At 65.4% G+C, this 230,686-nt stretch carries 207 protein-coding genes, 7 tRNA genes, 8 pseudogenes and 1 riboswitch (1 of these 223 cut by a window edge); of the genes and pseudogenes, 127 read left to right on the forward strand and 95 right to left on the reverse strand.

Translation table 11 applies throughout. The features are described from left to right. From murF to dnaE, 16 genes and pseudogenes are all read left to right on the forward strand, one after another. Positions 1-574 carry the end of a UDP-N-acetylmuramoyl-tripeptide--D-alanyl-D-alanine ligase gene (gene murF, locus VUN84_06580; GenBank protein XAS65315.1) on the forward strand. Its footprint begins 974 nt before the window's first position, so 574 of the gene's 1,548 nt are visible here — the last part of the coding sequence; its start codon lies off the left edge, out of view; the stop codon is at positions 572-574. After that, positions 571-1,680 carry a phospho-N-acetylmuramoyl-pentapeptide-transferase gene (mraY, locus tag VUN84_06585; protein XAS65316.1) on the forward strand — a complete coding sequence of 370 codons (1,110 nt, stop codon included), beginning with the start codon at positions 571-573 and terminating at the stop codon, positions 1,678-1,680. Before murF ends, mraY begins: the two co-directional genes overlap by 4 nt. Beyond that, positions 1,662-3,263, forward strand: a complete 1,602-nt coding sequence (murD, locus tag VUN84_06590; GenBank protein XAS65317.1) for a UDP-N-acetylmuramoyl-L-alanine--D-glutamate ligase — start codon at positions 1,662-1,664, stop codon at positions 3,261-3,263. Before mraY ends, murD begins: the two co-directional genes overlap by 19 nt. A gap of 2 nt (positions 3,264-3,265) precedes the next feature. After that, positions 3,266-4,546 (forward strand): annotated as a pseudogene (gene ftsW / locus VUN84_06595) (putative lipid II flippase FtsW). 297 nt (positions 4,547-4,843) lie between these two features. Further along, the gene (gene murG / locus VUN84_06600) at positions 4,844-6,001 is read left to right on the forward strand and encodes an undecaprenyldiphospho-muramoylpentapeptide beta-N-acetylglucosaminyltransferase (GenBank protein XAS65318.1); all 1,158 of its coding nucleotides are present in this window, start codon (positions 4,844-4,846) and stop codon (positions 5,999-6,001) included. 5 nt (positions 6,002-6,006) lie between these two features. Beyond that, positions 6,007-7,497, forward strand: a complete 1,491-nt coding sequence (murC, locus tag VUN84_06605) for a UDP-N-acetylmuramate--L-alanine ligase (protein ID XAS65319.1) — start codon at positions 6,007-6,009, stop codon at positions 7,495-7,497. Continuing rightward, positions 7,490-8,356: a cell division protein FtsQ/DivIB gene (locus tag VUN84_06610; protein ID XAS65320.1), complete on the forward strand. Its 867-nt coding sequence runs from the start codon at positions 7,490-7,492 to the stop codon at positions 8,354-8,356. The genes murC and VUN84_06610 overlap by 8 nt, the downstream gene beginning before the upstream one ends. A gap of 246 nt (positions 8,357-8,602) precedes the next feature. After that, positions 8,603-9,829, forward strand: coding sequence for a cell division protein FtsZ (gene ftsZ, locus VUN84_06615; GenBank protein ID XAS65321.1), 1,227 nt, complete (start codon positions 8,603-8,605; stop codon positions 9,827-9,829). A gap of 94 nt (positions 9,830-9,923) precedes the next feature. Further along, positions 9,924-10,655 (forward strand): polyphenol oxidase family protein, encoded by a 732-nt coding sequence (locus tag VUN84_06620; protein ID XAS65322.1) that lies wholly within the window; start codon positions 9,924-9,926, stop codon positions 10,653-10,655. A gap of 5 nt (positions 10,656-10,660) precedes the next feature. Beyond that, on the forward strand, positions 10,661-11,392 hold the full coding sequence (locus VUN84_06625; GenBank protein XAS65323.1) for a YggS family pyridoxal phosphate-dependent enzyme: 732 nt from the start codon (positions 10,661-10,663) through the stop codon (positions 11,390-11,392). Between the two features lie 87 nt (positions 11,393-11,479). Continuing rightward, a complete protein-coding gene (gene sepF / locus VUN84_06630) occupies positions 11,480-12,010 on the forward strand; it encodes a cell division protein SepF (GenBank protein XAS65324.1) in 531 nt (176 codons plus the stop codon). A gap of 138 nt (positions 12,011-12,148) precedes the next feature. Next, positions 12,149-12,457, forward strand: a complete 309-nt coding sequence (locus tag VUN84_06635; protein ID XAS65325.1) for a YggT family protein — start codon at positions 12,149-12,151, stop codon at positions 12,455-12,457. Between the two features lie 147 nt (positions 12,458-12,604). After that, complete coding sequence (locus VUN84_06640) at positions 12,605-13,300, forward strand: DivIVA domain-containing protein (protein ID XAS65326.1); 696 nt, start codon at positions 12,605-12,607, stop codon at positions 13,298-13,300. 166 nt (positions 13,301-13,466) lie between these two features. Then, positions 13,467-14,039, forward strand: a complete 573-nt coding sequence (lspA, locus tag VUN84_06645; GenBank protein ID XAS65783.1) for a signal peptidase II — start codon at positions 13,467-13,469, stop codon at positions 14,037-14,039. Between the two features lie 106 nt (positions 14,040-14,145). Beyond that, the gene (locus VUN84_06650) at positions 14,146-15,072 is read left to right on the forward strand and encodes an RluA family pseudouridine synthase (protein XAS65784.1); all 927 of its coding nucleotides are present in this window, start codon (positions 14,146-14,148) and stop codon (positions 15,070-15,072) included. A gap of 89 nt (positions 15,073-15,161) precedes the next feature. Beyond that, positions 15,162-18,719 (forward strand): DNA polymerase III subunit alpha, encoded by a 3,558-nt coding sequence (gene dnaE, locus VUN84_06655; GenBank protein ID XAS65327.1) that lies wholly within the window; start codon positions 15,162-15,164, stop codon positions 18,717-18,719. Positions 18,720-18,818: 99 nt separating this feature from the next. On the opposite strand, the gene VUN84_06660 is transcribed toward dnaE, so the two are convergent. Continuing rightward, on the reverse strand, positions 18,819-19,277 hold the full coding sequence (locus tag VUN84_06660; protein XAS65328.1) for a flavin reductase family protein: 459 nt from the start codon (positions 19,275-19,277) through the stop codon (positions 18,819-18,821). Between the two features lie 208 nt (positions 19,278-19,485). On the opposite strand from VUN84_06660, the gene VUN84_06665 reads away from it, so the two are divergent. The 3 genes from VUN84_06665 (at position 19,486) to nrdR (ending at position 22,153) form a co-directional block, all read left to right on the forward strand. Further along, complete coding sequence (locus VUN84_06665; GenBank protein XAS65329.1) at positions 19,486-20,127, forward strand: hypothetical protein; 642 nt, start codon at positions 19,486-19,488, stop codon at positions 20,125-20,127. Continuing rightward, complete coding sequence (gene hisD / locus VUN84_06670; GenBank protein ID XAS65330.1) at positions 20,124-21,524, forward strand: histidinol dehydrogenase; 1,401 nt, start codon at positions 20,124-20,126, stop codon at positions 21,522-21,524. The genes VUN84_06665 and hisD overlap by 4 nt, the downstream gene beginning before the upstream one ends. A 137-nt stretch (positions 21,525-21,661) precedes the next feature. Further along, entirely contained in the window at positions 21,662-22,153 is a 492-nt protein-coding gene (nrdR, locus tag VUN84_06675) for a transcriptional regulator NrdR (protein ID XAS65331.1), read from the forward strand. A gap of 143 nt (positions 22,154-22,296) precedes the next feature. On the opposite strand, the gene VUN84_06680 is transcribed toward nrdR, so the two are convergent. Together VUN84_06680 and map are read right to left on the reverse strand one after the other, a co-directional pair. Then, positions 22,297-23,100 (reverse strand): ROK family protein, encoded by an 804-nt coding sequence (locus VUN84_06680; protein ID XAS65332.1) that lies wholly within the window; start codon positions 23,098-23,100, stop codon positions 22,297-22,299. A gap of 88 nt (positions 23,101-23,188) precedes the next feature. Further along, a complete protein-coding gene (gene map, locus VUN84_06685; protein ID XAS65333.1) occupies positions 23,189-24,067 on the reverse strand; it encodes a type I methionyl aminopeptidase in 879 nt (292 codons plus the stop codon). A gap of 101 nt (positions 24,068-24,168) precedes the next feature. Here map and VUN84_06690 point away from each other — a divergent pair, with 101 nt between their 5' ends. Beyond that, positions 24,169-24,336, forward strand: coding sequence for an SPOR domain-containing protein (locus VUN84_06690; protein XAS65334.1), 168 nt, complete (start codon positions 24,169-24,171; stop codon positions 24,334-24,336). 10 nt (positions 24,337-24,346) lie between these two features. Further along, positions 24,347-24,895, forward strand: coding sequence for an AAA family ATPase (locus VUN84_06695; GenBank protein ID XAS65335.1), 549 nt, complete (start codon positions 24,347-24,349; stop codon positions 24,893-24,895). A gap of 79 nt (positions 24,896-24,974) precedes the next feature. Here VUN84_06695 and VUN84_06700 read toward each other — a convergent pair whose 3' ends face one another. Further along, positions 24,975-25,370 carry an SHOCT domain-containing protein gene (locus tag VUN84_06700; GenBank protein XAS65336.1) on the reverse strand — a complete coding sequence of 132 codons (396 nt, stop codon included), beginning with the start codon at positions 25,368-25,370 and terminating at the stop codon, positions 24,975-24,977. A 217-nt stretch (positions 25,371-25,587) separates the two neighbouring features. Beyond that, a complete protein-coding gene (gene panB, locus VUN84_06705; GenBank protein XAS65337.1) occupies positions 25,588-26,514 on the reverse strand; it encodes a 3-methyl-2-oxobutanoate hydroxymethyltransferase in 927 nt (308 codons plus the stop codon). Positions 26,515-26,775: 261 nt separating this feature from the next. Here panB and glnA (VUN84_06710) point away from each other — a divergent pair, with 261 nt between their 5' ends. From glnA (VUN84_06710) to VUN84_06740, 7 genes are all read left to right on the forward strand, one after another. Continuing rightward, entirely contained in the window at positions 26,776-28,116 is a 1,341-nt protein-coding gene (gene glnA, locus VUN84_06710; protein XAS65338.1) for a type I glutamate--ammonia ligase, read from the forward strand. 9 nt (positions 28,117-28,125) lie between these two features. Further along, a complete protein-coding gene (locus tag VUN84_06715) occupies positions 28,126-31,137 on the forward strand; it encodes a bifunctional [glutamine synthetase] adenylyltransferase/[glutamine synthetase]-adenylyl-L-tyrosine phosphorylase (GenBank protein XAS65339.1) in 3,012 nt (1,003 codons plus the stop codon). A 233-nt stretch (positions 31,138-31,370) separates the two neighbouring features. Further along, the gene (locus tag VUN84_06720; GenBank protein XAS65785.1) at positions 31,371-32,813 is read left to right on the forward strand and encodes an amino acid ABC transporter substrate-binding protein/permease; all 1,443 of its coding nucleotides are present in this window, start codon (positions 31,371-31,373) and stop codon (positions 32,811-32,813) included. Then, positions 32,810-33,559 carry an amino acid ABC transporter ATP-binding protein gene (locus tag VUN84_06725; protein XAS65340.1) on the forward strand — a complete coding sequence of 250 codons (750 nt, stop codon included), beginning with the start codon at positions 32,810-32,812 and terminating at the stop codon, positions 33,557-33,559. Before VUN84_06720 ends, VUN84_06725 begins: the two co-directional genes overlap by 4 nt. 58 nt (positions 33,560-33,617) lie before the next feature. Further along, positions 33,618-34,034, forward strand: a complete 417-nt coding sequence (locus VUN84_06730) for a VOC family protein (protein ID XAS65341.1) — start codon at positions 33,618-33,620, stop codon at positions 34,032-34,034. A gap of 54 nt (positions 34,035-34,088) precedes the next feature. Beyond that, positions 34,089-34,616: a GNAT family N-acetyltransferase gene (locus VUN84_06735; GenBank protein XAS65342.1), complete on the forward strand. Its 528-nt coding sequence runs from the start codon at positions 34,089-34,091 to the stop codon at positions 34,614-34,616. Between the two features lie 121 nt (positions 34,617-34,737). Further along, positions 34,738-34,938, forward strand: coding sequence for an AsnC family protein (locus VUN84_06740; protein XAS65343.1), 201 nt, complete (start codon positions 34,738-34,740; stop codon positions 34,936-34,938). 109 nt (positions 34,939-35,047) lie between these two features. Here VUN84_06740 and glnA (VUN84_06745) read toward each other — a convergent pair whose 3' ends face one another. Next, positions 35,048-36,472 carry a type I glutamate--ammonia ligase gene (gene glnA / locus VUN84_06745; protein XAS65344.1) on the reverse strand — a complete coding sequence of 475 codons (1,425 nt, stop codon included), beginning with the start codon at positions 36,470-36,472 and terminating at the stop codon, positions 35,048-35,050. A 295-nt stretch (positions 36,473-36,767) separates the two neighbouring features. Between glnA (VUN84_06745) and VUN84_06750 the strand changes: the two genes are divergently transcribed. Then, positions 36,768-37,205 (forward strand): RDD family protein, encoded by a 438-nt coding sequence (locus tag VUN84_06750; protein ID XAS65345.1) that lies wholly within the window; start codon positions 36,768-36,770, stop codon positions 37,203-37,205. A gap of 283 nt (positions 37,206-37,488) precedes the next feature. Here the strand turns inward: VUN84_06750 and VUN84_06755 are convergent, their stop codons facing one another. The 4 genes from VUN84_06755 to lipB form a co-directional block, all read right to left on the reverse strand. Continuing rightward, positions 37,489-37,851: a DUF3817 domain-containing protein gene (locus VUN84_06755; GenBank protein XAS65346.1), complete on the reverse strand. Its 363-nt coding sequence runs from the start codon at positions 37,849-37,851 to the stop codon at positions 37,489-37,491. 145 nt (positions 37,852-37,996) lie between these two features. After that, positions 37,997-38,758, reverse strand: coding sequence for a DUF4191 domain-containing protein (locus VUN84_06760; GenBank protein XAS65347.1), 762 nt, complete (start codon positions 38,756-38,758; stop codon positions 37,997-37,999). An 88-nt stretch (positions 38,759-38,846) separates the two neighbouring features. After that, on the reverse strand, positions 38,847-39,854 hold the full coding sequence (gene lipA, locus VUN84_06765; protein ID XAS65348.1) for a lipoyl synthase: 1,008 nt from the start codon (positions 39,852-39,854) through the stop codon (positions 38,847-38,849). Then, the gene (gene lipB / locus VUN84_06770) at positions 39,851-40,519 is read right to left on the reverse strand and encodes a lipoyl(octanoyl) transferase LipB (protein XAS65349.1); all 669 of its coding nucleotides are present in this window, start codon (positions 40,517-40,519) and stop codon (positions 39,851-39,853) included. The genes lipA and lipB overlap by 4 nt, the downstream gene beginning before the upstream one ends. A 105-nt stretch (positions 40,520-40,624) precedes the next feature. Here lipB and VUN84_06775 point away from each other — a divergent pair, with 105 nt between their 5' ends. Then, the gene (locus tag VUN84_06775) at positions 40,625-42,418 is read left to right on the forward strand and encodes a serine/threonine-protein kinase (GenBank protein ID XAS65350.1); all 1,794 of its coding nucleotides are present in this window, start codon (positions 40,625-40,627) and stop codon (positions 42,416-42,418) included. Positions 42,419-42,434: 16 nt separating this feature from the next. Here VUN84_06775 and VUN84_06780 read toward each other — a convergent pair whose 3' ends face one another. Next, positions 42,435-43,337: a TIGR01777 family oxidoreductase gene (locus tag VUN84_06780; GenBank protein ID XAS65351.1), complete on the reverse strand. Its 903-nt coding sequence runs from the start codon at positions 43,335-43,337 to the stop codon at positions 42,435-42,437. A gap of 73 nt (positions 43,338-43,410) precedes the next feature. On the opposite strand from VUN84_06780, the gene VUN84_06785 reads away from it, so the two are divergent. Beyond that, on the forward strand, positions 43,411-46,890 hold the full coding sequence (locus VUN84_06785) for a S41 family peptidase (GenBank protein ID XAS65352.1): 3,480 nt from the start codon (positions 43,411-43,413) through the stop codon (positions 46,888-46,890). Positions 46,891-46,973: 83 nt separating this feature from the next. Here the strand turns inward: VUN84_06785 and VUN84_06790 are convergent, their stop codons facing one another. From VUN84_06790 to VUN84_06810, 5 genes are all read right to left on the reverse strand, one after another. After that, entirely contained in the window at positions 46,974-47,402 is a 429-nt protein-coding gene (locus VUN84_06790; GenBank protein ID XAS65353.1) for an OsmC family protein, read from the reverse strand. A gap of 191 nt (positions 47,403-47,593) precedes the next feature. After that, on the reverse strand, positions 47,594-47,944 hold the full coding sequence (locus VUN84_06795) for a hypothetical protein (protein XAS65354.1): 351 nt from the start codon (positions 47,942-47,944) through the stop codon (positions 47,594-47,596). A 161-nt stretch (positions 47,945-48,105) separates the two neighbouring features. Next, entirely contained in the window at positions 48,106-49,890 is a 1,785-nt protein-coding gene (gene sucB / locus VUN84_06800) for a 2-oxoglutarate dehydrogenase, E2 component, dihydrolipoamide succinyltransferase (GenBank protein XAS65355.1), read from the reverse strand. Between the two features lie 126 nt (positions 49,891-50,016). Further along, positions 50,017-51,402 (reverse strand): dihydrolipoyl dehydrogenase, encoded by a 1,386-nt coding sequence (lpdA, locus tag VUN84_06805; protein XAS65356.1) that lies wholly within the window; start codon positions 51,400-51,402, stop codon positions 50,017-50,019. A gap of 257 nt (positions 51,403-51,659) precedes the next feature. Next, entirely contained in the window at positions 51,660-53,186 is a 1,527-nt protein-coding gene (locus tag VUN84_06810) for a leucyl aminopeptidase (protein ID XAS65357.1), read from the reverse strand. A gap of 292 nt (positions 53,187-53,478) precedes the next feature. On the opposite strand from VUN84_06810, the gene VUN84_06815 reads away from it, so the two are divergent. From VUN84_06815 to VUN84_06830, 4 genes are all read left to right on the forward strand, one after another. Further along, positions 53,479-54,417 carry a PAC2 family protein gene (locus tag VUN84_06815; GenBank protein XAS65358.1) on the forward strand — a complete coding sequence of 313 codons (939 nt, stop codon included), beginning with the start codon at positions 53,479-53,481 and terminating at the stop codon, positions 54,415-54,417. Positions 54,418-54,452: 35 nt separating this feature from the next. Next, the gene (locus VUN84_06820) at positions 54,453-55,784 is read left to right on the forward strand and encodes an MFS transporter (GenBank protein XAS65359.1); all 1,332 of its coding nucleotides are present in this window, start codon (positions 54,453-54,455) and stop codon (positions 55,782-55,784) included. Between the two features lie 144 nt (positions 55,785-55,928). Continuing rightward, positions 55,929-57,320, forward strand: a complete 1,392-nt coding sequence (locus tag VUN84_06825; GenBank protein ID XAS65360.1) for a DUF4192 family protein — start codon at positions 55,929-55,931, stop codon at positions 57,318-57,320. 755 nt (positions 57,321-58,075) lie between these two features. Beyond that, positions 58,076-59,404 (forward strand): RNA polymerase sigma factor, encoded by a 1,329-nt coding sequence (locus VUN84_06830; protein ID XAS65361.1) that lies wholly within the window; start codon positions 58,076-58,078, stop codon positions 59,402-59,404. A gap of 213 nt (positions 59,405-59,617) precedes the next feature. On the opposite strand, the gene VUN84_06835 is transcribed toward VUN84_06830, so the two are convergent. After that, a complete protein-coding gene (locus tag VUN84_06835) occupies positions 59,618-59,839 on the reverse strand; it encodes a hypothetical protein (protein ID XAS65362.1) in 222 nt (73 codons plus the stop codon). Between the two features lie 237 nt (positions 59,840-60,076). Here VUN84_06835 and VUN84_06840 point away from each other — a divergent pair, with 237 nt between their 5' ends. Then, the gene (locus VUN84_06840) at positions 60,077-62,185 is read left to right on the forward strand and encodes a DNA topoisomerase IV subunit B (GenBank protein ID XAS65363.1); all 2,109 of its coding nucleotides are present in this window, start codon (positions 60,077-60,079) and stop codon (positions 62,183-62,185) included. A 43-nt stretch (positions 62,186-62,228) separates the two neighbouring features. Here VUN84_06840 and VUN84_06845 read toward each other — a convergent pair whose 3' ends face one another. Together VUN84_06845 and VUN84_06850 are read right to left on the reverse strand one after the other, a co-directional pair. Further along, positions 62,229-63,218 (reverse strand): M56 family metallopeptidase, encoded by a 990-nt coding sequence (locus tag VUN84_06845; GenBank protein XAS65364.1) that lies wholly within the window; start codon positions 63,216-63,218, stop codon positions 62,229-62,231. 6 nt (positions 63,219-63,224) lie between these two features. Continuing rightward, complete coding sequence (locus tag VUN84_06850; GenBank protein XAS65365.1) at positions 63,225-63,611, reverse strand: BlaI/MecI/CopY family transcriptional regulator; 387 nt, start codon at positions 63,609-63,611, stop codon at positions 63,225-63,227. Between the two features lie 186 nt (positions 63,612-63,797). Here VUN84_06850 and VUN84_06855 point away from each other — a divergent pair, with 186 nt between their 5' ends. The 5 genes from VUN84_06855 (at position 63,798) to VUN84_06875 (ending at position 71,703) form a co-directional block, all read left to right on the forward strand. Further along, complete coding sequence (locus VUN84_06855; protein XAS65366.1) at positions 63,798-64,175, forward strand: META domain-containing protein; 378 nt, start codon at positions 63,798-63,800, stop codon at positions 64,173-64,175. A 187-nt stretch (positions 64,176-64,362) separates the two neighbouring features. Then, on the forward strand, positions 64,363-65,964 hold the full coding sequence (locus tag VUN84_06860; protein ID XAS65367.1) for a cytochrome ubiquinol oxidase subunit I: 1,602 nt from the start codon (positions 64,363-64,365) through the stop codon (positions 65,962-65,964). Between the two features lie 33 nt (positions 65,965-65,997). Further along, positions 65,998-67,047: a cytochrome d ubiquinol oxidase subunit II gene (gene cydB, locus VUN84_06865; protein ID XAS65368.1), complete on the forward strand. Its 1,050-nt coding sequence runs from the start codon at positions 65,998-66,000 to the stop codon at positions 67,045-67,047. Between the two features lie 6 nt (positions 67,048-67,053). Then, positions 67,054-70,701: a thiol reductant ABC exporter subunit CydD gene (cydD, locus tag VUN84_06870; GenBank protein ID XAS65369.1), complete on the forward strand. Its 3,648-nt coding sequence runs from the start codon at positions 67,054-67,056 to the stop codon at positions 70,699-70,701. 9 nt (positions 70,702-70,710) lie between these two features. Continuing rightward, positions 70,711-71,703 (forward strand): GNAT family N-acetyltransferase, encoded by a 993-nt coding sequence (locus VUN84_06875; protein XAS65370.1) that lies wholly within the window; start codon positions 70,711-70,713, stop codon positions 71,701-71,703. Between the two features lie 15 nt (positions 71,704-71,718). On the opposite strand, the gene VUN84_06880 is transcribed toward VUN84_06875, so the two are convergent. Both VUN84_06880 and VUN84_06885 read right to left on the reverse strand, forming a co-directional pair. Continuing rightward, positions 71,719-72,237: a DinB family protein gene (locus tag VUN84_06880; GenBank protein XAS65371.1), complete on the reverse strand. Its 519-nt coding sequence runs from the start codon at positions 72,235-72,237 to the stop codon at positions 71,719-71,721. Between the two features lie 500 nt (positions 72,238-72,737). After that, positions 72,738-75,260 (reverse strand): DNA topoisomerase IV subunit A, encoded by a 2,523-nt coding sequence (locus VUN84_06885; protein XAS65372.1) that lies wholly within the window; start codon positions 75,258-75,260, stop codon positions 72,738-72,740. Positions 75,261-75,326: 66 nt separating this feature from the next. Between VUN84_06885 and VUN84_06890 the strand changes: the two genes are divergently transcribed. The 3 genes from VUN84_06890 to VUN84_06900 all read left to right on the forward strand — a co-directional run bounded on the left by VUN84_06890 (position 75,327) and on the right by VUN84_06900 (position 80,075). Beyond that, positions 75,327-78,017, forward strand: coding sequence for a GNAT family N-acetyltransferase (locus VUN84_06890; protein XAS65373.1), 2,691 nt, complete (start codon positions 75,327-75,329; stop codon positions 78,015-78,017). Positions 78,018-78,103: 86 nt separating this feature from the next. Continuing rightward, complete coding sequence (locus tag VUN84_06895; GenBank protein XAS65374.1) at positions 78,104-78,847, forward strand: DUF5998 family protein; 744 nt, start codon at positions 78,104-78,106, stop codon at positions 78,845-78,847. Positions 78,848-78,863: 16 nt separating this feature from the next. Continuing rightward, complete coding sequence (locus VUN84_06900) at positions 78,864-80,075, forward strand: alkaline phosphatase family protein (protein ID XAS65375.1); 1,212 nt, start codon at positions 78,864-78,866, stop codon at positions 80,073-80,075. Between the two features lie 49 nt (positions 80,076-80,124). Here the strand turns inward: VUN84_06900 and sepH are convergent, their stop codons facing one another. Then, entirely contained in the window at positions 80,125-81,543 is a 1,419-nt protein-coding gene (gene sepH, locus VUN84_06905; GenBank protein XAS65376.1) for a septation protein SepH, read from the reverse strand. Between the two features lie 351 nt (positions 81,544-81,894). Between sepH and VUN84_06910 the strand changes: the two genes are divergently transcribed. Beyond that, complete coding sequence (locus tag VUN84_06910) at positions 81,895-82,194, forward strand: DUF4193 domain-containing protein (protein XAS65377.1); 300 nt, start codon at positions 81,895-81,897, stop codon at positions 82,192-82,194. On the opposite strand, the gene VUN84_06915 is transcribed toward VUN84_06910, so the two are convergent. Next, the gene (locus tag VUN84_06915) at positions 82,191-82,676 is read right to left on the reverse strand and encodes a DUF3093 domain-containing protein (protein ID XAS65378.1); all 486 of its coding nucleotides are present in this window, start codon (positions 82,674-82,676) and stop codon (positions 82,191-82,193) included. The genes VUN84_06910 and VUN84_06915 overlap by 4 nt on opposite strands. Before the next feature lie 120 nt (positions 82,677-82,796). On the opposite strand from VUN84_06915, the gene dut reads away from it, so the two are divergent. From dut to VUN84_06935, 4 genes are all read left to right on the forward strand, one after another. After that, the gene (dut, locus tag VUN84_06920) at positions 82,797-83,288 is read left to right on the forward strand and encodes a dUTP diphosphatase (protein XAS65379.1); all 492 of its coding nucleotides are present in this window, start codon (positions 82,797-82,799) and stop codon (positions 83,286-83,288) included. 182 nt (positions 83,289-83,470) lie between these two features. After that, positions 83,471-84,202 (forward strand): DUF3710 domain-containing protein, encoded by a 732-nt coding sequence (locus tag VUN84_06925; protein XAS65380.1) that lies wholly within the window; start codon positions 83,471-83,473, stop codon positions 84,200-84,202. Beyond that, positions 84,195-84,605, forward strand: a complete 411-nt coding sequence (locus VUN84_06930; GenBank protein ID XAS65381.1) for a hypothetical protein — start codon at positions 84,195-84,197, stop codon at positions 84,603-84,605. Before VUN84_06925 ends, VUN84_06930 begins: the two co-directional genes overlap by 8 nt. Next, on the forward strand, positions 84,602-85,324 hold the full coding sequence (locus VUN84_06935; GenBank protein ID XAS65382.1) for a DUF3159 domain-containing protein: 723 nt from the start codon (positions 84,602-84,604) through the stop codon (positions 85,322-85,324). Before VUN84_06930 ends, VUN84_06935 begins: the two co-directional genes overlap by 4 nt. A 1-nt stretch (position 85,325) precedes the next feature. Here VUN84_06935 and VUN84_06940 read toward each other — a convergent pair whose 3' ends face one another. Next, the gene (locus tag VUN84_06940) at positions 85,326-86,051 is read right to left on the reverse strand and encodes a TrkA family potassium uptake protein (protein XAS65383.1); all 726 of its coding nucleotides are present in this window, start codon (positions 86,049-86,051) and stop codon (positions 85,326-85,328) included. Further along, positions 86,052-86,723 carry a TrkA family potassium uptake protein gene (locus VUN84_06945; protein ID XAS65384.1) on the reverse strand — a complete coding sequence of 224 codons (672 nt, stop codon included), beginning with the start codon at positions 86,721-86,723 and terminating at the stop codon, positions 86,052-86,054. Positions 86,724-86,890: 167 nt separating this feature from the next. Here VUN84_06945 and VUN84_06950 point away from each other — a divergent pair, with 167 nt between their 5' ends. The 7 genes from VUN84_06950 (at position 86,891) to VUN84_06980 (ending at position 97,378) form a co-directional block, all read left to right on the forward strand. Then, positions 86,891-88,867, forward strand: a complete 1,977-nt coding sequence (locus tag VUN84_06950; protein XAS65385.1) for an APC family permease — start codon at positions 86,891-86,893, stop codon at positions 88,865-88,867. Further along, positions 88,864-90,207, forward strand: coding sequence for a TRAM domain-containing protein (locus tag VUN84_06955; GenBank protein ID XAS65386.1), 1,344 nt, complete (start codon positions 88,864-88,866; stop codon positions 90,205-90,207). The genes VUN84_06950 and VUN84_06955 overlap by 4 nt, the downstream gene beginning before the upstream one ends. Before the next feature lie 171 nt (positions 90,208-90,378). Continuing rightward, entirely contained in the window at positions 90,379-93,192 is a 2,814-nt protein-coding gene (locus tag VUN84_06960; GenBank protein ID XAS65387.1) for an aconitate hydratase, read from the forward strand. A gap of 181 nt (positions 93,193-93,373) precedes the next feature. Then, the gene (gene dxs, locus VUN84_06965) at positions 93,374-95,347 is read left to right on the forward strand and encodes a 1-deoxy-D-xylulose-5-phosphate synthase (GenBank protein XAS65388.1); all 1,974 of its coding nucleotides are present in this window, start codon (positions 93,374-93,376) and stop codon (positions 95,345-95,347) included. Then, complete coding sequence (locus VUN84_06970; GenBank protein XAS65389.1) at positions 95,344-95,820, forward strand: hypothetical protein; 477 nt, start codon at positions 95,344-95,346, stop codon at positions 95,818-95,820. Before dxs ends, VUN84_06970 begins: the two co-directional genes overlap by 4 nt. Continuing rightward, the gene (locus tag VUN84_06975) at positions 95,817-96,374 is read left to right on the forward strand and encodes a hypothetical protein (GenBank protein ID XAS65390.1); all 558 of its coding nucleotides are present in this window, start codon (positions 95,817-95,819) and stop codon (positions 96,372-96,374) included. Before VUN84_06970 ends, VUN84_06975 begins: the two co-directional genes overlap by 4 nt. Before the next feature lie 26 nt (positions 96,375-96,400). After that, entirely contained in the window at positions 96,401-97,378 is a 978-nt protein-coding gene (locus tag VUN84_06980; protein XAS65391.1) for an aldo/keto reductase, read from the forward strand. Positions 97,379-97,487: 109 nt separating this feature from the next. On the opposite strand, the gene VUN84_06985 is transcribed toward VUN84_06980, so the two are convergent. The 4 genes from VUN84_06985 to VUN84_07000 all read right to left on the reverse strand — a co-directional run bounded on the left by VUN84_06985 (position 97,488) and on the right by VUN84_07000 (position 102,795). Beyond that, complete coding sequence (locus tag VUN84_06985) at positions 97,488-99,653, reverse strand: 3-hydroxyacyl-CoA dehydrogenase NAD-binding domain-containing protein (GenBank protein XAS65392.1); 2,166 nt, start codon at positions 99,651-99,653, stop codon at positions 97,488-97,490. Further along, the gene (locus tag VUN84_06990; GenBank protein XAS65786.1) at positions 99,650-100,912 is read right to left on the reverse strand and encodes an acetyl-CoA C-acyltransferase; all 1,263 of its coding nucleotides are present in this window, start codon (positions 100,910-100,912) and stop codon (positions 99,650-99,652) included. The genes VUN84_06985 and VUN84_06990 overlap by 4 nt, the downstream gene beginning before the upstream one ends. Before the next feature lie 188 nt (positions 100,913-101,100). Next, on the reverse strand, positions 101,101-102,453 hold the full coding sequence (locus VUN84_06995; protein XAS65393.1) for an HRDC domain-containing protein: 1,353 nt from the start codon (positions 102,451-102,453) through the stop codon (positions 101,101-101,103). Between the two features lie 126 nt (positions 102,454-102,579). Beyond that, on the reverse strand, positions 102,580-102,795 hold the full coding sequence (locus VUN84_07000) for a hypothetical protein (protein ID XAS65394.1): 216 nt from the start codon (positions 102,793-102,795) through the stop codon (positions 102,580-102,582). Positions 102,796-103,115: 320 nt separating this feature from the next. Here VUN84_07000 and VUN84_07005 point away from each other — a divergent pair, with 320 nt between their 5' ends. After that, positions 103,116-103,892: a type 1 glutamine amidotransferase domain-containing protein gene (locus VUN84_07005; GenBank protein XAS65395.1), complete on the forward strand. Its 777-nt coding sequence runs from the start codon at positions 103,116-103,118 to the stop codon at positions 103,890-103,892. Between the two features lie 180 nt (positions 103,893-104,072). Here the strand turns inward: VUN84_07005 and VUN84_07010 are convergent, their stop codons facing one another. After that, a complete protein-coding gene (locus VUN84_07010; GenBank protein ID XAS65396.1) occupies positions 104,073-106,247 on the reverse strand; it encodes a PKD domain-containing protein in 2,175 nt (724 codons plus the stop codon). Between the two features lie 9 nt (positions 106,248-106,256). On the opposite strand from VUN84_07010, the gene VUN84_07015 reads away from it, so the two are divergent. Further along, positions 106,257-106,598, forward strand: a complete 342-nt coding sequence (locus tag VUN84_07015) for a hypothetical protein (GenBank protein ID XAS65397.1) — start codon at positions 106,257-106,259, stop codon at positions 106,596-106,598. A gap of 498 nt (positions 106,599-107,096) precedes the next feature. Here the strand turns inward: VUN84_07015 and VUN84_07020 are convergent, their stop codons facing one another. From VUN84_07020 to VUN84_07045, 6 genes are all read right to left on the reverse strand, one after another. After that, the gene (locus VUN84_07020) at positions 107,097-107,768 is read right to left on the reverse strand and encodes a DUF3000 domain-containing protein (protein XAS65787.1); all 672 of its coding nucleotides are present in this window, start codon (positions 107,766-107,768) and stop codon (positions 107,097-107,099) included. 93 nt (positions 107,769-107,861) lie between these two features. Then, positions 107,862-108,947: a low specificity L-threonine aldolase gene (locus VUN84_07025; GenBank protein XAS65398.1), complete on the reverse strand. Its 1,086-nt coding sequence runs from the start codon at positions 108,945-108,947 to the stop codon at positions 107,862-107,864. 8 nt (positions 108,948-108,955) lie between these two features. After that, positions 108,956-109,738, reverse strand: coding sequence for an SDR family NAD(P)-dependent oxidoreductase (locus VUN84_07030; GenBank protein ID XAS65399.1), 783 nt, complete (start codon positions 109,736-109,738; stop codon positions 108,956-108,958). Then, positions 109,735-111,132, reverse strand: a complete 1,398-nt coding sequence (locus tag VUN84_07035) for a DUF6421 family protein (protein ID XAS65400.1) — start codon at positions 111,130-111,132, stop codon at positions 109,735-109,737. The genes VUN84_07030 and VUN84_07035 overlap by 4 nt, the downstream gene beginning before the upstream one ends. A gap of 180 nt (positions 111,133-111,312) precedes the next feature. Continuing rightward, complete coding sequence (msrB, locus tag VUN84_07040; protein XAS65401.1) at positions 111,313-111,813, reverse strand: peptide-methionine (R)-S-oxide reductase MsrB; 501 nt, start codon at positions 111,811-111,813, stop codon at positions 111,313-111,315. A gap of 14 nt (positions 111,814-111,827) precedes the next feature. Next, entirely contained in the window at positions 111,828-112,316 is a 489-nt protein-coding gene (locus VUN84_07045; GenBank protein ID XAS65402.1) for a hypothetical protein, read from the reverse strand. Between the two features lie 124 nt (positions 112,317-112,440). Between VUN84_07045 and VUN84_07050 the strand changes: the two genes are divergently transcribed. After that, on the forward strand, positions 112,441-113,826 hold the full coding sequence (locus VUN84_07050) for an alpha/beta fold hydrolase (protein XAS65403.1): 1,386 nt from the start codon (positions 112,441-112,443) through the stop codon (positions 113,824-113,826). Positions 113,827-113,936: 110 nt separating this feature from the next. Here the strand turns inward: VUN84_07050 and ybaK are convergent, their stop codons facing one another. The 3 genes from ybaK to VUN84_07065 are packed head-to-tail and all read right to left on the reverse strand — an operon-like array spanning position 113,937 to position 115,893. Beyond that, on the reverse strand, positions 113,937-114,434 hold the full coding sequence (gene ybaK / locus VUN84_07055) for a Cys-tRNA(Pro) deacylase (GenBank protein ID XAS65404.1): 498 nt from the start codon (positions 114,432-114,434) through the stop codon (positions 113,937-113,939). Between the two features lie 24 nt (positions 114,435-114,458). Continuing rightward, positions 114,459-114,917 carry a SufE family protein gene (locus VUN84_07060; GenBank protein ID XAS65405.1) on the reverse strand — a complete coding sequence of 153 codons (459 nt, stop codon included), beginning with the start codon at positions 114,915-114,917 and terminating at the stop codon, positions 114,459-114,461. 58 nt (positions 114,918-114,975) lie between these two features. Further along, on the reverse strand, positions 114,976-115,893 hold the full coding sequence (locus tag VUN84_07065) for a sulfurtransferase (protein ID XAS65406.1): 918 nt from the start codon (positions 115,891-115,893) through the stop codon (positions 114,976-114,978). Between the two features lie 231 nt (positions 115,894-116,124). Between VUN84_07065 and zapE the strand changes: the two genes are divergently transcribed. Continuing rightward, positions 116,125-117,162 (forward strand): cell division protein ZapE, encoded by a 1,038-nt coding sequence (zapE, locus tag VUN84_07070; protein XAS65407.1) that lies wholly within the window; start codon positions 116,125-116,127, stop codon positions 117,160-117,162. Positions 117,163-117,271: 109 nt separating this feature from the next. Here the strand turns inward: zapE and VUN84_07075 are convergent, their stop codons facing one another. The 6 genes from VUN84_07075 to VUN84_07100 all read right to left on the reverse strand — a co-directional run bounded on the left by VUN84_07075 (position 117,272) and on the right by VUN84_07100 (position 118,265). Then, positions 117,272-117,541 (reverse strand): antitoxin, encoded by a 270-nt coding sequence (locus VUN84_07075; protein ID XAS65408.1) that lies wholly within the window; start codon positions 117,539-117,541, stop codon positions 117,272-117,274. A gap of 175 nt (positions 117,542-117,716) precedes the next feature. Further along, positions 117,717-117,791: transfer RNA gene (locus VUN84_07080), tRNA-Val, on the reverse strand. 42 nt (positions 117,792-117,833) lie between these two features. Beyond that, positions 117,834-117,906: transfer RNA gene (locus VUN84_07085), tRNA-Gly, on the reverse strand. 59 nt (positions 117,907-117,965) lie between these two features. Further along, a tRNA-Val gene (locus VUN84_07090) sits at positions 117,966-118,037 on the reverse strand. Between the two features lie 39 nt (positions 118,038-118,076). Further along, a tRNA-Cys gene (locus tag VUN84_07095) sits at positions 118,077-118,147 on the reverse strand. 45 nt (positions 118,148-118,192) lie between these two features. Then, positions 118,193-118,265 (reverse strand) — tRNA-Gly (locus VUN84_07100). 319 nt (positions 118,266-118,584) lie between these two features. On the opposite strand from VUN84_07100, the gene VUN84_07105 reads away from it, so the two are divergent. Together VUN84_07105 and VUN84_07110 are read left to right on the forward strand one after the other, a co-directional pair. Then, a tRNA-Val gene (locus VUN84_07105) sits at positions 118,585-118,656 on the forward strand. 106 nt (positions 118,657-118,762) lie between these two features. Next, on the forward strand, positions 118,763-119,611 hold the full coding sequence (locus VUN84_07110; GenBank protein ID XAS65409.1) for a cytochrome: 849 nt from the start codon (positions 118,763-118,765) through the stop codon (positions 119,609-119,611). A 175-nt stretch (positions 119,612-119,786) separates the two neighbouring features. Here VUN84_07110 and VUN84_07115 read toward each other — a convergent pair whose 3' ends face one another. After that, positions 119,787-121,643, reverse strand: a complete 1,857-nt coding sequence (locus tag VUN84_07115; GenBank protein ID XAS65410.1) for a DUF222 domain-containing protein — start codon at positions 121,641-121,643, stop codon at positions 119,787-119,789. Between the two features lie 272 nt (positions 121,644-121,915). Here VUN84_07115 and def point away from each other — a divergent pair, with 272 nt between their 5' ends. From def to hisF, 12 genes are all read left to right on the forward strand, one after another. Beyond that, entirely contained in the window at positions 121,916-122,512 is a 597-nt protein-coding gene (def, locus tag VUN84_07120; protein ID XAS65411.1) for a peptide deformylase, read from the forward strand. Next, a complete protein-coding gene (gene fmt / locus VUN84_07125) occupies positions 122,509-123,429 on the forward strand; it encodes a methionyl-tRNA formyltransferase (protein ID XAS65412.1) in 921 nt (306 codons plus the stop codon). Before def ends, fmt begins: the two co-directional genes overlap by 4 nt. Then, positions 123,426-125,030 carry a transcription antitermination factor NusB gene (locus tag VUN84_07130; protein ID XAS65413.1) on the forward strand — a complete coding sequence of 535 codons (1,605 nt, stop codon included), beginning with the start codon at positions 123,426-123,428 and terminating at the stop codon, positions 125,028-125,030. The genes fmt and VUN84_07130 overlap by 4 nt, the downstream gene beginning before the upstream one ends. A 73-nt stretch (positions 125,031-125,103) precedes the next feature. Continuing rightward, positions 125,104-125,763: a ribulose-phosphate 3-epimerase gene (rpe, locus tag VUN84_07135; GenBank protein XAS65414.1), complete on the forward strand. Its 660-nt coding sequence runs from the start codon at positions 125,104-125,106 to the stop codon at positions 125,761-125,763. Between the two features lie 87 nt (positions 125,764-125,850). Next, positions 125,851-126,001: riboswitch (FMN riboswitch) on the forward strand. A 154-nt stretch (positions 126,002-126,155) separates the two neighbouring features. Beyond that, the gene (ribD, locus tag VUN84_07140; GenBank protein ID XAS65415.1) at positions 126,156-127,322 is read left to right on the forward strand and encodes a bifunctional diaminohydroxyphosphoribosylaminopyrimidine deaminase/5-amino-6-(5-phosphoribosylamino)uracil reductase RibD; all 1,167 of its coding nucleotides are present in this window, start codon (positions 126,156-126,158) and stop codon (positions 127,320-127,322) included. After that, positions 127,322-127,966 (forward strand): riboflavin synthase, encoded by a 645-nt coding sequence (locus VUN84_07145; protein ID XAS65416.1) that lies wholly within the window; start codon positions 127,322-127,324, stop codon positions 127,964-127,966. The genes ribD and VUN84_07145 overlap by 1 nt, the downstream gene beginning before the upstream one ends. 59 nt (positions 127,967-128,025) lie before the next feature. Continuing rightward, positions 128,026-128,700: a 3,4-dihydroxy-2-butanone-4-phosphate synthase gene (gene ribB, locus VUN84_07150; protein ID XAS65788.1), complete on the forward strand. Its 675-nt coding sequence runs from the start codon at positions 128,026-128,028 to the stop codon at positions 128,698-128,700. Between the two features lie 13 nt (positions 128,701-128,713). Further along, positions 128,714-129,412: a GTP cyclohydrolase II gene (gene ribA / locus VUN84_07155; protein XAS65417.1), complete on the forward strand. Its 699-nt coding sequence runs from the start codon at positions 128,714-128,716 to the stop codon at positions 129,410-129,412. Positions 129,413-129,504: 92 nt separating this feature from the next. Then, positions 129,505-129,990, forward strand: coding sequence for a 6,7-dimethyl-8-ribityllumazine synthase (gene ribH / locus VUN84_07160; GenBank protein ID XAS65418.1), 486 nt, complete (start codon positions 129,505-129,507; stop codon positions 129,988-129,990). 162 nt (positions 129,991-130,152) lie between these two features. Next, the gene (locus tag VUN84_07165) at positions 130,153-130,416 is read left to right on the forward strand and encodes a phosphoribosyl-ATP diphosphatase (GenBank protein XAS65419.1); all 264 of its coding nucleotides are present in this window, start codon (positions 130,153-130,155) and stop codon (positions 130,414-130,416) included. A gap of 132 nt (positions 130,417-130,548) precedes the next feature. Next, on the forward strand, positions 130,549-131,391 hold the full coding sequence (gene hisG / locus VUN84_07170; protein XAS65420.1) for an ATP phosphoribosyltransferase: 843 nt from the start codon (positions 130,549-130,551) through the stop codon (positions 131,389-131,391). A 41-nt stretch (positions 131,392-131,432) separates the two neighbouring features. Beyond that, on the forward strand, positions 131,433-132,209 hold the full coding sequence (gene hisF / locus VUN84_07175) for an imidazole glycerol phosphate synthase subunit HisF (GenBank protein ID XAS65421.1): 777 nt from the start codon (positions 131,433-131,435) through the stop codon (positions 132,207-132,209). Positions 132,210-132,317: 108 nt separating this feature from the next. Here the strand turns inward: hisF and VUN84_07180 are convergent, their stop codons facing one another. Further along, positions 132,318-132,962, reverse strand: a complete 645-nt coding sequence (locus tag VUN84_07180; GenBank protein ID XAS65789.1) for a TIGR03085 family metal-binding protein — start codon at positions 132,960-132,962, stop codon at positions 132,318-132,320. A gap of 156 nt (positions 132,963-133,118) precedes the next feature. Between VUN84_07180 and hisI the strand changes: the two genes are divergently transcribed. From hisI to pyk, 11 genes are all read left to right on the forward strand, one after another. After that, complete coding sequence (hisI, locus tag VUN84_07185; protein XAS65422.1) at positions 133,119-133,568, forward strand: phosphoribosyl-AMP cyclohydrolase; 450 nt, start codon at positions 133,119-133,121, stop codon at positions 133,566-133,568. Between the two features lie 139 nt (positions 133,569-133,707). Further along, on the forward strand, positions 133,708-135,273 hold the full coding sequence (locus tag VUN84_07190) for an anthranilate synthase component I (protein ID XAS65423.1): 1,566 nt from the start codon (positions 133,708-133,710) through the stop codon (positions 135,271-135,273). Continuing rightward, a complete protein-coding gene (locus VUN84_07195) occupies positions 135,270-135,905 on the forward strand; it encodes a Trp biosynthesis-associated membrane protein (GenBank protein XAS65424.1) in 636 nt (211 codons plus the stop codon). Before VUN84_07190 ends, VUN84_07195 begins: the two co-directional genes overlap by 4 nt. A 113-nt stretch (positions 135,906-136,018) precedes the next feature. Further along, entirely contained in the window at positions 136,019-136,309 is a 291-nt protein-coding gene (locus VUN84_07200) for an HGxxPAAW family protein (GenBank protein XAS65425.1), read from the forward strand. A gap of 2 nt (positions 136,310-136,311) precedes the next feature. Beyond that, complete coding sequence (trpC, locus tag VUN84_07205; protein ID XAS65426.1) at positions 136,312-137,130, forward strand: indole-3-glycerol phosphate synthase TrpC; 819 nt, start codon at positions 136,312-136,314, stop codon at positions 137,128-137,130. Positions 137,131-137,221: 91 nt separating this feature from the next. Continuing rightward, on the forward strand, positions 137,222-138,538 hold the full coding sequence (gene trpB, locus VUN84_07210; protein XAS65427.1) for a tryptophan synthase subunit beta: 1,317 nt from the start codon (positions 137,222-137,224) through the stop codon (positions 138,536-138,538). Continuing rightward, a complete protein-coding gene (gene trpA / locus VUN84_07215; GenBank protein ID XAS65428.1) occupies positions 138,535-139,356 on the forward strand; it encodes a tryptophan synthase subunit alpha in 822 nt (273 codons plus the stop codon). The genes trpB and trpA overlap by 4 nt, the downstream gene beginning before the upstream one ends. A 4-nt stretch (positions 139,357-139,360) precedes the next feature. After that, positions 139,361-140,503: a prolipoprotein diacylglyceryl transferase gene (gene lgt / locus VUN84_07220; protein ID XAS65429.1), complete on the forward strand. Its 1,143-nt coding sequence runs from the start codon at positions 139,361-139,363 to the stop codon at positions 140,501-140,503. Positions 140,504-140,768: 265 nt separating this feature from the next. Then, complete coding sequence (gene gltB, locus VUN84_07225) at positions 140,769-145,379, forward strand: glutamate synthase large subunit (protein XAS65430.1); 4,611 nt, start codon at positions 140,769-140,771, stop codon at positions 145,377-145,379. Next, entirely contained in the window at positions 145,372-146,829 is a 1,458-nt protein-coding gene (locus tag VUN84_07230) for a glutamate synthase subunit beta (protein ID XAS65431.1), read from the forward strand. The genes gltB and VUN84_07230 overlap by 8 nt, the downstream gene beginning before the upstream one ends. 80 nt (positions 146,830-146,909) lie before the next feature. Beyond that, positions 146,910-148,409: a pyruvate kinase gene (gene pyk / locus VUN84_07235; protein XAS65432.1), complete on the forward strand. Its 1,500-nt coding sequence runs from the start codon at positions 146,910-146,912 to the stop codon at positions 148,407-148,409. 122 nt (positions 148,410-148,531) lie between these two features. Here pyk and VUN84_07240 read toward each other — a convergent pair whose 3' ends face one another. After that, positions 148,532-149,137 (reverse strand): response regulator, encoded by a 606-nt coding sequence (locus tag VUN84_07240; protein ID XAS65433.1) that lies wholly within the window; start codon positions 149,135-149,137, stop codon positions 148,532-148,534. A gap of 204 nt (positions 149,138-149,341) precedes the next feature. On the opposite strand from VUN84_07240, the gene VUN84_07245 reads away from it, so the two are divergent. Both VUN84_07245 and VUN84_07250 read left to right on the forward strand, forming a co-directional pair. Then, positions 149,342-149,422: transfer RNA gene (locus tag VUN84_07245), tRNA-Leu, on the forward strand. Positions 149,423-149,509: 87 nt separating this feature from the next. Next, entirely contained in the window at positions 149,510-150,640 is a 1,131-nt protein-coding gene (locus VUN84_07250; GenBank protein XAS65434.1) for a site-specific integrase, read from the forward strand. 344 nt (positions 150,641-150,984) lie between these two features. Here the strand turns inward: VUN84_07250 and VUN84_07255 are convergent, their stop codons facing one another. Further along, complete coding sequence (locus VUN84_07255) at positions 150,985-151,224, reverse strand: helix-turn-helix domain-containing protein (GenBank protein ID XAS65435.1); 240 nt, start codon at positions 151,222-151,224, stop codon at positions 150,985-150,987. Positions 151,225-151,374: 150 nt separating this feature from the next. Here VUN84_07255 and VUN84_07260 point away from each other — a divergent pair, with 150 nt between their 5' ends. Beyond that, complete coding sequence (locus VUN84_07260) at positions 151,375-151,716, forward strand: hypothetical protein (GenBank protein XAS65436.1); 342 nt, start codon at positions 151,375-151,377, stop codon at positions 151,714-151,716. A 44-nt stretch (positions 151,717-151,760) separates the two neighbouring features. Beyond that, positions 151,761-152,261, forward strand: coding sequence for a hypothetical protein (locus VUN84_07265; protein XAS65437.1), 501 nt, complete (start codon positions 151,761-151,763; stop codon positions 152,259-152,261). Here the strand turns inward: VUN84_07265 and VUN84_07270 are convergent. Further along, on the reverse strand, positions 152,215-152,538 hold the full coding sequence (locus tag VUN84_07270; GenBank protein ID XAS65438.1) for a helix-turn-helix transcriptional regulator: 324 nt from the start codon (positions 152,536-152,538) through the stop codon (positions 152,215-152,217). The two genes, VUN84_07265 and VUN84_07270, sit on opposite strands and share 47 nt — an antisense overlap. Positions 152,539-152,729: 191 nt before the next feature. Between VUN84_07270 and VUN84_07275 the strand changes: the two genes are divergently transcribed. The 4 genes from VUN84_07275 to VUN84_07290 all read left to right on the forward strand — a co-directional run bounded on the left by VUN84_07275 (position 152,730) and on the right by VUN84_07290 (position 157,926). Next, positions 152,730-153,635 (forward strand): hypothetical protein, encoded by a 906-nt coding sequence (locus tag VUN84_07275; GenBank protein ID XAS65439.1) that lies wholly within the window; start codon positions 152,730-152,732, stop codon positions 153,633-153,635. Between the two features lie 267 nt (positions 153,636-153,902). Further along, positions 153,903-154,412 (forward strand): hypothetical protein, encoded by a 510-nt coding sequence (locus tag VUN84_07280; protein XAS65440.1) that lies wholly within the window; start codon positions 153,903-153,905, stop codon positions 154,410-154,412. Then, the gene (locus VUN84_07285; protein XAS65441.1) at positions 154,412-155,527 is read left to right on the forward strand and encodes an NlpC/P60 family protein; all 1,116 of its coding nucleotides are present in this window, start codon (positions 154,412-154,414) and stop codon (positions 155,525-155,527) included. Before VUN84_07280 ends, VUN84_07285 begins: the two co-directional genes overlap by 1 nt. 467 nt (positions 155,528-155,994) lie before the next feature. Continuing rightward, positions 155,995-157,926 carry an SGNH/GDSL hydrolase family protein gene (locus VUN84_07290; GenBank protein ID XAS65442.1) on the forward strand — a complete coding sequence of 644 codons (1,932 nt, stop codon included), beginning with the start codon at positions 155,995-155,997 and terminating at the stop codon, positions 157,924-157,926. Between the two features lie 346 nt (positions 157,927-158,272). Here the strand turns inward: VUN84_07290 and VUN84_07295 are convergent. The 3 genes and pseudogenes from VUN84_07295 to VUN84_07305 form a co-directional block, all read right to left on the reverse strand. Further along, positions 158,273-158,610 (reverse strand): annotated as a pseudogene (locus VUN84_07295) (transposase). A gap of 603 nt (positions 158,611-159,213) precedes the next feature. Beyond that, positions 159,214-159,687: a hypothetical protein gene (locus tag VUN84_07300; protein ID XAS65443.1), complete on the reverse strand. Its 474-nt coding sequence runs from the start codon at positions 159,685-159,687 to the stop codon at positions 159,214-159,216. 319 nt (positions 159,688-160,006) lie between these two features. Then, positions 160,007-160,445 (reverse strand): annotated as a pseudogene (locus tag VUN84_07305) (integrase core domain-containing protein). Between the two features lie 238 nt (positions 160,446-160,683). Between VUN84_07305 and VUN84_07310 the strand changes: the two are divergent. Together VUN84_07310 and VUN84_07315 are read left to right on the forward strand one after the other, a co-directional pair. After that, positions 160,684-161,400: an SHOCT domain-containing protein gene (locus tag VUN84_07310; GenBank protein XAS65444.1), complete on the forward strand. Its 717-nt coding sequence runs from the start codon at positions 160,684-160,686 to the stop codon at positions 161,398-161,400. A gap of 214 nt (positions 161,401-161,614) precedes the next feature. Further along, positions 161,615-162,907, forward strand: a complete 1,293-nt coding sequence (locus tag VUN84_07315; GenBank protein ID XAS65445.1) for an ISL3 family transposase — start codon at positions 161,615-161,617, stop codon at positions 162,905-162,907. 69 nt (positions 162,908-162,976) lie between these two features. Here VUN84_07315 and VUN84_07320 read toward each other — a convergent pair whose 3' ends face one another. The 4 genes and pseudogenes from VUN84_07320 to VUN84_07335 all read right to left on the reverse strand — a co-directional run bounded on the left by VUN84_07320 (position 162,977) and on the right by VUN84_07335 (position 166,929). After that, a complete protein-coding gene (locus tag VUN84_07320) occupies positions 162,977-163,909 on the reverse strand; it encodes an HNH endonuclease signature motif containing protein (GenBank protein ID XAS65446.1) in 933 nt (310 codons plus the stop codon). Positions 163,910-165,403: 1,494 nt separating this feature from the next. Then, positions 165,404-165,568 carry a hypothetical protein gene (locus tag VUN84_07325; protein XAS65918.1) on the reverse strand — a complete coding sequence of 55 codons (165 nt, stop codon included), beginning with the start codon at positions 165,566-165,568 and terminating at the stop codon, positions 165,404-165,406. A 128-nt stretch (positions 165,569-165,696) separates the two neighbouring features. After that, positions 165,697-165,837: pseudogene (locus VUN84_07330) on the reverse strand (DoxX family membrane protein). 171 nt (positions 165,838-166,008) lie between these two features. Then, the gene (locus VUN84_07335; GenBank protein ID XAS65447.1) at positions 166,009-166,929 is read right to left on the reverse strand and encodes a DNA/RNA non-specific endonuclease; all 921 of its coding nucleotides are present in this window, start codon (positions 166,927-166,929) and stop codon (positions 166,009-166,011) included. A gap of 768 nt (positions 166,930-167,697) precedes the next feature. On the opposite strand from VUN84_07335, the gene VUN84_07340 reads away from it, so the two are divergent. Beyond that, positions 167,698-169,113, forward strand: a complete 1,416-nt coding sequence (locus VUN84_07340; protein ID XAS65448.1) for an MFS transporter — start codon at positions 167,698-167,700, stop codon at positions 169,111-169,113. Positions 169,114-169,594: 481 nt separating this feature from the next. Here the strand turns inward: VUN84_07340 and VUN84_07345 are convergent. From VUN84_07345 to VUN84_07355, 3 genes and pseudogenes are all read right to left on the reverse strand, one after another. Further along, positions 169,595-170,991: pseudogene (locus tag VUN84_07345) on the reverse strand (IS3 family transposase). 244 nt (positions 170,992-171,235) lie between these two features. Beyond that, positions 171,236-171,628 (reverse strand): alpha/beta fold hydrolase, encoded by a 393-nt coding sequence (locus tag VUN84_07350; GenBank protein XAS65449.1) that lies wholly within the window; start codon positions 171,626-171,628, stop codon positions 171,236-171,238. A gap of 49 nt (positions 171,629-171,677) precedes the next feature. After that, entirely contained in the window at positions 171,678-172,037 is a 360-nt protein-coding gene (locus VUN84_07355; GenBank protein ID XAS65450.1) for a hypothetical protein, read from the reverse strand. A gap of 450 nt (positions 172,038-172,487) precedes the next feature. Between VUN84_07355 and VUN84_07360 the strand changes: the two genes are divergently transcribed. Next, positions 172,488-174,569: an EAL domain-containing protein gene (locus tag VUN84_07360; GenBank protein ID XAS65451.1), complete on the forward strand. Its 2,082-nt coding sequence runs from the start codon at positions 172,488-172,490 to the stop codon at positions 174,567-174,569. A gap of 394 nt (positions 174,570-174,963) precedes the next feature. Here VUN84_07360 and VUN84_07365 read toward each other — a convergent pair whose 3' ends face one another. The 4 genes from VUN84_07365 to VUN84_07380 form a co-directional block, all read right to left on the reverse strand. Further along, the gene (locus VUN84_07365) at positions 174,964-175,563 is read right to left on the reverse strand and encodes a hypothetical protein (protein ID XAS65452.1); all 600 of its coding nucleotides are present in this window, start codon (positions 175,561-175,563) and stop codon (positions 174,964-174,966) included. A gap of 506 nt (positions 175,564-176,069) precedes the next feature. Further along, entirely contained in the window at positions 176,070-176,867 is a 798-nt protein-coding gene (locus VUN84_07370; protein XAS65453.1) for a PRC and DUF2382 domain-containing protein, read from the reverse strand. A gap of 170 nt (positions 176,868-177,037) precedes the next feature. After that, positions 177,038-177,508 (reverse strand): MarR family transcriptional regulator, encoded by a 471-nt coding sequence (locus tag VUN84_07375; GenBank protein ID XAS65454.1) that lies wholly within the window; start codon positions 177,506-177,508, stop codon positions 177,038-177,040. A 98-nt stretch (positions 177,509-177,606) separates the two neighbouring features. Next, positions 177,607-178,368, reverse strand: a complete 762-nt coding sequence (locus VUN84_07380; protein XAS65455.1) for a hypothetical protein — start codon at positions 178,366-178,368, stop codon at positions 177,607-177,609. Between the two features lie 303 nt (positions 178,369-178,671). Between VUN84_07380 and VUN84_07385 the strand changes: the two genes are divergently transcribed. The 15 genes from VUN84_07385 to VUN84_07455 all read left to right on the forward strand — a co-directional run bounded on the left by VUN84_07385 (position 178,672) and on the right by VUN84_07455 (position 185,214). Then, complete coding sequence (locus tag VUN84_07385) at positions 178,672-178,875, forward strand: hypothetical protein (GenBank protein XAS65456.1); 204 nt, start codon at positions 178,672-178,674, stop codon at positions 178,873-178,875. A gap of 7 nt (positions 178,876-178,882) precedes the next feature. Further along, on the forward strand, positions 178,883-179,125 hold the full coding sequence (locus tag VUN84_07390) for a hypothetical protein (GenBank protein ID XAS65457.1): 243 nt from the start codon (positions 178,883-178,885) through the stop codon (positions 179,123-179,125). A 192-nt stretch (positions 179,126-179,317) separates the two neighbouring features. Beyond that, entirely contained in the window at positions 179,318-179,764 is a 447-nt protein-coding gene (locus VUN84_07395; GenBank protein ID XAS65790.1) for an Asp23/Gls24 family envelope stress response protein, read from the forward strand. Next, a complete protein-coding gene (locus VUN84_07400; GenBank protein XAS65458.1) occupies positions 179,761-179,952 on the forward strand; it encodes a DUF2273 domain-containing protein in 192 nt (63 codons plus the stop codon). Before VUN84_07395 ends, VUN84_07400 begins: the two co-directional genes overlap by 4 nt. Continuing rightward, entirely contained in the window at positions 179,949-180,356 is a 408-nt protein-coding gene (locus VUN84_07405) for a hypothetical protein (protein XAS65459.1), read from the forward strand. The genes VUN84_07400 and VUN84_07405 overlap by 4 nt, the downstream gene beginning before the upstream one ends. Then, positions 180,353-180,934 (forward strand): DUF6286 domain-containing protein, encoded by a 582-nt coding sequence (locus tag VUN84_07410; protein ID XAS65460.1) that lies wholly within the window; start codon positions 180,353-180,355, stop codon positions 180,932-180,934. Before VUN84_07405 ends, VUN84_07410 begins: the two co-directional genes overlap by 4 nt. After that, the gene (locus VUN84_07415; GenBank protein XAS65461.1) at positions 180,931-181,539 is read left to right on the forward strand and encodes a hypothetical protein; all 609 of its coding nucleotides are present in this window, start codon (positions 180,931-180,933) and stop codon (positions 181,537-181,539) included. The genes VUN84_07410 and VUN84_07415 overlap by 4 nt, the downstream gene beginning before the upstream one ends. A gap of 77 nt (positions 181,540-181,616) precedes the next feature. Further along, a complete protein-coding gene (locus VUN84_07420; GenBank protein XAS65462.1) occupies positions 181,617-181,844 on the forward strand; it encodes a CsbD family protein in 228 nt (75 codons plus the stop codon). Between the two features lie 126 nt (positions 181,845-181,970). Next, positions 181,971-182,540, forward strand: a complete 570-nt coding sequence (locus VUN84_07425) for an RNA polymerase sigma factor (GenBank protein ID XAS65463.1) — start codon at positions 181,971-181,973, stop codon at positions 182,538-182,540. Beyond that, the gene (locus VUN84_07430; protein XAS65464.1) at positions 182,537-183,151 is read left to right on the forward strand and encodes an Asp23/Gls24 family envelope stress response protein; all 615 of its coding nucleotides are present in this window, start codon (positions 182,537-182,539) and stop codon (positions 183,149-183,151) included. The genes VUN84_07425 and VUN84_07430 overlap by 4 nt, the downstream gene beginning before the upstream one ends. After that, a complete protein-coding gene (locus VUN84_07435; protein XAS65465.1) occupies positions 183,126-183,485 on the forward strand; it encodes a hypothetical protein in 360 nt (119 codons plus the stop codon). Before VUN84_07430 ends, VUN84_07435 begins: the two co-directional genes overlap by 26 nt. A gap of 119 nt (positions 183,486-183,604) precedes the next feature. After that, the gene (locus VUN84_07440; GenBank protein ID XAS65466.1) at positions 183,605-184,234 is read left to right on the forward strand and encodes a hypothetical protein; all 630 of its coding nucleotides are present in this window, start codon (positions 183,605-183,607) and stop codon (positions 184,232-184,234) included. A gap of 7 nt (positions 184,235-184,241) precedes the next feature. Next, entirely contained in the window at positions 184,242-184,532 is a 291-nt protein-coding gene (locus VUN84_07445) for a hypothetical protein (GenBank protein XAS65467.1), read from the forward strand. A 212-nt stretch (positions 184,533-184,744) separates the two neighbouring features. Then, the gene (locus VUN84_07450; protein ID XAS65468.1) at positions 184,745-184,924 is read left to right on the forward strand and encodes a DUF1508 domain-containing protein; all 180 of its coding nucleotides are present in this window, start codon (positions 184,745-184,747) and stop codon (positions 184,922-184,924) included. Between the two features lie 113 nt (positions 184,925-185,037). Then, positions 185,038-185,214 (forward strand): CsbD family protein, encoded by a 177-nt coding sequence (locus tag VUN84_07455; GenBank protein ID XAS65469.1) that lies wholly within the window; start codon positions 185,038-185,040, stop codon positions 185,212-185,214. Positions 185,215-185,774: 560 nt separating this feature from the next. On the opposite strand, the gene VUN84_07460 is transcribed toward VUN84_07455, so the two are convergent. The 9 genes and pseudogenes from VUN84_07460 to VUN84_07500 form a co-directional block, all read right to left on the reverse strand. After that, the gene (locus VUN84_07460) at positions 185,775-187,622 is read right to left on the reverse strand and encodes a glycoside hydrolase family 15 protein (GenBank protein ID XAS65470.1); all 1,848 of its coding nucleotides are present in this window, start codon (positions 187,620-187,622) and stop codon (positions 185,775-185,777) included. 705 nt (positions 187,623-188,327) lie between these two features. Then, positions 188,328-188,468 (reverse strand): hypothetical protein, encoded by a 141-nt coding sequence (locus VUN84_07465; protein XAS65471.1) that lies wholly within the window; start codon positions 188,466-188,468, stop codon positions 188,328-188,330. A gap of 572 nt (positions 188,469-189,040) precedes the next feature. Further along, positions 189,041-189,217, reverse strand: coding sequence for a CsbD family protein (locus VUN84_07470; protein ID XAS65472.1), 177 nt, complete (start codon positions 189,215-189,217; stop codon positions 189,041-189,043). A 327-nt stretch (positions 189,218-189,544) separates the two neighbouring features. Further along, positions 189,545-190,338: pseudogene (gene tatC / locus VUN84_07475) on the reverse strand (twin-arginine translocase subunit TatC). Between the two features lie 48 nt (positions 190,339-190,386). Then, positions 190,387-190,659, reverse strand: a complete 273-nt coding sequence (gene tatA / locus VUN84_07480) for a Sec-independent protein translocase subunit TatA (protein XAS65791.1) — start codon at positions 190,657-190,659, stop codon at positions 190,387-190,389. A gap of 593 nt (positions 190,660-191,252) precedes the next feature. Next, a complete protein-coding gene (locus VUN84_07485) occupies positions 191,253-192,194 on the reverse strand; it encodes a ferritin-like domain-containing protein (GenBank protein ID XAS65473.1) in 942 nt (313 codons plus the stop codon). 1,192 nt (positions 192,195-193,386) lie between these two features. Further along, positions 193,387-193,566 (reverse strand): hypothetical protein, encoded by a 180-nt coding sequence (locus tag VUN84_07490; GenBank protein XAS65474.1) that lies wholly within the window; start codon positions 193,564-193,566, stop codon positions 193,387-193,389. A 110-nt stretch (positions 193,567-193,676) separates the two neighbouring features. Further along, a complete protein-coding gene (locus tag VUN84_07495; protein XAS65475.1) occupies positions 193,677-193,922 on the reverse strand; it encodes a hypothetical protein in 246 nt (81 codons plus the stop codon). A gap of 48 nt (positions 193,923-193,970) precedes the next feature. Further along, positions 193,971-194,897 (reverse strand): NAD(P)/FAD-dependent oxidoreductase, encoded by a 927-nt coding sequence (locus VUN84_07500; protein ID XAS65476.1) that lies wholly within the window; start codon positions 194,895-194,897, stop codon positions 193,971-193,973. A 76-nt stretch (positions 194,898-194,973) separates the two neighbouring features. Between VUN84_07500 and VUN84_07505 the strand changes: the two genes are divergently transcribed. Beyond that, a complete protein-coding gene (locus tag VUN84_07505) occupies positions 194,974-195,570 on the forward strand; it encodes an XRE family transcriptional regulator (protein XAS65477.1) in 597 nt (198 codons plus the stop codon). A 119-nt stretch (positions 195,571-195,689) separates the two neighbouring features. Here VUN84_07505 and VUN84_07510 read toward each other — a convergent pair whose 3' ends face one another. The 6 genes from VUN84_07510 to VUN84_07535 all read right to left on the reverse strand — a co-directional run bounded on the left by VUN84_07510 (position 195,690) and on the right by VUN84_07535 (position 202,190). Beyond that, on the reverse strand, positions 195,690-196,505 hold the full coding sequence (locus VUN84_07510) for an ABC transporter permease (GenBank protein XAS65478.1): 816 nt from the start codon (positions 196,503-196,505) through the stop codon (positions 195,690-195,692). Further along, a complete protein-coding gene (locus VUN84_07515; protein ID XAS65479.1) occupies positions 196,502-197,479 on the reverse strand; it encodes an ABC transporter ATP-binding protein in 978 nt (325 codons plus the stop codon). Before VUN84_07515 ends, VUN84_07510 begins: the two co-directional genes overlap by 4 nt. Before the next feature lie 145 nt (positions 197,480-197,624). Next, a complete protein-coding gene (locus tag VUN84_07520; GenBank protein XAS65480.1) occupies positions 197,625-197,942 on the reverse strand; it encodes a hypothetical protein in 318 nt (105 codons plus the stop codon). After that, the gene (locus VUN84_07525; protein XAS65481.1) at positions 197,939-198,622 is read right to left on the reverse strand and encodes a DUF2306 domain-containing protein; all 684 of its coding nucleotides are present in this window, start codon (positions 198,620-198,622) and stop codon (positions 197,939-197,941) included. Before VUN84_07525 ends, VUN84_07520 begins: the two co-directional genes overlap by 4 nt. Further along, positions 198,619-199,305 (reverse strand): hypothetical protein, encoded by a 687-nt coding sequence (locus tag VUN84_07530; protein XAS65482.1) that lies wholly within the window; start codon positions 199,303-199,305, stop codon positions 198,619-198,621. Before VUN84_07530 ends, VUN84_07525 begins: the two co-directional genes overlap by 4 nt. A gap of 122 nt (positions 199,306-199,427) precedes the next feature. Next, on the reverse strand, positions 199,428-202,190 hold the full coding sequence (locus VUN84_07535; GenBank protein ID XAS65483.1) for a LuxR C-terminal-related transcriptional regulator: 2,763 nt from the start codon (positions 202,188-202,190) through the stop codon (positions 199,428-199,430). Positions 202,191-202,532: 342 nt separating this feature from the next. Here VUN84_07535 and VUN84_07540 point away from each other — a divergent pair, with 342 nt between their 5' ends. The 10 genes and pseudogenes from VUN84_07540 to VUN84_07585 all read left to right on the forward strand — a co-directional run bounded on the left by VUN84_07540 (position 202,533) and on the right by VUN84_07585 (position 210,040). After that, positions 202,533-203,165: a class I SAM-dependent methyltransferase gene (locus VUN84_07540; GenBank protein ID XAS65484.1), complete on the forward strand. Its 633-nt coding sequence runs from the start codon at positions 202,533-202,535 to the stop codon at positions 203,163-203,165. Positions 203,166-203,202: 37 nt separating this feature from the next. Further along, positions 203,203-203,438: pseudogene (locus VUN84_07545) on the forward strand (hypothetical protein). Between the two features lie 412 nt (positions 203,439-203,850). Continuing rightward, on the forward strand, positions 203,851-204,126 hold the full coding sequence (locus VUN84_07550) for a hypothetical protein (GenBank protein XAS65485.1): 276 nt from the start codon (positions 203,851-203,853) through the stop codon (positions 204,124-204,126). 319 nt (positions 204,127-204,445) lie between these two features. Next, positions 204,446-204,931: a hypothetical protein gene (locus VUN84_07555; GenBank protein ID XAS65486.1), complete on the forward strand. Its 486-nt coding sequence runs from the start codon at positions 204,446-204,448 to the stop codon at positions 204,929-204,931. A 29-nt stretch (positions 204,932-204,960) separates the two neighbouring features. Further along, on the forward strand, positions 204,961-205,410 hold the full coding sequence (locus VUN84_07560; GenBank protein ID XAS65487.1) for a hypothetical protein: 450 nt from the start codon (positions 204,961-204,963) through the stop codon (positions 205,408-205,410). A 39-nt stretch (positions 205,411-205,449) separates the two neighbouring features. Continuing rightward, the gene (locus VUN84_07565; GenBank protein XAS65488.1) at positions 205,450-205,989 is read left to right on the forward strand and encodes a hypothetical protein; all 540 of its coding nucleotides are present in this window, start codon (positions 205,450-205,452) and stop codon (positions 205,987-205,989) included. A 290-nt stretch (positions 205,990-206,279) separates the two neighbouring features. Then, on the forward strand, positions 206,280-207,116 hold the full coding sequence (locus tag VUN84_07570; GenBank protein XAS65489.1) for an alpha/beta hydrolase: 837 nt from the start codon (positions 206,280-206,282) through the stop codon (positions 207,114-207,116). Positions 207,117-207,578: 462 nt separating this feature from the next. Then, positions 207,579-208,265: a hypothetical protein gene (locus tag VUN84_07575; GenBank protein ID XAS65490.1), complete on the forward strand. Its 687-nt coding sequence runs from the start codon at positions 207,579-207,581 to the stop codon at positions 208,263-208,265. A gap of 234 nt (positions 208,266-208,499) precedes the next feature. Further along, the gene (locus VUN84_07580) at positions 208,500-209,591 is read left to right on the forward strand and encodes a molybdopterin-dependent oxidoreductase (GenBank protein ID XAS65491.1); all 1,092 of its coding nucleotides are present in this window, start codon (positions 208,500-208,502) and stop codon (positions 209,589-209,591) included. Then, positions 209,588-210,040 carry a hypothetical protein gene (locus VUN84_07585; protein XAS65492.1) on the forward strand — a complete coding sequence of 151 codons (453 nt, stop codon included), beginning with the start codon at positions 209,588-209,590 and terminating at the stop codon, positions 210,038-210,040. The genes VUN84_07580 and VUN84_07585 overlap by 4 nt, the downstream gene beginning before the upstream one ends. Positions 210,041-210,061: 21 nt before the next feature. On the opposite strand, the gene VUN84_07590 is transcribed toward VUN84_07585, so the two are convergent. The 8 genes from VUN84_07590 to VUN84_07625 all read right to left on the reverse strand — a co-directional run bounded on the left by VUN84_07590 (position 210,062) and on the right by VUN84_07625 (position 217,269). Continuing rightward, entirely contained in the window at positions 210,062-211,120 is a 1,059-nt protein-coding gene (locus tag VUN84_07590; GenBank protein XAS65493.1) for an NAD-dependent epimerase/dehydratase family protein, read from the reverse strand. Then, the gene (locus tag VUN84_07595) at positions 211,117-211,998 is read right to left on the reverse strand and encodes an MTAP family purine nucleoside phosphorylase (protein XAS65494.1); all 882 of its coding nucleotides are present in this window, start codon (positions 211,996-211,998) and stop codon (positions 211,117-211,119) included. Before VUN84_07595 ends, VUN84_07590 begins: the two co-directional genes overlap by 4 nt. 49 nt (positions 211,999-212,047) lie before the next feature. Further along, positions 212,048-213,526 carry a glycosyltransferase 87 family protein gene (locus VUN84_07600; GenBank protein XAS65495.1) on the reverse strand — a complete coding sequence of 493 codons (1,479 nt, stop codon included), beginning with the start codon at positions 213,524-213,526 and terminating at the stop codon, positions 212,048-212,050. Further along, positions 213,523-214,212 (reverse strand): class I SAM-dependent methyltransferase, encoded by a 690-nt coding sequence (locus VUN84_07605; GenBank protein XAS65496.1) that lies wholly within the window; start codon positions 214,210-214,212, stop codon positions 213,523-213,525. The genes VUN84_07600 and VUN84_07605 overlap by 4 nt, the downstream gene beginning before the upstream one ends. Before the next feature lie 11 nt (positions 214,213-214,223). Further along, positions 214,224-214,904 (reverse strand): DUF2064 domain-containing protein, encoded by a 681-nt coding sequence (locus VUN84_07610; protein XAS65497.1) that lies wholly within the window; start codon positions 214,902-214,904, stop codon positions 214,224-214,226. Between the two features lie 5 nt (positions 214,905-214,909). Further along, on the reverse strand, positions 214,910-215,617 hold the full coding sequence (locus VUN84_07615) for a glycosyltransferase family 2 protein (GenBank protein XAS65498.1): 708 nt from the start codon (positions 215,615-215,617) through the stop codon (positions 214,910-214,912). Between the two features lie 151 nt (positions 215,618-215,768). After that, entirely contained in the window at positions 215,769-216,461 is a 693-nt protein-coding gene (locus tag VUN84_07620) for a hypothetical protein (protein ID XAS65499.1), read from the reverse strand. A 418-nt stretch (positions 216,462-216,879) separates the two neighbouring features. Further along, positions 216,880-217,269 (reverse strand): VOC family protein, encoded by a 390-nt coding sequence (locus tag VUN84_07625; GenBank protein XAS65500.1) that lies wholly within the window; start codon positions 217,267-217,269, stop codon positions 216,880-216,882. 1,344 nt (positions 217,270-218,613) lie between these two features. Between VUN84_07625 and VUN84_07630 the strand changes: the two genes are divergently transcribed. Beyond that, positions 218,614-218,835: a helix-turn-helix domain-containing protein gene (locus VUN84_07630; protein XAS65501.1), complete on the forward strand. Its 222-nt coding sequence runs from the start codon at positions 218,614-218,616 to the stop codon at positions 218,833-218,835. 198 nt (positions 218,836-219,033) lie between these two features. On the opposite strand, the gene VUN84_07635 is transcribed toward VUN84_07630, so the two are convergent. From VUN84_07635 to VUN84_07660, 6 genes are all read right to left on the reverse strand, one after another. After that, positions 219,034-219,324, reverse strand: a complete 291-nt coding sequence (locus VUN84_07635) for a cupredoxin domain-containing protein (protein ID XAS65502.1) — start codon at positions 219,322-219,324, stop codon at positions 219,034-219,036. Between the two features lie 201 nt (positions 219,325-219,525). Next, positions 219,526-220,173 (reverse strand): hypothetical protein, encoded by a 648-nt coding sequence (locus VUN84_07640; protein XAS65503.1) that lies wholly within the window; start codon positions 220,171-220,173, stop codon positions 219,526-219,528. 56 nt (positions 220,174-220,229) lie between these two features. After that, a complete protein-coding gene (locus tag VUN84_07645) occupies positions 220,230-220,925 on the reverse strand; it encodes a sortase (protein XAS65504.1) in 696 nt (231 codons plus the stop codon). Between the two features lie 24 nt (positions 220,926-220,949). Further along, the gene (locus VUN84_07650) at positions 220,950-221,720 is read right to left on the reverse strand and encodes a hypothetical protein (GenBank protein ID XAS65505.1); all 771 of its coding nucleotides are present in this window, start codon (positions 221,718-221,720) and stop codon (positions 220,950-220,952) included. A gap of 227 nt (positions 221,721-221,947) precedes the next feature. Next, the gene (locus VUN84_07655; protein ID XAS65506.1) at positions 221,948-222,337 is read right to left on the reverse strand and encodes a hypothetical protein; all 390 of its coding nucleotides are present in this window, start codon (positions 222,335-222,337) and stop codon (positions 221,948-221,950) included. Positions 222,338-222,390: 53 nt separating this feature from the next. Next, positions 222,391-222,780, reverse strand: coding sequence for a cupredoxin domain-containing protein (locus tag VUN84_07660; GenBank protein ID XAS65507.1), 390 nt, complete (start codon positions 222,778-222,780; stop codon positions 222,391-222,393). Between the two features lie 416 nt (positions 222,781-223,196). Between VUN84_07660 and VUN84_07665 the strand changes: the two genes are divergently transcribed. Beyond that, a complete protein-coding gene (locus tag VUN84_07665) occupies positions 223,197-223,574 on the forward strand; it encodes a hypothetical protein (GenBank protein ID XAS65508.1) in 378 nt (125 codons plus the stop codon). Between the two features lie 564 nt (positions 223,575-224,138). Here VUN84_07665 and VUN84_07670 read toward each other — a convergent pair. Further along, a complete protein-coding gene (locus VUN84_07670; GenBank protein XAS65509.1) occupies positions 224,139-225,725 on the reverse strand; it encodes a hypothetical protein in 1,587 nt (528 codons plus the stop codon). Positions 225,726-225,891: 166 nt separating this feature from the next. Beyond that, positions 225,892-227,183 (reverse strand): annotated as a pseudogene (locus tag VUN84_07675) (IS256 family transposase). Between the two features lie 206 nt (positions 227,184-227,389). On the opposite strand from VUN84_07675, the gene VUN84_07680 reads away from it, so the two are divergent. Beyond that, positions 227,390-228,694 carry a hypothetical protein gene (locus VUN84_07680; GenBank protein ID XAS65510.1) on the forward strand — a complete coding sequence of 435 codons (1,305 nt, stop codon included), beginning with the start codon at positions 227,390-227,392 and terminating at the stop codon, positions 228,692-228,694. Between the two features lie 9 nt (positions 228,695-228,703). Next, positions 228,704-230,380, forward strand: a complete 1,677-nt coding sequence (locus tag VUN84_07685; protein XAS65511.1) for a M12 family metallopeptidase — start codon at positions 228,704-228,706, stop codon at positions 230,378-230,380. Positions 230,381-230,686 lie beyond the last annotated feature (306 nt).

Genomic DNA, 230,686 nt, shown 5'->3' on the forward strand with positions numbered 1-230,686 from the left:
GGACCGGATCGCCGCCTCCCTCACCGCCCAGACGGCCGCCAGTCGCTGGCGCATGGAGCGCACCGAGCGGGCCGACGGCGTCACGATCATCAACGACGCGTACAACGCCAACCCGGAGTCCATGCGCGCCGCTCTCCGCACCCTTGCGGACCTCGGCCGGGGCCGCCGGACGTGGGCTGTGCTCGGAGCGATGCTGGAGCTCGGCCCGGATTCCATCCGGGAGCACATGATCGTCGGCACGCAGGTGGTCCGGCTGAATATTTCCCGGCTCGTCGTCGTCGGACGCGAGGCCCGGTCGCTCTACGTCTCCGCCGTCAACGAAGGGTCCTGGGGCAACGAGTGCGTCTTCGCGGAAACCGCGGAGGAAGCGTACGAGTTGTTGCAGGACGAGCTGCTGCCCGGTGACCTGGTGCTGTTCAAGTCTTCCAACAGCATTGGACTGCGTCATTTGGGTGATCGGATAGCATTGCCCCCACAAACCCCCGGAACTACTGCCGGACCCGACACCGGCGCGGCCGGACCTGGTGCCGGCCCCACTGCCGGAACCGCCACTGAAGGGAGTGCGCTGCTGTGATTGCACTGCTGATGGGCGCCGGACTGGCCCTGTTGTTCGCCTTCCTGGGCACCCCGCTCTTTATTCGCTACCTGGTCCGGAAGAGCTACGGGCAATTCATCCGGGATGACGGCCCCACCTCGCACCACACCAAGCGCGGCACCCCCACCATGGGCGGCACCGTCGTGGTTCTCGCGGTCCTGGCCAGCTACGGCATCACCCACTTCGTCATGTGGCTGATCAACCCTGACTCGCCAGGCCCCTCAGCGTCGGCCCTCCTGTTGCTGTTCCTGATGGTCGGCATGGGCCTGGTGGGATTCCTGGACGATTTCATCAAGATCTCCAAGCAGCGAAGCCTGGGCCTGAATGCCAAAGCCAAGCTCCTCCTGCAGGCTGCCGTGGGCATCATCTTCGCGGTGCTTGCCCTGCAGTTCCCGGACGAAAACGACCTCACCCCCGCGTCCTACCAGATCTCCCTGGTCCGCGACATCCCCTGGCTGAACCTGGCCTTCGCCGGCACTGTGGTCGGCGCCATCCTCTTCGTCTTGTGGTCAAACCTGATCATCACGGCCGCCACGAACGGCGTGAACCTCACTGACGGCCTCGACGGACTCGCTGCCGGTGCGTCCGTTATGGTCTTCGGCGCGTACACGCTGATGGGAATCTGGCAGAGCAACCAGGCCTGCGGCTCACCCAGGCAGGCCGGCGCCGGCTGCTACAGCGTCCGGGACCCGCTGGACCTTGCCCTGCTTGCCGCCATCCTCAGCGCGGCCTTGGTCGGCTTCCTGTGGTGGAACACCTCACCGGCCAAGATCTTCATGGGGGACACCGGGTCGTTGGCCATTGGCGGCGCCGTCGCCGGTTTCGCCATCCTGTCCCGGACCGAGCTCTTGCTGGCCTTCATCGGTGGCCTCTTCGTCCTGATCACCCTCTCGGTGATTATCCAGGTGGGCTACTTCAAAATCACCAAGGGCAAACGGTTCTTCAAAATGGCCCCGCTCCAGCACCACTTCGAACTCAAGGGCTGGGCCGAGGTCACCGTCGTCGTCCGGTTCTGGATCCTCTGCGGACTCTTCGTCGCCGCCGGGCTGGGCGTCTTCTACGCCGAATGGGTGGTACTCCTGTGAGCGGTCCGATTCCTGAACCCCTGACCACCTCAGCCCGGGTCGAGAACCTGACCAGCTGGGACTCCGGCTGGGCCGGACTCCGGGTGGTCGTCACCGGCATCGGGATCTCCGGTTTCGCTGCCGCGGACACGCTGATCGAACTTGGTGCCCGGGTGGTGGTGGTGGATGCCGCCACCGGTGCCAAGGCGCACGCCCAGGCGGACACCCTGCGGATCGTCGGCGCTGTCGATGTCCTGCTGGGTGAGGACGCTGTGGATACCGTGCCCAAAATCGACGGTGCGCTGCCGGACCTGGTCGTTACGTCACCGGGCTGGCGGCCTGACCAGGCCCTGCTCGCTGCCGCCGCCCGGGCGCACATCCCGGTCTGGGGCGACGTCGAACTTGCTTGGCGGCTGCGGAAACGCCAGGGACGCAAAACCGCCGACTGGCTCACCATCACCGGCACCAATGGCAAGACCACCACCGTTGGTCTGACCGAGTCGATGCTGCAGGCGGCAGGACTGAAAGCCATCGCCGTAGGCAATGTGGGCACGCCAATCCTGGACGCCCTGCGCGATCCGGTGGACTACGACGTCTTCGCCGTTGAACTCTCCAGCTTCCAGCTGCACTGGAGCCACTCGGTTTCGCCGGTGGCAAGCGTCTGCCTGAATGTCGCCGAGGACCACGTCGACTGGCACGGCTCCTACGCCTCCTACCTGGCGGACAAGGCCAAGGTTTACGAACACACCCAAAAGGCCTGCATCTACAACGCCGAGCAGATCGAAACCGAACGCATGGTGGAGGACGCCGACGTCGTCGACGGCTGCCGTGCCGTGGCGTTCACCACGCTCACACCGGCGGTAAGTATGCTCGGCGTCGTCGAAGGACTGCTGGTGGACCGCGCTTTCATCGCCGAGCGCAAGGACAGCGCCGCCGAACTTGCCTCCGTTTCCGACCTCGGCGCCGTCGCTCCGCGCCACATGGTGGCCAACGCCCTCGCCGCCGCAGCCCTGGTGCGCGCGTACGGCGTCGAGCCGGCCGCCGTCCGCAAGGGACTGCTGGACTACCTGCCGGGGGACCACCGGATCCAGCCGGTCGCCCGCCACAACGGCGTTCTGTGGGTCAATGACTCGAAGGCCACCAATCCGCATGCCGCGGCTGCAGCGCTGTCCGCGTTTACCAACGTTGTCTGGATCGCCGGAGGGCTGTCCAAAGGTGTCAATTACGGGCCGCTGATCCAGGAAAATGCCGGCCGGCTTAAGGCTGTGGTCCTGATCGGCGCGGACTCCGGGGATCTCCGCTCCGCTCTGCAGCGACACGCGCCGGATGTCCCCGTGATCGGAGCGGGGAAGGGCGAAACTGAAGTGGTGCAGACTGCCGGAACGGCCGACGCCGTAGCAGCGCCCCCGCCGATTCCCGGTGCGACTGTGATGGCCCAGGCCGTTGCGTTGGCAGCGCAGTTGGCTGCCTCCGGTGACACTGTGCTTTTGGCCCCGGCGGCTGCATCCATGGATCAGTTCTCTTCCTACGCTCACCGTGGCGACGCCTTCATCGAAGCTGTCCGCGAGCTCGTGGAAGGGCAGGCTCAGACCACCGAGGAGTAACAATGGTCAGCACGCCCACACGTACCCCCGCGGCCGCATCGGCCGCCCAACAGCGACCCGTGGCCAAGGCGCCGCTCGGGCGGCCGCGCACCAGCCTGCAATCGGCCGGTCGCAGCATCCGGGGCTGGTACCGAGGTTTTTGGTCCGCCCTGGAAGGTTCCGGAAAGTCGCGCAACGGCTCCACCTACTACCTGATCCTGGGATCCACCTTGGCGCTCACGGCGATCGGCATCCTCATGGTGCTCTCCGCCTCCAGTGTTGAGGCGATCGCGGCAGGGGAGTCGCCTTACTCGGCTGCCCTGAAGCAGGGATTGTTCGCCGGAATCGGTCTCTTTGCCATGTTCCTGCTCTCACGGGTGAACGTGGTCTGGCTCAAGCGCGGGGCCTGGATCGCCATCGTCGTGGCGTTCGTGCTGCTCGGGCTGGTACTGCTTGTGGGCCGCAGCGCCCTCGGCAACCAGAACTGGATCGACGTCGGCCCCTTCACATTCCAGCCCTCCGAGGCAGCCAAACTTGCGCTGGCCTTGTGGATGGCGACTGTTCTGGAGCGTAAAGCAAACTTGCTGTCGCAGGCGAAGCACGCGCTGGTGCCGGTCGTCCTCCCTGGCGCCGCCGGAGTGATCGGGCTTATTCTCATGGGCAATGACCTCGGCACCGCCATGATCGTCATGATGATCACCGCGGCCGCCCTGTTCTTCGCCGGCGTTCGGCTCTACCTCTTCGGACTCGCCGGCGTCGTCCTCGCCGCCGGTACCGTGGTGCTGGCCATCACCAGCCCCAACCGCATCTGCCGAATCCTGTCCTGGACCGGACAGACCTGCGCTGACGGCTCCGACGTAAACTACCAGTCCACCAACGGCCTGTACGGACTAGCCTCCGGCGGCTGGTTCGGCGTGGGCCTGGGCCAGAGCAGGCAGAAGTACAGCTGGATTCCCGAAGCCCACAACGACTTCATCTTCGCCATCATCGGCGAAGAACTCGGGCTCGTCGGAACCCTCGTGGTGCTCGTCCTTTTCGCCATCCTCGGCACCGCAATCTACCGCGTCGTGGTGGCCCAGAAAGACATGTTCCACCGTGTCCTGGCCGGTACCATCATGGTCTGGCTCCTCGGTCAGGCGACCGTCAATATGGCGGTGGTCACCGGTTTGGCCCCCGTGGTGGGAATTCCGCTGCCGTTTATTTCCTACGGCGGCTCGGCGCTGCTCATGTCCTTGTGCGCGATCGGCGTGGTCCTGTCCCTCGCCCGGGCCCAAATGGATCCCGGGCTCCAGCCGGACCGCCTGTTCAGGTTCGGGCCAGCCGGGCTGGCAACATCTTTGCGGAAGCGGACCGCGGCCCGGAGTGCAGCCCACGGCGTCGCCCGGACCACGGAACGTAGCGCGCCCCCAAGAACGGCCGGAGGCACTGCCCGGGATGCGGCCCCGAAAGCGGCCCCGAACGCCAGCCGGGGCGCCGCCCGGGATGCGGCCCCGAAGGCGGCCCCGGCGACCACCACACCCGGCAACCGCTCGGCCTCACCGGGGGCCGGCACCCGAAGGCCAGCCCCCGCCAACCCCGCACGAAAGCGTAAATAGGTTTCCATGAATACCGAGTCGTCACTGTCCGTCGTCCTTGCCGGCGGCGGAACTGCCGGGCACATCAGCCCCCTCCTGGCCATCGCCGGCGCCCTCCGGGAAGTCCGCCCCGACGTCCGGCTCCTGGCCGTGGGCTCCCCGGGCGGGATGGAAGCCCGCCTGGTCCCGGCCGCCGGGCTGGACCTCGCCACGGTCAACCGGGTGCCCTTCCCGCGCCGGCCCTCCCCGGACATGCTGCGGTTGCCCGGCCGGCTCGCCGGCGCCGTGAAACAGGCCGGCGCCATCCTCGATAAGGCAGAGGCTGACGTACTGGTCGGAGTTGGGGGCTACGTCTGCACCCCCATGTACGTCGCGGCCTGGCGCCGCAAGATTCCCATTGTCATCCACGAGGCGAACACCCGCCCGGGGCTGGCAAACCGTGTGGGCGCCCGGCTCGGCGGCCACGTTGCGGTGGCGTTCGCAGCAACAAAACTGGGCGCCGCCCGCCACGTCGGCATGCCGATGCGCAAAGAAATCTCCGGCCTTGACCGGACAGCGGCCCGGACAGCGGCCCGGGAAGCCCTTGGCCTCGACCCGGACCGCCCGGCCCTGATCGTCACCGGCGGCTCGTCGGGAGCTCAGAGCATCAACCGCACTATTGCGGCGTCTGTGCACGTCCTCGCCGAGGCGGGCATCCAGACCCTGCATATCACCGGCCGCGGCAAGGCAGTGCACGACGCCGGCGGCAAGCTCCTGACGGCCCCCGGTTACGTCCAGCGCGACTACGTCGACGGCATGGAAGCCGTGTACGCCGCAGCCGATGTCCTGCTGGCACGCTCGGGCGCAGCCACAGTCTGCGAGGTCGCCGCCGTCGGCCTGCCCGCGGTCTTCGTGCCGCTGCCGATCGGCAATGGCGAGCAGGCGCTCAATGCCGCGGGCCTCGTCGAGGCAGGCGGCGCCCTGCTGGTGCCGGACAGTACACTGTCCCCCGACTGGATCAGCGGCCATCTCATCCCCTTGCTGCAGGACCCCGACCGGCTCGCACGCATGGCGGCCAGCGCCGAAAAACTCGGCATCCGGGACGCCGACCGGCGGATGGCAGATCTTGTCCTGGACGCCGCTGCTGCCGCAGGCGCAGGCTCGCCGGCGGCAAAGTCCTCCAAGCACCACAGCAGGAAGCGGTAACGGAAATGACCCAGCCCGACCACCACACCGAATCCCTGACCACCCGCACCGGTGAGTCACTGGGCCGCGTCCACTTCATCGGCATCGGGGGAGTCGGAATGTCCGCCGTGGCCCGCGTCCTGGTGGCCCGTGGCCTGCCGGTCAGCGGCTCGGATGCCAAGGATTTACCGGTCATGGCCGACCTCGCCGCAGCGGGGGCCAGGATCTGCGTCGGCTACGACGCCGTGAACCTCGGTGACGCACAAAGTGTCGTCGCCGGCTCGGCCATCCGTGCGGATAATCCCGAGGTGGCCGCCGCCCACAGCGCCGGACTCCCGGTGCTGCACCGCTCCGAGGCGCTGGCAGCCGCCATGGCTGCGGACACCGCCGTCACCGTCGCGGGCACCCACGGCAAGTCCACCACGACGTCAATGATTACCGTCCTCCTGCAGGGCGCCGGCCTGGACCCGTCCTTCGCCATCGGCGCAAACGTCCCGGCGCTGGGGGTCAACGCCGCGAGCGGCACCACCCCGATCTTCGTCGCCGAAGCCGACGAGTCCGACGGCTCCTTCCTGAACTACCGTCCGCAGATCGCCGTCGTGACCAACGTTGAACCGGATCACCTTGACTACTACGGGACGGCCGAGGCCGTCTACGCCTCTTTCGACCGCTTCACGGCCCTGCTCCCGGCCGACGGGGTGCTGGTGGCCTGCGCGGACGACGCCGGAGCCAGCGCACTCGCCCGGCGGACTCTGGAGCGGGGCAACACCCGGGTGGTGCTCTACGGCACCGGCGCTGACGCCGATCTCGTCCTGCACGACGGCGGCCCGGGGGGCGTCTTCATCCGCACGCCCGAGGGACGCTTCCCGCTCGAGCTGCACGTCCCCGGACGCCATAACGCCCTCAACGCGGCGGCGGCCTTCGCCGTCGCCCTGGAACTCGGCGTGGATCCCGGCGTTGCCGCCGGTGCGCTGGCCCACTTCACGGGCGCGTCCCGGCGCTTTGAATATAAGGGCGAAGGCAGCGGTGTCCGGGTCTACGACGACTACGCCCACCACCCCACCGAAGTGCGGGCCGCCCTGGCCGCAGCGCGGTCGGTGGCCGGGGGCCATAAGCTGCATGTCCTCTTCCAGCCGCACCTGTTTTCCCGGACCCGGGAATTCGCAGCAGAATTCGCCGACGCCCTCAACGCCGCCGACTCCGCCCTCGTCCTGGATATCTATCCGGCCCGTGAGGATCCGATTCCGGGCGTAACCAGCCAACTGATCGCCGCGCACCTTGGTGCCGGCGGACGCCTCGTGGGCCCGGGGATTGAGGCTGTGCAGTCCGTCGTGTCCGCCGCAGCCCCGGGTGACATAGTGCTCACGGTCGGCGCAGGTGATGTCACGGCCTACGGGCCGCTGATTGTCGCAGCCCTGAACGCCGCCGCCCCGAACGGCGCAGCCCTGAATGGCGCAGCCCTGAATGGCGCAGACCTGAATGGCGCAGCCCTGAACGGCGGCGCTCCCGATGCCTAGCACCCGCAGGCCCGGCTATCTGCCGGCAGGGCGCAAGGCGCCGTCGACGGGCAGTAGTACGGCATCAGCCGACGTCATTACGGCGTCCAAGGACAGCGCGGGGACCGGCAACGCCGCGGGAAAGCCGTCATCGCAGGGCAACGTGCTGTCCTTTCCCGAACCCAGGGCCAAACGGCGCAGGCGCCTCGTGTTGGGAACCCTCGCCGCACTTGCGGTCCTCATCGCGGGACTTCTTGTGGCGGCCGTTTATTCGCCTGTCCTGGCGCTGACCACGGTCTCCGTGGAAGGCACCAAAATGCTGACGCCCGACCAGATAAAAACGGCGCTCGCGCCGCTGCAGGGCAAGCCTTTGCCGCAGATCAGCGACGACGACGTGACTGCTCTTCTGCAGCCCCTCGTTCAGGTCAAGGAAGTCACCACCGAAGCCCGCCCGCCCTCGACGCTGCAGGTCAAGGTGACCGAGCGGGTGCCGGTGGCGCTGGTCAAGCAGGGCCAGACGTACCAGATGGTCGACGTCGACGGTGTGAGGCTCAGCGACGCCGCCGACCCGGCGTCGACCCGCCTTCCGGTCATTGACGGCGGGAACGGCACCCTGCCCAAGGAGTTGTTCCGTGCTGTCACGGAGGTCCTGGGCGCGTTGCCCGCGGAAGTTCTCTCCCGGCTCGCCAGCGCCTCCGCTTCGTCTGTCGATGCCGTGGAACTCAAGCTCGTGGACGGCCAGAGGATAGTGTGGGGCAATGCGGGGGAGAAAGAGCTCAAGGCCAGGGTGCTGCAGGCCCTGCTGAAGGCCCCCGCGGATCCAAAGAATCCGGTCCGGATTTACGACATCAGCGTGCCCCGGCATCCGGTCACGCGATAGTAAGCCCTCACTTGATGAAGGGTCCGGGGCGCCGCAGAGTGGCGCCCGGGCCCTCCGCGAGGAGCGATTTTCGCGGTATTACGGCGACACGCGGGGCCGGTTATTGAATGTCGGCTGCATAGGAAATAGCGTCGACGCATGAGTTACTTGACATAACTATAACCCTCAAGTCGAAGGTTAAGGTTCAAAGCTTCAAGTACGACTCCATCAGTTTTCGCAATAGAACACGAACAAGGGACACGTAACGTGGCAGCTCCGCAGAACTACTTGGCCGTCATCAAGGTCGTCGGCATCGGCGGCGGTGGCGTGAACGCAGTCAACCGCATGATCGAAGTCGGTCTTCGCGGCGTCGAATTCATCGCAGTCAACACCGATGCGCAGGCATTGTTGATGAGTGATGCCGACGTCAAGCTCGACATTGGGCGTGAGCTGACGCGCGGCCTGGGGGCCGGCGCGAACCCGGACGTCGGCCGTCAGGCAGCCGAGGACCACGCAGAGGAAATCGAAGAGGTCATCCGCGGCGCTGACATGGTCTTTGTCACAGCCGGTGAAGGCGGTGGCACCGGCACTGGCGGCGCCCCGGTCGTCGCCCGGATCGCCCGGTCGCTCGGCGCGCTGACCATCGGCGTCGTCACCCGCCCCTTCACCTTCGAGGGCCGCCGCCGCGCGGGCTCCGCTGAAGCCGGAATCGACGCCCTCCGCGACGAGGTCGACACGCTCATCGTCATTCCGAACGACCGTCTGCTCTCCATCAGCGACCGCAACGTGTCTGTTCTTGACGCGTTCCGGTCCGCGGACCAGGTCCTGTTGTCCGGTGTCCAAGGCATCACCGACCTCATCACCACCCCCGGCCTGATCAACCTCGACTTCGCCGACGTCAAGTCGGTCATGCAGGGCGCAGGCTCGGCATTGATGGGCATCGGTTCTGCCCGCGGTGAGGACCGCGCGGTCAAGGCCGCCGAACTGGCCATTGCCTCCCCGCTGCTTGAAGCATCCATTGACGGCGCGCACGGCGTCCTGCTGTCCATTCAGGGCGGCTCGGACCTCGGCCTCTTCGAGATCAACGAGGCCGCCCGGCTGGTCCAGGAAGTCGCCCACCCGGAAGCCAATATCATCTTCGGTGCAGTCATCGACGACGCTCTCGGTGACGAGGCCCGCGTGACGGTCATCGCGGCCGGCTTCGATGACGTCAAGGCCACCTCACCCTCCATGGACCAGTCGCTGCCGCAGTCGGCACCGCAGCGACCCGCGGTGCCGGCAGCAGCTCCGGCCCCGGCCAAGGCTCCGTCCTCGGCCCAGGTGCAGCCCCTGCACGCCACAGTCGGTGCTTCCGGTTACGGCGGCTGGGGCCAGCAGCGGCCGTCCGCTGTCCCGGCCGACGCCGGCTTCGACGTCGACCTTCCCTCGGTTGTGGAGCCGGACCTGTCCGGCCGCCGCTCCGATGACCTGGATGTCCCCGACTTCCTGAAGTAGGGTCCGAAAGCACCATGGCACTGCCTGATGGCAGTGCCATGGTGCTTTTCTCATAAGATCGAAGTTCTGGAATCAACAGTGGGCGGTGTTCTGAGTGTTTTCGTGGCAGGCGGAGGTAAGGCCCGGAATCCGGGTGGCCTTCACGGACGCGGCGGCCGGCAACCTGGCGCTCCATGTCGGTGACGATCCAGCGGAGGTGAGGGCCCGGCGCCGCGATATTGAACTGGCGCTGGATTTCGGCGACCGGCGGTTCCACTACATGAACCAGGTCCACGGCAACTCCGTGGCAGTCATCGGGACTGCCGTGCCGGCTGAAGCCCGGGCTGCCGACGTGCCGACGGCGGATGCCTTGGTGTCCCTTGGGGAGCCCCTCGCCGTGATGGTGGCCGACTGCGTGCCCCTTGTCCTGATAGGGGACAGGCCGCGCGGGGAGGGCCCGGTCCTGGCCGTCGTGCACGCAGGGCGCCCGGGCGTCGCGTCCGCCGTCGTCCCTGCGGCCGTTGCCCGCATGCAGGAGCTCGGCGCATCCGCGATCGCTGCCTGGATCGGCCCGTCCGTTTGCGGGCAGTGTTACGAAGTTCCCGCCGACATGCGCGACGACGTCGCTGCCGTCGTACCCGCGGCCCGGTGCACCACCGCCAGGGGAACTCCGGGCCTGGACCTGCCGGCGGCTGTCCGCAGCCAACTGCAGGCCGCCGGCGTCGTGGTCGAGTACTCCGGCCACTGCACCGTGGAGGACCCCGGCCTCTTCTCCTATCGCCGGGACCCGTGTACTGGCAGATTCGCCGGGCTCGTCTGGGCTGACGCCGGGGCGGCACAGCAGTGAACGCCGTGGACGACACCCAGCCTGATGCCCGGCTGGAACAGCTGCGGGAGCGGCTCGCGGCGGTCATGCAGCGGATTGGGGACGCCGTCGAGGCAGCAGGCCGCCAGGCGCAGCCCCCCCAGCTGATTGTGGTTACGAAGTTTCATCCGGCGGAGGACATCCGCCGGCTCGCGGCGCTTGGGATCACGGATGCCGGCGAAAACCGGGACCAGGAAGCCGCCGCGAAAGCCGACGCGCTGCGCAGTCTGCGGCTCCGCTGGCACTTCATAGGACAACTGCAGTCCAACAAAGCCAAGTCTGTGGCCGGCTACGCCCACGCCGTGCACTCCGTCGACCGGCCTCAGCTGGCTGCTGCCCTGGCCAAGGCCATGGCCGCCGAGCAGGACCGGACCGGGCGGGCGCCACTGGAGTGCTTCATTCAGGTGAACTTGGACAAGGATGCGACCGGACGGCGCGGAGGTGCCCTGGCCGCGGACGTTCCGGCCTTGGCCGAGCAGGTGGCTGCAGCGGACGGTCTCCGGCTCGCCGGTGTGATGGCAGTGGCCCCCCTCGGCGCGGATCCGGCGCAGGCCTTTGAAAAGCTCGCGGAGTTGTCCGCCCGGCTCACCGATGCCCACCCCCAGGCTGCCGCCATCTCGGCAGGAATGAGCCAGGATCTGGAGCAGGCTGTCCGGTTTGGGGCGACACACCTTCGCGTCGGCTCCGATATTCTCGGTCCGCGTCCGGCGTTGCGGTAGGTTCGACGTATTGGAAGGTAATAGCGGGAATTCCAAGGCTGCTTAGTCACTGATCGGCCCGCTGACGGACACGATTAGGAGTCGACCATGGCCGGCGCTCTGCGCAAGACAATGATCTATCTTGGGCTCGCTGATGGCGATGAACACTACGCGTCCGAGCACCCAACATCGCACAAGGATGAGGACGAATCCATGGAGCATGACCGCGAGGAACGCCGTGCACCGGCACCGGTCCGCGAGGCCACCAGGGAAGAGCCCTACGCCGCTGAAGAGGAATATCGCGCACCTGTGACACCCATCAAGCGAGCGGCGTCGAGCCGCGAAGAGCACACCGGGCTCCGGCAGATCACCACGATCCACCCGCGGTCCTACAACGACGCCAAGCTCATCGGTGAAAGCTTCCGTGAGGGCATCCCCGTCATCATGAACGTCACCGATATGGGCGAATCGGACGCGAAGCGGCTCGTGGACTTCTCCGCCGGGTTGGTCTTTGGACTCCGCGGCAGCATCGAGCGCGTCACGAACAAAGTCTTCTTGCTCTCGCCGTCGTACGTCGAGGTCATCGGAGATGACAAGAAAGTCAGCGAGACGCAGGCGAGCTTCTTCAACCAGAGCTAGCCACGAATGATCACCACGGATGCCAGGCAGGGACACCCTGCCTGGCATCCTTGCTGAGATTTCCGTGTTGAAATAGAGGCGTAACTATCAAGAGGACACTGCGGTTTCCGGAATAGTCATGGAGATATGGGTTAGCTCATGGGAATTGTATTCGGACTTGTCTATATAGCACTGCTGGTGTTCCTGGTTGCCCTCATCATCCGGCTTGTCTTCGACTGGGTGCAGATGTTCGCGCGAAGCTGGCGGCCCCGCGGGGTGGCCCTCGTAGCGGCACACGCCGTGTATACGGTCACGGACAAGCCACTCAAACTGCTCAGGCGGCTCATTCCGCCGCTGCGGCTGGGCGGGGTGTCCCTGGACCTCGGCTTCCTGCTGCTGTTCATCGCCGTCAGCATTGCCATGTCGGTGGCCAAATACCTGGTGTACTCTCAGCCGCTGGCTGCGTAGCTACGGCGGACCGGGATTCGCGCCCCAAACGATTTATCCTCCGGTTTGACACTGCGGTGTTGAATTAGAGGAACCAGTCCATATTTAGGTACCGTAGTTTTGACGGCCGGAAGGCCTCCTGACGAACTAGACCAACGAGGTGACCAGATGGCTTTGACGCCAGAAGACGTTGTCAACAAGCGCTTTCAGCCGACCAAGTTCCGCGAAGGCTACGACCAGGACGAAGTTGATGACTTCCTGGACGAAATCGTCGTCGAACTGCGGCGCCTGAACCAGGAGAACGACGAGCTGCGCAAGAAGCTCGCCGAATCCGGCGCCGGCACGCCTGCCAGTTCCACCGCCGCGGCTCCAGTCGTGGAGAAGGTTCCCGCACCCGTCAAGGCCGGCAAGGAAGACCGCCCGAAGGCGGACGCCAACGTCAAGACCACCGAGGCTGCCGCGGCCAGCGAAGCCGCTGAAGCTGCCACCAAGAAGGACGCCGGGCAGGCAGTTGCCCCGGCACCGGCCGCCTCCAGCCCTGCGGCCGAGTCCGCCGCGGGCCTGCTGGCCATGGCCCAGCAAATGCACGACAAGCACGTCGCCGACGGTGAGCAGAAACGCGACAAAATCATCGCCGACGCGCAGATCGAGTCAAGCAGCCTGGTCAATGATGCCCAGGAGAAGTCACGCAAGATCCTTGGCGCCCTTGAGCAGCAGCGCTCCGTCCTGGAACGCAAGGTGGAGCAGCTGCGCGGCTTCGAACGGGACTACCGTTCACGCCTGAAGGCTTACATCGAAGGCCAGCTGCGTGACCTGGACGCCCGCGGCTCCGTGGCCGCCCCTGAGGTGGAAGCCACCAGCTAGGCTTTTACCAAGTATTCTGAAGGCCGGTGGCTGAGGATTCCTCGGCTGCCGGCTTTGGCATTAACCGCCGGAACCGTCCGCGGCCGTTGCCAAAGCTCCCGGTTCCCAGTCTCCGCACTGGCTCGTGAACGAAAGCCTTATGACTGACGCACCATCACCTGACGCCATGCCGCCTGCAGAGTCATCACCCGCAGGGTCCGGCCGCACAGCTTCCAACGGGACACGCCCGCGGCGGGCACTGCTGCTTTCCGTTTTCTTCGGCCTGGCGTTGTTCGCCTACCTCTTTGACCAGCTGACCAAACTCTGGGTCACCAGCACCATGATTGAGGGCGAAAGGATTCCCGTCCTCCCCCCGCTGCTGCACTGGTATTACATCCGCAACTCCGGTGCCGCCTTCTCCATCGGCGAAAACGTCACCTGGGTCTTCACCATCATCATGGCTGCCGTCTCGGTCGCCATCCTGTTGCAGCTGCGGAAGCTCGGATCCCTCTGGTGGGCGCTGGCCCTCGGTTTGCTGCTCGGCGGCGCCCTGGGCAATCTCACGGACCGGCTTTTCCGCGACCCCTCGTTCGCGATGGGCCACGTCGTGGACTTCATCCAGCTCCCCAATTTTGCAATATTCAACATTGCGGACTCCGCCGTCGTGAGCTCAGTGGTGATTATCTGCCTGCTGACGCTGCGCGGAACCGCCCTGGACGGCTCACACTTGACCAAGGACACAGTGAAACATGACTCCTGAGCACGGGGCCCCCGGACGCGGCAGGCCCGACGATATCCTTCCCGAAGACCCCGACGAGGCCAGCGACGGAATCAGTGACGAGACCGGGCCGGAAACCACCGCGACGGTGTCCTACCGCTTCGTGGTTCCGGACGAACTCGCGGGCACCCGGGTGGACGCCGGCCTGGCCGCACTGATGGAGATCTCCCGCTCGCAGGCCGCCGCGCTCATCGCCGAAGGCAACGTCACCAGCAAGACCAAGGCCGTCGGAAAATCGCTCAAGCTTACCCCCGGCGCCGTTTTGGACGTCGTCGTCCCGGGACGCCGGGACCCCCTGGAAATCGTGGAGGAAGTCGTGGAAGGCCTGAACATCCTGCTGGACGATGACGAGTTCGTCGTCATCGACAAACCCGTCGGTGTTGCCGCCCATCCCTCGCCGGGCTGGGTGGGGCCCACCGTCGTCGGTGGCCTCGCAGGCCTGGGCTACCGGATCTCCACGTCAGGCTCGGCGGAGCGCGCCGGCATTGTCCACCGGCTTGACGTCGGCACCTCCGGGGTAATGGTGGTCGCCAAAACGGAACGTGCCTACACCGCACTCAAGCGCGCCTTCAAGGAGCGCACCGTGGACAAGGTCTACCACGCCGTCGTCCAGGGCCTCCCGGATCCGCTGGCCGGCACCATTGACGCGCCCATCGGCCGCCACCCCGGCCATGACTGGCGCTTTGCCGTGATCGAGGACGGGAGGGACTCCATCACCCACTACGAGGTTCTTGAGGCGTTCGGCAAAGCCTCACTCGTGGAAGTCCACCTCGAAACCGGCCGCACCCACCAGATCCGCGTGCATTTCTCGGCGTTGCGCCACCCCTGCGCCGGTGACCTCACCTACGGCGCGGACCCGCGGCTTGCCGCCACCCTGGGATTGACCCGGCAGTGGCTGCACGCCCGTCAGCTGTCCTTTGAACACCCCGGGACGGGGGAGCAGGTCACGGTGACCAGCGACTATCCGCAGGACCTGCGCTACGCGCTGGAAGTCCTGGAGTCCGGGCAGGCCTGACCGCTCCGAAGTTCACGGGCCGGCCCACCCGTCCGCTGTCCGCCGGAGTGCCGCATGAAAATGCCGGTGCCCGGCACTAGAATGGATCGGTGACTTCCAGCAACGACTCGTTTGTCCATCTCCACAACCACACCGAGTACTCGATGCTGGACGGCGCCGCCCGGCTCGGTGAGCTCTTCGACGAAACCGAGCGGCTGGGCATGCCGGCCCTCGCCACGACCGACCACGGCTACCTGTTCGGCGCCTTCGACTTCTGGAAGCGGGCCACGGACCAGGGCATCAAACCGATCATCGGCGTCGAAGCGTACGTGACCCCCGGGACCGCCCGGGCGGATAAAACCCGTGTCCGCTGGGGCGAGGAGAACCAGCGCAAGGACGACATCTCCGGCGGTGGCGCGTACACCCACATGACGCTGCTGAGCTACAACAACGTGGGCATGCGCAACCTCTTCCGCGCCTCCTCCATCGCCTCCCTGGACTCAGTCTTTGGCAAGTGGCCCCGGCTGGACCGCGAGTTGCTGAACACGTACTCGGAAGGCCTGATCGCCACCACAGGCTGCCCGTCCGGCGAGGTGCAGACGAGGCTCCGGCTCGGACAGTACCGGGAAGCCGTCGAGGCGGCCGCCGAGTTCCGTGACATCTTCGGTGCGGAAAACTACTTTTGTGAACTCATGGACCATGGCCTGGACATCGAGCGGCGCGTCACGGGGGACCTCCTGCGCCTGGCCAAGGAACTGAACCTTCCGCTCGTGGCCACCAACGACCTCCACTACACGCACGAGCACGACGCGAAGGCGCATGAGGCCCTGCTGGCCATCCAGTCCGGTTCGACCCTGCTGGAGCCGACGTATGACAATGGCGGCTCGCGCTTCGCTTTTTCCGGCAGCGGGTACTACCTCAAATCACCGCAGGAAATGCGCGAGCTGTTCCGTGACCACCCGGAAGCCTGCGACAACACCCTCCTCATCGCCGAGCGCTGCGAAGTCTCCTTCAATACCGGCGCCAACTACATGCCCCGGTTCCCCTGCCCCGAAGGAGAGGACGAAACGTCCTGGCTGGTCAAGGAAGTGGATAAGGGACTGCAGTACCGCTACCCCCAGGGCATTCCGGACAAGGTGCGCACCCAGGCCGACTACGAACTCGGCGTCATCACCTCCATGGGGTTCCCGGGCTACTTCCTGGTGGTGGCCGACTTCATCAACTGGGCCAAGAACAACGGCATCAGGGTTGGCCCCGGACGCGGTTCCGGCGCAGGTTCCATGGTGGCCTACGCCATGCGCATCACCGACCTTGACCCGCTGCACCACGGCCTGATCTTTGAGCGCTTCCTGAACCCGGACCGTGTCTCCATGCCCGACTTCGACGTCGACTTCGATGACCGGCGCCGCTCCGAAGTGATCGACTATGTGACGCGCAAATATGGTGACGAACGCGTCGCGATGATTGTCACCTACGGCACCATCAAGACCAAGCAGGCGCTCAAGGACTCCTCGCGGGTGCTCGGCTACCCGTTCAGCATGGGCGAACAGCTGACCAAGGCGCTGCCACCGGCCGTGATGGCCAAGGACATCCCGCTCGCGGACATCCAGAACAAGGACTCCAAGCGCTACAGCGAAGCCGGTGACTTCCGGCAGCTGATTGCCACGGACCCGGAAGCCGCCAAGGTCTTTGAAACGGCTCTCGGCATCGAGGGCTTGAAACGCCAGTGGGGAGTCCACGCCGCCGGCGTCATCATGTCCTCGGACCCGATCATCGACGTCATCCCGGTCATGCGCCGTTTCCAGGACGGCCAGGTCATCACGCAGTTCGATTACCCGACGTCCGAGGGCCTGGGCCTGATCAAAATGGACTTCCTGGGCCTGCGGAACCTGACGATCATTTCCGACGCCCTGGAAAATATCACGATGAACCGCGGGATCGACCTCGACCTTGAGTCCCTCGCCCTGGACGACGTCGCCTCCTACGAGCTGCTCGCCCGCGGTGACACCCTGGGGGTGTTCCAGCTCGACGGCGGGCCGATGCGTTCCCTGCTTAAGCTCATGAAGCCTGACAACTTCGAAGACATCTCCGCCGTGCTGGCCCTCTACCGGCCGGGCCCCATGGGCGCCAACGCGCACACCGACTACGCCCTGCGCAAGAACAAGATCCAGGACGTCATCCCGATCCACCCGGAACTGGAAGAACCGCTCGCCGAAATCCTCGGCGGCACCTACGGCCTGATTGTGTACCAGGAGCAGGTGATGGCGGTGGCGCAGAAACTCGCCGGCTACACCCTGGGCCAGGCCGACATCCTGCGCCGCGCCATGGGCAAGAAGAAGAAATCAGAGCTTGACAAGCAGTTCGCCGGCTTCTCCCAGGGCATGCAGGACAACGGCTACTCCATGGCCGCCGTCAAGACGCTCTGGGACATCCTGCTGCCCTTCTCCGACTACGCCTTCAACAAGGCCCACTCCGCCGCGTACGGCGTGATCTCCTACTGGACCGCGTACCTCAAAGCCCACTACGCCCCGGAGTACATGGCAGCCCTGCTGACCAGTGTCGGCGACGACAAGGACAAGTCGGCGATCTACCTCAATGAATGCCGGCGCATGGGCATCACGGTGCTGCCGCCGGACGTCAATGAGTCCGCGCTGAACTTCACGCCTGTGGGCAACGACATCCGCTTCGGCATGGGTGCCATCCGCAACGTCGGTGTCAACGTCGTCGATGCCATGGTCACGGCACGCGAAAAGGAAGGCGCCTACACGTCCTTCAAGGACTACCTCATGAAGGTACCCGCGGTGGTCTGCAACAAGCGCACCATTGAATCGCTGATCAAGGCCGGAGCTTTCGACTCGCTGAACCACCACCGGCGTGCCTTGGCCATGATCCATGAAGAGGCGATCGACTCCGTTATCACGCTCAAGCGCAACGAGGCGATCGGACAGTTCGATCTCTTCGCCGGTTTTGACGAGGCCGAATCCGAGGCGTCCCTCAGCATCGAGATTCCGGACCTCCCCGAGTGGGAGAAGAAGGACAAGCTGTCCTTCGAACGGGACATGCTCGGCCTGTACGTCTCGGACCACCCGCTGCAGGGACTCGAGGGGGTCCTCAGCCAGCATGCCGACCAATCCATTACCTCGCTCATCGCCGAGGACGGCCCGCACGACGGCGCCATCGTCACGATCGCCGGGATGATCACCTCTCTGAGCCGGCGGATCGCGAAGGCCAGCGGCAACGCGTATGCCCGCGCCGAAATTGAGGATCTGGGTGGTTCCGTGGAGGTGATGTTCTTCGGCCAGGTCTACGGCCCCATCGCTTCGGTGCTCGCGGAGGACCTGATCGTCGTCGTCAAGGGCCGGCTCCAGCGCCGCGACGATGGCGCCGTCGCGCTGAACTGCATGGAACTCTCCGTCCCGGACCTCAGCGAGGGCCTCCACGGTCCGCTGGTCATTACCATGGCAACGCATAAGGCCACCGAAGCCGTCGTGACCGAACTCGGTGATGTCCTCAGGACGCACCGCGGAAAATCCGAGGTACGGCTCCACCTGCAGGGCGATGTCCGGGTGGAAGTGATGGGCCTTCCCGTGCACCTGCGGGTCAACCCGAGCCCGTCGCTGTTTGGAGACCTGAAGGTCCTCCTCGGTCCGACCTGCCTGGACAGCTAGCCGCCCGCCCTGCTTCGCCCGCCGTTTCGACGGTTCCCTGCCCGCTCGATGCCCGTAAGCGTCTGGCCGGCACGGAACCGTCGAAATGGCCGGAGCAGCTTAGATCTCGTAGTCGAGCGGTGCCGGCTGGCCGTAGGCGCCGGAGTGGTAGAGCAAGGGAGCGCCGACGGAACCTACTTCACCCTCCACGACTTCCACCACCACGACCGCGTTGTTTTCAAAGGAAAGCCGCATCTGGACCTTGCCGATCAGCCAGCCGGCGACGTCCTTCAGGATCGGCACTCCGTGGGGTCCGGGCTCCCAGTGATTGCCCTCGAAGCGGTCGCTGCCCCGGGCGAAACGGTCTGCCAGCGCCTGGTTCTCCAAGCCCAGCATGTGCACCCCGATGTAGGTGGCGTTGGCCACGGCGGGCCAGGATCTGGAAGTGCGGGCCATGTTGAACGTGAACCGGGGCGGCTTGGCTGAGAGAGAAGCCACGGAGGTCGCGGTGAAGCCGAAGGGGACCCCGTTGAGATCGGCGGTGATAATGGCCACGCCCGCGGCATGCCGGCGGAACATCTCCCTGAAAGTTCCTTCAAAGGCTTGGTCCTCTGTGGCCACTGCGTTCCCACTCCCTGCTGCACGTGTGTGTTGAACCTACCCTGTCAGCGTATTGCTCCGGCGAGGGGCTGCGGAACTTTGTTTACCCGGCGCCGTCATGAGGAACGTCACACAAGAACGCGCGCTCATGTGTCCGGCCGGCGGAAAGCTTGTTAAGGTTTGTTCCATGACACGCCCCGCAGTCAACGGCCAGCTTCCCCTGGACCCAGCGCAGGCCCCGGACGGGATCCCTGCACCCTTCCCGGTTCCCGGGACCCTGACGGGCGCTGCTTCGGGTCCGGCGCCGCGGGAGCCCGCCGGCCGCCCCGTGACCTGGCGCAAGGCGGCGGTCATGGCCGCTGCCGGTATCCCGGTGGGACTGCTGTGGTGGATTCTCGCACCGTCGGGACTGAATCTGCTCTCCGGTAATCCGGAACTGCGCAGCGGCGCCAACACCGAAGGGTGGCTGCCGCGGGACCTTGTACTGGCGGGGCTGTTCCTCCTGGCCGGCTGCATATCCGGGGCGGCCGCGTCCGGAACGAGGCACAACGGGCCCGACGGGCGCGCCGTCCTTCGGGCCGTGGCAGCAGCAGCCCTCGGCGCAGTGGCCGCCTGGGGGACAGGCGTGGTGTGCGGCCTGTGGTGGGGATTGCCCGGTGACACCTCAGCCAACGCCAGCATCGCCTTTTCCCTGCGGTCCCTGGCCGTCCTCGCCATCTGGCCCGCCGCCACCGCCCTGGCCATTTTCCTGAGCACCATCTTCACCACGCCGGCATATCAGGCCCCGGGCGCAGAACCTGCCGGGGCGGCACGTAAAATGGATAAGTGACCCTTTCAGCTGACAGCTCCGTGCCCGCCGCCACTGCGCCCCCGGCCGCCGACCTCAACTTCCGCACCGTCGACCTCCGCGGCCAGCGGCTGAGCCTCGCCGGTCTCCGCGCCGCGGTACCCCGGGCGAAGGCCGGCACCCTGGCTGATGCCGAGGCGAAGGTTTTGACCATCATCGAGGCCGTCCGTGCGCGCGGCTTCGAGGCGCTCAGTGAGCTGGCCCTGACGTTTGACGGCGTGGAACAGGCGCATCCCCGGGTGCCGGCGGAGGCGTTGACGGCTGCCCTGGCAGGCCTGGATCCCGCCGTGCGGGCTGCCTTGGAGGAATCGATCAAACGGGCCCGTCGCTTTGCCGACGCCCAGCGCCCGGCCGACGCCGATGTCGAACTCGGCGAAGGGGCGGTGGTGAGCCAGAAATGGGTGCCCGTGGCGCGGGTGGGCCTCTACGTTCCCGGCGGCCTGGCCGTGTATCCCTCCTCCGTCATCATGAACGTTGTCCCGGCCCTCGCAGCCGGAGTCCAGTCCATCGCGCTGGCGTCTCCTCCGCAAAAGGGCTTCGGCGGTCTCCCGCACCCCACCATCCTCGCCGCAGCGTGCCTGCTCGGCATCGAGGAGGTCTACGCGATTGGCGGCGCCCAGGCCATCGCGGCCTTTGCCTACGGCATTCCCGCGACGGACGGGCTGGCAGGGCTGGATCCCGTGGATGTTGTCACCGGCCCCGGCAACGTCTTTGTCGCCACGGCAAAGCGCCTCGTCAAAGGCGTGGTGGGTATCGATTCCGAGGCCGGCACCACGGAGATCGCGATTCTGGCGGATGCTACGGCACGGCCGGTCCTGGTCGCGGCGGACCTCATCAGCCAGGCTGAGCACGACCCCAAGGCCGCGTCGGTGCTGATTACGGACTCGGAGGACCTCGTCGCGGCCGTCCGGGCTGAACTGGGCCGCCAGGCGGCGGCAACGAAGCACGGCCTGCGGGTCCGTGAGGCCCTTTCCGGTCCGCAGTCCGGCGTCGTCCTCGTGGACAATCTTGACCAGTGCGTCGCAGCGTGCAACGCCTACGCCGCCGAGCACCTGGAGATCATGACGGCGGACGCGGCGGCGGTCGCGGCCCGGATCCGCAGCGCCGGGGCGATCTTTGTAGGGGACTACAGCCCCGTCAGCCTCGGGGATTATTGCGCCGGGTCCAACCACGTGCTGCCCACCAGTGGCACCGCGGCATTTTCCTCAGGACTGAACGTGACCACCTTCCTGCGCGCCATTCAGGTCATTAACTACTCCCGGGCCGCCTTGGCGGAGGTCAGCGGGCACATCGTCAGCCTGTCAGGGGCCGAGGATCTGCCTGCGCACGGCGAAGCGGTCACCGTTCGGTTCGCCCAGGCAGCACACCACTACATGTAGTAATTACAGGCTTGTTATTCCGCTACATCTAGTCATAAAATGAGGGCAAAGCCGGTCGCGCCTGAGTACTGTGCAGGCTCACACCCGATGCCGGGGTCTGGCTGGTCTCATTGGTTCGCAACAGGGGAGGAGGCGTCATGTATTGTCCGTTTTGCCGAAACCCTGACTCGCGCGTAGTGGACAGCCGGATCGCAGACGACGGCTCGGCCATCCGCCGCCGCCGCCAGTGCCCGGAATGCGGCCGACGCTTCACCACCGTTGAGACCACCAGCCTCACCGTTATCAAGAGGTCCGGAGTCGGCGAGCCCTTCAGCCGCAGCAAGGTTATCAACGGTGTCCGCAAGGCCTGCCAGGGCCGTCCCGTGACCGAAGACGATCTGGCCATGCTCGCCCAGGAAGTGGAAGAGGCCATCCGGGCCGCGGGCGCCGCAGAGATCGAGGCGCACGAAGTCGGTCTGGCAATCCTCAGCCCGCTGCAGCGCCTCGATCAGGTCGCGTACCTGCGATTCGCCAGCGTCTACCAGGCTTTCGACTCCCTCGAGGACTTCGAAGCCGCCATCTCGCTGCTCCGCCACGAGGCCGAGACGAAGGGCCGCGAGGGCCAGAGCCAGCAGAAAAGCCCGCTCTAGCAGCGGTTCAGGAGCGCCGGCGTACAGACTCCGGTGGTGGCAGCGGAGGGGAAGCCGCGGCCACCACCGGCACCAGGAACATGCGCCATCACTGAGGGTCGTTCCCAGCGTTCGAACGACCTTTCGTGATGGCGCATTTTTCGTTACTTGGCCAGCCTGTGTTTCAGCGCGATCTCCAGGGCAGCTCCCACGATTCCGGCGTCGTTCTTCAGTTCGGCCGGAACAATCGGCGTGCGCAGCTGCAGCCGCGGCAGGTACTCGTCGGCCCGCTTGGAGATGCCGCCCCCGACGATGAACAGCTCGGGGGAGAAAAGGAATTCCACGTGGGAGAAGTAGCGCTGCAGCAGCACGCTGTACTGCTCCCAGCTCAGCCCGTCCCTCTCGCGGGCTACGGCGGAGGCCTTGCTCTCGGCATCGAACCCGTCAATTTCCAGGTGTCCGAGTTCGGCGTTGGGCACAAGCTTGCCATCGAAGATGAAGGCGGAGCCGATCCCGGTGCCCAGCGTGATAACCAGCACCGTCCCGGCCACGGACGCTCCGGCGCCGAAGCGTGCCTCGGCGAGACCCGCGGCATCGGCGTCGTTGATGACCTCCACGGGCCGGCCCAGGCGGGCCGTCAGCATGGCATCGATGTCCATTTCCAGCCACGACTTGTCCACATTGGCAGCGGAGTGAACCACGCCGTGCTGGATGATGCCGGGGAAGGTGACTCCAACGGGCGAATCGGGGGCCGGGGCATCGGGCCGGGCGGAAAGTTCGGCCACAACCTGCGCCACGACCTCGGCGACGGATTCCGGCGTCGACGGCTGCGGGGTGGGGATGCGCAGGCGGTCACCGACCAGCTTGCCCTTCTTTAGGTCGACGATCCCGCCCTTGATGCCGGTGCCACCAATATCGATGCCGATCAGCGGGGCGTTCTTCTTCGACTTCTCGTCCTTCTTGGCCAATGTGGTTCCGTTCGTGGCAGGGGCGGAGCTAGGAGGGTGCGGGCCAGGGCCGGCGGGCGAAGACCGGGATCTTCAGGTGAAGCAGGAATCAGGGGAGCGTCAGCACCTCGGCACCGGACTCCGTGACCAGCAGGGTGTGTTCGAACTGTGCCGTGCGCTTACGGTCCCGGGTGACGACTGTCCAGTCATCGGCCCACATGTCCCAGTCCACGGTCCCCAGCGTCAGCATGGGTTCAATGGTGAAAACCATCCCCGTTTCCATGACTGTGTTGTAAGCCGGGGCGGCGTCATAGTGCGGGATGATCAGGCCGGTGTGGAAGGCCTCTCCCACGCCATGGCCGGTAAAATCACGGACGACGCCGTAGCCGAAGCGCTTTGCATAGGACTCGATGGTGCGCCCGATGACGTTGATTTCCCGCCCGGGAGCCACGGCGCGGATGGCGCGGTTCAGGGATTCCTGCGTGCGCTGGACGAGGAGCCGGGATTCCTCGTCCACGCTGCCGGCAAGGAAGGTGTGGTTGGTGTCGCCGTGGACGCCCCCGATGAAGGCCGTGATGTCAATGTTGAGGATATCCCCGTCCTGAACAACAGTGCTGTCCGGGATGCCGTGGCAGATGACCTCGTTCAGCGACGAGCACAAGGACTTGGGGAAGCCGCGGTAGCCCAGGGTGGAGGGATAGGCGTCGTGGTCGAGCAGGAATTCGTGCCCCACCCGGTCCAGTTGGTCCGTGGTGACGCCGGGCTGGATGTGCTTGCCCACCTCCACAATCGCCTGGGCGGCAATCCGCGAGGCGACACGGATCTTCTCGATGGTCTCCGGTGATTTGACCTCGGAGCCGGTAAATTTGGCCGGCGCGGGCTTCCCCACATATTCGGGGCGCGGGATCGACGCCGGGACGGGCAGTTGCGGACTGACAGCTCCCGGGACCAGGGTGCCGGTGGGTGCAGTCGAGGCGAGAGAAGGCATACATTGATCATATAAGGACCCGGCCGGAGGCACAGAAACAACCGCCACTTAACCGGCGTCAAATAGCGGGTGGCCGCCAGAAGAAGAGCTAAGGAGCAGGGATGCCGGAGTACTGGTACAACGTCAATACTCACGAGGTCGAAGAGGACGCCATGTCCGATTGGAGCCAGCTGATCGGCCCGTACAAGACGCGGGAGGAAGCCGAACACGCCCTCGAGAAGGTCAAGGCCCGCAACGAATCCTGGGACAAAGGCGACGAGGAGGACTAGTAGGGCCCCAATGACCGGGGTGATCCTGATCAACGGGCTGCCCGGTTCCGGAAAGTCGACGTTGGCGCGGGAGCTCGCGGCCACGCTGGACCTGCCGCTCTTTTCCAAGGACGCCTGCAAGGAAAGCCTGTGGACTGGCTCCCGTGCACCGGACCCCGCCGAGTCCAGCGCCCTTGGGCGGCGCGCCGTGGCACTCATGTGGGCCGCCATCGCCGCCACTCCGGGCCCGGCCGTGGTTGAGTCTTTCTGGTACGCGCCGCGTGATCTTCACCTGCTGCGTGCGGACCTCCGGAGCTCCGGCAAGAGCGTCGACGTGGAAGTGTGGTGTTCGCTGGCTCCGGCCACCGCGAGGCAGCGCTGCCGGACCCGGGAACGGCACCGAGTGCACCACGCGGCGGAGAACGACGGCGTGGTCTGGGCTGAGTGGGCACGGCAGGCAGCGCCGCTCGGCCTGGCGCCGGTACTGGACGTGGACACGGAAGAAAAGGTTGACGTCTTCCGGCTGTGCCGGGCGCTGGAACAGTTTACGTCCGGCCCACCGGCTGTCACCGGCCGGTGACAGCCGGTGGGCCGATGCCAACTGTCACCAGCTGTCACCGGCCGGCGACGGTGTCCGCCGGGGGAGCCGGCCGTGAAGTTCAGGCCATGGCCTTCGCTTTGAGGGACTCAAATTCGGTCTGGTTGATGGCTCCGGAGTCGAGCAGGGCCTTGGCCTCGGCGATCTGACCGGCCGGGCCGGACGTCTTCCCGGCGACACGTTGGATGTACTCCTGCTGGGCGGCCTGTTGTTCGGTCACCGCGGACAGTTGCCGCTCGGCCATGCTGCGACCCCGGGCGATCAGGTAGATGATGGCGCCGAGCCACGGCAGGAAGACCAGCAAGATCGCCCAGCCCGCCTTACCCCAGCCGCTCAGTGTGCTGTCGCTGAACATGTCGAACAGGCAACGGAACCACACCATCAGCGCCGAGATCCAGATAAAGAACCAGAAGCTCCACAGCAGGACGCTTCCAAAGTCCGTCGTAATCGAGTCCATCGATACTCCTCCACTAGTCTGCGTCCGGGCCTGGCCGACTCTTCAAGCACTAAGGGAAGGTCAGGACCGGAGACAGCTCTGCTGAGGCCGATGCAGGCCTGTAGTGGCCAGCCTGCCCGTGCAGGCGCCAGGGCACATCGCCCGCAAAGGATGAGGTGGCGACGCGGACCTTGCGGCCGGCTGCCCGCCCGGAAGAATCCGCCCCGGGAGAATCCGCTTAGAACGAGTGCTCCGGTCCGGGGAACTGGCCGGACCGCACCTCCTCGGCGTAGGCCTTTGCCGCGTCGCTGAGGGCGGTGCGCAGGTCCGCGTACTGCTTCACGAACTTGGCCATCTTTCCGCCGCGCAGACCCGCCATGTCCTGCCACACGAGCACCTGGCCTGTGGTGGCGTTGCCAGCACCGATGCCCACTGTGGGGACGTCGACGGCGGCGTTCACGGCCGCCGCCGTCTCCGCCGGCACCATTTCCATCAGGACGCAGAACGCACCGGCATCAGCGAGGGCGACGGCGTCCTCGATCAAACGCCGGGCGTCGTCCCCGCGGCCCTGGACCCGGTATCCGCCGAGAGCGTGCTCACTTTGCGGAGTGAAGCCAATATGTGCCATCACCGGAATCCCGGCCTGGACCATGGCCCGGACGGTCTCGGCGTAGAACTTGCCGCCCTCGATCTTGACGGCGTGGGCGAGTCCTTCCTTCAGGAACCGGACACCGGTGGCAACGGCCTGCTGGGCGGAGACTTCGTAGCTGCCAAAGGGCAGGTCCGCCACCACCAGCGCGCGCTTGGCTGAGCGGGCGACGGCGCGGCACAGCGGGAGGAGTTCGTCCACGGTGACAGGCAGGCTGGTCTCGTTGCCGAAGACGTTGTTGGAGGCCGAGTCGCCCACCAGGAGGACCTCGATTCCCGCCTGGTCGAAAATCTCCGCCGTGTACTGGTCGTAGGCGGTCAGCATGGCAAAGCGCTCGCCGTTGAGCTTGGCCTGGCGCAGGTGGTGCGTGCGGATCCTGGCCACCGGCTTCCGGGTGCCGGGTTCCCGGCCTGCGCTGGGGGACAGCTGGGCTGCGGGGGCAGCCGCCGGGCCGGTGCCGTAGGGGGCAGGAACTTCTGCGGGCATGCTGGAGTCAGAGTTGCTACGTGTGGCCATGGCACGAGCGTAGTGCGATACCGCGGGTCCTAGCTACCGGGCGCCGGCCCGTGGTCGGGTGAATCACATCACATCCCGCCGGCCCGGCAGGAACGGATTCCGGGCTGCCGGGAATTTCAGGCCCCCGGTGTTAACGCTGTGTTACGCGCCGCGGCCGCGACAGCAATCGGCGGCAATGATCAGTAAAGTGAACCGTGAGCAGCTGTGGACCTCGGCGTGATGGTCCCGGGGCACGGACGAAAGAATTGGAAAGAGGCCGGTATGGATCGCCAGCAAGAGTTTGTCCTTCGGACGATCGAAGAGCGCGACGTGCGGTTCGTGCGGTTGTGGTTCACCGACGTCGTTGGCTCGCTGAAGTCCGTGGCGCTGGCCCCGGCCGAAGTGGAGGGCGCGTTCGAGGAGGGGCTGGGCTTTGACGGTTCCTCCATTGAGGGCTTGGCCCGGGTGTTCGAATCCGACATGCTGGCGCAGCCGGACCCCGCCACCTTCCAGATCCTGCCCTGGCGCGGCGAGACGGAAGCGACGTCGCGGATGTTCTGCGACATCCTCACGCCCGACGGCGAACCCTCCGCCGCCGATCCCCGCAACGTGCTCAAACGCAACCTGGCCAAGGCCGCGGACATGGGCTTCACCTGCTACACGCATCCCGAAATTGAGTTTTACCTGCTGAAGTCCCAGCAGCCCGGTCCGGACGGGTCCCCCGTCCCGGTGGACGAAGGCGGCTACTTCGACCACGTGCCCGGCGGCGTGGCGCAGGACTTCCGCCGCACGGCCGTCACCATGCTGGAGTCGGTGGGCATTTCGGTTGAGTTCAGCCACCACGAGGCCGGCCCCGGCCAGAACGAGATCGACCTGCGCTACGCTGACGCCCTGCAGACCGCTGACAACATCATGACCTTCCGCACTGTGATTAAAGAGGTGGCGCTGCAGCAGGGAACCTACGCCACCTTCATGCCCAAACCGTTCACGGCCCACCCGGGTTCCGGCATGCACACGCACTTCTCGCTCTTCGAGGGTGATACAAATGCCTTTTACGAGGCCGGCGCGGAATTCCAGCTCTCCGAAACCGCGCGGCAGTTTATTGCCGGCATCCTCAAGCACGCTCCCGAGTTCACCGCTGTCACCAACCAGTTTGTGAACTCCTACAAGCGCCTCTGGGGCGGGGGGGAGGCCCCGAGTTACCTCAGCTGGGGCCACAACAACCGTTCGGCGCTGGTCCGGGTGCCGCTGTACAAGCCGGGCAAGGGCCAGTCCGCACGGATCGAGTACCGTGGCATCGATTCTGCGGCCAACCCCTACCTCGCGTACGCTGTGCTGCTCGGGGCCGGGCTCAAGGGCATCGAGGAGGGCTACCAGCTTCCCGCCGCGGCCGAGGACGACATCTGGTCGCTCAGTTCCGCCGAGCGCCGGGCGATGGGCCATGACCCGCTTCCGGCCAGCCTGCACGATGCCATCCGTTCGATGGAGGAGTCCGAGCTTATGCCCCAGATCCTTGGTGAGCAGGTCTTCGAGCACTTCCTGCGCAACAAGCGGGCCGAGTGGCAGGACTACCGTCTCCAGGTCACGCCCTACGAGCTGCAGCGCAACCTCGGCATCCTTTAGGCGGTCCGGGTGAGTCTGGCACGACGCCTCATTGCGGCTGGTTTCAGCGATCTGGACAAGGGGGAACGGTTCCTCGCCGCCCCGGAACTGGACGGCCTGGACCAGGACGTTTTGTTCGCAGGACTGCAGCTTGCCGCCAACCCCGACACGGCGCTGCAGTCCCTCGTGCGGCTGATCGAAAAGCACCACGACCTGCGGACCCTGGCGGTTGCGGACTTGGACCGCAGCGAGCCCATGTACCGGGTGCTGGGCGCCTCCGAGGCGCTCGGCGAGTTCCTGATCCGGCACCCCGAGCACCTGGACGCCTTCGAGGTGACCGCCAGCCCCGAACCACGTGCCGCGGACACCGCCGAGCTGCGCGGGCGGCTCTTGCAGTCGGTGCGCGCCGACCCGAAATCCGCCCGGCCGGTGGCTGCGCTCACCGGGCAGGAAGGGTATGAGGCGCTCCGCACCGAGTACCGCCGCGGCCTTGTGGAACTGGCCGTCAAGGACCTCTGCGCGGCCGACCCGCTGGACTTCCTGCCCGCTGCCGGGGCCGAGCTCGCGGACCTTGCCGGTGCCGCCATCGAGGCTGCCCTGGCCGTTTCCCGCGCCGAGGCGGCACAGCAGTTCAGCGCCGCTGAGGTGGCCGACGTCGGACTTGCCGTCATCGGCATGGGCAAGTGCGGAGCCCGGGAACTGAACTACATTTCCGACGTCGACGTCATCTACGTGATCGACCCCGGGGAACTCGACGATTCGCGCGCCAGCACCATCGGCACGGCCCTGGCCTCCGGCATTTCCCGGGCCATCATGTCCACCGGGCGGGAACCAGGGCTGTGGGAGGTCGACGCGAACCTGCGCCCGGAAGGCAAGTCCGGCCCGCTGGTCAGAACTCTGGCCTCGCATGAGAGCTACTACGCCCGGTGGGCTGAGAGCTGGGAGTTCCAGGCGCTGCTCAAGGCCCGGACCATCGCCGGGGACACCGTGCTCGGCGCCCGCTACGAGTCCGCCCTCGCGCCGCTGATCTGGTCTTCGGCCGGCCGGGAGGGATTCGTTGAATCCGTCCGCTCCATGCGCCGCCGCGTCACCGAGCACATCCCCGCCGAGGAGGAGCAGCGCCAAATCAAACTCGGGCGGGGAGGCCTGCGCGACGTCGAGTTCACCGTCCAGCTGCTGCAGCTGGTCCACGGCAAAGCCGACGAGTCCCTGCGGTGCCGGGACACCACCTCCGCGATCGCCGCCCTGTCCGCCGGCGGGTACATCGGCCGTTCGGACGCCGCCGAATTCGACCGCGACTACCGCTACCTCCGGCTGCTCGAACACCGGATCCAGCTGTTCCAGCTGCGCCGCACCCACCTCATGCCAGTTAATGAAGCCGCGCTGCGGGCCCTCGCCAAAGCCGCGCTGGGGCCCTTCTCCAGTGAACGGCCCAAACCCGATGCCCTCATGGGGGCCTGGCGGAAAACCAAGCGCTCGGTCCGGGAGCTGCACGAACGCATCTTTTACCGGCCGCTGCTGAACACGGCGGCGGCACTCAGCAGCGAGGAAGCCCGGCTCAGTCCGGAAGCCGCGCAGGGGCGCCTCGCCGCCCTCGGTTACCTCGACCCGGCAGGTGCCATGCGGCACATCGAAGCGCTGACCGGCGGGGTCAGCCGGCGCGCCGCCCTTCAGCGCCAGCTTCTGCCGGTTCTGCTCGGATGGCTCGCGGAGGGTGTGGACCCCGACGCCGGCCTGCTGGCCTTCCGCCGGGTCAGTGAAGCTCTCGGCACCACCCACTGGTACCTCGGCATGCTCCGGGATTCGACGGCGGCCGCCGAGCGGCTCTGCCACGTGCTGTCCAATTCCCGGTTGATCGCGGACCTCCTGGAGGTTTCGCCCGAATCCGTGGCCTGGCTCGGCTCGGATAAAGAACTCGTGCCGGTGACGTTCGAGGCGCAGTGGCTTGAGATTGCCGCCAAAATGTCCCGGCACGCGGATCCGGAAAGCGCCATGCGCCTGATCCGGCTGATCCGCCGGCGCGAAATCCTGCGGATCGCGATCGCGGACAGTGCAGGGCTGCTGGACCAGGACCAGGTGGGCGCAGCGCTGGCAGACACGGACCGGGCGGCGGTCCTGGGCGCGCTGCGCGTCGCGGAAACCGTCGTGGCGGCAGGGGAGCCACTCAAGACGCACGTGCTGGTGGTCGCGATGGGACGGCAGGGCGGCCGGGAGATTGGCTACGGCTCGGACGCGGACGTCATGTACGTGCACCGCGGGCTGCCGGGGATCCCGGATGATGAGGCCCAGCAGCAGGCGCTGCAGATTGTGGGACGGCTCTCGAACCTGCTGACCCAGCCGCTCAAGCCTGCCATCCTCGCCGAACGCGTCCTGCTGGTCGACGCCGACCTTCGCCCCGAGGGTAAGAGCGGGCCGATGGTGCGGTCACTGGAATCCTATGCGGAGTACTACCGGCGGTGGTCGCTGGTCTGGGAAGCCCAGGCGCTGCTGCGGGCTCGCCCGATGGCGGGTGATGACGAACTGGCCGCTGACTTCGTGGCGCTGATTGATCCCATCCGCTACCCCGAATCCCTCGCCGAGCAGGACGTTCGCGAGGTCCGGCGCGTGAAGGCACGGGTGGAAGCCGAACGGTTGCCCCGCGGAGCTGACCCCGCCCGGCACCTGAAGCTGGGCCGCGGCGGCCTTAGCGACGTCGAATGGCTGACCCAGCTGCTGCAGCTGCAGCACGCCGGAGAGCATCCCGGGCTGCGGACCACGTCCACGGTCGACGCGCTGGAGGCAGCGGCCGGCGCCGGGCTCCTGGAAGCGGGGGACGTGGTCATCCTCCTCCGGGCCTGGCGCCTGGCGAGCCGGATCCGCTCGGCCAACGTGATCTGGACCGGACGGGCGTCGGACGTGCTGGCGTCCTCCCGCCGGGACCTCGAGGCGGTGGCCCGCTGGTGCGGCTACGGACACGGCAACGCCGCCGCGCTGGAAGAGGACTACCTCCGGCTCAGCCGCCGGGCGCGGGGCGTTTTCGAACGTGTTTTTTATGGCCAGTAGCCGGCCACGCGGCGCCGCGGTGCGGCTCCCGGCGGGACTGCCGGGAGCCCGCCGGCGGAGGGCGCTGGCAAAGGGCGCTGGCAAATGCGGGTAGCCTCTAGGGGTACTTTGCCGGTCCTGTGACCGGTGCCGCACTTCACTAGGGGTTGTAAATCTTGCCCAGATTCCAGCAGGCCGGGACCGCCAGGCCGCGGACAGCCGCAATCGTCGGAGCGTTGCTGGCTTTAGCCGCAATGCTCTTCGGAGCCGCCGGCGCGGCCGCGTCCCCGGCTGAGCCGCCCGCCGCCACAGCCGCCGGTGCAGCGCACCAGGCGGCCGCGCCGTCGAGCCTTTCCGGCAAAACGTTCGTCATCGGCACGGACACCACGTTCGCTCCCTTCGAGTTCCGTGACGCGGGCGGTGAACTGACCGGCATCGACATGGACATCATCCGGGAGATCGCGAAGGGCCAGGGCTTCGCCGTTGAGATCAAGTCGCTGGGCTTCAACGCGGCCCTGCAGGCGCTGTCCTCCAACCAGGTGGACGGCGTCATCGCGGGCATGTCCATCACCGAGCCCCGCAAGCAGATCTATGACTTCTCGGAACCCTACTTTGAGTCGGGCGTCCAGATGGCCGTCGCCAAGTCCAACACGGACATCAAAGGCTATGCGGACCTCCAGGGAAAGACCGTCACCGCCAAGACCGGCAGCGAGGGCGAAACATTCGCTAAATCGATCGCCGGCACGTACGGCTTCACGGTCAAGTCCCTGGACCAGTCCGCCACCATGTACGAGCTCGTGAAGTCCGGGAACGCCGTCGCCGTCTTTGACGACTACCCGGTCCTGGCCTACGGGATCAGCCAGAACAACGGCCTCAAAGCCGTCTCCGAAAAGGAAAAGGGCGGCTCGTACGGATTCGCCGTCAACAAGGGCCGGAATCCGGAACTGCTGCAGGCGTTCAACACCGGACTGGCCGAGCTGAAGGCCAGCGGGACGTACCAGACGATTCTGGACAAGTACCTCAAGGACCCCGGGCAGGCGGCCCAGTCCAGCTTCTGGGACCTGCTGACCGGCAGCTTCCCGGCCTTGATGAAGGGCCTCGGCAACACCGTCCTGGTCACTGCGATCTCCTTCGTTCTGGCCATGCTGATCGGCCTGTTCATGGGCTTCCTGAAGATATCCACCAGCGTTGTGCTGCGTGGCATCGCCACCACCTTCGTCAGCATCTTCCGCGGCACGCCGCTGCTGGTCTGGGCCTTCTTCTTCTACTTCGGCATCCCGCAGCTGACCGGCCAGCCGATCGACATCTGGGTGGCCGGAGTGCTGACGCTCAGCCTCAACGCCGGCGCCTACATCACCGAAATCGTCCGGGGCTCAATCCAGTCCGTGGACCCGGGACAGCTCGAAGCCAGCCGCAGCCTCGGCCTGGGCTACGCCAAGTCCATGCAAAAAGTCGTGGTCCCGCAAGCTTTCAAGATCATGACCCCCTCCCTGATCAACCAGCTGATCATCATGCTTAAAGACAGCTCGCTGCTGCTCGCCATCGGCTTCGCCGAACTGCTCTACCAGGGCCAGCAAATCTACGCCGGCAACTTCCGGATCACCGAAACCCTGCTGATCGTCGCAGTCCTGTACTTTGTGGTGATCATGCTCCTGACCAAGCTGGCAAACGTTGCGGATAAGAGGTTCAACAAATGACCACGGCAGTCACTGCACCCAGCAAAATCTCCGTCCGGGAGCTGAAGAAGTCCTTTGGCTCCAATGAAGTTCTCAAGGGCATCAACGCCGAGGTGGCCGAGGGTGAGGTGGTTTGTGTGATCGGACCCTCGGGGTCCGGAAAGTCCACGTTCCTGCGCTGCCTGAACAAGCTCGATGACATCACCGCCGGCCACGTCACCGTGGACGGCTTCGACGTCACCGACCCCAAGGTCGACATCAATGAGGTCCGCCGGCACATCGGCATGGTCTTCCAGCACTTCAACCTGTTCCCGCACATGTCTGTGCTCGAGAACATCATGCTGGCGCCGGTTGAGTCGAAGAAGCTGGGTAAGGACGAAGCGAAGGCCAGCGCCCTCAAGCTGCTGGACCGCGTCGGGCTCGCGGAGAAGGCCGACGCCCGCCCCGCGTCCCTCTCCGGCGGCCAGAAGCAGCGCGTCGCGATCGCCCGGGCACTGGCGATGAACCCGGACATCATGCTCTTTGATGAGGCCACCTCTGCGCTGGACCCGGAAATGGTGGGCGAAGTGCTGCAGGTGATCAAGGATCTCGCCGGCGAGGGCATGACGATGGTACTGGTTACCCATGAAATGGGCTTCGCCCGCGAAGTGGCCGACCGGGTGCTGTTCATGGCAGACGGGGTCATCTGCGAGCAGGGCGCTCCGGAGGAGCTGTTCGGCAATCCGCAGCAGCAGCGGACCCGGGACTTCCTCTCCAAAGTGCTGTAGTGTCACCCGCGCTCCGCCGGGGGCTGACACTCCGGCGGAGCGGTGCTACTTTGTCCGCATGGCCAGAGAACTTTTTGTCAACCTTCCGGTCCGGGACCTCGACACGACAGTGCAGTTTTTCACCGCATTGGGTTTCTCGTTCAATCCCGACTTCACCGATGAGAATGCCACCTGCATGATCGTCAACGACGGGGCGTACGTGATGCTGCTGGTCGAGGCGTACTTCAAGACCTTCACGTCGAAGACTGTGGCGGATGCCTCCGGGGCTGCCGAGGTCATCATGTCCTTCTCCCTGGACAGCCGCGAGGCCGTCGACGAGCTCATCCGGACGGCGCTGACTGCCGGCGGGTCGCCGTCCCAGGAAGCGCAGGACTTCGGCTTCATGTACACCCACAGCTTTCAGGACCCCGACGGCCACCTGTGGGAGGTCTTCTGGATGGATCCGGCCGGGCCGCCCAAGGAGGCGGCGCTCTGACCTGAGCTCTTTGGCCGGGGGTCCTGGGGCCGCCCGGGTGGGTAGGCTTTTGTCATGCGTGAACATGTGTGGCTGCTGCCGCTGAAAGACCTCGACGAGGACGCCCGCGCTATTAAGCTGGGCGAAATCGCCGGGCTCGAACTCATCAAGGACCAGCGGCGGTTCGTCGGCGACCCGCTGCGGATGGTTCTGACGGGGCTGGAAGAAGACTCCCGGCACCCCTTTGCCATCGACACCAACGGATCCGCCGTCGGTGTCCTGACCCTGCAGACCGGTGCCGCGAGCCTGGCCGGCTGGGCCGACGACGACTCGGCATGGTTGCTGCGCGGTTTCCTGATCGACCGCAGGTCACAGGGCCGGGGACTTGGCACCCAGGCAGCGCTGGCCGGTGCCCTCGCGGCCGCGAAACTGACGGCGGCCATGGGCGGCGGGCAGACCGGCGTCGTGCTCTCTGTCAACGAAGAGAACCCTGCTGCCCAGGCGGCCTACCGCAAGGCAGGGTTTGAGGACCGCGGCCGGTATCTGGGTGGCGACGCCGGCCCGCAACGGACGTTCTACCGGGGGTTTGGCGCGGGCCGTTAAGCAGTTGACCCGGACGGCCACCTCGACGGGCGAAAACGGACCGGCAGGACATCACCCGAGCCTGTCAACTATTACTGACGGTCCTCCCATCGTCAACTAAAGTTGACGATGGGAGGTCGGGATGAAAACACTTATTGGCTCGATGGACGGTAAAGGACCTGCGGAGGCGCTGTACGCGGTGGCCGGGCTGCGCAAGGAGGTGGCCCGCGCAGAGACGGAGGCGGTGCTGCGGGCACGCCAGGCGGGTCTGTCATGGGAGGCCATCGCCATCTGTCTTGGCGTGAGCAAGCAGGCTGTTCACCGGAAGTACGGGAAGCGCTGATGCGCGGAAAGTGGCGGCAGCCCGACAGTCGCTGGGTTAAAGACCGGAGGCCCCCACCAAGAGGTGGGGGCCGCCGTCGAGCAATCCTGCGGCGGAGAGCCGCTACAGCCTAGACGCCGTAGTAGAGCTCGAACTCGTACGGGTTCGGGCGCAGCGAGAGCGGACGGATCTCGTTCTCGTACTTGTACTCGATCCAGGTGTCGATCAGGTCCTGGGTGAAGACCCCGCCGGCCTGAAGGAACTCGTTGTCCTCGGCCAGGGCGTCGAGGGCCTCTTCGAGGGTGCCGGGAGCCTTGGGAATGTCCTTGGCTTCCTCGGCGGGCAGCTCGTAGAGGTCCTTGTCGATCGGAGCCGGCGGTTCGATGCGGTTGCGGATACCGTCAATGCCGGCCATCAGCTGGGCAGCGAAGGCCAGGTACGGGTTGGAGGACGGGTCCGGCGCGCGGAACTCGATGCGCTTGGCCTTCGGGTTGGAGCCTGTGATCGGGATCCGGATACCGGCAGAGCGGTTGCCCTGCGAGTAAACCATGTTGACCGGAGCTTCGAAGCCCTTGACCAGGCGGCGGTAGGAGTTCACGGTCGGGTTGGTGAAGGCAAGCACGGCCGAGGAGTGCTTCAACAGGCCGCCGATGTACCAGCGGGCCATGTCGGACAGGCCGGCGTAGCCCTTTTCGTCATAGAACAGCGGATCTCCACCGTTCCACAGCGACTGGTGGCAGTGCATGCCCGAGCCGTTGTCGCCGAAGACGGGCTTCGGCATGAACGTGACGGACTTGCCCCAGGCATCGGCGGTGTTCTTGATGACGTACTTGAACTTCTGCAGGTCATCAGCGGCGTGCGTCAGCGTGGTGAACTTGTAGTTGATCTCAGCCTGGCCGGCGGAACCAACCTCGTGGTGGCTGCGCTCGACCTCCAGGCCGGCTTCGTCCAAAGCGATGCACATGGCGTCACGGAGGTCGACCTGCTTGTCGGTGGGTGCGACCGGGAAGTAGCCGCCCTTGACCGGAGTCTTGTAGCCGAGGTTTCCGCCCTCTTCTTCGCGGCCGGTGTTCCAGTGTGCTTCCTCGGAATCGATCTTATAGAAGCTGCCCTGCGGGGAGGACTGGTACTGGACGTTATCGAAAACGAAGAACTCGGCCTCAGGGGCGAAGAACGCGGTGTCGGCGATGCCGGTGGAGGCCAGATAGGCCTCGGCTTTTTCGGCTACGCCGCGGGGATCACGGTGGTACGGATCGCCGGTGCGCGGGTTCACGATCGAGAAGTTCAACGCAAGGGTCTTCTCGATGCGGAAGGTGTCGAGGAACGCCGTCGTGACGTCCGGGATCAGCTGCATGTCCGACTCGGCGATGCCCTGGAAACCGCGGATCGAAGAGCCATCGAAGAGCTGGCCGTTGACGAAGAAGTCCGCGTCAACGCTCTTGGCGGGCACGTTGAAGTGCTGCTGTACGCCAGGGAGGTCGGTGAAGCGAATATCGACGAATTTTACGTCTTCGTCCTTGATGAACTTGAGGACTTCGTCCGCAGTCTTGAACATCTATGCTCCTTATGCAAGTGAAAGATCTGGCCGTCAGGCCGAGTGGTCCAGCGCAATCCGACAGCGGGGAAGACGCAAAAGTTTGCCCCGCTCCTATGCCGCTAGCAACTGTTACCACCCTAAGGACACAGGATTTCCCTGTCGTGTCCGCTTTGTTTCCGGCAGGTTACAGAATGCCCTGACACGTAAACGGTAGTCGCTGTCCACAACGTGGCCTATCCGTGCCCAAAGTGTGGGCCCCATTTGTCCACACTATGAACAGCGCGGCGGGATGCGATACGGCTAGTCTTAGAGGGTGGTTGATCGTAAAGACATAGGGTCCTGGCTCAGTGGGCCGGATACATCCGGCATTTCAAAGTACCCGGGCGAGCGTTTAGGCCTGCCTGAGTCCGGCCCGGGATCCATAGCCCGCGCCGGACGGCGCATCGCCGCCATCTGCATCGACTGGGGCATTGCCTTGCTGATCAGTAATTACGCCTTCGGCGGTGACCCCTGGGCAACACTGGCCATTTTCGCTATCGAGCAGGCACTCCTGGTCGGCTCCCTGGGGTACAGCATTGGGCACCGCATCCTGGGAATCCACGTGGTACGGCCCGGCGGCGGCCCTGCCGGCCCGCTGGCGGCTTTGGTCCGCAGCCTGCTGCTCTGCCTGGTGATCCCTGCTGTCATCTTTGACCCGGATCACCGCGGACTCCATGACAAGGCGATGAATACTCTGCTGGTCCGAAGGTAGCGCGCGCCGGTCGCAGACACGCGGCCGGCCCGGCGCTGGGCGCGCTGCCTGCCGCAGTCCCGCTTCATCGGGCCGACGCCTCCCGCCACGAACGGCCGCTAAGCGGCCGGCGGTGTGCCGGTTCGCCACGAACGGCCGCTAACAGGGTCGGCGGAGTGCCGGTTCGCCACGAACGGCCGCTAACAGGGTCGGCGGAGCGGCCGATCGTGTCAGACCGAGTGGCCCGGGCCGGTGTTTTGCCCCCGTTGCATCCCGTGAAGGACGGCAGGGCCAAACCGAGAGGCTATACGCCGGCCCCCTGGCGGGCCTGAGTCGATGCCACCGGCATTCCCCGGGCGGTGAGATAACCGCGGCGGCCGGCCCACTGCTCGAATCCGAGCGTGGCGAACGGGACCACCGCGGACAGTCCGGCGAACAAGGCCACCCGGAACGGCCAACGCTGCAGATGCCACAGGCCCAGTGCTGCGATGCCGTAGCCGATGAAGAATGCGCCGTGAATCGGTCCGGCGATTTCGACGCCGAGCTCCGTGGTCCGGGCGATCCACTTCAGGAACATGCCGACAAGGAGCGCAGCCCAGCTGCAGGCCTCGGCGATGGCCAGGAGCCGGAAGATGCGGATCAGGGCCGGGGTTGAGGGACGTTTCATGATTGCTCCGGTTTCTCCCGGCCGAAGGCGGGGCGAAGGGACAAGAGGGAAGGACTGCCGCAAAGAGGCCGGGGGCAAGAGAAACGCCCCGGCTGCCGGCCTGGAAGGCGGTTACCGGGGCGTCCCTGGTGCTCTGGCGTGGGGCCTAGCGTCCGCGGGCTGCCTTGCGGTCCGGACGGGCCTTGTAAGGATCGATGCCCTTGGGGATGGGAAGACGGCTGCCGAGCGAGGAGATCCGCTTCGATACCGTGCTGACCTCAAGCTTGGTCAGTTCGTTCTTCATTTTGGTCATCTTCTTGGAGACCTGGCTGATGGGAACCTGGCCTTCGCCGCGTCCGCTTTCAATGACGTGGATGGTGACGTTGGGCAGGATCCGGGCCAGGCGCTTGCGTTCGGCGTCGAGCAGCGGCTTGACGCGGCTGCTGGGCCCCTCGCTCACGAGGACGACGCCGGGACGGCCGATGGCGCGGAAAACGGCGTCCTGGGTGCGGGGGTTCACCGCGACAGGCTGCTCTTCCACGATCCAGCCGCGCTTGAGCGTGCCCAGGGCAGCCCCGGAAGCGCCGGGCTGGTTTTCGATCCGCGCGAAGGCAGCCCGCTCAGCGCGGCGGGACAGGATGAACGTGGCCGCCAGGATACCCAAGGGGATGCCGATGATCAGGCCGGTGATCCAGTTGTCCAGCAGGAATCCGACGCCGAAGCTGACAGCCACGACGCCGAGGAAAGCCAGCAGCATGAGCCACGGAACCATCGGGTCATGCTGGCGGGTCATCTGGAAGACCTCGCGGATCTGCTTCAGGCGGCTCGGCTTCTTAACCTTGGCTGCCTTGGGCTTACGCGAAAAGAGGCCGCGCTTCGGCTCATCGGCAGAAGGAGCGGACGTGCTGGAATGAGGGGAATTCGCCATAGTGCCTTAATTCTACGTGATGCACGGCTCAGGGCCGGACCCCGGATTCCTCCAGTGCCGGCCCTGTGCCGCAATCGCTAGGACTTAATCAGGAATGCGCCGCGAGCAGTGAGCTTGCTTCCTGGCGGGTGCTGCCGGAGGACTCGATGTGGGCGAGCTGGGCCGGGATTTCCCAGCCCTTCTTGCGCATCGCGGTGGCCCAGAGCCGGCCGGCGCGGTAAGAGGAACGGACCAGCGGACCGCTCATCACGCCGAGGAAACCGATCTCGTCCGCTTCCTGCTGCAGGTCAACGAACTCCTGCGGCTTGACCCAGCGGTCCACCGGAAGGTGCCGCTCGGAGGGGCGCAGGTACTGGGTGATGGTGATCAGGTCGCAGCCGGCGTCGTGCAGGTCGCGCAGGGCCTCGGAGATTTCCTCGCGGGTCTCACCCATGCCCAGGATCAGGTTGGACTTGGTGACCATGCCGAGCTTGCGGCCCTGCGTAAGGACATCCAGGGACCGCTCGTAGCGGAACGCCGGACGGATGCGCTTGAAAATCCGGGGAACGGTCTCGACGTTGTGGGCAAACACCTCGGGCTTGGAGTCACAGATCGCTTCGATGTGCTCGGGCTTGCCGGAGAAGTCCGGAATCAGCAGCTCGACGCCGGTGCCCGGGTTGAGCTCGTGGATTTTGCGGACCGTTTCGGCGTAGAGCCAGACACCCTCGTCGGCGAGGTCATCGCGGGCCACCCCGGTGACGGTGGCGTAACGGAGCTGCATCGCCTGGACGGAACGTGCCACCTTGGTGGGTTCGAAAACATCCACAGGGGAAGGCTTGCCGGTGTCGATCTGGCAGAAATCGCAGCGGCGGGTGCACTCGGAACCGCCGATCAGAAAGGTGGCTTCCTTGTCTTCCCAGCACTCGAAGATGTTGGGGCAGCCGGCCTCTTCACACACCGTGTGGAGGCCCTCCTTCTTGACGAGTTTCTTGAGCTGGATAAACTCGGGGCCCATCTGGACCTTGGCCTTGATCCAATCCGGTTTGCGTTCCACCGGGGTGGCCGCGTTGCGCTGCTCGATACGCAGCATTTTCCGGCCTTCTGGTGCCAGGGTCACAGTAGAGCTCCTTCGTGGGTTGCAACTAGCGCTTCTTCATTGTTGCGCAGTTCCTCGATGATCCGCGAAACGAGGTCGGCGGGGGTGATGTCCCGGCCGATCTCCTGCGAGACCGTGGTGACGCCGGCATCGGAAATGCCGCAGGCGATGATCTGCCCGTACGGCGCCAGATCGTTGTTGCAGTTGATGGCGAACCCGTGCATGGTGACGCCCTCGTGGACGCGGATGCCGATGGCGGCGATTTTGCGTGCAGGGCCCTTCTCGTCCTGGTCGATCCAGACGCCGGCCCGGCCTGTGATCCGGACAGCGTCGATTCCGTAGTCTGCCAGGACAGCGATGATCACTGCTTCCAGCCGCTCTACGTAATCGCGGATGCCGGCTTTGTTCCTGAGCTTGATGATGGGGTAGCCAATCAGTTGGCCCGGGCCGTGCCAGGTGAGTTTGCCGCCGCGGTCGACGGGAACCACCGGTGTTCCGTCAAAGGGCCGCTCGTGGTCCTCGGTGCGTTTACCCGCGGTGTAAACGGCGGCGTGTTCGAGCAGCAGGACTGTGCTGGGAGCGGTACCCGCGACGACCTTCTCATGAAGTTTGCGCTGGAGGTCCCAGCCGCGCGTGTAGTCGACAAATTCCGGGGCCAGACCCAGCTGGGAGAACTCAAGAGTCATGGCATCCAGCTTAGACCCGGCGTGTCATGGCAGCTGATTTTGTGGTGAAGCTCTCACCTGTGGATAACTTCTGCAGGAAACGGCGGGATCCGCTATTCCTTGGTGATGGAAGACTTTCCTCGCTCCAGCGCTCCCGTGGTTCCCGGGTACGACGTCGGCCGCTGTCTGGGGCGCGGCGGTACCGCCGCGGTGTGGCTGGCCACCGAGCGCTCCACCGGCCGCGAGTACGCGTTGAAGTGTTTCACTGCCAGTGACGGCCCGGACGGGGGCAGCGCTGAGGATTCTGCGCGGCGGGAGGTGCGCGTTCTCTCCCTCTTGGACCACGCGCATTTAGTGCGGGCTTACGGCGTGGTGCCGGTTGCCGGTGGAACCGGTGGGAACCTGGCGCTGACCATGGACTACGCGGCGGGCGGGTCGCTGGGCCAGCTCGTCGCCAGCAGGGGAACCCTGGGGCCGGGGGAGACGGTGACTGTCCTTACGCCGATCGCCCAGGCCCTCGCGTACCTGCATGCTCAAGGCTTCACGCATGGCGACGTTTCACCTGGCAACGTCCTGTTTACCGCCCAGGGAAAACCGCTGCTGGCCGACGTGGGCGTGGCACGCATGGTGGCTGAGACCGGGGCGGGAGCGGGCGCGGGAACGGAGGGTTTCAGCGACCCGGCGCCGGTGGACGCCGTCCGTGCGGGGCTGCTGCCGGAGCGCGACCTGTACTCGCTCGCTGCCGTGGGCTGGTTTTGCCTCACTGGCCATCCTCCCGAGCCCGGAACGCAGCGGCCGCCTCTGCCGTTGCTGGTTCCCGGCGTTCCGTCGGCTCTCGCCGCGGCACTGGAGTCCGGGCTTCAGGAGGACCGCAGACTACGGCCCTCTGCCGCCGAGTTGGCGGCCGCCTTTTATCACAGTGCCCCGGCGGCGCCCCTGGACCTCTCGGTCTCGGTCCACCCCACGGTCATTCCGCAGTTGCCGACACGGCGGGCGCTGCCGGGCACCGGACAGGGGCGTCGGATCGGACTGTTGCGGGCCCTGCCGCGGCGGCTCCGCGGTCCCCGGTTCAGCGCGCGGCGTCAGGGCGGTGAACCGCAGCGCACAGAACCCGCAGACCCGCTGTCCGGCGCAGCGCCATCTGCCCGCGGGAGAGCGACCGGACGGCGGTCCTCACATCGGCCGCTCCGGCGCCCCCTCCCGGTCTTCGCGGCCCACTCAGCACGGCCGGCCGGTGCCCTGCGGGCGGCAGCCGCCACTGTTGCGCTTCTGGGGGCCCTCGTGGCGGCGTGGGCTGTCTACGGTACCTGGACGCCGGGGTCGGTTCCAGGTTTGCCAGTCACAGACGCCGTTCCCGCCAGGGACGCCGGAGCCGGGAAGGGATCGGCGCCGGACGCCGGCGCGCCGGCCACCGCTGCGGCCGGGCTGTCTCCCGAAGTTCTGGCGCAGCTGGCGTCGCCGGACCCCGGCGTAGCAGTCCGCGGATTGGCCCGGCTCCGTTCCCGGGCATTGAACTCGGGGGACTTCGACCTGCTGGCGGACGTCAACGTTCCAGCATCGGCCGCGGCCGCAGCGGACAGACGCATCATCGCTGCGTTGAAAAAATCCGGTCGGGTGCTTTCCGGTTTCGATACCGTCCTGACCCGGGTAGCCGCGGAGCCGGCTGCTACCACAGAGGCCCGCGGCAAGCAGGCCGTGGTGGCAGTCACCGCGAGGACGCCCCCGTACCAGGAACTCGACGCCGCCGGAACTGTGCTTGCCGCGACCCCTTCCACCCCGGAACAGCGGCTGCGGCTGGTGCTGGCCTCGGTGGAAGGCCGCTGGCGGATCCAGGACATTCTTCCCGCCGACCCCGCCGACCCCGCCGGCACCGTCGAACCCGCCGTCGGCGCAACGAGTAACTCTGCGCCGGCCGGCTGACGGCCGCAGGCGATCCCTAAGCGTCCGGTCCGCTGCCTGCGACCCAGGCGGCTGCCTGGGCCAGCGACGGGTGCTGCCATTGGAAGCCGGCCTCACTCAGGACGGCCGGTTCCATCCGCTGGCTGGCGAGCAGCAGCTCCTCGGCAAGTTTGCCCATGACCAGGCGAAGCACCGGGGCGGGAACGCGGAGCACCGCGGGGCGGTGCAGGGCGGCGGCCAGTTGCGCGATCAAGGAGTTCATGTCCGCGCTCTCCGGCGCGCAAAGGTTCACCGGCCCGGAGAGCTGGCTGTCCAGCAGGAACGCGTAGGCGCCCGCAACATCCGGCAGGGTGACCCACGGCCAGTACTGCCGGCCATTGCCCATGGGACCGCCCACGCCCAGGCGCAGCAGCGGCAGAAGCTTGCCCAGGGCGCCCCCGGATCGGCTGAGGACAACGCCCGTGCGGGGAGTGACCACCCGGACTCCGGCGGGAGCCTCGTGCGCGGCCGCCTCCCAGTCGACGCAGATTCCGGCAAGCACACCGCTGCCGGCGGGGGAGTTCTCCCGGAGCACCGCCGGTCCGGCGCTGCCGTAAAAACCTGAGGCGGACTGGCTCAGGAAGACTGCCGGGGGAGTATCGAGGCGCCCCATCGCCGCCGTCAGCGTCCGGGTCGCCCCCAACCGGGAGCTGCGGAGTTCTGTGATGCGCGAGGCAGTCCACGGCCGGTCTCCGATGCCGGCGCCGGAGAGGTTCACGACGGCGTCGGCTCCCTTGAGTGCGGTGTCATCAATGCTGCCCTCCCCGGGGTTCCATTGGAACTCGTCCGGTGCGGCTGGCGGACGCCTGACCAGCGTGCCGACGTCGTGCCCGGCACTGCGCAAAGTGCTTGAAATGGCCGTTCCGATCAGCCCTGAGGCCCCGGCAATGATGATTCGCATGGTCCATCTCACCATGCCCGGCGCAGCGGGTACACCTCCCGGCGGGACGGCCGGCCGTGACTATGATCAGACGATGACTTCTTCCAGCTACTTCCGTTTCCCGCATCTGCACGGCGACCTGGTCACTTTCGTGGCCGAAGACGACGTCTGGATTGCGCCCCTCGGCGGCGGCCGTGCCTGGCGGATTTCCTCGCTGCAGCTGCCCGCCCGCAACCCCCGCTTCACGCCGGACGGCAAGCGGCTGGTGTGGACGGTCATCCAGGGAACATCGCCGGAAGTTGTCACGGCCGAGGTCGACGGCGGCGGTTACCGCCAGTTGAGCTTCTTCGGCCATGCGAGCACCAGGGTCAAGGGGTTCACCCCCGACGGCGCCGTGCTGGTCACCAGCGCTTTCCGCCAGGCCGACAGTCGCCTCACGCACGCTTACAGCCTGCCGGTCACCGGCGGCTGGGCCACCGAACTTCCGCTGGGCCCGGTGGAATCCGTCGCCTTCGGGCCGGCCGTCGGCGACGAACGGCCCGTGGTCCTCGCCAGCGTCCTTTCGCGGGAACCGGCCTGGTGGAAGCGCTACCGGGGTGGCACCGCCGGCAAACTGTGGATCGACGCGGACGGAAACGGCGAATTCGAGCGACTCGCGGCCGGGCTGGACGGGAACCTGACTGACCCCATGTGGGTCGATGGCCGGATCGCCTTCCTCTCCGACCACGAGGGCTACGGCAACCTCTACTCGGTGCTTCCCGACGGATCCGATCTGCGCCGCCACACAGATCACGAGGACTTCTATGTCCGGCACGCGGCCACCGACGGCCAGCGGGTGGTGTTCGAATCTGCCGGTGAGCTATGGCTGCTGGCAGACCTCGGTGCAGAGCCGGTCAAACTCGGCATCACCCTGGGATCGGCCTCCCAGGCCCGCCGCGCCGCGCCGCTGAAACCGTCCCGCCACCTGGGCGATGTAGTCCCGGACCACGCCGGCGGCTCCAGCGCCGTCGAGGCGCACGGCACCCTGCACTGGCTGCAGCACAAAGACGGCCCCTCACGGGTAATCGAAGCAACCCCCGGCGTCCGGGCCCGACTGCCGCGCCCCTTCGGCGCCGGCCGGATCGCCTACGTGGCTGACCACGGCGGCGTCGAGGCCCTGTACCTGAAGGCTATCGCCGCGCCCCTGGGCTCCGCGCCCCGGGGCGCCGGATCGCTGGAACCCGGAAACACCGACGCAGGAACACCCCTGCCCAGCCCGGTATCGGCTGCTGCCCTCGCCGGACCGGCCACCGCGGATGACGCTGCCGGCACCGCCGGACCCGCGGAGGGGAACGTGCCCGCACAGCAGGGACCCGCCGGCCACCTAACCAGGATCGATTTCGCCAAACCGACCCGGGCCAGCGCCCTCGAGGCCAGCCCGGATGGCAACTGGCTCGCCGTCGGCACCGCCTTCGGCGACATCTACCTGGCCGACACCCGGACCGGAACGTTGTCCCTCGTCAGCAGCATTGGCGAGGGCAGCATCGAAAGCTTCAGCTGGTCCCCGGACTCGGCCTGGCTGGGCTGGTCCGAGCCGGTCACCTCGTTCGGGTCCCGCAGCCGGCTGCGCATCACCGCAGTAGATGTCGCAGCGGACGGCGCCGCAACGGAGGAAAACCGCACCATCATCGATGTCACCGACGGCCGGTTCCGCGACGAATCGCCCTCCTTCACCCCCGACGGCAAATACCTCGCCTTCCTCTCCAACCGCAGCTTCGACCCCGTCTACGACGGGCATTCCTTTGACCTGTCCTTCCCGAGCCCGATCAAGCCCTACCTGGTGGCCCTCGCCGCGGACACCCCCTCGCCCTTCGGACCGGGCGTTGACCTGCAGGACGACGGGACCGCTGCCGACGGCACATCCCCCGGGAGCACGTCCCTCGACGTCGCAGTGAAGGACCAGGTGCCGGCAGTTCGGGTGGATGCCGATTCCCTGGCGCACCGGGTCATCACCGTGCCGGTGCCGCAGGGAAACTACTCCGATCTCACCGCCACTGCCGGTGCCCTGCTCTGGCTCGACAGCGAACTCTTTGGCGTGACCGGCGACGGCCGTGCCAGCCTTGAAGACAAAAACGCCGCGCCCAGCCTCGTCCGCTTCGACCTCGCCCGCCGGAAAAGCACCACCCTCGTGGAAGCGCTGGACAGCTACCGGCTCTCCGGCGACGGCGAAAAGGTGGTCATCCTGCAGGACAAGCAGATCCGCGTCTCGCCCGCCAACGCCAAGGCGGACGAGGAATCCGGCCAGCTGGTCAAGGTTGACCTCGGCCGGATCCGGGTGCAGCTTGATCCGCCCAGCGTCTGGGGCCAGGCCTTCGATGAAGCCTGGCGGCTTCAGCGTGACTTCTTCTGGATCGAAGACATGGCCGGTCAGGACTGGAATTCCGTGCACGCCCGGTACCGTCCGATCGTGGACCGCCTCGGCTCACACGATGACCTCGTGGACCTGCTGTGGGAGCTCCACGGTGAGTTGGGCACCTCGCACGCCTACGTCCGTCCGGCCGCTGTCACCGAGAACGGCAGCAACGGTCAGGGCCGCCTCGGCGCCGATCTTGCCTTCACCGGCCAGGGCTGGGAAATTATCCGGATCCTCGCGGGGGAGTCCTCCGATCCGCTCGCCACTTCGCCGCTGACCCGCCCTGGCGCCGACGCGAAGATCGGCGACCTTGTTTTGGCGATCGACGGCCTCGAACTCTCCGAAGCGCGGACACCCGCCATGGCGCTGGTGGGGGCCGCGGGCCGCGCAGTGGAGCTCACGCTGCGTAACGGCGCCGGGCACGGAGGCCAGGCCGGCAAGCAGCGCCGCGTCGCCGTGGTTCCGGTCCGCGACGAGGAGCGGCTGCGTTACCAGGAGTGGGTGGCCGGCAACCGCCGCACCGTCCGGCAGGCGTCGCAGGGAACCTTCGGCTACCTGCACATTCCGGACATGATGGCCAATGGCTGGGCCCAGCTGCACCGCGACCTCGATACTGAAACAGCGCTCGACGGACTGATCGTCGACGTCCGCCGCAACCGGGGAGGCCACACCTCCCAGCTCGTCGCGGAACTGATTGGACGCAAGGTCACGGGCTGGAGCATGCCCCGCGGAGAGAAGCCGCGGACCTACCCCCATCACGCGCCGCGCGGCCCGGTTGTCATCCTGACCGACGAATTCGCCGGCTCGGACGGTGACATCATCACCCAGGTTTCCAAGCTGCGCGGGATTGGCCCGGTCATTGGCACCCGCACGTGGGGCGGAGTCGTCGGCATTGACAACCGTTTTGCCCTGGCCGACGGAACCGGTGTCACCCAGCCCCGCTACGCCACCTGGTTCTCCGGAGGGGTGGGGTGGGGCGTCGAGAACTTCGGCGTCGCTCCCGACATTGAAGTGGTCTTCCCGCCGCACGCCCACGCTGCCGGCACCGACCCGCAACTGGAGTTCGGCATCGGGGCCCTCAAGGACATGATCGAGGAACTGCCCGCCGACCGGCCGCCGCTGCGGGAGGGCTACCGTCGCCTGCGGCCGGCTCCGCTGCCTGCCCGCCAGGCAGGCGCCTAGCCCCGCGAAGCGCGCCGGGCGCGCAAAGGCCCCCGTTTCCTGCAGGTCAGGGAACGGGGGCTTTTGCTCTGGCGCGTCTGGGACTAGGAGGCCAGCGTGGCATCCAGGGTGATCTTGATGCCGGCCAGGGCAGCCGAGACCGGGCAGCCCAGCTTGGCTTCTTCAGCGATACGCTGGAATTCCTCTTCGGAGATGTCCGGAATCCGCGCGCTGACGGTCAGGTGGCTGTCCGTGATGCCGGTGCCGGGCACGAACGTGACATCGGCCTTGGTGTTGACTTCCTCGGGCGTGTGGCCGGCCTGGGCGACGGCGAGGCTGAATGCCATGGAGAAGCAGGCCGAGTGCGCGGCGGCGATAAGTTCTTCGGGGCTGGTCTTGCCCTCGGAAGCCTCGGCGCGCGCCTTCCATGTGACATCGAAATTACCCAGCCCGGAACTGTCCAGGGTGGTGTTGCCGGCGCCCGTCATCAGGTCGCCATTCCATACAGTGTGTGCGGTGCGTGTTGCTGCCATGTCCACTCCTCAAGATTGTTGTCATGCCACGGAACCGGCGCAGCGCCGGATAGTGCCGTGTCCCATCCTAGGGATTTAGCACTCCGGCCGCACCGGTGTCCGCTGTCAGTGGATTGTGGCCCAGCCGGGACGACGACGGCGGCGCACCCGCAAAGGGGGTGCGCCGCCGTCGTCAATCGGGGAACGGGCGCCTACTGCCACAGTGTGGCGACGGCCACGTTGAGCAACGCAAGGCCGCCGACGGCGTGGGCGAGGCCCTTGCTGACCGGTTGATCCTTCTTGTATTTGCGGCTGCCGATGAAGGCGAGCACGGCCACCACGAGGGCGATGGTGAACTTAACTCCGAGTTTGGCGTAGTTGGCATCCATGTTCAGGGCCGGAATGAGTCCCATCATCGCTATGCCGGTGATGAGCTGCAGGGCGGCGCCGTCGAACTGGCGGGGATGCACGGTGGGTTTCTTCATCTGGACGATCCAGATGCCCACGATCATGGCGGCTCCGATGATGTGCAGGAAGACCATGATGTTATAGACGATATTCATGGCACCAGTCTAGCCAGAAGGTTCTACGCTCCGTAGTAGGACCCGCCAGGGCCGGAACAGCAGGCGGCGGCATGCAAAAACGGCGACGGCGGCACAGGTCCCGGTGGTTGCCCCACCGGTGTCAGTGCCGCCGTCGCCGCTCTGGCGGGCCGGACGTTGTGCTAGAGCCCCAGGTCCGCTTCGAAAGCGCCTTCCTCAAGGCGTGCCTTCAGCGTCTGCAGGAAGCGTCCCGCGTCGGCGCCGTCGACCAGCCGGTGGTCGTAGGTCAAGGAGAGGTACATCATCGAGCGGATGGCCAGCGAGTCATCGCCGTTCTCATCGGAAACCACGACGGCGCGCTTGACGATCGCGCCGGTGCCGAGGATGGCAACCTGCGGCTGGTTGATGATCGGGGTGTCAAAGAGTGCGCCCACAGAACCGATGTTGGTGATGCTGAAGGTTCCGCCGCTGAGCTCGTCCGGACCGATCTTGCCGTTGCGGGTGCGGTCCGCGACGTCGGCGATCTTGCCTGCCAGACCGGCAAGGTTCAGGTTGCCGGCGTCGGCAATGACCGGAACCAGCAGGCCCTTATCCGTATCCACCGCAATCGCCAGGTGTTCGGCGTTGTGGTAGGTGATTTCCTGCTTGTCTTCGTCGTAGGAGGCGTTGACCTTGGGGTGCTGCTTCAGGGCCTCGGCGACAGCCTTGGCGATGAAGGGCAGGAAGGTCAGCTTGGAGCCGTTCTGGGCCTGGAAGGAGTTCTTGGCCTGGGCGCGGAGCTTGGCGACCTTGGTCATGTCAACTTCATGTACCTGGGTCAGCTGGGTGGAGATGTCCAACGACTCACGCATGCGGCGGGCGATGACCTGGCGGATCCGCGGCGCCTTCTGCACGGTGCCGCGCAGCGAGGACAGCTCGGCGGACGGACGCGCCGCCGGGGCTGCAGCGGGAGCCGGAGCGGCTGCGGCGGGGGCCGGTGCTGCCTTGGCTTCCGCTGCCGCCAGGACGTCCTGCTTGCGGATGCGGCCGCCAACGCCGGTTCCGGTCAGGGACGAGATATCAACGCCCTGCTGGTTGGCCAGTTTGCGGACAAGCGGAGTGACGTAACCGGACTCCGACGACGCTGCCGGGGCAGCAGCAGCGGCGGGGGCTTCCTGCTTGGGGGCTTCGGCCGGGGCGGCTGCCTTGGGGGCTTCCTGCTTGGGGGCTTCGGCCGGGGCGGCTGCCTTGGGGGCTTCCTGCTTGGGCGCTGCGGCCGGAGCGGCTGCCTTGGGGGCTTCCTGCTTGGGGGCTTCGGGGGCTGGAGCCGCAGCAGGGGCCGCGGCGCCGGAACCGATGACGGCGAGGACGGAGCCCACCTCCGCGGTTTCGTCTTCGGCGACCTTGATTTCCTGCAGGACGCCGGCGACCGGCGACGGGATCTCGGTGTCGACCTTGTCCGTGGATACTTCGAGCAGCGGTTCGTCGACCTCCACGTTGTCGCCGATGCTCTTGAGCCACCGGGTAACCGTGCCTTCGGTGACGCTTTCGCCCAGTGCGGGGAGGGTGACCTCGTGGCTTTCACCCGCCGGGGCGGGAGATTCCTGGGCAGCGGGTACTTCAGCTTCGGGCGCCGGTGCTTCGGCGGCGGACGGGGACTCGGCGGCCGCCGGGGCGGGCGCCTCCTCTGCGGGTGCTTCAGCGGCGGGAGCCTCGGCGGCCGCGGCATCTCCCGAGCCGGCGGTGCCGGAACCATCGCCGATGCGCACCAGCGGCGCGCCTACTTCAGCGGTCTCGTCTTCGGCGACGAGGATTTCCTCGATCACGCCGGCGATCGGAGAGGGGATCTCGGTGTCTACTTTGTCGGTGGAAACCTCGAGCAGCGGCTCGTCCACCTCTACCCGGTCACCTACCTGCTTGAGCCAGCGGGTGACGGTTCCTTCGGTGACACTCTCACCGAGGGCGGGCAAGTTAACGGATTCAGACATGTCGTCCCCGTTCTCCTTATTGATCTTTAATGCGGATGAATGCTGCCTTGGTCGAGCTTAGTGCACCCGGCTTTTGCGGCCGGGTGCACTGCGCACGAAGTTCTTGCGGTGGTGCGGGCGGAACTATCAGCCGTGCAGGGGCTTGCCGGCCAGCGCCAGGTGAGCCTCGCCCAGGGATTCGTTCTGGGTCGGGTGGGCGTGGACCAGCTGGGCCACATCCTCCGGGTAGGCTTCCCAGTTCACGATCAGCTGGGCTTCGCCGACCTGCTCGCCCATGCGGGAGCCGATCATGTGGACGCCGACGACGGGGCCGTCCTTCTGCCGGACGAGCTTGACGAGGCCGGACGTGCCCAGGATGGAGCTCTTGCCGTTGCCGGCGAGGTTGTATTCCTGGGTGATGACCTGGTCGTCACCGAACTTGGCCTTGGCGGCCTTTTCGGAGTAGCCGACGGTTGCGATCTCCGGCTCGGAGTAGGTGACCTTGGGGATGTTGATGTCCTCGACGACCACCGGCTTGAGGCCGGCGATTTCCTCGGCGACGAAGATGCCCTGCTGGTAGCCGCGGTGGGCCAGTTGGACGCCCGGAACGATGTCGCCGACCGCGTAAACGTTGCCGACGCCGGTGTGCAGGCGCTCGTTCGTGATGACGAAGCCGCGATCGATCGTCAGGCCCGCTTCCTCGTAGCCGAGGTTGGCCGTGACGGGGCCGCGGCCGACGGCGACGAGCATGAGGTCTGCCTCGAAGGTCTTGCCGTCCACGAGGGTGACCTTGACGCCGTCGGCGTTCTGCTCGACCCCCTGGAAGAAGGTACCGGTGGAGAACTTAATGCCACGCTTCTTGAAGGCACGCTCGAAGGCCTTGACGATCGTCGCGTCCTCGTTGGGGACCAGCGACGGCAGGCCCTCGATGATGGTGACGTCGACGCCGAAGGACTTCCAGACCGAAGCGAACTCGACGCCGATCACGCCGCCGCCCAGAATGATCGCGCTCTTGGGGATGAAGTCCATGGTGAGGGCCTCATCCGAGGTGATGACCTTGCCGCCGATTTCCAGACCAGGCAGCGAGCGGGAGTACGAGCCGGTCGCGAGGACAATGTTCTTGCCCTTGTACGCGGTGCCGTTGACAACGACGGTGTCGGTGCCCTGGAGCTTGCCTTCACCCTCAATGACGGTGATGCTCTTCTTGCTCTTGATCAGGCCCTGGAGGCCCTTGTACTTGCCTGCGATGATGCCGTCTTTGTAGGCATTGACGGCAGTGATGTCGATGCTGTCCAGCGTGACGTTGACGCCGTACTTGGCTGAATCCCGGGCATGGTCGGCCAGTTCGGCCGAGTGCAGCAGGGCCTTCGTGGGGATGCAGCCGTTATGCAGGCAGGTCCCGCCGAGCTTGCCCTTTTCAACCAGGCCTACGGTGAGGCCAAGCTGAACGGCCCGCAGGGCAGTTGCATAGCCGCCGCTGCCGCCGCCGAGTACCAGGATGTCGAATTCTTGCGCAGTTGCCTGATCGGCCACTAAAACGCTCCCTCGCGTGAACGATGACACGAGAGTACGCATCATCTGGTCTTGGAACGAACCCTGCCGTGAGTAATTCGGGCAGGAATGTTCCCTTTCGTTTGGAACTACCGTTGTTCACCTTAGCGAACCACTAATACATGCTCCACCTTGCCGTGGCGTTTGTGGAGAGCTTGTGTCCAGTCTCACGCACCCTGGTGACCGGGCCAGCGGGGCCCCGGCCACCAGGGTGCGCGGACACCTGGACGGGGGCGCTGCTAGGGCGTTTTGGCCAGGATGTCCTCGACGTACGCCACGAGGGTTCGCACCGTGGAGCCGGTTCCTTGCTTGTGGTTGTACCCGTACGGGCTGCCGTTGTTGAAGGACGGCCCGGCAATGTCGATGTGCGCCCAGGGGATCTGTTCGCCGTCCTTGTTCTTACCGACGAATTCGCGCAGGAAGACGGCAGCGGTCATCATGCCGCCGTGGCGTTCGCCGATATTGGCGATGTCCGCGACCTGCGAGTCGAGGCTGGGACGCAGTTCCTCCGGCAGCGGCATCGGCCAGACCAGCTCGCCGGCCCGGTCAGCGGCAACCTTGAGCGCACCAGTAACGGCTTCGGAACCCATGACACCGGCGGTCCGGTTGCCAAGGGCGATCAGCTGCGCCCCGGTCAAGGTGGCGACGTCGATGATGGCGTCGGGGAACTCCTGGCTGGCGGCCACAATGCCGTCGGCCATGACCAGCCTGCCCTCGGCGTCGGTGTTCAGGACCTCAACGGTCTTGCCGCCGAATATGGTGAGCACGTCGGCGGGCCGCTGGGCGGCGCCGGAAGGCATGTTTTCCGCGATGCAGAGCCAGGCGGTCGCCTTGACCGGCAGGCCCAGGCCCGCAATCGCCAGGACAGTGTTCAGCACGACGGCTGCGCCGGCCATGTCGGATTTCATGTCGCCCATGCCCAGGTGCGGCTTGAGTGAGATCCCGCCGGTATCGAAGGTGATGCCTTTGCCCACGAGGGCGACCTTGGCGGCTGCCCGGGCGGGGGAGTATTCGACCTTGACCAGGCGCGGCTGCCGGGTGGAGCCCTTGCCGACGCCGAGGATCCCGCCGAAGCCTTCCTTCTCCAGGCGCTTCTCGTCCCACACAGTCACCTTGACCGGCAAGCCCTTGGACAGTTCCTTGGCCGCGTCTGCGAAGGACTCGGGGTACAGGTGGCTCGGCGGCTGGTTGACCAGTGAGCGGGTCGCGTTGACGGCCCTGCCGATCAAGGCGGCGCGGTTCAACACCGGCTTCAGCCCTGCGTCGCCGGCAAAGTCGGTCACGATCAGGACGTTGTTGACCGGATCTTTCAGGCCGTCCCTGGACGAGCGGTATTCGGTGAAGGAGTAGGCGCCCATCGCCGCACCCTCGGCGATGGCGGCGACGTCGCCCAGTGACGACGTCGGGAAGGCCAGGGCCACAGTGCCGACGCCCGCCAGCTGGCGGACAGCCGATCCTGCTGCGCGGCGCAGCGCCTCCTCGGTAAGTGGCTGCGCCGCGGTGACTTTGCCGACGCCGGCAAGCACCAGAACCTTCGCCCCGGCCTCGCCGAGGCCCGGGAGGCGGTGGGCCTGGTCTGCTGCGCCGGTGATGCCAAGAACACTCAGTGACTCCGCGAGGGCTTCGGCGGCCTTGGCAGTCAGGGGGTTGCTGAGGAGGACGGGACCGTCCGTACCCTGGCCGACGCCGATGACAAGGGCGTCGCTGGGGTACTTTTTCAGGTCCCCTGCGACTGCGCTAAGTTTGACTTCCGTATTCTTGACCACGAGGACAGTCCTCAATTCTCTCAGAGATAAGGGCAGGAACTGCATGTTTTTCCGTCCTGCCTTGGAGCCTGGGCCGCTGTCTTTCCAGATGGAGCCCAGGAGTCTTCAGGCCGTTGTACGGCCAGCTCCGATCGTAGTCCGTCCCCGGCGCGGGTGTTCAATCAGGTGAGAGCTGGAGCACATCCCGATGAGGAATGCCGCCGAACTCCCGCGTGTTGTACCCCATATCAGCGCCGCCGCCCTGCGGGCCCCGTCCGGCTGCTCCCACTGACGACGACGAAAGGAACATGCCGTGCTTAAACGGATTTCCGGCTCCCTGCTGGACCCCGAATCGCTCTACCAGCGTGATGACGCGCTGTTCCAGGGCACCGACCTGCTCGGGCTGAACCTCGTCATGGGTTTCACCGGATTCGCCGATGCAGGACACGTGGTCCGGCAAATCACCACCGAACTGCTGGACACCGCGGATGCGGAGATGGTGGCCGAATTCGACGCCGACCAGCTCATCGATTACCGGTCCCGCCGCCCGCAAATCAGCTTTGTCGAGGACCACTTGCAGGACTACCAGGCGCCGCGTCTGGCACTGTACCGCCTGGTCGACGGGTTGGGCAGCCCGTTCCTGCTCCTTGCAGGATTCGAACCGGACCTGCAATGGGAGAGGTTCGCGCGCGCCGTCGTAGGAATCGTTGAGGACCTCGACGTCAACCTCGTCACCTGGATCCATTCCATCCCCATGCCCGTTCCGCATACCCGTCCGGTCGGCGTGACGGTCCATGGCAACCGCCCGGACCTCATCGAGGGCATCTCGGTGTGGAAACCGACCGTCGAGGTGCCCGCCGCCGTGGGCCACGTGCTTGAGCTTCGGCTCGCGGAGGCCGGGCGCAACGTCGCCGGCTATGTCATGCACGTGCCGCACTATCTTGCCGAGGCCGAGTACCCCACGGCCGCGGTCGCCGGACTTGAGTACCTGGGCGCAGCCACCTCCCTGATGCTGCCCACCGACCGGCTTCGGGAAGCCAGCAGGGACGTCATGCGCCAGATTGCCGAGCAGATCGATGCATCGGAGGATGTCCAGCAGGTGGTCTCGCGGCTGGAAACCCGCTACGACGAAAGCGCCGAGGGCACTGTCCGCCGGTCTCTGCTCGCCGACGAAAACGACCAGCTGCCAAACGCCGATGCCCTCGGGGCCGCCGTCGAGGCCTATTTGGCCAGTAAAGAACCCGGCGAATAAATACTATTTAGTCGGGACTTGGGCATAATAGAGGGGTGACTTCACCCCGAGCCTGGCTGATTTGGACGGTCGGGGTCTTCGCGTACCTCGTGGCGGTCAGCCAGCGCACGTCCTTTGGCGTGGTGGGTCTGGAGGCCACGGAACGGTTCCAGGCCAGTGCTGCCGAAATCTCTTTCTTCACGGTCCTGCAGCTTCTCGTCTACGCCGCTCTGCAGATACCGGTTGGCATCCTCGTGGACCGCTTCGGTTCCCGGGCCATGATCGCAGGAGGCGCCCTGCTGATGGGGCTGGGACAGCTCCAACTGGCTTTCGCTGACACCATCACCGGCGGTGTACTGGGCCGGGTGCTGGTGGGTGCGGGGGACGCGATGACCTTCATTTCGGTGATCCGGCTGATACCCCTGTGGTTCGCCCCCCGGCGCGTTCCGCTGCTGACCCAGCTGACCGGCATGTCCGGCCAGCTAGGCCAGCTCTTCAGCGTGGTGCCGTTTGCCATGATCCTGCACCTCGCCGGCTGGACCCCTGCGTTCCTGACGCTGGCAGCCATGTCGGCCCTCGCCGTCGTGCTCGTCCTGGTCCTGCTTCGGGACCTTCCGCCCGGGCACCCCGCACCGGAACCCGCCCAGGGGCTGCGCGCCACCGGCGTCTCGCTCGCCCAGGCCTGGCGGCAGCCCGGCACCCGGCTGGGGCTCTGGAGCCACTTCACTGTCCAGTTCAGCGGCACCGTGTTTGCGATGACATGGGGTTATCCGTTCCTGATCTCCGCGCAGGGCCTGGACACGACCACCGTTTCGGCGTTGATGACGCTGTACGTGGCGACGGCCATCGCCGCGGGGCCCTTGATGGGCAGATTCGTGGCACGGCACCCGCTGCGCCGGTCCACCATGGTGCTGCTGATAGCAGGCGTCACCGCGGCCGCCTGGGCGGCCGTGCTGCTCATCCCCGGACGGACCCCGCTGTGGCTGCTGGCCGGGCTCGTGGTGGTGCTGGCCGTCGGCGGACCCGGCTCCATGATCGGCTTTGATTTCGCCCGCACGTTCAACCCGGCGCACCGGATCGGCACGGCCACCGGCATCGTCAACGTGGGAGGGTTCATCGCCTCCCTCATCGCCATCTACCTGATCGGCCTGGTCCTCGACGTCCTCTACGCCACCGGATTCTCCCGCGGCGAGCTCTATGGGCTTGACCCGTTCCGGATCGCGTTGAGTGTGCAGTTCCTGCTGCTGGCTTGCGGGGCAGCAGCCATTGTCATCATCCGCCGGAAGGTGCGGAAGCAGATGGCGGCCCAGGGCGTGGTGGTTCCGCCGCTGCTGGCCGCGCTCGCCAGCCAACGCCGGCTCAGCGCGCAGCGGCGCCGCACGCCCTGAGGGCCGGCCGGCTTCGGGGCCATTGCCCTTGGAGCCAGTTGCTCGCTCCGCCAGCAAGCGGCCGTCCGGGAGTCTCTGGCCGGGTTATCCACATAGGACAGCCTGGCACTGACGCGGGCCGGCGCGGCGCGGGACGCTGGCTTCATGACAGCTCCCGATCACCTGAAAATCACCGGCCCGGAGGACATCCTGGGGTTCATTCCGCATTCCCTGGGCTATTGGCCCGCCCGCAGCCTCGTGGCCATGACCATGCAAGGAAAACGGCTCGGAGCAACCCTCCGCGTGGACCTTCCCGGCAGCACCGGCGGCCCCTGCGGGTCCGGTGCTGCCGTACCCGCAGGCTATGCCCGTTCCGTGGCGTCTTATCTCGAAGCCGACGACAAAGCGGACGGCTCCCTGCTCGCCTTTTTTACGGAGACCGACGGGGACCCGGCGCGCTGGGCGCCGTTCCTGGCCGAGCTTGAGAGCGCGCTCGCCGACGCGGGAATGCCGGTGCGTGACGCCTGGCTGATCGGCGCCGACTACTGGCGCAATGCCTATTGCCTTGACCCGTTGTGCTGCGCCCCGCCCGGGCGGCCGGTGGAAGAAATCAGGAACAGCCGGCTCAACGCCGAAATGGTCTTTCGCGGGAGCACTGTCGGGGCTGCCCCCGGCGCCGCCCGGATCGTTCCGCGGTCAACGCCAGATCCGGCGGTGACCGACGCTCAGGGAAATTGGGCGGCGCAGTTCTCCGTCCGCACGAGGGACAGGGGGCAGTTCCACCAGGTGTTGGACGTGTGGTCACGGGTGCTGCAGGCTCCGGCACCTGGCCCGGTGCTGACTCCGGCGCTCACCGGCTACCTCAGGGCCTCCCTGTGCGTTCTGCCCTGGCGCGACGCGGTCCTGGTGATGACCGCGGCAGGACGGGAATCGGCAGAGCGCGGCGCAGAGGACTTCGGGGTGCTCTCCGGCGCAGACCAGGGGCGCGGAAGTGATGGTCCGCGCCGCGGTTTCCCGCCGGCCGACCGCCCACCTGCGGCACTCCCGCCGCTGGAAGGGTTCCCGCCTCCGGGGCGGAGCGGAGGCAGGGAGGGCAACCGTGGCAGCGGCGCAAAAGCAAGCGGCGGAACGCCACGCGGAGGAAGCAGGGGTGCAGGGGGCGGGGCCAGGGCCGGTGGCGGGAAAGGCAAAGACGCCCGCGGCATGAACCGGTCCGGCCTGAAACCGCAGGATGTGGCCGGCTACGGCGAGGTCTTACTGGGCCTGGCGCCACCAGTGCCGGACTGGAGCCGTCTGGCGGGCCTGGAACGGGTGCTGGTGCAGCTGGGCGAGTCCGGCGGCGAGGCAGGAGCAGCAGCACTGACCGGGCGGGGCTGGATTGAATGGTGCCGGGGCAAAGGATCGTTTGCACACGAACTGTTCAGGCAGGCGGAGGCGGAATGTCCCGGCTACCGGCTTGCGGAGCTCCTGGAGGAACTCGTCCGGCGCGGGAATCTCTGCGGCTGGGCGCGCCGGAGCGAGACGGCCTGGCAGCGGTTTGACCCGGACGTAGCCTGACGGCAGGAGCGTACGGACGGGAATACCTGGCCGCGGATTTGATCGGCGCCGCGCGGGAAAGGACATGCAGGCGCTCGACCAGCGGACGGGAACCGGTGGCAGGAGCCGGGACAGGGCCGGGGGACGATCAAGGACAGGGCCAGAGGGCAGTACCGGCATGAGGAACGGCAGGCACGGCAGCCAAGAACGGCAGGCAGGAACGGCAGGCAGGCACGGCAGCCAAGAACGGCAGGCAGGAACGGCAGGCAGCAACGGCAGGGGGCGGGAACGGCAAGCAGCAACGGCAGGCAGGCACGGCAGCCAAGAACGGCAGCAACGGCAGGCGGGAACGGCAAGCAGCAACGGCAGGCGGGAACGGCAAGCAGCGGGAACGGCAAGCAGCAACGGCAGACAGGCACGGCAGGGGGCGGGAACGGCAAGCAGCAACGGCAGGCGGTCGCTGTGCCGCGGCGCAGGCGGCGTCTATAGCAGCGGCGGCGGCGGCAGCGGCCGCCCGGGACGGGGACGGCACGCCCCGCCACGGGGCGGTGACGATTTCAAAAATCGTGAGACAATGATTCCCGAGACCCGGTTGGGTCCGTGTATTGAGTGCTCGCAGTGAACCTTGGAAACAGGGAACATTTCGGTCGCCCCAGGAGTTCTACTTAGTGGCTCTGCTGGTCGTGATTGCACCTGATGTGAAACACGGACTTGACAGGGTCATAGTGGTGTTGCCCGTATGGTGATTCCACAGACCGCCGCTAGAAAGGTTTTCTGTGACCCCGTCTTCCGCGAAGAAGGAACCCGCCGACCAGGCCGTATTGTCCCCAGAGGAGAAGAAGGCGGCGACGAGCGCCAAGCGCGCCGCCACGCGAGCCGCCAACAAGGCTGTCAAAGACGCCGCCTCGGCCGATGGTGACAGCACCGCGTCGGCAGTCGCCAAGCCTGAGCCAAAGAAGCGCGGGCCCAAGCCCGGCGCTAAAGCCGCGGCGCAGGCCGCCGGCAAAGCCGCCAACGGTGATGACGACGAAGAAGCCGAGGTAGACCTCGACGACGTCGTCGTCGGAGCAGTCGAGCTCGGTGAGGACGGCGAGGAGATCCCGGCCAAGGCAGCAGCTGCTACCGGCTCCGGCTTCGTCTACTCCGATGCCGACGACGACGACGCGCCCGTGCAGCAGGTCATGTCGGCGGGCGCCACCGCCGACCCTGTCAAGGACTACCTGAAGCAGATCGGCAAGGTCGCCCTGCTGAACGCTGAGCAGGAAGTTGACCTCGCCCTGCGCATCGAAGCAGGCCTCTTCGCCGAGGAAAAGATCAACGCCGACGACGGAACCATGGATCCGAAGCTCAAGCGCGAGCTCGAATTCGTCATCCACGATGGCAAGCGCGCCAAGAACCACCTGCTGGAGGCCAACCTCCGCCTCGTGGTCTCCCTGGCCAAGCGCTACACCGGCCGCGGCATGCTCTTCCTGGACCTGATCCAGGAAGGCAACCTGGGCTTGATCCGCGCGGTGGAGAAGTTTGACTACACCAAGGGCTTCAAGTTCTCCACCTACGCCACCTGGTGGATCCGCCAGGCCATCACCCGTGCCATGGCCGACCAGGCCCGCACCATCCGCATCCCGGTGCACATGGTCGAAGTCATCAACAAGCTGGCACGCGTGCAGCGCCAGATGCTGCAGGACCTCGGCCGCGAACCCACCCCGGAGGAGCTGGCCCTCGAACTGGACATGACACCGGAAAAGGTCGTCGAGGTCCAGAAGTACGGCCGCGAACCAATTTCACTGCACACCCCGCTGGGCGAAGACGGCGATTCGGAGTTCGGTGACCTCATCGAGGACTCCGAGGCCGTGGTTCCGGCGGATGCAGTGAGCTTCACCCTGCTGCAGGAACAGCTGCACTCGGTGCTGGACACCCTTTCCGAGCGCGAGGCCGGCGTGGTCGCGATGCGTTTCGGGTTGACCGACGGACAGCCGAAGACGTTAGACGAAATCGGCAAGGTTTACGGGGTCACTCGTGAGCGGATCCGCCAAATCGAATCCAAAACCATGTCCAAGCTGCGGCACCCGTCGCGGTCCCAGGTACTCCGGGATTACCTGGACTAGGAAAAACGGCCAACGCGGGTCCTGTCCCGCCCATTCCCCGAGGTGAATGGGCCGGATGGGGCCCCGCGTTGATCACCAACGTGGAGACCAGACTTTGTCCAGGTCCAGCGTAGTGCGCCAACGGCGGGCATCCACGATGTCCGCTACAGCGGAAGATGTTCGTTAAAGCGGAAAAGCCCCTCCGGATCTCCGGAGGGGCTTTCCTTATATGGTCTAGTCGACCGGGACCGTCGGCTTCTCGTGAAGCCGGCCCGTCTCGTCGTGCCAGTCTGAGCTGAGCGGCCGTAGCGTCGGTTCCACGGCGCGGGCGTGGTGGCCGCAGAAGAGAAGCTCACCCCCGGAGGCGCCGAGAACAACCCGGACATACGCCTGTGCTCCGCAACGATCGCACCGGTCGACGGTGCTGAGTGTGCGGTCCGCAACTGCTGTTGTCATGTTCGGCCTCCTTGGTAGATCGATATACCTATATAACCAGCATTCGCAGCGAAACCATGGCTCGGATGGCCTACTTTCGCTGTCCGCGTATCACGTCTCGGTAACGTCGCCAGAGGCTCCCGGCCGTGCGGGGGTGGCAGCAGTGCGGATTCGGGCACTCCGACTAGGCTGGGAACAGCGTCAACAAGCAGTCCCCGTCCGACAGGACGGTTCCGTTCCTGAAGGAGTTTTCGCCCCGTGGCACCAAGTTCTGATTACACAGCCCGGCATCTCTCCGTGCTGGAAGGCCTCGAAGCCGTCCGAAAGCGCCCGGGCATGTACATCGGTTCCACGGACTCCCGTGGTCTCATGCACTGCCTGTGGGAAATAATCGACAACTCCGTCGACGAGGCCCTCGCCGGCTTTGGCCACGACATCAAGATCATCCTGCACGCGGACAATTCGGTGGAGATCCACGACGACGGGCGCGGCGTCCCGGTGGACATCGAACCGAAAACGGGACTGAGCGGCGTCGAAGTCGTCTTCACCAAGCTCCACGCCGGCGGCAAGTTCGGCGGCGGCTCCTACACCGCGTCCGGCGGCCTTCACGGCGTCGGCGCGTCCGTGGTCAATGCCCTGTCCGCCCGGCTGGACGTGGAAGTGGACCGCGGCGGCAAAACCTACAAAATGTCATTCCGCCGCGGCGAGCCCGGCCGCTTCAAGGACACCGGCACCCGGCCCGATCCCGCTTCAGTCTTCGGCCCGTTCGTTGACGGTTCCGTTCTGGACGTCATCGGCAAAGCCAAACGCGGCGTCACGGGCACACGGATCCGTTACTGGGCGGACCGGCAGATCTTCACTCCCGACGCAAAATTCTCCTACGATGAGCTGGCCGCCCGCGCCCGCCAGACCTCCTTCCTGGTCCCGGGCCTGAAGCTCACCGTCCGGGATGAGCGCAAGCTCCCCGGCACCCCCGGCGAATCCGGCCCGCACGAGGAAGTGTTCCATCACGACGGCGGCATCTCCGAGTTCGTTGACTACCTCGCCGCCGACCCTGCCGTCACGGACATTTGGCGGCTCCACGGCGCCGGGAAGTTCAAAGAAACCGTTCCGGTCATTGACGGCCAGGGCCACAGCCAGCTCACCGAGGTCGAACGGGACTGCGAGGTGGACGTCGCCCTCCGCTGGGGCATCGGCTACGACAGCACCGTGCGCACCTTCGTGAACATCATTTCCACCCCCAAAGGCGGCACGCACCAGACCGGCTTCGAGCAGGCGCTGCTGAAAACCTTCCGCAAGGCTGTGGAGACCAACGCCCGGAAGCTCAAAGCCGGCAATGACAAGATCGAAAAGGACGACATCTTCGCCGGACTCACCGCCGTCCTGACGGTCCGCCTCGCCGAGCCGCAGTTCGAAGGCCAAACGAAGGAAATCCTGGGCACCTCCGCCGTGCGGGCCATCGTCGTCAAGGTGGTGGAGCGCGAGATCAACGCCAAGCTGACCTCAGCGAACCGCAACGACAAAGCCCAATCCGCGCTGCTGTTGGAAAAAATCGTCAGCGAAATGAAGTCGCGCATCTCCGCGCGCGTCCATAAGGAAACCCAACGGCGCAAGAACGCCCTGGAGACGTCCTCGATGCCCACCAAGCTCGCCGACTGCCGCACGGACGACGTCGCCCGCTCCGAACTGTTCATCGTCGAGGGTGACTCGGCGCTGGGAACCGCCAAATTGGCCCGTTCCTCGGACTTCCAGGCACTGCTGCCCATCCGCGGGAAGATCCTCAACGTGCAGAAGGCCTCGGTGGGCGACATGCTCTCCAACGCCGAATGTGCGGCCCTCATCCAGGTGGTGGGCGCGGGCTCCGGCCGCAGCTTCGACATCGGCGCCGCCCGGTACGGCAAAGTCATCCTGATGACCGACGCCGACGTCGACGGCGCCCACATCCGCACGCTCCTGCTGACCCTGTTCTTCCGGTACATGCGGCCCATGATCGAGCAGGGACGCGTCTTCGCCGCCGTTCCGCCACTGCACCGCGTGGAGGTCATCAATGCCGGGCAGAAGGCCAACGAGATGATCTACACGTATTCCGAAGCGGAACTGCACACCCTGCTGAACCGCCTCGCCAAGGACGGCAAGCGGTACAAGGAACCGATCCAGCGGTACAAAGGCCTTGGCGAAATGGACGCCGAGCAACTGGCCGAGACCACCATGGACCCGCGGCACCGCACCCTGCGCAAGGTCGGCATTGAAAACGCCAAACAGGCCGAGGAAACCTTCGACCTGCTGATGGGATCCGACGTCGCACCGCGCAAGGACTTTATTATCGCCGGCGCGGCGAGCCTGGACCGGGAACGCATCGACGCCTGACGGAGACGAATGAGTGCGGCCGCGGCGGAACCACGCGCGGGGCTCAGCCCAGCAGGCCGGGGACGATCAGCAAGGCGGTCGGGACCGAGAGCAACAGCAGGCATGCCGCCAACACCGCTGCCCGCACGGGTTCCGGCAGCGGACACGGGGGAGAGATCAGGCGGCTGACCCGGGACGCCGTGGTCCGCGCTGAGCCGGCGCCTCCGGTGGCCCCGGGCTGGCCGGGCCCGACGTCGGAAAATTCCGGTTCTCCGAAGGCCATCCTGGTACCCCGGGCGCCGGAGGAGCCGCTGGCAACAATCGCGATCGCTTTGATCAGGGTGGCCCTGCTCTCGGTCTTCAGCGCGACGTCGTCGGCCAGCATCTCAATCAGCGAGCTGACCGCCTCCTGCGCCAGCCGGGTGGTGGGCAGCCACGGAAGCGCCTGCCGCCACGCCGCGAAAGCCCAGAGCAGCAGGTGATGGCGCTGGTCCAGGTGGGCGTTCTCATGGTTCAAGACCGCGCGGAGCTCGGCGGGTTCCAGCGCGGCCATGAGCCCGTCGGAGAGCACGGTGACCGAGCGGGCACCTCCCGGCAGGCAATACGCGACGGGGGAATCGACGTTGATCACCATGGTCCGCGGGCCATCAGCGGAGGGGGACGCCAGCAGGGCCAACAGTTCGCGGTGCCGCCGCCGCTGGCGCTGAATCTTGTAGTAGGTCAAAAGCAGGGTAAAAACCAGGTGGGCCGACAAGAGGGCCGCGGCTGAGAGGGCAAAGATATGCCAGAAACCCAGCGCGGTGGTGGGCGCATTGTGCAGGACCATTGCGGCCAGCGCTTTCAACCCCGCCAGAAGGTTGTCCCCGAGCGGCTCCAGTCCGTAGACCAGCATGGCGCCGATCATGGACAGCCCGCCGGCGAGGGCGATCGTTTGCCACAGCACCATGGCTGTGAACGGAGAGCGGGAGGGCCACTGGGCCCGCGACAACAGAACAGGTACAGGCCAGGCAAGCGCTACCGCCAGGACCGCCAAAAACCATGAGGTCCAGAACATGGGGCGTTAGCTGAGTCGCAGCAGCTTGCGCAGCGTTTCTGCCTCGGTATCGGTGACGGAACCAATGAAACGGGCCAGAACTGCCTCACGGTCCGGCGCAGAGCCCAGAACCTCATGCATCAGCTCAGCAGTGTGGTCCTCCCGGCTGGACACTGCCTGGTAGCGGTGCGGGCGGGTACCGCGTTCCCGCTCCACGAGGCCCTTGCGCTCCAAACGGGAGAGCACGGTCAGCACGGTGGTGACTGCCAGATCCTTGCCCTCGTAGCCGGCGGTGCCGTTCTCGGCGCGGGTACTCTGCGCGAGCAGGTCGCGGAGGGTGTTTGCTGTTGCAGCCTCATGGCCCGCCCAGAGCAGGTCCATCACTGCCCGTTCCAGTTCACCGAGACTCGCCATCGCGTACTTCCTTCGTGTGTGCCGCTGCGGCCGATCAACTCTGCTGCGCGGTCTATGAATACTTCTCTCCTAAATTTACCGCGTTTTGCCGATAGTTTCTACATGAGGTAGAAGTAGCCGGACCGTCGTGGTGCCGTCGCCCGGTGACGCTTCCGTCCCGCCTTCCCGCGGGGCTACCATGTCGGCATGGGACGCTTGCCTCGGCGTGGATTTCTGCTCGTTGCGACGCTGGCTGCGGGCCTATCGGCGGCAGTTCTCATCGGGTGTTCGGGCCCGGCGCCGGCTTCATTCACCGGAGCGTGGGGGCAAACCGCCACCGGCCAGCCCAACCTCACAATCGCCAGTGACGGCTCCTTCCAGGGAACCGACGGCTGCAACCGCCTGTCCGGCAAGGGTTCCATGGCGGAGGATGTCTTTACCTTCGGCCCCGTCGCGTCTACTTCCATGGCCTGCAGCGGCGTGGACCCGTGGCTGTTGCTGGCCGACACCGCCAAGGTGGAGGGGTCTGCGCTCGTTGTCTACCAGAACGGTGGCACCAGGATCGGGACGTTGCCCAAGCAATGACCTGCCGGCTGCGTGCCGTTTGCAGCCCCGGCGATTGATCATAGGGTGTCTTCTGCCTTCTGCCTTCAGCACGGCAGAAGGCGCGGCCGCAATCCGGCGCAAGGGGTCGTCAAAATGTTCTACACTCTGTAGAAGAAGCTTTCTACGGGACGTAGAAATTGCCCGCCCAGCAACGTTAGGGACTGCCTTGGACGCCTTGGAAATCGCACGCTGGCAATTCGGCATCACCACGGTCTACCACTTCATGATGGTGCCGCTCACGATCGGACTGGGCCTTGTGGTGGCCGTGATCCAGACAATGTGGCACCGCACCGGAAAGCCGGAGTACCTTCGGATGACCAAATTCTGGGGCAAGCTCTTCCTGATCAACTTCATCATGGGCGTTGCCACCGGCATCGTCCAGGAGTTCCAGTTCGGTATGGCCTGGAGCGAGTACAGCCGCTTCGTGGGCGACGTGTTCGGCGCCCCGCTGGCCATGGAAGCGTTGCTGGCATTTTTTGTGGAGTCGACTTTCCTCGGCCTGTGGATTTTCGGCTGGAAGCAGCTCAAGCCGGCCGTCCATCTGGCTTGCCTGTGGATCGCCGTGATCGGATCCGTCTTCTCTGCCTATTTCATCATCGTGGCGAACAGTTGGATGCAGCACCCGGTGGGTGTTGAGATGATCAACGGCCGCCCGGTCATGACCGATGCCTGGGCCGTTTTCACCAACAACACCGCCCTCGTGGCCGTCCCGCACACCCTCTTCGGCGCCCTCGCCGTCGCCGGCGCATTCCTGCTGGGCATTGCCTGGTACCACCTGTGGCGCCGCCGCCATGACGGGATCGACACCATCGGGCCGGACGGCAGCGTGGTTCCCGGTGAGTCAACGGTTCCCGGCCGTGACCGCACCGACCACGCCGTGTGGATCCGTTCCCTGCGGATCGGTGCTGTCGTTGCCATGATCTCCTTCGCCGGTACCGCCATCACCGGGGACCTGCAAGGCAAACTCATGTTCGAACAACAGCCCATGAAGATGGCCGCCGCGGAGGCGGCATGCCACGACGGCACCGGGTTCTCCATCCTGAGCGTGGGCAACGTCGGCTCCAAGAACTGCGACGACGTTGTTGCCGTCATTGAGGTCCCCGGCATCCTGTCCTTCCTGGCCAAGGGGGACTTCACCACCGAGGTCAAGGGCGTCAACAGCCTGCTGGACCAGTACAAGGCCGACTACGGCACCCACCTGCCGGACAACCCGATCTACGGGGACCGCGCCGGGCGGGAAATTCAGTACGTTCCAGTCATGGAAGTCACCTACTGGGGCTTCCGGATGATGATCGGGTTCGGTGCAGTAGCGGCAATGGCCGCTCTGGCCGCCCTGTGGGTCACCCGCAAGGGGACCGTCCCCGCATCCCGTGGCCTCATGCGCCTCGCCGTCTTCGGCATCCTGGCACCGTTTGGCGCGAATGCCGCCGGCTGGATCTTCACCGAAATGGGCCGACAACCGTTCGTCGTCGCTCCCAACCCCGATCTCAGCGGGATCGACCAGGTCTTTATGTTCACCGCCGCGGCGGTCTCGCCGGGCGTCTCGGCCGGTGAGCTCCTGACCTCCCTGGTGGTGCTCACCGCCGTCTACGCGGTGCTGCTGGTGGTCGAGGTCAAGCTCCTGGTCAAGTACATCCGCGGCGGGGTGGCCGGGGCCATGCCGGAGCTGGTCCACACCGCCGTCGACGAGAACGAGGACGCCACCCCCAAGGACGGTGGTCCCGGCAAACCCGGGGACTCCCAGGACGTCCTGGCCTTCGCCTACTAAGCCCGAGCCCCAAAAACGCAGAGGATACTCAGCATGGAACTGCTTCCCACCATCTGGTTCATCGCCATCGCGGTGCTGTGGACGGGCTATCTATTTCTCGAAGGCTTCGACCTCGGCGTCGGAATGCTGATGAAGGGCTTCGCCCGGAACAACACCGAACGCCGGGTACTGCTCAACACCGTCGGCCCGGTCTGGGACGGCAACGAGGTGTGGCTCCTGACCGCGGGGGGCGCCACCTTCGCGGCCTTCCCGCTCTGGTACGCATCCCTGTTTTCCGCCCTCTACCTGCCGCTGCTGCTGGTCCTCGTGGCCTTGATCTTCCGCGCCGTGGCTTTTGAGTACCGCGGCAAGGTGGATGATCCCGTGTGGCGTGCGCGCTGGGACTGGGCGATCTCGCTGGGCTCCTTCGTGGCGGCCTTCGGCGTTGGAGCCGCCCTCGCGCTGACCACCACGGGGCTGCCGGTCAACGCCAACGGTGACCGGGAGGGCGGCCCGTTCGCTTGGTTCAGCGCTTACGCTGTCCTGGGCGGCCTGGCCGTCGTGGGGTTCTCCCTGCTCCATGGCCTCGCGTTCCTTGCGCTGAAGACCGACGGCGACGTCCGGCACCGCGCACGCCGGTGGTTCGTCCGGCTGTTGCCGGTGCTGCTGCTGCCGATCGCCGGCTGGGCCGTGAGCCTGCAGGTGCTCAGCGGTGCGCTGTGGACGGTGCTGGCCGTCGTCGCCGCCGTGGCGGCAGCTGTCCTGGCGTGGAACTTCGCCCGGAAGGGGGCCGAAGGCCGTGCGTTCCTGTCCCTGGGTGCCTTCCTGCTTCTGGGCAGCGCTTCAATTTTCGGCGCGGCGTTCCCCGTGGTGCTCCCGTCCACGCTGAACCCTGATTTTAACCTCACGATTTCCAACGCCTCATCCTCGGACTACACCCTCGGTCTGATGAGCATCGTCGCCTGCATCGGGCTGCCGCTGGTGCTCGTCTACCAGGCGTGGACGTACTGGGTGTTCCGGCGCCGGGTCAGCGACGCGCACATCCCGGAGGCCCACAGCTTCCTGCCCGCCATCGCCGCCAAAGCCCTGGCGCCCAAGGACTAACACCTGATGAGACCGCAGTTTCCTGCCGGCCCCGCCAACCGCGCGGCCCTCTACCTGCTGGGCTTGCTCGCTGCCCTCAAGGCCCTGTCCCTCGTGCTGATCGGGCAGGCCGTCGCGTCCATGCTGGCCGGACTCATGGGCGGCATCCCGGCATGGGATGCGCAACTGTACTGGGGCGTCGCCGGAGTGGCGCTGCGCGCGCTGACAGTCTGGGCGCAGGCAGTCGCGTCCCGCCGGGCCGCGCTGGGCGTGAAAGAGGAACTGCGCTCGCAGCTGCTCGAGCGGGCACTGCGCAACGGCACCCGCTCCGCCGGACCCGCCGACGGCGGCCTCGCCATCCTGGCAACCCGTGGCCTGGATGCCTTGGACAATTACTACACCCAGTTCCTGCCGGCCCTGGTGAACTGCGCAGCCATTCCGTTGCTCCTGGGCGCGCGCATTCTGTCCGCGGACTGGATCAGCGCCGTCGTCATCGTCCTGACCGTGCCGCTGGTGCCGATCTTCATGATCCTGATCGGCCGTTACACCGATGACCGGGTCCGGGAAGCCCAGTCGGCCCTGGCCCGGCTCTCGGGACACATGCTCGAACTCGCCAAAGGCCTGCCCGTCCTCGTGGGGCTGGGCCGTGCCAGCGCCCAGCGCAAGGCCCTTGAGGACCTCTCCGAGGAATATCGCCGCCGGACCATGGGGACACTGCGGACAGCGTTCCTCTCCGCACTCGCCCTGGAACTGATCGCTACCATCTCCGTGGCCGTCGTCGCGGTGTTCATCGGCGTCCGGCTCGTCCACGGCGACATGGCGCTGGAGGCAGGACTATTGGCCCTGATCCTGGCCCCCGACTGTTATCTGCCGCTGCGCGAACTCGGCACCGCGCACCACGCCAGCGACGACGGCCGTGCCGCGCTCGCCGAGACCACCGCCGTCCTCCAGGCGCACGAGCCCATCCCGTTGCGGCCCGCCGGTCCCGCTGCAACCGCCGCCGGGGCGGACCCCGGAACCGGCCGTCCGCCCGCGTTGAGCGTGGCCGGACTGACCGTCCGCTACGGCGGCAGGACCGAAGCCGCCGTCGGGCCGCTGAGCTTCACCGCGGCCCCGGGCCGGATCACCGCCCTCGACGGCCCCAGCGGCGCCGGCAAGAGCACGGTCCTCGGGGTCCTGGCCGGCACCATCGGGACCGGCGGCGGCACGGACCAGGAAACCACCGTCACCGGACAGCTCGCAGGATTTACGACGGCGGACCTCGCCTGGGTGCCGCAGCATCCCGTGATGGTCGCGCCCACCGTGGTGGACGAAGTCCTGCTGTATCTGGGATCCGCAGCGCGCGGCCGTACCGACGCGCCGGGCCAGGCCGCGGCCGGGGCGACGGCGCTGCGCTGCCTGGCCGCCTGCGCCGCGGATCATCTCGCGGCGAAACATCCCGCCGAACTCAGCCCGGGGGAGCTGCGTCGCGTCGCCCTGGCCCGCGGGCTGGCACGGATCGAAGCGGGAGCCCGGGTGCTGCTGCTCGACGAACCCACCGCCCACCTCGACCGGGAATCCGCCAATGCCGTCACCAGCGCCATCACCGCACTCCGCGGAAAGGTCACCGTCCTGCTGGTCGCCCACGACCGGCTGACCCGGGAACTCGCCGATGCGCTCGTGGCAGTGGCACCCGGGGCCGCGCCGGCGTCCGCCGTCGCAGCATCCGGCCTCGAATCATCCGCCGTCGCAGCATCCGGCCTCCACGCCTCCACCTTTGAGGTGTCCGCCGCCGAAGCAGGGCTGTCCGAACGCCTGCTGTCCGAACGCCTGCTGTCCGAACGCCTGCTGTCCGAACGCGTGCTGACTGAACCCCGGCTCTCCGAACCCCGGCTCTCTGACGGCGGGCCGGCCGCCGTCGAGCCGGCCGGATTCCCGCCGGCCGGCAGCGGGGATCCCCGTGAGCCGCAGGCCCGGACCGGAGGACGCAACGCGCGCGGGTCAACGGCGGCCCGGTTCCGCCGGCTGCTCGCACCGGTCGGGCCGAAGTTCGCCGCCGCCGGAGTTGTCGGCACCCTGGCGGCCCTTTTCGCCGTCGCCCTCTCAGGGCTCTCCGGCTGGCTGATCATCCGTGCCAGCGAGCAGCCGCCCATCCTCTACCTGCTCACTGCGATCGTGGGCGTGCGCTTCTTCGGCATCGGCCGGGCCGCGCTGCGCTACCTGGAACGGCTGCTGCTGCACGACGCCGTGTTCGCTGCCCTGACCCGGCTCCGCGGCCGGCTCTGGGAATCGCTGAGCCGGCGGGCCCTGTCCCTGCGCCGGCTGCTGCAGGGCGGAAACGTCCTGGGCACCGTGGTGGATGACGTCGACACCGTCCGTGAACTGCTGCCCCGCGTGGTTCTGCCGCCGCTGACCGCCGTGGCCGTCGCAGGCAGCGCCGTCACCGGGATCGCCTTCCTGTTGCCGGCAGCACTCCCCGCCGTGGTTGCTGCCGCCCTGCTGAGCCTGGCGGCCGCCCCGGCGCTGGCACTCGCGGCGGACCGGATGTCCGCCGGCACCGAACAGCGGCTGCGCTCCGGTGTCCTCCGCCAGGTGGCAGCCGCCCTCGACGCCCGCGCCGAACTCCACGCCAACCACGTCGCCGCACCCGTACTCGCCGCCATCACCCGCGCCGACCGCGCCGCGACGGCCGCTTCCCGGCGCTCCGCCTGGGCCGAGGGTCTCGGCCAGGGGCTGACGGTACTGGCCTGCGGGACCGCTGCCCTGGCCAGCGCCGTGCTGGCCGCCCCGCTGGTCATCAGCGGAGCGGCCGAGGCCTCAACGGTCGCGGTTGTTGTGCTGCTCCAGCTCGCGCTCGTCGAGCCCTACGCGGCCATCACGACGGCGGTCCGCCAGTACCCGGCGCTGCGGGCGGTCCTGGATCGTATCGGCGAAGCCGGCGTCCTCGACGCCGGCGCAGCGGGTGGCTCCGGCGGCCTGGTCCCCGTGGCCGCCCGGGCCGGGGGTAAGCCCGGGATCGACCTTCGGAACCTCGCGGCCGCCTGGCCCGGCGGCCCCGAGGTCTTCGCCGGTGTGACCGCCACCGCCGAACCCGGGCGCTGGCTCGCCGTTACCGGGACCTCAGGTTCCGGAAAGTCCACCCTGCTCGCCGTCGTCCTCGGATTCCTCCCGGCGGCCAGCGGCCACATCGGGCTCACCGGGCGGGCCGCCTGGTGCCCACAGGAGGCGCACCTCTTTGACTCGACCATCCGCGGCAACCTGCTGCTGGGGCTTCCGGACGACCAGCGCGGCGAATCATCGGACGCCAGGCTGGCGGACGCCCTGGCCGCGGTGGGCCTCGGACCGCTGATTGGCCGGCTGGAACACGGCCTGGACACCCGGATTGGACCCGGCGGGGCCTTCCTCAGCGGCGGTGAGCGGCAGCGTCTCGCCGTGGCCCGCACCCTCCTGACCGGAGCCGACGTGATTCTGCTCGATGAACCCACGGCCCATTTGGATGCGGAGTCCGGCGCGGCGATGCTGGCCGAGCTCCGGCACGGGCTGCGCGACCGGACAGTGGTCCTCGTAACGCACAACCCGCAGGACATTGCAGCGGAGGACGACCGGCTGGACCTGGATCTGGCGGCGGCATGTTCCACCCCGGCGCCGGGGCCCAAGCGGCCAGCCCTGCTGGCACAGGGCTGGGCTGGAAGCTAGCCTGTTGCCATGAACGGACGCGCCGAGCCCCACACCAGCCTGGACCCCCGCCTTTCGTGGCGTGCTGCCGCGGCTGCGGATCTTGAAGGGTGGGCGGCGCTCATCGCCCGCACCGCCGCCGTCGAACGGCCCGTCTGGTTCGAGCGCCGCGCCGATCTGGAACAGGTTCTTGGATCGCAGAAGAACCCGGCCGCCACGAACACTGTCCTCGGCACCGACGTCGAGGGCGTGGCCCGGGCCTACGCCCGGATCACGAAGAACCCGGAGGGGGACAAAGCGGTGGGGTACGGCTGCGTTGATCCCGGATGGCAGCGGAAAGGGATCGGCCACGGGCTGCTGGGCTGGATGGAGGGCAGGGCCCGGCTGCGGTTTGCCGAGGACGGGAGGGCAGGAACCACGCCCAGGCTGCGGCTCCACTCGGAACAGCAGCACACCCACCAGGCCGCTCTGTTCGGAAGCGCCGGATACCGGATCGTCCGGTATTACCACGAGATGCACCGGCCGCTTCAGGGTGGACTCCCGGAGGTGGTGCTGGACGAAAGGTTTGAACTTGTGGGCTTCGGCCCCGAGCTGCGCGGGCCTGTACGGCTGGCGCACAACGACGCCTTCCAGGACCACTGGGGCAGCGAGCCCCGGGATGAGGAGGGCTGGGGTCTTGTTGTCAACGATCCTCTGGCCCGGCCTGACCTGAGTGCGGTGGTCCTGGAGCGGGCTACCGGCAAGGTGGCCGGGTACCAGCTCGCCAGCCACGACCCGGTCACCGCCGCCTCGCGGGGCTTCACGGAGGGCTATACCGACCTTCTGGGTGTGCGGCGGGAGTTCCGCGGCCGCGGCGTGGCCCGGGCCCTGTTGGCTGATGCGATGCACCGCTTCGCCGCGGCGGGTATGGAGACGGCCTCGCTCGACGTCGACTCCGAGAACCCCACCGGAGCCCTGGCTCTCTACGCCACAATGGGCTATGCCGCAGTCAACAGCAGCATGGCCTGGGACAAGGAAGTCTAGCCACGCGCCCCCACGCTAGCCATCCACATCGTGGAGGTGATGGACGACGTCGTGCAGGAAGTACTGCGAGAACGTCAGGACGGTGAATTCCGAGCCGTTGCTGCGGGTCCCTGTCCGGCCCCACTGATCCTCCGGAACCCGGCTGAAGGACGCGGCGATCTGCTCGCCCTCCGCGGTGAGTCCCGCGCTGACCTCGGCGGGATCGGCGTTGGCGTAGTCCTGCTCGACGGCGGTCGCGTCCTGGTCCCAGTCCAGGAACCGGGCATCCTCCTCGGTCAGCATCAGGTTCAGCCGGTGGTCGAACAGGCTGAAGACGTCCCGGACGTGGCAGGCGTACTCGAGTGCCGACCACGTGTCCGGATCAGGGCGGGCCGCCGCCTCCGGGCGCCGCAGAGCGACCCGCCAGCGGGGGAGCATGCTCGCCACGATCCCGGGCACTGTTGCGGGGGTCGCCGCTGACGCATCAAAACCGCACTCCGGGCAGGGCCGCTGCAGGACCCAGGTCCAATCCTTGACATCGGGAATGATAGGCATGGGAGCAGTCTAAGGGCCATTGCGTTCCGCTGCCCTCAAGGGCAGGGTACGCAACTGGTCAGGACCTCAATTCAGGTCCGTTTGCTCAACAGCCCATATCAAAGACGCTGGTCAGCAGAGCTCGCATTTTAGGCCGTACTAACGAATGTCTCCGGCGACGGTAGCCGCGGACAGTGGCCTACTTCTGCAGCCCTGCCGGCAGGGCTGCAGACCTCGAAGTCGAAGTCACAGGTGCCCCGTGGCATAGACACCGTTGTCCAGCCCGGTTCCGACGCGCCGGGGCGTCTCTGCCGGCTGTTCACCGCCTGCGATTCATCACAAATGGCCGCATAGCCAGGCTCCTTAACGGCCTGTTGTGGTGAATCGGCGGGCGGTCACAGTCATTCGTGGCAAATTGGGAAGCGGCAACGGCCACTTATGGTGAATCGGTGGGCGACGGGACGGCCCGGCAACCTCTTCTGTGGACGACCACCGCGCCCGGCCACCCGGGTCAAGGGAGCCTAGGCGTCCGGCGCCGGCGCAGGCACCCAGGACATGCTCGGGCCGATCGCGTCGATGGCCTGGGAGAGCGGAATACCGGAGCCGTCGCGGCGGCCGTGTTCCCCGGGGAGGGAGCGGGCCACCCCGGCCTGGGAGGATGCCTTCGCGGGGCCGTGGCCGGACCACGCCAGCAGCAGGGTGTCTTCGCCCTTGAGGAAGCGGTGTGCCCTGACTCCGGCCGTAGCGCGGCCCTTCGCCGGGTATTCGGCGAGGGCGGTGACCTTGGCGGCTCCCGGAGCGGTGCCCGGTAGCGCCCCCTCGGTGCCGGCGATGGTGACGACGACGGCCGCGTCATCGGCCGGGCTGGCGGTGCCGAAGAACAGCACCCGGTCCCCGGCGGCGACTTTGATCCCGGCCATGCCGCCGGCGGTCCGGCCCTGCGGCCGGACGGCGGAGGAACTGAAGCGCAGCAACTGGGCCTGCTGCGTCACGAAGACGAGATCGACGTCGTCGGAACCCGCCGGGGCCACACCGACCACGGCATCCCTGTCCTTGAGCGCGATGACGTCCCAATCCTCGCGGTTCAGCGGGTAATCCGGCTGCACGCGCTTGACCACGCCCTGCGCCGTGCCGATCGCCAGCACCTCATCCAGCGGGGCGAACGCCACGAGGGATTCGCCTTTGAGGAGGGTGATGAAGTCCTTGGCGGGCACGCCTCCCGCCATGTTCGGGGTGCCCGAGGTTGGCGGAAGCACGGGCATGTCCATCACCTGCAGCCGGAGCATCCGGCCCTGCGACGTGACAGCGGCGATCTCGCCGCGCGCTGAGGTTTTCAGTACCGACGTGAAGACATCGTGCCGGGTCCGCGGGCCGGACTCGGCGAGGCTGTCCTGGTTGGCGGTGCGGGCGATCTGACCCGAAACGGTCAGGATCGCCCAGCAGGGGTCGTCCGCAATTTCCAGTGCCAGGGGCGCAGCCTTGCCCTTGGCGCCCGGCGCGGCGGCCAGGGCTGCGGCGACGGTAGGCGAAACAGCCTCTGACTCCAGCAGCACGGTCCGGCGCGGTGTGCCGTACTTCTCGGCGATCTCGGCCAGTTCGGCGGACACCAGGGCGCGGAGCCGTTCGCCCGAACCGAGGATGGCCTCAAGCTCGGCGATCTCCCGGCGCAGCTCGTCCTGCTCCTTCTCAAGTTCGATCCGGGAGTACTTGGTCAGCTGCCGGAGCCGGAGTTCCAGGATGTAGTTGGCCTGGATCTCGGAGAGGTCGTAGATGGACATCAGCCGGGTCCTGGCCGCGGCGGCCTCGTCCGAGGACCGGATGATCTGAATGACCTCGTCGATGTCCACGATCGCGATGAGCATGCCCTCCACCAGGTGCAAGCGGTCCTTCTTCTTGCCCAGGCGGAAGGCGGTGCGGCGGCGCACCACAGTGATGCGGTGCTCCACATAAACGGAGAGCAGCTGCAGCAGCCCCAGGGTCTGCGGCTGGCCGTCGACCAGTGTGACGTTGTTGATGCCGAAGGAATCCTCCATCGGCGAGTAGCGGTACAGCTGCTGGAGCACGGCGTTCGGGTTGAAGCCGTTCTTGAGTTCGATGACCAGGCGCAGGCCGTGCTTGCGGTCGGTGAGGTCCACGATGTCGCTGATACCGGCCAGCTTCTTGCCGTTGACGGCGTCTTTGATCTTCTCGATCACCTTTTCCGGCCCCACCATGTACGGCAGTTCGGTGACCACCAGTCCGGTGCGGCGGGCCGAAAGCTGCTCGACTTCGACTTTGGCGCGGGTCTTGAAGGATCCGCGTCCCGAGGCGTACGCGTCGCGGATGCCGTCCAACCCGACGATCCGTCCGCCGGTCGGCAAGTCAGGTCCGGGGACGAACTTCATGATGTCTTCCAGCGTGGCGTCCGGGTGCTCGATCAGGTGCCGGGCGGCAGCGATGACCTCCACCAGGTTGTGCGGGGCCATGTTCGTGGCCATGCCGACGGCGATGCCGGTGGCGCCGTTGACCAGCAGGTTCGGGAAGGCTGCCGGCAGTACGTCAGGCTGGGTCAGCTGGTTGTCGTAGTTGGGAACGAAATCGACGACGTCCTCGTCAAGGTGGTCGGTCAGCGTCAGCGCGGCGGCAGCGAGGCGGGCCTCGGTGTAGCGCGGCGCCGCTGGGCCGTCGTCGAGCGAGCCGAAGTTGCCGTGGCCGTCAATGAGCGGAAGCCGCAGCGAGAAGTCCTGCGCCATGCGCACCATCGCGTCGTAAATTGCGGTGTCACCATGGGGGTGGAGCTTGCCCATGACCTCGCCCACCACCCGGGCGCTCTTGACGTGGCCGCGGTCCGGCCGCAGGCCCATCTCGCTCATCATGTACAGGATGCGCCGCTGCACCGGTTTCAGGCCGTCGCGGGCGTCGGGCAGGGCGCGCGAGTAGATCACCGAATAGGCGTACTCGAGGAACGAACCTTCCATCTCCGACGTGACGTCGATGTCGACGATGTTCTCTACGAAATCCTGGCTGGCTTCCCCTGCCGGGGACGGGGTTTGGCGGCGGGCCATGAGGCTGGTGGGTCCTTCTGAGGGGGCAGAACGAAAACTGGGTGAGTTTATGACTAGGCTAAGCCTATGGTGGATCAGCCCGTGGACGGCGTATATCCGGAATATTGGGAAGCCGATGTTGTGCTGCGCGACGGCGGCACCGCGCATTTGCGTCCCATCCATCCCTCGGACGCCGATGCGGTCCAGGCCTTCCACGTCGGGCAGTCGCAGAAATCCATCTACATGAGGTTCTTCGCGTTCAAGTCCAAACTCTCCGCGAAGGAACTCAAACGGTTCACCGAGGTGGACTACAAGGACCGGGTGGCGCTGGTGATCACCATCGGCGGGGAAATCATGGGGATCGGTCGCTACGACCGGCTTGACGACCCCGTGGAGGCCGAAGTCGCGTTCAACATCTCAGACGCGCACCAGGGCCGCGGCATCGGCTCGATCCTGCTCGAACACCTCGCCGCCGCCGCCCGCGAAAACGGAATCCGGAAGTTCAGTGCCGAGGTCCTGCCGGAAAACCGCAAAATGCTGATGGTCTTCTCTGACGCCGGGTATGACGTCAAACGCCACTTCGACGACGGCGTGGTCAGCCTCGAATTCAACATCGACCCCACGGACAAATCCCGCGCCGTGATGGAGTCCCGGGAACACCGTGCAGAGGCCCGCAGCATCCAGGAACTGCTCGCCCCGTCCTCCGTAGCCGTCATCGGTGCCAGCCGTAAATGGGGCACCGTGGGCTACCAGCTGTTGGAACACATCATTGAAGGCGGGTTCACCGGGCCGGTTTATGCGATCAATCCTGAAGCCTTTGAGCTCGCCGGTATGCTCTCCTTCGCCCGGCTGTCCGAGGTGCCGGGCCCCGTCAAGCTCGCCATCATCGCCGTCCCGTACGCCGAGGTCCCCAAAGTTGTGGAGGAATGCGGCGCCGCCGGTGTCAAGGGCATCGTGGTGGCCACCGCCGGGTACGCGGATGACGGCGAACGCGGCCTCGCCCGCCAGCGCGAGCTTGTCCGGCAGGCCCGTGCCAACGGCATGCGCGTGATCGGCCCCGCGTCCCTGGGCATCCTCAATACCGACCCGGCCGTGTCCCTGAACGCCTCGATGGCGCCCTCGCTGGCCCGCCGCGGCGGGTTGGGCCTGTTCAGCCAGTCCGCGGCGATCGGAGTCTCCCTCTACGCCGCCTCCAGCCGCCGCCGCGTCGGGCTCTCCACCTTCCTCTCGGCCGGGAACCGCGCCGATGTCTCCGGCAACGACATGATGCAGTTCTGGGAGGACGACGCCGATACCACCGCCGTGGGGCTCTACCTGGAGTCGATCGGCAATCCGCGTAAATTCTCCCGCCTGGCCCGGCGGCTGGCACGGACCAAACCCGTCATCGTGGCCAAGTCCGGTGCCATGGGCCTCGGACTGCCGCCCGGCCACGCTGTCCGCACCACCATGGCGCCCCCGGAAGCCCTCGACGCGATGATGCGCCAGGCCGGCGTCATCGGCGTGGAAACCATCGAACAGCTCATGGACATCGCCCAGATCGTCTCAAGCCAGCCCCTGCCCACGGGCCCCGGCATTGCGGTCTTCAGCAACTCGCGGGCGCTCGGCAAGGTCGTTGCGGACAGCGCAGCGGCGCAGGGACTTGGCGTTGAGCGCCTTGTCACCGACATAGACCTCGACGCCGGGATGTCCGTGGCGCTGCCAGCGCTGCGGCACAGTTTGCAAGAGGTCCTCACCGCCGACTCCGTCCACGCCGTCGTGGTTGCCCTGCTGCCGGCCCACGGCCTCACCGTGGAGAAAATCGCCGGGGTACTGGCCGAATGTTCCGTTGCGGCCGGTAAGCCCGTGGTCGCCGCATTCAGCGGTCTTTTGGACCCGTCCATCTACGTGGAGGGCATGGTCGGTGACGACGCCGGAACCACGGTTGTTCCCTGCTACTCCAACCCCGGCGCCGCGGTCGCAGCCCTGGGTGCTGTGGTCCGTTACGCGCAGTGGCTGGACCGGGACCAGGGACTGTTTGTGGAACCGGAGGGATGTGACGCCGACGGCACCCACGAGCTGCTCGAAGGCCTGCTGGACACGGTGGGCGGCGAGCAGCTGGTTCGGCTGGACCCCGGGACGGCCGCCGGCCTGCTCGCCCGTTACGGCATCCACGTGGTTCCGTCCGTCGGCTTCGAGACCGCCGAACAGGCCGTCGCGGCAGCGGACCGGCTGGGTTGGCCGGTGGCTCTGAAGACCACCGACCCCGCGCTGCGGCATCGCCTGGACCTGGGCGGGGTCCGGCTGGACATCCAGGACGCAGAGTCGTTGCGGCGGAACGTGCAGGAGATGCGGAAGTCTCTGGAGCGCTACGGCTCGCCGTCGCTGGAAGTTCAGACCATGGCCCCGGTGGGGCAGGCGTGCACCTTCCGGGCCATCGAGGACCCGCTGCTGGGCCCGGTGGTATCTTTCGGGCTGGCCGGCGACGCCGTGAACCTGCTGGAGGACTGGGCGCACCGGGTGCCTCCGCTCTCCGGCTCGGACCTGCACGACTTCATCCGGGCACCGCGCGCCTCGCGGAAACTGTTCGGCTACCAGGGGCTTCCGGCCGTGGACGGGCGGGCCCTGGAAGACCTCGCTGCGCGGCTGGCCCGGCTCAAGGACAACCACCCGGAGATCGCCCTCGTCGACTTCAATCCCGTCCTCGCCGGACCGGAGGGGCTCGCCATCCTCGCGGCGGACGTCCGGATCGCCAACGCGGCCCAGCGCACCGACAGCGCCCGGCGCGCCATGCGTAACTGACGCTGCCGGACGGCGGGGCAGATGCGCAGGGACGCGCAGACGGCAACGGTTAGCATGTGCCCAACCGATCTGTGAAAATGGAGAGCATGAGCTTTCAGACTCCAACACCCAAACACCCGGCGGCCGCCTCGGGGCGCCCGGGCGCGCACCCCCAGGGCCTGCATGACCACAGTGCGCAGGGTCAGAGCCTGGACGGAGCCCTTCAGCAAGCCGGTTTCTATCCGCCCCTCGTCGCCGACGTCGTCGCCGATGCCCTTGACGGGCGCGACTGTGTGGCCCACCTGGTGCACCTCGAGACGCACTTCGACCGTGCCGAGGTCCGACGCCACATCTCGGTACTGGTTCTGACCGAGGACATGCTGGTCATTACCCACGTCGATGACCAGCAGCTCGACGAGGCCGGCGAGCAGATCGTGGCGCAGGTCTCCACGGAATCCGTGCCCGTGACGCAGATCCGCTCCGTGGTGCTCAGCTATGTGTACGCCCAGCCCCAGGACTACAAACCTTCGGACCCGGTCCGCGAACTCACCCTGTCCATCGCCTGGTCCGGCGGCCAGCGGCTCGACATGGGACCGGCCAGCTGCGGCGACCCGCAATGCGAAGCGGACCACGGCTACAGTGGCAGCATCGTCCAAGAGGACATTGTGCTGCGGATCAGCGCCGAGGCCGACGGGCTGCAGGCCGTCCAGGACGCCAAGCTGTTCGCCCGCGGCCTCCGTGCGGTGAATACCGGGTCCTCTTCTCCGGTGCCTCATGCGGCCCCGGGGCTCCCGCCCCGTCCGCGCTTGGGCGTCTTCGGCAGCCGCGTCAGCCGCGGCCACCAGCGCTGAGATGACGCCGGTCGGCGTGCCCCAACCCCTCTCGTCCGCCGGGACCATTCCCGCAGGCCTGCCCGCGGCCCCGGCCTTCGGGAACCGTTCCATCGCCGAGGTCCTCACGAGCGCGGCGGCCAGCGTTGGCGTGCCCGGCTTCGATAACCGGCTGAACCTGCCCAACGCCAAGCGTATCTGCGTGGTCCTCGCCGACGGACTGGGACGGAACCTGCTGAAACAGAAATCCGCGCACACGCCCTTCCTGAGATCGGTGATGCAATCCGGCCAGGGGCAGGTTCCCGTCTTCCTTGACTCAGCCTTCCCCTCCACCACCGCGGCGTCTCTGGCCAGCTTCGGCACCGGATTACCGGCCGGACAGCACGGCATGGTGGGCTACGACGTGCTGGACCCTGACCAGGACCGGGTGGTGAACATGCTGGGTGGCTGGGACGCCGGAGTGGATCCCGAACGCTGGCAGCCGTTCCCCACCGTTTTCCAGCGGGCCGCCGAGCACGTGGAGGTCACCACTGTCAGCCTTCCGCAGTTCAGTGACTCCGCAATGACCCGGGCGGCGCTGCGCGGCGGCCGCTACGTTACCGCCACCACCTCACACGCCAGGACCGCGGCAGCGGCTGGGGCGATGGCCGGGGCAGGGCGGTCCCTGATGTACTTCTACGTCAACGAACTGGACAAGGCCGGGCACCGCCACGGCTGCCAGTCACCGCAGTGGGAGCACCAGCTCGAAGAACTTGACGCCACCGTCAAACGGCTCAGCTCCGCCTTGCCGGCGGGCACCACCATTCTGCTCACAGCCGACCACGGCATGCTCGACGTGCCGGCATCCCAGCGGATTGACTACTCCGCGGACCCCGCCCTCGTCGCCGGCGTCCGCCACACCGCAGGCGAACCCCGCATGGTCCACCTGTACCTCGAGGAACAGAACAATGAGGACGCGCAGGCGCGGCTGTCCGGGGCCTGGCAGGCCCGCTTCGGCGACCGGATCTGGGCCTTCACCCGGGGGGAGGCCATCGCCGCCGGGCTGTTCGGCGAAGTCCGGGCCGAGGTCGCTCCCCGGATTGGTGACGTGATGATTGCGGCCAGGGACGCGGTGGCCTTCTACGACACCCGGCGGGCGCGGCCGACCGCCCTCGAGGTGGTGGGCCAGCACGGGTCGTTGACTAAGGCTGAGCGCGAAGTCCCGCTCCTCTGCTTCCAGGCGGACGGCAAAAGGGCCCCCCGCGCCTGACCTGGCGTGAAAAGCCCCGAACCTTGACGGCTTGAGCTGGCGGCGCCTGTCAGTCCCCGCGGGCTCCGAAGACGATGTCATCCCAGCTCGGAATGCTGGAGCGCTTCGGCTTCGCCGGCTGCCGTTCAGGCTGCTCGGCACCCCGGTCGTCCGGGGACCCTGCGGGTGCCTCACGGGGCTGCCGGCGGGCGGATCCACCGCCGAGAAGCTCATCAAGACCCGGGCTGGAGGCCGCAATCCGGCCGCCCGGTGTTTCCTGCCTGGGCTTCGCTTCCTGCCTCGGCGTTGGTTCCTGCTTGCGCGTTGGTTCCTGCTTACCACTGGGACGCATCTGCGACGCAGCGATGGTAATCTCCCGGGTGTCGGTACTGACCCCGTCATGCAGTGTCAGGGCGTCATCCTCCGACTCCTGCCGGCGGGGAGCCAGCGAAATCCTGGACATGATCGAGGGCCGGCCGTCGCGGCGGCGGTCCCAGGGACTGGCCGCGGGACGGGGATCAATTTCGGCAGTTTCCCCGGATTCAGGTTGCGCTGTTTCCGCTGTGGACTCCGCAGGCCCCGTGTCTGCCGGGAGCTCCGCGAGAATCTCAGCGGGCCTCGGGTGAGCTGCGGGTACGGCGTCGGTCAGGAGCTTGGCAAGGGCGTCGTCGCCGTCTTCGTCCACGCCGAGGCGCTGCCCGCGGCGGGAGCGCAGCATGTCCAGCAACCCATCGGATTCCTGCTCCTGCTGGACGATCTGAAGCTGCGCGGTCGCGGTGCGCGCGGCAGCATCGGCGTCCGTTTCGAAATCAAAAGGACGGTCGTCGGACACAGCGGACAGCCTCCGGGCCGGGAGCGGGCCGTCGAGCGGTTCGAGTTCACTGAGCTGTTGCGCCCAGCGGTTGGCGTTCTGTAGGGATTTCCGAGCCGGGCTGAACGTCCACATGGCGGGCGGTTCCTCGCCGATGCCCGCCGGACCGCCGGGCTGCGCTTCGAAGCGCGCCACGACGTTCCAGTTGCCGTCGGGGCGCCGCCAGGAGTCCCACTCGACGGTGGCTGCATTGATTCCATGCGCACTGAGCCGGTGGGCCACCATCTCGCCGAGCGACGCCGGGCGGTCACCGAACACGGAACGATAGACGTCATGACCGGGGGCGGGGGCGGCCACTTCGACTTTTTGGGCCTGCCGGGCGACGTGTTCACGTTCGGCCAGCACCGGACCTTCATAGCGCTGGACTTTCGCCACCGGAATGCCGGACAGCTCGGCCACTTCCGCTGCCGTCGAGCCGCTGCGGATCCGCGCCTGGATATCGCGCGGGGACATCGAGATGGGCGCGGAAACAGCAGCGGCAGCGGACTTGGCCGCCGTCCGGCTGGCTGCCACCCGAAGTGCTTCATCGATTGGCAGCTGGAACATCTCGCCGCCGGCGCCGCTCAACAGGAGATGCTTCCCGTCGTCGTGGACGCCTACAAGCCGTAGATCCTGCATACAAATCCTCCACCCTGGCATTACTAACAAGCGAAAGTCTGCCATTGATGCGGGCCGATTCCGGTCAGGAAAGCGGGCGCGCCGTAACTTTCCGCGTCTTGCCGGGACTTTTTGGCTTGCTGGGGAGCCCCGGGGCTCCCGGAGGCCGCGGCAGGCTCCCGGCGTCCGGGACCGGACGCCACTGGTATTCACTGGGGGCTTAAGCAAGGATGACCCGACATTGGGCACAAAAACACGGTGTCCGGCGTTGTCACCGGTGAACCGCTTCCGGGGTCCCGGGGCTACCGCCGGCAGGGACCGCCCGGTGCCGGCGAGTCAATCGAACAATCGCGGAGTGTGAGCACGAAAATAATGGCAACAGACTACGACGCGCCGCGCGCAACGGAGGAGGACCTCGGCGAGGACTCCCTTGAGGTCTTGAAAGTAGGGCGCACGGACAAGCCTTCCGCGGTGGTCGACGAGGACGAATCGGACGTGGCGGAAGGGTATGAACTCCCCGGTGCCGACGTGTCGGGAGAGGAATTGCTGGTCCGGGTCCTCCCGGCGCAGGCCGACGAATTTACCTGCGCCTCCTGCTTCCTTGTCCGCCACCGTTCACAGATTGCCCGGGAAAGAAATGGCCTCAAATATTGCAAGGACTGCGAGGGTTAAGAGCTCAGCGCTGCAACCAGCTCATCCGGGTGCCGTGTCGAGGCCAGCCAGTAGGGAGTGCGGTCGGAGGGATCGGTAATCTCGACGCGGACCACGGGGTCAATCCATCCCCGGATGCACATATAGGCCAAGCCGTTCAGGCGGGTGCCGCGTTCCGCCGTCGCCTCCGTGCCGCGGAACGCGGACGTGGCCCCCACGTAACGACGCTCGATGGTGGCCCGGCCAACGCGCAGTGTCGAGGCGGTAACGGTGATGGCGGGGGTCGAGATGACCAGCAGCACAGCGATGATCACGAAGAGCACGACGGCGGCGATGATGCCCGCGGTCAGGCTGATGGGCGCGAACACGAGGATGCCTGCGCCTGACAGTCCCGCCGACACCAGCCAGATCCAAACGTTCGGCCAAAGCTTCTCGCTGTAAATTACGGGGGCGTCGCTGGGGGTGCTGTTGGGGGCAGGCACGGCTGCACTGGATTCGGGCATAGGCCCAGCTTTCCACTTTTCCCGGGCTATTTCACCTTGGCGGCAGCGCCGGGCCCGGGCACCCCCGCCCGCTGGACGCAGCTAGGCCGATCTTCCCGGCGGGCGTTAGAGTGGTGGACTGTGACTGAAGAAACCGCAGCAGTGGAAGAGTACGGCGCCCCCACCCTCACGGTCCAGCTGAAGATGCTCGACGACGGCCTGGAACCGCCGTCGTATGCTCACCCCGGCGACGCCGGAGCGGACCTGCGCACCCGGGAGGACGTGGTGCTTGACCCGGGGGAGCGCCGGCTGGTCCCCACGGGTGTCTCCATCGCCCTGCCTGACGGCTTCGTGGCGCTGATCCACCCGCGGTCCGGGCTCGCCACCAAGCACGGACTCACGGTGGTGAACGCCCCCGGAACCGTCGACGCGGGCTACCGCGGGGAAATCGCGGTGACGCTGTTGAATACAGACCGGCACCAGGCGATAGAGCTCAAGCGCGGCGATAGAATTGCACAAATGGTTATTCAGCGGGTGGAGCACGCCGCGTTCCTCCCCGTCCAGGAGCTCAGCGGCTCAGCCCGCGGCGAGGCAGGTTTCGGATCCACCGGCGGATTCGGCGTGCCGGTCTGACCGGAAGCCGGCGGGACCTGCAGTATTGCCTGCAGACGCATCAGCATTACCTGCAGACGCATCAGCCGGCCGTCGCAGCTGCAGAACGATTGCAGAAGGTATCCGGCCGGGAACGCACTGCGTCCCGGCGGCACAAGATCACAACTTCGGCGGCAAAAGATTACAACTAAGGAGACGAACCCATGGTTTTTGGGCGTGGCAGGAAAGCCAAGCAGGAACAGCTGACAGATCCCGGGGAAACCCCGGAGGCAGTTGCTGACGCTTCCGCCGACGATTCGGCCGTGGCCGCAACGGGTGCCCCCGTCCGGGGCGCTACCGGCCCCTTCGACGTCTCGGAAATCGAGGACCAGGACGGGTACGTGGACCTTGGCGCCCTCCTCATTGCCCCGGCGGAAGGCCTGCAGCTCCGGCTTGAGGTGGAGGAAGCCACCCAGCGCGTCGTCGCCGTCACCATGGACCTGAACGGCTCAAGCCTCCAGCTCCAGGCGTTTGCGGCGCCGCGCTCCGAAGGACTGTGGGACGAAATCCGCGAACAGATCGGCCAGTCTGTCGGCAGCCAGGGCGGCCAAATTGAGCAGGTCGAGGGCGGCTTCGGCACGGAACTGCTCGCCAAACTCCCGGCCAGCAGCGCCGACGGAAGCCACGGCTACCGGGTTGCCCGTTTCATCGGCGTCGACGGTCCGCGCTGGTTCCTTCGCGGCGTGTTCGGCGGCGAAGCCGCGGTGGACCGCGACGCAGCCGCCGGCCTTGAGGGGCTCTTCCGGCAGCTCGTGGTGGTGCGCGGCGAAAGCCCCATGCCGCCACGTGACTTGCTGCAACTCCGCCTGCCCAAGGACAACGCCGTGCCCGCACCGCAGTCCGCCCCGGACCTGGAACAGCCCGAACGCGGACCGGAGATTACCCAGATTGGCTGATTCCCCCCGGCAGGACCCGGCCTCCTCGGTCTCGGTGAGGGGGCTGCCGGACCGCGGCCGCGTGCTGTGCCACGGCTACATTGAGTCGGTCACCTACCCGCCGGCGAGCAACATTGCTGCCTTTACCGCTGTCGTCGTCGATCACGACGCCCCGGTCAAAAAACGCGGAGCAACGGCCGCCGCCGGCACCCCGGCGGCCGCGTCCGCTGCCCCCGGGGCACGGCACCCCCGCTCCGCCGTTCCGAAAGACCGGCTCCGGGTGGTCTGGCTGGGACGCCGCCGCATTCCCGGCGTGGACGCCGGGACGGAACTTCGCCTGCAGGGCATGGTGACGGTACGCGACGGCCTGCCAACCATGTTCAACCCCCGCTATGAAATACTCTCCCGCCAGGAGGAGCAATGACCGAGCCCGAGAAGCCCGAGCCCACGGCAGCTGAACCGACCGTGGCGCAACTCGCCGCCGGCTACGCCGCCAAGGCCGGGCTGCACCGTTCACACAACGGCAACGTCGACGTCCTGAAAAGCGCCGGCGGCGTTCAGGGAATCGCGGAGAGCATCCTCCCGGGCCTGGTTTTCCTGGTCGCCTTCACGCTCACGCGCGAGCTGACAACGGCTCTTGTGGCCTCCCTCGCCGTCGCCGCGGCCTTCACGGTGGTCCGGCTCGTCCAGCGCAAGCCACTGACGCAGGCATTGGCCGGCATTGTTGGCGTCGGCCTGTCCGCGTGGCTTGCCAACACCACCGGCAAGGCTGAGGACTTTTACGTTCCGGGGTTCTTCACCAATGCCGCCTACATCGTGGCGATGGGGGCGTCCATCGCCTTCCGCTGGCCGTTCGCCGGATTGATTTTCGGCTTTATCCGCAACGAGGGGCTGGATTGGCGGAAGGACCCGGCGCGGGTGCGGGCCTACCAGATTGGCACAGGGGTGATCATCGCGGTCCTGGCCCTGCGGCTGCTGGTCCAGGTTCCGCTCTATTTCCTGGGCGAGCCCGGTTTCGCGGCCCTCGCCACGACCCGGCTCCTGATGGGCCCGCCGCTGTACATCCTGGGTATCTGGGTCGCCTGGCTGCTGACCCGGCCCGCTGTTCCGGACGCGAACGCTGCGAGCGAAACACCGGCCTGAGCTAGCCGTCGAAGCCGTCGTCCGCGGTGACGGCGCGTTTGTCCTGGTCCTGCCCGTCCTCGCCGTGTGACTCCGGGGAGAGCAGGGCGCGCAGCTCATCCTCCGCAACGATCGTGGTGACGAAGAACAGCTCGTCGCCGCCGTCGATCACATCATCACGGCTTGGTGTGATCGGCGCCTGGTCCCGCAGGATCGCCACCAGGGTCGAATCCTCCGGCCACTCGATGTCGCCCACGGTCAGGCCGACCACATGCGAGTCGTGGGGAACCGTGAACTCGACCAGCGAGGACACACCGGTCTGCAGGGTCAGCAACCGGACGAGGTCGCCGATCTCCACCGCTTCCTCGACCAGCGCGGTCATGAGCTGCGGAGTGTTAACGGCGACGTCGACGCCCCAGGAGTCGTCGAACATCCAGTCATTCTTCGGGTTGTTGACCCGGCCCACCGTCCGGCCCACCCCGAACTCCGTCTTCGCCAGCAGCGAGACCACCAGGTTCACCTTGTCGTCGCCGGTTGCGGACACCACGACGTCGGCGTCCTCCAGTTTCGCGTCCTGCAGGGTGCTCAGCTCGCAGGCGTCGCCCACGAGCCAGTGGGCGCCGCGGAGTCCGCTGCGCCCGATGACCTCGGGCTTGAGGTCAATCAGCAGGATCTCGTGTTTGTGGGCCAGCAACTCGCGGGCAATCGATGAACCGACGCTGCCCGCCCCAACAATGACGACTTTCATTTAGGACTCCTTGGCGGGGGTTTTGGCGAGAATGTGGGCGACTTCGCTGCTGCGGTCCACGGCCAGCATGGCGTGGACGGTGTCCCCGTCCTGGTAGAGGGTGCCGGCCGCGGGCAGCATCCCCTCCCCGAACCGGGTCAGGTAGGCGACGCGGATCCCGGCGGCCTTCTCGATCGAGGTCACCGGATGGCCGATCCACTCAGCGTTCAAGTCCACCTCGGCGAGTACCAGCCGGCCTGACGGGTCCCGGTAGTCGCCGGCCAGGTGCTGCTCGGGCAGAATCCGCCGGAGCACCTGGTCTGCGCTCCAGCGAACGGCGGCGACCGTGGGGATGCCGAGCCGCTGATAGATCTCCGCGCGCCCGGGGTCGTAGATTCTGGCGACGACGTGCGGGACATGGAAGGTTTCGCGGGCAACCCGGGTGGCCAGGATGTTCGAGTTATCGCCGCTGGAGACGGCGGCGAAGGCGTAGGCATCCGCCACGCCGGCCTGTTTAAGGGTCTCGCGGTCAAAGCCGACGCCGGTGACCTTGCGGCCGGTGAAGCCGGTGCGGAGCCGCCGGAACGCCCGGTCGTCCTGGTCGATGATGGCCACGGAGTGGCCCGCATCCTCGAGTGTGTGCGCGAGGGTCGCCCCCACGCGGCCGCAACCCATAATCACGAAGTGCGCCAACCGTGCCTCCTCAAGCGTTTTGTGTCTGCTGCTGCGTGAAACTCTACCGGGCACGGGGCGCCGGGGAACCAGCCCCGCGGCGGCCCGGCCGTTCGCCCGGCGGCCGGGGCGGGGCCGCTGCCCTGCCCCGTCATGACATCGGGTGCGAATGCGACTAGCTTTGTGGAGTGCCGACAATATTCAATGCCGTGAAGCGGGTGCTGGTAGGCAAGCCCTTCCGGAACGAAAGCATGGCCCACACCCTGCTTCCGAAGCGGATTGCGCTTCCCATCTTCGCCTCCGACGCCCTGTCTTCTGTGGCCTATGCGCCCGACGAAATCCTCCTGACCCTGGCTTTGGCCGGCGTCAGTGCCGTGGCGTTCTCGCCCTGGGTGGGATTGGCCGTCATGGTGGTGCTGCTGACCGTGGTCGCCTCCTACCGGCAGAACGTCCACGCCTACCCCTCCGGGGGCGGCGACTACGAGATCGCGAACGAGAACCTGGGCAAATATGCCGGGCTGACCGTCGCTTCGGCACTGCTGGTCGACTATGTGCTCACTGTTGCCGTCTCAATGTCCTCAGCCGCCACCTACCTCACCACCGCTGTGCCCTCACTGCACGGACAGCAGGCTGCCATCGCCACGATCGGCGTGGTGATCCTTGCCCTCGTGAACCTGCGCGGCATCAAAGAGGCCGGCAGTGTCTTTGCCGTCCCCACCTATATCTTTATGGCCTCCATCATCGGCATGACCGCCGTCGGCGTCTTCCAAGCCGCCACCGGCCAGTTGGGGGAGGCGCCGTCAGCGGCGTTCACCATTGTCCCCGCGGCAGGCTTCGATGAGGGCTTGGTCGGCCTCGCCGGGGCGTTTCTGCTGCTCCGGGCTTTCTCGTCGGGCGCCGCAGCGTTGACCGGCATTGAGGCGATCAGCAACGGCGTGCCGAACTTCCAGAAGCCCAAGAGCAAGAACGCCGCCACCACGCTGCTGCTGCTCGGCGTGATCGCGGCTTCCATGCTGGCCGGCATCATCTACCTGGCCAACGCCACCAAGGTGCACATCGTGCTGGATCCGGCCAAGGAATTCCTGCTGGACGGCAAGCCCCTGCCGGAGGGCTATATCCAGAGCCCGGCGATCAGCCAGATCGCGCAGACCATTTTTGGCCAGGGTTCCATCTTTTTCTTCCTCGTGGTCGCCGCTACCGGCGTGATCCTGGTGTTCGCGTCCAACACCGCCTTTAACGGATTCCCGGTCCTCGGCTCGATCTTGGCCCAGGACGGCTACCTGCCGCGGCAGTTGCGGACCCGGGGTGACCGGCTGGCCTTCAGCAACGGTGTCCTGGCGCTGGCCGCCGGAGCCCTGGTGCTGATCATTGCCTTCAACGCAGACGTCACTAAACTGATCCAGCTCTACATCGTGGGTGTCTTCATTTCGTTCACCATCAGCCAGCTCGGCATGATCCGGCACTGGGGCCGGGAATTGAAGCTCGCCAAAGACCCGGCGCTAAGGCTGCGCATGGTCAAGTCACGCACCATCAACACCATCGGCTTCGGCATGACGGCGTTGGTTCTGGTGATCGTGCTGATCACCAAGTTCCAGCAGGGCGCCTGGATCGCGCTGCTGGCCATGTTCGTGCTGTTCCTGATCATGTGGAGCATCCGGGCACACTACGACAACGTGGCCAAGGAACTCGCCGTCGACGAGGACTCCTCGCCCCGGGCCCTGCCCACCCGCGTGCACGCCGTCCTGCTTGTCTCGCATGTCCGCAAGCCGGTGCTCCGGGCGCTTGCCTACGCCCGCGCGTCACGGCCCTCCCGGCTGGACGCCATCACCGTGGACATCAGCAGCGAGGAGACCGAACAAACGGTCCACGACTGGGAAAAGTTGGAGATCCCCGTCCCGTTAACGGTGCTGGCCAGCCCGTTCCGCGAAACGGTGACGCCTATCATGGAGTACATCAAGAACATGCGCCGCGACTCGCCGCGCGACCTGATCGTCGTGTACATCCCCGAGTACGTCGTGGGCAAGTGGTGGGAGCAGCTGGTACACAACCAGACTGCACTGCGCATCAAAACCCGGCTGCACTTTGAACCGGGCGTCATGGTTGCGAGCGTGCCGTGGCAACTGAAATCCTCCGAAGAAGCCAAGAGACTGCAGGACATCCAATGAGCGACACCCAGACCCAGGCCCACACCGAACTGACCGTGGACGTCGGTCCGGTCGCCCACGGCGGGCACTGTGTGGCCAGGCACGAGGGGCGCGTGGTGTTCGTCCGCCACGGCATCCCGGGCGAGAAGGTCCGGATCCGCCTGACCGAGTCCGGCGCCGACGCGAAATTCTGGCGCGGCGACGTCGTGGAAGTCCTGTCCGCATCGGAGGACCGGGTGGAGCATTTTTGGGACCTCGCGGATTCCGCACGCTCCTGGTCGCACCGGCACCCGCCTGTCGGCGGCGCCGAACTGGGCCACATCTCCCTCCCACGCCAGCGCAGCCTCAAGGCCGAGGTGCTGGCAGAGCAACTGCACCGCCTGGCCGGGATCGAGGGCCAGGTAACGGTGGAGGCTGTGGGGGAGCCTGGCGTGGCGGGGGCGGCCGGACTCGGCTGGCGCACCCGCACCGGTTTCGCGGTGACCCCGGCCGGCAAGCTCGGCATGCACGCCCACCGCTCCGATCTGGTCCTGCCGGTGCGGGAGATGCCGCTGGCTGTCGAGAGCATCAACGCACTCCGGCTGTGGGACATGGATCTCCAGGGCATCGAGCGCATCGAGGTCGCAGCCCCGGCCAACGGTTCCCGCCCGCTGGTGCTCCTTGTCCCGGCCGCCGGTACGCGGGCCAAACGCCTCAGTGCGGTCCTGGCGCAACTGCCGGAGGACGTGTCGGTGGCCAGCTTCGATCCGGTCAAAGGCGAAGTGCTGCGGCTGCGCGGACGGACCTACGTGCAGGAGGCCGCCGCCGGACACGAGTACCGTGTCACCGGCGACGGCTTCTGGCAGATCCACCGCAACGGCCCGGACACGCTGGTGGGAGCCGTGACCGGTTTCCTGCGGGAGGGCGGCTTCCTGGAACCGGGCGCCGCGGTGGCTGACCTCTATGCCGGGGCGGGTCTGTTCACGGCTCCGCTGGCCGACGCCGTCGGCGTCACCGGGTCGGTGCTGTCCGTCGAAGGCGCGCCCGGCACCAGCCGTGATGCCCGCAAAAACCTCCATGGCGCAACCCAGGTGGAGATCGTCCAGGGGCGGGTGGAACGGGTGTTGCGCGAGAAATCGCGCAGGTTCGACGCAATCCTGCTGGATCCGCCGCGGGCAGGGGCGGGCAAGGCCGTGGTGAACCAGTTGACCGCGTCCGGACCCCGGGCCGTTGCGTACGTGTCCTGCGATCCGGCGTCCTTCGCCCGCGATGTGGGCTACTTCCAGCAGTCCGGCTGGGAACTGGCGGGGCTGCGTGCCTTCGACCTTTATCCCCACACCCACCACCTGGAGACTGTGGCGCTGCTGACTCCCCGGGGCTGAGGCCACTAGGATGGGCGGAGTAGTCCGACGTCGCGCTCCGTAATCACGGCTGACCTCCTGCACCCTGCACCGATCCTTGTGTGAACAAGGCTCAGCGTTAGTTAGGCCGTCCTAACTAGCAAGGGGTCTGCGGCGCGACAAAGATGAAACTGTTGCGAGAGGAGTCCTGCGATGAGCATTGTGGACAGCTTCGGTTCAAAAGGCAAACTTAATGTAGCCGGTACCGAATACGAAATTTTCCGGTTGAACTCCGTTGAAGGTGCAGAAAACCTTCCGTTCAGCCTCAAGGTATTGCTTGAAAACCTGTTGAGGACCGAGGACGGCGCCAACATTACGGCCGATCACGTCCGAGCACTGGCCGGCTGGGACCCCAGCGCCGAGCCCGACACTGAAATCCAGTTCACGCCGGCGCGCGTGATCATGCAGGACTTCACTGGCGTGCCCTGTGTTGTGGACCTTGCCACCATGCGGGAAGCAGTGAAAGAACTGGGCGGTGACCCCAAGCGGGTCAATCCGCTGGCACCTGCCGAAATGGTGATCGACCACTCTGTGCAGATCGACGCCTTCGGCAACTCCGGCGCACTGGAGCGCAACATGGAGATCGAGTACCAGCGCAACGGCGAGCGGTACCAGTTCCTGCGGTGGGGCCAGACCGCCTTTGACGACTTCAAGGTCGTCCCGCCGGGAACAGGCATCGTGCACCAGGTCAACATCGAGTACCTGGCCCGCACGGTCATGACCCGTGAAATTGACGGCGTGGTCCGGGCCTACCCGGACACCTGCGTCGGCACCGACTCGCACACCACCATGGTCAACGGGATGGGTGTGCTGGGCTGGGGCGTCGGCGGCATCGAAGCCGAGGCTGCCATGCTGGGCCAGCCGGTCTCCATGCTGATCCCGCGCGTCGTGGGTTTCAAGCTGACCGGATCCATTCCGGCCGGCGCCACCGCCACGGACGTTGTCCTGACCATCACCGAGCAGCTGCGCAAGCACGGCGTGGTGGGTAAATTCGTGGAGTTCTACGGCGAGGGTGTCGCGGCTGTGCCGCTGGCCAACCGCGCCACGATCGGCAACATGAGCCCGGAGTTCGGCTCCACCGCCGCCATGTTCCCCATCGACGATGTCACCCTCGACTACCTGCGCCTCACCGGCCGGTCGGACGAGAACGTGGCCCTCGTGGAGGCTTACGCGAAGGAACAGGGCCTCTGGCACGATCCTTCCAAGGAGATCACCTTCTCCGAGTACCTTGAGCTGGACCTTTCGACGGTTGTTCCTTCGATCTCCGGCCCGAAGCGCCCGCAGGACCGCATCATCCTGACCGAGTCGAAGGACCAGTTCCGCCAAGACCTGCGCAATTATGTGCAGGAAGACCTGGCCGGCGGCAGCCTGGACGAAGCGATCGACGAGAGCTTCCCGGCGTCGGATTCGCCGTCATTCACCGCTACCGCCACGCACCTGACGGATGAGGCACCGCACTCCCACGGACCGAAGTCCAACGGGCGCCCATCCAATCCGGTAACCGTCAAAACCGCCGATGGCCGCGAGTTCGAGCTGGACCACGGTGCGGTGTCGATCGCCTCGATCACCTCCTGCACCAACACCTCCAACCCGTCCGTGATGCTGGCCGCCGCACTGCTGGCCCGCAACGCCGTCGACAAGGGCCTCGCCTCCAAGCCCTGGGTCAAGACCTCCGTGGCACCCGGGTCCAAGGTGGTCACCGACTACTACAACAAGTCGGGCCTGACCCCGTACCTGGAGAAGCTGGGCTTCTACATCGTCGGTTACGGTTGCGCCACCTGCATCGGCAACTCCGGCCCGCTGGACGCCGAGATCTCCGAGGCCATCCAGGCCAACGACCTCTCCGTCACCGCCGTGCTGTCCGGTAACCGCAACTTCGAAGGCCGGATCAACCCGGACGTGAAGATGAACTACCTGGCCTCCCCGCCACTGGTCATCGCTTATGCCCTGGCCGGTACCATGGACTTCGATTTCGACGCCGACCCGCTGGGCCAGGACGAGGCCGGCAACGACATCTTCCTGAAGGACATCTGGCCGAACCCGGTCGAGGTCCAGCAGGTCATCGATTCCTCGATCGATAAGGACATGTTCGCCCGCGGCTACGAGGGAGTCTTCGAAGGCGACGATCGCTGGAAGGCACTCTCCACCCCGGCCGGTGACACCTTCGCGTGGGACCCCAAGTCCACCTACGTCCGGAAGCCCCCGTACTTCGACGGCATGAAAGCGCAGCCGGAACCCGTCAAGGACATCACCGGCGCCCGCGTGCTGCTGAAGCTCGGCGATTCCGTCACCACGGACCACATCTCACCGGCGGGTTCCTTCAAGTCGGACACTCCGGCCGGGCAATACCTGCTGGCCAACGGTGTGGAGCGCAAGGACTTCAACTCCTACGGCTCACGCCGTGGCAACCACGAGGTCATGATCCGCGGCACGTTCGCGAACATCCGGATCAAGAACCAGATCCTCGACGGCGTGGAGGGCGGCTTTACCCGCGACTTCACCCAGGCTGACGGCCCGCAGGCCTACGTCTACGACGCCGCGCAGAACTACGAGGCAGCCGGTATCCCGCTGGTGGTCCTGGCGGGCAAGGAGTACGGTTCCGGATCGTCCCGTGACTGGGCAGCCAAGGGGACCGCGCTGCTGGGCGTGAAGGCTGTTGTGGCTGAAAGCTACGAACGCATCCACCGCTCCAACCTGATCGGCATGGGGGTTCTGCCCCTGCAGTACCCGGCCGGACAGAACGCTGCCAGCCTCGGGCTGACCGGCACGGAAACCTTTGCTGTCGAGGGCGTCACGGCGCTGAACGAAGGCACCACGCCGAAGACACTTAAGGTCACCGCAACGGCCGAAGACGGCACCGTCACGTCCTTCGATGCGGTCCTGCGCATCGACACCCCGGGCGAGGCCGACTACTACCGCAACGGCGGCATCCTGCAGTACGTGCTGCGCCAGATCTCCGTCAACTAGCGGAGGTCACTCCCGCAAGGGAGTAGCACGTGCCAGGCAAACGCCCCGGCCGGTCCCTGACCGGCCGGGGCGTTTGTGTGCCGTCCGCGTTTCCGGCCGGGTCCGGGCGGTGTCCCGGCACCAAGGGTTCACTTGAGGCGTTAGAGTTAAACGGCATGTCTACCATCCGAAGGAGGGGCCGTTGGGACTCTTGGAGACCATCCGGAATCCGCAGGACCTGAGCAAGTTGTCCGGGGCGCAGCTGAATCAGCTGGCAGCCGAGGTCAGGGAATTCCTGATCGGCAACGTCTCCCAGACCGGCGGACATCTCGGACCGAACCTCGGCGTGGTGGAGCTGACCATCGCGGTACACCGGATCTTCGATTCCCCCCGCGACAGCATCGTCTTCGATACCGGGCACCAATCCTACGTACACAAGCTCCTCACCGGACGCCAGGACTTCAGCACCCTGCGCCAGCAGGGCGGCATGTCCGGCTACCCCGACCGTGCCGAGTCCGAGCACGACATCGTCGAAAGCTCACACGCCTCCTCCTCGCTCTCGTGGGCAGACGGAATCTCCCGTGCCCGGCGGTTGACCGGCGACGGCGACCGCTACGTGATCGCCGTCGTGGGTGACGGCGCCCTGACCGGCGGCATGGCGTGGGAGGCTCTGAACAACATTGCGGCAGACAAGAAGCGGCGTGTGGTGATTGTCGTGAACGACAACGGCCGCTCGTACGCCCCCACCGTGGGCGGTTTCGCCGACTACCTCGCCTCGCTGCGGCCCACCATCGACTCTTTCCGCGCGGCGCCGGCTTATGAGGGCACCCTGGATTGGTGGCGGCGGAAACTGCAGAACGGCGGACCTGCGGGCCAGTTCACCTACCGCAGCCTGCACGCCATGAAAAAAGGCGTCAAGGACTGGTGGGCCCCGCAAGGCATGTTCGAGGACCTCGGCTTGAAATACATCGGGCCAGTGGACGGACACGACCTCCAGGCCATGGAGCACGCCCTGTCCACCGCCAAGAACTACGCCGGTCCGGTGATCGTGCACGCCATGACCGAAAAAGGCCACGGGTACGCGCCGGCCCGCGCCCACGAGGCTGACCAGTTCCACGCGGTCGGCATCATCGATCCGGAGACCGGCGAGCCCGCCGATGCCGGCGGTGCAAAGTCGTGGACTGCCGTCTTCGCCGACGAGATCGCCGACATCGCGGACGAGCGCACGGACCTCGTCGGCATTACCGGCGCCATGCTCATTCCGGTGGGACTGCACAAGTTCGCCGCACGGCATCCGGAACGGGTGTTCGACGTCGGCATCGCCGAGCAACATGCCCTCACCTCAGCCGCTGGCATGGCTTTTGGTGGACTGCATCCCGTCGTCGCCGTCTATGCGACGTTCCTGAACCGCGCCTTCGACCAGCTCCTGATGGACGTGGCCCTGCACAAGGCCGGTGTCACCATCGTCCTGGACCGGGCCGGCGTCACCGGGCCCGACGGTGCCAGCCACCACGGCATGTGGGACATGGCCATGGTCCAGATAGTTCCCGGGCTGCACCTCGCCGCGCCCCGGGACGCCAGCCGGCTCCGCGAGGAACTTCGCGAAGCCGTCGCCATCGAGGACGCCCCCACGGTGATCCGCTACTCCAAGGGCACGGTCGGCGCCGAGGTCGAGGCCATCGAACGGCTGAGCGACGGCGTCGACGTCCTCGCCCGCCGCCCGGCCGGCTCCACCCAGAACGACGTCCTGATTGTGAGCGTCGGCGCGATGTCCGAGCTCGCCCTCGACGTTTCAAACCGCCTGGGCGCCCAGGGCATCAGTTCCACGGTCGTGGATCCCCGCTGGCTGCTCCCGGTCCGGAAATCCATCGTCGCCCTCGCCTCCCACCACCGCCTGGTCATCTGCATCGAGGACGGGGTCCGCGCCGGTGGCGTCGGGTCCCGTATCCGGCAGGAAATGCGGGCCGCCGGGGTGGACACCGCCCTGAACGAGGTGGGCCTTCCGGTGGAGTTCCTTGACCATGGAACCCGCAGCCAGGTGCTCGAACGGGTCGGTTTGACCGCCCAGCAGATTACCCACGACGTCGTGGCCCAGGTCCTCGGGACCAAAGTTCCGTTCGCGCGTCCCCTCCCGGGCCAGGAACACCCCAGCACCGGCAGCCTTCCCATTCTGTGAGGACCCCCAAGGACTTGGCCGCGGGCGACCTGGTGGTTTCCCGGAACCGGAAGTGGAACGGCAAGGACCACTGGGTGGTACCCGGAACGTACCTCGGTGCGGACGAGCACGGCTGGTGGATCTTTCAGGGAGCCCATGAGTTCTGTTCCCGTCCGGGTGCGGCGTTCTACGCCGAATCCGATGCCGTGCTGTTGGTCCCGCGCTCCGGGGAGTACGTGGCCACTTTTTACGATGAGGCCCATCCCGCTGGCGTCCAGGTCTACGTGGACCTGGACGTCATCCGGACCGTGGACCGCGGAGTGTACGTCGATGATGAGGACGAGTTTGCCGAGCACCGGATCGACATGGACTACCCCGCTGACGTGGTGGACCGGATCACCGCGGCGTCGGACCAGCTTTACCAGGCCGTCAAGGCACAACAGCCACCTTTCGACGGTGCAGACCGCGAATGGTTCAGGAGAGGACGGGCATGAGCGGAATTATCCGGGTTTACAAACGCAACGATGAAGGAGTCCTGGAATTCAGGGAAGCCTGGTTTGACGAGGACTACAGCCAGTTCGTGATGAACCACGGCGTGGTGGGGCACCAGAGCAAGACTGACGAGACCGACGTTGCGGACGCTGCTGCCGCTGAGGGCCTGATGGATGCTTTCGCCGTGCAATGCGCCGAGGACGGCTTCGCCGAAATTCCCGAGGCGGAGCAGTCCTGGGTGGTGGCCCAGTACGCCCTCAAGACCAAAGACGGCACGGACCGCGACCGCTACCTCGAGGAAAAAGCCAAGGACGCCTTGATCAGCCACCTGGCATGGCGGGGCCTCGGAATTGTGGACCGCAGCGAGTTCAGCAATGCCCGGCTCAACATCTTCATCCTCACCCCGGACATCAACAAGGCCGTCAACGCGATCAAGGTCTGCATCCGCGGCGAAGACCTGGACTTCACAAAATTGAGCATCGGCGCTGCCGCGTTCGGTGAGACATCCTTCAAGCTCAAGCACTCACCGAAACCGGCGTCCGGCTTCACTTTGTAGCGGTACGGCCGTTATAGGCTGAATTCATGACTGAATACCGCCGCGTAGGAAATTCCGGACTGACCGTCTCCGCCGTAGGACTTGGCTGCAACAACCTGGGGCGGGCCACTACGGCCACCGAGTCGCAGGAGGGGACCGACGCCGTCGTCCACGCAGCCCTGGACGCCGGGATCACGTTCTTTGACGTCGCCGACGCATACGGACGGGAGCCGGGTCTCAGCGAGACGATGCTCGGCAAGGCCTTGAAGGGCCGCCGGGAGGATGCCGTGATCGGGACCAAGTTCGGCATGGACATGGGCGGCAGTAATGGAAACGACTTCGGCGCAAGAGGCTCCCGGCGCTACATCATCACGGCCGTCGAAGCTTCGCTGCGACGGCTCGGCACGGACTGGATCGACCTCTACCAGTTCCATACACCCGATCCGCTGACCCCGATCGAGGAGACCCTTTCAGCGCTGGAGGAGCTCGTGACCAGCGGAAAGGTCCGCTACATCGGCCACTCCAACCGGGCCGGCTGGCAGATCGCCGAGGCCGAATTCGTGGCGCGCGCCCGCGGTGGAGTGCGCTTTGTCTCGTCCCAGAACCACTACAACCTGCTGGACCGCCGCGCCGAACTTGAGGTCACGCCCGCTGCCGAGGCGTACGGACTTGGCGTCCTGCCGTATTTTCCGTTGGCCAACGGCCTGCTGACCGGCAAGTACGCCAAGGACTCCGCACCGGCGGGTTCGCGGCTCAGCCACACCCGCACCAACCTGGTCCACGACGCTGACTGGGGGCAGATGGCTGCCTTCAGTGCTTTCGCCGCCGAGCGGGACCTGACCGAAATCCAGGTGGCCTTCTCCTGGCTCGCAGCCCAGCCCTCGGTCAGCAGCGTCATTGCCGGCGCCACCCGCCCCGAGCAGGTCCGGCAAAACGCCGCCGCCGTGGCCTGGGTTCCCACCGCCGCGGAACGCGCTGAGCTGGATGATCTCTTCCCCCGGACACCGAAGGTCGCGCTGTTCTAACCGCACCCGTCCCGGGGTTATCGGCCGGCAGATCCGTAACGCAGCGGCGGCGGGCTTTTCGAATGCGAAAAGCCCGCCGCCGCTGCGTTACGCCGGTTCTACCGGGTGATCAGGCTGCCGGTGCGGACGCGACGCCCGGTGCCAGGAACTTCTTGCCGGTGACCCGCTCGGATGCACCCACCCGGTCCAGGTAGGGCGTGATGCCGCCGAGGAACATCGGCCATCCGGCGCCGAGGATCATGCAGAGGTCGATGTCTTCGGGACCGGCCACGACGCCCTCCTGCAGCATCAGTCCGATCTCCTCCGCCAGGGCGTCCTGCGTGCGGCGAAGCACCCCGTCGCCGGTGGACGGTGTGTCGCCAAAGGACATCAGCGCCATCGTCCCGGCGGGAATGACGGGTTGGCCGGCCTTGACCGAGGCGGGGTCCCAGATGGCCTTGACCCCGTTGTCGATCAGTTTCTGGAGGTTTTGCGAGACGGTGAAGCGGTCCGGGAACGCTGCGCGCAGCGATTCCTGCACATGCTGTGCGACGGGAAGGCCCACCATGGACCCCAGGACGAACGGCGTCATCGGCAGGCCCATCGGCCGCAGCGCATTGTCCGCGACGTCAGCGGGAGTGCCTTCGTCGAAGGCGGCCGTCACTTCGCCCATCAGGCGCAGCAGGATGCGGTTGACCACGAAGGCCGGGGCATCCTTGACCAGCACGGCGGACTTCTTGAGGCCTTTGGCCAGTTCGAATGCGGTGGCCAGCACGGCGTCGCCGGTCTTCGGAGCACGGACGATCTCCAGCAACGGCATCACTGCGACGGGGTTGAAGAAGTGGAAGCCGATCAGCCGTTCCGGGTGCTGCAGGTCCTCGGCCATGGCCGTCACGGACAGTGACGAGGTGTTCGTTGCGAGGATGCACTCAGCGGAAACAATCGCCTCCACTTCCTTGAAAACCTGCTTTTTGACGTTCAGTTCCTCGAACACTGCCTCGATGACGAAGTCGGCGTCGGCGAATGCCTCCTTGGAGACCGAGCCGGTGACGAGCGCGCGCGTCCGGTTGGCGGCGTCGGGGCTGATCCGGCCCTTGGCAAGCAGCTTGTCCACCTCGGCATGGACGTAGCCCACGCCTTTGTCCACGCGGGCCTGGTCGATGTCCGTCATGACGACGGGGACCTTGAGTTGGCGGGCGAAGAGCAGGGCGAGCTGGCTGGCCATCAGGCCGGCGCCTACGACGCCGATTTTTGTCACCGGACGGGCAAGCTTACGGTCCGGGGCACCGGCGGGGCGCTTGGACCGGCGCTGCACGAGGTCCAGGAACGCATAGACGGTGGAGCGGAACTCGTCCGTCTGCATGAGCTCCGCGAGGGTTTCGCATTCCAGTTCGGCGGATTCGGCCTGCGAGCGTGTGCGGTTGGTTTCCATCACGTCCAGGACCTTGGCCGGTGCGGGGGAGGCGTTGGAGGTCTTAGCTTCCACAAACGCCCGGCCGGCGGCGATGGCACTGGCCCAGCGGGCGGCGACCTCCGGAGCTGCCGGGTCGACGGCGTTGGCGCGTTCCGGCGTCACCGCGCCGGCAATGACCTGCGCGGCCCAGGCGACGGACTGCTCCACAAAGTCGGCCGGCTCAAACATGGCATCTGCGGCGCCGAGCTTGAAAGCCTGCGGTCCGGTGAGGGTGCGGTTGTTGCTCAGCGGGTTCTCGATCATCACCTTGACGGCATTTTCCGGGCCGATCAGGCGCGGCAGGATGTACACGCCGCCCCAGCCCGGAACCAGGCCGATGAAGGCCTCCGGCAGGGCCAGCGCACCGGCGCCGGTGGAGACAGTCCGGTACGTGGACTGCAAGGCGATTTCCAGTCCGCCGCCCAGGGCAAGCCCGTTAATGAAGGCAAAGCTGGGGACGCCGAGATTCGCCAAAGTGCGGTAGACATCATGGCCGAGCTGGGCCATCCAGAGGCCCTGTTCGCGGCCGCTGACCGACTTGACGGTGGACAAATCCGCTCCGGCGACCAGGAAGTAGGGTTTGCCGGTTACGCCGACACCCACGATCTCGCCGCGCGCGGCACGTTCCTTGAGCGCCTCGAGGACGGTGCCGAGCTCGATCAGGGTGTTCGGACCCAGGGTGGTGGGCTTGGAGTGGTCCAGGCCGTTGTCCAGCGTGATCAGGGCAAACGTGCCGGGGCTTTTGCCGCTGACGGCGGGAAGCTGGATGTCTTGGACGTAGGAGTGGGTGACCGACTCGTTCGGGAACAGATCGGCAAGTTTGCGGAAATCGGCGGCGCTCATGCGGCGGCTCCAGTCGTGGTGGTGGTGGTCTCATCAGTGGGGGCGAACGGCGTCCCGTAGCCGGTGTGGTGCGGGTTTTCCCAGATTACGGTGGCGCCCATGCCCAGGCCGATACACATGGTCGTCATGCCGAAGCGGACCGTGGGGTCCTCCTCGAACTGGCGGGCCAGCTGATTCATCAGGCGCACCCCTGAGGACGCGAGGGGATGCCCGACGGCGATCGCGCCGCCGTAGCGGTTAACCCGGGGGTCGTCGTCGGCGATACCGAAGTGGTCCAGGAAACTGAGGACCTGAACGGCGAAGGCTTCATTAATTTCGAACAGGCCGATGTCCCCGATGCCAAGCCCGGCGTTCTTCAGGGCCTTTTCCGTGGCCGGCACCGGGCCGATGCCCATCACTTCAGGCTCAACACCGGCGAAGGCGTAGCTGACCAGGCGCATCTTGACCGGCAGGCCGAGTTCCTCGGCGGCGTCGGCGGAGGCCAGCAGGGCGGCAGTGGCACCATCGTTGAGACCGGCAGCGTTGCCGGCGGTCACCCGTCCGTGGGCCCGGAACGGTGTCTTGAGGGCGGCGAGGTCCGACACGGAGGTGCCGGGGCGGGGCGGTTCGTCCACGGAGTTGACGGTCCATCCCTGGCCCGGCTTCATCGTTGCGACCGGCACCAGATCCGGCTGGATCTGGTCGTTGGCATAGGCGGCGGCCAGCTTGTCCTGGGACGCGACGGCATAGGCGTCGGTGCGTTCCTTGGTGATGGCCGGGAAACGGTCGTGCAGGTTTTCGGCGGTGTTGCCCATGTTCAGCGCCGCGGGGTCCACGATCCGTTCGGACATAAAGCGCGGGTTGGGATCGGCGCCTGCACCCATCGGGTGGTTGCCCATGTGTTCCACACCGCCGGCAATGACGACGTCGTACGCGCCGAAGCCGATGCCGCTGGCGGTGGTGGTTACCGCCGTCATGGCGCCGGCGCACATCCGGTCGATGGCAAAACCGGGCACCGTCCGCGGCAGCCCGGCCAGCAGGGCTGCGGTGCGGCCGATGGTCAGTCCCTGGTCGCCGGTTTGCGTCGTCGCCGCAATGGCGACCTCATCGATCCGTTCGGCGGGCAGGGACGGGTTGCGGCGCATCAGTTCGCGGATGCACTTGACCACGAGGTCATCGGCCCGCGTTCCGGCATAGATGCCCTTGTCCCCGGCGCGGCCGAACGGGGTGCGGACACCGTCGACGAAGACGACCTCGCGGAGGGTCCTGTTTGTTCCGATGGTCGGCTTTGCGCTGCTGTTGTTTCCGCTGCTCGGGTGCTGGCTCACGTACTACTCCTCATCGAGACCTGGTGCCGGATCCCTGCCCAACGCAAAGAGAGCGTGGGGCAGTTGTGATCCGGGCGACATCAAGCACCATGTTACTCATCAGTAACATAGCTGGCAAGGAGTCCCAGTGCCGGCGCGGACTAGGGGGCCGGTTCAGGGGCCGGGGCAGCCCTGGCTTCCTTGGGCGGGAGCGGCTGCGGGTTCTGGCATGCCTCGGCGATGAGCGGCGCCACGAGTCTGATCTGCCACTGGCGGGCGCCCAGGTTCGCCAGTTCCTCTGCGATGCCCTCCTCACTGGCTTCCACCGGAGGCCGCCAGCAGATGCGGCGAAGGTAATCGGGGGTCAGCAGGTTCTCCACCGGCATGTTCAGCAGCTCGGCCTGGGCCTGTAGCAGGGGCCGGGCCGTGGCGAGCCGGGCGGCGGCGTCAGGGTCCCGGTCCGCCCAAATGCGCGGGGGCGGCGGAGCGTTGGTGGGCAGGTGCAGGGGAGGAAGGTCGTCAAGTGCCCGGGCGGCGCTGATGCACCGGAGCCACCGTGGCGCCTCCCGCTGGGCCGCCCGGCCGTGGAAGCCCTTGGTGCCCAGCAGTTGGGGAACCGTGGCAGGCATGGCCTTCGCGGCCGCCACCAGGGCCGAGTCGGGGATCAGCCGGCCGGGAGCGACGTCGCGCTTTTGCGCCAAGGAGTCCCGTTCGAGCCAGAGTTCCCGGACGGCAGCGAGCTGGCGCCGGTCGCGGATCTGGTGCAGCCCGGAGGTCTTGCGCCACGGGTCGACGCGCGGCGGCGCCTGCCCGGCCGCCAGGATGGCGGCAAATTCCTGCTCGGCGAAGTCCAGCTTGCCATCAGCGAGGAGCAGTTCGATGAGCTCTTCGCGGAGTTCGGTGAGGACCTCGACGTCGAGGGCTGCGTAGCGCAGCCAGGGTTCGGGCAGCGGCCGGGTGGACCAGTCGGCCGCAGAGTGTTCCTTGGCGAGCCCAAAGCCCAGGAGCTGTTCGATCACAGCGGCGAGCCCGACGCGGGGGAGCCCGGCGAGGCGCGCGGCGAGTTCGGTGTCAAAGAGTTTATCCGGCCACATGCCGAGCTCGGACAGGCAGGGCAGGTCCTGGCTGGCCGCGTGCAGGATCCATTCGACGCCGCGCAGGGCGTCGTTGATGATGCTCAGGTTCCCGAAGGGTTCCGGGTCGATGAGCCAGGTGCCGGCGCCCTCGCGGCGGATCTGCACCAGGAAGGCGCGCTGGCCGTAGCGGAAGCCGGAAGCGCGTTCGGCGTCGACCCCTGCGGGGCCGTGGCCGGCAGCGAGGGCCGCGGCGCAGCGCTCCAGTCCGGACACGGTTTCAATGACGAGGGGCACGCCGTCGCGGGGGGCATCGAGGTCGATGACCTCAGGAACCAGGCTGTCAAAGCCATCCACCGCGATGTGGGCTGTAGTGTCAGCGGCCTCGGTCTCGTGGTGAGCGGCGGCTGCCGTGGTGATTTCCGGAATATGAGGGGTCATGATGCCTCCAGTTTAGCGACAACCCGGTGTGGCAGGCCGCTCCTGGTCCGGGCGGGCCGCAAGAAGCTGTCTATCGGGCAGTGGAGCTGAAGCTCCGTGGGCTGCACCCGAGCCAGCGCGCAGCACTTACCGTTCCAGCTCTGGAAAGCGTTTGGACCGGGGTCCGACGGCATCCGGGACAGCACTGTGATTCGTGGCATCGCTGATGAGCGGGCGGTCCTTTGCACGAATGTAGGTGCCCTTGTGGCGGCCGGGTCTATCCGGCCGCACGGCGGCCATAATAACGAAAGCCAGGATGACCGCGAGAACTGCAGCGATTCCGATGATGATGCCACTTTCCATACAGCAACTCTAGGCCCGGCACCGTCGACAGGGACCCGCCCTTGGCCATGTGTCCGACAATGTTCGGGACCCTGCCCCGCCAGTTGCGGCCGCCCCGGAGTGGGCGCTGGCGGACCGATCCTCGGGACAACCAGGCTACGCCGAGCCCCCGTGGTAACAATGGGTACCTCGGTTCGCAGACCTGGCTGGGCTAAGCGCGAGCATGTGGCTGCGGCCGAGGAGGCCTTGAAGGGGGATTCGAGGCGCAGACGGCTGCCACCGTGGGAGGGCCTGATATCAGGCTTGGCGTAGGGTGGAATTGAGACGATAAGGAGCACTTTATGAAAAAAATTCTCATGGTACTGACCAGCGTTTCCGAGATCGGCGACACGGGCGAGAAGACCGGCTACAACGTGGCCGAGGCAGCACATCCCTGGAAGGTCTTCAAGGATTCCGGGCATTTCGTCGACTTCGCGTCCATCCAGGGCGGCCAGCCCCCGCGCGACGAGGTGGACTCAGAAGATCCCATCCAGGTCGCCTTCACGGAGGACGAAACCACGCGCGCCGGGCTTTACAACACTGCCCGCGTCGACGTCGTCGATCCTGACCAGTATGACGCTGTCTACCTCGTGGGCGGCCACGGCACCATGTGGGACTTTCCGGACAGCGAAGGCTTGCAGAACCTGGTGGCCAGTGTCTACAACGCCGGCGGCCTGGTCGGCGCGGTCTGCCATGGACCGGCCGGCCTGCTGAACGTGGAATTGGCGAATGGCCTTCGCCTGGTCGAGGGCCGGAAGGTGGCCGCCTTCACCAACGATGAAGAGGTAGCGGCGGGGAAGGACAAAGTCATCCCGTTCTTCCTGGCGGACCGACTTGAGGAACAGGGTGCGACGCACGTCTCCGCCGAAGTCTTTGAGGAGAAGGTCGTGGTCGATGAGCGACTGGTGACCGGCCAGAACCCGGCCTCCGCGGCCGGCGTGGCCAAGGAGATGGAGAAGCTCTTCGCAGAGGTCATCCACCAGGAAAAGGCCGAGGAACAGCACGACGCTGATGCTCTGCGCGCCGAGAAGGACGCTGAGAAAGACGCCAAGAAGGCCGCCGCCGAAGCGGAACACTAAGGCCAGCGGCACACCGAAACTGGCGGTCACTCCAAGGTTGGAGTGGCCGCCAGTTGCCGTGCGGGCGTTGCAGGTTTCCAGAACGCCGGCTGGCTCTTGCCCGGGCTCCGGCCCTGGACTCGGAGTGGGGCTGGCTTCTTCCTGCTTCTCCCGGTGTCTCCGAGCCGGGGGCGCTCCCGGCTAGGCCGGCTTCAAGGCTGTCCGCCACGCCGCAACGGCTTTGGCGGTAAACGTCCAGGTGGCCGTGCCGCTGGCCCCCGCGGTGGCTTGCACCTTGTCCGCCAGTTCAGCGATCTGGCCGCTGGCGGCCTCCCAGCGTTCAGTCCAGCCGCTCGGGGCGGTTGCCGCGGGCGAGGAGCTGTCGAAGCCGACACCGCCGATCAGCATCGCCTTGTTGCTGGCTGTGGTGATGCTGGGAGCCGTGATGCTGGTGGCTGTATAGGTGGTGTTTGTCGCTGTGACCACACTGCTGTCCAGCGGGGTGCTGTTGTTGACGCCCCGGTAGGCCGTCATGCCTCCTCCCCATTTCACCGCGGCGCTTAGGGTCCAGCTGTAACTCCCCGGATCAGCGGCGCCTACCACGTGGTAATAGGCAAACACCCGCGCGCCACTGGTGATGTTGAGGGTGTTCACGATCGGGGTCCAGCCCGAAGGGGCGCTGGCCGTCGGATTCATGTCCGCCGTGAACGACGCGACCAGGACGTCGCCGGCCGCCGTCCCCGACGGTTTGCTCAGCGTGACGGCCGTGGTGGCCGTGCTGTTGTTCGTGGTGGTGGACGCGCCGACGGTGATGTCCGACGGCGGCGGGGTGGTGCCGGGGCTGACTGTGATGGTCTTACTGGCCGACGTCGAGCCGCCCGCGTTGGTGGCCGTCAAGGTCGCCGTGTACGTGCCCGCGGCAGCATAGGTGTGCGCTGGATTCCGGGTCGTGGACGTCCCGCCGTCCCCGAAGGCCCAGGCCCAGGAGGTCGGCGAGGCGGTGGACGTGTCAGTGAAGGTTACGTTTAAGGGTGCGGTGCCGGTCGTTGGGGTCGCGGTAAATGACGCCACCGGTGCAGCCGGCGGCGGTGTGACCCCGCCCAGCGTCCGGTAGGAGAACCAGTAGCGCTTGGTGACGTTGTTGCTGGCCAGCACCACCAGGCCGGTGGTGCTGTTGACGCTCTGCTTGCTGGTGGTCACATCATTCATGTTCGCGCTGGCCCCGTCCTGGATGACCGGGGTGCCGCGTCCGGAGGCGAAGACGGGGTTGTCCATGGAGGCCGTCTTCTCGTAGATGGCGCCGGGAATGCCGGAGTAGGCGCAGCCGCTGACACCGGTGCCGGGGGCCGTGTGGAACGCGTGCACCATGTTGTTCTGCGTGTCCAGGATGATTTGCGGTCGGGAAACGCAGTCACCGACCGTGGCGATGGTGGATGTTGAGAACGAGCCTGTTCCCGGTTTGAAAACGACCAGGATCAGTTGCGCCAGGCTCTGATTGGTCGAAGTGTCGTTCAGACTTGTCTTGATCGCGGCAAAGACGCGCCCGGTACTGTCGGACTGGAGCGTCTTGAGGTTCAAGTGGTCGTCGGCGAGTTTGTTGCCTTTGGCGGCGTCCTGGACCTTCCACGACGACGTCGCTGTGGGGCTGGTTCCGTCCGTGCGGGTTGCCCAGCGTACGGAGCCGGTGAGCTGGTCGCTCCACATGACGCCGATCTTGTTGCTGCCGAAGGCCACAATGGCCGAGATGTCATCCGGCGCAGGGTGCGGGTTCGTGACAGGAATGACAAACGGAGAGCTCCAGCTGGTTCCGCCCACTGCGGAGCGGTTGACGTAGACGGTGTTGGTGAAGCCGCTGGTGGAGTTGCCGGCAACCTGAGTCCAGGTGGCCCAGATGGCGCCCGTGCTGTCCTTGTCAATCGTCATCGACTCGCTGCTGTTGTTCATGATGGTGGTTGGAAAGCCACTGTCCAGGGTGAACTTCCCCGCAGCGAAGCTGTAGCGGTACAGCTTGGCCGGCTGCCCGGCGATGGAAGCCTTCGGTGTATCACCGGACACGGTCACCACATGGGAGGCAATGTACAGGTGGCTGCCGTCCCACAGGGTGTCGGACAGTGTGGAGGCGCGGGTGTCGTTGGTGAGGCCGGTGCTGACCCAGGTCTTCGTTGAAACGTCCAGGCGGTAGATTTGCCAGCCCGTGCCGGAGGTCCACATGTCGGCCCACCACGACCCGCCCGTGAACCACAGCTTGCTCTGCGGTTTATCCGAGGTTGGCGGGTTGCTGACTCCGGTGTAACTGATGCTCGGATAACCGTAGTTGGTAGCCGCCGAGGCACTGCTGGTGATTCCCAGCAGACCTCCTGCCACAATTAAGGCCATGACCAGGCTTTGACTAATCCAGCGGACAGTTTGTTTCATCGCGATCGCCGTTTCCATGATGAGCTTGCCAATATCTCCCGCAACAGAAATGCCAAGCGTTCTTTGCGGAAGAAAAGAGAATGCAAATCTTTAGTTCAAATCTCCGTCTATTGCGGCGGAGAAAAAGCTGGCATGGAATACGCGATAAGTTCTCCGCGTGCCGGACAAGCTGCACACGGCATCCCGATTCCCCCCTGGACGCGCAGCCGCCGCGTCACTCTCGCATCGGCTGCGGTGCGCCGGCCCGAGACCCTGCTTTCGGCGGCGTACTGTTTCAGTATCAAGACAAAAGCTCGGGAACTCAACGGATAGTGATACCTGATCTCCCGGTCGAGTACTTCGGTGAAGAACCACTCGCCGCTCCCGAGTAGCCCCTCCCGAAGATCCAAGTAGGGGCGCATTGACAGCACAGTGGGTACACGGACTGTCACGTACTACAGACACATGGCCCGCAGTGTGAGTGAACTTGAAGCTCACGGCCAGGTCACTCTGCGGTGTCTGCCGGGGGTTAGGTGTGGTGCAATGTTGGAGAAGTATTCCCTGCATTTGTCATTAGTTTCCTATTCGCCGCCGGCATGGCTGCTGGCGTCCAAGGCTTCCTGACATGGTGCGCCCTGGCCTTGGGTAAATTCACCCGCACGCGCACTGAGCGGGCGAATGTCTGAGGAGCCGTTCCCGCGGACGAATAATTATTCGGAGTCACGACTCAAGTGGCGCAGGCTCGCGGTTACACTCCGAGGACACCTTTCGGGGCGAGCCGCTCCATGACAGCAAGCCGACTCACTGGGCAGTGACGCGTCAGAGGATGCGCTAATCCCGAGGTGAGCCGTTCCGGGCGTGCCCGCGACGCCAGCGCGGCAGCGGGGTAACACCTTCAGGCAGCGGGGGAAGGCCCGCAAAGGTGCAGACCATGTCGGACCAGGCCTCGAGATGCGAGGTGATGTCGGGAGTGGCGGGAGTCCAGGAAGCGCGGAGTTCGATGTCGATCGAGTTGGGCCGGTCCGCGAGGGTTCCGAAGCTCTCGGAGAGCACACGTGTCGCCGTTCCGCCGGCGGACCGGTAGGGTGCGGCCTGGTTCTCCAGCGCATCGGCCAGCCATGTCCAGGCCACTGAGCCGAGCATCTCGTCGTTGCCCATTTCCGCTTCCAGCTGGGCACGGATGTACGTGACGATCCGGAATTCGCCCTCCCATATCTCGGAGCCGTCGGGGTCGTGCAGGAGGATGAAACGGCCGGTGGCCAGTTCGACGTCGTCGCTTCCGGAAGCGAGTGCCAGCGCTGCGGCTGCCGGGCCGTGGACGGCGCCGGAGGGGCGGGGTCTGCCGGGGGAGATGACTTCCGCCCCGAGGGCGACGGCGAACGGTGCCAGCCGCGCGGGGGCCGGGATCTCCTCCAGGCGCAGCTCACTCCGGGTCCGTGCCTGCCGAAGGGTACTCAGGGCAAACCGAAAATCTTCCGGAACCTGGTCGAGTGCGTTCACAATGGAAGATTATGCAAGGCTCGCGCCCAAGCCCGGCAGGCTCGCCGCCGCTGCCCGCTCCAGGTTTGGACGGGCGGCGGCGGCCAGCCGGTTGGGTCAGCCGGCAGCCAGCTCGTGCTTAATGGCGGCGATGAAGGAATCGACGTCCTCCTCGGTGGTGTCGAAGGAGCACATCCAGCGGACCTCGCGGGCGGCCTCGTTCCAGTCGTAGAAGCGGAATGACGTCCGCAGCCGGTCCGCTGCCCCGGCCGGCAGGATGGCGAACACGCCATTGGATTCTGTTTTTTGGCTCAGCTCGACGCCGGGAATTGACTCGACGCCGGCACGGAGCCTGGCCGCCATGGCGTTGGCATGTGCTGCAGAGCGCAGCCAGAGGTCACCTTCCAGCAGGGCGATGAACTGGGCGGACATGAACCGCATTTTGGACGCCAGCTGCATGTTCATTTTGCGCAGGTAGATTAGACCCTGGGCGGCGGCGGGGTTCAGTGCGATGACGACCTCGCCGAAAAGCAGGCCGTTCTTGGTGCCGCCGAAGGAGAGGATGTCCACGCCGGCGTCGCGGGTGAAGGCCCGCAGCGGCACGTCCAGGTGGGCGGCGGCGTTGGCAAGGCGGGCACCGTCCATGTGCAGTTTCATCCCCCGGGCATGGACGTGCTCGGCGATGGCCCGCACCTCGTCCGGGGTGTAGCAGGTACCCAGTTCGGTGGTCTGGGTGATTGATACGGCCAGCGGCTGCGCGCGGTGTTCGTCGCCCCAGCCCCAGGCTTCCTTGTCGATCAGCTCGGGGGTGAGCTTGCCGTCCACCGTGGGTACCTGGAGCAGCTTGATGCCCCCGATCCGCTCCGGGGCGCCGTTCTCATCCATGTTGATATGCGCCGTGGAGGCGCAGATCACCGCACCCCAGCGCGGCAGCAGGGATTGCAGCGACAGGACGTTGGCGCCGGTGCCGTTGAAGACAGGGAAGCACTCGATGCCTGCGCCGAAGTGTTCCTCCATCAGCTGCTGCAGCCGGGCGGTGTAGTCGTCCTCGCCGTAAGAGACCTGGTGTCCCTCGTTGGCGGCGGCCAAAGCCGCCAGCACCTCGGGGTGGACGCCGGAGTAGTTGTCCGAGGCGAAGCCGCGGACGGACGGATCGTGGAGCCGCGCCGTGCTGGCGGGGGCAGTGTCAACTGTGCTTGTCATCGATTTGCTCACTCTTTCAGTCTAGGGACGTCCGGGACCAACGGCAGCCGCCGGCCGTTGAGTTCCGCGGCGGGGGAGGTGAAGAGCCCGGCGGCGGCGGCGGCCAGATCGTCCACGTCAGTGAAGCCCGGGAAGGTGCGTTCGGGGGACTTGGCCCGCATGGCGGTGTCTACCAGGGCTTTCACCACGAAGATGACTGCTGCGCTGCGCTGCTCCTCGGGGACCGCGTCACTTCCGCGCCCGGCGGCGCCCGCTTGCTCCCGGTGAAACCCGTCGGCGACGGCCAGGGTCCAGGCCTCGGCAGCGGCCTTGGCCGCCGCGTAGCTGGCCCCCGCCGCTGTCGGCTGACCCGCGGCGGTGGAGGAGACCATGGCGAAGCGCCCCGCCCCGGAAGCCGCGAGGTCACCGTAAAACACCCGCGTGACGTTTCGAAGCGTCGTAATCGCGCCGCGTTCCAGGAAGTCCCAGTCCTCGTCGCTCTGGTCGGCAATGCCCTTGGCGCCGCGCCAGCCGCCGACGAGGTGGATGACGCCGTCGACGGTCCCGCCGGGTTCGGCCAGCAGCGAACGCACCGTGGCATGCAGCGACCGGACCTCGGCGAGATCGGCGAGATCGCACACCAACGGCGTGACGCCGCGGCCCGCCGCCGCGGCGGCCGCTTCGATCCGGGGCTCGTCCGAGCCCACGGTGAAAACTGTGAGCCCGGCATTGTGCAGGGCGCGGGCGGCGGCGATCCCCGAAGGGCCGCTGCCGCCCGTGACCACCACGTTCAGGGTGCGGCCGGTGCTCATCCGGCGTTCAGGGCTGTGCTGGCCGTTCCAGTGGAGGACGTGCCGGTGATTCCCGCCGTCGATTCGATGACAGGGCGCATCTTCTTCTCAAGGGCCTCGTAGAACATCGAGAGCGGGAACTCGTCGTCGAGCACCTGGTCGGTGAGGCCGCGTGGAGGACCGGCCAGCGGGAGTGCGTCCGGACCCTTGGCCCAGACGGAGGACGGGTTGGGCGCGAGTGTGCCGGAGATCAGCTCGTAGGCAGCCAGCCAGTGCGCCATCTTGGGGCGGTCGATGGAGCGCCAGTACAGCTCCTCGATTTTGGCGCCGAGTTCAACCACAACACCGGCTGCCTCGTCCCAGTCGATGCTAAGTTTGCTGTCGGTCCAGTGCAGGACATGGTGCTGATGCATCCATGCGAACAGCAACTGGCCACCCAGTCCGTCGTAGTTGCGGACGCGGCTGCCGGTGATCGCGAACCGGAAGATCCGATCGAAAATGACGGCGTACTGGACCAGCTTGGCGTGCCGGCGAGCTTCCGGGTCGGCGTCTTCGTCTTTTTCGATTGCCACCGACTCCCGGAAAGCGGTGAGGTCACAGCGCAGCTCTTCCAGGGAGTACAGGAAGAACGGCATGCGCTGCTTGATCATGAACGGGTCGAAGGGCAGGTCCCCGCGCATGTGGGTGCGGTCATGGATCAGGTCCCACATTACGAAGGTTTCCTGCGTCAGTTCCTGATCCTCAAGCAGCCCTGCGGCGTCTTCCGGCAGCTGCAGCGAGGTAATCTCCGCGGCGGCCCGGAGCACACGGCGGAAGCGGGCTGCTTCGCGGTCGGCGAAAATAGCGCCCCAGGTGAACGTGGGGGTCTCGCGGACGGCGACGGTTTCGGGGAACAGCACCGCGGAGTTGGTGTCGTAGCCCGGGGTGAAATCAAGGAAACGGATGGGGACGAAAAGTTTGTTGGAGTATTCGCCCTCCTCGAGCCCGGCGATGAACTCGGGCCAGATGACCTCGATCAGTACGGCCTCGACCAGGCGGTTGCTGCTGCCGTTCTGCGTGTACATGGGGAACACGACGAGGTGCTGCCGGCCGTTGACCCGGTGCCGTTGCGGCTGAAACGCCTGCAGGGAGTCCAGGAAGTCGGGAATACCAAAACCGCCGTCGGCCCAGCGGCCGAAGTCGGCGACCAGAAGGGTGAGGTAGTCGGCGTCGTGCGGAAGCGAGGGCGCCAAGGATTCGATGGCAGCTGAAATGGCGCGGACGTAACCGGCGGCGGCCTCGTGGTCGGCGGCGTCCGGTACGGAGCCATCCTGGACCTGAAAGGCCTGCAGCGCGGTAGCGGCAGCCTTAAGCTGCAGCCACTCCGGGGTGGTGGCCGAAATCGGGGCTGTGGTGGTGATTGCGGTGGTAGTCATCGTTAGCAGGCGCCTTTCTGTGTGCTGGGAGCGTCGCTCGTCAGTAGCTGAAACGAGCGTAGCAAGCAAACAGAATCCCTAACGCAAAAATGGTGCGAGCATAAGAAAGTCTGGGGCAAGTCGACGGCGCAGCCTCATTCAGCTCCAGAGGCCGCAGGGCTGCGCCGAGACTTGCCGATACTACTGGCCGGCGTCGTCCGCGGAGACGAGCTTCAGCGAGACCGAATTTATGCAGAACCGCTGGTCGGTGGGTGTTCCGTAGCCTTCACCCTCGAACACATGGCCGAGGTGTGAGTCGCAATGGGCGCAGCGGACCTCGACCCGTTCCATGCCCAGGGTGCGGTCGTGGATATATCGGACCGTGCCGTCCGCGAGCGGAGCCCAGAAGGAGGGCCATCCGCAGTGCGAATCGAACTTTTCCCGGCTCGTGAAAAGCTCCGTACCGCAGGCACGGCATTGGTAGACGCCGGACGTATGGGTATCCCAGTACTCACCGGTGTAGGGCCGCTCGGTTCCGGCCTGGCGGAGCACCCGGTACTCCTCGGGAGTCAATTCCTGCCGCCATTGCTCGTCCGATTTTTCCACGGGCGGGTTGACGGGGTCCGCCTCGGACCCGAGCGCGCTTTCACGCGCGGGGGCCGGGACGGGCGGTACGTTTGGCCTGTTGCTAAAGATGCTCATAGCCTCACTAACGCTCAGGAGTCTCCGATAAATCCCGATCCGGCATAAAGATGCAGGACCGGCAGTCCCAGCTTGTCCTGTGCCTGCGTGGCCCAGTCAGTGTGGAACGTGTCCGCGACGGCGTGCGGGCGCGTAATCACCACGGCCTGCCCGGCGCCGAGTTCCTTGACCCGGTCCACCATCGCCTCGACGGGCCCGCCGTCGACGATCTCGCCGGTCACGCCGCTGCCGAGGCCGGCCAGCGCAGCGAGCGAGACCGCCAGCGTCTCGGCGGCCTCGGCGCGTTCTTCTGCGGGGTCGGAGTGTGCCGTCAGTTCACGGAAGGCCTTGGAGATTTGCAGCAGGGAGAGGTTCTCCAGGAAGTCCACCAGCAGGTGCCGCTCCGTGCTGGCCGGAACCAGGACCACGAGCGGTGCATCACCGCCGGCCAGCAGGGATTCGATGTTGACGCGGTCGTCCGCGCCGAGGGGCTCTTCTGTCAAAATGACGATTGGATCACTCATGCCACCAGCCTAGTCGTGCGGAGCCCGGGCGTGCGCCGCTGGCTGCGCACCGATCATGGTGCCCCGGAGGCTCCGGGTGCTGCCGGATGCCGCGGTCGGCGGAGAGTTCGGTAAGAATGGTGCCATGGCTTCCTCCCCCCGCCTCCTGCCGGATCCGCGCCGGATCACCGCCGTCCGTGGACAGGCCAGCCGCGCTCCCGCCACCGGCCCGGCCGTGGTATCGGTCAAGGGCAGCGCCAAATGGGCTCTCGCCGGGATCATCGGCGGAAGTGCTGCGGCGGGCCTGCTGGCCGCCGGTTCCTCCGCACTCGCCCTCTATTTCGCACGCCGCGTCATCACCCCGGCCAAGGTCAAGGAGGAGGACCAGGAAATCCTCGCGGTGATCCGCGGCGGGCACCGGCTCCAGGTCATCCTCGCCGCTACACCCGAGGCCACCGTGGAGGGCGTCTACGGATTGTTCTTCGACGGCGGCCGTGGGCACGCCCGCATCGGGCGCATCATCTCGTATTCCCCGGCGGAGCGGACGGTGCAGCGCGAGGTCGAGGCCGTCTACAGCGGCGACCTCAGCACGGCCCGCCGCGGCTACTGGAACGGAGCGGCGTATCCGGATCCTGCCAGTATCGGCGTGTCCGCAGAAGACGTGGACATCGACGTCGACGGCGGGTCCGCCCCCGCGTGGCTGGTCCGCGCGCCGCAGGAGTCCGGCGTCTGGGCCATCATGGTCCACGGCCGCGGCGCCAGCCGGCAGGAGTGCCTGCGGGCTGTACGGACTGCCCTGGACCTGGGCATGTCCAGCCTGCTGATCTCGTACCGCAATGACGGTCTCGCGCCCCTGGCGCAGGACGGCCGCTACGGCCTGGGTTCCACCGAATGGCGCGACGTTGAGGCTGCCATCGAATACGCCGTCGCCCACGGCGCCGGCGAAGTGGTGCTCTTTGGCTGGTCCATGGGCGGGGCCATTTGCCTCCAGACCGCCGACCTGTCCCGTCACCACACCCTGATCCGGGCCATGGTGCTGGACGCCCCGGTCATCAACTGGGTCAACGTGCTGGCGCACCACGCCGAACTTAACCGGATCCCGTCGGCGGTGGGCCGGTACGGACAGCTGATGATGAGCCACAAACTGGGCCGCCGGCTGACCGGCCTTGCCGCGCCCGTGGATCTCAAGGCGATGGACTGGGTCTCCAGGGCGGTGGAGCTGCGGACGCCCACGCTGATCGTCCATAGTGTCGACGACGAGTACGTCCCGTACGGCCCGTCTGCCGCATTGGCGGAAAAGAATCCGGACATGGTCACCTTTGAGACCTTCGACCGGGCCCGGCATACCAAAGAATGGAATGTGGATCCCGACCGCTGGGAGCGGCTGGTCTCAGCCTGGCTGGGGCGACAGCTCGCGCCGCGCCAGAATCCCGGCCAGTCCAATCCTGAGATCCCTGCGCCCGTGTCAGCCGCACACACTCCACCCGCGACTGCCTTGCCCGCGACCGAGGCGCCGGTTCCGCCGAGTTAACACTCCACGGCAAGGTCGGCCGACAACAGTGCCAATAACAGCATCCTCAACGGGGGACACCGCTGCGGGGGAACGCCGGACGGGTGCGCCGCGATGTTGGACCAAACCGGCTAGTTCCTGCCGGTACCAATCCGCGCCGTCGTGGCCTGGGTGAGCCGGATAAGTTCGGCCGGACTCAGCTCGACGTCCAGCCCGCGCCGCCCGCCCGAGACCAATATTGTGGCCAGGACCAGTGCGCTGTCATCTACCACAGTGGGGGAGGGGTGGCGTTGTCCGAGGGGCGAGATGCCGCCCAGCACGTAGCCGGTCCGGCGTTCTGCGATGGCCGGGTCCGCCATTGCCGCCTTCTTGCCGCCCAGGGCGGCGGCCATCGCCTTGAGATCGAGGTTGCCGCTCACCGGTACGACGCCGACGGCGAGGCGGCCGTCGACGTCGACCATCAGGGTCTTGAACACCCTTCCCGGATCGATGCCGAGTACCTCCGCAGCTTCCCGCCCGTAGCTGGCCGCCGCGGGGTCATGGCTGTAGGGATGGACGACAAAAGGAACCCCGGCGGCCGCCAATGCGGCGGTGGCCGGGGTTCCCTGTGACGCCTGCTTGCGTGCCATCGTACCGGGGGTGACCGGCGGCTGTCAGGACTGCTGCGGCAAGGCAGCGACCTTGCGCTTGATCCGGCCCAGCATCGCCGTCATCCCGCGCATCCGCAGCGGAGTGATGGCCCGGGTGAGGCCCAGCAGCTCGGGCATGTCATCCGGGACAGCCAGAATCTGCGCCGGGCTTAGACCGTCCAGACCTTCGTGCAACACGCTGGCGAAGCCGCGGGTGGTGGGGGCCTCCGGGGGCGCCTTGAAAAAGAGCCGGACGGCGCGGGCCGTGCCGCCGTCGGAAGGTTCCGTCTCAATGGTCAGGAACAGCGGTGACTGGCACTCCACCACCTGCTCCATCAGTTCCGGGTGGTCCTTGAGCCGGTCCGGGAGTTCCGGGAGTTCACGGGAGAACTCGAGCAGCAGCTGGAGCCGCTCGGGTTCGGTGACGGCCTGGAAGTCATCAACAATTTCCGCCAGGGCGGTGGGGAGGGCAGAAGTATTCATCACCTCCAGCTTACGCACGCGTGCCGGTTGTGTCCTGGCCGGGCCCGCAGATGCCGGGTTAGTCGGTGGCCGGGACCGTGCCGCGTTCGGTGCCCTTGACGATCGGGACGCGGACCGCATTGCCCCACTCGGTCCATGATCCGTCGTAGTTGCGGACAGAGTCGAAGCCCAGCAGGTACTTGAGCGCGAACCAGGTGTGGCTGGAACGTTCGCCGATGCGGCAGTATGCCACCACGTCGTCGCCCTTTTTCAGGCCGGCCTCGCCAAGGTACAGGGCTTCGAGTTCGGGACGGGTGCGGTAGGTGCCGTCCTCGGCAGCGGCCCGGGCCCAGGGAATGGAGGCCGCGGTGGGAATGTGGCCGCCGCGCAGGGCGCCCTCTTCAGGGTACGCCGGCATGTGCGTGCGCTGTCCGGTGTACTCCTCCGCAGAGCGGACGTCGATCAACGGTTTGCCGAAGTGGGCCAGGACGTCGTCCTTGAAGGCGCGGATGGGTGCGTCGTGGCGTTCGACGACGGGGTACTCACCCGGGGTGGGTGCGGGTTTGTCGGTGGTCAGGGCGCGGCCCTCGGCGATCCACTTGTCCCGTCCGCCGTCGAGCAGCCGGACGTCTGCGTGTCCGAACAGCTCGAAGACCCACAGGGCGTACGCCGCCCACCAGTTCGACTTGTCGCCGTAGATCACCACGGTGCTGTCGCGGGAGATTCCCTTGGTCGCGGCGAGGGCGGCAAAGGCTGCGCCGTCGACGTAGTCGCGGGTGACCTCATCGTTCAAATCCGTGTGCCAGTCGATCTTCGCCGCACCGGGTATGTGGCCCATCTCGTAGAGCAGAACGTCTTCGTCGGATTCCACCACCACGAGCTTGCCGTCGCTGAGGGCGCCGGACTCGATTGCGGCGGCCAGCCATTCCGTGGACACGAGGCGTTCGGGGTGGGCGTAGGCGGCGAACTTCTCGTTCTGCTCGACGGGGTAGGGCATGGAGGTGGCCTTTCACTGAAGCGGTCAGGAGGCCGGGCCGTCGAAGACAAAAATGCGGCGCCGGGCCTTCCTCCACCCTAGTCATGCGCCGTCGGGATTGTCCCGCGGGGTTCACAATGGGGAAATATGGCCTTGGTCACGTGCGGTTTACCCGGGCCTCCGGCCCCGACAGGGTCCCCGCGCTTTGCCGGTAGTCTTTTCAGGGACTAGAGACCAGCAGAACGGACCACCTTGGTACAGATCGAACAGCTCGCCGCCCGCACTCCGGCAGTGTCAGTGGATGAACTCCTCAACGGATTCTATCCGTCGCCGCGCTTTGGTGAGGTGTCGTTTTCCAGCTACCGGCCGGATCCGGCGCAATCCAGCCAGGCCGCTGCGGTCAGGGCGCTTGAGGGTTTCGCGGCAAACGTCGGTGCGGGCGACGGCGACGGGCTTTTCAAACGTTTCTTCGGCAAGAAGGACACCTCACGCGCCGGGATCTACCTTGACGGCGGCTTCGGTGTTGGCAAGACGCACCTGCTGGCTTCCCTGTGGCATGCCGCCCCGGGTCCCAAGGCATTCGGTACGTTCGTGGAATACACCAACCTGGTGGGGGCGCTGTCCTTCCGCAAAACAGTTGAGGCGCTGAGCCACTACAAACTGGTCTGCATCGACGAATTCGAACTCGATGATCCGGGCGACACCGTCCTGATGTCCCGGCTTATGCGCGAACTGGCCGACGCCGGCGTCAAACTCGCGGCCACCTCCAACACCCTGCCGGGTTCCCTCGGCGACGGCCGCTTTGCCGCCGTCGACTTTGCCCGGGAGATCCAGGTGCTGGCGGACCAGTTCGACGTCGTCCGCATCGACGGCGAGGACTTCCGTCACCGCGGACTGCCCGCGGCGCCGCTGCCGCTGGCGAATGATCAGTTGACCCACCACATGCAGAATGAGTTTCACGGCAAGACCGTGGCGCGCGATGAATTCAGTACGCTGATCAATCATCTGGCCGGCGTCCACCCCAGCCGTTACCGCCAGATGCTGGACGGAATCGAGGGCGTGGTCTGGAAGAACGTGCACACCATCACCGAGCAGGCCGTGGCACTGCGGTTCGTGGTGCTCGCGGACCGTCTTTACGACAAAGACGTACCCATCCTGGCCAGCGGTGTGCCGTTCGACCAGCTCTTCACCGAGGAAATGATGACCGGCGGATACATGAAGAAATACTTCCGCGCCGTATCGAGGCTCACTGCCTTGGCCCGCGAGGGCCAGAACCACGAGGCGTCCTGACGTTCCCGCGCTGCTTCTTTGAATGCCGCTCAGGGTCGGCCGGCGTTTAAATGCCGGAGGTGCCGGCGCCGCCTCTCGGCGGGACCGGCACCTCGCTGACGCATCTGGGTCAGAGGCCTGGCTGGCGGGGTTCCCCGGCTACGGGGGGTTCACCGGCTCCGGGAGTCTGATCGGCGACCGGGGCCGTGTTCGGCCGGTCGTTCGCTTTCTCCACGAAGCCGGAAGCGCCCCGCTGCACGGCATCTATCTTGCTGGCATGCTTTCCGCCGGTCTTAGAATCGACGAAATCACCGGCCTTTTGGATGCCGTCCTTGATGGCTTGTTCGTTGCCACCAATGATGTGCTGAGCCTTGCCCTTTAGATCGTCAAGTAAACCCACGGGCACCTCCCTTCGGTCGCGGAGCCAGATCGCTCCTAGCGCTATCAACCCTAGCGTGGGGCGGCAGGAGAGCCAAGGGTGTCCGCCCACAGGGTAATGAGGGGCGGGGCCGGACATCCGGCGTCCGGTACCGGTGGGGCATAGAAAAAAAGCAGCTCCGGTGGAGCTGCTTTCGTGGTGGGCGATACTGGGATCGAACCAGTGACCTCTTCCGTGTCAGGGAAGCGCGCTACCGCTGCGCCAATCGCCCGCAACCGGAAGGATCCGGAGTGGATTTGTAGGTAAATAAGAGAGCGGACGACGAGATTCGAACTCGCGACATCCACCTTGGCAAGGTGGTGCTCTACCAGCTGAGCTACGTCCGCATTTTGTTCCATGCCGGCCGGGCCGGTGGTACTGCAACAAGCAAGTTACCTTGCTTTAGTGGGCGATACTGGGATCGAACCAGTGACCTCTTCCGTGTCAGGGAAGCGCGCTACCGCTGCGCCAATCGCCCCTTGCATCCGACAGAAGCCGGAAACCAGGGTTTTCACCGAGGTGGGTACGGGATTCGAACCCGTGTATACGGCTTTGCAGGCCGCTGCCTCGCCTCTCGGCCAACCCACCGTGTAAGTAGGATTCCGGAGAACCCTACCGTGACAGTGTCCTGCGAGCGGACGACGAGATTCGAACTCGCGACATCCACCTTGGCAAGGTGGTGCTCTACCAGCTGAGCTACGTCCGCAGTATTGTCTGCAATTCGCTGCCACAATCGGCATTTCCTCGCGTTCCAACGAGTAAGAACTCTATAGGAGGTTCAGGGAACTTACAAATCGCACCAGCGCCGTCGCCTCCGTTGGTGCCTGCATCCTTGTGTTCTAGGGGTTTTCTCTAATTACAGCCGTGTAATTTCGTCTGCGTTTTCTTCTGCGGCTGGCGCGGGCCCGGCGCCGCGGCTGCGGACGCTACGCCGGCTCCAGTGGCTCAGTGCGGTTCCGGCTGGTTCCCGCGGCGGGCTCGATTTCTCAATTGCGCCGGGTGTGGGCTAGCATTCAATGGCATTGGGGCGATTGGCGCAGTGGTAGCGCGCTTCGTTCACACCGAAGAGGTCACTGGTTCGAACCCAGTATCGCCCACCCAATTCATGGTCCGTTCCGCTCACTGAGCGGAACGGACCATTGTTTTTGCACTGTGTTTTTACTGTGTTTTTCCACTGTCACACCCCCGTGAAAGAGTTTTGCCATGACCGCCCCACTTCTTGCCCACGCCACGGACTACGGCCGGATGTATGCGCGCTCCACGTCAGAGCAGTTCTCCGTACCCTCCATCACCACGGTGATCGGGCAGCAGCCCCACGGGTTGGACGGCTGGTTCGGGTACATGGGAGCGAACAGCCTGGCCCAGGATCCAACGCTTCCTGGCATCCTCGGCAGTCCTGCGAAAGTCCGCCAGGCGGTGAGTCGAGCGGCTAAAGCAGCGGAGACCTACCGTGACGATGCCGCGAAGCGCGGTGACCGGGTGCATAACTACTGTGAGCAAGTTGCGCTGCGGGCTCTTGGCCGTCCGCACCACATGAAGGAAACCCGGGAGGCCCTGGCCGCCAACGGAGAAGAAGCTTTTGCTGCGCGTTTCGACGAGTGGTGGGAGCTTTTCCAGGTGGAGCCGATCGCACCGGAAATCACGGTCTGGAATAAGACCGTCGGCTATGCCGGCACCCTTGACCTCGTGGCCAAGATCAACGGCCGGACCTGCCTGATCGACTACAAGACCAAGGGCACCAGCCGGGACGGCACGGTTAAACCGTTGGATGACAAGGTGGTTATGCAGCTCGTGGCCGGCATGAAGGCCGAGGAAAGCCTGGTGGATCCGGTGGCAGGGGAATGGGAAGCCTGGCAGCACGGCGAATCGCCAATTCTGCTGGCCGTTGCCATCGGACAAACGGAGGTGCGGCCGCTGCGGGCCAACCCCGAAGTCCTGAAACACCACTGGTGGAAGTTCTGCGCCCTGCGCCGGGTCTGGGAGATGTCTGCGGACACCACAGCCGCCGGAACCGCTTTGCTCCCGCTGCTGCCGCCGCCCATCAACCGCTAAGTACCGCCAAACAACTATCACGCAGGGCCGGGCGCCGGGGCCGTCGCGGGGGACCGTCGCCGGTCAAGCCTTGGTACTCATTCATCTTCTTCAGGCCCAAGCCGGCGCGTTCGCCGCCCGGCGTGTCAGGCCAACCCCCGATTCAGCGTTACATCCGACACCCCCACGGAGTTACCTAGCGAACGTCGTTAGCTGGCGGTGGTGAGGGGTGCGGGTGGAAGTAGTGGTTTCGTTGGGGTTTTTGGCGTGGGTCGACGTGGGGTGGGGGGATGAACCAGGGGATGCCGGTGCGGAGGTGGATGGTCCAGTGTTCTTTGTGGATGATGTGGTGGTGGTGTGAGCACAGCAGGACTCCGTTGTCTGTGCCGGTGGTTCCCCCGCGGGACCAGTAGGTGATGTGGTGCGCTTCGCACCAGGGGGCCGGGATGGTGCAGCCGGGGAAGGCGCATCCTTGGTCGCGGGCGGTGAGGGCTTTGCGGATGTGCGGCGGGAAGATCCGGGTGGCCCGGCCGATGTCCAGGACCCGGCCTTCGCTGCCGAGCAGGACCGGGATGATGTCCGCGTCGCAGGCGATCTTCCGTGCGGTCGAGGCGGTGACGGGCCCGGTGAACAGCATCGCCCCCGTATGCGCCGGTGTTCCTGCGGAGGGGGAGCCGTTCGTGCACTCAGTGCCGTTGAGGGGTTCGGGGCCGTTGCCGGGTTCGTCGGTCCGGCGCAGGCGGGCCAGGAGGTCGCGGTAGTCGATGGTGACCATGACCTGGGGCCGCAGCCCGCCGGTGGCGGGCAGCAGCCCGGTGGTGAGCGCTGCTTTGCAGGCACCTACGAGCCCGTCGAGGTGTTTCTGCGGCCGTGAGCGCAAATCCAGCACAACACCGCCGCCACCACCGTCGCAGGCGCCATTACCGGTGCTGGTGCTGGTGGTGGTGCCTGGGAGTGCCCAGTCCAGGGTGCTGCCGGCCGGGCAGGCGGGGGCGGTGGTGGTCGGTGGTGTGGCCGGGGTGCGGGGGTTCGTGGCGGTGTTCATGACCGTGAGGAGGTGTTCGAATTGTTCGGTGGTCGCGAAGATTTCCAGGTGTTGGAGTCCGTGGCGGGGTTTGCGGATGAACAGGCCCTGGAGTTGGCGCAGGAGCTCCTCGGAGGGTTCGGCGCCGTCTTGATCGATCGCGTCCATCCAGCTCCGGGCGACGCGGGCGAGGAAGTCGGGGTCGTTCTCGGCCGCCGTTTGGGTCAGGGCGTGTTCCATCCGGTCCCGGGTGTCCGTGTCGCAGAGGTGCCGTACCCGGTCCAGGGCCAGGCTGATGGTGCCCGCGGGCCGGGACGCGATGGTCCCGGCAGCGACCGCGGCACCGAGTTCGGCGTGCACGGCAGGTAAGGGTTCCCCGGTGAAGCCCTGCCGGGGCAGCAGGTCCCCGGACAGGGACAGCCGGCGCCGGGCCTCCGCGGCGCTGATCCGCAACCGGGCCCGCAGGAACTCCCCGGTGTTCCGGTACCCGTCATCCACACCACACCCGTCGCCGGCAACAACCCCGGCCGCGCCCGCGTCCCCACCCGGGCCGGCTGGGCGGGGCGGGCCAGCAACCCCGGTCCAGCCGGCCGGGCCGGCTGGACTTGGCGAGCCAGCAACCCCGGCCGAGTCAGCCGGGCCGGCCGCGAATGCTGCGGCCGTGGCCGTGCCGGGGGAGCATGGGGTTTCGCGCCAGCCGGTAGTCCAGGAACTTGCCCGCTTCGCGGCGGTTGCCGCGGACTGCTTCCGGGTCCGGTCCACGGCGGCGGCCGCCACGAGCTGCAGGTACTCCACGACCCGGGAGGCTTCCTCCACCGTCCCGGCGAAATCAGACGCGGCCTGGAACCCCAGCAACGCCGCGTCCCCGACCGCCGTCAAACTCACAGCCCTAAGCGTGGCGAGGGCCTCACCCACGCCGGACTGCCCGGCCGGATCCGGTGTCCCGGACCCGGCAGCACCGCAGTTTGTGCCGGGCTCCGCGCCCCGGCCCAAGTCCTGAAACTCGATGAAATCCCTGATGACTTCCACACGTTTATTGTCTCTCGGGGCTACGACAATAAACCGATCCCGTCCTCAGCCCACCGAAGTGAGCCAGAGGTTCTTTGCCGCCCGCGCCCGAACCGGCGCCCGGCGCCCGAACCGGCGCCCCGCGCCCGAACCGGCGCCCCGCGCCCGGGCGCCTCCAGTGGAACCTTAAACGGCCGGCCCGCTCCAATTCCCGGGTGCGTCCTGCCCGGTGTCCGGCGTGCAACTAAACTGGACTGGATCCCATCGCCGCCCACTCTAAGGACAGATTGCACATGGCCATTTTGAATATCCGCATCATCGGCGATCCTGTGCTGCGCACAGTTGCCGATCCCGTGACGGATTTCGGGCCTGAGCTGGCGAAGCTTGTTGCCGATATGACCGAAACCATGGAGGACGTGGACGGCGCAGGTTTGGCCGCGCCCCAGGTCGGAGTCAGCCAGCGGGTTTTCACCTACCGCATTCGTGGCGTCGAGGGGCACATCATCAACCCGGTGCTGGAAAACAGCGAGGACTTCCAGCCGGACGAAGTGGAGGGCTGCCTCTCCATTCCCGGCCTCGGCTTCCCCGTCCGCCGGCACCGGCTCACCCGCGTCACCGGCGTGGACATGCACGGTAACCCCGTTGAAGTGGAAGGCGAAGGCATGTTGGCGCGGGCGTTCCAGCATGAAACGGACCACCTCAACGGCGTTCTCTTCACGGACCGGCTGGAAGGTGAGGACCGGAAGGCTGCACTGCGCGCCATCCGGAACGCCAACTACGACTCAATTACCGAGCAGACGACGGCGAAACGCGCCCGGACGGTCGGCACGAGCTTCGGCTCCGGCACGTCGGGGGCGGGAAGCGTCGGCTCCTTCGGTAACACCCCGTGAGGGTTCTCTTCGCCGGGACGCCTGCTGTGGCCGTTCCGTCCCTGGACGCGCTGGTTGCCGCCGGATTCGACGTCGTCGCCGTCCTGACCCGGCCGGATGCGCCGATTGGACGCAAACGGGTGCTGGCGCCGTCGCCCGTTGCGGCCCGGGCCGCGGAGTTGGGCATCAGAATCATCCATGCCTCGAAGGTCGACGCCGCGGTGACAGCCGAGATCGCAGCCGCTGCTCCCGACGCAGCCGCCATCGTGGCCTACGGCGGGCTTATTCCTCGGCCAGCCCTGGATGTTCCGCCCCACGGCTGGATCAATCTGCACTTTTCACTGCTGCCGGCCTGGCGGGGCGCTGCGCCTGTGCAGCGGTCTCTGATCGCCGGAGACGATGTCACCGGCGCTGTCACCTTTCTCTTGGAAGAGGGGCTGGACACCGGGCCGGTGTACGGCACGCTGACTGAGGCGGTCAGGCCCGACGACACCGCGGGCGCTCTGCTGGAGCGCTTGTCCCACACCGGTGCGGTGCTGCTGACCCAGACGCTGTCCGCGGTCGACGCCGGCAAGGCCGCCGCTGTGCCGCAACTGGGCGAGGTCAGCGTGGCCCCGAAACTCACTCTTGAGGACGGCCGGCTGGACTGGCAGCAGCCCGCCCTGGCGATAGGGCGTCGCGCCCGTGGGGTCACACCCGAACCCGGTGCGTGGACCACCCTGGACGGCCAGCGGATCAAGCTGGAACCGGTCGTTTTGCGACCGGGTGGGCCGGGGCTGGAACCCGGGCAGCTTGGCCTGGACGGCAAGAGCGTGCTGGTGGGAACCGGCTCACACCCGGTGGAACTTACCCGGATCCAGCCAGCAGGCAAAAAAATGATGGCCGCCGCCGACTGGGCGCGCGGACAGTCAACCCTTGAAAGCGTGGTGTTCGAATGAGCGAGTCCGGGACGAGCGGCCGGGGCAACGGCCCCAAACGCGGCGGGTCAAGCGGTCAGCGCGGTGCCGGCGGAGCGGCCGGACAGGGCGGCGGCGGCCGGGATGGCAGCTTTCGCAACGCGCAGGGCCGGGAACGCAACCGCGGACCACAGCGCGGTTTCACCGAAAACGCCCCCTCCCAGCGCACCCGCAGGGCTGATCCCGCCCGGCTGGTAGCCTTCGAAGTTTTGCGTGCCGTCGCGGCCGAGGACGCCTACGCCAACCTCGTCCTGCCCGCCCGTATCCGGCACCACGGACTGGACAAACGCGACGCCGGCTTCGCTACGGAACTAAGCTACGGCGCGCTGCGCGGCCAAGGAACTTACGACGCCGTTCTGGCCCGCTGCGTGGACCGGCCGCTGGATCAGTTGGATCCGGCTGTCCTCGACGCGCTCCGGATCGGCGCCCACCAGCTGCTGGCCATGCGCGTGCCCGCCCACGCTGCTTTGGATCAGACCGTCGGCCTGGCCCGCGCGGTGATTGGCGCCGGCCCGTCGGCTCTCATTAATGCTGTGCTGCGCAAGGTGTCCGCCCATACCCTCGAGGAGTGGCTGGACCTGCTGCTGGCCGAAGAGACGGACGAAACCACCAAAGCCGCCATCCGCTACGCGCACCCGGAATGGATCGTCCGGGCGCTGAGGCAGTCCCTGGTGGCCCACGGCCGTCCGGTCAGCGAAATCAGTGATCTTCTGGAGGCGGACAACGCCGCGCCTGTGGTCAACCTTGTTGCGCTGCCCGGACTCGGGAGCCTGGCGGAGGCCCTGGACGGCGGTGCCACGCCCGGCGAACTCGTCGAAGGTTCTGCGCTCTCCAGCGGCGGTGACCTCGGCAGGCTCACGTCCGTCCGCGAGGGCACCACCCGCGTCCAGGACGTCGGCTCACAGCTTGTGGCCCGCGCCCTGGCGGCTGTGGACCTCCGTGCCAGTGCCGGAGTGAGTGCCGGCACCGGCACGGACCCGGCCGCCGAGCGCTGGCTGGACATGTGCGCCGGCCCGGGAGGTAAGGCTGCGCTGCTCGGCGCCCTCGCCCGGGAACAGGGCGCCACGCTGTTGGCCAACGAGCCCGCACCGCACCGGGCCAAACTGGTCCGGCAGGCGCTTGCGGCTGTGCCGCACGAGGTCTGGCATGTGCGGACCGGCGACGGCCGCGATGTGGGCACGGAGATGCCGGAGAGTTTCGACCGTGTGCTCGTCGATGCACCCTGTACCGGGCTTGGCGCACTGCGCCGCCGCCCGGAGTCCCGGTGGCGCCGGACTCCCAAGGACTTGACGGACCTTGGTCCGCTCCAGCGTGAGCTGCTCAAGTCCGCACTGGCGGCCGTGAAGCCCGGCGGTGTGGTGGCCTACGTGACCTGCTCACCGCACCCGGCGGAAACTACCGCCGTCGTCAGCGATGTGCTGCGCAAACGCGAGGACCTGGAATTGCTCGATGCCGGGTCTGTGCTGGACAGCGTCAGCCTCACCGGCCATCTCGAAGCCGGTCACGAGCTCACCGCCCAGCTCTGGCCGCACGTGCACCGGACGGACGCCATGTTCCTGGCGCTCATCCACAAAAAGGCCTGATGGCGAGTGAATACTGAACCCTGAACGTCCGCGACCTCGCTGGATATCTCAGCAGAAAGACAAGGAATTTCCCATGGCCAAGTGCTGTATCAACCCGAGCATTCTCTCCGCCGACTTCGCCAACCTCGAATCCGAACTCCGCAGAATTGCCACTGCGGATGCGGTGCATGTCGATGTCATGGACAACCACTTTGTGCCGAATCTCTCGCTCGGGTTGCCCGTGGTGGCGCGCCTGCAGGAGATCAGCCCGGTGCCGCTGGATGCCCATCTCATGATCGAGCACGCGGACCGCTGGGCTCCCGCTTACGCCGACGCCGGGGTTGCCTCCGTGACGTTCCACGCCGAGGCGTCCAACGCACCAATCAAGCTCGCGCGGGAGCTCCGGGCCCGCGGTGCCAAGGCGGGCCTGGCCCTGCGGCCGGGCAGTGCCGTGGAGCCGTTCCTGGATATGCTCGGCGAGCTGGACATGCTGCTGATCATGACCGTGGAGCCGGGCTTTGGCGGCCAGGAATTCCTTGACCTCACGCTGCCGAAGATCCGCCGGGCCCGCGCAGCCATTGACGCGTCCGGTCTGGACGTGGCGCTGCAGGTCGACGGCGGTATCACCGAGGACACCATCTGGCGTGCCGCGGACGCCGGTGCCAACGTCTTTGTGGCCGGCTCTGCGGTCTATGGTGCCGAGGATCCGGCCGAGGCAATCGGAAGGCTCCGTGCTGCCGGCCAGCGCCGGTAGCGCTACTCCGACAGGACGCCTGCCGCAACATCAGGCAGAGGGGAATAGCCAACGCTGCCCCACAGTTGTGCCAGAATAGCAACACACATACGTGCTCCGGGGTCGGTGTAAGTCCGAACCGGCGGTTATAGTCCGCGACCCGCGAGCCGGCGCCTCCCTCGGGAGGACTGCCGGCAGACGGTTGAACCGGTGGAACTCCGGTACCGACAGTTAAAGTCTGGATGAGAGAAGCACGTACAGCTGTTACTGCGGTGCCCTCGCGGCGCCGCGGAAGTTCGCTGTCGTATACCCCGGGGCCATCGCGGCTTTTGCGGGAAGGAACGACACGCACTTATGTACTCTTTGCGATGGCTCTTCACCTCCAGGGTGTCCGAACATCCGGTGGCAGGTTGATGAGCAGCAAAAACTCGACCCCTGGGGCTGGCAACGAGTCCGCTGCGCTGGCGGATGCCACGTTCAGCCCGGCCGAGGCCGCCGCCATGAACGCGGCCCTCGCCGCTGCCCTGCAGGGTCCGCGCGGTGCGAACCCGCTGGTTGGCGCCGTGGTGATCGCCGCTGACGGAACCGGGATCGCCACCGGTTACCACCGGGGTGCGGGCACCGCCCACGCGGAAGCCGACGCTATCGATCGCGCCGCGGCCGCCGGCCACAACCTCGCCGGCGCCACCATGGTGGTCACACTGGAACCGTGCAACCACTGCGGGCGCACAGGTCCCTGCGCGCAGGCCATCATCGAGGCCGGCATCACGGACGTTATCTACGCTGTGGACGATCCGCACGATCCCGCGGCGGGCGGCGCCGCCACCCTCCGCGCCGCGGGCGTCCGTGTCCGCTCCGGACTTGGCGCCAGCTCCGCACTGGAGATGAACCGGCGCTGGTTCGACGCCGTCGCAGCCTCGCGGCCGTTTGTCACCCTGCACATCGCCCAGACCCTCGACAGCCGCATCGCCGCCAGCGACGGCACCAGCCAGTGGATTTCCAGCCCGGAATCGCTTGCCGACAACCACGCCCTGCGTGGCCGGATCGACGCGATCCTGGTTGGAACCCAGACGGTCCTGGTCGACAATCCCCGGCTCACGGCCCGCGGTGCCGACGGCAAACCCACCGGCAGCCAGCCACTGCGCGTCGTGATGGGCTACCGGGGGATTCCCGACGGCGCCGCCATTCACGGTGCCGACGGTAAAGTCCTGCACCTGCCTACGCGGAATCCCCGGGAGGCGCTGGAGGAGCTGTTCTCTGCCGGCGTCCGCCACCTCATGGTGGAAGGCGGCTCCCGGATCCTCAGCGCCTTCCTTGCCGCCGGGCTTGTGGACGAACTCATCGTTTACCTTGCCCCGACCCTTCTGGGTTCCGGAACCCCCGCACTTGAGGACCTCGGCATCACCACCCTGGCCAACGCCCAGCAGTGGGAGTGGGATGCCGCCGCCGGCGGGGCCGTGCAAATGCTGGGCCGCGACCTTCGCCTGCACTTGCGTCCCGTCCCCGCAGCGCCCACCAAGACCCCAGCCGTTTCAACCCCGTCCCGCCCAGGCGCGGACACTGCCGCAGGAGGCAATTGATGTTTACCGGAATTATCGCCGAACAGGGACAGGTGCTGTCCGTTGACCGCCACGGTGACGTCAGCGCCACCGTCCGGCTTCACGCGCCCGGCAGCACCGAGGGACTGGCCCTCGGCGGCTCCATCGCCGTCAACGGCGTCTGCCTCACAGCCACGGCAATCGACGGCAAGGACGTCACCGTCGACGTCATGGGCGAGACTCTCACCCGCAGCACCATCGGCGAACTCATTGCCGGCGCCCCCGTCAACCTCGAACGCTGCGTTCAGGCCGGCGGACGGCTCGACGGGCACGTCGTCCAGGGCCACGTGGACGGCGTCGGGCAGCTGCTCGAGCGGGAGGCGCTGGGCAACTGGGACCGGCTCCGGTTCGGCGTTCCCACCGGACTGGCCCGCTACATTGCGGAGAAGGGATCCATCGCCGTCGACGGCGTCTCGTTGACCGTGACGGCGGTGAGCCCGGCAGCCGAACCGGCGCCGTGGTTTGAAGTAGGGCTGATCCCCACCACCCTCGCCGAGACCGGGCTCGGCGCGAAGACCCCCGGCAGCCGGGTGAATCTCGAGGTGGACGTCCTGGCGAAGTACACTGAGCGTCTGCTCGCATTTTCAGCCGGAGGAGCAACAGGGGCGAAGGGGGCAGCAGCGTGAACAACGTCAAGGACATCCCTGCCCGCCACGCACTTCTCACCAACGCCGCCGACACCGCGCTGCCCGCCGGGGCGGCATCCGGTGCCGTCATTCCGCCGACGGGCCTGGACCTGGTCGAGGACGCCGTCCGTGCCATTGCCGCCGGTCGGCCGGTTCTGGTGGTGGACAACGAGGACCGCGAAAATGAGGGCGACATCATCTTCGCCGCCCAGCACGCCACGCCGGCACTGATGGGCTGGACCATCAGGTACAGCTCGGGCGTCATCTGCGTACCTCTCGACGCCGGACGCGCCGACGCCCTCGCGCTGCCCCCCATGGTCGCTATCAACCAGGATGCCAAAGGCACGGCCTACACCGTGTCCTGCGACGCCGCCCATGGCGTCAGCACCGGCATCTCGGCGACCGACCGCGCCCTCACAGCCCGGGTCCTCGCCGATCCGGCCAGCCAGCCGCCGGCGCTGACCCGCCCCGGGCATGTTTTTCCGCTCCGCGCCGTTAAGGGGGGAGTGCGGGAACGTCCCGGCCACACCGAAGCGGCTGTGGAATTGTGCCGGCTGGCCGGACTCCAGCCCGTGGGCGTGATTGCAGAAGTGGTGTACGACAACGGAGAAATGATGCGGGTTGACGGACTGCGCGGCTTTGCCGCCGAGCACGGCTGCCCGCTGATCTCGATTGCGGATCTGGTGGCATACCTCGACGCCGGCGAACCCGGCACTGCAACTGATCCCGTGTGATGGAGGAGAAAAGATGACCACGTCGGAAGCTCAAGAACACCGGTCGGCCGAACGCCGGCCGCACCCGGTCACCGCTGGACCGATCGTCCAGCTGCCCACTGCCTTCGGAGACTTCGTGGCGCAGGCCTGGACCGACCTCGCCACCGGTGCCGAGCACCTGGCGGTCAGCTCGCCGCTGCCGCCGATCGAAGGACTGGCGCCGCTGGTCCGTCTCCATTCGGAGTGCCTCACCGGTGACGTGTTCGGATCCTACCGCTGCGACTGCGGTGAACAGCTCGCCTACGCGCTGGAAATGATCAACGAGTTCGGCGGGACACTGTTGTACCTGCGCGGCCAGGAGGGACGCGGAATTGGCCTGGCCAACAAGATGAAGGCGTACGCGCTGCAGGAGGCCGGCTTCGATACGGTGGAGGCCAACGAACAGCTTGGCCTGCCGGTGGACGCCCGCAGCTACCAGGCAGCAGCCCAGATCCTCGCCGACATGGGACTCCACGAAGTCCGCCTGCTGAGCAACAACCCGGACAAGCAGGACCGGCTGGCACAGGCCGGCGTCCGGGTGACCGAAATGGTGCCCACCGAGGTTCCATCCCGCGAGCAGAACATCCGGTACCTGCAGACCAAGAAGGACCGGATGGACCACCGCCTGGTTCTGGACATGGAACCTGTTGCTCCGGCTGCCGGCGCGCTTGGATTCGACCCGGCCACGGAATAAGCCAACCCCCGAAAAAGCTGACCAACGGCCCGCACCGGACGGGCTGAGCTTTCGACCCGCATACGACGACTACGCAGAACAAGGACACCCCCATGAGCGGCCACGGCGCACCACAGATTGACCTGAGCACTTTCAAGCCCGAAGAGACCTCCCAGCTGAACCTGGCCATCGTGGCCGCGAGCTGGCACACCCAGATCATGGACGGGCTCCTGGACGGTGCACTGCGCGCGGCCAAAGATGCCGGCATCACCGAACCGACCGTCCTCCGGGTCCCCGGTACCTTTGAACTCCCCGTCGCGGCCGCCCGGCTGGCGCCGCACTTCGACGCCGTCGTGGCACTCGGTGTCGTCATCCGCGGCGGAACCCCGCACTTCGAGTACGTCTGCGAGGCGGCCACGCTGGGCCTCACCGAGGTCTCCGTCCGCACCGGCGTCCCCGTCGGCTTCGGCGTCCTGACCTGCGACACCGAGCAGCAGGGCATTGACCGTGCCGGCCTGCCGGGCTCCACTGAGGACAAGGGCCACGAGGCCGTTACGGCCGCCCTGGCCACTGCCGTCACGCTGAAGCAGTTCCGTTAGGCCCGTGGACGGTGGCCCGTGGACAACGGTCCCGGAGGGAGGGCCCTGCCGTGTTCCGCGCAACGCACGGCAGGGCCCTTTCCTGTGTAATCGCTCACATCGTTGCCGTCACGGAACGCCCCGGCGGGCGCCCGCCGCCCGCGAGCAAGTAGGCTTGAGGGCGTGAAGAATTTCGAATCGCTGTTCGCAGAACTGAGTGAGAAGGCCGCCGTCCGTCCGGAGGGCTCCCGCACCGTCGCCGAACTGGATTCCGGAGTCCACGGCATCGGCAAGAAAGTCGTGGAGGAAGCAGCCGAGGTCTGGATGGCTGCCGAGTATGAATCCGACGAAGCCACCGCCGAAGAAATATCGCAGCTGCTTTATCACCTGCAGGTCCTGATGCTCGCCAAAGGACTCAGCCTGGAAGACGTCTACAAGCATCTCTAGCCACGTCCCCGCCGGAATCCAACAGGGCCTGCCCCGACACCCGGCGACCGCGTGGCCCGCTTTGGCCTGTACTGATACTTCCCGGACGGACTGTTTGTGAACGGTCTGCGTCCCGACCAAGAAAGTCCTCCCATGCTGAGAGTTGCCGTCCCGAACAAGGGATCCCTGTCCGAAGCCGCTTCCGCCATGCTCGCCGAGGCCGGCTACCGCCAGCGCCGCGATACCCGCGAGCTGGTCATGGTGGACCCGGACAACGACATTGAATTCTTCTTCCTCCGCCCCCGCGACATTGCCGTCTACGTCGGCCAGGGAACGCTCGACGTCGGCATCACCGGCCGGGACCTGCTCCTCGACGCCGAGGTACATGCTGAGGAGCTGCTCCCGCTGGGGTTCGCCGCCTCCACCTTCCGCTTCGCCGGCCCGGTAGGCGACTTCACCGCCGTCGAACAGCTCGACGGCAAGCGCCTCGCCACGAGCTACGACGGACTCCTCCGCGGCTACCTGGCAGAACGCGGCATCCAGGCCACCGTGGTCCGGCTCGACGGCGCCGTCGAATCCTCGGTGCGCCTGGGCGTCGCGGATGCGATCGCCGACGTCGTCGAGACCGGGAACACCCTCAAGGCCGCCGGCATGGAAATCTTCGGCCAGCCCATCCTGCACTCCGAAGCCGTCCTGATCGGCCGCACGGGTGAGCAGAACCCGGCAGCGGACGTCCTGATCCGCCGGCTGCAGGGCGTCCTGGTGGCGCGGCAGTACGTGATGATGGACTACGACATCCGCAAGGAACTCGTCGAAGCCGCGGCAGCCCTCACGCCCGGCCTGGAATCGCCCACGGTGTCGCCGCTGCGCGACTCGGACTGGGTGGCCGTCCGGTCGATGGTGCCGAAAAAGCAGACCAACCGGATCATGGACGAGCTCTACGACCTGGGCGCCCGCGCCATCCTGGTCAGCACCATCCACGCCTGCCGCATCTGACCGGCGCCGCAACCCTTCCGCAACGAATCCCAGGAGAAGTCATGGCTGTAGCCGTCCGCGTTATCCCGTGCCTGGACGTTGATGCCGGCCGGGTGGTCAAGGGCATCAACTTCGAAGGCCTCCGCGATGCCGGTGACCCCGTCGAACTGGCGCACCGCTACGACAACGGCGGCGCCGACGAGTTGACCTTCCTCGATGTCACGGCCTCCTCGGGCAACCGGGAAACCACTTTCGACGTCGTTCGGCGCACGGCAGAGGAAGTTTTCATTCCGCTGACCGTCGGCGGCGGAGTCCGCGGCGTGGCCGAGGTGGACAGACTCCTGCGCTACGGCGCCGACAAGGCAGCGATCAACACAGCCGCCGTCGCCCGACCCGGGGTGATCGACGAGATCACCCGGCACTTCGGGTCCCAGGTCCTCGTGTTGTCCCTGGATGCGCGGCGCACGCGCCCGGGTTCCCAGCCCACCCCTTCCGGCTTCGAGGTGACGACGCACGGGGGACGCCAGGGCACCGGAATCGATGCTCTTGCGTGGGCCCGTGAGGCTGCCGACCGCGGCGTAGGCGAAATCCTGCTGAACTCCATTGACGCGGACGGTACCAAAGACGGCTTCGACCTGGAACTGATCCGCCTGGCGAGGACCGCCGTCAAGGTTCCCCTCATCGCCTCCGGAGGCGCCGGGAAACCGGAGCACTTCCCGCCGGCGGTCGCCGCCGGGGCTGACGCGGTGCTTGCCGCGTCCGTCTTCCACTTCGGCCCGCTGGACATGATCGCCCAGGTCAAAGCCGCGATCCGGAACGCCGGCTTCGAAGTCCGCTAGGGGCCCGGCGCCACCCGCTCAAACCAGTACGGGGTCACTGACGGCTCCTCCCGCGGGGGACCACAGGGGATACGCGATCCCGCGTTGTGGTGTTGTGGGGAGTGGGGTTTAGAGCCCGACTTCGGCGGACTGCAGGAGCGCGACGGCGTCCGGCTGGCCCTCGAAAGTCACCAGCGCGTGGCGGGTGCGGCCGTGGGCGTGCATGAGCAGTTCGCAGGGCTCGCCGACAATGGCCACGGATACCGGAGCGCGCTTGGCCACGTGCCGGGGGCCGGACGGGCGGACCAGCACGATCCCGAGGTCCACGCCGCGGTACAGGATGGCCGCGCGCTTGACGAGTTCGTCCCACAGGGCGTCCGAATACTCTTCGTCCAGGGCACGGGGCGCCCAGCGGTCCGCGGCCCGCCGTACGTCCTCGGTGTGCACAAAGTATTCGATCAGGTTGGCGCTTTCGTCCACGGCTTTAATCTTCAGGGGAGAAAAGGCGGACGGGCCGGCGCGGAAGGAATTCACCAGCTTGTTGTACTGCTCCGGCGTTTCCAGCTTGGCCGCCAGTTCCGTTGTGGCATGGTCGGATGCTTTGGCGAAGCGTTTGATCAGCAGGCCGAGTCCGACGGCGGCTTTTCGTTCGCGCAGGTACAGGTGCGCGGCAAGGTCCCTGGTACGCCAGCCCTTGCAGAGCGTGGGGGAGTCAGGGCCGGCCGCAAGCAGGGTTTCGGCCAAAAATTCTCGGGAGGGATCGACGAAATGCATCACTTGTGAAACTAGCACGAGACGGCCGCGCGTGTGCACCTGAACCGCCGTCGTTCTGGGCCTCCCGGGACCGACCTCCGGCACCTTGCCACCGACGTGCGGCGGGCCGCCGGGGCTCTGGGCGGCAACCGGCGTCGAGGCACTAGACTTGAACTGATGTCTGAGCAGCCTGCCCCCGCCCCGAACAACGGACTTCCCGCCGACGGAACCACCGTCACCGGAAACCCCGTCAGCACCGCCGCGCCCGGAAGCCCCCTCCCAGAGGGACTCGCCGCGGCCCTTAAACGGGACAGTGCAGGCCTGGTCGCTGCGATCGTGCAACAGTTCGACACCAACGAAGTCCTCATGCTGGGCTGGATGGACGACGAGGCCCTGCAGCGGACCATGACCAGTGGGCGGGTCACTTTCTATTCCCGCTCCCGCCAGGAGTACTGGCGCAAAGGGGACACTTCCGGCCACGTGCAGTGGGTCAAATCCCTCGCCATGGACTGCGACGGCGACGCCCTGCTGGTCCGCGTGGACCAGGTCGGCGCGGCCTGCCACACCGGGACCCGGACGTGCTTTGACGGAAGAGGGCTCGACGTCGTTACCGGCTCCGCCGGCTGACCGGGACCGGACGGGCCGTTGACGCGGTTCCCAGCGGCCTGCCCTTGCCCCGGGCGGCCCCCGCCGGGCTAAGACCGCCAGGGAAACCCCAGCAAATCAACCTTCAGCACCACTGAAAGATAAGGCGGGAACCATAGCCATGCAGGACCTAGGAATCATTAGCCCTGGCCTGGAAGAGTTCCGAAAACTCGCAGACCACAGCCGCGTCATCCCCGTCCGGCTGAAGGTGCTGGCTGATGCCGAAACCCCGATTGGGCTGTACCGCAAGCTCGCCCAGGGCCAGCCGGGCACATTCCTGATGGAATCCGCCGCAGTCGGCGGTTCCTGGTCGCGGTACTCATTCATCGGCGCCCGTTCGCGGGCCACCCTTACCACCAAGGACGGCCAGGCGCACTGGCTGGGCGAACCGCCCGTCGGCGTACCGCTCGGCGGCAGCCCCGTGGACGCCATCCGCGACACCATTGAGGCCCTCCGCACCGACCGATTTGAGGACTTGCCGCCCTTCACCTCCGGCCTGGTGGGCTTCCTCGGGTGGGAGACGGTGCGTCACTGGGAGAAATTGACCAGCCCGCCCGAGGACGATCTCGAGCTCCCCGAAATGGCACTGAACCTCGTCACCGACATGGCCGTCCACGACAACATGGACGGCACCGTGCTGCTGATCGCCAACGCGATCAACTTCGACAACAGCTCCGAACGCGTCGACGAGGCCTGGCACGACGCCGTCGGCCGGGTCAAGGCCCTGCTGGAGCAGGTCAGCACGCCCGTCAAGCATCCCGTCTCGGTCCTGGACCCCGCAGCCCTGGACTTCGCGTCCAGCGTGCAGGAACGCTGGAAAGAGACCGACTACCTCGCCGCCCTGGACCGCAGCAAAGAAGCGATCGTCGACGGCGAAGTCTTCCAGGTGGTGATTTCCCGACGCTTCGAAATGGACTGCGGCGCCGATCCGCTGGATGTCTACCGGGTGCTCCGGAACACCAATCCCAGCCCCTACATGTACATCTTCAGCCTGGAGGATCCCGCCGGCCGGCAGTACTCGATCGTCGGATCGTCCCCGGAGGCGCTGGTGACCGTGACCGGCCAGGACGTCATCACCCACCCCATCGCCGGGTCCCGGCCGCGGGGCAAGAGCGTGGAAGCGGACAAGGCCCTGGCCGAGGAACTCCTCGCCGACGAAAAGGAACGCGCCGAACACCTGATGCTGGTGGATCTTTCCCGCAACGACCTGTCCAAGGTCTGCGTGGCGGGGTCCGTCGACGTCACCCAGTTCATGGAAGTCGAGCGGTTCAGCCACATCATGCACCTGGTGTCCACCGTGGTGGGAAAACTGTCCCCCAGCGCCACGGCCTATGACGTGCTGAAGGCGACCTTCCCGGCCGGAACGCTGTCCGGCGCCCCCAAGCCCCGGGCCCTGCGGCTGCTGGACGAACTTGAGCCGCACCGCCGCGGGATCTACGGAGGAGTGGTGGGCTACCTCGACTTCGCCGGGGACATGGACATGGCCATTGCCATCCGCTCGGCTCTGCTGCGGGACGGCCGTGCCTACGTCCAAGCCGGCGGTGGCATTGTGGCCGACTCCGTCAACGCCACCGAGGCTTTGGAGACGGTCAACAAGGCCGCCGCCCCCATGCGGGCGGTCCATACGGCGCAGTCGCTGCGCAACATTACGGCAACGTCGATCTCGGACGCGGGGACCCCGGCATGAGCGGCACCACGGTCAAAAGCGCCAGCCCGGTGGTTCCGCGCTGGGCGCGCAAATCCACCCTGGTCCTCGCCGTCGCCGCCCTGGCGCTGGCCGTCTTTGGCACCACGACGCAGACCTGGCTCACCGTCCACCTTGATCCGGCGCAGCTCGGCCAGGCGGTCAGCAGTCAGGACGGCTTGCCCGTCCAGGGCAGCAAGGCCGCCACCACGGTGACGGCGCTGGCCCTGGTGGCACTGGCCGGCGGACTGGCGGCCTCGATCGCCGGCAGTATCGCGCGCTGGATCATCACCACGCTCATCCTGCTGGCCGCCGCCGGCATCGTCGGCGCGGCCGCCGTCGTCATCGCCGATCCGGTGGCAGCAGCCCAGGGTTCCATCGCGGCCGCCACGGGAATCACCGGCAGCGACGTGCAGGTGGACGTGACAGCGTTCCCGGCCCTCGCTGTCGCCGCTGGCTCGCTGCTGGGCCTAAGCGCCCTGCTGGTCATCCCGGCAGGACGGCACTGGAAATCGCGCACCAAATACGACACCGCAGCGGCGGGCAGCGCCGCCGGGGGGGCCGGCGAGCCGGCCGGACCGCAGGACGAGATCGACAGCTGGGACCGGTTGTCCCGCGGAGACGATCCCACCTGAGCCGATGCCGCGGGCGTGATCGTCACCACGTCAGGGACGGTGCCAGTAACCCGGCGAACAGCACTGCCAATAAATGGCAGAATGTAAGCAGTATTCACCCAGAGGAGATTCCAATGAGCAATGCCCCTGTTTCCGCACCCAAGCCCGCTGCCGGCACCGGTTACTCGTACGATGACGTTGACCACAGCGAACCGACCGGCCACGGCAACAGCCCGGCAGCCTGGACCACCGTCTTTGTCATGCTCGGCGGCGCCCTCATCATGTCCATCGCCTTCGTCATCGCCAACACCCCGATCTTCATTGCCGGCGGCGTCGTGATGGTGATCGGACTGATTCTCGGCTTCGTCATGCGCAAGGCCGGCTACGGTGTGGGCGGCAGCAAGCTGAAGAACTCCGGCCACTAGGGGTGAGCGTTCTCGATGACATCAATGCCGGTGTCAGGGAGGATATGGAGGCCCGCCAGCGCCTCGTGACGCTCGCAGAGTTGAAGGAGCACGCGGCGGCGGCGCCGCCCGCACGTGACGCCTGGAGCGCACTTGGCGGCGCCTCGGCGACGCGCGGGCAGTTGAAAGTGATAGCCGAAATCAAGCGCCGGAGCCCCTCCAAGGGCCACCTCGCGGGCATCGCTGACCCCGCCTCCCTCGCCGTGCAGTACGCCGACGGCGGCGCTGCCGCGATCAGTGTCCTGACCGAACAGCGCCGCTTCAATGGTTCGCTCACCGATTTCGACGCCGTCCGGGCAGCCGTGGACCTTCCGCTGCTGCGCAAGGACTTCATGATCGATGAGTACCAGATCTGGGAAGCCCGGGCGCACGGGGCCGACCTGATCCTGCTGATCGTCGCGTCGCTGGCCGATACGCAGTTGCGCGAATTCACTGCCCTCAGCCGTGAGCTTGGCATGAACGTGCTGGTCGAGACGCACACGGCAGAAGAAGTCGAACGCGCTGTTGCTGCGGACGCCCGGATCATCGGCGTCAACGTGCGCAACCTCAAGACCCTCGACGTCGACCGGTCCGTGTTCGCCGAACTCGCCGGCGGCATTCCCGCAGGCGCGCTCGTCATCGCGGAATCGGGCGTTCGCGGCGTCGACGATGTACGGCACTACGCCGCGAACGGCGCCAACGCCGTCCTCGTCGGCGAAGCGCTGGTCAGCGACGCGACTCCGCGGGAGCGGATCGCCGAATTTATGGCCGCAGGAGCAGAAGAAATCGCCGCACGCTCCTGAGTGTGCCGCCGGCCGGGCACCACGTGGCCGGCCGGCATTACCTCCGTGCAGCACCCAGATGTACTAACAGTGGAACAGGATGGTGAGACTGATGGTCGATGCGCCAGCAGCCGGCTCAGACGAAAGCACCGTGGACGCGTTCCTGCAGGGCGGACAATCCCTGCGGCATGCCCCCGGACCCTACTTCGGCCCCTACGGCGGCCGATGGATGCCCGAGTCACTCATCGCGGCCCTGGATGAACTGGAAGACACTTTCGAGAAAGCCAAAGCCGATCCGGAGTTCACCGCGCAGATCGCGGAGCTGAACAAGAACTACTCCGGCCGTCCCTCGCTGCTGACGGAGGCCAAGCGTTTCGCCGAACATGCCGGCGGCGTCCGGATCTTCCTCAAGCGTGAAGACCTGAACCACACCGGCTCGCATAAGATCAACAACGTGCTCGGACAGGCCCTCCTGGCAAAGCGCATGGGAAAGACGCGGGTCATCGCGGAGACCGGCGCCGGACAGCACGGTGTTGCCAGCGCCACCGCCGCCGCCCTCATGGGCCTCGAATGCGTCGTGTACATGGGCGCGGAGGACTGCCGGAGGCAGGCCCTTAACGTCGCACGGATGGAGCTCCTGGGGGCCACTGTCATCCCGGTGACCAGCGGATCCCAGACTCTCAAAGACGCCATCAACGAGGCCCTGCGGGATTGGGTGGCCAACGTCGACAGCACCCACTACCTGCTGGGCACCGCCGCCGGGGCGCACCCCTTCCCCGCCATGGTCCGGTACTTCCATGAGGTCATCGGCGAGGAGGCCCGCGCCCAGATGCTGGAACAAACCGGCCGCCTGCCCGACGCCGTGTGTGCTTGCATCGGCGGCGGTTCCAACGCGATCGGCATCTTCCACGGCTTCCTGGACGATCCCGCCGTGAAGATCTACGGCTTCGAGGCCGGCGGCGAGGGTGTTGAAAGCGGACGCCACGCCGCGACGATAACGCTCGGCAAGCCAGGTGTGCTGCACGGTGCCCGCTCCTATCTGATGCAGGACGACGACGGCCAGACCATCGAGTCGCACTCCATCTCAGCGGGCCTGGACTACCCCGGTGTCGGCCCCGAGCACGCCTACCTCGCAGACATCGGACGCGTCAGCTACGAGCCCATCACGGACAGCGAGGCCATGGACGCGTTCCAGTTGCTGTGCCGCACCGAGGGCATCATCCCGGCCATCGAATCTGCCCACGCCCTGGCAGGAGCCATCAAGGTGGGCCGGCGCCTCGCCGAAGCCGGCGACGCTTCCGAAAAAATCGTCCTGGTGAACCTCTCCGGCCGCGGCGATAAGGACGTTGCCAGCGCCGCCGAATGGTTCGACCTGCTGGACAAGGATTCGCCCGAGCACGAGATCGCCAAAGAGGGGGAGCAACTGTGAACCACGCCGTTCAAAGCGCGCCCGGTGCCAGCAAAGCAGCCGCAGCCATCGATCGTGCCAAAGCCCAGGGCCGGGCTGCCCTCATCGGTTACCTGCCTGCAGGCTACCCCAGTGTCGAGGACACCATCGCGGCCGGCATTGCCCTCGCGGAAAACGGTGCCGACCTGATCGAAATCGGCATACCGTACTCCGACCCGGTGATGGACGGCCCCGTCATCCAGGCCGCCACCACGGAAGCTCTCGCCTCGGGCTTCCACGTCAAGCAGGTTTTCGACATCGTCCGTGGCATCACCAGCCAGACCGACGCCGCCGTGCTCGTGATGACGTACTGGAACCCCGTCGTCCGCATGGGCGTGGATGAGTTCTCCCGCCAGCTGGCCGACGCCGGGGGAGCCGGACTCATCACCCCGGACCTGATCCCCGATGAGGCCTCCGAATGGATGGCAGCGTCGGATAAGTACAGTCTGGACCGGGTGTTCCTGGTGGCGCCGTCATCCTCACCTGCGCGGATGAAGCGCACCGTTGAGGCGAGCCGCGGTTTTGTCTACGCCGTCTCGATCATGGGCGTCACCGGCGCCCGCACCTCAGTGAGCTCCGCCGCCAAGGACGTGGTGTCCGCGGCGCACGCCGCCGGCGCCGAACGCGTCTGCGTGGGGCTGGGCGTGTCCAATGCGGCCCAGGTCCGTGAGATCGCCGCTTACGCCGACGGCGTGATCGTCGGTACTGCGCTGGTCGTAGCCCTCGGCGACGGCGGGGTGGACGCGGTAGCGTCCCTGACGAAAGACCTCAGTACCGGACTTACCAGGGAAGAAGCCTAAACGCATGCAGTCAGTCCTCCACGCGGCATCCATGATCCCCGCGAGCATTCCGAGCCCGGATTGGTCCGGATTCGACATTCCGCTGCCATGGGGGTCACTGCGCATCCACGCCTACGCCCTGTGCATCCTGCTCGGCATCATCGTTGGACTCTGGCTCACCTCCGTCCGTTGGGCCAGGCGGGGCGCCCCGGAAGGCAGCGTCTGGGACATTGCTATCTGGGCCATCCCCTTCGGCATTATCGGCGGCCGGCTCTACCACGTGGTGTCTTCCCCGGACGCCTACTTCGGCCCCGGCTTCGACGGCACCGGGGACCTGTCCCTGATCCCGCAGCTCCAACGCGGCGGTCTGGGAATCTGGGGCGCCGTACTGTTGGGTGCCGTGGGCGCGTGGATCGGTTGCCGGCGGGCCGGGGTGAAGCTCAGCGCCTTCCTCGACGCTGCGGCGCCCGGCCTGCTGCTGGCCCAAGCGCTTGGCCGCTGGGGCAATTACTTTAACCAGGAACTTTTTGGCGGCCCCACCACGCTTCCCTGGGGACTGCAGATCGACGCCGACAACCCGAATTTCCCGGCCGGCATGGCCGCGGACACGCTGTTCCACCCGACCTTCCTCTACGAATCCCTCTGGAACCTCGCCGGCGTCGGGATCCTGCTGCTCCTGGACCGCACATTCCGTTTCCGGCGGGCCCGGCTCTTCTGCCTGTATGCGGTCTACTACACGCTGGGCCGGGTATGGATCGAGGCGATGCGGATCGACGACGCAGAGCAGATCAACCTCTTCGGCATCACCACCCGGCTGAACGTGTGGACCAGCATCTTCGTCCTGCTGGGGGCGCTGGCCGCGTTCATCATCCTGGGCCTGCGCAAGCGCGCGGAACCTGACACCGTCTTCCTCCGGGGCCGCGAACCCGCGGAAACGGAACTGGCCCCGGCCGATGACGATGTCCGCCATTCGGATTCTGCTGTCTCAGATAGTGAATCGCGTGGTAATCTCCCTGATAACCAAAGCGGTCCAGGCCACGTTTCTGCCCCAGCTGAAACGTCAAAGGAATCCACAGGCGGGACCCTTCCCGTCACGGGAGCACCGATGGCCGGAACACCCGGCCGTCAGGCCACCGGGACCGCGCCGGACGCTGAGGGCAACCACTAGCCCAGCCCCGGCAAAACCGGCCGCGGAGCCACCCCTTCCAGAGCCAGATTCCACAGCGTCGTGGCAGCAGGGGCCGGCAGTAGGCAGCAGACATTGGCTGCCGTGTGCAAGCCCGGGCCGGTGGCCGCGTAACTGTTAGGGCAGGAAGCGGCGCTGACCTACAATTCGAATAAGAAAACACTTAGTTGTGCCCGTCACACCGGCGCACCGATGCGGGCCAACGTTGTCCCTCCCATACGCACGATCAGGAGGAAGGACGTCTCCCATGACCCAAACCCTGCACAGCCCCAGTTGGTCCGAGCCCCAGCCGGCCGCCACGTCACCGTTCCAGCGCTTCGCGGCGCTGCCCGAAGCGGCCGGGCTCTACAACCCGGAGCAGGAAAAGGACGCCTGCGGCCTGGCCATCATCGCGACCTTGCGGGGTGAGCCCGGTTACGACATCGTCGACGCCGCCCTGACCGCCCTGCGCAACCTCGAACACCGCGGCGCCGTAGGCGCCGACGAAGGCACCGGCGACGGCGCCGGTCTGCTCATGCAGGTACCGTACGAGTTTTTCCGGGCCATCACCGACTTCGAGCTCCCCGCTCCCGGCCAGTACGTGGTGGGCACGGCCTTCCTCCCGGCCGAACAGCGTGAATCCGACGCCGCCAAGGCCGGCATCGAAAGCCTCGCCGCGGACGAAGGCATGACCGTCCTCGGCTGGCGTGAAGTGCCGATCGTCGCCGACCTGGTCGGGGCCATGGCGCGGGCCTGCATGCCCTACTTCTCCCAGCCGTTCTTCGCGTCCAGCACCGGGGAAGTGCTGGAGCGCAACGAACTCGACTCACGCGCCTGGCGGATCCGGAAACGGGCGCAAAACAAGTACGGGGTCTACTTCCCGTCGCTGTCCTCCCGGACCATTGTCTATAAGGGCATGCTCACCACCGCCCAGCTCGAACCGTTTTACCCGGACCTCTCCGACAAGCGCTTCAAAACCAAACTCGCGATTGTCCACTCGCGCTTCTCCACCAACACCTTCCCCTCCTGGCCGCTGGCGCAGCCCTTCCGGACCATCGCGCACAACGGCGAAATTAACACGGTCAAGGGAAACCGCAACTGGATGCGTGCCCGCCAGTCGCAGCTGGCCAATCCGCTGCTCGGGGATTCACCCGAGGAGCTCTACCCGATCTGTACCCCGGGTGCCTCCGACTCGGCCTCCTTCGACGAGGTAGCCGAACTGCTCTGGCTGTCCGGCCGGCCCATCACGCACTCGATCATGATGATGATTCCCGAAGCGTGGGAGAACCACGCCACGATGGACCCGGCACGGCGGGCGTTCTACGAGTATCACTCGATGCTGATGGAACCGTGGGACGGCCCAGCGGCCGTTTCCTTCACCGACGGCAACCTCGTCGGCGCCACCCTCGACCGCAACGGCCTGCGCCCTGGCCGTTACTGGATCACCGAGGACGGCCTCGTCATCTTCGCCTCCGAGGTGGGCGTGATCGACGTCGAGCCCTCCAAGGTAGTGAAGAAGGGCAGGGTCTCACCCGGCAAGATGTTCCTGGTGGACACCGACGCCGGCCGGATCATCAGCGACGCCGAGGTCAAGGCGGAGGTCGCGGCGGCAAACCCGTGGGCCGACTGGGTCAAGGAGAACCTGATCGACCTCAAGAACCTGCCCGAGCGCGAGCACGTGCTGCACACCGCGGCCTCGGTCAACATCCGCCAGCGCACCTTTGGCTACACCACCGAGGAACTGAAGATCCTGCTGGGCCCCATGGCCCGGACCGGCGCTGAGCCGCTCGGCGCCATGGGGTCCGACACTCCCGTGGCCGTGCTGTCCAAGAGGCCGCGGCTGTTGTTCGATTACTTCGTGCAGTCCTTCGCGCAGGTCACCAACCCGCCGCTGGACGCCATCCGCGAGGAACTCGTTACATCGCTGACCTGTGCCATCGGGCCCAACGGCAATCTCCTGGACACCAAGCAGGTCCGCAAGCCACAGGTTGCCCTGCCGTTCCCCGTGATCAACAACGACCAGCTCGCCAAGATCGCCAACATCGAGACCGTCGCCGGCGACAGGGTCGCCATGAAGGTGCGCGGGCTGTACCGCCCCGAAGGCGGCGAGAATGCGCTGCGCGCCCGGCTGACCGAAATCTGCGAGCAGGTCTCCGGTGCCATCAACCGCGGCGTCCAGTACGTCGTTCTCTCAGACCGTGACTCCAACGCCCAGTGGGCCCCGATCCCATCCCTGTTGCTGGTCAGCGCCGTGCACCATCACCTGCTGCGCAGCGCCAACCGCACCAAGACCGCCCTCGTGGTCGAGGCCGGTGACGTCCGGGAGACGCACCACGTGGCCGTGCTGATCGGTTACGGCGCGTCCGCCGTGAACCCGTACCTGGCGATGGAATCGGTGGAACAATTGATCTCCACCGGCGACGTCACCGGAGTCACCACCCAGGACGGCGTCTACAACCTCATCAAGGGCCTGGGCAAGGGCGTCCTGAAAATCATGTCCAAGATGGGCATCTCCACCGTGGCTTCCTACACCGGAGCCCAAACGTTCGAGGCCCTCGGCCTCGGCCAGGACCTGGTGGACGAGTACTTCTCCGGGACGCACTCCCAGCTGGGCGGAGTAGGCCTGGACGTTATCGCCGCGGAGGTCGCGGCACGCCACCGGATGGCGTACCCCGAGAATGGCATCGAGCAACCCCACCAGGCCCTGATGGGCGGCGGCGAGTACCAGTGGCGCCGCGACGGCGAACCGCACCTGTTCAATCCGGAAACCGTGTTCCGGCTCCAGCACGCCACCCGTGAGCGCCGGTACGACATTTTCAAGGCCTACACCCGCGGCGTGGACGACCAGTCCCAGAACCTGATGACCCTGCGTGGTCTGCTGAAATTCAAGGACGGCCTGCGCCCGGCAATCGCGCTTGAGGACGTGGAGCCCGTCTCCAGCATCGTCAAGCGGTTCTCCACGGGCGCCATGAGCTACGGTTCCATCTCGCAGGAAGCCCACGAGACCCTTGCGATCGCCATGAACCGGCTGGGCGGCAAGTCCAACACGGGAGAGGGCGGCGAGGACGTGGACCGGCTGCTGGACCCGACGCGCCGCTCGGCAGTCAAGCAGATCGCGTCCGGCCGTTTCGGGGTGACCAGTCTGTACCTGACCAACGCCGATGACATCCAGATTAAGATGGCGCAGGGCGCGAAACCCGGCGAAGGCGGCCAGTTGATGGCGCAAAAGGTCTACCCCTGGGTGGCCCGGACCCGGCACTCGACGCCCGGCGTCGGACTCATCTCGCCGCCACCACACCACGACATCTACTCGATCGAGGACCTCGCGCAGCTGATCTACGACGCCAAGCGGGCCAACCCGTCGGCCCGGGTGCACGTCAAGTTGGTGTCCGAGGTGGGCATCGGCACCGTAGCCGCCGGCGTCACCAAGGCCAAGGCGGACGTCGTCCTGGTTTCCGGGCACGACGGCGGCACCGGCGCCTCGCCGCTGAACTCGCTCAAGCATGCCGGGGTCCCGTGGGAGCTGGGCCTCGCCGAGACGCAGCAGACCCTGATGCTCAACGGCCTGCGAGACCGTGTGGTGGTACAGGTGGACGGCCAGCTCAAGACCGGCCGCGACGTCGTGATCGCGGCGTTGCTCGGCGGTGAAGAGTTCGGTTTCGCCACCGCCCCGCTGGTGGTTTCCGGCTGCATCATGATGCGCGTCTGCCATCTGGACACCTGCCCCGTGGGCGTCGCGACGCAGAACCCCGAGCTGCGCTCCCGCTTCACCGGCAAGCCGGAATTTGTGGTGAACTTCTTCGAATTCCTTGCCGAGGAAGTCCGTGAGATCCTGGCCGGGCTCGGCTTCAGCACCATCGAGGAAGCGATCGGCCACGCCGAAATGCTCGACACCCGCGAAGCGATCAACCACTGGAAGGCCGAAGGGCTGGACCTGGACCCGATCCTGCACGGGCTCGAGTTCGACGACGACGCGCCGCTGCGCAACCTCACCGGACAGAACCATGAGCTGGACAAGCACTTCGACCAGCGCCTGATCGCGATGGCCGCAGAAGCTCTCAGCGACCGGGTTCCGGTCAAGATCGCCGTCGACGTCATCAACACGGACCGCTCTGTCGGCACCATGCTCGGCCACGTGGTCACCAAGACCTTCAGCACCGACGTGCTCGCCGCGGACACCATTGACATCACGCTGACCGGCACCGCCGGGCAGTCCCTCGGCGCGTTCCTGCCGGCCGGGATCACCCTCCGGATGTTCGGGGATTCCAACGACTACGTCGGCAAGGGCCTCTCCGGCGGCCGCATCATCGTCCGGCCGGACCGCACCAACGTGTTCCCGGCGGAACGGAACGTCATCGCCGGCAACGTGATCGGTTATGGCGCAACGAGCGGTGAAATGTACCTGCGTGGGCAGGTCGGCGAACGTTTCATGGTCCGCAACTCAGGGGCCACCGCGGTGGTCGAAGGGATCGGCGACCACGGCTGCGAGTACATGACCGGTGGCCAGGCCCTCATCATCGGGCGCACCGGCCGCAACTTCGGTGCCGGCATGTCCGGCGGTACCGCCTACGTCCTGGACCTGAAGAGCGAACGCGTCAATAAACAAGCCCTGGAAGCCGGTGAGTTGCAACTGCACGATCTGGATGCCGAGGACCGCGACATTGTTCACGGTCTGCTGCTCAAGCACTCCGAGGAGACTGAATCGCTGCTCGCGGCACGGCTGCTTGAGAATTTTGACGACACCGCAGCGCGCATCACGAAGGTGCTGCCGCGCGATTACGCAGCTGTCCTGCAAACCCGTCTGGACGCCATCGAAGAGGGCCTGGACCCCGATGGCGAAGAAGTTTGGTCTCGAATCCTGGAGGTGACCGGTGGCTGATCCACGCGGATTTCTGAAAGTACGTCAGCGCGAAACCCAGCCCCGCCGTCCCGTTCCGGTGCGCATCATGGACTGGAAGGAGGTCTACGAGGCGCAGGAAAAGGGGGTCCTGAAAGCGCAGGCCGGCCGGTGCATGGATTGCGGTGTGCCGTTCTGCCACCAGGGCTGCCCGCTGGGCAACCTTATTCCGGAATGGAACGACCTCATCTGGCGGGACAAGGGCGAGGAAGCGATGGAGCGGCTGCACGCCACCAACAACTTCCCCGAGTTCACCGGCCGGCTCTGCCCGGCGCCGTGCGAGGCCTCCTGCGTGCTGGGAATCAACCAGCCGGCAGTGACCATCAAGCAGGTCGAAGTCTCGATCGTGGACCAGGCGTTTGAGAACGGCTGGGTCACCCCGCTGCCGCCGGCCCGCCTCAGCGGCAAGACAGTCGCCGTCGTGGGCTCCGGTCCCGCCGGACTGGCCGTCGCACAGCAGCTGACCCGGGTGGGCCACACCGTCGCCGTATACGAACGCGATGACAAAATCGGTGGCCTCCTGCGGTATGGGATCCCCGACTTCAAGATGGAAAAAGAGCACGTTGACCGCCGCCTGGAGCAGATGAAGTCCGAAGGAACCCGCTTCCGCGCCGGTGTCGCTGTCGGCACCGACGTGACCTGGGAGCAACTCCGCCGCCGTTACGACGCTGTCGTGGTGGCCACCGGCGCCACGGTCCCGCGGGACCTGCCGATCCCGGGACGCGACCTTCAGGGCGTGCACTTCGCGATGGACTACCTGGTTCCGGCAAACCGTGTGGCGGCGGGGGAGAGCGTCGAGAACCAGGTCAACGCCGCGGGCAAGCACGTGGTGATTCTTGGCGGCGGCGACACCGGCGCGGACTGCCTTGGCACCGCACACCGGCACCAGGCCGCGTCCGTCACCACCCTGGCGATCGGCAAGCAGCCCCCGGCGGAGCGCGACGGCCACCAGCCGTGGCCGACGTTCCCCACGTTGTTCGAGGTTGCCAGTGCGCACGAGGAAGGCGGCGAACGAACGTACCTCGCCTCCACCGTGGAGTTTGTCGGGGAAAATGGCGTACTGACCGGCGTGAAGGTGGCTGAAACCGAATTCGTGGACGGCAAACGCATCCCGAAATCCGGCACCGAACGGGTTATTCCGGCGGACCTGGTCTTCCTGTCCCTGGGCTTCACCGGCCCGGAGCCGGCAGGGATCACCGAGCAGGTCAGTGCCGAGTTCGACGGCCGCGGCAACGTGGCACGGGACGGTTACTACATGACCAACACCGAAGGCATCTTCGTGGCCGGAGACGCCGGCCGCGGCCAGTCGCTCATCGTGTGGGCCATCGCGGAGGGGCGTGCCTGCGCTGCCGCCGTGGACAAGTTCCTGATGGGCAGCACCATCCTGCCGGCGCCCGTGGCCCCGACCGACCGGGCCATGGCCGTTCTGTAAGCCGTAATCGGTTCCGTCCGTACTTCCGCCGTTCACACGGCTACAACTTCATCCACACCATCGACTACTAAGGTAGGTATATGAGACGCGCTAAAATAGTGGCCACGTTCGGACCGGCAATCGCGAGCTTCGAGAACACACTCGCAGTGCTGGAAGCCGGCGTCGACATGGCCCGCATGAACATGAGCCACGGCGATTACGCCGTACACGACTCCACATACGAGAACGTCCGCAAGGCGGCCGGCCAGCTCGGCAAACCCGTGGCCATCATGGCGGACCTGCAGGGGCCGAAGATCCGCCTCGGCCGGTTCGTCGACGGACCGCACCTCCTGGCGGTGGGGGACACGTTCACCATCACCACCGAGGACGTCCCCGGCACCAAGGACATCTGCTCCACCACGCTCAAGAGCCTCACCGAGGACGTCAACCCCGGCGACGCGCTGCTGATCGACGACGGCAAGGTCGCACTCCGCGCGATCGACGTCGACGACGTCAAGGTGGTCGCCCAGGTGATCGTCGGAGGGTACGTATCAAACAACAAGGGCATCAACCTGCCCGGTGTTGCCGTCAACGTCCCGGCCCTGAGCGAAAAGGACGAGGACGATCTGCGCTGGGCGATGCGCCGCGGTGTGGACATGGTGGCCCTTTCTTTCGTTCGGGACGCATCGGACATCAAGCGCGTTCACGAAATCATGGACGAAGAAGGCCGCCGCGTACCGGTCATTGCCAAGATCGAGAAGCCGCAGGCTGTTGAGCAGCTCCCCGAGATCATCGACGCCTTCGACGCCATCATGGTGGCCCGTGGCGACCTCGGCGTGGAACTTCCCCTGGAAGAAGTGCCGATCGTGCAGAAGCGCGCCGTCGAACTGGCCCGCCGCTGGGCCAAGCCCGTCATCGTGGCAACCCAGGTGCTCGAATCCATGATCGACAACCCGCGCCCCACCCGCGCGGAGGCGTCCGACTGCGCCAACGCCGTGCTCGACGGCGCGGACGCTGTCATGCTCTCGGGCGAGACCAGCGTCGGCAAATTCCCGATCGAGACCGTTAAGACCATGGCCCGGATCATCGAATCCACCGAGGTCCACGGCCTGGAGCGTGTCCCGCCGCTGGGCACCAAGCCCAAGACCCGCGGTGGCGCCATCACCCGTGCCGCCGTCGAGATCGCTGATCAGCTGGATGCAAAGTACATCTGTACCTTCACCCAGTCCGGGGATTCCGCACGTCGCTTGTCGCGGTTGCGCCCCACCCGCCCGGTTTTCGCCTTCACCCCGGTGGAGCACGTGTGGAACCAGTTGGCGCTGACCTGGGGCATCCAGCCGGTCCTGGTCCCGATGGTGGGCCACACCGATGAGATGACCGCCCAGGTTGACCGCAGCCTGCTGAACATGGACCTCGTCGAGGATGGGGACATGGTGGTCATCGCCGCCGGTTCCCCTCCGGGAAAGGCCGGTTCCACGAACATGCTGAAGGTCCACAAGGTGGGCGACCTCGCCGACGCCGGCAGCCACGGCGGTACCGAGTTCACCAAGGACAAGGTGGGCCCCTGGCCGGAAAAGAAGAAGCGGAACAACAAGGCCTAAAGCTTCAGGGTTAAGGTCCTCAGTCCGAAATAAAAGGGAGGGTCCCCGCCGGTTTCACCGGCGGGGACCCTCCCTTTTTATCTTCGCTGCTGTGGCGCTGCTGTTACTGTCTCCGGGCCGTACTAGTTGACCTGGTTGATGATGGTCTCGGCGACCTCGCGCATGCTCAGGCGGCGGTCCATCGAGGTCTTCTGGATCCAGCGGAACGCTTCCGGCTCCGTGAGGCCCATCTTGGTGGTCAGGAGGCTCTTGGCGCGCTCCACGAGCTTCCGGGTGGCGAACTGCTCCTGCAGGTCGGTCACCTCGGCTTCGAGGGCCTTGATCTCCTCGTGGCGGGAGAGTGCGATTTCCAGCGCGGGGATGAGGTCTGCGGGGGTGAACGGCTTGACGACGTAAGCCATGGCGCCGGCGTCGCGGGCGCGCTCGACCAGTTCCTTCTGGCTGAACGCGGTGAGCAGGACGACGGGGGCGATCCGGGCTTTGACGATCTTCTCGGCGGCGGAGATGCCGTCCATGACCGGCATCTTCACGTCCATCAGAACCAGGTCCGGCTTGAGCTCCTCCGCGAGCTGCACAGCCTTCTCACCGTTGTCCGCCTCACCGACGACGTCGTAACCTTCGCCCCGCAGGATCTCGATGATGTCGAGCCGGATAAGGGTTTCATCCTCGGCGACAACCACGCGGCGCGCCGGCTTGGACGTGGGGTTTGACTCCGTCTGTTCTGACACGGGAACTCCTTGGAAAGGTACGGCGGGAACTAGACCATCTTAGGTTGTCACCGCTGCTGTACTGGAACCGGATACGTTCGATGCGGCGTCACTGGCGCGATTCTGGAATTCAGCCTATCTGCATGTAGAGTAATTCCGCGCACTGGAAGCGATCGCGTTGCTCACAGCACTGTGGCGGCGGGATAATGGCTCCGGTGTCTCCGCGCCCGAGTGGCGGAATGGCAGACGCGCCGCACTCAAAATGCGGTATCGAAAGGTGTGTGGGTTCGAGTCCCACCTCGGGCACAGTGTTTCCGCAGGTCAGTAGCTTTTAGAGGTGCTGAGTGTGGACAAAAGTACTTAAAGTGTGGACAGCGGCGTAGCATTTTTCCTATGGCCAGCATTAGAAAACGCACAAAAAAGGACGGTACAACGTCCTTTATGGTCTGCTGGCGGGACCCGGCCAACCGCCAGGAACAAGGCATCACGCTTCCCACGGAATCCGAAGCGATTACCCTGAAGCGCCTCCTTGATGCCAACAACCAATCCTTTGAGATCGCCCAGCATGCGATGCTCGCGAACCAGACCAAAGCCCCCACCGTCGCCGCCGTGATCCAAGAGCACATCGACCTTCTGGTCCGGCCCTCCGTTGGTACCGTCCACACGTATCAGACCATGCTGAAGCTGCACATCGCGGACGTGATTGGCCATATTCCGGTGGACAAGCTCGACTACCGGCATTTGACCTACTGGATGAAGACGATGCAGACCAAAGGCCGCTCGGCGAAAACCATCAAGAACAACCATGGCTTGATTTTCTCGGCGATGGAGACGGCGGTCCGTCTTGGCTACCGGAAGGATAATCCGTGCCGGGGCGTCCAGTTGCCGTCTGGCGAAAAGGCAGAGGATGAGACCAGGTTCCTGACGCATGCGGAGTTCGGCCTGATCCTGGAATGCATGGGGGAGCGCTACAAGGCCTTCACGGAGTTCCTCGTCATGACCGGTACCCGTTTTGGCGAGGCCACGGCCGTGACGGTGGCGGATGTGGACCTGATGTCCAGGCCGGCAACGATGCGGATCAATAAGGCCTGGAAACGCGGGTCCGAGTCCGAGTACTACATTGGTGCCACCAAGACAGGGGCCGGGAAGAGGACGGTTTCTTTGAATCCTCACTTGGTGGAAGTCCTTATTCCGCTGGTGGCCAGCCGGCCAGGCGCGGATCTTCTGTTCACCACGCCCAAGGGCGAGCGCATTGTCCACAAGCTGTATTGGCACCACTACTGGACTCCCGCTGTGAAAGCGGCCCAGGCGCGTGGACTGAAGAAGTCGCCTCGGATCCACGACCTGCGTCACACCCATGCGTCCTGGCTGATCCAGGACGGCGTCTCGCTTTTCACTGTCTCCCGCCGTCTGGGGCACGCATCCACGCGAACCACCGAGGAGGTGTATGGCCACCTGATGCCGCAGGCGCTCCAGGATGCCGCCGACGCCGTCGAGCGTTCCGCGGTTGTGTGGCGTGGATAGCGTCTGGGTGGATGGTTTACCTAAGAGTACTTTTGGCGGGCCTGTGCTCGCGTCCCGATCATGCGGACGGCCGGCGCCGTAGGGCCAACAGACCGGACTTCACGTAGCTCTGCAATCTCCCGGAGGTGGACCGACGTGAAGACAATCTTCCCTTTTCCCCAGACGGCGTGCGGGAACTCACCCTTGGCAGCCCCGTCCCTAAGCCATGCCTCTGAACACTTGAGCACAGTGGCAGCCTCGGCTGGTTCGAAGAATTCAAGTTTCATGCCCCTGTCCGATCCCTTCGTGGATTTGCGGCGAGGACCGTCGGCGCGAGTCCTGTCCCCGTCCATGTACGCCGGAAATCACGGCGGCATGACGGTGACCTGGAAACTCGCATTGAGGGCCGCGGCGTGGAGCTGCACCTGCTCGGCTGAGGCACTGAACTGAGTCGATGAGCGCTGCACCAGCCCGGCTTCGGTGAGCAGGCCGAGTTGCCTGCGGATGGCCGAAGGCGAGGCGCACAGTTCCCTGCCGATCTGGCCACAGGTCGAGGGCCCGTTCCTGAGCAGGAAGCGGATAATTCGGCTGCGTGTTCGGTTCATCAAAATGCTCGACATGGGGGACCACAACCAGGGGAATGGTGAAGGACTACTTCTGTAGACGGGTCTACAGCAGCAGGCTACTCCGGTTTCGGTCATGTTGGAAAGGCCCATGCGCGTCAATGAATCCCCAAAGGGATCGAGGATCAGGCCATGGCAGTCCACCCGCAGATCAGGGCCTTCGCCGAGGCGGCGCTACTGCTTCGTGCCGAGCGGTACTGGCATCACGGATCCGCAGGCGAGCAGGCCGAGTTCCTGCGTGCTCTGAGTGAAGTCCTGACCGAGGTCTGCTACCACCTGGACGCGAATGACGTACTCCCACTGGAGCTCCTCAAAGCCGGTCAGGACATGGCGGCCCCGGCGATCCGGAACCTGCCCCTGCGCCCGTCGGCCCAGCTTGTCCTGATGGCTTACGTGGACCGTCGGATTGAGCAATTGATTGCCGCACAGGATGACTCAGGCAATACTGGGGCAAAAGGGAGTCGGAGCGCCTGACCGGGCTTCCGGCCCCGCATCAGATCGAGGGGTGGGCAGCGCGGATGGATGAGGCAGGTCGCAGTGACAGGTTGTCTCCCCAGGCCCAGCTGGCCCGTCGTCTGAATCTGCTGCTCGACGTCGTGGTTGCCGAACGTGGGAAGCCCGTAACGTTCCGGGAGGTCCAGGCCGAACTTGAGGCGCGGGGCATCAAGTTGTCCCGCGCGCGCTGGTTCTATATGAAAGAGGGGACTGGTCGCCTGGTCAGCGATCCGGTGCTTTTGGCCGAGCTGTGCAACATCTTCAACGTCGACACCTCGTACCTGATCGGCGACAGCGCCGGCTTGCCCGAGCGGATCGATTCGCAACTCGAGTTTGTGAAGTCGCTTCGTGCGGCCAGGGTGAAGACCTTCGCGGCGCGGACGCTGGGTGATGTTTCTCCGGAGACGTTGAGGGCCATCTCTGAATACCTCAACAAGGACATAGAGCGCCATCCTGGAGCAGAAGAGGCAGCAGAAGCTAATCCTCCAGGAGATACTGAAGATGAGCCGACAACAACTCCTTGATCCGCGCGGGGTTGGCTGAATAGCGCGGCGAGCGGCCATGGCGCCGGCCCGGCTCAAGGTCCACCGCGATGGCGCCGGTCTCCTCAAGTGCAAGCAAGTGCTTGGCTACGCTCGGCTCGCCGGCGCTTACTGCTGCCACGATGTCACCGCGGGTCGCCGGACCGTGCGCGGAGAGGTAGCGGAGGATCTCGTTCCGTGATCTATTGCCAAATGTCGCGACAGCGGCCTCGACGTCGTTCGACCAGGCTTCGTCGTGAGGCTGCGTGATCCTGGGCATGGAACCATTCTCACCTAGCGATCCCCGAAAAGTAAGACCCGCAGTCTTGACGATACTTTAATTATCTTTGAAAATAGTTTGTATAGCTTTCCTGTCGTAGTGGTCGCCCTTGGGTTTCGCTGCCACTCTTAGAGCGCCGGTCGTGCCGGTGCCGGACTTATTGGAATCGTTTAGTTGAAGCGGTGAAGACCATGCGAGTCGAAGCCAGATTGAATCAGGCCCCACAAGATCATCCAAATGTAGGAAGTATCGACATCTCCCTGCGCGGTGCGCCGGAGTCCGCCGCGGTTGCCGTTCCGGTAGATCAAATCATGATCGCCGTTGACGGCGTTCAGCGGTACGTGGTTTCGCATCTCTCGCGGATCGGCCGGGCCTGCGACGTGGACGACGTTATGCAGGACATCCGGGTCGCGGTGTGGGATGGGGTGACCCGGGGGCATTACCGCCAGCTTCCCGGTATTCCGTTCGGTGCGTGGGTCCAGGGGGTGTGTGCGAACGTGTGCGCCGCGCACACCCGTCGGGAGCTGAACCATCAGACACTCCCGCTGATCATGGAACCAGGGAATGCCGACGGGCCGGCGGCATTTGTTCCTTTGGCGTTGCTGGGCATGGACCGGGGTGGAGGTCAAAGTGCCGAGCAGATTATTGACCAGCAATGGGCACAAATGATCATTGAGCTGACCCGGGCCAGCGTGCCGGCAGGAGTTTGGGATCTTGCCGTGGACAGTCTCACCGGGCCGCGACACTACGGTCCGCCGTCGCCACAGGACCGCCGGCGCTGGCACGCGGTGACCGTGGTGCGCAAGACGGCGAAAACCGTTCAAAATGCCCTGGATGTCGATCAGGCGGCCATTAGCAATATCGGAGACGTGTCCCGGCACGCAGCAGAGTGCCTGCCCACACCGGTACTCCGCAGAACAGCCGAAAGTATCGTTCGCCCCGGCCTTCGAGGACCCGAACGGAGGAGGGCTCTGGAAGTTCTGGCGGCCCAGTTGGGCGTCACTGAGCGCTATGTGGCCGTCCAGATCGGCTTTGCGCGCCGGTTGTATCGAACAGCTTGGAGGATTCTCCAGGCCGGGACGCGGACTGCCTACTAAGTCATGTTGTGGACCGATCCTCCCGCCATGAACGGCGAGAAGGAGGTCCGAATGTCCGTGATGCAGATGAACGCTCAACCTGGTCCAAGCAGCCGACGTCGATGGTGGATCGCAGCAGTCGCGCTCTTGGTTGTGGTCACGGCGCTTTTCGCTCTCACGCGGCCGTCGCCCACGCCCGCAGAGGCTCCGGTTGCAGCGCCGTCGACGACGCAGATCCCTCAGAGCCCGGCGAACGCTTCCCCTGGGACGCCGGCACAAACTCCCACGGTGGCTCCCGACGTTGTGATTGCCGATCCGGAGGGCGCGCCCCGCACTGCTGACTTCCGCCAGCTCGCCGCCGCGGCGGCGACAGCGATCTACACCTGGGACACGCGAACGTCGTCCTACTCGGAGGTCTACTCACGGCTCCGTGACTGGTGGGACGTGCTGCCGGACGGGTCCAATCCCTTGGCAGTGTTGGTGCAGGAGTTCGAAGCGACCGGGGTCAACGCGGGAAGCTATGCGACTTTGGCCGATCAGCAGGCGCACCGTTCGGCCGCGGTCGAATCCCTGCACTGCGACAGCGAGTTGGCCAAGGTTCGGGAGCGGCCGGCGCCATGGGAGGGACTGCATGTTTGCACAGTCTCCGTCAGCGTTCTGGATCAATCAATTTCTGCTCGCAACGCCTACACGGCACCTGTCAGCGTCATGGTGAACTGTCCGCCGGCTGTCACGGCCCCGGCGGATCACTGCGTCATGGTCGGCTTTTACGCCGCACCGAGCAGGATCGTCTATTGATGCCAGCCGCCATGGTGTTTGCTGGGCTGGTCAAGCGCCGGGCCTTTCTGCGGGTTTCGCTGGCCGCGGCCACCATCTTGATCCTGGTGGGTTCCATTGCGTTTAGCGCAGCCGTGGCGGTGCTCGGCGCGAGCGCGGCCGACACCCCGTCCGTCTGCTCGACGAGTGGCGCGGCTGGCCAGCCCGGCGCCGGCGAATCCGGCGCCCTGAGCATCCGCACAAGTAACCGGGCTCCGGTCAACGTGACCGCCAGGCAATTGACTGTCGCGGGGGACTACGTTTCCATTGGTCAGCAATTGGGTGTCCCGCGAGAGGGCCAGATCATCGCAATCATGATGGCTCTGCAGGAATCCAGCCTCAGAGTCCTCGCAAACGTGAACGTACCAGCCTCGCTCCAGTTCCCGCATGATGGCGTCGGCCGCGACCACGATTCCCTCGGCACCGCCCAGCAACGTCCGGCGGCGGGCTGGGGGACAGTTGAGCAATTGATGGATCCGACGTACAACGTACGGGCCTTTTACGGCGGACCGGCCGGACCCAACCATGGCAGCCCGCCGGGGTTGTTGGATATCCGAGGCTGGCAATCCATGAACAAAGGCCAAGCTGCGCAAGCCGTTCAGGTGTCGGCATTTCCGGAGTTGTATGCACGGTGGGAGGCTGAAGCAACGGCTATTGTTGAGGCGCTCGACGGCGGAATGTCACCGGCTAAGTGCGCCGATCCGCGGAATTCCTCTACGGACACGGTCGTGCCCGCAAATCTGAGCGAAATCCGCAAAGATATCCTGCGGTTCACGCAGGAAGGAGTCGGCGGTGCCTACGTGTGGGGTGGCACGACGTTCAAAGCGTGGGACTGTTCCGGTTACGTCCAGTGGATATACAGGCAGGCCAAGATCAACCTGCCGCGAGTGGATCAATGGAGGGTCGGTACGCGGACCGAGAATCCGCAGCCGGGGGACCTGGTGGTCCAGAACGCACAGGGGCCAGCCGACTGGGGGCATGTTGGCATCTATGCGGGGGACGGGATGATGTACAGCGCGCTAAATCCCGCGGTGGGTACTTTGCTGCATCCCATAGCTTGGAACTCCGACACGGCGTACTTTGATCTTTTGAAGTGACTTGTAGTTACGGCGAAAGTAGACACTCGAATTCAGGTCCCGGGGGTGGGGAAGGATCGGAAGAATTTTCGGCATGGGGCTCTTAGGGAGATTTCTACGACCCGTCGCCGGTTGGTTCGTCTCAGCAAAGGATCATATTTGAGACGCCCCATATGCGAGCGAGGGGCACAGCGGGGGCCTTGCCAAAAAGCGGCACTCGAGAAGCAACGGTGAGACAGCATACACACCACATGTCCAGATAGGTATGAAGAACGTCAAGGCCAAGTAATGGCCACTCGTGACAGGGAATGTTGCCGGGAATACTGTCGACTCCTGGAGCCGATGGCTCGAGTGCGAAGCCTACGACCAAGCGATGTTGAGATATGCCGTTGTTAGGGAAGTACCCCAAGTCCTCTGGGACTATGATCGCGCCCGTCGGGCCGTGAGCTCCGCCGAAAGAAGCCGCATTTCCAGGAACGGAGAATGTCGTGATTCGCAACAGGACGCGTCGCCCGGGATCTTATCGACAAAGCCAGCGGCTTATCTCGGTGGCCTCAATCGCCATGCTGGTTGTTGGCTTCCTGGCAGTCATGACACCGCCAGCAACCGCAGCTGCAAACGAAGTACTCATACTTGGCAGTACCGTGACAGGTGGCACCAACAGCATCGAAGCTAGCGAAGTGGCTGCTAGGGGCCTTACCCCGGTTGTTGTTGACGACGCTACCTGGCAGACGATGAATCAGGCTCAATTCTCCACATATCGCGCCATAATTCTAGGCGACGCGACCTGCTCCGATGTAATTCCCAAAACCGCGGAAGGCACCGTCGCTGCTTGGGGTCCGGCCGTTACCGGCAACGTGTTGATAGCCGGAACCGACCCCGTCTACCACGCCGCGCAGGGCGGTGATACCGTCACCCGGCGCGCAGTTGATTTTGTGGTGGATCAAGTAGGGAAAACTGGAGCGTATATCGCCCTGAGCTGCTATTACGAAGGTGTGGGAGCGAAGACACCGGTGCCATTGCTGGATGCATTGCGGCCGGGCGGGTTCACCGCGACAGGGGTCAACTGTCACAACTCGGCCCATATCGTCGCGACTCACCCGGCATTGTCGGGACTAACCGATGTCCAGCTCTCGGACTGGAGCTGCTCAGTCCATGAAGCGTTCGATACATGGCCGGCAGACTTCACGGTGCTCGCCATAGCGAAGGATTTCGGGGCAGCCTACACCGCGAGTGACGGCACTATCGGGACACCGTACATCCTGGCTCAAGGTTCTGGCCTCCGCAGCTTCCCGCTTTCTCTCGATCCAGTTTCTCAGACTCGCGCTTCTGGCACATACGCCGCGGCGACTGCACAACTGCTCGACGGGGTGACGAGCGCGCCCGTGAGCGGAACAAAGCTCGCGGAAAGAATTTCCGCTGGTCCGAATACAGGTGCAACCGTTTCATGTGGCACCTGCACGACGGACGCAGCTGGTCATGTGTCGTTTTCCTACTTGGGCGGCAGCGGCAAAGGAACAGACACTTTGCAAGCGTGGATCGATGTCGATGCCAATGGCTCTCCGTCAGCAGGGGAACCCCAGACCACCGCCGCAATTGTCTGGACCGCAGCTGCAGGCAACAAAGCCTATGTCGCTCTCGGAGACTCCTTTTCATCAGGAGAGGGAGCACCACCATTCGAGCCGGGAACCGATGTTCCCACCGATCGTTGTCACCGTGGTCTGGAGTCGTATCCGCATCTTCTAGCACGACTCCGCTCCCTGACCCTGACTGCTGACCGCGCATGCTCGGGCGCTGTTATTGCTCAGGTAATTGGCGAGGGTCAGTACGCGGATGAACCATCTGCCCAGATCACAGCTTTGACGCACGAGACCTCACTGGTGACCATTACAGTGGGCGGAAATGACATCAACTTTGGAGACGTGCTCTTCGATTGTCTTGTCCGTGTGACGAATTGTAAGACGAAGGATAGCAAGATGGTGGACACTCAGTTGTCCCGCCTACAAGCCAACCTCCCGGAAGTCTATCGTCGCATCCGAGCGGCAACCTCTCCGACTACCCGGATTCTTGTGGCTGGTTATCCTCAGATCTTCCCAGATCCAGACAGCGTCAATGTAGGCTCCTGTTCCGACGTCCGTTTGACGCCGCTCGAGAAGATCAACGGCGGAGAGATGACCTGGTTGCGAGCAAATACGGTGCGGCTTGATGACGTCATCAAGAAGGCCGCGGCGTCTGTTCCCGGAGTCACCTATGTTGACCCCCTCGGTTCCCGGTCTACCTTCCCGGGTCACGAAGTGTGCACCGGCCGTTCCTGGTTCAACGGTGTTGTTGACCCCTCAGGCCCGCTCAAAGTCTGGTCGTTTCATCCCAACCCACTCGGCCAGAGAGCTTACGCGCAGTTGTTTGCGGCTTACTTGTAACCGACCGCCGGCCTCGAAAGCGGAACCCGCGCCCGAACCTGCTCCTTCGCCCGCGTCAGTACAGCTCGTGGGACTGGCTCATTTTCGTAGCAGCCTGTGAAGCGACTGTCGGCCCTTGCACCGGCGACAGCGGTTCTGGTCGAAATGCACTTGGGCAAGCAATTTTAAACGGTCGATCGTATTTGAGATCCATCGAAGCTCTGGGACCAAACCCGGGTGCAACGGGTTGGTGCCGTCATACCTGGATGTTCCCATTGCTTGGAGACGGTTCTAGCGCCAAACTCTGGCGCGAACGAGGATTTGCAAGTTGAGATCGATCTTGGCATCCGAGAACTTGTTTATGTTGGGTTGCCGATTGCGGACGGGTGGCCCATTGATAGAAACCGGACGTCGAGACGGCCAACCAGCGGCACATTCTCACCACTGAATTCAGGTTGGCGGGCTCAGCTTTTGGGAATCGATGAATTCATACTTGCTCACTACCGCTGCTCCCGCGCGAATTAAGCGCGGGTTTTTTGGGAAGGCAGTCTCCGCCCGCAGCTCTTGAACTTCACGCTCGAGCTCCCTCAGCCGGGCCCGTTCAGAGACCGTCAGATCCGCCTCCGTGCCGCCGTTGGCCGCGCGGTACTTGACCAGCCAGTTGCGGAGGGTCTCGGGGCCGACCCCGTACGCGGTGGCCTCCGTAACGCGCTACGTTCTCGGCCGCCAATGCCAGCCCAAGATCGACAGCGCTGTCGCTCAACTTTTCGCTATCCGCCCATCTGGATACCGCTCCGGCAACTTGCCTCCGGATTTGCCTTGGCTGCTCGGACTCGTCGTATCGAGACTGCGCATACTTGACCACTTCCCCCAAACCGGCCCGAACTACAAGAAGCGGACCTCCTAAAGTGGCAATGGCCACCGTAGCCAAAGGTCCCGCCAAATCGCTCTGTTTCGACATGCGCTATCCGCCCCTCACACGACCGTCCTGGGCAGACGACCGTTGAATTTCTTCAACTGGGCCAAACCCTAGTTAGCAGGTTCAGCCTGCAATCCGATCCTTGTCAATCGTTGGAGCCGCAAACGACAATTTGGGGCACTGTCCGAGGAGACACGGCCACCCTTGAACCACGGGGTCCTTTGAATGAGCGCGGGGCCTATTTCTCTAAAATGAAGGATTTCGAGAAGGCTGCGAATCGAGAATCCTCCGGTCTGAGGACTTCGGCGCTTGCTGGCGGCATTCCGTTCTGCTTGGTGGCGCGAAGTCAAGTGCGGCACCGACCAGGTGCGTCAGTGATCACCTGATGGTTACTCGTCGGACCTGTGGCCGAACTCCTTACGGGCCTCATCTGCCAGCCAATCAAAGTCGTCCCAGTAACTCCGGGCAAGGGCATCAGGCATGTTGGCGCGGAAGCCTTGAATCATGGGGGCGCACACGTCGTGGCAACGAATGATGCTGGCTCCGTAGTTCTGGATGATCGGGCCCTTGTCGACAACCCCGCTTTTGAGCAGTGTCCCCACGAGGTCGTAGGAAGCTGACGCGTTGGAAGCAGTTGCGCGCTGCATCTCTGTCCATGCCGAGGCGGGAAGGGTGTTCAAGATAGTTAGGACCTCCCGCCTCGAATCACGGATATCCGGTCGCTGGAGGTAGTCCAAGACAGCGAGGAGAGATTGGGCGCGTGAGGCTGTCTGGGCAACGCGAACCTGCTGGCGGGCGTACAAGGCGCTCAGGGCGGCGGCCAGGAAAGCAAAAACCGAAACCACAACAGCTGCGATGTCCATGCCCCCAATGCTCGCAGACGGTGCTTCCAGCGGCTACAGGGGGCCCAGCTCAAAGACGCTTTGACGGGCGGCCACAAGTCAAACCCGCCCCGACAAAACCTCCGGGCCCATGAGAGCGAGGCCAGGACCCTCTGAACCTTCCCCAGAACGGGCACGCCGCCTTACCGCTGACAGAACAACGCCAAATACCGCTGCGATTCACAGGTCCTCGTAGCTCCGCTGGGGTTGCTCGCAAATCGTGGACAGTTGATCAGGCGGCTTGTGCCGGCTGAGGTTTGCCCGTGGTGAGGATTCGTTCGTGTTCCGCGGGTGTGGTGTAGCCGAGGGCTGAGTGCAGCCGGGCACGGTTGTAGAACTTCTCGATCCAGCGGCCCGTTGCCCGGATCGCGTCGTGTCTGGTTGGCCAGCGGTGCCGGTCGTAGAACTCGGTTTTCAGGGTGGACCAGAACGATTCCTGCATCGCAATCCCAGCACACGCCCGTCCTGCCGACGGATTGGCGGACGCCGAGTCCGGTGCAGACATCGTTGAGCTGGGCAGAGGTGTACTGGGCGTATTCAACCGGTCGAAGCAACAGTTGCTATTGGGACTGAGTGCCGCGGTCGGCGTGGAACACGACGCCGGCCGGGCCTCCGCCGCGCAGGATGTAAGCCATACGCAGTGCTCGTTCGACCAGGGCGGTGGTCTGGACCGAATCCATCGCCCACCCGATCACCCGCCGCGAGCAGGCGTCCCTGACAGCCCACAAATACACCCAGCCTCGCCTGACAAGACTCTCGGCGTCCGTGGCGCTTGGTGCACGTGACTTCGAAAAATTCACTGCTGGGCACTCGACTTCGGTTAAAGCGCTCGCAGCAGCCTAAGTCCCCGAGTCAACAAGAGCCCGGCAGTTCCCCCATCGAAGGCGCGTAGTAAGCTTCACCGATCAGAAGAAATGATTTCTTGGAAACGGGGCCCGCGCGGTGGATGTGTTTTGGACTGTCTTGGTCCTAGGCGGCTTGTTCGCACTAATGGTTTGGGGCTTCATCGAGCAATCCAAGGATCGGAGCGCTGCCCGGGATGCGAAAGGCAAGTTCCTCGAGCAGTTGAAGTCAGACCGCAACTTCGCGCCTTCACAAGTTCATGATGACAAAAACACCTACCTGGGAGTCGATTCCGAGAGGGGCAAGATCTATGTCGGAATCGCACCCCAGTGGAAGTCAATCATGGTCCCCGCCGAGAAGATCATGTCTGTCTCAATCTATGAAGATGGGCAGTCTATAACCCATGCTTCTCGTCTGCGCCAGATCGGCGGGGCTCTCGTCGGCAACGCGTTAGCGCCCAACAAAGGTGGTGCGGTTATTGGTGCTCTGGGAGCGAAGAACACCACAGTCGATGTCATCAAGTCGTTGGTTCTGCGGCTAGAAGTGGATGATCCGAAAAACCCCATTCTGGGCATCAGCTTTCTACGCTTCAACCAAGTCAAGCGGGGCGACGTCCTTCATCAGCAGGCAAGCGCTGAAGCTCGTGCCTTCAGCTCTCTTATAACCGCAATTATGCGACGGAGCGAACAGAAAGACGCCAGTCACCTAGAAACTCCGATTCCACTCTCGATCCCTCGAGTCAACAGACTGGATGAACTCAGCAAACTCGCTGAATTGCGAGACAAAGGCGTCCTCAGCGAGGTGGAGTTCGCCCAAGAAAAGGCACGCCTCTTGAACTCCCCTTCCGAGTAAGTCCCAAATACTCACCAACCTTTCACGCCGTACCCCGGTAGTCCGGGACTGCCTCGGATTTCGTTGACTCTCGGGGTTGAGTGGCTTTGAGGCCGGTATTTTTGGCTCTTCGTGGTTCGTGGGGAATTGATTCCGTGTCGTAGCTAAAAAAGGGGCCCGTGGCCCTGCTGGGATGAGTGTGTCTAGCATTCAACCAGGAACAGGACCACGAGCCTTGACTGAGCCTACCGTTGTGGCGTTCGACGCTGCCACCAGCATCTTCAACCTGCCCGACTACCGCGTCGTCTCCGCCACCGTGCTGGCTGATGGCCGGCGCCAGATCATCGTTAAAACAGACCAGCCACCGGGCTGCCCGAACTGCGGTGTCGTTGCGACTCGGCGGAAGGAACGACGCTTCCAGCGGATCCGGGACATCCCTGTCGCCGGCGCGCTCGAAGTGCTCTGGTCCAAGTACCGCTGGCATTGCGAAGAACGGGCCTGCCCGCGGCTGTCGTTCTTTGAATCCACTGCCCAGGTCCCGCACGGTGCCCGGTCCACCGGCCGGCTCCGGGACCACGTCGTTGATGCCGTCATCAGCTCCGGCCGTGCCGTGTCCGAGACCGCTGCTGCGTTTGCCGTGTCCTGGTGGATGGTCCGCGCGGCGCTGACCGAAGCCTGCCTTCTGACCCTGCCGGATGTGGATGAGCTCAGGCCGCGGATGCTGGGCATCGATGAACACCGGTTCCGGTCCGTGCGGTTCTTCCGGGACCCTGACTCGAGTGCATGGATCCGGCACGAGCCGTGGATGACAACCATCGTTGATCTGGACACCGGGCAGGTCCTGGGCGTGGTCGATGGCCGGGACCACAGGGGCGTCGGCGACTGGCTCTTCGCCCGCCCCTTGGAGTGGCGGCTGGGCGTGCAGGTCGTCGCGATCGACCCCTCGGCTGCGTTCCGCAAGGCGTTGCGGATGTGGATTCCCCGCCCCGCCGTCGCGGTCGATCACTTCCACCTGGTCTCACTGGCCGACCAGGCCGTTACTGAGGCCCGGCAGAACCTGTCCCAGCAGGTCAAGGGCCGCCGCGGCCGCGGAATCGACAAGGCCCGGGCGCACCGAATGCTGCTCCTGCGGGCCGGCGACACGCTCTCCGAACAGGCAGCCCACCGGCTGGCTGAGGTCTTCACCGCCGACGACCCGACCGGCAAGCTGCAAGCCGTGTGGAACGTCAAGGAACAACTCAGGGCGCTGCTGCGCACCGACTCCCTGGCCGACGCCGCCGCAGCGAAAGAGGAACTCAAAATCCTGGTTGAAGCAGCCGGACGGCCAGAGACCAACAAGCTCTACCGCACCGTCTGCCGGTGGTGGAACGAGATCGAAGTCCTCATCGTCACCGGCGCCACCACCGGCAAGGTCGAGGCCAACAACACCGGCATCAAGCACATCAAACGCACCGCCCGCGGCTACCGGAACCCCGGCAATTACAAATCGGTTATTCTCATGAGAAGTGCCGTCCGGACGGCGGCATGACACTCATCCGGGAATCCCGTTCCCCATGAACCGCGAAGAGCCATCAAACTTGTCACCTAGGCAGATTTTCTATCCTCCGTCGTGACGCGAGCCCTCGAACATGGTGAAGTCAAGCTCGATAATAGCTCGCACCAGAACTTCCCGGCGCTTCTTTGGGTCCTTTTCCGCGATCTCTTTCAGTGTGTTGAAAATGTTCCAATCACCCGATTGTGGACCAGAGTTGACGAGGCGGAAAAAATATCTCGAATCGTCATCGTCTTCGTCTGGTTCGATCATCGACAGAAGTCCTGCGGCCCGTAGGTGATGAGCCCAACGAAACAATTCCGGCCGACTGATATTCGTCTTTCCCACAATCTCTATATCTGAGGTCGCTATTGGTGCAGGCCTCTCCGAACCAAGGTTTTTCATCTCCTCGCCCTTGTCGAGAATGAAGAGAATCAGATCCCTTATGGCGACGGGTTGTTTTGCAACGTTGGCAACAAACTGCTCCATGTCTGCGGCAGATTGAAGTATCACTTTGTCGTTCTCATCAAAGTCCCGTAGTTCTTCGGCTCCGTACAGATTGCTTGGCAACAGGGGATCAATCTGGAGGGACGTATCCACCATGCGATCAAGGTTTGCCATGGCTTGACGATACTTAGCTTCGTGGTCAGATTTTATTTTCTGAACTCTTGAGACAGGGTAATCGGTTTCATTGTCCAGGTTGTCAACAACTTTATGGTGTGTGAGACAAAGCAGAACAAGGTTTGACTTGTCGCGTAGCGCCTCATTCGAAAGATTATGTTTTCCGCGCGCAGCCCCCTTTTTAACACCATGTATGTGTGCTACCTCGAAATTCAGGGTGCCGTCTGCCAGTAGTAGGGCGGCAGTGCACGGCTCATATGCACATATGTTGCCGGAGTACATGTAAAGCTCGCGTAGTGTCGCCGGTGAGGGTGCTAGACGCTTGCGTTCCTCTTCGGTTTCGCTTGCAGCATCAAAGTCCTCATTTATTTCACTCATAGGAACAAACGTATCCGAACCAGGATCAAAGCGGAGCCGCCTTGTAGTCCTCCTACCTCCGTAGCCCGGTACCCCGGAATGGGTGCCGCTCCCGTCAGTAAGGGACGGGTTCCGCCCTGCTGACACTTCACCCAACCGACGTTGCGTTTGAGTAAGCCCTGCGCAACACCGGCTGCACCCAAGGTTCCCCCTAACGGGACACGACAACGTTATGCCGTCGTGGGGCAGCTCGTGCTGCGTTCGGGCAAGGCCTTGATCGTGGACACCGTGCTGTCGGCGGCTGGTGACGCCGCCGGGTTCCGTTGTCTTCGTGTGGCTCTGCTAGTCCGCGGTCAGCGTCTGAAGGGTCGCTGCCCGGTCATGCAGCTGTCGACGCTTCCGCCCATGAAGGGGATGAACGGAGGTGGAATCGTTATGAGGCGCCTAGCGCCCGACAACCCTGCGCGGTCAGTCCCCGCACCGAGCGAGCGCATGACCACATGGCTGCCGCTCGGGGAGTCCAACGGCTTATTCAACTTTGTCGAGACAGATAACTGCCGCACCCTGTCAACGCTGGGTGCGGCAGTTTGGGGGAGGCCTCTGGTGGGGAGAATTGGGGGTGTGGACAGTGTCCACACTTTGGGTCCCGGACTGGGCCGTACCGGTGCCGGACTGGCCCGGATCCCGCATGTTTTCGGGACTTCCCAGTATTTCCGAGGCCCGGAACCCGGTTCGAGTCCCACCTTGGGCACAGTGTTTCCGCAGGTCAGTGGCTTTTTGGGTGTTTTTTCGTGTGGACAGTGTGCACACTCTTGCCTCTGATCTGATGTTCCGGGTGTGTGGGGTCCCGGAAACGGCCTATTCGGTTGTGTAGGGGAGCCTCTGGCTACGGCGGACCGGGTGCCTCCTCGCGGGGTCTGTTCTGGGTGTTCATCCTCGTTCGTCCTTTCCGTTGGGTTTTCGCGTTCACTGCTTCATGGTGGCTGGAACCGCGTACTACATGATTTGCTGATTATTCTTTAGGTCGACCTTGGGTTGCGGCCGGTCCGGATTGTCCGCTCTGATACTTGTTCATGGAGGACTTCGGGGGGAACGGCATGACATGGCCACTGATCCGGAGCTGATATGAGATCGCTGAGCCTGGCCAGTCGGCAGGTGCGGCCGGCTTCGAGGTCGAGTTCCAGGGACCCGGTGGGCTTCTGCCATGGCCTTCCCACCAGGTACCCCGCCGTCGGAGCCACATTTCCCGTCATCGCCGCATCCGGCGTCGCTGTCCTGGCTGTTTTGGCGGTGGGAGCTGGCCACGTTGCCCTCCATCAGATCGCACTGAGAGGCGAACGAGGCTGTGGGCCCAGGCCAAAGTGTGGATTCAAGCTAAGGCGTGTGGGGCTGCGAGGCTTCTTCCACCGGGGTTCCGGAAGCCGGTGCCACCGTGTCCTCGGCCAGGGCTTTACGCCGGCGGTAGATCTGGACCGCGATGGCTGCCGGTTTCACGACTAAGGCAGCCGCCCGCATCTAGGGACGGTCCAGGACCTGACCGGTGAGCGAGTCGAGGGGGAAGGGTCCGGGCCCTCCGATGGTGAACGACGCTGCCGCCAGGCCCAGTACCCGCGGGGTACTCGACCCTCCCTCTGTGGCGAAGAAGCCGTCAGGGGCGTGGACGCTGGCAGCGACGCCCATCCTGGCAGCGGCGGCGCCGGCGGCCGGAGTGGCCAGCCCCAGGGCGAGGGGAACACCGGCTCCCGCTTCACCCCCGCGAGGATGGCACTGGGTTTTGCTGGGCGGAAGCCCATGGCGTGCATGCCCTTGTTCGTTCCCCGGATGCCTCCTCCGCCGAACCATCCGAAGAGTTTCTGGGATCCGTGAGCGATGAGCACGCCTCCGAGGGCGACCCGGAACAGCGTCTGCGCTGCGGCGGCAGCCCCAGGGCTGGTCGTCACATGGCTCATAGGGGTCCTCCTGGGATGGGCCGGGGCGCTGCGCCGGCAGGCGCTCCTTGTCCAGCGCGACTCTACGCCGGCGGGACCAACCAGTCACCGGAAGGAACGTCAAAGAAGATTCTTCTCCCGCCGCAGGCGGCAACGGGATACACAGGTACTGCAAGGAAACGTGCAGCGACATTACAACGGGTCAGGCACGGCCGGCGGGTGGGGTTCCTGGTCCCTGATTTCGAAATCGAGGTCAAGGTCCTGCGGTGTTCTCAGCCGCCGCCGGGTGGATGCGATACGTGCGGTGGGCAGGGTTGAAGCGATGGGCATCCGGTCTACGGCGGTCAACTGTTCCAGGTCGAGGCCGGTCAGTGCGGCGATATCTCTGATGGGTACCTGGAATGTTCGGAACGGACCCAACGGGGGAGCGGTGTCGAGTGCGCCCGGGCGGGGTACGTCCGGGAGGTCCGACAGTTGTGGTGTCTGGTCCACGACGTATCCGATGGCCGCGAGGGCGCCTTGGTGCATGAACGCGGCAACTTTGAAGAATTTCAGCGGAATCTGCACGCCGCGGTAGACGGGATCGGTGTCACTGAAGATCGGACCCGTGAAGACGACGAGCCGCCGGCCGTAGTCGGCGGCGTTGTCCTGGAGGTAGGACTCCAGACCGAGCCAGAGTTCCATTCCCTGATTGAACTTCGCTGCCTGCGGGGCCGCGTTGGTGTAGTGGAACGTGTCAGCGTTGGCCCGGGCAGCTTCCGCCCTCGTCGCGCCCCAGACGGCGGATGCCCTGCGGACGAGGTGGCCGCGGTCAATATCGTTGCCGGCATAGACCGCCTCGCCTGTCTGCCGGTCGGGGCGCAGCCGCGGATCCAGTCTCCACTGGATCCCTGCCCGGTTCAGATCGATCAGCTTGGTGCCGTCCATTCCGAGAGCGGTCACAGCTGCCAGGCGCTTGTCCAGTCGCATGAGGACGGAAAAATGGGTGTAGGGGAGCAGGGCAGACTCAACGCCGACCAGGGCCGGAATACCGACCCGGACACCCAGAAACTCTTCATCGAACCCGGGACGCCCGGAAAGATCCTCCACACTCAATGCGTTCTGTCTTTGCACTGGTTCATCCATCGGCAGACCCTATCAGTGCCCCGGCGACAGAAGCTGGACGTATCCCGTGCCTCAGCCGAAACGATACCCCTTGAAGGATCTTCGCGCGCGGTGCTCCTTGTTTGGCAACTAATGCTGACTATCGACGATGTAGCGGACCCCAAAGAAACCGAGACTGCGAATGTGACGGTGAATATCCCCCGAGGGGCCGCGGAACCCGGTGCGAGCGGCGTATCGGGCGACCAGCTATGTCGACGGAATAAGATTTGGAGTCGTTTCGTGACGAAGGCGACCGAAACGGAGACCGGCCGTCGGGAAGCGGAACACAATGAGGGCGAGATGCCCCCGTTCTGGAGTGAGAATATTCCCGGAGGCCGGCGGCTCTAGGACAGCTGAAGAGCACTGCCGGCTCAGCCTTCACAACTGGTACAAGTGCATGGACATCCTGTGCCGGGCGAGCAATCAGTGGTGGTGGCCGAGTAAGCAGGATGAGCAGGTGAACGCGCCCTGTGCATGGTGATGATCCCGATGATGGGTTCTGCGCCCGAAAGGTCAGCTCCGGGGGAGTTCTATGGGTCGCGCGGCGATTTCCTTCGGGTTGGGCTTGCGCGCGCGACTACTTCGGAGCTGGGGGGGAAATGATGACGCTGGCGGAGGGTCCTGATCAGAACTATCGGCCCCGTGGTCGGGTTTTCGGGTGGAGGGCATCAATCGACGCGGTGGGTGACTGCATTTCTTGAGTGAGCCCGGCCACCGGGTGGGGTGTTAACTGGGAGGATGGATTCCCCATCGGTGGCGCGTACGCAGAGGCACGTGCTTTGGATAGCGATTCTCGCGTCCTTCGTGGCGTTTCTCGACAGCAGCGTCATCAACGTGGCGCTGCCAGCCATCTCGCGTGAAGTGGGCGGCGGCTTAACTACGCAGCAATGGATCGTCGATGCCTACCTCATCACTCTGGGTTCGCTGATCCTGGTCGCCGGTTCGCTTTCTGATTTGCTCGGACGCGTGGTGGTCCTCCGTGCAGGCCTGATCGGATTCGGTGCGACGTCAGTGATGTGTGCGCTGGCACCCACCGCGGAGGTGCTGATCTTGGCGCGGGCGTTTCAAGGCGTCTCTGGCGCCCTGCTGGTGCCCAGTTCCCTCGCCCTCATCACCTCAAACTTCGATCAGGCTCCGCGGGCGAAGGCGATCGGCCAGTGGACAGCTGGGACAACAGTGGCTTTCGTCGCCGGCCCCCTGCTCGGGGGAGTGCTCGTCGATTCGGTGGGCTGGCGTTGGGTCTTCGGGATCAACGTCCTGCCCATCGCGGTGACCTTGTACTTGTTGTGTGCGCTGCGGGCCAAGGAATTGCGCAGGGCGGGGGTGAGCATCGACTACCCGGGTGCTGTCCTCTGTGTGCTCGGGTTGGCGGGCCCGGTCTACGCGCTGATCGAACAAGGCAACTACGGGCCGGGGAGCCCGCTGATTCTGGCGCCCCTAATTCTCGGCATCCTATGCCTGGCCGGGTTCATTTGGCGGCAAAGAACCGCGGAGCATCCGCTCCTGCCTTTGGGTCTGTTCGCCGTCCGAAACTTCGCCGTCGGCAACGTGGCTACGGCCCTCAATTACGCCGCGTTGTCGATCGGGGGATTCATCATCGTAGTGTTCCTGCAGCAGGTTGCCGGCTATCGGGCGACGTTGGCTGCCCTGGCCTTGCTTCCCGTCAGTATCGTCAATATCCTACTTTCGTCATGGTTTGGTTCACTGGCCGGGCGGTTCGGCCCGCGGTGGTTTATGGCGCTTGGCCCGGTTCTTGCCGGCATCGGCTACTTCCTAATGCTCGCATCTGAAGTGCCGGTCAACTATTGGAGCCAACTGCTGCCGGGGATCCTCCTGTTCGCAGTTGGACTCTCAGCGACCGTCGCGCCGCTCACCGCCGCTATTCTCGGTTCAGTCTCCGAACACCGGGCCGGTATCGGTTCGGCAGTGAACAACGCCGTCAGCAGGGTTGCGGGTCTGATCGGCATCGCGCTGGTGGGCGTCATCGTCGGTACGGAACTTGACCTGGATGGATTTCACCGGATGTTAGCCGTGACGGCGGCGCTGTTAATACTCGGCGGCGTTGCTTCCGCCGTCGGTATCCAGAATCCGCGCAATCGGCCCGCCGACGGGACACGACACAAGGGCCCGTCTAGAGATGATGTGGACGCTTGAGTGGGGACCCATGCCGGTGTGGACGTCGTGTGTAAGGATGGAGCGACATCACGGGGATCGATGCCCTCGGGGTCCGGGGCATTAAGCCAATCTAATCCCCGAAGAAACCCCTCAGCACAGCCTCGCGGGAATCAGCGTGAGCGCTGGCATTTGTCCTGCCCCATGCGTAGTAAGTGAGCCGCACTTTTGCGGTTCCGGACCCGCGTGACGGCCCGGTGTACGGTGGTCGAGTATCAGCTGCTCCAGACCCCGGCCCTCTAACGCACCTAGCGGAACGAGCCGGCCAGGTCAGACACTCAATATGACTAATTTCTGTGGGAAGCAACCACCCCGGACACCGTCTCCGGCGTTCTGGAACGGGACTGCCTTTATGGCGTCTACGGCCGCCAGTGCGCCGACCCCGAGACCGTTGGTACGTGAGCTGGTACAAAACGTTCGTCTGCGCCCCGGAATTTGTCAAGGTGAATGAGGCCAGTGGGAGTTAGGCTGCGGCTTTGGTGTCGGTTTTCTCGGCTGGTTTGTTGATCCAGGCGCTGTCGGGGATGGTGATGATCTTGGGGTCGTTGTTGGTGGTGAATCGTTCGGGTGTTTTTGCCCGTGCGGCGGCAAGGGTTCTGGCGCGTTCAAGGGCTTTGCCGGCGGCCAGTCCGTAGTGCACGTCTGCCGGTGTGTTGAGGCCGATTCCGGTGTGGCAATGGGTGTGGTTATACCCGTCGACGAAGGAGCCCATGAAGGCCCTCGCGTCAGGCAGGGACCCGAAGCGTTCGGGGAATATGGGGGCGAACTTCAGCGATTTGAACCAAGCCTCACTGTACGGATTATCATTGCTGACGCGCGGACGGGAATGGGACCGGGTGATCTCCAGATCCGAGAGCAGCGCGGCGACTGTTTTGGACGTCATGGAGGTGCCACGGTCGGCGTGGACGATCTGCGGGATGCCGTGGATACCGAAGATCTCCTTCATCATTTCCACGGCCAGTTCCCCGGACTCGTGGGCATGGACGTAGGCGCCGACAATGTAGCGGGAATAGATGTCGATCATGACGTAGCAATCGTAGTATTTGCCCTTGATCGGGCCGGCGAGCTTGGTGATGTCCCACGAAAAAACTTGCCCAGGGCCGGTCGCGACCAGCTCCGGGACGGCCCGGGCCGGGTGGCGTGCCTGTCGGCGGCGTTCCTTGACCTGCCGGTTCTCCTCCAGAACGCGGTAGAACGTGGAGATTGAGCACAAATAGATGCCTTCATCCAGGAGCCGGGCATAAATCTGCACCGGCGGCAGATCGATGAAATCCTTCGAGTTCACGGTCGCCAGGATGTGAGCGCGCTCCGCCGCTGAGAGCTTATTTGCCGGTGCCGGGGCGGGCCGCGGGTCTTCCGCCGGGATTCGGACTTTGCGGGTCGCTGTGGCCCTGGGGACCCCGGCAATCACGGCTGCTTCCCTGGTTGGGATGTCCGCGCCGGTGAGGGCGGTGTAGGCAGACATCAGGGTTTCTTGTACCAGGACTGCTGCTCCGCGCTTTCGGAGATATCCTCCAAAAGCAGTCGTGCTTTTTCCATAATCGACAACGCAGCTTCAGTCCGTGCCAGCTTGCGTTCACTCACCTCCAGCTGCCGGCGTAGACGACCGATTTCCGCCTGTTCAGCAGTGGGCTTGCCGATCTTTTCCCCAGGCTTCTTGCCCTCCAGGATGCCGGCGTCGCGGAGCTTGCGCCACTCGGTGATTTGGGATGAATACAGGCCCTCGCGGCGCAGGTATGCCCCGCCTCCGGTGCCGTCGTCGCAGGCCCGTTGATACGCATCCAAGTGCGCCAATTTTTGTGCCGGAGTGAACGACCTTCGAGGGGACGGCCCACCGGCGCGGGGGCCAGAATTACTCATGGATCCATCTTCCCGCACCGGGGAAATCGTGGAGATAGACATTGGTGATGTTCCTGATTCTCGCCCTACAGATTAAGCGAAGTTGCTATGAGCCGCTGGCCTCATCCAACCCTGACGCGTAGGGCCCGCCCGAGCCGCCGCTCGATGCATCCCAAGACCTGGGCATCATCCCCAGCCGTCGCAGGTTCCACCTTTCTGAAGCCAACTCAACGTAAAATGATCCGCCCCGGCGCTCAGCGGCAGCTCAGCCGGTGCTAGCGAGGATCAGGCGCGCCGCTTCCGTTGGTTGGTCCCAGTGTGGGAAGTGACCGCAGTCTTCGAACCAGTGGAGTGTTGCATCCGGGAACAGTTTCGTGGCGCGCGCGGCCTCGCTGGGAGCGGTGACTTTGTCCTTCCGCCCCCATCCAATGACCATTTTGCCCTTGAGTGAGCCGGCTGGTGCGCCTTCCTGGTGGGGTCCGTGAATCAGCGCGTTGAGGGCCGGATCCAGACTGGTTGATGTCTTGAATCCGCGAAGCTCATGCAGGACCAGATCCTGCGGCAGCTTCCAGGGGTGGGCGGAGAACTGAGCCAACAGGGCCGTGCGGCCCACGGGGTTGCCCGGGAGGAAGGGGAGCGCCGGTTGAATGCGGCGCACCGGTGCGACGGATGCTTTGATGCTTGCACCAAAGATCGCTGCCTGGCGGTCATTCCGTGTGCATGCCCCCGTAGTAAAGGGACACCACGAGGGCGGCGGCGGCTGGATCATCGATGCCGATACCGGATATGGGAAAGGCCAGCCGTCCGTGCACAATGAGCAGAGCGAAGTTGACCGGGATGAAGGCGGCGTACACCCCGCAGCCGAACGCCGCCCAGGGACGGTCGGGTCCTTTGAGGCTGCGGTAGAGCGCGATCACCGCGGGGACTAGGAGTACGGTGGCGGCGAAAAACGTCTCGTCGGTCCAGGCCAGTGCCACCTCATGGGAGGAGCGCCACGCCAGGATCTCCGGGCCGGTCGCGGGCGGGTCGCCGGCGATGAATTCCAGGGCTGACTTCGTGAGGAACAAGGCTCCGCTTAGCACGAGCGAGATGCCACCGAGCCGGCGGTCAGTCAGGGCTCGTGTTCGAACCTGACTAACGGGTGGGCGTGACGCCGGATCGCCGCCACCCGGCTGGGTATGACTGCCATGCTCTTGTCAGAACTGACTACGGCCTCGGCCACCCTCAAGATTGCCTCCCCGCCAGCCCCAAAGATCCCGGCTCATCTCTCAGCGTAGTGGGGCTTGCAACCGCCGGTAGGGGCCCACGCCCCGACCCTTGCCCCCTGGCCCAGGGTCGCCACTGGGGATCGGCTTGGGCCGGCTGTGGGCTCACCGACCTCCACGCGGGGACACGATAGTTCCGGCACACAGCATGCAGCTGTTCGTCATGTGTGCCGTAGGCTGGCGGCCCTTCAACATTGGATGTGTCCGCGCCGACTTCCGAACCCCGGCGTGCGGCGCACCCGGGGGGACCAAATGATTGACCAGACACCTGCGCGCCAGCCGTCGGACCAGTGCGGCCCTGTACCGGCGCCGGTGCGGCCTGCCGGTATCGACACGGAAATCACTGCTGCGCAGTCCGGCGCCGATGCCCGCACAGCGGTGCGCGGCCGGGTGGCCACCGTGGTGCTGGTGCTGGTGCTGCTTGGGGTTAGCATCTTCGCCGTCTGGTCCTCACAGGCCACGTCCTCGGCGGCCCGTTCTGCTGATGAAGCGAGCACGTTGTCGGATTATTATGATCAGGCCGATCGTGCCGTCGCGGCGGCGGAATCTCTGGAACGCAAGTACCGGCTCGAGCCCGGTCCCGGGGTGCGGGCTAAATACGACGCCGCGGCCGCTGATCTGGTGAAGGCACTGGATCTCGTGAAAGAGAACGGGGACCAAGCCGACCGCGAGACGGAGTTCCGGCTTGATGCCGCGCACGAGTCCTATCTCGGATCAATAGGCCGCATGTTCGATGCTGTCGACAGGGGTGACACGCCGGCCGCCCTGAAAATCGACTCCGAAGAAGTCGACCCCAAGTTCGACGCCATTGCAGAGACCGTGCACGCGGCCGCTCAGAGTCGCCACGAGAACTCGGTGGCACACCTGGCACAGCTTCGGGAGTTGGAGGATCTGACCGGCTGGCTGACACCCTGGGTTTTCGTGCTCGGGCTGCTGATGGCCGCGGCGATGGCCGCCGTCACACGTGGCCATCGCCGGCTCCTGGACGCCGAACGGCGCCGGGCGTTGCACGACTCCCTGCATGATGCCCTGACCGGGCTGCCGAACCGCACCCTGCTCTTCGAACGCTGCCGCCAGGAGCTCTCTGCTGCCGAGCGCGGCGGCACGACGATCGGGCTGCTGCTGATCGATCTGGACCGGTTCAAGGAGATCAACGACACGTTCGGTCACCTCTACGGCGACGAGCTGTTGAAACAGGTCGGCACCAGGCTGCGTTTGGTACTGAACGTGACCCACACCATCGCCCGCCTGGGCGGGGACGAGTTCGCCGTCCTGCTCCCGGGCGTCACCGACGTCGGGGCGGCCACGGACATCGGAGCGAAGCTGCGGGACGCCCTCGAGGCGCCGTTCCTGATCGACGGGGTAGCCCTCGACGTCGAAGCCAGCATCGGCGTGGTGCTCTCCGGCGAGCACGGCACCGACCCGACGTTGCTGCTGCAGCGCGCTGACGTTGCCATGTATGTCGCCAAGGCCCAGGATCTCGGCGTCTTCGCCTACGACCCGGACGCGGACGGGCACAGCCCGGCCAAACTCGCCCTGCTCGGAGAGCTGCGCCGCGCCCTGACGGGCGACCAGCTCGTACTTCACTACCAGCCCAAGGTCAGCCTCGACAGCGGGGAAATCGTCGGGGCCGAGGCCCTGGTCCGGTGGCAACACCCCGACAGGGGGCTCATCTTCCCGGATGCCTTCATCCCGCTGGCAGAGCACACCGGCTTGATCGGCCCGCTGACCAGCCAGGTGCTGGACACCGCCCTCGCCCAGGCCAGGGTCTGGATGGACGACGGGCAGCCCCTGACTATGTCGGTCAACCTGTCGGCCCGCAGCCTGCTCGATGACGCCCTGCCGGGGCATGTTGCCGGTCTGCTCGCGTTGCACGGGGTGCCGGCCGGGCTGCTCGAGCTGGAGATCACCGAGAGCGCACTGATGGCTGACCCTGCCCGGGCCCAACGGCTGCTCGAGGCCCTCGCCGCGATGGGCGTCCGGCTGTCCATCGATGACTTCGGCGCAGGCTACACCAGCCTCGGCCAGCTCAAGGACCTGCCCGTTACCGAGATCAAAATTGACAAGTCATTCATCATCAATATGGGAACCGAGCCGAGCGATGGCCTGATTGCGCACAGCATCATCGACCTCGGCCACAGTCTGGGGTTGACTGTCCTGGCCGAGGGTGTGGAGTCCGCCGAGACGCTCAGGCAGCTGAGGAGGTTCGATTGCGACAATGTCCAGGGATATTACATCTGCCGCCCGGTGCCCGCAGCCGTATTCGATGCCTGGCGCGTCTCATATCTGACCAGCACGATGTTTCGTCCCGAGGAACCTGCGCCGGCCGAATAGCCGGTCTCAGGCAATAGGGATATCCGGCTAATGGATCCGGATCCGGCTTGAAGGCGGGGTGGTAGGTATGCCGCGGGAGCTGTTATTTTTCCAGTACCGCGAAGGTCAAGCCGACGGGACTGGGCATAGCTCACGCTCAGTGTGCTTGAACGACCCGTGACCACGGCAGGGGCCGCGGTCACGGGTCGTCTCGGGAACGGAGGGTCAGGGGCGGTTGGTCCCGCCGGTGCGTCCGGATCCGTTGTTTTTTGCTTTCCGGGCCCGCATGACACGACTGATGATGGCGGGCAGGAAGGCGAGGAGGATTTTCTTCATGGTGTGGTCCTGTTCTAGGGGTGCAGGTAGGGCGAGGATGAGACGACGGCCGGCCAGGGTCAGGGGTCCCGGGGAGTTGTTAGCGGTTGTTGAGGCCGGCTTTATCGACTTTGCGGTGGAACCGCATGCCCGCGAGGCCGCCCAGAACGGCGCCGCCGAGGGTGATGATGACGGCGGCGACCAGTACGAGGATGCCGCCGGTGCTTAGTTCATTTTCGTTGAGGGGAATCCGGGGGAAGCTGTTGAGGTTCGCGAGGATATTGAACCGGCTGCCGGCGATGGCCCCGGCGATGGCAACGATGATGGCAACGATGATGGCCCAAAGCCAGACGGCGATGCCCTGCTTGGCCCCGTCGAAGCGGGCCATCCGCCCGGCGACGTAGCCGCCGCAGTAGTAGGCCACGAACAGGACAACGGCCAACACGATCCCGCCGATGATGCTGACGGTCTGGGGGTCCCGGGACGCGGCCTGACCGGGATCGGTGCTGGTGGCCATTCCGATGCCTGCGCCGATGGCTGTACTGACTGCGGTGAGCAGGACGACCATACCGGTGGCGGTCAGCCAGCCGAAGAAGGCCGAGCCGAACTTCATGCCGCCGAATTGCTTCTTTTCTTCCGCCAGTACGGTCTCACGGCGGTTTTCCCGGACTTCTCCGGCGTCTTCGGGGGTTGAACTCATGATGGAATCCTGATTTTCGGGTGCGGCGCGGTGCGGTGTGGTGCGGTGTGGTGCCGGTTTGCCGGCGGCCTGGCGGGGGTCCCGTTGGATCGGGCTACCGTCGACAGGAGCCCGGATGCAGATAAGGTATATGGCTTTATGTCGGCGACGCGGCAGGTTGCAATGCCTCTGAGCTGTTCCGTGGCCAGATGGCGGCTTGTCAACGTTTCCTTCCAAGGGGCGGGGGCCGGGCAAGTATTACGCGGCACCGCTCTGTGGGAAGGATATTGTTTGCCGGTCTCGTCCGTCAGCGGGCGTCGCCGCCGACATGCACTCATCACCGGCTCCGGCGTTACCGGGTTCGCGTGGCCTGCGCGGACTTCAACCCGAGGGTGTTAGCGGTTCTTCTTGATGTCATTGCCGTCGGTGGTGATGTTGCTCGCAGAGGGGTTCTGTCCCGGGTACGGGACAGAACCCCTCTGCCGTAGGTTGAAGGCCGCCGTTACGCGGACGTCAACCCGAGGGTGTTAGCGGTTCTTCGGGGTGTCGTCGCCGTCGGTGGTGATTTGTTCCTTGCGGACTTCTTCGGTGACGGTCTGCTCGTCGGTGATGGTTTCCTTGCCCATGCGGACGCGTTCGACCGGGACGGTTTCCTTTGTCACGACCGGGCGTTCCTCGTGGAGGATCACTTCGTGTTCTTCCTCGCTGAGCTCGGGGCCGGCCATGGCGTCGCCGCGGTTCTCCTCGGTGATGGGTTCGCGTTCCAGGACGACCTCTTCGCGGCTGACCGGGACCGTGGTGGTGACGTTCTCGGTCACGACGTGCTTGCGCAGCCGCATCCGCCCGGCTTCGACCTTCTCGGTGCCGACGTTCAGGCGTTCCTCGGAGCGGGTCATGGCATCGTCGGTGGTCGGCCCGGAGGTGTCGTGCCCGACGGTGTCCCGGTCGGTGGATTCGTGGCCGGAGACGGTGTCCCGGTCCTGGAGTTCACCGGTTTTGGTGCCCGCGCCGCCGAGGTTGTAGTGGCGGTACAGCGCATCTTCCTCTTCCGGGGTGATGCTGCCGTCTGCTTCGACGCGGGGGGCGTCCTTGACCTGGTCCTTGGTGTAGGGGACGTTCAGATCGTTGCCTTTGAGGGAGGCTTCGGCGAGGGGCACGAAGGTCTCGGAGGTACCGAACATGCCCGTCTTGACCGTCGCGAAAGAGGGGTCCCCGCTCTGGTCATCGAGGTAGACCTGGCCGATGCTGCCGACTTTCTCTCCGTCGGAGGAGTAGACGGTGGTTTTCCCGGCGAGCAAGGTGTCGACGTCGTTGGTGCTGATCATTTTTTCTCCTGTTGATTGTGGCTTCGGGCGGGGCGCCTGAAGCCGTTTCTTCGCTGGATTAAACGATTGTGGGTGATTGGCCGGCCTCTCGGGCCTACAGGTAAGACGGGGCACGGACTGTAATCGTCACGCCCGCTGCCTGTGATCTGCGCCACAGGTACTGCCGGCTGTCAGGCCAGGTCGCCGTCGCGGATCAGTGCGGTGAGTTCCCGGTGCAGGGCTCCTGTGCGGAAGCGGGCCGGCAGCAGGCTGTGTTCGACCTCCTGTGCGGCCCGAAGTGCGTCCCGTCCGGGCTCGGTAATTTTCACCTGGTAGCTGCGCCGGTCTGTCGCGCTGCGGCACCGGCAGACAGAGCCGAAGGTTTCTATCCGGGCGAGTACCCGGCCCAGCGTCTGGCTCTGGACCCGGATGAGCGCGGCCAGGGCTTCCTGGGTCACAGGTCCGGCGTGGGCCAGGCCTTTGAGCGCGAGAACCCCGGCGTGGTTCAGCCCGACACGGGCCAGGGAGTAATCCCACCGCCGCTCTACGGAGCGGGCTGCCATGGACAGCAGCTGGTGGGTGGACCACCGGGGCCGCTCCGGAATCAGCGGGCCGTCGGGTTCGGGCGTGCGGGGTTCCGGGGTCCTGCCATTGGCTGCCACAGTGGATGTCCTTCGGTTGACTGCCGGCCGGGGGAGGGGAACTCCGCCCGTCCCGGTACGCCGGCCGGCAGGCCGGCGTACCGGGGGACAGGGGCGGGTTAGGAGCGGTGCGACCCGGCGCCCTTTGATGTATTGGCCGGCAGGTGCTGCTGCGCGGCGTCCTTGATCTGCTTGGTTGCCGGGGGGGCGTTCTGGGCCTGGGCCTTGATCCGGGGGGCCTCTTCTTCGGCTTTGTTCAGGTACTGCTCCCAGCGGGCTGACATCGGCTTGATCAGACCGCCGCCGACACCGACAACCAGGATCCCGACGATGGCCGCGAGCACGGCGATCAGGATCGGGGTGGTCACGGTGGTGGCGATATCAACCTGGTTCAGGGCCGCGATGATACCGATGCCGAGGATGAAGATGCTGGCGATGTTCGCCAGCGTTTTCCCGTAGGAGAGTCCGCCGAGGGATCCCTGGATGAGGGTCTTCACGGCGGCAGCGATCGCTGCGGAAATGATCACGATGATGATGGCCACCACGATGCGGGGCAGGAACGCGATGATCGAGGCGAGCAGGGTGGTGACCGGGTTGGGTCCGAAGACGCCGAACGCAAACTGGAGGACGAACAGCACCAGGGCGTAGTAAATGATTTTGGAGATGATGTCGCTGGCGTCGAGCGAGGAATTCGCCAGGGCCTTCTTGACACCGCCACGCTCCACAGCCCGGTCGAAACCGACCTTGTGCAGGAGCTTGGACAGTGCCTTGGAAATGGCCTTGGCAATCAGCAGTCCGATGATCAGGATGACCAGAAACAGGGCCAGCTTGGGGACGAAGTCCACGACGGTGGCCAGACCGGCCTTGAGTGTATCTTCCATTAATTTTCCTCAGGATCCAGGGTGGGGCGGTGCGAGCGGGAAGGAAAGTCTTCCGGGCAAACTAAACACGGCCTCCCCCACAAAAGCAAGCATGCTTAGTAATCGGCGTCCTGCCGCAGCATGATCCGGGCAACCCGCGAGCGACCGATGAAGGCCGGGCGCCGGGCGGGCGTTCACGGCCGCCGGAGGCGCGGCCCGGGGCGTACTGTGAAGGAAGTCACGGCCGCGCCGATATGTTGGCGTGGTCCGGGCGAGCGGAACCCTGCTCCCACGGCACAATGCCGGCAATTGGAAGGACATCCCATGACCGAAAACGACGCAAACCCGGTACCTGGCAGCGGTGAAAACGCGGCGGAAGCAGAGCGGAAGGCCCGCGGGACCGGATCTGACGGAACCATCCCGGTATCAGATGAGGGAATTTCGCTGACGACTACTGACGACGGGTCCAATTTCGACCCGGAAGAGGACGCCCCGGACGGGCCCGGCCAGGCCACGGCGGAGAAGTAGAGCCAGCGTGGCACCGGAACCCTTCGGCCCCCGCGAGGTTCCCTCGCTTCCAATCCGCGGTCCGGGCTTTTGGATTCCGGCGCTGGTTCTGCCTTTGCTGCTGTTGGCCGCCGCGGCTGCCATGTTCGTCCTCGGATCGGGCCTGGTCGCTGTCATTCTTGGCGGCGGACTGATGCTGGGAGCGGTATCGTCGCTGGTTTTCTTTGCCTCGGGCATTCGCCGACGTCGCCTCCGCAGGGCCCGGCACTGAATTGGCCCCGGCCAACCGCTCCCCAATATTGATGTGATACAGATCACGCCCGTGGTGGCGTGACGAACACCGGGCCGGGTGCGTCTTATTCACGTAGGCATCTAAGAGATGCACACCGGAACCTTGAATGACCATCTATTTTCAGGAGTGATTCTTTTGACGACTCAGCCCCAGAGCAAAACCCCCGCGGACCTGCGTCCCGGCTCCGCCCCCGTCCCGGCTAAAGCCGGTAAGGACGGCCGTGGAGCCACGACCATCGCCGATGGTGTGGTAGCGAAGATCGCCGGTATTGCGACCAAGGACATCGCAGGCGTTTATGCCCTCGGCGGCGGTGCGGCCCGAATGATGGGATCCCTGCGTGACGCGGTGGGCCAAAAGGATTTGACCCAGGGAGTCTCCGTCGAGGTCGGCCAGACCCAGGTCGCCGTCGACATCACCCTTGTCGTTGAGTATCCCCACCCGCTGCAGAAGGTCGCCGACGACGTCCGCGACGCTGTCTTCACCGCGGTCGAAGACCTGGTCGGCATGGAGGTCACCGAAGTCAATGTCACCGTGACCGACATCCACGTCGCCTCCGACGATGATGAGTCCGCGGACGAGAAGAACGCAGCAGCGACCCGCGAAGTGCGCGTCTCGTGAGCCCCACCGTTTCCGGCGTGGCGATCGGAGCGACCCTGGCGATCACAGCCCTGGTCTTCGGGTTCTGGGGATTCCTTCTCGTAGCCCTCTTCATGGCCATCGGAGCCGTCCTGGGCCGCACCGCTGAAGGCCGGCTCGATTTGACCGGGGTGTTCGATGCCCTGCGCGGCAAGCGCTCCTCCTCGTGAGCGCCGGGACCATTGCCCGTCCCGAAACCGCACCTGCGGCGCCGGTCACCGGGCGCCGTGCCGGCCACACCAGGATCACTTCGGCGGCGCTGCACCACACCGTCGAAGCGATCGCGGCGACGGCCTTCGGGGTTCCGGCCGGTGAGGTCAAGGCCCGTATCCATGATGATCAGGGACACTTGGCCGTCACCGTCGCGGTGGCGCTCACCGTGCCGTCCCTAACCGATGCGGCCCGGAACCCCGGCATCGTTGCGGCAACCGGCGGAACGCTCTATGAACGGGCCGAACAAGCCCGCACCAGGATCATCGACGACGCGTTGGACATTGCCGGGACCTCCGTAGCCCAGGTCGATATCCGCCTCACCGGCCTGCACCGGGGAGAAAAGGGGGGCACACTCCGATGAGCACCCAACTGTACATCCGTCGAATCGCCCGCCGGGAAACCAACCGGTCACGGGCGCTGGCGTCAATCATTACCGCGGTTGCACTGATCCTGGTGCTGCTCTGGCTGGGCACCGAAGCGGTGCTGGCCCTCACCGGGAACCCGGCGTTGTTGGTTTCACCGGATCAGGTCGGTCAATGGCTGGCCGGTCTGGCAACTGCTACGCTCCCGGCCGGACTCATCGCGGCCGGCATCGGCCTTGTTCTTGCCGGCCTCTTTTATCTGGTGCTTGCCTTGCGGGCCGGGCACCGGTCCCGCCACGTCCTGGCCAGTGACAGGGCAGCTGTCGTCGTCGATGACGAGGTTATTGCCGCGGCCGTGTCCCGGCAGGCCCGTACCGCTTCCGGTCTGGCCCCGGAACAGGTTTCCACCACCATAGGAAAACGCACTGTCGAAGTGCTGATCCATCCGAGCTCGGGGAACACCGCCGACGTGGCGGCCGCAGACGCCGCGGTCCGGGATGAAATTGACCGGTACGGGCTCTCCGCACCACCGCGGATCAAGGTCCGTACCAGCACGAAAGGAGCGTTGGGAGTATGAGCGGCACACCTCGCGGCCTGAATAGGCTGCTGCTGGGACTTTTCGGGCTTCTCCTGGCCGGCGCCGGCGTGCTCGTCGGCGCGGCCGGCCTGTATCCGGGCATCGCTGCGGGCTGGAACACTGCGGGAACCTCCCTGCGGGAAGACGCGTCGGCTGTGCTGGCCAGTGCGCCGATTCCCGGGACATCCACCAGTTGGTGGACGATCGCGGCCCTGGCGCTGGCCCTGATCATCATTGTCTTGCTGGTCGCCTGGATCGCATCCCAGGGTGGCGGGCGCACCAACCGGGTGGGACGCCGCGAGGATCCGGCCAAGAACGGGACCACTACCGTGGAAACCCCACTGGTCGCGGCTGCCGTCCGCGACGCTGTCAGCGGGGATGACCGGATCGTCTCCGCCTCTGTGAGCACCTGGAAAGTGAAACGCTCCGACGGACTTAAGCTGACTCTTCAGGGCCGCAAAGGCGTCTCTCCCAAAGAGCTGGCCGCCCGCGGGGAAGAGCTCATCAGGGGCCTCGATCATCTGCTCGGGGACCAGGGCCCGGTCCTGATACGCATCACCACCGGGTTGCGTTCCAGCCTTTCCGGTACCGACCGCGTCCGCTAACCCGCCAGCGAGTCCCACGCCGGCAACCCCGCACCCGCAACCGGAACAAAAACCACCCACTCACGAAAGGACACCCCATGGGTCTCGACGACAAAGCAGAATTCACCGCGCAGAACCACCTCGGCGCCGCCAAGGAAGATGCCGGGAAGATCACCGGTGACCGCGGACTCGAACGCGAAGGCCAGAAAGACCAGGCCGCCGCCGGCATGAAAGAAGCCGGCGAAAAAGCTAAAGACACCGCAGCCGGCATCGGCGAAAACATCAAGAATGCCGCCCGCAAGCTCAAAGAAGGCTTCAGCAAGTAACATGCTTCACCCACGGTCTCCCGCCCGCGGCCCCCATTCGCCGGGGCGGGAGACCGGAACCCCAGCCCCCGACAACGGTCGCGAACGGCCTGTCAGGTACCGGCCCCTACACCCAGAGGGAACATTTTGAGCGAACCCACGGCCCGTAAGGAAGCCCTCGCCGAGGCCAGCGATGACCTGCTCGCCCGGCGGGCCGGCGACGGAGACATGGAAGCCTTCGAAAACCTGGCGCGCAGGCACGGCACCATGATGCGCGCCTACGCCCGGCGCGTCCTTGGCTCGGTCGATGACGCGGACGACGTCGTTCAGGAAGCCCTCATCCAGGCCTGGAAGCAGATAGGTGGACTCCGGGACACGGCAGCCGTGCGACCCTGGCTGATGCGGATTACAGGCAACCGCGCCCTCGATCACCTGCGGCGCCGCAAGCCGCATACGAACATCTACCATCTTCCCCATCTTTCCGATCCCGCACCGGGTCCCGAAGCGGCCGCCCTGACCGGATCCCGGACACAGGCCCTGGAACAGGCACTGGCGGCCCTGCCGGAGGAACAGCGGCGATGTTGGATTTTGCGTGAACTCGGCGGGCAATCCTATGACGACATTGCCGAAGCCTTGAACATCAGCAAAGCGACCGTCCGCGGACGGCTTGCCCGGGCACGGACCACACTGGCGAAGGAACTGGAGGACTGGGGATGAACGACACGACCGACACCGGCTGCGGACGCACGATCGAAGACCTTAGCGACTACCTCGAAACCGGCAGCACCGAAGACCTGGACCACATCCGCGACTGCCCGCAGTGCCAGGCCGGCCTCGCCGCGTTGCGACGGCTGCAGAACGTGACACAGGACCTGCTTGCAGCCGACCTTGCCGACGCACACCAGGACGAGAGTCCCTGGCTGGAAAACATCCTCGCCAACCTGGACCTGGAGATCAAAGCGGGCCGCGATGTCCCACTCACCCCCGACCATCTCGAAGACCTCCTCTACCAGACGGAAGGCGCTCTCACGGGACTCGTGCGGTCCGTCGGGGACACCATCGACGGCATCATGATCGGCAAATCCCGCTTCATCGGGGACGTGACCGTCCCGGGCACGCCGGTCACCCTCGACGTGGACGTCTCGGCCCGCTACGGCTACCGGCTCCCGGACCTGGCCGAGACGCTGCGCCGGGAACTTGACACGGCCCTGGCCACTCACTCCGATCTCAACATCACCTTAGTGAACATCACCATCACCGAACTCCGGCCACCCTCCCCGCATGGATTGAAAGGACAGGACGATGACCGACTCGGCCCGACTTCGTAGCCTCATCCTGTCTCTGGACGGTGTCCACACCGTCTACCCGGCCGACCCCGCCTGGAAAACCACCGCCCGCCGGGTCCGGAACGCGCTGACCCCGGAGGACCGACCCACTGAACTGGAGTACGTACGCCTCCGCAGTGACACCACGTCACAGACTCTTATGGTCCGGGTCGGCGCCGACGGTACCGTCCCTACCACGCGCCTGGCACGCGCCATCGCGGCAGCCCTCCGCGCCGCCCTCGATGACGACCGTGCCCCCGGCCCCCTTAAGATCACCGTTGAAATCAGCTCCATCCGATACCCGCCGGCAACTCCTGGAACGGCACCGGCACCATGAGCCGGCCGCTCGTGTCAGCTCCCGCCGGCCCCGGAAGCGCACCGCGACGCCAACCCGCGGAAAGGCAGAGCGGCGGAACCTTCCTCCCGTCAGCGTATGCGCCCTCATCGGAAGAACCTATGGACCACCACCTCAACGCACGCCTCTGCCTGAACGCACTCCGCAGCACCGTCACCATCGATATCCGCGGCAGACTCACCAGCAACTCCCAGGAAACCCTCTCCGGAATCATCGACAGAATCCGGCAGCTGCGGGCCCGAACCAGTATCCATGTGCTCCTGTGCCACGCCGCGTTCGTGGACCCGGCCGCCCTCGCGGAACTCCGGACTGCTCCGTGCCCCACCGTGACCTATATACGCCGCAACACCGAAGGCGCCGCCCAGACCGTCACAGGCGCTGCCGCGTCGTCGCAAGTGACCCTGGCGGCAGCCAGCACAGGCGACGGACCCCGCACACCCCGACTGGTCCGTTCCAGCACTGATGACCTGCTGTCCGCCAGCGACTTTATCTTCGCGTGGCTCGACGACGAAAACGGATGCCCCGGAACGGACGTCCCCGAGATGATCGCCCGGTACGAGCTCATCGGCCAGGAGATATCAGCCCGGAACACCGACCCCTCGCCGCCCAACGTAAAGGGCAGGATCAGGCGCCGGCGTCCCGCGGCAACCCCCGCGCATCCTGAGCACCCTTCAGCTTCCGTGGTGCCGCCCTCCAGAATCCACGCTGACGCCAAAGCATCGCAGATCTGAGGAGTCGATGCTGACTTTCCACCTCACCTATGTCGCCACCCTACTCGTGGCCGGGCTGCTGGCCCTGGCCCTGGTTCTGGTATTCATCGTGCTGCTTCTGGTGGCAGTCGCGGCCCTCGCCCTGGGCAGGATTTCATCAGCCCTGCTTTCGATAGGGCGGAACCGAAGCCGTGAATGGGGCAACCACGATGGCAGGATCCGCAGCCGCCCGATGCCGGGGTGGGCCGCTGACGCCGGGGTGACGAAGTCCACCACCGGATCCCCGGCAAAGCAGGCCGCAGCGGGAACCGTCGTCTGAACCCGTTCATCGCAACCAGGCCAGTGTCCGTGATCCAATGTCAACGCTGGCTGCGCACGGGGCTGCCGCCGTCCTGACCTCCCCACTCGAAGTCTCGGACATCCTGCGACGGCCCGGCCACCATCGCGCTCCGGGTGGGGGGCACCGGCCCGGTACGCTGAGGTGGGGCTGGCCGCTGGGCCGGCCTGACACGACAGGGTAGGGAGTTCACTGTGGCAGGCAAGTACGAGGTTTACCAGGACAAGTCCGGCGGCTACCGGTTCCGGCTCAAGGCAGCCAACGGCGAAACCATCGCCTCCTCTGAAAGCTACACGGCCAAGGCTGGCGCTCTGGGCGGCATCGAATCCGTAAAGAAGAACGCAGACTCGCAAATCATCGACCTCACCACCTAATCCTTCGGCAGGCCGGCCGGGTGGCAGCACCGGGCACTGGCGAGCCCTTGCTAAGCAGGCTTATTATGTTGGGGCGGCCCAAATAGGCTGCCACCAATTCGAGGAGGGACAGCATGGGACTGGGCGACAAGATCGAGAACGCAGCACAGAAGGCCGGCGGTAAGGGCAAGGAAGCCGCCGGATCAGCCACCGGTGATGACAGCCTGAAAGCCGAAGGTCAGACCGACCAGGCCAAAGGCGACCTGAAGCAGGCCGGCGAAAAAGTCAAGGACGCCTTCAAAAAGGATTGATCCTCGACACCAGCTAATAGGTGCACTCCTGCGGGAGTGCACCTATCCGCTTACCCGCCGCTCTCCACTTCAGGCGGCAACATGATGCGTACCTCGTTGGGATGCTGACGCACCGGAACACTAGGGGCCTTCGTCGAGTTTTCGCATCAGTACGGTGCCACCCTGTCCTGCACAGCAAACCCCAAAATCGCCGTCTCATTCGCGGCCGCTTTTGCTGGCTGCAAAAATCGAATAAAGGGGAACTACACCCCGGGACGCAACTTCCAGCGGGCTCACCACCGCCCAGAGCAACCCGTTCACCATCAGCTAACGGCCGGCTGCCGACGCCACGACACCTGATCACTCCGGGACCACCGACCGACTCACGGTTTTGTTCACCGACGACGGGACCGCGAACTCCTGGACAACACTCCAGATAACGGGGCATCACGGTGAATATCGGCGTGGCGGTAGCAGTGTCGCAGGGGTGTTTCTTGCCGCGAGGGCTGCGGCAACCACGAGAACTACCAGTATTCCGAACTGAATCAACGCACGGCGCCGACGTCCGGGAACCGGACCCGTCACGGGGCGTCCCAGGCGCCGGCAGCAGGGAGCCGGTCTTTGTCCTCGGCCGTGCGGATGGCCCAGGCGGCGTTGACGAGGCCGATATGGCTGAAGGCCTGCGGGAAATTTCCGAGCAGCTCGCTGCTGGCCGGGGCGACCTCCTCGGCCAGCAGGCCCAGATCCGTGGCGAACCCAGCGGCCCGTTCGAAGACAGCGCGGGCCCGCCGGGTCTGCCCGGCCAAGGCGAGGGCATGGGCCAGCCAGAAGGTGCACAGCAGAAACGTTCCTTCCACTCCGGAGAGCCCGTCATCGGCCCGGTACCGGTACACCAGGCCCCGGTTGTCGGTGAGCCGATCGTCGATGGCCTCGATCGTTGCCAGCATCCGGGGATCATCGGCGGGCACGAATCCCACGATGGAGAGCATCAGTGCCGACGCATCCAGGTCCTCGGAGCCGTAGGCCTGGGTATAGGCGCCGGCTCTGGCGTTCCAGCCGTTCGCCCGGATCGAGCCGGCCAGTTGCGCCCGGGTCTGCACCCAGTGCGGAACCCGCGCTTCCGCATTCAGGAGGCCGGCGAGGCCGATGGCCCGGTCCACGGCCACCCAGCACATCAGCTTTGAATGAAGGTAGTGCCGGGGTGCGCCGCGGACCTCCCAGATGCCCTGATCCGTGGACTGCCAGCGCGACGCTGCAGCGTCGGCCGCATCGGCCAGGAAATGCCGCGTCCCGGGCTCCAGATCGTTCAGATACTCCGGGAGGGTCGCGGCGGCGTCGAGGAGTTCGCCGTAGACGTCGAGCTGGCGCTGGTCCCAGGCGCCGTTTCCCACCCGCACCGGGGCGCTGCCGCGCCAGCCCGGCAGGTGGGCCAGCACTCGTTCGGACAGGTCCCGTTCCCCGCCGATGCCGTACATGATCTGCAGCTCGCCGCCGTTGCTCAGCCGGCCGGCGGCAGCCGTCGCGAGGAACTGGAAAAACTTCCCAGCCTCGTCCGGACACGCAGCCACCCACAGCGCCTGCAGGGTCATGCTGGCGTCCCGGATCCAGGTATACCGGTAGTCCCAGTTCCGGGTGCCGCCGACGACCTCGGGCAGGGACGTCGTCGGGGCGGCGACGATCGCGCCGGTCGGATAGAACATCAGTGCCTGCAGGACCCTGCCGCTGGAAGCGACCAGGTCCTGCCACGGTCCGTCGTAGCTCTGGTGCATCTGCGACCAGCTCTCCCAGCCCGCCAGCGTGTCCTCCAGCCGGAGGGCGATGTCCTCCTGGTTCCAGAACACCGGCGGTACCCGCCCGGGATTTTGGTGGTGAAGGGCGAATCCCAAAACGTCTCCGGTCCGAAGGACTGGCTTCGCCCGCGCTTCACCACCCTCGAGGTCGAAGGCGACCTGGGTGGAAAAGGCCAGCACGTCGGCCCCGCCGCGGACCAGAAGGCCGCCGGGGGTTCCGTAGAGAAGAGGCCGGATCAGCCCGTAATCCGGCCGCGGCGTGAACATCACCTCCATCTCGACTTCACCGTCGATGCAGGCAACCTGCCGCAGCAATGTTCCGGGCGCCCCCGCCCCGAGTTCGTGGCCCCGGTTCCCATCTCCCAGGACCAGGGCATCGGTGACTGTCACGGTTCCGGCGGCCGTGGTGTGGACCGTTTCCAGCACCATCGTCGGCCCGAGGTACCGGCGACTCGAAGAGTGCGGGGCCGCAGGCCGGATCGACCAGTAGCCTGCGTCCTCGCCCAGGATCCGACCGAACACCGAGGGACTGTCAAAACGGGGAAAACACAGCCAGTCCACCGAACCCGCAGCGCTCACCAGCGCGGCGGAGCGGCAATCAGAGAGCATGCCATAGCTGGCGATGGGCTCACTGGTCATCGGTACACCCTGTCTGATTCATTCAGGACGGTCCAGAGCCTGGCACGGTGGAACGTCGGATACGTTCCCCTGGCTCTCATTAAGGACCCGCGGCCGGGGACGAGCAACATCAAAGTTCTTACATATCCCGAACGGCTTCCTCTATATACCGCAGTCAGGGCGCCGGTGCATATGGACGCAGAGCAGCCAGATCGGGGTTGGGGACCAGTTCGGCCGGAACCGGCATCACCTGTCGGTGGTGTCCGATAACGATCGTTACCGAACGCCGTGCAGCATAAGATCAGATATTTCACGAATTAGAAAGCCTGTGGGTAGACCCCGGTGGGTGTCTTCGGGTCAGTTGGTGGTTGCCGCGTGGAGGTTCAGGCTGGCGGAGAAGATGATCCAGGAAATGTACGGGAGTAACAACAGCCCTGCGGTCATGTCGTTAGGGCCGAAGCGGAGAACGGTCAGGCCCACTCCCAGGAACAGAGCGATATTGACGAAGAAAAGCCAGCCACAGGGCGGCGGTTCCGAGCATGGGATACATGCTGAAGAATGTCGGTGCCCAGGCCAAGTTCAAAGCCAGCTGGAGCCCGTAGGCTGACAAGGCGCCTCGGCGGGGGCCGACCGCTGGCGCCATATGAGCCAGGCGGCTACGACCATGGCCGTGTGGAGCACCGTCCAGACGGTCCCGAAGACCCACCCCAGTGGTCTCCAGAGCGCCTAGTTCGCTGTCGCGTACCAGCCGTGGGCGTTCGCGATGATCGCCAGGGAACCTAGGAACGACACCGCGTGGGATACGGCAGAGAACGCCAGTAACGCCGCGATCTGAGGGCCGGTGCCCGGCATTGGCTGCTCAGGCATGGGTTGTTCAGATTTCGCGGGCACAGGTAAACCTAGGGCAATTCCGGGGCGGCCGTCCACCCGGCCGCTACGCCGGGGACCAGGTGCCGCGTCCGGATGACGAGGCGATCCGCGCGGATTCAGCAGACGAGTTCGCCGCTGGACCTGGCCTCGCCCCGCCTTAGGCTGCACACACCATTGGCGCACCCGTGGCGCTCTTCATGCTCATCGCCGGGCGCCGGCTTCAGTGCCCGGACCGCTCCCGGACACGGGCCCTGGCCGGAGAGGAAGGCGCACATGCGCGATCGTGCCTGTGCGGGTACTGAACAGTACAACCAGGGCGCGGCTGCTGTTTGGTACCGAGACAACGGCCGGGTGTATCGGCAGCATCCTCTCGGACGAATCCTTTCTCGCGATATTCCTGGTTGTCGCAGGGTTCCCTGCGCCAGCAACGGCCTCCGGGACCTACTCCCGGCCGACGCCGCCCCGCCCCGGTCTGTCCGTCAGTAGAAGTTATTTCACACGGGTGCCTGCAGGCGAAAGCGCGGCAGTGGTGCGATCCCTCTGGCCGCACTTTCGTCCGACTGTATGTCTTAGTGCTTTTTGAAGGCGTCTTTGACTTTTTCGCCGGCCTGCTTCAGATCGGCTTTGACCTGGTGGCCTTTGCCTTCGGCCTTTAGCCTGTCGTTACCGGTGGCGTCGCCGGCGGTTTCTTTGCCCTTACCTTGGAGTTTCTCGGCGGCGTTGTGGATCTTGTCTCCCAAACCCATGGTGATTCTCCTTAGGTGGTGGCCGCCGGCAACGGAAATGCCGCGGAGGCCGATAGTCCATTGTAGGGACGACACCATCAGGAATGGGAGCGATGGACAATTGGATATCCACTGCCCAGCAGCCCGAACTGGCGGGCGTGGCCGGCCCCTGGGTCCGGGCCGGAGATTACCGCGGGCATTAGGGTGTGATTTCGGCGCTGGGGGGCAGGTCTGCTTCGGTGTTGGAACGGCCCTTCGAAGACAGAACATAGGTGAGGACCCGTTAGCAGCGCGGCTTCCGGCACTAGGCCGGGCAGACGGTGCGCGGCTGGGCCGGTGCGCCGGGGGCTAGAGATTCCCCAGTTCGGGGCCGGGAGTCCCCTGGTCCGCGATGGCTTCGGTCTCAGTGGCGCGTTTGATGGCCCGCTTGTTCCGGCGGCGGTCATTGAGCAGGCAGAGCCCGATGGCTGTGAAGAACAACACCAGCATGGGCACGGCCAGATAGAACATACTCGTTGCATCCGCGCCCGGCGCGGCCATGGCTGCGAACAGGCAGACCAGGAACACGGTGATCCGCCAGCTCTTGAGGAGTTGGGCTCCCTTGACCAGACCGGCCAGGTTCAGGCCGAACAGGACCACGGGCAGCAGGAACGCGATGCCGAAGGCCAGCAGCAGGCGCAGCACGAAGGAAAGGTAGATCTGGGCGCTGATGAAGTTGGAGCCCCCGGCGGGAGTGAAATCCGTCAATACCCGGACCGCGTTCGGTAGCACGAGCCAGGCCGGGCCACGCCGCCGAGGAACAACGGCACGGCCGCCGCGGCGAACGACAAGGCGATGCGGCGTTCCTTCTTATGCAGGCCCGGGACGATGAACGCCCAGAGCTGGTAGAGCCAGACGGGGCTGGCGAGGATCAGTCCCAGGAACACGGAGACCTGGATCAACAGGTCGAAGGAGCTCGCCACGCCGTCGAAATTCAGCGTTGCCTGCCGGCCCTCATGCTCGTTCAGGTCACGGATCGGCTTGATCAGCGCTGTAAGAAAGGGCTGATAGACGAGAAAGCCGACGACGGTTCCCAGCACCACGGCGATCGCGGCCTTGAACAGCCGGTTCCGCAGCTCTTTGAGGTGGTCCAGGAGCGCCATCCGCCCCTCGGGGTTGGACCGGCCGCTCTTACCGGCTGCCATGATGTCTTAGGCGCGGTCCGGCGGCGGAACATCGGTTGCATCACCGGTGCGGCTTTCGGCCCCCGCTGACTTCGGGTGGTTCACGGTTCGGCCCTTGACGGGTCCGGAGTCCGCGGCGTCCTTCTCAGGAGTGCCCTCCTCCTTCATCTCGCGGACTTCGGACTTAAAGATACGCATCGATTGGCCCAGGCTCCTGGCCATGCCCGGCAGCTTGGGTGCAGCAAAAAGCACCAGAACGAGAACGATGATGATGATCAGATGCCAGCCTTCAAGCCTCATGACGGGAGGTCCTTTCATGTTAGCGAATCCTACGTCCAACTTGATTCGATGTCGCGCACGGGACCGCGCACGGGACGGGCCCCTGGCCCCGGTCCGACAGAGGTAATTTTGGGCGACCATCAACGGGTGGACGGCGGTCCGCCATAGGACGGGGTGCACTGGAGACTCAGCGGCAGCAGAGTGGCGCTATGTCTCTTGATTTATCTGTTGGCCCCGCCGCTGCAGGCCTCGCCGGTCCGGGTATCTGCTGTCCACGCTGGAATGCTTAATCAATGCGGACAACCAAGGGTCTGCCGGGTCGGTGACGCCCTCGCTATTTTCCCCGGCAGTTGCTTCGATGCCACCCACGCTACCTGGTGGCATGGAACACTCCCGGCAACATTGTGGAAGGCGTGGCTGCGATTGTGCTCTGGCCGCTCGTGGCCATCTTCGGGGCCGATCTGCGCACCTTGATCTCCGGCGGGACGCGGATCAGCCCGGGTGACGCGCCGGCGGGCGCATGGGCCGTTCGGCCCCGGTCACGGCGGGCAAGCGCCCCCCGGGTGCCCGCCTGCCGTGTGGTCCATTTGTTTCTGTCGTGGGTGTGCTGGGGGTCAGGAGTTCGCCGCGCTGGTGTTGATCTGGCCGTTGACGCCCTCGGGGAAGAACCCGCCTTCGTGTACTGCTTTGGGAGTGAGGTAGGCGATGTTAAGGACCTGGCCTGGGCTGCGGCTGAAGGCGATGGCGTTCTGGTCCGTGGGGACGAGGTTGGCGGTGTTCTTAGTGCCGATGCCCTGGTCCAGGTCGGTGGAGCCGTCCAGGCTGTCCCGGGCGTCCGAGATGGCCTGGGCGGGCACCTGCAGATCGCACGCATACAGGGTGGTTCTGATGATCCCGGCATGGTATGCCTCGACAGCGAGGATACCAGCGGCGGCTTCAAGGTAGGTTTTGTTATCGATCAGCGGGGCGGCACCTTTGTAGGCGGTGACGCCGACGTCTTCGAAGATGAAGGCGCCCAACAGGAAGCTGGTTTCATCGGCGAAGGGGTTGAAGGTCTGGCCTGCCTTGATCAGGCCTGCGGCCATCGCCGCGGCGGTGAAGCTGGCTTCCAGGTCAATCTGGGGCCGGGACACGGCTGCTTTTCCCAGTGCGGTACGGAGGAATTTGACGTGGGCTTCTTCGTCGGCGGCTATTTCCTTCGCGTATTTCCCGATCAGGCTGCCGGGTTTGAAGGGAACTTTCGCTCCGCCGGTGACCCCGCCTTTGCGTCCCTTGCCGTCCGTGAGCGCGTCGTCCAGGCCCCGGCCGGTGACGGCACGCAGGTAGAACTCCGCCTCAAGGTATTCCAGGTTCAGCGCGAAGTTCAGGATGGCCCCGTCGCTGGGTCCCTTGCCGGAGTGCTCTTCCTCTCTGGATGCCTGGGCCGGTGAGCTGGTCAGCAGGGCCGCGGCCCCGCCGATCCCTGCGATCCCGGCGGCGCGGAACAGGATGCGCCGGTCCATCGGGTTTTCGGCGCTGCGGTTCAGTGCTTCGGTAATGAATTTCTGGTCGAACATTGGTGTGCTCCTGTCATGAGTGCGTTTTTGAGACCATGACAATTCGGAAGGTACTCCCACCGGCTCCCCGGCCGGAATCAGCGGCGCAAACCTGCAGCGTATGGGCATACCCATGGTGGTGATACTGGAGATTCGTTGTGATCCGCATCATGGATGGGTGGCCGGAAAGCCAATGGGCGTGGCGGGCCGATCAGCTTCGTGGAACTGTCGGTGAGGCCGGTGAGCTGGTCTATGAGCATGTCCGGGCTAGGGCATCAGTGGTTACCGGGTGAGCTGCGGGGGAGCGGGGCGGCAGGCGACAGTGAGGGACCAGGCCAAAGGCGACCTGAAGCAGGCCGGCGAAAAAGTCAAGGACGCCTTCAAAAAGGATTGATCCTCGGCACCAGCTAATGGGTGCACTCCTGCTGGAGTGCACCCATCCGCTTACCCGCCACTCTCCACTTCAGGCGGCAACATAATGCGTACCTCGTTGGGATTCTGACGCACTGGAACACTAGGGGCCTTCGTCGAGTTTTCGCATCATTACTCCCGGTCTTTGAAATAAAAAATGGATTCGCCGCCAACCTAGGTTGACATAACCATGGCTATCGGTTTTTATGTTCGGCGAGATCAACCTTTGCCCGAGACGCACAACCCGGCGACCGCGTTCTCAGCGAACGTCAAGGTTCGACTGGTCATAATGATTCGAAGCTCCGGTCAACCGCTATTTGACCGGAGCTTCGCCAATGAGGCCGGGCACCGGCCCTGGGAAGCCTCCGCCGGCTCGCCACAGGGGGGCAACTTCCCCGCATTTTAGGGCGTCTCACGATGCCGATAATGGATCTTTCGTCAAGGTACGTACCGGCAGGGCCTTCTTCGCGTCGTCCAGGGGCTTTGTGTCTGCGAGGGCAGGCATTAGCCCCCGCATGGGGCTGCCTGGGTTTAGGAGTATTGCCCCCCAGTAGGCCGGTTACCCGGCGTTTCGGAGTAGAACCCTGAGAGAGTGATGACCGGTACGGGACCGCCGTAAGGGTCGTTAAAATTGCCCTGGCAATATGCCTGTCCGGCTATGCGAGGCTGGCGTAGTCAATGCCTCCCTCTTCGGGAGTTGTTCCCAGTAGGTCACAGTAAGTCGCCTAGAGGTAGCGGAGGGATAGATAGAGGAAGCCCCAAAGGCGCCTAACCTTGCTTCTCGAGCTGGCTGGCGCGCAGCTCAGCGATTTGCGGTTGATTGTGTGATCGTGTCCACGTCTTGGCGCTGGATTCCGGGATCGGCAGAGCTTCGGGTATCGGAGACCGCGAGCCGTTCTTTGTGTTTGAAGTACTGGCTGAAGGTGGCGTAGGTGGTGCCGGAGATGATGAGGGCTACCGGTACGGTCCAAGCAAAATCCATGTGTGGGTTCCTAGGTCTCGTGGTTGTTCTACACGGGCGAGAGGCCCGTGCAGCCTGCGCACGTATTGTCACGCAGGCTGCGCAGCTGCAGAGGTCGGGCAGGTCGCGTGTTAGCTGGAGCGGTTCAGTAGCCGGGCGCGCAGGCGGTGGAGTTGGGGCATGATGCCGTAGATGACGATGGGTACGGCGATTGTTGCCAGCACGAGAGTGCGCAGGACCGGGTGGAGAGGGGCGAGCTGTTCACCGAAGAGCAGGTTGATCACTGTCAGGGTTGGGAAGACGGCGACCCAGATCATCAGTGCCAGCTGGTGTTTTGTCGGCGGCGTGGGACGGGCGGTCGTGGATGGGTTCGACATGGGTTCTCCTATATTGGTTAGCATTTTTTGTTGACGTGGAAAGTCGGGCTAAAAGCCCAAATTGAAGGCTGTGATGGAGTCCCGGACGTCCTCGTCGACGAGGTCCGCATTGATCGCCATTGCGGCTGCGGATCCTTCTCCGGCGGCGGTGATTACCTGGGCGCGGGGATTGGCTACATTCCCCGCTATCCACACACCGCGGATCGTGGTCTGGCCGGCGCCGTCTTTGACGGCCCACCCGGTTTCGTCAATCTGGCAGCCGAGACGGACGAGGAGATCATTGTTGGGGACGAAGCGCGGTGGAACGAACAGTGCCTCACGCCGGATGACGCTGCCGTCACGCATTTCGACGCCATGCAGGTGGTCATCTTCGGCCAGAATCCGGCTGACTTCGCCTTCGACGATTCCGATTGAACGGGCCACCAGTTCCGTACGTTGAGGTTTAGTTAGGGAGCCGGCCGGTACAAACAGCACAACGTCCTTGGCCCATTGACGAACAATCTGTGCGTAGCGAACCGTGTCTGGTGCGCCGCCAAGGACGCCGAGCTGTTGGTCGCGGACTTCGTAGCCGTGGCAGTAGGGGCAATGCAGAACGTCTTTTGCCCACCGGTCTGCAAGCCCGGGGATGGATGGAAGTTCGTCGCGCAGCCCGGTGGCCACGAGGAGACGACGTGTGGAAACGCGCCGTCCGTCTGAGAGTAATACGCAGAATCCTGGACCCGATGGGACCAGCTCGGTGACCGTGCCAGCCAGTATCTCGCCCCCGTAGCTTTTCACCTCGTCCCGGCCTAGGGACAGGAGTTCTTTGGGAGGGAGACCGTCGCGCGAGAGGAAGCCCTGCATGTGTGATGCCGGGGCGTTGCGCGGTTCCCCTGCGTCGACGACCAGAACTTTGCGGCGGGCTCTGGTTAGAACCAAAGCAGCCGACAATCCTGCGCCACCGCCGCCCACTATTAATACGTCGTAATCAGTCATGACTTCAGAATCGCCCTTGTGTCCTGTGTCGGCAACAAACGTTGCCGTTTCCGGGAATCGGGGGTTTGATGGTCCTGTGGAAGACCAAACAGCAGTGATCGCCTCAGCGTTGGATCAAGTGGGTGCCCGGCTCAGGCGCCTGCGTATGCAGCGTGATGTCACCTTGACCAGCCTCGCCGCCGCGACGGGCATCTCCAAGAGCACGTTGTCCAGACTGGAGACTGGGCAACGGCGCCCGAGCCTGGAGCTGCTTCTACCGTTGGCCCAGGCCTACCATGTGCCGTTGGATGAGCTGGTGGGTGCCCCCGAAGTCGGCGATCCCCGTATCCGCCTCAAACCCAGAAACGCGAACGGGCGCACCGTGATCCCCTTGACACGGCAACCCGGGGGGTTGCAGGCATGGAAGATTGTTATCCCCACTTCCAAAACGGAGCCCGCACTGAAGACTCACGACGGTTACGAATGGCTTTATGTCCTGTCGGGCCGTATGCGCCTCGTTCTCGGTGACCATGACCTGGTCCTCGGCCCCGGCGAGGTGGCGGAGTTCGATACTCACGTGCCGCATTGGTTTGGTAGCACGGGAGATCAGCAGGCAGAGGTACTAAGCGTTTTCGGAGGACAAGGCGAAAAGATGCACGTCCGAGCGAAAGCAAGCAAGAACCTCAACGAATAGCAACGAAACCCGCCGAAGCGTCTGAGCCTACGGCCGGTGCCGACCCGCATCAGCCCGTTACCCAACGTGACGCGTGAGGACGTCCCGAACCGGGACTTCGGTAGTGGGTGACGGGGATGTTAGACGCGCTGGGTGTCGCGACGGAAGGCAAGGGCGGCGCCGGCGCCGAAAAGGATGAGCCAGAGCAGAACGTTCCCTGCTGCAGCCCAATTGAAGGCATCCCCAGCGAGCGGAGCCCGGGCGATATCGCCAAGGCCGTAGGTGGGCGTCCAGACGCCTATGCGCTGCAATGCGGGCGTCATGGTTTTCAGGGGCTGAAAGAGGCCCCCGAAATACGCGAGGAATGCCAGGGCCGGCCCCATGAACTGCATGACGTTCTCGGAGGGCACCAGGTATCCGGCGAACAGGCCCAGCGCTGTGAAGACGAGGGAGCCGAGCCACGCGGTCAGCCCGGCGAGAATCCAGATGTGCAGTTCCATGCGGACGCCGAGAAAGATTCCGGCGGCGAACGTGCCGAGCACGGCGAGCAGTCCGGCGGCAAGGCCGCCAATTACTTTGACGGCGATATTGGCCGCGGGTGTGAGGGGCGTGAGCCGCAGCTGGCGGCTCCAGCCCTGCGCCCGTTCGATTGCCACGGCGCCACCGGCGGAGGTCGAGGCCAGCATTGCTCCGTAGACGGCCATATTGATCATGATGAACGCGGTCACAGAGGTTCCCCCGCTGCTGACCGGGAGTCTGGGGTCAATCGGAGTGTCTCGGTATTGGCTGCCGACGGCGATGAGCATCATGACGGGGAACGCGATCGTGAAGAAAAGGGTGCGCCTGTTCCGGAGACGGCGTTTGATTTCAATGCTCAACAGTGTCCTGTTGAACCCGCCAAGGCTTGGGCCCTGGCCTTCCGTCGAAGGAGCAAACGGGGCGGGGGCGGCGTTCATTTGGTGTCTTCTTCTGCTTGTCGGAACACGTCGGCATCACCGTCGTTATCGGTGGTGAGCGCAAGGAACGCGTCTTCGAGATTGTGGGAGGTGATTTCCAGGTCGCTGGCGTCGGTGTGGGCCAGGAGGTACCGGGCGGCGGCATCGGAATCTTTGGTGCGGATGGTCACCGTATCAGCGCGTGCCTGGACATAGTCCACCCCGGGTAGGGCTTTCACGAGGTCGGCGTCGAGGTTGCTCACGGAGGCCCGGATGGTGCGGCCGGCGGCAAGGGATCTGATGTGGGCGGCGGTGCCGTCGGCCACGATTCGTCCACGCCGAAGAAGAATAACCCGGTCGGCGTACGTGTCGGCCTCGTCCAGATAGTGGGTCGCGAAAATGACCGTCCGACCGCGGGCGGCGTCGGACCGGATAGTGTCCCAGAAATCACGCCGCCCCTTGACGTCCATTCCGGCTGTCGGTTCGTCGAGCACCAGCAGCCCAGGGTCCGAAACCAACGCCATGGCAAAGCGGAGCCTTTGTTGCTGGCCGCCGGAGCATTTCGCTACCAGACGGTCCGCAATCTCAAGTATTCCGGCGCGTATAAGTACATCGTTCTCCGGCTGGGTATCGGGGAACAGTGAGGATGTCAGGGCCAGGGTTTCACGCACCGTGAGGTCTTTGAGCAGTCCGCCGGTCTGGAGCACGGCGGAGACCTGTCCGAGCGCAATGGCGTGGCGGGGCGTGTGGCCGTAGATCCGCACATCCCCGCGGTCCGGTTTGGCCAGTCCCAGGAGCATATCGATAGTTGTGGTCTTGCCTGCCCCGTTGGGGCCAAGAAATGCCACGATTTCACCCGGCGCTATGTTCAGGTCGATACCGTTCACGGCGTGGACGTTGACGAACGATTTGTGGAGGCCGCGGGCATCCACGGCGGCGGCCGGGGTCCCGGCGTGGGCAACGGGCCCCCGGTGGGAGAGGACGGCATCGGACATTATGATCCTTTGATGTTGAGGGGACGGGTGTCGGGGCGATCCTGCCTACGCGGTGTTTGGGTTGGCCGCCTGTAGGCCGCCCTTCAAGGCGCCCGAGTTGAGGGGCCCAGCAGGGTGGGCGGGCCCAGGGAGCTGCTCGGTTTCCTTACGGCTTCGCCGGATAGCCGCTGTCGACCCGCGCGTGGTGAATGGGTTCGGCTTGCCGGGTCGTGGCTCCGCCGGCCTTGCTTCCGATTTCGTCCGTTACGTCGATGGCTTCCACGGAAATTAGGACAATGCTGAGGTCCCGGACCCTTGTCAGCAGCCCATGCAGGGCAGCCTGGTCGGCGACGGGACCGCGCAGGCTTGTGGTGCCGTCGTTTTCGCGGGTGAGAGTGAGGTGACCGAATGAGGCTGACCAGTGGTCATCGAGGTGGCCTTCGACCCGTAGCCGGTAGCCACCGGGCGTGTGGAATCCAGTCATGAGAGCCCTGCCTCGACCGTTGTCCGGCCTGTCCTGCCGCCGCTGCGGCGGACGATGACCTCCGCGGCAATGAGATTCACGGCCCACCCTGCCCCCAGCATGAGGTCCGTGGTCAGTTCGCTGACTCCGAAGACCGCGTTCCCGATGCCTTGGGTGAAGACCTGGGTGCCGGCGCCAAGAGCCAGCGCATAGGCACGTGTCATCCACGCCCGATGAAGTGTGACGTCAGCGCGTCGGATCGCCGCGAAGCCGAGGACGATGCTGGCCGCCATGCCGGAACCGAATGCAAGCCGGAAAAGATAGGCGAGCTCCCCGGTGCCGGGCTGCCTGGGGTAGAACTGCGTCATCCATAAGGCGGAGAACGCAATAGTGAGTCCCAGGACCACGAGGACGCGTCCGGCCGCGCGGTGCCAGGCCGGCCAGCGGCGCCGGAACTTCGGGGAGAACTGGAAGGCGCCCAGAACCGCATACGGGATCGCACTGACGATGTGAACGACCACGGGCACGGGGGAGTCCGTCATGCGGGTGTTCTCCGGGATGAGGAGTGGTCCGCCGGCCAACTCGATCAGGCGTAAGGAGCCGGCTGCGGCAGGGACCAGGACGAGGGCGACCAGCGCGAACGGCACCCACCCGGTCGATCGCACCGACCGGGCGGACCGTGCCGTCGGGTAGATGGTCACTTGGCGGCCGGATTGAGCGGGCGTCCTACGTTCTGGGGCAGTGATCGAATAGCCCCGGCGCGCTGGGCTCGCCATAACGAGTATCCGAGGCCCACCATCGCAACGCCGGTGGGGATGGCGAACAGCCTTTCGTTGATCTGCGGCAGCAAGGGGATGGCCAGGGTCGCCACGGAGCCGATGGCGAGCAACGCGGCGGCCCAGCGGGCGAGGACCTTGGCACGGAAAAGCGCAATTCCGAACAGGAGTCCGCCGCCCAGGAATGTAGCCGCGGCCGCGAGGTTAAGGACTTGCATTAGGCCGATGTCCCCGTTGGCGTGGCCGCCGGTGACTACGGCAAAGACGTCGTTGACGTATCCGGGTGCTGTGTGGGCGAGAGTCGAAAAGACAACGGCCCCGATCACCTCGACGCTCGTCATGATGAGGTAACCGGCACCGAAGACCAGGTACCCGATCAGGCCCAATACTCCGGCCTGCTTGACTTGGTGCAGGTACATTCCGGTGATGCCGGCCAGCGACAATCCGGCCAGGAGTACCTTCAGGCTTTGGCGGACCGTGTATTCGGTGGTGGTGGCGAACTCTGCGTCCAGTTGGGGGTGGTTGATTTGGACGCCGATGAATAGTAGGCCTGCGGCGATGGCGGACAGGCCGGCCGCCCGGGTGAGGGTGGTGGTGGTGATGGTCATCTTGGTCTCCTGGGTCTGGGTCTCCGCGTCAGGGCGGCGGGGAATGATTCAAACCTAAGGACAGGTCGGGTGAGCAGGCATCACCCCATGATGTGAGTGACAGGGTGAGATATGGTTCCCGGTTAGGTGAGGCCCCGGGCGCGCCCCTGGCGGACCGCACTCTGGCGGGTGGTGACTGCGAGCTTCGTGAAGATGTGCTTTGTGTGGGTGCGCAGCGTGTTGGGTGAGATGAACAGCGCCTGGGCGATCTCCGGACCGCTCAATTCGCTGCCGAGAAGCTGGAGTACCTGCAGCTCGCGCCGACTCAACTTCTCTTCTGCCGAGGAAATCAGCCGGTGCCCCTGAACGGGGGCTTGGGCTTTGGGCGGCATAGCCAGGGTCAGCAGTTGCTGGGGGTGGCCTTCGGCGTTCCCGTGGTTGGCAGCGTCCCGCAGCAGCTCCATCATCGGCGGCCCTTCGGCTAGGAAGAGCCCGGCATAGCCGGCAGGTTCGGGCGCCTCCGCGAAAGCCCGACCAAGCATCCCGCGGGCCTGCGCCCGGTGTCCCTGACCGGCCTGGGCAAGAGCCTGCAGCATGCGGATCTCCAGTACGCTCCCGGCGCGTCCGTCTGTTTCTGCTGACTTGAGCAGCCGTCCCAAAAGGTGATCGGCTTGTCCGGAAGCGCCGCTGTCGGGATGTTCCCGGTGCTGCGCTAAGAGCAGCCGCACGAGCGTGAGGTGGTCGAACTCGCTCAGGTAGCTGACTTCATCTGTTGCAGATACCCCTCGCGCCTGTGCCCACTCGGCGGCTTCCGATCTCTTGCCTTGGACGATCCAGATGCGGGCTCTCATCGATCCAATCGGCTGAACCTCGGGAAAGAATCCTGGCCGGTAGGTCTGCTCAGCGTGATCGAGAAGGTTGGTGGCTTCGTCCAGGTTTCCCTCGGCGCGAGCAATCAGCGCCCTCGCTATGAACCACCGGTGACGGCTCTCGGTCAGCGGCGCCCGCTCGAAGAACGCACTGGCGGTAGCGAGGTGCAGCGTCGCGGCAGCGAGGTTTCCAGCCTCCCGGTCAATATCGCCAAGACCCACATGCAACTCGGCGGTTGCCCGGGCGACGGGGTCACCCTCTGCGTCGGCCAGTTTCAGCGCTTCTTGGTAGAGCCCCCGCGCCGTGCCGGGCCGGCCTGCCGCGAGCCACATGTCAGCGAGGACGGCGGTGCTGCTGAGCGCATCAATGAGGTTGCCGGATGCGTGCAGGCTGGCAACCGCCTGCGCGAACGTCTCCAGGGCGGATAACAGCTCCCCCTTCGCCCAGGCGGCCAAACCTAGAAAGCCGGCGGCAGCGCCGCGTGCGAGATGGTCGCCAGGGCCGGCCAGGGCCAGGGCCTGCCGGGCGTGCCCGAGTGTGCCGGCCACGTCGCCCCGCGCCTGCGCCAGGGAGGCCCGGTAGACGGCAATGGTCGCCGATAGCGTCCGCAGCTCTTCAGTGTCGGTCCACGGCGCAGCTACCCCGGCCGGCACCGCAGCGAGTGCTTGTTCCGCGTCCTCAAAGTGCGCTTCCACCTCGTGGAGGTTACCGGAAGCCATGAGCATGAATCCGAAGAAGACACTCAGCACTGGGCTGTTCCTGACAGCGTCCGCCGGCAGTGCCGTGAGCCAGCCGAACAAAAGGGCCTCCTGCCGGTTACGCCTTATTATCGGCACGGCCATTTCCATCAGGCGGGCCGCGCGGTTAAAGTCCTGGGCTTCGAGGGCATGCCTGACAGCGTCTTCCAGCAGGCCGTTGCGCTCGTACCATGTACTGGCGCGCTGGTGCAGCATCGGGACCAACTCGTGCTGTTCACTAAGCAGACGCGCCCGCAACACGTCCGCGAAAAGGTGATGGTAGCGGTACCGCTCACGACGGTCATCCAACGGGATGATGAAAAGATTGGCCCGCTCCAGTGCCGTGAGCATCTCCGTCCCATCGCCGCCTCCTGTCAAAGCATCACAGAGCGGCCCACTGAATCGGTCGAGTACGGCTGTCAGCAAAAGGAAGGTGCGAACCGGCTCTGGTTGATGCTTCAATACCTCCTCGACCAGGTAGTCGACGATGTACCGGTCGTTACCGGCGAACCCGGCAATGAAACCGGCAACGTCCTCGCGGCCCTGGAGGGACAGCGCTGCCAGCTGCAGAGCTGCTACCCACCCCTCAGTCCTCTGCTCCAAAGCCGCGACGTCCCGAGCGGAAAGATCCAAACCCGCTACCTCGTTGAGGTACGCGGTGACCTCCCCGGACGTAAAGCGCAGCTCAGCCGCCCGGAGTTCGACGAGCTCGCCGCGCACCCGCCAACGGGACAACGGCAGCTCAGGGTCCGCACGCGTGCTGATCACAACGTGGACGTGGGACGGAATGTGGTCCAGCAGGAAGACCATCCCGTTGGCGACTTCGTGGCTGTCAACGAGGTGGTAATCATCGAGCACCAACCAGACATCGTCCGGCAGCATTGCCAGATCATTCAGCACCATGGTGAGCACGGGCTGGATCGAGACGTCGGACGGAGGAATGAGCTCCAAGGCAGACGGTCCGACACCAGGCATCGTTGCTTGTAACGCGGACACAACATAGGCCCAAAAAGACGCAGGGTCACTGTCCGCAGCATCGAGTGAAACCCACGCAATACGACGGTGTTCCTCCTCCATTCCGCCGAGCCACTCGGCAAGGAGTGTTGTCTTGCCGAACCCGGCCGGAGCAGACACCAGCGTCAATCGCGACTCGGTTGCCCGGCGCAGACTGTCCAGGAGTCTTGTGCGGGTCACCACATGGCGTCGCACTTTCGGGATGAACAGCTTCGTTGAGATCAGCGTGCGTGCCATACGAACCCCGTTCCAAGAGCGCACAGCAATTCGGCGAAGTGCGGCCATTGCCGACACAGGTGTGCGCATCCGACGCGTCTAAGACGGCCGATGCCCCAAATTTTACACTTGCGGAACTGGCGCGTCCTACTTACCCGGCCCGCCAGCCGCTCCTGGCCGCTGGGAGTCGTTGCAGGCCGACCCAGCAACCATCATTGGGCCCGCAGGCGAGGTCCTTAACTGCCCCGTTTCCCACGGCCGCCGCGGCATTCGGATCCGGGCTTTCGCTGCGGCCAGCTGCTGAGGCCCACGAAATACCCGTTCCCGGGATCGGCAACGTTGGTTGAGGATTCAGGGGGCGTGGGTCAGCCTTGAGCCATGGACGCGTCCGCCGAAGAGGGAGACTAAAGGATGAAAACCGTCGATGCCGCGGGATGGGACCGGCGCTACAGTGAATCCGACCGAGTCTGGGGTTCCGAACCCAACATTTGGGTTGCCAATGAGCTCAAGGGACTGGCGCCAGGCCGAGCACTCGACTTGGGCGCCGGAGAAGGACGCCACGCAATTTGGCTGGCTGAATGCGGGTGGCAGGTCCAAGCACTCGACTTCTCAGCGAAAGGATTGGAAACCGGTCGGCGGCATGCTGAGACTGCAGGCGTCGGCAACCGGATCGAGTGGACAGTGGCAGACGCATGCGAGATCGAGTCTCCCGCCGAAAGCTTCGATCTCGTACTGGTCGCCTACCTACAACTACCGGCAACTCAGCTCGAGGCCGCCGTGACTACAGCCGCCGCTGCTATCGCGCCAGGCGGCACCTTCCTGCTCGTGAATCACGATGCCGACAATCCTGAACACGGATCCGGTGGTCCACAGGACCCCAATGTACTGCAAAAACCGGACCAAGTAGCCCAATGGCTGCAAGAGGCAGGCCTGGAGATCCAGGTGGCAAACACGCGCAGCCGGCCAGTAGCCGGGGGGCTTCGCCCCGCACTCGATTGCGTCGTCCTGGCCAAAGCACAGCTATCTAACGTGGGTGAACGTTAGTCCCACGCGTTCAAAGTCAAGTAGGAATTACTGCTGAGCATGCCAGGCTTCGGCCCTGAGATCCTGCCCCGCCTCACGGGCCACTACGACCGCAAATGCGGCCAAAGTAAAACTCATATTCAGACGCTCCTGTCCTTGGCCCCCCGCCGCCTTAACGTCCGCTGGGCCATGCTCCGCGACGGTACCACCTACACCCCAGTCCCGGCGACGGCAGTCCAATTGCCGCCTGAGAATCCGAGCCGCCGTTCGATACGCACACAAAGGCCCCGGTAGGGGGCCTGTCGGTAGGAACTGCGATCCGTGGCCGGTGGACTGTTGCCACAGGCAAGTACCGGGGCTTGCGTTTTGTCACATGATCCCAACGGGGACTGGGGTTAGCGATGACATGACTGCTTGAAGCAACTGGTTTCAACATAGGACGGCCATCCTTCCCGCGTGTTCACCTTTGACGGGTCACGGGGTTGAGGACCAATGCTCGCGCGAGTCACCCTAAGCATCTTGTCGAGAAATGGGGATTGCAGACCCCCATCCCCAACGAGCGAATTACAGCGAAATCCACGTCGATAAGCCGTGTTGGGAAAAACGACGGAAAACCCTGGACGCAACAGAACCGACATCCTCAACTCAGGATCAAGATTGCCGCCAAATCAAGGAAGATCAATCACTGACGCCACTTTCCCGAGCATTGGTCCTCGCGCCCCAACTGGAGGTAAAGTATGGGCTGGAACAGCTCTCCACCGTGCACGCCACCCGCGGCTACGACCAGGCCGAGAAAGCCACCGCTGTCCGGGACGAGCGGGAAATGCACCGCTCATTCTTGGCCCGGAAAGTCCGCGCCAGCGCCAGTGCCTCAGCAACCGAAGCGGAGTTCGTGCGCCGCGCGCGGGACACCGGATTGCTGGTCCGGCCGCGCTACGCGAAGAACACCACGGATGTCGTTGTCGGGTACTCCGTGGCGTAACGTCCCAAGCTAGGAGAGCGCCCGATCTGGTTCGGCGGAGGCACCCTCGCTTCCGACCTGAAGCTCGGGGCTTTGCGCGAAAAATGGATGGACTAACCGCCCCTGGCTACCGAGGCTGCTGCGGAATTGAACGCAGCTGCACGCAACAAACGCACCGTGTCCAAGACCGGTCCCGAGAACGCAACCCCACCGGCGCAAATGTGGGTCGAGTACACCCGCAAACGCGACCGCGCTCGTTGAGCAGCTGCGCACACTGCTCCGTGATGACCACGCGACCCGGGCGAAAGCAGCGCGGGAAGTATCCGGTGCGTTCGCGGCATTGTCCCACCGGCTCGAACCGACGCCGGGTCGGCTGGCGGCTACCGCCGCCGAGCTGTCCCGCACCGCCCAGCTCCGGGCACCACGGGAACACAGCAAGCCCGTAGCCCTGCCGTCGATTGCCGGTACTGCCATGTTGTTCATGGCCGCGTCCAGTAAGAACAAGACGGCGGCCCAGTCGGCGCTCATGCTGCAGCTGGTGAACACTGCTTTCGCTATCCACGAGATGCACCAACAGCCCGGACGAACCCGTGAAGCGCAGCGGCTCCGGGCTGTCGTCACTGATCAGCTGAAACCGTTCGCAGCGACCATGCCCCGACCGGTCACCGTCGGTACACCGGAACAGGCAGCAGCGCCGAACTCCGTCGAACTCGGACTGCGCGGCATGGCGCCCGTCCGTCCAGGGTCAGCGGTACCGAGTACGTCAACGCCGGCCACAACCGGCCAGCACACGGGCCGGGATTCCGGCCCCGTGCTGGACCGATAGAGTCCACGACCAACAACGTAAGGAGCACGATGAGTGAATCAGACGGAATGGACGATGTTGTGGACGGCGGAATGCGGCAGTCGCTGATGATCGCCTCGCGCATTGCCGAGACCCTGGCCCGTCGCCGGCAGGAATCCCAACGGCAGCAGGAACACCCGGACGCTCAGGCAGCGCACGAAGCCCAGGGTCGCCTCACGGGAGACCGCAGTGCCGCCCACGCGGCGCTGGCCCCGGTACAGAAGGACCAGGGGTGGGACAAGGCTCAACCTGATGACATCGCCATGGCGCACACCGTCGCGATGAGTTGGAAGGACCACGACCCGACCGCTCTGGCCGCATCCGAGACGATCCGTCAGGAAGTCCTCACCCGCTACGGCATCGACACTCACGACGTCGGCGCGGACGGCGCATATCTGGAGTCAGATATCCAGACCGCCGCAACGGATAAGGCGCGTCAGGACGCGTTGGACCGCAGCTAGGAAGAGACACGGACGGCGGCCGCCGAACACGATAAGGCCATGTGCCTGCTCGTCGCGGCCCGCGCCGAAGAACTCCGCGTCCAAGCAGCGACACTGGACCCGGAAATGCAACGCCACAAAGTACCCGTGGAGTACCTGGCCAACCCCGAACTGGCCCGGGCGTTGCAGACCGCTCACACTGCTAAGACTCCTGCAGCGGTAGAAGTGGCGGACGCCATCGTGAAGGAACGAATGTTCCTCATTAGCAAGGACGGGGTCAACGGCCCCGACATCGATCAGCTGCGCAAAGAAACCACAGCGAACATCAACGGAGCCGGCGACGCGCACTTCGAGGATCCTGCGTTCGTGAAAGCAGCCAAGAATATGCACGAGGCCAGGCTTCTGGCCGAGGCCGGTGTCAAGAGCGAACAATGGGAGTACCTGGACCAGCGGTACGAACGAGCAGAAAAAGAACTTTTCGCCCGCATGGAATATGTCGGCTGCGAGATGGAGAACCGCGTCACCGGCAACGACAGCAGCCGACTCAAAGACCAGGGCCTGAAAACTGAGACGACGTCGGGAACACACCGGCGCGAATGAAACCCATAAACGCGGACGCCTCGCGGCGGAACGCAGCGAGGGAACACACCCCAGCGCAGCCGTCACCGCGGGCAAGGGTGCCACCAGGGCCAGGAAGACCCGCACGGGGTAGTAGTTGGCTCTGAGAAGGGCAAGAACGGCCTGGTTCGATAGTTCAGCGCTAGTGCAGGGGCGGCTGACTAAGTGAGCCCGATTCAGGGCCACTGCGACCCATCCAAACGACAGTTTGTTGACGAATTGGTTAGAGTCGGCGTGGTGCGCCGATCCCATCTCAGAGTTGGAGGCTTTTCATGACTGAAGTTACTGCCCATCACGGCCTGTTCAAGGACACGAACCTGCATGTCGAGGACACTGGGGGCACGGGCCGGCCGGTTGTCCTCATCCATGGATGGCCCTTGTCCGGGGAATCCTTCACAGCCCAGATCCCGGCGTTGCAGGATGCCGGCTACCGGGTCATCACCTATGACCGGCGGGGTTTCGGACGCAGCGACAAGCCCCACACCGGGTACACCTACGACATCCTCACCGAGGACCTGCACACCCTTCTGGAGGCGCTCGAACTCACGGACGCTAACCTCGTCGGATTTTCCATGGGTGGTGGTGAAGTTGCCCGCTACTTCACCAGGTACGGCAGTGACAGGGTGCGCAGCGTCGTTTTCGCCGCCGCCGTCCCGCCCTACATGATGCAGGGCCAGGACAACCCGGACGGGCCATTGACCAAGGACGCGGCGGCCGAGATGACTGCTGGCCTGACGAAGGACGAAAACTCCTTCTACGACGATTTCACCCGGCAATTCTTCTCCGTCAACGGGGAGTTGAAAGTCACCGAGGTCCAGCGCCAGGAAGCCCTCCGGCTCTGCAAGCAGGCTGATAAGAAGGCGGCGCTGGCCTGCATGGAAGCCTTCGGCACCACCGATTTCCGCGATGACCTGCCCAAGGTCACCGTCCCGGCACTCGTCCTGCACGGAGACGGCGACGGCACTGTGCCTTTCGCCGGATCCGGTGCCCGGACCCACGCAGCTCTGCCCGGCAGCGGCCTGCACGTGATCCACGGCGCACCGCACGGCTGCAACGTGAGCCACCCCGATGAGTTCAACCAGGCATTGCTGGACTTCCTGCAGAAATAGAACGTCCAGCACTACAGCTCAAAATCACCGTAGCGAAACCGGGTGAGGCGACCGCTATGGGCGCCTCACCCTTTTCTCACTCCCCATTTCTCGAGGCCTGGACCTTGCTTCGCGCCCGGGTGAGCCGGTGAGCGTGTTCGGCGCCGAGCCGCGCGTGAGAGACGGCGGGGGTTCTTGCGTCCATTGGCTTTAAGCTCCTGAATTGCGCGCTTCAGGTGCAGGCGGTTGAACATCGCAGGAATGAAGTTGAGCTCTTGGTGATCCGATTGAGTTTCTTCCGGGGACTGGGGTGGTGTGGTTGGGTAACGGGTTGGTGTCGGTTCGGTGGTGACCCATCCGGGGTGGGGTGTGCTCTCGAAGTACTCCTGACAGACCAAGCCGGACCCGCCCGAAAATGTCAGGCCGTGCATCACGGCCGCGGGATCGGCATCATCCACTGAAACACTTTCAAGGAGCACTCCCATGCGCACATCCATCAAGACTTTCCTCGGCGTTGCCGCTGCCGGTTCGCTCATGTTTTCCCTGGCCGCCTGCAGCCCGGCGGACAATGCTTCCTCCGCCCCGGCCACCTCGGCGTCCTCCTCTTCCTCTGCCGCGGCTGAGAAGCCCAAGCCGATGGCCTCGATCCCGGCACTGACCGGCACGTCCACCGCAGTAAAGCTCGACGCTTCCTTCGCGAAGGCACTGGAGACCCTGAAACTCACCCCGGGCACCGTCGGGACCGCCGCACTGACCGATGGTTCGTTGATCTTCCCGATCACCGGCGGCAAGGTCGACTACTACGACCCCGCCAAGGACTACCGCCCGTTTGTCCAGGGCCTGATCAGCCACGCCGGCTCCGGGTTCTCCCTCACCGCCGGTGACACCAAGGTCGAACTGACCAACTTCACCATCGACCCGGGCACTTCCAAGCTCTACGGTGACGTCGCAGTCAACGGTAAGACCGCCGTCAAGCAGGCCTACATCTTCAATCTGGACGGCTCCACCCTGAAGCCCCTGCAGGCCGCCGGTGACACCGCGGTCCTGGAAGGCACCCGCGTGCTGATCTCCGACACCGCCGCCGGGCTCCTGAACAAAACCTTCAACACCGACGCCGTGAAAGCCGACATGCTCGTCGGCATCGCCAAGATCACCGTCAATACCAAATAACACCCACCCGAAAAACCTGGGAACGCCACGGACCTTGGGGGTCCGTGGCGTTCCGGGTTGAGGTTAGTGTGGTTCCTGGCAGCCACGGAATGGTGAAGTGATCCGGTTATGCAAAAGTTTGATGGGCAAAGGCTCACTACAGCGTTGGCGGGAAAGTTTGCCTCCCCGACGCGCAGCACACGCCTGACTGTCGTCCTGGGCCGTTGGCTCGGAATAACTTTCACTATTTGCTTTTTGACCGGGCTCTTCAGTCATGGACTGCAAAATCCGCCGTCGTGGATGGTGTTCCCCACCAGGCCGGTATGGATCTACCAACTGACGCAGGGACTGCATGTCACCGCGGGAATCGCCGCGATTCCACTGCTGCTGGCCAAGCTCTGGTCGGTGTATCCCGAACTTCTGGCGTGGCCGCCGGTCAAGTCCTTGGTGCACGGTGCTGAGCGGGCTTCCATAGCTTTGTTTGTCGGCTCCTCGCTCCTGCAGCTGACCACGGGCCTTATCAATACCTACAAGTGGTATCCGTGGCCGTTTCCGTTCCGTGAGACCCACTATTGGTTGGCCTGGGTGATTTGGGGTTCGCTCCTGCTGCATATTGCCGTCAAGCTCCCGGTCATTGCAGGTCATTGGCGTCGGAACTCTCCGCGGCGCTTCGATGCATCAGAGCAGGCCGCGGCAGTCGGCGGAACGGCCGATGCTGAGCGCCCGGCGGACGCAGTGGCAACGGGTCCCGGCCGCTGGTCCCGGCGGGCATTGTTGACAGCTGTCGCGGCAGCCACCGGTGCCGTCGTCGTGACCACCGCGGGGCAATCGTTCTCCTGGCTGGCACCGGCCAACCTGTTCGCCCCACGGAAAATGGGTACCGGTCCCCAGGGCGTGCCGGTTAACCGGACAGCAGCCGACGCCAAGGTGATCGAGCTGGCGAAATCCCCGGGCTGGGCGTTGAAGGTCCGCTCCGGCGAATCGAGCCGTTCCTTTACCCTGGGCGAACTCCGGGCACTTCCCCAGCACACCCACGAATTGCCGATCGCGTGCGTGGAAGGGTGGAGCCAGATGGCTTCATGGCGGGGAGTACGTGTCGTCGATTTGCTCGCAGCCGTCGGTGCCCCCGCGGATTCACCCTTACGTTTCATCAGCTTGGAGCCGGAAGGTGCCTATCGCACGATGAATATGCCGGCCGAGTATTCGCGGGACGAGCAGACCCTGGTGGCCCTTGAACTGAACGGCTCGGTGCTTGATTTGGACCATGGCTACCCGGCGAGAATCATCGCTCCCGGTCGTCCCGGGGTGCTGCAGACCAAGTGGCTGCACAGCGTGGAGGTCCTATGAGAAAGTCCCTTGCGGTGAACGCCTCCCGTGCGGTGCTCGGCGTCGCGGGAGTGGCCATACTCGGCTATGGACTGCTGGAGCTGCCCACCCAGCTGGGTGCCGGGCAGCTCATGGGCCTTCTCACCTGGATGGCCGTGGCCATCCTGATTCACGACGGAGTTCTTGTGCCGCTCTCGACGCTCGCCGGCGCCGGGTTGACCCGGGCCGGTGCGAAACTTCAGCCGACGTCCGCCGCCATTCTACGCGGTGCACTGCTTCTCGGCGCCGTCGTGACCCTGGTGGTGGGGATCCTGATGAAGGCGCAGTCCGTCGCGCAGTCCGTGACGGTCCTTGAGGCAGATTACGCCATGAACCTTCTGTGGTTCTGGGTGTTCCTGGTGCTGGTTTCCGGCGCCGTCATCGTTGTCCTCGAACGCCGGGCCCGCAGGGTCGAGATCATCCGGTGCTGACCAGCCGGAGACCGGACCTGGTCATGCCGGTTCTCCGCGCAGGGGAGCGGCAGCAAATTCCCGCATGCCTTCTTCAAAGCCCACTGACGGGGCCCAGCCCAGTTCGGCCTTGATCAACGCCGAGGACGCAGTGACGTGGCGGACATCGCCGAGCCGGTACTCTCCGGTGATGACAGGAGCCGGGCCCGCGCTGAACATGCTCAATGCCGTGGCCACGTCACCGATCGTCCGTACCTCGTCCGCACCCACGTTGTAGGCCCGGAAACCCGCTGCGCCGTCTGAGAGGAACTCGGCGGCGGCGGTGTTGGCTTCGGCGATGTCCCGGACATGGATGAAGCTGCGCCGCTGTTGGCCGTCTTCGAAAACGCGCGGCGCCTCCCCGCGGGCCAGTGCCGAACGGAAAAGGGATGCGACGCCGGCGTACGGTGTGTCTTTGGGCATCCTGGGCCCATAGACGTTGTGGTAGCGGAGGGCGACTGCAGAGCCGCCAGTGCTGCGGGCCCATGCTGCGGCTAAGTTTTCTTGGCTCAATTTTGAGGCAGCATAGACATTGCGGGGATCCAGGGGGGCGTCCTCGGTGACCATGGCAGGGACAAGGACGGCGCCGGAATCCGGGTTGCGGGGATCGAAAATCCCGGCTTGCAGGTCAGATTCATCACGGGGCCCGGGCCGGACGGGAAGACCGGTCCGTGGGTCGGCATACGCCCCCTCGCCGTAGACCACCATGGAGGAGGCCAGGACAAGCCGGGTGATGTGGTGGCGTTCCATGGCGGCCAGCAGGATGGCTGTGGCGTAGTCGTTGTTGTGGATGTAGTCCGGTGCGTCGGCGAAGCTGACCCCCAGCCCGACCTTCGCACTCTGGTGGCAGACGATATCCACACCCTGTAGTGCAGAGTCGACCGCGGCCGGGTCCGTGACGTCGCCGGTCATGAGTTCCACCCGGGGGTCAAAGACCGGGGGCGCGGGGTGAAGCGCCGGGAGCAACGAGTCGAGAACCCGCACGGACCAGCCCTTGGCGAGGGCAGCCTGGACAATATGCGAACCGATGAACCCGGCGCCTCCGGTGACGAGGAGTTTCATTTGGCGTCCGCCAGTTCCCGGACAGCCGGGAGTGCCATGATCCGGCGCACCGCTTCCGGGTCCATCAGCGTCCGGGACTGGTAGTCCTCGCTGATGGCGGCAACTGTCGCTTCCAAAACGGCCAGCACACTGTCCTGGGCGTTTTTCAGCCGGGCGAAAACGGCGTCGGCAGTGACCGGTTCCGAGCCGTCGTGCCCGGTGTCTGAATCGGTGATGTATGCCAGATTCACGAACCCCATGTTGAGCTCAGCGGCCAGCAGGGGTTCGGGGTACTGGGTCATGCTGATAATGTCAGCGCCTCCGGTGACGTACCAGGCGGACTCGGCCTTTGTGGAGAAGCGGGGTCCGTTAATCACCACGACCGTTCCTCGCGGGACGAAGGCGATGCTGCGTCGTTTGAGGGCGGCGGCCACGTGCGTACGCAGGGTGGGGCAGAAGGGCTCGGATGCCGGGAGGTGCTGGACTCCGGCGGGCGGGACGCCGTCAACAACGGTGCCGTCGAAGAAGGTGTCCGCGCGTCCCCAGGTTCGGTCGATGAGCTGGTCCGTTACCACAAAGGTGTCCGGGCCGAAGCCTTTCCGCAGGCCACCCACGGCCGAGGAGGAAAGGACGGCCTCAACGCCAAGGCTCTTGAGAGCCCACACGTTGGCGCGGTAGTTGATCTTCTGCGGCGGCAGTGAATGTCCTCCGCCGTGGCGGGGGAGGAAGGCCACCGTCCGTCCGGCCACCTCGGCGAGAGTCACGGGAGCAGACGGCGGCCCGTAGGGGGTGTGAACGTCGATGGTTGCCGTCACCACCGCTCCGGGGAGTTGGTATGTCCCGGATCCCCCGATGATGCCGATACGCGCCGGCGGTGTGCCGGTGAGGGAAGTATTCATGGTGCAAGTCCTGTCTTTCGGGGGGCGGGCGCCGGGGGAGGGGTGCCGGTCAGGGGGTTGTCGCGGCGGGAATCGGCGTCGGTGACTCGAGGCCGGTGCTGGCCGCGAGCTGAAGTTGTTGATGGCGGCGCCACCAGACGCCGGCGGCGAGGGCGGCGGCGGCTAGACAGAGGGCCGTTTGATGCAGTGGAAGGCTGAAGGGGTCTTGGGTGGGAAGCATGTAGATGGTGTCCAGGGCGAGGATGACCGCGATGTATTCCCAGCGGCGGCTCAGGATAATGAACGGCAGCAGCATGAGGGCATACCAGGGATAATTCGGGCTGATAATTAGCAGCGTCAGTCCGATCATGATGGTCTGTTGTTCCCAGACGTTCCCGGGCCCGGTTCGCCGCAGCACACGAAACGCGACGACTGCCAGCGCCGCGGCGCTGAGCACCGGCGGCCAGGGGCCGGTGGAGACGAGTTGGGCAAGTCCGAAGCGGGTGCCGCCACTTTGGCTGTAGCCCTCTTCCTTGAGGTAGCCGGGCAGGAACCCGAGTACTCCGGCCCCGGCCGCGGCCAGGTAGGGCACGTAGAGGAGGGCGAAAGTTGCCAGCGCGGTGGCAATGAAACGGGCCGGGCGCTGGAACAGTAACGCGGGGGCGGCGATGGCCGGAATGAGTTTCGTGGCGACGGCAGCACCGAACGCTATTCCGGAGCGCAGCGGCTTGCCTCCGGTGAGCAGCATTCCTGCAGCCAGGATCAGGGCGCCGCTGAGGAGGTCGACGTGGGCGTTGTTCACTGCCTCAAGCTGCACGAACGGGCTCCAGCCCCAGACTGCGGCGAGATGAAGGGGCAGGCCGCGTCGGGCCAGGGCAACGAGCAGCATCAGTGTCACGGCAATGCTGATGACCAGGCCACCCAGCTGGAAAGGAAGGTAGCCAGCCGAGTCGGGGGCGGTGAACTGCACACCAAAGAAGTACATTTCTGCGGTGGGCGGATAGATCGTGGGCACGTGCGGCCTGTTGATGGCCGTGCACAAGGGATTTCCCGACGGGTAGCCGAAGGCCGGGACGGATTCCGTCCCGAACAGATCCTTGGCGCACACAGCCCTCCCGTCCTCGCCCGTCGCGCCGGGGGCGAACAGCCAACCGGGCCGAAGATCGGCCAGGGTCTCATCGACGGGGACGTAAGAGTAGGGGGAGATCCCCGCCTTTTGGACGATCCCGTCCCAGGCGTACCTGGCGGAATCGTTGCTGGTACGCGGCGGGGCACTGACGGCAATCAGACCGAGCAGCACAGTGCCTGCGATGATGACGGCACCCAGGCGGCGTGTCGGGACCCGCCGGAGGAGACTAACAGCGCCGATGAGTGCGCCCCAGGACAGGAAGGTACCGAGGATCGGTGCGGATTCGAAAGGGTTATGGGGGACGACCATCCACCACAGCAGGCCCGCGAGGACCAGGACCAGCACCGTCAGTGGGGCCGCGAGTCTGAGAAGGGAGTGTTGCGCGCCGTCCGGCGGCGGCGAAGGAGCAGCGAATCTCACACCGCGGTCCTGCCTGCTCCGGTGCCGGGGGAGAGCCGGCAAAAGACACGGCCCTGTAGCCGTTGTACGGACGATACTGTCCACTCACTGCGGCGGGCCCGGGACGCCAGACCCAGGCTTCCCGTCCGTGCCCAGCGGAAGGGTTCGCTCTGGTTTCCGTTGGAGTCCTCCAACACAGCGGAGTAGACGATGTCCAGGTCCTCGTCGTCCTCCACTTCAACCAGTAGCGTCCCGCGGGGGGCGATGAGCTGTCCGCAGCGCAGCAGCAGGGAGGTGATGCTGCCACCTATGCCGATGTTGCCATCGAGCAGAATGATGGATTGCCAAAGACCGGTCTGGGGTACCGGGGCGAACACCGATTGTTCCAGCGCCCGGGCTCCGCGGGCGCGCGCTCGGTGGACCGCCTCCGGGCTGGTGTCGATCCCCAGGGCCGGAATTCCCAGACCCTGCGCTGCAGCCAGTAGCCGGCCCGGTCCACAGCCGATGTCCAGGACCGGTCCCTTCAGACTCTGCAACAGGGAATGCTCGAGCGGGCTTGCGTCCCCACACCAACTTCGGACGTCGAAGTCCACAGCATCCGCGCTGTGTTTGCCGTCCGAACGGAGCGTGAGGGTCCCGGCGCCGTTTGCCAACGCTCTGGCGTAGGGCTCCGTGTGGCCTTGGCCGAAGTGTGTGGTTGATGCCACGCCTGTTGCCGTCACCGCAGGGCACCGGTCAAAAGCACTTTGTCGTGCATATCTTTAGCGGCGTCACGAACGGCGCGCGCGAAGTCGGTGCCGGGTAGGACCGAGGCGATGTTTACCGCGTCGGTGAAATGGTCCATATCCGCCAGCTCAGTCAGCGTGCCGACGCTCAGACCTTGAGCGATCAGACGGGCGAGCTGCTTTGCCCCGGTTGTCTCAGTTGACATCGGCACTCCCCGGATCAGTGACCCGTCGGGTCGGTACAGCGCGAGGGCCCAGAAACCGCCGTCCGTGGCCGGACCAATCCAGGCGGTATGACGTGGAGCGCCCGTGGACCAGTCGTCCAGGAGGGGCGCGACGTGGCGGGCCGAGAACTGCGGAGTGTCCATGCCGATGATGAGCAACGGACCGGTAGCGGCGTCGCAAATCGCGGCGAGCCGTTCATCCAGCCCCCCCGTGACTTGCGGTACGACTGTGAAGCCATCAGCATCTGCGGGCGTGGGTGTGCCATCAATGACCAGCATCCGGTTCAGCGCCGGGAGAACCCGGACCGTCTCCAGGGTGCGGCTCAGGCTCAGCTGGGCCAGAGCGGCAGCTTCTTCGGGGCTCAGCGGAGGGCTCAGCCGGGTTTTGACGCGGCCCGGCAGGCATTCTTTGGCAATGACCGCCACGGTAAGATCCAGGGTCTCGCTCATAGTAATCATTCGCTGCCGGGCCTCTTACGGACCGGTCCGGCAGGGGAAGCCGCCGCGGCGGCCTTGAGCTGGGCGGACATGTCCCGAACAGCTGTCACGGTTCCGCGCAGCGTTCCGGTCACCTTCGACTTGCCGGTGCGGGGGGCGTAGGGGACAGGTATCTCCACGATTCTCCACTTTCGCAGGCTTGCCTTCAGAAACATTTCCAGTGGATAGCCGCTGCGCCGGTCCTGGAGTTCGAGGGACAGCAACTCAAGGCGTCGTGCGGCCCTCATCGGTCCAAGGTCGCTCACTCGTTCCCCGGTCAGGCGACGGAGCCGCCAGGCGAGAACGATGTTGGCGATCCGGGCATGCAGAGGCCACGAACCACGCTGCGGCTGGCGGCTGCCCAGCACCAGCTCCGCTGTGCCATCGAGAACGGGGGCGACCAGGGCCGGCAGTTGCGCCGGGTCCAGTGAACCGTCGCAGTCGCAGAATGCGACGAGTTCAGCCGTCGCGGCGAGCAGGCCGGCATGGGCAGCTGCTCCAAATCCCCGCCGGTCCTCGTGGACCACCAGTGCGCCCAGGCTTGCGGCGAGTTCGGCGGAACCGTCCGTGGAACCGTTGTCGACCACGATGGCCCGGTACCCATCCGGCATCCGGGACAGCACCCACGGCAACGCGCCGCGTTCGTTCAGACACGGTAAAACAACATCAACCATGGCTCCGGTCATGCGAAACGCCTTTCAAAGCTACGGTTCCCGCGGGGCTCTTCGCCCGGGTTCCTACGGTACTCGAACAGAAAAGTGCCACGGACCCCAAGAAGGAGCCGTGGCACTTCCCGCCGGTGCAGAACAGGCATCCGGCAGGTTTTTCGGGTGGGTGTTATTTGGTGTTGACGGTGATCTTGGCGATGCCGACGAGCATGTCGGCTTTCACGGCGTCGGTGTTGAAGGTTTTGTTCAGGAGTCCGGCGGCGGTGTCGGAGATCAGCACGCGGGTGCCTTCCAGGACGGCGGTGTCACCGGCGGCCTGCAGGGGCTTCAGGGTGGAGCCGTCCAGATTGAAGATGTAGGCCTGCTTGACGGCGGTCTTACCGTTGACTGCGACGTCACCGTAGAGCTTGGAGGTGCCCGGGTCGATGGTGAAGTTGGTCAGTTCGACCTTGGTGTCACCGGCGGTGAGGGAGAACCCGGAGCCGGCGTGGCTGATCAGGCCCTGGACAAACGGGCGGTAGTCCTTGGCGGGGTCGTAGTAGTCGACCTTGCCGCCGGTGATCGGGAAGATCAGCGAACCATCGGTCAGTGCGGCGGTCCCGACGGTGCCCGGGGTGAGTTTCAGGGTCTCCAGTGCCTTCGCGAAGGAAGCGTCGAGCTTTACTGCGGTGGACGTGCCGGTCAGTGCCGGGATCGAGGCCATCGGCTTGGGCTTCTCAGCCGCGGCAGAGGAAGAGGAAGAGGAGGACGCCGAGGTGGCCGGGGCGGAGGAAGCATTGTCCGCCGGGCTGCAGGCGGCCAGGGAAAACATGAGCGAACCGGCAGCGGCAACGCCGAGGAAAGTCTTGATGGATGTGCGCATGGGAGTGCTCCTTGAAAGTGTTTCAGTGGATGATGCCGATCCCGCGGCCGTGATGCATGGCCTGACATTTTCGGGCGGGTCCGGCTTGGTCTGTCAGGAGTACTTCGGGAGCACACCCCACCCCGGATGGGTCACCACCGAACCGACACCAACCCGTTACCCAACCCCACCACCAGGCCGTCCCAGTTCAGGGACCTAACCGCGGGTTCCTCTTGGGCTTCTTCCTCACCGACGCGGGGCGTCTGCCGCCGAGGACCTCCCCGCAGTCGCCATTGAAGTGACCCGCCGCATCGCCGTCGCAGCATCCCGGGGGGTCAACGCGTGAGCGCCGAACCGACACCCGGCCGGAAACCCGCACGCCCGGTTCCGACCCGGACGTTGAAAGAAAAGTGATATTTCGATCTGATGAGCTCAGCCCTTACTTGGGCAAGAAGAACTCCAGCGCGATGCCGTCCGGGTCCTTGAAGTTCAATGCCGTTCCATACGGGGCGTCGATGGGGCCGCTGTGGACCACGCCGATCGTATCCAGATGCGCGGCCCATTCGGCGAGTTCGGCTTCGCTGGTTACGGAAAAACCCGCGTGGTCCAAGCCTGGGTTGCGTTCATTGAAGCAGCCGCCAGAGCCTGCGCGGTGCTCCGTGAGTCCCAGTGACGCCCCTCCACCGAGATCGAATTTACGCCGGATAAACGATCCATCGAGCATCGTCCCGGTGGGTTCCTTATCCCACAGACGGGAGTAGAAAGCGACGCTTATCTCAACGTCGGTCACGGTGAGAGCGATGTGGTCTATGGCAGGCAACGCGGGCATCAAGACTCCTAGTGGGGACTGCGGGGAAGAGCCCGCCGAGGTTAGAGTTCAAATCGTCTCACAGGCCTACGGGAGCCGATTTTTCCCGGCGGTCACAAATCCCCAGACGCCAGTTTTGAGGACTAACGCGGCAGGCCGCCGCACTACCTGCGCCTGATCCCGCCGCAACGGCTGTGAGGCTCTCGGCAAGCGCGGCATAGACTTCAACCGGGTTGCAGCGGGTTCCTTGGCTGACCTGCGGACAACACGTTCGATGACGAGAACATCTAGGCATCACGAATATCATCAGCAACCTCCGACGTCAATGCGCGCACGGCACAAAGCAGCCTCGCACCCCCGCGATAACCGGACAATCCCTGGAGCGCTGAGGCCTTAACCGCCAAACTTTAGCGGGTCAGAGCATTCGTCCGGCCCTCGGGTACCGTCTCCACATCGACGGACCCAGCATCTAGGATGCCGAAACGCGGTTCGCTTGTTCCGCCGGAGGCCTAATGGCCCGTATCGCATGGGCAAGGAGTCTGAGGGTCCCGGCAAGGGCCAGTAGGATCGCAAACGAGGTCAGCTGGCAGAGGAACATCAGCAGGGCTACCGCGAGGGTGCCCGTGTACGTCAGGTTAGCGGCCAGAGCGGATGGGTCTGATCCACTCATGCGCTGGAGCAATGTTCTGCGTGAACTCATGTGGTCCCCCGGCCGGTTTTTCAACATTCTTGGGCTTTCGTTTGCTCTATGCCTCAGGACGAACCACATCGGCCCGGGGGTGGGAGAGCGCGGGGGTGGGTGCCGGTACAGCGTCGTGCGTTTTTAGGCCGGCCAGGGCGGTTATCTCCTGGACGAAGCAGCCGCTGGCTGGATTCCGGCTGCAAGTAGTCACCGCCTGTGATCCGGGTGTCGCCCGATATGTAGGGGGTAGGAATGATCCCTTTGGTTAGTGTTGCTGCACGGCGGTGCGGACCGGCGGTTGGGGGCCGGTCCGGCCGGCCCGTGTCCGCCGGAAATCCGGTGGTCCTGCCTTTGGAAAGAGTGGTTTCGATGGAGCTTTTCCGCAGGTCCAGTGCGAACGGGGCCTCATGGCGAATTTTGTGGCTGAAAGGCTGGGCCGGCAGGGAGCCTGCGGGTTCCGTTCCGGGCAGAGCAGGGCAGGGCCGATGCTGAGGGGTGAGGATCCGTGCAACGGCTGGCACCTGGGCACGGTGGTGTCTATCGACGCGCCCTATGTCGGGTTCGGGCCGCCAGCGGGGCGCGGGCCAATGTCGGGTTCGGGCCGCCAGCGGGGCGCGGGCCAATGTCGGGTTCTATGACTTCCGGCAACTCAGGTATCCCGGCTAGTGGACGGGCTAGAGGATATGAGCTCAGCGAATCTTTCTTTGCATTTCCTGACCATCGCCGAAGTAGCAACTGCCATGCGGGTTTCCAAGATGACCGTTTACCGGCTGGTGAAGGCCCACGCCATCGCCGCTGTCCGGGTGGGCCGCTCATTCCGGGTTCCCGAGGACGCCGTCAGCGATTACATCCGCCGGTCCACCGAACCCGCCATCGCAGACGAGGACGAGACAACACCGGACTAAGAAGGTCCGGTTCGAGCCGGCCGGCGACCGGGCCGACGAACGACTTCTCCGGCTTGGTGAACCACCTCACGGCCGGCTTTGTCGGGCGTCATCGTGTAGTGAAACACCTCAAAATCCTCGTGCCGTGGTCAGCTTTAGGGAGAAACACTCTTGGACTGAAAACCGTTCGGGCCATGGGACAGGCAATCCCGTGAAGGGTCATTTTACGGTGATGGTGCCGTGCATGTTGCCGTGGAAGATGCAGTGGTACGGGTAGGTCCCGGGTTCGGTTGGGGCGGTGAAGGTGCCGGCGCCGGCTTTGATGGTCGTGTCGAATGCGGCGCCCGAGTCGGCGGTAATGCTGTGAGCTTCGATGTCCTCGTTGGTGACCGTGACTGCCGTTCCCGGGCTCACGGTTTCCGCGCCTTGGTACTTGAAGCCCTTGATTGTGATTTCTGCTGGGACCGCTGCTGTCGATGAGGATTCCGGGTTGGAAGGGGATGTCGTCATCGTGGGTGAAGCGGATGTGGACTGTTCTGGGACTGATGGGGCGGCTGCCGTGGAGGGCCCGGAAGAGCCAGCGCTTCCACAGCCGGAAAGGGCCAGCGCCGCCACCGCTGCGGCCGTTAGTCCGAGCGCCCAGGGTGTGTTGATGTTTTCCTTCATGATGAAACCTTTCGTGGGGAGAGCGTGGCCGCGGACTGCGGCTTGTCAGTGGTGTTCGACCCAGCAGGCCAGGATGGTGGTGGAGAGCTGGTAGGCGAGGGCGTTCCTGGTGATGTTGTTCGGTCCCAGGGTTGCGGGGAGGCCTGAGGCGTCTACGTGGAGGACGAAGGTGTCTTTTTGGAACACGGCTGACCCGTCGGCGGTTTCGTAGGCGGGGAAGCCGAGGTTCGCCAGGCCCTGGATGGGTTTGGCGTCTTTCGCCAGGGCCTGCATGGCATCGAAGTATGTGCGTGCTGATGCTTGGTCGGTGGCTTCCTGGACGGAGATTTCCAGGGCTCCCTCGGTGAGGTGGTAGGTGCAGGTGAAGGTGCTGTCGGCCCAGTTGTTTACGGTGTGCGGTTTTGTGTCCAATTTGAGGATGGAGGTGAGTCTGTCCATTGGCTGGTCCCCGCATACCATCAGGGCTGCTTCGCTGGGGCCCTGGGCTTGGGCTGCGGCCGGGGAGGGGGTGGAGCCGTGGTTGTGGCCCCCGGTGTGTCCTGGCTCCGCGGCGGCGGGGGTGGATGCGGAGGAGGACGAGGAGGGAAGGGCTACTGTGTTGGCTTGCCCGACGGATCCGGCGGCCGCAGCGCAGCCGGAGAGCAGCAGCGAAGCGGCGGCCAGGGCAGCCAGGGTGTGCTTGTGGTGTTTCATGTCCAGTCCATTCGCGCCATTTGCCGCTTCCGGTGGGAGAGCGGGAGTTCCGTGGGTCAGGCTTTGAGTTTTGCGTAGATGACGTAGTTGTCATCGAAGAGTTGGGTGGCGGGGTCGTAGCCGTCGCACGTGATGAGCCGGAGTTCGGCTCCGGGGGTGTTGCCGTAGACCTCGAGGGTGGGGAAGTTGTTTTTGTTGTACTGGGCGCCGTGATCGACCGTGAATACCGCCGTGGTGCCGTCGGTGCGTGCGACGTTGATCTCGGTGCCCGGGGTGAGTTTGCGCAGGTCCGCGAAGACTCCGGTGGCTCCTCCGAGTGCGTTGACGTGGCCCAGCATGACGGAGGGGCCGCGTTCCCCGGGGGTGGGGGAGCCGTTGTACCAGCCGGCAGGCGCGCCGTTGCCGGAATCCTCCGGGACCTGGAGGGAGCCGTTCTCACGGAGCCCAAGTTTCAGGAGCTCGGTCCGTAAGCCGATCGTGGGTATGTCCAGGGTCGCCGGTTCGGATCGGGCCAGCACCGCGGGACCTGCCACAGCAGCCGGACTCGGTGGGGCAGGGGCCGGCGGGGTGGAAGCGGGGGTGACGGGAGATGAGATGGCAGCCGAGGGTGTGGCGGACGCCGAAGGTGGGGGGCCGGCGTTGAGTGTTCCGCTGGTTCCTGTACCGCAGCCGGCCAGGGTCAGCAGGAGCAGAACCCCGGCCGCCGTGGCGGCACGGAGGCCCTCATGGCGGCCGGGATTCTGGGTTCTCATAGTAGCGATCCGGTCAGCCGGTGCTTAGGCCGCTGCACCGGCGGTGCGGCGGCGGACCACGTAGGCTCCGCCGGCGAGGGCGACCAGGGCGAGGCCGCCACCGACGGCGAGGGCGCCGGTGTCGGTCCCGGTTTCCTGGGAGACGCCGGTGTCAGCGCCGCCGGCCGGCATCTTCATCTGGCCCGCGGTCAGGGTCCCGCACAGTGCGGGGGACGTGGCGGCCAGCGGAAGCGTCGGGGCGAGGTCGGACTTGGCGGCCTGCCCTGCCGCGCTCAGGGTGGCCGGATCAAGGCCGTGGACAACAACCACGGCGGTGCCGGCTTCCAGGGCTGCCTTGGTCTCGGCGTTCAGTTCGAACGTCCGGTCAACGGTGTAGGAGGCGCCCTGGCCGCCGACCTTCAGGTCAAGGCCGGCCGCGGGGCTGGTGTCACCGCTGGTGGAGAGGGTGGTGACGATTCCGCCGTAGAACGGGGCGCCTTCGGTGGTGGAGATGACCTTGTCGCCGTCCTTATCCGCGGTGGGTGCCGGGCAGGTGCCCTGCGCTCCGCCGTGGATGTGCTGGACGTGCGGGTACGGGGCGTCCATGAAGGTCGCGGGCATGCCCGAAACCTTCAGGACGACGTGGGCCTGGTTGCCCGTGACATCGACCGTGATGGTGCCGGCGCCTGTGCTGCCGTTAACCTGGCCCAACGTGGACTGGTAGGACTGGTCCGCTGCCATTGCCGGGGAACCGGAAACCGCCAGGGCGGCCAGGGCCAAGGTGGGGACCGCCAAAAGGCGAAGGGTCTTGTTCATTTTGAAAATCTCCTCAAATACACGCGCGTGTGATGTAGCCGACGTCCCAAAGGAAGGCACAAAGGCACTTCGAAGCAAAACAGCAAAAGGATGGATATACAAGTGATATGGGCCACAAATAGAGCTTGAAGTTACATTGGCGTGAGTCGGGCAGGCCAAGCTAAGACGTGCGAGCCCGTAATTTTGGAATGTTACTCAGGTCCTCGAGGGGCGTGACGCCGGCCCTTCTACGCCGTTGGCCCGGAGTGGGATTTCCGCTGCCGCAGGACAAAGCCTGTCAGAGCCAGCGCTCCGGCGATGGCTTCGGCGACGGCGGTGATGGTCTTGGCTGTGTACCAGACCGGTTCGTACATCGATGGCAACGGCCCGAGGGCCGGGACCTGGACATAACGGTAGAGGATGACCGCGGCCAGGGACGAGAATCCCATCACGGCGGCGGCGGCGAAAGCTGTCTGGGAACCTCTGAGCAGCACAAACACCGCAGCCAGGGCTGCGGCTCCCGCCTGGACCAGAAACAGGGTCCCTTGACCGAGACCGCCGGGGGCTGCCTGCTGATAGCCCGGGGCGAGCTGGACATGGATCACCGCACTGACGGTCAGGGCCGCCGCGACACACACACGCAACACCCATAAGGTGCGGGTGCGGCTGGCTGGTGGTAGCTCCGGGCGGTTCATTTCACCACCAGCGTGCCGGTCATCTGCGGATGGAAGCTGCAAATAATACCGTACTCGCCCGGGGCGTCCGGAGCCTTAAACACCACCGTGCCACCGCCCGGAACTTCAACGTCGAAACCGCCCTTGTCCTTGGCAGTAAGCGTGTGCGGGGCGCTGTCCGCGTTCGTCACCGTCACCATCGACCCCGGCTTCACCGACGCCGGAACCTCATACTTGAAATTCTGAATGGTGATGACCCCTTCGGCGGCCTGCGCCGGCCCAACGGACGGGGCGGCGGAGGTGGCCGCCGGGGTTGCGGAAGAGTTTCCGCTTTGAGCCGCGCACCCCGTAATGGCCGCCAAGGACACGGCGGCAGCTGCGGTCAAGATGCGATTGATAGTTCTCATGGCAATCCCTTTCCCAGGGATAAGCCCTCCGCACGCCGAATTGGCGCGTCCATCAGGAAAATACCCCACAGCCTATTCGTAACCCCCGCCCTCCCGGACTGCCTACGAGGGAATCGAGAATGGCTTACTGGGCTCCTGTTGTCCGGTGGGATTTTTCTGAAGTCTGTGTGGGCTGGCCACATTCGCCACGGTACGAGCAGCGAAGAGTATCAGGACAGACCGAATCACCAGTCACGGCCGACCCCCGGCACAGCCATAGCTGTGCAGGGCCCCGAAGCGGGTGGCTCCGGTAGAACTATGAAGCGTTCCGGCATCCTTTGCAATGATCAATTAGGCCTTACTGTCTGCGGCGCGCCGCCGGGCGCGCAGATAAGATTCCATCAGCATCATCTGAAAGAATTCCGTTGGGGAAAACCATGTCAGGGACACGCAACACCTTACTTACACGCCGCGTTTGGATCTGGCTCGTCGTGCTGGGCCCCTTTGCAGCCGGCATCGGCATTTTTATCGGGTCCCAGAAGGTCGGCAATCTGTGCGGAAGCGTCTTCCGGGCGGACAACTTCGCAGCAACCTACTACGACTCGCTTGGTGGCGTCGGTGCCGAAGCCGCCTGCAACCAGTCCATTGCCGCGGCGGCAGTTCCCACATGGGTTCTCATCGTGCTCGGCATCATCCTTGTTCTGGCAGCTGTCATCCTCCGGACAGTCGGCAACGATGGACCGATTGCAGTTACGGGGTCTCGTAATCGGCGGCGGAGTGCTGGCCGCGACGGCAGGCGCACTGATTGGCAGTAACGGCCGTGAACGTTCGCGGAATTACCGATCCCCGCACATGGCCTCCCGCGGCCTGGGCAAGCGACATCGTCGCGCACCCGGCTTACGGCATCGTGACGGGCGTCACGCTGCAGGCAATCGAACCAGCCGCTGCACGCCCTTGGGCTCGAAGGGCGCAACAGGCAGACGTCCCCATGGGGCCTCCGCTCCGCCAGTCCCCCCGGACGTCCGGCTGTGGTACAGGAACCAGGAATCCGATTCCCGTTAAGGCGGCGGAGAGGCAATGAATGCCCGCTTCTCAGAGGGGGCAGTAGCCCGGTCCATGTCCGGCGATCATGTGGATATGGATGGCACCAGGAAACACCCGGCCCCAACACCCGGCGCTGGTGAGGAGCGCCTGCCCCAACCGAGGGCAGCATCGGCCAGGAGGGATTGGCGTGATGCAACGACAGTCCTAGTCCCATGGCCTGCGCGTCCTGATTCGTGCTGCGTTTCAAGGATAATGGGGTCAAAGGGCCATTATTGGCCTGGCTGTCAGTTTCACCCGGATACCGCCTCACTGCCGTTTGGTATGAGATGTGTTACTCAGAAAGTGAAGTGCTTTCTCGGTGTGACTGTGAGCCGGAGACCGGCCTTTTGCCCGAGCAGCTCTTTGAAGAAGTCCGGCACATCGATGCGGCCCCGCCAGCGGTTGGGTGTGTCATCGGTGTCCGTGAGCAAATCTGTGTCCCCCGGGTTCCAGTCCCGGATGGCAGTGGGGATAGTGCTGTTCCATGCTGCCCAGGTTCGGGGCAGGCTTCGGCCACTGCCGGGAGGTTCGATGTCGACAAGAAGGGTGTCCTGCCAGTCCTCTGTCTGTTCCATATGGTCATCAAAGAAGAACCTGCCCTGCTTTTCCTGGATCGACATCAGCCGTAGTTTGAGTGCGTGACGCAGAGTCGCTACCTGTTGGCCGCCCACCCGGGGGCGGGGGGCCTTGGAGGAGAGGAACGCGGTAAGCAAGGGCACAGGCGAATCGATTGGGTCGCCCTCCTTCCAGTGCTCAATCTGCACGGGACAGAAGTGAGTTGCACTTTGTTCGTGAACTAGGACAGGCAGGCCGCGGATGGCAAGGCCGACGTCCAGTTGGAACACGACGTCGCCTGGGGCATCGCGCCCTACGGTGAAACCGACAAGATCAATCTGGATTTTGAGATCGCCGAAGAGAAACCGCTGCAGGTTCTGGTATCCCTCTTCTGAATTTACTATGCCGTAACGGCCGCTGTGGCTCCGGTGGACTATGGCTAGGGGCGCACCCTTGACAGCAGCATTGTTGATTTGGACGAGCCCGTCACTGCGTGCTCCGACGGCTTTGGAGGACAAACCGAACGCGGCGTCATAGTCTTCCGGGTTGGAACCGACGAGGCAGAACAGCTCGTCCACGGGGAAACCATCCGCCGGCATCTCGGTTCCGATGAAGTCATCACGTGTCCGTGCCTGCCTTTGGGCTGCCGGTGTGAGGTAGTCATACATGCGGTCGGGGCCAAAGACGTCCGCACCGTGGATTCCGGTAGCGTCCCGAACGCGTTCGAGCAGCCCATAGCCGATAGCGAAACTGATGCCGCCGTGGGGCGTCGCGTAGGTGAATAGCCTGGCGACGTATCTGGTTCCGGCTGCCGGGTCAATGTCCCCATCCTCGCCGGCCTGGTTTTCGGGAATGACCCGTTGCAGGAGTGAGCGGCAGATCAGGCCGCCCATAGAGTGCGCCACGAGAAAAACCTTCGGCGCGCCGGTCTTCTCCAACACCAGCTTGATGAGGTCGAAAAGGTCCCGGGCGGCCTCTTCGAAGGAGAAACTCTCAGGGTCGTTCGAGAAAGTAGCCGCCGATTGATCGTAAAAACGATGGATCCATACTGACGCAGGATTGACGGCGCCGGTGTCTGCGCCTTGGAGGAACGCCCATTGGTCGCCATGCACGGGCACCTCGTACTTATGGTCGGTAATGAGCCGCAGCAAGGGCGATTCAAACTGATGGAATTTGGCTCTGCCGTTACTGTCGGCGCGGACATGGACGGACCCTTGGCTGAAGCCATAGAACGGATCGTCCACAGCACTGTTGATCGCGGAGCCGTTTCCGGCAAATCCACGGACGTAGATTACCGGAAGCCTGCCGTCATCGCCTGGATAGCCCATACCGTCACCCTCTCTACGAATTTGCCGCCCCGGATACGGAACCGGATGCGGGCGTGTGGCAAATCAAAGCAGGCTGGCCGTTACCGCGGTGTTACTGACCGGATCAGGACAGCCCACGGATCGCAGGGCGGGACTATCTCATAAACGGTGTATCGGGCAGTTTTCTTTAGTAGTTTTCAGCTGCCGGGAATCGGTCGCTGAAGGTGATGGCGAAGGCGTTCAAAGCGGGCTTCCAGCGCACGGCCCATCGGGTTCTGCCGGCACCGGTCGGATCGAGTGATCGGGTGACCAGATACAGGCGCTTTAGCGCGGCCTGCTCTGTCGGGAAATGACCCCGTGCCTTCACCGCCCGCCGGTACCGGGCGTTGAGCGATTCGATGGCGTTGGTCGAGCAGATCACCCGCCGTATTTCCACGTCGTAATCCAGGAACGGGATGAATTCCTCCCACGCGTTCTCCCATAGCCGCACGATCGCGCCATACTTCGTGCCCCAACGGTCCTTGAGTTCCTCCAACGCCATCCGGGCCGCCGCAGCATTCGGCGCCGTGTAGAAGGGTTGACGTCCCGCTTGAGTGCGTCCCAGTCCTTTTTCGAGGCCAGCCGGAAGGTGTTGCGGATCAGGTGGATGATGCACGTCTGCACCGTCGTCAGCGGCCAGACATTGCCCACCACTTCCGGAAGGCCCTTGAGTCCGTCGCAGACCAGGAAAAAGCTGTCTTTCACACCACGGTTCTTGATGTCGGTGAGCACGCTCATCCAGAACTTGGCACCTTCGCCCCCGGTGCCGGCCCACAGGCCCAGGATGTCCTTCTCTCCGTCCAGGGTGACGCCGATGGCGGCGTAGATCGGCCGGTTGGCCACCTGACCATCCCGAATCTTGACCACAATGGCGTCGATGAAGATCGCCGCGTAGACCTCATCAAGCGGCCGGTTCTGCCACTCATTCATCTCCTCGAGCACTCTGTCCGTGATCCGGGAGATGGTTTCCCTGGAAACGGAAGCCCCATGGATCTCGGCGAAATGGGCGCTGATTTCCCCGGTTGTCAGGCCTTTGGCGTAGAGCGAGAGGACCATCTCGTCCACCCCATTCAAGCGGCGCTGGCGCTTCCGGACAATGACCGGCTCGAACGTGCCCGCCCGGTCCCGCGGAACGTCGATGACCACCGGCCCGGTGGTCTCCGTCAGCACAGTCTTGGACCGGGTCCCGTTGCGGACGTTGCCGGTCTCTTTCCCGGCTGCATCGTGTTTCTCATAGCCGAGGTGCTCTGTGAGCTCCTCATCCAACGCGGTCTCTATGACCGTCTTGGTCAGCTGCTTGAGCAGCCCGTCAGGACCAGTCAGAGACAGTCCCTGTTCCCGGGCCATCCTCACCAGCTCACGGGCGGCCTCAGCCTCCGTAATTTCCTTTGGTTTCGCAGTGGTGTCCGCAGTCTTCACGGCATCTAGTGTCACCGGCATATCCAGCTCACTCCTGCCAAGCAGACCGCCTGGCGTGTCGAGCCGGATACACCGATAATTCCACAGTCCCCGCAGGGCCGACCAACGGTAACGCAGCTGTAACGGTTGCGCGGCTGTACTTGAACCGGAAAAGCCGGTCCCATAGGGACGTGCATACGCAGCGAAATCATCGACCCAAGGGGCACCCGTAGGCGAGGAGACGTTCGATGACGTGGTTTGGTTGGGAGAGCCTGGGCGGCACTGTGACGACGGGCCCGAGCGTATCGTCGTGGGCGCCGGGCCGACTGGACGCCTTTGTCCGGGGCACTGACTCGGCCCTCTGGCACAAATGGTTCCAGAACGGATGGTCCGGTTGGGAAAGCCTGGGCGGCGTGCTGACGAGTTCTCCGGGTGCAGCCTCTTGGGGCGACGGAAGGATCGACGTCTTCGCGCGCGGCACAGACTCGGCGTTGTGGCATAGGTGGTTCCAGAACGGGTGGTCCGGCTGGGAATCCCTGGGCGGCGTCCTCACCTCCGCGCCTTCCGTTTCCAGCTGGGCCCCGGGCCGTCTCGACGTCTTTGTGCGCGGCACGGATTCGGCCCTGTGGCATAAGTGGTTCCAGAATGGATGGTCCGGCTGGGAATCCCTGGGCGGGGTCCTCACCTCCGCACCGTCCGCCGTCTCATGGGGCAATGGCCGGATTGACGTCTTCGCCGTCGGAACTGACGCGGCGCTGTGGCATAAGTGGTTCCAGAACGGGTGGTCCGGCTGGGAGTCCCTGGGCGGGGTCCTCACCTCTGCACCTTCCGTTTCCAGCTGGGCCCCGGGCCATCTGGATGTTTTTGGCATCGGCACGGACGCGGCGCTGTGGCATAAGTGGTTCCAGAACGGGTGGTCCGGCTGGGAATCCCTGGGCGGGACACTTATCAGCGAGCCCGGCTCCGTGTCCTGGAGCCCAAACCGGATAGACATTTTCGGAGCGGGAACAGACAGTGCCATGTGGCACCGATGGTGGGCCATGCGCCCGACTGTGCGGCTTCACGCCAAGGTCCTTACCGCCCCAACGGTTGCTGTGGACACCGCAGTGCAGCGGATGCGGGAGGTCTACGCCACGGCCGGGATCGACGTTGAACTAGTGTCCACGGAGAGCCTCAATCTGCCCGCCCTCAATGACGTCGATGTTGGGGGCTGCGTTATGGGCCAGACAAGCGCCGAGCAGAACCAGCTCTTCACCAACCGCAACAATGCGGGCAGCAACGACATCGTTGCCTACTTCGTCCGCTCGACGGTTCCGCCGTTCAACGGTTGTGCAGCATTTCCCTCCGGCCAGCCAGGTGCAGTCATAGCGCAGGGCGCTACGCAATGGACCCTGGGCCATGAAGTGGGCCACGTCTTGGATCTGCGCCACGTTAGCGACAACGACAGATTGATGACGGGAAACGGCACAGGCAACATCACCAATCTCCCGCCAGACCTGATTAGCACCGAGGTCACTTCCATGATCAACAGCGCCTTCACCCAAGACCTATAGGAGCCCGCCATGAGCGTATCGATGAAGGCCGTACTTGAGGTCCTTGAACCCGACGAACCCAACTATGACCGAGCCGCAGCGCTGGGGCCCGAGGCGCTCCCGCACCTGCAGGCGCTCGTTGAAGGAGAGAATTCTTTGCTGGCTGCCAAGGCCGCCTTCGCCGCCGGTCTTCTTGAGGGCGGGCAGGGCCAGGATGTTGTGTCGGCCGCTGCTCGCAGCGAGACTGCGGCCATACGCATAGCAGCCGCTGCGGCGGCCAAAAACCTTCCGGCCGAGTCAGCATCCACCGTTCTTACCGATCTCATTGACGACGACGACTTCGGCGTCCGCAAGGTAGCCCTGGCCTCAGTTCCGTCCGACGCATCACCGCAGCTCGCCGCCAAGGTCGCGGGACGGCCAGGCCAGGCGGCTGGTGCAAGCGGCACGGGAGTTCAGGAGGAGGGAACAGGGCAAAACCCGCCCAATCCCCCGCCGGGTACCGGCAGCCCGATGCCAGGGGAAGGACAGAGCCGGATGCCGGGCGAGAAGCCGGCATCCGGGCTGATGCCCGGGGAAAAACCCCGTTCGTCCGATGGCGACCAACAGCGCAACGTGCCCAACCCGGGGAGAGCCTCTGAGAAGGCTGAACCATCCATTTCTGAAACCAGCCCTTTCAAGGAGTACGTAAGGACCGCCCGTCCACACTGCGACCTGAAACCGCAATCCCGCCCGGTGCTGAGGCCAGACCTATCCCCCCGCAGGGAACGTCTTATACGGGCGTTGCGGCTCAAATGGGTCAACGGCACCGTGTTGCACTACTGGTTTCTTGACGGGCCGGGGCCACAGCAGGACGCCGTGCGCAAGGCCTTCAAAGGATGGAAAGACCTGGGCATAGGCTTGGAATTTGCGGAGGTGGCGGATCGGAGCGAAGCCGAGGTGCGAATCGCTTTTGACCAGACGGACGGCTCTTGGTCATATGTGGGACGGGACATACTCAGTATCGGCGGCACCGACCCCACCATGAACTTCGGCTGGGACCTCACCGACGACTACGGCCGGACCACCGCGCTTCACGAAATCGGGCACACCCTGGGCATGCCGCATGAGCACCAGAATCCGTTCGCCGGACTCGTCTGGGATGAGCCCAAGGTATATGACTATTTCGGCGGCGCACCAAACCACTGGCCGCCGGATCAGACACTGAACAATGTGCTGCGGAAGATCGATGCCAGCGAAGTCGAAGGGTCCAGCTGGGACCCGGACTCCGTCATGGAGTACTGGTTCCCGGCCGGGTTGATCAAGGAACCCGCTCGTTTCCAAGGTGGCCTGAATCCACCGGGCGGACTCTCGGATGCGGACAAGGAGTGGGTGCTGAAATTTTTTCCGACACTGGCGCCGCTGGTTCGGGCCCTGAAGCCATTCCAGTCCGTTCCCCTTTCCTCGACCCCGGGAGGCCAGGCCGACTTCTCCCTCCAACCCGAAGCCTCCCGCGATTACGAGATCGCCACTTTCGGAACAGCTGACACCGTTCTGGTGCTGTTCGAGGAAGTCGACGGTCAACTGCGCTTTGTCGCCGGCGACGATGACAGCGGCGAGGCCCGCAACTCCCGCGTCTCAGCCAAGCTCTTTCAAGGCCGACACTACGTGGCACGAGTGAGACTCTACTGGGCGGGCGAATCCGGGCAGACAGCCATCATGTGCTGGTAGAAAACCCACAGCCGGGTGAGCGTACAGCAAGGGCAGCCCCGCTTCATCCCCTGACCATTGCTTCAAACCCGTCCGAACCGGCCGCCTAGCAAGCCACCAACGCAGCCCTGCCCCGCCGGCGCGTGGGGAACAGCTCCAGAAAGCAGCCGATTATGACCCCAAGCCTGACAGCAGCCCGGATTACCCCACTGCCCCAGCCAGAGCACCCGCTTCATCTCAAGAGCGGAAATCATCCACGGGTTTTCCTGCAGCGGGGCCACGCCCGCACGCCCCGACAAAGTCCACCGCGGTCCACAAGGGAAATCT

It is taken from the genome of Micrococcaceae bacterium Sec5.8 (assembly GCA_039636775.1).
Classification (GTDB): Bacteria; Actinomycetota; Actinomycetes; order Actinomycetales; family Micrococcaceae; genus Arthrobacter.

Bases quoted from the DNA above. Each gene is read 5' to 3' on its own strand.
- murD (XAS65317.1), top strand. From the start codon at position 1,662: ATGGGTGGTACTCCTGTGAGCGGTCCGATTCCTGAACCCCTGACCACC.
- murG (XAS65318.1), top strand. From the start codon at position 4,844: ATGAATACCGAGTCGTCACTGTCCGTCGTCCTTGCCGGCGGCGGAACT.
- murC (XAS65319.1), top strand. From the start codon at position 6,007: ATGACCCAGCCCGACCACCACACCGAATCCCTGACCACCCGCACCGGT.
- VUN84_06610 (XAS65320.1), top strand. From the start codon at position 7,490: ATGCCTAGCACCCGCAGGCCCGGCTATCTGCCGGCAGGGCGCAAGGCG.
- sepF (XAS65324.1), top strand. From the start codon at position 11,480: ATGGCCGGCGCTCTGCGCAAGACAATGATCTATCTTGGGCTCGCTGAT.
- VUN84_06635 (XAS65325.1), top strand. From the start codon at position 12,149: ATGGGAATTGTATTCGGACTTGTCTATATAGCACTGCTGGTGTTCCTG.
- VUN84_06640 (XAS65326.1), top strand. From the start codon at position 12,605: ATGGCTTTGACGCCAGAAGACGTTGTCAACAAGCGCTTTCAGCCGACC.
- lspA (XAS65783.1), top strand. From the start codon at position 13,467: ATGCCGCCTGCAGAGTCATCACCCGCAGGGTCCGGCCGCACAGCTTCC.
- VUN84_06660 (XAS65328.1), bottom strand. From the start codon at position 19,277: ATGTTCCGCCGGCATGCCGCGGGCGTGGCCATTATCACCGCCGATCTC.
- VUN84_06665 (XAS65329.1), top strand. From the start codon at position 19,486: ATGACACGCCCCGCAGTCAACGGCCAGCTTCCCCTGGACCCAGCGCAG.
- nrdR (XAS65331.1), top strand. From the start codon at position 21,662: ATGTATTGTCCGTTTTGCCGAAACCCTGACTCGCGCGTAGTGGACAGC.
- map (XAS65333.1), bottom strand. From the start codon at position 24,067: ATGCCTTCTCTCGCCTCGACTGCACCCACCGGCACCCTGGTCCCGGGA.
- VUN84_06690 (XAS65334.1), top strand. From the start codon at position 24,169: ATGCCGGAGTACTGGTACAACGTCAATACTCACGAGGTCGAAGAGGAC.
- VUN84_06695 (XAS65335.1), top strand. From the start codon at position 24,347: ATGACCGGGGTGATCCTGATCAACGGGCTGCCCGGTTCCGGAAAGTCG.
- VUN84_06700 (XAS65336.1), bottom strand. From the start codon at position 25,370: ATGGACTCGATTACGACGGACTTTGGAAGCGTCCTGCTGTGGAGCTTC.
- panB (XAS65337.1), bottom strand. From the start codon at position 26,514: ATGGCCACACGTAGCAACTCTGACTCCAGCATGCCCGCAGAAGTTCCT.
- glnA (XAS65338.1), top strand. From the start codon at position 26,776: ATGGATCGCCAGCAAGAGTTTGTCCTTCGGACGATCGAAGAGCGCGAC.
- VUN84_06720 (XAS65785.1), top strand. From the start codon at position 31,371: ATGCTCTTCGGAGCCGCCGGCGCGGCCGCGTCCCCGGCTGAGCCGCCC.
- VUN84_06725 (XAS65340.1), top strand. From the start codon at position 32,810: ATGACCACGGCAGTCACTGCACCCAGCAAAATCTCCGTCCGGGAGCTG.
- VUN84_06730 (XAS65341.1), top strand. From the start codon at position 33,618: ATGGCCAGAGAACTTTTTGTCAACCTTCCGGTCCGGGACCTCGACACG.
- VUN84_06735 (XAS65342.1), top strand. From the start codon at position 34,089: ATGCGTGAACATGTGTGGCTGCTGCCGCTGAAAGACCTCGACGAGGAC.
- VUN84_06740 (XAS65343.1), top strand. From the start codon at position 34,738: ATGAAAACACTTATTGGCTCGATGGACGGTAAAGGACCTGCGGAGGCG.
- glnA (XAS65344.1), bottom strand. From the start codon at position 36,472: ATGTTCAAGACTGCGGACGAAGTCCTCAAGTTCATCAAGGACGAAGAC.
- VUN84_06755 (XAS65346.1), bottom strand. From the start codon at position 37,851: ATGAAACGTCCCTCAACCCCGGCCCTGATCCGCATCTTCCGGCTCCTG.
- VUN84_06760 (XAS65347.1), bottom strand. From the start codon at position 38,758: ATGGCGAATTCCCCTCATTCCAGCACGTCCGCTCCTTCTGCCGATGAG.
- lipB (XAS65349.1), bottom strand. From the start codon at position 40,519: ATGACTCTTGAGTTCTCCCAGCTGGGTCTGGCCCCGGAATTTGTCGAC.
- VUN84_06775 (XAS65350.1), top strand. From the start codon at position 40,625: ATGGAAGACTTTCCTCGCTCCAGCGCTCCCGTGGTTCCCGGGTACGAC.
- VUN84_06780 (XAS65351.1), bottom strand. From the start codon at position 43,337: ATGCGAATCATCATTGCCGGGGCCTCAGGGCTGATCGGAACGGCCATT.
- VUN84_06785 (XAS65352.1), top strand. From the start codon at position 43,411: ATGACTTCTTCCAGCTACTTCCGTTTCCCGCATCTGCACGGCGACCTG.
- VUN84_06790 (XAS65353.1), bottom strand. From the start codon at position 47,402: ATGGCAGCAACACGCACCGCACACACTGTATGGAATGGCGACCTGATG.
- VUN84_06795 (XAS65354.1), bottom strand. From the start codon at position 47,944: ATGAATATCGTCTATAACATCATGGTCTTCCTGCACATCATCGGAGCC.
- sucB (XAS65355.1), bottom strand. From the start codon at position 49,890: ATGTCTGAATCCGTTAACTTGCCCGCCCTCGGTGAGAGTGTCACCGAA.
- VUN84_06825 (XAS65360.1), top strand. From the start codon at position 55,929: ATGACAGCTCCCGATCACCTGAAAATCACCGGCCCGGAGGACATCCTG.
- VUN84_06835 (XAS65362.1), bottom strand. From the start codon at position 59,839: ATGACAACAGCAGTTGCGGACCGCACACTCAGCACCGTCGACCGGTGC.
- VUN84_06845 (XAS65364.1), bottom strand. From the start codon at position 63,218: ATGTTCTGGACCTCATGGTTTTTGGCGGTCCTGGCGGTAGCGCTTGCC.
- VUN84_06850 (XAS65365.1), bottom strand. From the start codon at position 63,611: ATGGCGAGTCTCGGTGAACTGGAACGGGCAGTGATGGACCTGCTCTGG.
- VUN84_06855 (XAS65366.1), top strand. From the start codon at position 63,798: ATGGGACGCTTGCCTCGGCGTGGATTTCTGCTCGTTGCGACGCTGGCT.
- cydB (XAS65368.1), top strand. From the start codon at position 65,998: ATGGAACTGCTTCCCACCATCTGGTTCATCGCCATCGCGGTGCTGTGG.
- cydD (XAS65369.1), top strand. From the start codon at position 67,054: ATGAGACCGCAGTTTCCTGCCGGCCCCGCCAACCGCGCGGCCCTCTAC.
- VUN84_06875 (XAS65370.1), top strand. From the start codon at position 70,711: ATGAACGGACGCGCCGAGCCCCACACCAGCCTGGACCCCCGCCTTTCG.
- VUN84_06880 (XAS65371.1), bottom strand. From the start codon at position 72,237: ATGCCTATCATTCCCGATGTCAAGGATTGGACCTGGGTCCTGCAGCGG.
- VUN84_06885 (XAS65372.1), bottom strand. From the start codon at position 75,260: ATGGCCCGCCGCCAAACCCCGTCCCCGGCAGGGGAAGCCAGCCAGGAT.
- VUN84_06890 (XAS65373.1), top strand. From the start codon at position 75,327: ATGGTGGATCAGCCCGTGGACGGCGTATATCCGGAATATTGGGAAGCC.
- VUN84_06895 (XAS65374.1), top strand. From the start codon at position 78,104: ATGAGCTTTCAGACTCCAACACCCAAACACCCGGCGGCCGCCTCGGGG.
- sepH (XAS65376.1), bottom strand. From the start codon at position 81,543: ATGCAGGATCTACGGCTTGTAGGCGTCCACGACGACGGGAAGCATCTC.
- VUN84_06910 (XAS65377.1), top strand. From the start codon at position 81,895: ATGGCAACAGACTACGACGCGCCGCGCGCAACGGAGGAGGACCTCGGC.
- VUN84_06915 (XAS65378.1), bottom strand. From the start codon at position 82,676: ATGCCCGAATCCAGTGCAGCCGTGCCTGCCCCCAACAGCACCCCCAGC.
- VUN84_06925 (XAS65380.1), top strand. From the start codon at position 83,471: ATGGTTTTTGGGCGTGGCAGGAAAGCCAAGCAGGAACAGCTGACAGAT.
- VUN84_06935 (XAS65382.1), top strand. From the start codon at position 84,602: ATGACCGAGCCCGAGAAGCCCGAGCCCACGGCAGCTGAACCGACCGTG.
- VUN84_06940 (XAS65383.1), bottom strand. From the start codon at position 86,051: ATGAAAGTCGTCATTGTTGGGGCGGGCAGCGTCGGTTCATCGATTGCC.
- VUN84_06955 (XAS65386.1), top strand. From the start codon at position 88,864: ATGAGCGACACCCAGACCCAGGCCCACACCGAACTGACCGTGGACGTC.
- VUN84_06960 (XAS65387.1), top strand. From the start codon at position 90,379: ATGAGCATTGTGGACAGCTTCGGTTCAAAAGGCAAACTTAATGTAGCC.
- VUN84_06975 (XAS65390.1), top strand. From the start codon at position 95,817: ATGAGCGGAATTATCCGGGTTTACAAACGCAACGATGAAGGAGTCCTG.
- VUN84_06980 (XAS65391.1), top strand. From the start codon at position 96,401: ATGACTGAATACCGCCGCGTAGGAAATTCCGGACTGACCGTCTCCGCC.
- VUN84_06985 (XAS65392.1), bottom strand. From the start codon at position 99,653: ATGAGCGCCGCCGATTTCCGCAAACTTGCCGATCTGTTCCCGAACGAG.
- VUN84_06995 (XAS65393.1), bottom strand. From the start codon at position 102,453: ATGACCCCTCATATTCCGGAAATCACCACGGCAGCCGCCGCTCACCAC.
- VUN84_07000 (XAS65394.1), bottom strand. From the start codon at position 102,795: ATGGAAAGTGGCATCATCATCGGAATCGCTGCAGTTCTCGCGGTCATC.
- VUN84_07005 (XAS65395.1), top strand. From the start codon at position 103,116: ATGAAAAAAATTCTCATGGTACTGACCAGCGTTTCCGAGATCGGCGAC.
- VUN84_07010 (XAS65396.1), bottom strand. From the start codon at position 106,247: ATGGCCTTAATTGTGGCAGGAGGTCTGCTGGGAATCACCAGCAGTGCC.
- VUN84_07025 (XAS65398.1), bottom strand. From the start codon at position 108,947: ATGACAAGCACAGTTGACACTGCCCCCGCCAGCACGGCGCGGCTCCAC.
- VUN84_07030 (XAS65399.1), bottom strand. From the start codon at position 109,738: ATGAGCACCGGCCGCACCCTGAACGTGGTGGTCACGGGCGGCAGCGGC.
- VUN84_07035 (XAS65400.1), bottom strand. From the start codon at position 111,132: ATGACTACCACCGCAATCACCACCACAGCCCCGATTTCGGCCACCACC.
- msrB (XAS65401.1), bottom strand. From the start codon at position 111,813: ATGAGCATCTTTAGCAACAGGCCAAACGTACCGCCCGTCCCGGCCCCC.
- VUN84_07045 (XAS65402.1), bottom strand. From the start codon at position 112,316: ATGAGTGATCCAATCGTCATTTTGACAGAAGAGCCCCTCGGCGCGGAC.
- VUN84_07050 (XAS65403.1), top strand. From the start codon at position 112,441: ATGGCTTCCTCCCCCCGCCTCCTGCCGGATCCGCGCCGGATCACCGCC.
- ybaK (XAS65404.1), bottom strand. From the start codon at position 114,434: ATGGCACGCAAGCAGGCGTCACAGGGAACCCCGGCCACCGCCGCATTG.
- VUN84_07060 (XAS65405.1), bottom strand. From the start codon at position 114,917: ATGAATACTTCTGCCCTCCCCACCGCCCTGGCGGAAATTGTTGATGAC.
- VUN84_07065 (XAS65406.1), bottom strand. From the start codon at position 115,893: ATGCCCTACCCCGTCGAGCAGAACGAGAAGTTCGCCGCCTACGCCCAC.
- VUN84_07110 (XAS65409.1), top strand. From the start codon at position 118,763: ATGACCGCCCCACTTCTTGCCCACGCCACGGACTACGGCCGGATGTAT.
- def (XAS65411.1), top strand. From the start codon at position 121,916: ATGGCCATTTTGAATATCCGCATCATCGGCGATCCTGTGCTGCGCACA.
- VUN84_07130 (XAS65413.1), top strand. From the start codon at position 123,426: ATGAGCGAGTCCGGGACGAGCGGCCGGGGCAACGGCCCCAAACGCGGC.
- rpe (XAS65414.1), top strand. From the start codon at position 125,104: ATGGCCAAGTGCTGTATCAACCCGAGCATTCTCTCCGCCGACTTCGCC.
- ribD (XAS65415.1), top strand. From the start codon at position 126,156: ATGAGCAGCAAAAACTCGACCCCTGGGGCTGGCAACGAGTCCGCTGCG.
- VUN84_07145 (XAS65416.1), top strand. From the start codon at position 127,322: ATGTTTACCGGAATTATCGCCGAACAGGGACAGGTGCTGTCCGTTGAC.
- ribA (XAS65417.1), top strand. From the start codon at position 128,714: ATGACCACGTCGGAAGCTCAAGAACACCGGTCGGCCGAACGCCGGCCG.
- ribH (XAS65418.1), top strand. From the start codon at position 129,505: ATGAGCGGCCACGGCGCACCACAGATTGACCTGAGCACTTTCAAGCCC.
- hisG (XAS65420.1), top strand. From the start codon at position 130,549: ATGCTGAGAGTTGCCGTCCCGAACAAGGGATCCCTGTCCGAAGCCGCT.
- hisF (XAS65421.1), top strand. From the start codon at position 131,433: ATGGCTGTAGCCGTCCGCGTTATCCCGTGCCTGGACGTTGATGCCGGC.
- VUN84_07180 (XAS65789.1), bottom strand. From the start codon at position 132,962: ATGCATTTCGTCGATCCCTCCCGAGAATTTTTGGCCGAAACCCTGCTT.
- hisI (XAS65422.1), top strand. From the start codon at position 133,119: ATGTCTGAGCAGCCTGCCCCCGCCCCGAACAACGGACTTCCCGCCGAC.
- VUN84_07190 (XAS65423.1), top strand. From the start codon at position 133,708: ATGCAGGACCTAGGAATCATTAGCCCTGGCCTGGAAGAGTTCCGAAAA.
- VUN84_07195 (XAS65424.1), top strand. From the start codon at position 135,270: ATGAGCGGCACCACGGTCAAAAGCGCCAGCCCGGTGGTTCCGCGCTGG.
- VUN84_07200 (XAS65425.1), top strand. From the start codon at position 136,019: ATGAGCAATGCCCCTGTTTCCGCACCCAAGCCCGCTGCCGGCACCGGT.
- trpB (XAS65427.1), top strand. From the start codon at position 137,222: ATGGTCGATGCGCCAGCAGCCGGCTCAGACGAAAGCACCGTGGACGCG.
- lgt (XAS65429.1), top strand. From the start codon at position 139,361: ATGCAGTCAGTCCTCCACGCGGCATCCATGATCCCCGCGAGCATTCCG.
- gltB (XAS65430.1), top strand. From the start codon at position 140,769: ATGACCCAAACCCTGCACAGCCCCAGTTGGTCCGAGCCCCAGCCGGCC.
- pyk (XAS65432.1), top strand. From the start codon at position 146,910: ATGAGACGCGCTAAAATAGTGGCCACGTTCGGACCGGCAATCGCGAGC.
- VUN84_07250 (XAS65434.1), top strand. From the start codon at position 149,510: ATGGCCAGCATTAGAAAACGCACAAAAAAGGACGGTACAACGTCCTTT.
- VUN84_07255 (XAS65435.1), bottom strand. From the start codon at position 151,224: ATGAACCGAACACGCAGCCGAATTATCCGCTTCCTGCTCAGGAACGGG.
- VUN84_07260 (XAS65436.1), top strand. From the start codon at position 151,375: ATGGCAGTCCACCCGCAGATCAGGGCCTTCGCCGAGGCGGCGCTACTG.
- VUN84_07265 (XAS65437.1), top strand. From the start codon at position 151,761: ATGGATGAGGCAGGTCGCAGTGACAGGTTGTCTCCCCAGGCCCAGCTG.
- VUN84_07270 (XAS65438.1), bottom strand. From the start codon at position 152,538: ATGCCCAGGATCACGCAGCCTCACGACGAAGCCTGGTCGAACGACGTC.
- VUN84_07275 (XAS65439.1), top strand. From the start codon at position 152,730: ATGCGAGTCGAAGCCAGATTGAATCAGGCCCCACAAGATCATCCAAAT.
- VUN84_07285 (XAS65441.1), top strand. From the start codon at position 154,412: ATGCCAGCCGCCATGGTGTTTGCTGGGCTGGTCAAGCGCCGGGCCTTT.
- VUN84_07300 (XAS65443.1), bottom strand. From the start codon at position 159,687: ATGGACATCGCAGCTGTTGTGGTTTCGGTTTTTGCTTTCCTGGCCGCC.
- VUN84_07320 (XAS65446.1), bottom strand. From the start codon at position 163,909: ATGAGTGAAATAAATGAGGACTTTGATGCTGCAAGCGAAACCGAAGAG.
- VUN84_07325 (XAS65918.1), bottom strand. From the start codon at position 165,568: ATGGGCGTCGCTGCCAGCGTCCACGCCCCTGACGGCTTCTTCGCCACA.
- VUN84_07340 (XAS65448.1), top strand. From the start codon at position 167,698: ATGGATTCCCCATCGGTGGCGCGTACGCAGAGGCACGTGCTTTGGATA.
- VUN84_07360 (XAS65451.1), top strand. From the start codon at position 172,488: ATGATTGACCAGACACCTGCGCGCCAGCCGTCGGACCAGTGCGGCCCT.
- VUN84_07365 (XAS65452.1), bottom strand. From the start codon at position 175,563: ATGAGTTCAACCCCCGAAGACGCCGGAGAAGTCCGGGAAAACCGCCGT.
- VUN84_07370 (XAS65453.1), bottom strand. From the start codon at position 176,867: ATGATCAGCACCAACGACGTCGACACCTTGCTCGCCGGGAAAACCACC.
- VUN84_07380 (XAS65455.1), bottom strand. From the start codon at position 178,368: ATGGAAGATACACTCAAGGCCGGTCTGGCCACCGTCGTGGACTTCGTC.
- VUN84_07385 (XAS65456.1), top strand. From the start codon at position 178,672: ATGACCGAAAACGACGCAAACCCGGTACCTGGCAGCGGTGAAAACGCG.
- VUN84_07410 (XAS65460.1), top strand. From the start codon at position 180,353: ATGAGCACCCAACTGTACATCCGTCGAATCGCCCGCCGGGAAACCAAC.
- VUN84_07415 (XAS65461.1), top strand. From the start codon at position 180,931: ATGAGCGGCACACCTCGCGGCCTGAATAGGCTGCTGCTGGGACTTTTC.
- VUN84_07420 (XAS65462.1), top strand. From the start codon at position 181,617: ATGGGTCTCGACGACAAAGCAGAATTCACCGCGCAGAACCACCTCGGC.
- VUN84_07430 (XAS65464.1), top strand. From the start codon at position 182,537: ATGAACGACACGACCGACACCGGCTGCGGACGCACGATCGAAGACCTT.
- VUN84_07435 (XAS65465.1), top strand. From the start codon at position 183,126: ATGACCGACTCGGCCCGACTTCGTAGCCTCATCCTGTCTCTGGACGGT.
- VUN84_07440 (XAS65466.1), top strand. From the start codon at position 183,605: ATGGACCACCACCTCAACGCACGCCTCTGCCTGAACGCACTCCGCAGC.
- VUN84_07445 (XAS65467.1), top strand. From the start codon at position 184,242: ATGCTGACTTTCCACCTCACCTATGTCGCCACCCTACTCGTGGCCGGG.
- VUN84_07455 (XAS65469.1), top strand. From the start codon at position 185,038: ATGGGACTGGGCGACAAGATCGAGAACGCAGCACAGAAGGCCGGCGGT.
- VUN84_07460 (XAS65470.1), bottom strand. From the start codon at position 187,622: ATGACCAGTGAGCCCATCGCCAGCTATGGCATGCTCTCTGATTGCCGC.
- VUN84_07465 (XAS65471.1), bottom strand. From the start codon at position 188,468: ATGCCTGAGCAGCCAATGCCGGGCACCGGCCCTCAGATCGCGGCGTTA.
- VUN84_07470 (XAS65472.1), bottom strand. From the start codon at position 189,217: ATGGGTTTGGGAGACAAGATCCACAACGCCGCCGAGAAACTCCAAGGT.
- tatA (XAS65791.1), bottom strand. From the start codon at position 190,659: ATGAGGCTTGAAGGCTGGCATCTGATCATCATCATCGTTCTCGTTCTG.
- VUN84_07485 (XAS65473.1), bottom strand. From the start codon at position 192,194: ATGTTCGACCAGAAATTCATTACCGAAGCACTGAACCGCAGCGCCGAA.
- VUN84_07490 (XAS65474.1), bottom strand. From the start codon at position 193,566: ATGGATTTTGCTTGGACCGTACCGGTAGCCCTCATCATCTCCGGCACC.
- VUN84_07495 (XAS65475.1), bottom strand. From the start codon at position 193,922: ATGTCGAACCCATCCACGACCGCCCGTCCCACGCCGCCGACAAAACAC.
- VUN84_07500 (XAS65476.1), bottom strand. From the start codon at position 194,897: ATGACTGATTACGACGTATTAATAGTGGGCGGCGGTGGCGCAGGATTG.
- VUN84_07510 (XAS65478.1), bottom strand. From the start codon at position 196,505: ATGAACGCCGCCCCCGCCCCGTTTGCTCCTTCGACGGAAGGCCAGGGC.
- VUN84_07515 (XAS65479.1), bottom strand. From the start codon at position 197,479: ATGTCCGATGCCGTCCTCTCCCACCGGGGGCCCGTTGCCCACGCCGGG.
- VUN84_07520 (XAS65480.1), bottom strand. From the start codon at position 197,942: ATGACTGGATTCCACACGCCCGGTGGCTACCGGCTACGGGTCGAAGGC.
- VUN84_07530 (XAS65482.1), bottom strand. From the start codon at position 199,305: ATGACCATCACCACCACCACCCTCACCCGGGCGGCCGGCCTGTCCGCC.
- VUN84_07535 (XAS65483.1), bottom strand. From the start codon at position 202,190: ATGGCCGCACTTCGCCGAATTGCTGTGCGCTCTTGGAACGGGGTTCGT.
- VUN84_07540 (XAS65484.1), top strand. From the start codon at position 202,533: ATGAAAACCGTCGATGCCGCGGGATGGGACCGGCGCTACAGTGAATCC.
- VUN84_07560 (XAS65487.1), top strand. From the start codon at position 204,961: ATGAGTGAATCAGACGGAATGGACGATGTTGTGGACGGCGGAATGCGG.
- VUN84_07565 (XAS65488.1), top strand. From the start codon at position 205,450: ATGTGCCTGCTCGTCGCGGCCCGCGCCGAAGAACTCCGCGTCCAAGCA.
- VUN84_07570 (XAS65489.1), top strand. From the start codon at position 206,280: ATGACTGAAGTTACTGCCCATCACGGCCTGTTCAAGGACACGAACCTG.
- VUN84_07575 (XAS65490.1), top strand. From the start codon at position 207,579: ATGCGCACATCCATCAAGACTTTCCTCGGCGTTGCCGCTGCCGGTTCG.
- VUN84_07585 (XAS65492.1), top strand. From the start codon at position 209,588: ATGAGAAAGTCCCTTGCGGTGAACGCCTCCCGTGCGGTGCTCGGCGTC.
- VUN84_07590 (XAS65493.1), bottom strand. From the start codon at position 211,120: ATGAAACTCCTCGTCACCGGAGGCGCCGGGTTCATCGGTTCGCATATT.
- VUN84_07595 (XAS65494.1), bottom strand. From the start codon at position 211,998: ATGAATACTTCCCTCACCGGCACACCGCCGGCGCGTATCGGCATCATC.
- VUN84_07610 (XAS65497.1), bottom strand. From the start codon at position 214,904: ATGAGCGAGACCCTGGATCTTACCGTGGCGGTCATTGCCAAAGAATGC.
- VUN84_07615 (XAS65498.1), bottom strand. From the start codon at position 215,617: ATGACCGGAGCCATGGTTGATGTTGTTTTACCGTGTCTGAACGAACGC.
- VUN84_07620 (XAS65499.1), bottom strand. From the start codon at position 216,461: ATGCGCACATCCATCAAGACTTTCCTCGGCGTTGCCGCTGCCGGTTCG.
- VUN84_07625 (XAS65500.1), bottom strand. From the start codon at position 217,269: ATGCCCGCGTTGCCTGCCATAGACCACATCGCTCTCACCGTGACCGAC.
- VUN84_07630 (XAS65501.1), top strand. From the start codon at position 218,614: ATGAGCTCAGCGAATCTTTCTTTGCATTTCCTGACCATCGCCGAAGTA.
- VUN84_07635 (XAS65502.1), bottom strand. From the start codon at position 219,324: ATGACGACATCCCCTTCCAACCCGGAATCCTCATCGACAGCAGCGGTC.
- VUN84_07640 (XAS65503.1), bottom strand. From the start codon at position 220,173: ATGAAACACCACAAGCACACCCTGGCTGCCCTGGCCGCCGCTTCGCTG.
- VUN84_07645 (XAS65504.1), bottom strand. From the start codon at position 220,925: ATGAGAACCCAGAATCCCGGCCGCCATGAGGGCCTCCGTGCCGCCACG.
- VUN84_07650 (XAS65505.1), bottom strand. From the start codon at position 221,720: ATGAACAAGACCCTTCGCCTTTTGGCGGTCCCCACCTTGGCCCTGGCC.
- VUN84_07660 (XAS65507.1), bottom strand. From the start codon at position 222,780: ATGAGAACTATCAATCGCATCTTGACCGCAGCTGCCGCCGTGTCCTTG.
- VUN84_07665 (XAS65508.1), top strand. From the start codon at position 223,197: ATGTCAGGGACACGCAACACCTTACTTACACGCCGCGTTTGGATCTGG.
- VUN84_07670 (XAS65509.1), bottom strand. From the start codon at position 225,725: ATGGGCTATCCAGGCGATGACGGCAGGCTTCCGGTAATCTACGTCCGT.
- VUN84_07680 (XAS65510.1), top strand. From the start codon at position 227,390: ATGACGTGGTTTGGTTGGGAGAGCCTGGGCGGCACTGTGACGACGGGC.
- VUN84_07685 (XAS65511.1), top strand. From the start codon at position 228,704: ATGAGCGTATCGATGAAGGCCGTACTTGAGGTCCTTGAACCCGACGAA.